This window comes from Paenarthrobacter sp. C1, from assembly GCF_049315185.1.
In the GTDB taxonomy this organism is placed as follows: domain Bacteria; phylum Actinomycetota; class Actinomycetes; order Actinomycetales; family Micrococcaceae; genus Arthrobacter; species Arthrobacter nicotinovorans.
Genome location: NZ_CP186052.1, coordinates 2,287,616 through 2,518,301, shown reverse-complemented (window position 1 = coordinate 2,518,301; position 230,686 = coordinate 2,287,616). Strand labels below are relative to the sequence as shown.

The 230,686-nt window shown below is 62.6% G+C and carries 211 protein-coding genes and 1 tRNA gene (2 of these 212 cut by a window edge); 104 read left to right on the top strand and 108 right to left on the bottom strand.

Annotated elements, in window-relative coordinates; all coding sequences use genetic code 11:
- The 10 genes from alaS to nusB form a co-directional block, all read left to right on the top strand.
- Nucleotides 1-1,047 carry the 3' end of an alanine--tRNA ligase gene (gene alaS / locus ACNAOU_RS11760; protein WP_018777743.1) on the top strand. It extends 1,632 nt beyond the left edge of the window, so the window shows 1,047 of its 2,679 coding nt (coding positions 1,633-2,679); its start codon lies off the left edge, out of view; it ends in the stop codon at nt 1,045-1,047.
- 2 nt (nt 1,048-1,049) lie between these two features.
- Nucleotides 1,050-1,640 carry a Holliday junction resolvase RuvX gene (gene ruvX / locus ACNAOU_RS11755; protein WP_018777742.1) on the top strand — a complete coding sequence of 197 codons (591 nt, stop codon included), beginning with the start codon at nt 1,050-1,052 and terminating at the stop codon, nt 1,638-1,640.
- The gene (gene mltG, locus ACNAOU_RS11750; protein ID WP_422756991.1) at nt 1,637-3,475 is read left to right on the top strand and encodes an endolytic transglycosylase MltG; all 1,839 of its coding nucleotides are present in this window, start codon (nt 1,637-1,639) and stop codon (nt 3,473-3,475) included. The genes ruvX and mltG overlap by 4 nt, the downstream gene beginning before the upstream one ends.
- A complete protein-coding gene (locus ACNAOU_RS11745) occupies nt 3,472-4,326 on the top strand; it encodes a shikimate dehydrogenase family protein (RefSeq protein WP_055975941.1) in 855 nt (284 codons plus the stop codon). The genes mltG and ACNAOU_RS11745 overlap by 4 nt, the downstream gene beginning before the upstream one ends.
- A 26-nt stretch (nt 4,327-4,352) precedes the next feature.
- Nucleotides 4,353-5,552 (top strand): chorismate synthase, encoded by a 1,200-nt coding sequence (gene aroC / locus ACNAOU_RS11740; RefSeq protein ID WP_064722205.1) that lies wholly within the window; start codon nt 4,353-4,355, stop codon nt 5,550-5,552.
- Nucleotides 5,553-5,608: 56 nt separating this feature from the next.
- The gene (locus tag ACNAOU_RS11735) at nt 5,609-6,118 is read left to right on the top strand and encodes a shikimate kinase (protein ID WP_055976085.1); all 510 of its coding nucleotides are present in this window, start codon (nt 5,609-5,611) and stop codon (nt 6,116-6,118) included.
- The gene (aroB, locus tag ACNAOU_RS11730) at nt 6,115-7,206 is read left to right on the top strand and encodes a 3-dehydroquinate synthase (RefSeq protein WP_422756989.1); all 1,092 of its coding nucleotides are present in this window, start codon (nt 6,115-6,117) and stop codon (nt 7,204-7,206) included. The genes ACNAOU_RS11735 and aroB overlap by 4 nt, the downstream gene beginning before the upstream one ends.
- Nucleotides 7,203-7,724, top strand: coding sequence for a tetratricopeptide repeat protein (locus tag ACNAOU_RS11725; RefSeq protein ID WP_018777736.1), 522 nt, complete (start codon nt 7,203-7,205; stop codon nt 7,722-7,724). The genes aroB and ACNAOU_RS11725 overlap by 4 nt, the downstream gene beginning before the upstream one ends.
- Before the next feature lie 155 nt (nt 7,725-7,879).
- Nucleotides 7,880-8,443 (top strand): elongation factor P, encoded by a 564-nt coding sequence (efp, locus tag ACNAOU_RS11720; RefSeq protein ID WP_011774957.1) that lies wholly within the window; start codon nt 7,880-7,882, stop codon nt 8,441-8,443.
- Nucleotides 8,443-8,853 (top strand): transcription antitermination factor NusB, encoded by a 411-nt coding sequence (nusB, locus tag ACNAOU_RS11715; protein ID WP_018777735.1) that lies wholly within the window; start codon nt 8,443-8,445, stop codon nt 8,851-8,853. Before efp ends, nusB begins: the two co-directional genes overlap by 1 nt.
- A 94-nt stretch (nt 8,854-8,947) precedes the next feature.
- Here the strand turns inward: nusB and ACNAOU_RS11710 are convergent, their stop codons facing one another.
- Nucleotides 8,948-10,243 (bottom strand): PrsW family intramembrane metalloprotease, encoded by a 1,296-nt coding sequence (locus ACNAOU_RS11710; RefSeq protein ID WP_422756988.1) that lies wholly within the window; start codon nt 10,241-10,243, stop codon nt 8,948-8,950.
- Between the two features lie 110 nt (nt 10,244-10,353).
- Here ACNAOU_RS11710 and pyrR point away from each other — a divergent pair, with 110 nt between their 5' ends.
- From pyrR to ACNAOU_RS11645, 13 genes are all read left to right on the top strand, one after another.
- A complete protein-coding gene (gene pyrR / locus ACNAOU_RS11705; RefSeq protein WP_018777733.1) occupies nt 10,354-10,938 on the top strand; it encodes a bifunctional pyr operon transcriptional regulator/uracil phosphoribosyltransferase PyrR in 585 nt (194 codons plus the stop codon).
- Entirely contained in the window at nt 10,935-11,963 is a 1,029-nt protein-coding gene (locus ACNAOU_RS11700) for an aspartate carbamoyltransferase catalytic subunit (RefSeq protein ID WP_018777732.1), read from the top strand. The genes pyrR and ACNAOU_RS11700 overlap by 4 nt, the downstream gene beginning before the upstream one ends.
- Entirely contained in the window at nt 11,963-13,285 is a 1,323-nt protein-coding gene (locus ACNAOU_RS11695; protein WP_018777731.1) for a dihydroorotase, read from the top strand. Before ACNAOU_RS11700 ends, ACNAOU_RS11695 begins: the two co-directional genes overlap by 1 nt.
- Nucleotides 13,285-13,806 carry a hypothetical protein gene (locus ACNAOU_RS11690; protein WP_018777730.1) on the top strand — a complete coding sequence of 174 codons (522 nt, stop codon included), beginning with the start codon at nt 13,285-13,287 and terminating at the stop codon, nt 13,804-13,806. The genes ACNAOU_RS11695 and ACNAOU_RS11690 overlap by 1 nt, the downstream gene beginning before the upstream one ends.
- Complete coding sequence (carA, locus tag ACNAOU_RS11685; RefSeq protein ID WP_422756987.1) at nt 13,787-15,031, top strand: glutamine-hydrolyzing carbamoyl-phosphate synthase small subunit; 1,245 nt, start codon at nt 13,787-13,789, stop codon at nt 15,029-15,031. The genes ACNAOU_RS11690 and carA overlap by 20 nt, the downstream gene beginning before the upstream one ends.
- On the top strand, nt 15,031-18,339 hold the full coding sequence (gene carB, locus ACNAOU_RS11680) for a carbamoyl-phosphate synthase large subunit (RefSeq protein WP_422756986.1): 3,309 nt from the start codon (nt 15,031-15,033) through the stop codon (nt 18,337-18,339). Before carA ends, carB begins: the two co-directional genes overlap by 1 nt.
- Nucleotides 18,332-19,204, top strand: coding sequence for an orotidine-5'-phosphate decarboxylase (pyrF, locus tag ACNAOU_RS11675; protein WP_422756985.1), 873 nt, complete (start codon nt 18,332-18,334; stop codon nt 19,202-19,204). The genes carB and pyrF overlap by 8 nt, the downstream gene beginning before the upstream one ends.
- A 157-nt stretch (nt 19,205-19,361) precedes the next feature.
- On the top strand, nt 19,362-19,688 hold the full coding sequence (gene mihF / locus ACNAOU_RS11670) for an integration host factor, actinobacterial type (RefSeq protein WP_039241672.1): 327 nt from the start codon (nt 19,362-19,364) through the stop codon (nt 19,686-19,688).
- A 21-nt stretch (nt 19,689-19,709) separates the two neighbouring features.
- Entirely contained in the window at nt 19,710-20,282 is a 573-nt protein-coding gene (gmk, locus tag ACNAOU_RS11665; protein ID WP_018777725.1) for a guanylate kinase, read from the top strand.
- A gap of 38 nt (nt 20,283-20,320) precedes the next feature.
- Nucleotides 20,321-20,581 carry a DNA-directed RNA polymerase subunit omega gene (gene rpoZ / locus ACNAOU_RS11660; RefSeq protein WP_017197559.1) on the top strand — a complete coding sequence of 87 codons (261 nt, stop codon included), beginning with the start codon at nt 20,321-20,323 and terminating at the stop codon, nt 20,579-20,581.
- 27 nt (nt 20,582-20,608) lie between these two features.
- Nucleotides 20,609-21,868 carry a bifunctional phosphopantothenoylcysteine decarboxylase/phosphopantothenate--cysteine ligase CoaBC gene (coaBC, locus tag ACNAOU_RS11655; RefSeq protein WP_422756984.1) on the top strand — a complete coding sequence of 420 codons (1,260 nt, stop codon included), beginning with the start codon at nt 20,609-20,611 and terminating at the stop codon, nt 21,866-21,868.
- Nucleotides 21,869-21,944: 76 nt separating this feature from the next.
- Nucleotides 21,945-23,174, top strand: a complete 1,230-nt coding sequence (gene metK / locus ACNAOU_RS11650; RefSeq protein WP_422756983.1) for a methionine adenosyltransferase — start codon at nt 21,945-21,947, stop codon at nt 23,172-23,174.
- 149 nt (nt 23,175-23,323) lie between these two features.
- Nucleotides 23,324-25,423, top strand: coding sequence for a primosomal protein N' (locus tag ACNAOU_RS11645; protein ID WP_422756982.1), 2,100 nt, complete (start codon nt 23,324-23,326; stop codon nt 25,421-25,423).
- A 17-nt stretch (nt 25,424-25,440) separates the two neighbouring features.
- Here the strand turns inward: ACNAOU_RS11645 and ACNAOU_RS11640 are convergent, their stop codons facing one another.
- The 4 genes from ACNAOU_RS11640 to ACNAOU_RS11625 are packed head-to-tail and all read right to left on the bottom strand — an operon-like array spanning nt 25,441 to nt 29,363.
- Nucleotides 25,441-26,532: a glycosyltransferase family 4 protein gene (locus tag ACNAOU_RS11640; protein WP_422756981.1), complete on the bottom strand. Its 1,092-nt coding sequence runs from the start codon at nt 26,530-26,532 to the stop codon at nt 25,441-25,443.
- Nucleotides 26,529-27,473: an alpha/beta fold hydrolase gene (locus ACNAOU_RS11635; protein ID WP_422756980.1), complete on the bottom strand. Its 945-nt coding sequence runs from the start codon at nt 27,471-27,473 to the stop codon at nt 26,529-26,531. The genes ACNAOU_RS11640 and ACNAOU_RS11635 overlap by 4 nt, the downstream gene beginning before the upstream one ends.
- Before the next feature lie 11 nt (nt 27,474-27,484).
- Entirely contained in the window at nt 27,485-28,366 is an 882-nt protein-coding gene (locus ACNAOU_RS11630) for an aldo/keto reductase (RefSeq protein WP_413305931.1), read from the bottom strand.
- Between the two features lie 34 nt (nt 28,367-28,400).
- Nucleotides 28,401-29,363 carry a sugar-binding transcriptional regulator gene (locus ACNAOU_RS11625; protein WP_018777718.1) on the bottom strand — a complete coding sequence of 321 codons (963 nt, stop codon included), beginning with the start codon at nt 29,361-29,363 and terminating at the stop codon, nt 28,401-28,403.
- A gap of 122 nt (nt 29,364-29,485) precedes the next feature.
- Here ACNAOU_RS11625 and ACNAOU_RS11620 point away from each other — a divergent pair, with 122 nt between their 5' ends.
- The 6 genes from ACNAOU_RS11620 (at nt 29,486) to ACNAOU_RS11595 (ending at nt 38,692) form a co-directional block, all read left to right on the top strand.
- Nucleotides 29,486-31,270, top strand: a complete 1,785-nt coding sequence (locus ACNAOU_RS11620; RefSeq protein ID WP_064722196.1) for a glycerol-3-phosphate dehydrogenase/oxidase — start codon at nt 29,486-29,488, stop codon at nt 31,268-31,270.
- Nucleotides 31,271-31,439: 169 nt separating this feature from the next.
- Complete coding sequence (locus ACNAOU_RS11615; RefSeq protein ID WP_018777716.1) at nt 31,440-32,192, top strand: MIP/aquaporin family protein; 753 nt, start codon at nt 31,440-31,442, stop codon at nt 32,190-32,192.
- A 79-nt stretch (nt 32,193-32,271) separates the two neighbouring features.
- A complete protein-coding gene (glpK, locus tag ACNAOU_RS11610; protein WP_018777715.1) occupies nt 32,272-33,786 on the top strand; it encodes a glycerol kinase GlpK in 1,515 nt (504 codons plus the stop codon).
- Between the two features lie 301 nt (nt 33,787-34,087).
- A complete protein-coding gene (gene leuS, locus ACNAOU_RS11605) occupies nt 34,088-36,616 on the top strand; it encodes a leucine--tRNA ligase (protein WP_422756979.1) in 2,529 nt (842 codons plus the stop codon).
- A 59-nt stretch (nt 36,617-36,675) separates the two neighbouring features.
- Nucleotides 36,676-37,659, top strand: coding sequence for a DegV family protein (locus tag ACNAOU_RS11600; protein WP_422756978.1), 984 nt, complete (start codon nt 36,676-36,678; stop codon nt 37,657-37,659).
- Nucleotides 37,660-37,804: 145 nt separating this feature from the next.
- Nucleotides 37,805-38,692 (top strand): helix-hairpin-helix domain-containing protein, encoded by an 888-nt coding sequence (locus tag ACNAOU_RS11595; RefSeq protein WP_018777712.1) that lies wholly within the window; start codon nt 37,805-37,807, stop codon nt 38,690-38,692.
- On the opposite strand, the gene ACNAOU_RS11590 is transcribed toward ACNAOU_RS11595, so the two are convergent.
- A complete protein-coding gene (locus ACNAOU_RS11590) occupies nt 38,657-38,959 on the bottom strand; it encodes a hypothetical protein (RefSeq protein ID WP_422756977.1) in 303 nt (100 codons plus the stop codon). The two genes, ACNAOU_RS11595 and ACNAOU_RS11590, sit on opposite strands and share 36 nt — an antisense overlap.
- Here ACNAOU_RS11590 and ACNAOU_RS11585 point away from each other — a divergent pair.
- The gene (locus ACNAOU_RS11585; RefSeq protein ID WP_422756976.1) at nt 38,958-40,403 is read left to right on the top strand and encodes a ComEC/Rec2 family competence protein; all 1,446 of its coding nucleotides are present in this window, start codon (nt 38,958-38,960) and stop codon (nt 40,401-40,403) included. The genes ACNAOU_RS11590 and ACNAOU_RS11585 overlap by 2 nt on opposite strands.
- The gene (holA, locus tag ACNAOU_RS11580; protein WP_422756975.1) at nt 40,322-41,338 is read left to right on the top strand and encodes a DNA polymerase III subunit delta; all 1,017 of its coding nucleotides are present in this window, start codon (nt 40,322-40,324) and stop codon (nt 41,336-41,338) included. The genes ACNAOU_RS11585 and holA overlap by 82 nt, the downstream gene beginning before the upstream one ends.
- 106 nt (nt 41,339-41,444) lie before the next feature.
- Here the strand turns inward: holA and rpsT are convergent, their stop codons facing one another.
- Nucleotides 41,445-41,705, bottom strand: coding sequence for a 30S ribosomal protein S20 (gene rpsT / locus ACNAOU_RS11575; RefSeq protein WP_011774926.1), 261 nt, complete (start codon nt 41,703-41,705; stop codon nt 41,445-41,447).
- A 168-nt stretch (nt 41,706-41,873) separates the two neighbouring features.
- The gene (locus tag ACNAOU_RS11570) at nt 41,874-42,410 is read right to left on the bottom strand and encodes a type II toxin-antitoxin system PemK/MazF family toxin (RefSeq protein WP_189075533.1); all 537 of its coding nucleotides are present in this window, start codon (nt 42,408-42,410) and stop codon (nt 41,874-41,876) included.
- A gap of 160 nt (nt 42,411-42,570) precedes the next feature.
- Here ACNAOU_RS11570 and lepA point away from each other — a divergent pair, with 160 nt between their 5' ends.
- Complete coding sequence (gene lepA / locus ACNAOU_RS11565; protein ID WP_026267159.1) at nt 42,571-44,424, top strand: translation elongation factor 4; 1,854 nt, start codon at nt 42,571-42,573, stop codon at nt 44,422-44,424.
- Nucleotides 44,425-45,654, top strand: a complete 1,230-nt coding sequence (gene hemW / locus ACNAOU_RS11560) for a radical SAM family heme chaperone HemW (protein WP_422756974.1) — start codon at nt 44,425-44,427, stop codon at nt 45,652-45,654.
- Between the two features lie 71 nt (nt 45,655-45,725).
- Here the strand turns inward: hemW and ACNAOU_RS11555 are convergent, their stop codons facing one another.
- On the bottom strand, nt 45,726-46,139 hold the full coding sequence (locus ACNAOU_RS11555; protein ID WP_018777707.1) for a DUF4870 domain-containing protein: 414 nt from the start codon (nt 46,137-46,139) through the stop codon (nt 45,726-45,728).
- Nucleotides 46,140-46,268: 129 nt separating this feature from the next.
- Complete coding sequence (locus tag ACNAOU_RS11550; RefSeq protein WP_018777706.1) at nt 46,269-47,120, bottom strand: DUF3097 domain-containing protein; 852 nt, start codon at nt 47,118-47,120, stop codon at nt 46,269-46,271.
- Between the two features lie 232 nt (nt 47,121-47,352).
- Here ACNAOU_RS11550 and hrcA point away from each other — a divergent pair, with 232 nt between their 5' ends.
- The 3 genes from hrcA to ACNAOU_RS11535 are packed head-to-tail and all read left to right on the top strand — an operon-like array spanning nt 47,353 to nt 50,302.
- Nucleotides 47,353-48,360 (top strand): heat-inducible transcriptional repressor HrcA, encoded by a 1,008-nt coding sequence (hrcA, locus tag ACNAOU_RS11545; protein ID WP_055975892.1) that lies wholly within the window; start codon nt 47,353-47,355, stop codon nt 48,358-48,360.
- Nucleotides 48,361-48,410: 50 nt separating this feature from the next.
- A complete protein-coding gene (gene dnaJ, locus ACNAOU_RS11540) occupies nt 48,411-49,538 on the top strand; it encodes a molecular chaperone DnaJ (protein WP_055975889.1) in 1,128 nt (375 codons plus the stop codon).
- Nucleotides 49,539-49,540: 2 nt separating this feature from the next.
- Nucleotides 49,541-50,302, top strand: coding sequence for a 16S rRNA (uracil(1498)-N(3))-methyltransferase (locus tag ACNAOU_RS11535; RefSeq protein WP_422756973.1), 762 nt, complete (start codon nt 49,541-49,543; stop codon nt 50,300-50,302).
- Nucleotides 50,303-50,317: 15 nt separating this feature from the next.
- On the opposite strand, the gene ACNAOU_RS11530 is transcribed toward ACNAOU_RS11535, so the two are convergent.
- Nucleotides 50,318-51,193 carry a GerMN domain-containing protein gene (locus tag ACNAOU_RS11530; RefSeq protein WP_422758683.1) on the bottom strand — a complete coding sequence of 292 codons (876 nt, stop codon included), beginning with the start codon at nt 51,191-51,193 and terminating at the stop codon, nt 50,318-50,320.
- Between the two features lie 377 nt (nt 51,194-51,570).
- Between ACNAOU_RS11530 and ACNAOU_RS11525 the strand changes: the two genes are divergently transcribed.
- The 5 genes from ACNAOU_RS11525 to ACNAOU_RS11505 all read left to right on the top strand — a co-directional run bounded on the left by ACNAOU_RS11525 (nt 51,571) and on the right by ACNAOU_RS11505 (nt 57,060).
- Nucleotides 51,571-52,650, top strand: a complete 1,080-nt coding sequence (locus ACNAOU_RS11525; protein WP_018777701.1) for a PhoH family protein — start codon at nt 51,571-51,573, stop codon at nt 52,648-52,650.
- Nucleotides 52,647-53,120 carry an rRNA maturation RNase YbeY gene (gene ybeY, locus ACNAOU_RS11520; protein ID WP_018777700.1) on the top strand — a complete coding sequence of 158 codons (474 nt, stop codon included), beginning with the start codon at nt 52,647-52,649 and terminating at the stop codon, nt 53,118-53,120. Before ACNAOU_RS11525 ends, ybeY begins: the two co-directional genes overlap by 4 nt.
- Nucleotides 53,117-54,448, top strand: coding sequence for a hemolysin family protein (locus tag ACNAOU_RS11515; protein WP_422756972.1), 1,332 nt, complete (start codon nt 53,117-53,119; stop codon nt 54,446-54,448). Before ybeY ends, ACNAOU_RS11515 begins: the two co-directional genes overlap by 4 nt.
- The gene (era, locus tag ACNAOU_RS11510) at nt 54,432-55,394 is read left to right on the top strand and encodes a GTPase Era (protein WP_422756971.1); all 963 of its coding nucleotides are present in this window, start codon (nt 54,432-54,434) and stop codon (nt 55,392-55,394) included. The genes ACNAOU_RS11515 and era overlap by 17 nt, the downstream gene beginning before the upstream one ends.
- Before the next feature lie 199 nt (nt 55,395-55,593).
- Nucleotides 55,594-57,060, top strand: coding sequence for an LCP family protein (locus ACNAOU_RS11505; RefSeq protein WP_422756970.1), 1,467 nt, complete (start codon nt 55,594-55,596; stop codon nt 57,058-57,060).
- Between the two features lie 89 nt (nt 57,061-57,149).
- Here ACNAOU_RS11505 and ACNAOU_RS11500 read toward each other — a convergent pair whose 3' ends face one another.
- A complete protein-coding gene (locus tag ACNAOU_RS11500) occupies nt 57,150-59,102 on the bottom strand; it encodes a M13 family metallopeptidase (RefSeq protein ID WP_422756969.1) in 1,953 nt (650 codons plus the stop codon).
- Nucleotides 59,103-59,351: 249 nt separating this feature from the next.
- Between ACNAOU_RS11500 and leuA the strand changes: the two genes are divergently transcribed.
- The 3 genes from leuA (at nt 59,352) to ACNAOU_RS11485 (ending at nt 62,755) form a co-directional block, all read left to right on the top strand.
- Nucleotides 59,352-61,091 (top strand): 2-isopropylmalate synthase, encoded by a 1,740-nt coding sequence (gene leuA, locus ACNAOU_RS11495; RefSeq protein WP_026267156.1) that lies wholly within the window; start codon nt 59,352-59,354, stop codon nt 61,089-61,091.
- Nucleotides 61,092-61,175: 84 nt separating this feature from the next.
- The gene (gene recO, locus ACNAOU_RS11490) at nt 61,176-61,928 is read left to right on the top strand and encodes a DNA repair protein RecO (RefSeq protein ID WP_018777694.1); all 753 of its coding nucleotides are present in this window, start codon (nt 61,176-61,178) and stop codon (nt 61,926-61,928) included.
- Between the two features lie 2 nt (nt 61,929-61,930).
- Nucleotides 61,931-62,755 carry an isoprenyl transferase gene (locus tag ACNAOU_RS11485; RefSeq protein ID WP_422756968.1) on the top strand — a complete coding sequence of 275 codons (825 nt, stop codon included), beginning with the start codon at nt 61,931-61,933 and terminating at the stop codon, nt 62,753-62,755.
- A 15-nt stretch (nt 62,756-62,770) separates the two neighbouring features.
- Here the strand turns inward: ACNAOU_RS11485 and ACNAOU_RS11480 are convergent, their stop codons facing one another.
- From ACNAOU_RS11480 to ACNAOU_RS11470, 3 genes are read right to left on the bottom strand one after another with little or no spacing between them, the layout of a single operon-like run.
- On the bottom strand, nt 62,771-63,841 hold the full coding sequence (locus ACNAOU_RS11480) for an alpha/beta hydrolase (RefSeq protein ID WP_422756967.1): 1,071 nt from the start codon (nt 63,839-63,841) through the stop codon (nt 62,771-62,773).
- On the bottom strand, nt 63,838-64,938 hold the full coding sequence (locus tag ACNAOU_RS11475; RefSeq protein WP_422756966.1) for an alpha/beta hydrolase: 1,101 nt from the start codon (nt 64,936-64,938) through the stop codon (nt 63,838-63,840). Before ACNAOU_RS11475 ends, ACNAOU_RS11480 begins: the two co-directional genes overlap by 4 nt.
- 9 nt (nt 64,939-64,947) lie before the next feature.
- Nucleotides 64,948-66,588 (bottom strand): FAD-binding dehydrogenase, encoded by a 1,641-nt coding sequence (locus ACNAOU_RS11470; protein ID WP_189075540.1) that lies wholly within the window; start codon nt 66,586-66,588, stop codon nt 64,948-64,950.
- A gap of 110 nt (nt 66,589-66,698) precedes the next feature.
- Between ACNAOU_RS11470 and ACNAOU_RS11465 the strand changes: the two genes are divergently transcribed.
- A complete protein-coding gene (locus ACNAOU_RS11465) occupies nt 66,699-67,778 on the top strand; it encodes a quinone-dependent dihydroorotate dehydrogenase (protein ID WP_422756965.1) in 1,080 nt (359 codons plus the stop codon).
- Between the two features lie 61 nt (nt 67,779-67,839).
- Here the strand turns inward: ACNAOU_RS11465 and ACNAOU_RS11460 are convergent, their stop codons facing one another.
- Nucleotides 67,840-68,433, bottom strand: a complete 594-nt coding sequence (locus ACNAOU_RS11460; protein WP_039241322.1) for a DUF3043 domain-containing protein — start codon at nt 68,431-68,433, stop codon at nt 67,840-67,842.
- Between the two features lie 125 nt (nt 68,434-68,558).
- Here ACNAOU_RS11460 and ACNAOU_RS11455 point away from each other — a divergent pair, with 125 nt between their 5' ends.
- From ACNAOU_RS11455 to ACNAOU_RS11435, 5 genes are all read left to right on the top strand, one after another.
- A complete protein-coding gene (locus ACNAOU_RS11455) occupies nt 68,559-69,992 on the top strand; it encodes a dipeptidase (protein WP_281444214.1) in 1,434 nt (477 codons plus the stop codon).
- A gap of 161 nt (nt 69,993-70,153) precedes the next feature.
- Nucleotides 70,154-70,543 (top strand): HesB/IscA family protein, encoded by a 390-nt coding sequence (locus ACNAOU_RS11450; RefSeq protein WP_018777686.1) that lies wholly within the window; start codon nt 70,154-70,156, stop codon nt 70,541-70,543.
- Between the two features lie 183 nt (nt 70,544-70,726).
- The gene (gene coxB, locus ACNAOU_RS11445) at nt 70,727-71,596 is read left to right on the top strand and encodes a cytochrome c oxidase subunit II (protein WP_018777685.1); all 870 of its coding nucleotides are present in this window, start codon (nt 70,727-70,729) and stop codon (nt 71,594-71,596) included.
- A gap of 10 nt (nt 71,597-71,606) precedes the next feature.
- A complete protein-coding gene (gene ctaD, locus ACNAOU_RS11440; protein ID WP_018777684.1) occupies nt 71,607-73,328 on the top strand; it encodes a cytochrome c oxidase subunit I in 1,722 nt (573 codons plus the stop codon).
- Nucleotides 73,325-73,726 (top strand): cytochrome c oxidase subunit 4, encoded by a 402-nt coding sequence (locus tag ACNAOU_RS11435; RefSeq protein ID WP_018777683.1) that lies wholly within the window; start codon nt 73,325-73,327, stop codon nt 73,724-73,726. Before ctaD ends, ACNAOU_RS11435 begins: the two co-directional genes overlap by 4 nt.
- A 125-nt stretch (nt 73,727-73,851) precedes the next feature.
- On the opposite strand, the gene ACNAOU_RS11430 is transcribed toward ACNAOU_RS11435, so the two are convergent.
- Complete coding sequence (locus ACNAOU_RS11430; RefSeq protein WP_018777682.1) at nt 73,852-74,145, bottom strand: HPr family phosphocarrier protein; 294 nt, start codon at nt 74,143-74,145, stop codon at nt 73,852-73,854.
- Nucleotides 74,146-74,301: 156 nt separating this feature from the next.
- On the opposite strand from ACNAOU_RS11430, the gene ACNAOU_RS11425 reads away from it, so the two are divergent.
- Nucleotides 74,302-75,093 (top strand): GntR family transcriptional regulator, encoded by a 792-nt coding sequence (locus ACNAOU_RS11425; protein ID WP_422756964.1) that lies wholly within the window; start codon nt 74,302-74,304, stop codon nt 75,091-75,093.
- A gap of 158 nt (nt 75,094-75,251) precedes the next feature.
- On the opposite strand, the gene ACNAOU_RS11420 is transcribed toward ACNAOU_RS11425, so the two are convergent.
- The 4 genes from ACNAOU_RS11420 to ACNAOU_RS11405 form a co-directional block, all read right to left on the bottom strand.
- A complete protein-coding gene (locus ACNAOU_RS11420; RefSeq protein WP_018777680.1) occupies nt 75,252-76,925 on the bottom strand; it encodes a cytochrome b in 1,674 nt (557 codons plus the stop codon).
- Nucleotides 76,903-77,973 (bottom strand): ubiquinol-cytochrome c reductase iron-sulfur subunit, encoded by a 1,071-nt coding sequence (locus ACNAOU_RS11415; RefSeq protein ID WP_018777679.1) that lies wholly within the window; start codon nt 77,971-77,973, stop codon nt 76,903-76,905. Before ACNAOU_RS11415 ends, ACNAOU_RS11420 begins: the two co-directional genes overlap by 23 nt.
- 97 nt (nt 77,974-78,070) lie before the next feature.
- On the bottom strand, nt 78,071-78,859 hold the full coding sequence (locus tag ACNAOU_RS11410; RefSeq protein WP_422756963.1) for a c-type cytochrome: 789 nt from the start codon (nt 78,857-78,859) through the stop codon (nt 78,071-78,073).
- 87 nt (nt 78,860-78,946) lie between these two features.
- Nucleotides 78,947-79,621: a cytochrome c oxidase subunit 3 gene (locus ACNAOU_RS11405; protein ID WP_179128356.1), complete on the bottom strand. Its 675-nt coding sequence runs from the start codon at nt 79,619-79,621 to the stop codon at nt 78,947-78,949.
- Between the two features lie 112 nt (nt 79,622-79,733).
- Between ACNAOU_RS11405 and trpD the strand changes: the two genes are divergently transcribed.
- On the top strand, nt 79,734-80,792 hold the full coding sequence (gene trpD / locus ACNAOU_RS11400) for an anthranilate phosphoribosyltransferase (protein WP_422756962.1): 1,059 nt from the start codon (nt 79,734-79,736) through the stop codon (nt 80,790-80,792).
- 36 nt (nt 80,793-80,828) lie between these two features.
- Here the strand turns inward: trpD and ACNAOU_RS11395 are convergent, their stop codons facing one another.
- Complete coding sequence (locus ACNAOU_RS11395) at nt 80,829-81,107, bottom strand: Lrp/AsnC family transcriptional regulator (RefSeq protein ID WP_018777675.1); 279 nt, start codon at nt 81,105-81,107, stop codon at nt 80,829-80,831.
- A 72-nt stretch (nt 81,108-81,179) separates the two neighbouring features.
- The gene (locus tag ACNAOU_RS11390; protein ID WP_422756960.1) at nt 81,180-81,569 is read right to left on the bottom strand and encodes a DUF3054 domain-containing protein; all 390 of its coding nucleotides are present in this window, start codon (nt 81,567-81,569) and stop codon (nt 81,180-81,182) included.
- A 146-nt stretch (nt 81,570-81,715) separates the two neighbouring features.
- Here ACNAOU_RS11390 and ACNAOU_RS11385 point away from each other — a divergent pair, with 146 nt between their 5' ends.
- The 5 genes from ACNAOU_RS11385 to ACNAOU_RS11365 all read left to right on the top strand — a co-directional run bounded on the left by ACNAOU_RS11385 (nt 81,716) and on the right by ACNAOU_RS11365 (nt 86,271).
- Nucleotides 81,716-82,093, top strand: a complete 378-nt coding sequence (locus ACNAOU_RS11385; RefSeq protein WP_018777673.1) for a VOC family protein — start codon at nt 81,716-81,718, stop codon at nt 82,091-82,093.
- A gap of 152 nt (nt 82,094-82,245) precedes the next feature.
- A complete protein-coding gene (locus ACNAOU_RS11380) occupies nt 82,246-82,701 on the top strand; it encodes a VOC family protein (protein WP_039241317.1) in 456 nt (151 codons plus the stop codon).
- A gap of 89 nt (nt 82,702-82,790) precedes the next feature.
- Nucleotides 82,791-83,219 (top strand): VOC family protein, encoded by a 429-nt coding sequence (locus tag ACNAOU_RS11375; protein WP_039241316.1) that lies wholly within the window; start codon nt 82,791-82,793, stop codon nt 83,217-83,219.
- Nucleotides 83,220-83,634: 415 nt separating this feature from the next.
- Entirely contained in the window at nt 83,635-84,153 is a 519-nt protein-coding gene (locus ACNAOU_RS11370; RefSeq protein WP_422756958.1) for a hypothetical protein, read from the top strand.
- A gap of 630 nt (nt 84,154-84,783) precedes the next feature.
- Nucleotides 84,784-86,271 carry an ArnT family glycosyltransferase gene (locus ACNAOU_RS11365; RefSeq protein ID WP_422756957.1) on the top strand — a complete coding sequence of 496 codons (1,488 nt, stop codon included), beginning with the start codon at nt 84,784-84,786 and terminating at the stop codon, nt 86,269-86,271.
- 23 nt (nt 86,272-86,294) lie between these two features.
- On the opposite strand, the gene ACNAOU_RS11360 is transcribed toward ACNAOU_RS11365, so the two are convergent.
- The gene (locus ACNAOU_RS11360; RefSeq protein WP_422756956.1) at nt 86,295-88,688 is read right to left on the bottom strand and encodes an ATP-binding cassette domain-containing protein; all 2,394 of its coding nucleotides are present in this window, start codon (nt 88,686-88,688) and stop codon (nt 86,295-86,297) included.
- A 131-nt stretch (nt 88,689-88,819) separates the two neighbouring features.
- Between ACNAOU_RS11360 and ACNAOU_RS11355 the strand changes: the two genes are divergently transcribed.
- The 3 genes from ACNAOU_RS11355 to ACNAOU_RS11345 are packed head-to-tail and all read left to right on the top strand — an operon-like array spanning nt 88,820 to nt 91,801.
- Nucleotides 88,820-89,956 carry a type III polyketide synthase gene (locus ACNAOU_RS11355; protein ID WP_018777667.1) on the top strand — a complete coding sequence of 379 codons (1,137 nt, stop codon included), beginning with the start codon at nt 88,820-88,822 and terminating at the stop codon, nt 89,954-89,956.
- Nucleotides 89,953-90,678 carry a class I SAM-dependent methyltransferase gene (locus ACNAOU_RS11350; protein ID WP_055975849.1) on the top strand — a complete coding sequence of 242 codons (726 nt, stop codon included), beginning with the start codon at nt 89,953-89,955 and terminating at the stop codon, nt 90,676-90,678. Before ACNAOU_RS11355 ends, ACNAOU_RS11350 begins: the two co-directional genes overlap by 4 nt.
- On the top strand, nt 90,671-91,801 hold the full coding sequence (locus tag ACNAOU_RS11345) for an FAD-dependent oxidoreductase (RefSeq protein WP_422756955.1): 1,131 nt from the start codon (nt 90,671-90,673) through the stop codon (nt 91,799-91,801). Before ACNAOU_RS11350 ends, ACNAOU_RS11345 begins: the two co-directional genes overlap by 8 nt.
- Here ACNAOU_RS11345 and ACNAOU_RS11340 read toward each other — a convergent pair whose 3' ends face one another.
- Nucleotides 91,802-92,209 (bottom strand): nuclear transport factor 2 family protein, encoded by a 408-nt coding sequence (locus ACNAOU_RS11340; protein WP_018777664.1) that lies wholly within the window; start codon nt 92,207-92,209, stop codon nt 91,802-91,804.
- A 51-nt stretch (nt 92,210-92,260) separates the two neighbouring features.
- Here ACNAOU_RS11340 and ACNAOU_RS11335 point away from each other — a divergent pair, with 51 nt between their 5' ends.
- Nucleotides 92,261-92,935 carry a peptide deformylase gene (locus ACNAOU_RS11335; protein WP_018777663.1) on the top strand — a complete coding sequence of 225 codons (675 nt, stop codon included), beginning with the start codon at nt 92,261-92,263 and terminating at the stop codon, nt 92,933-92,935.
- A gap of 22 nt (nt 92,936-92,957) precedes the next feature.
- Here ACNAOU_RS11335 and ACNAOU_RS11330 read toward each other — a convergent pair whose 3' ends face one another.
- Complete coding sequence (locus ACNAOU_RS11330; RefSeq protein ID WP_422756954.1) at nt 92,958-94,973, bottom strand: S9 family peptidase; 2,016 nt, start codon at nt 94,971-94,973, stop codon at nt 92,958-92,960.
- A 69-nt stretch (nt 94,974-95,042) separates the two neighbouring features.
- On the opposite strand from ACNAOU_RS11330, the gene ACNAOU_RS11325 reads away from it, so the two are divergent.
- From ACNAOU_RS11325 to ACNAOU_RS11310, 4 genes are all read left to right on the top strand, one after another.
- Nucleotides 95,043-95,885, top strand: a complete 843-nt coding sequence (locus ACNAOU_RS11325; protein WP_064722163.1) for a methyltransferase domain-containing protein — start codon at nt 95,043-95,045, stop codon at nt 95,883-95,885.
- Nucleotides 95,886-95,964: 79 nt separating this feature from the next.
- Complete coding sequence (locus ACNAOU_RS11320) at nt 95,965-96,426, top strand: NfeD family protein (protein WP_018777660.1); 462 nt, start codon at nt 95,965-95,967, stop codon at nt 96,424-96,426.
- A 98-nt stretch (nt 96,427-96,524) separates the two neighbouring features.
- Nucleotides 96,525-97,499, top strand: coding sequence for an SPFH domain-containing protein (locus ACNAOU_RS11315; RefSeq protein ID WP_018777659.1), 975 nt, complete (start codon nt 96,525-96,527; stop codon nt 97,497-97,499).
- Nucleotides 97,500-97,759: 260 nt separating this feature from the next.
- Nucleotides 97,760-98,107, top strand: coding sequence for an RNA polymerase-binding protein RbpA (locus ACNAOU_RS11310; protein WP_011774875.1), 348 nt, complete (start codon nt 97,760-97,762; stop codon nt 98,105-98,107).
- A 97-nt stretch (nt 98,108-98,204) separates the two neighbouring features.
- Here the strand turns inward: ACNAOU_RS11310 and ACNAOU_RS11305 are convergent, their stop codons facing one another.
- From ACNAOU_RS11305 to ACNAOU_RS11220, 18 genes are all read right to left on the bottom strand, one after another.
- Complete coding sequence (locus ACNAOU_RS11305) at nt 98,205-98,948, bottom strand: polyprenol monophosphomannose synthase (RefSeq protein ID WP_039241307.1); 744 nt, start codon at nt 98,946-98,948, stop codon at nt 98,205-98,207.
- A gap of 168 nt (nt 98,949-99,116) precedes the next feature.
- A complete protein-coding gene (locus ACNAOU_RS11300) occupies nt 99,117-100,775 on the bottom strand; it encodes an amidohydrolase (RefSeq protein ID WP_079581422.1) in 1,659 nt (552 codons plus the stop codon).
- Nucleotides 100,776-100,824: 49 nt separating this feature from the next.
- Nucleotides 100,825-103,794, bottom strand: coding sequence for a DEAD/DEAH box helicase (locus ACNAOU_RS11295; protein WP_422756953.1), 2,970 nt, complete (start codon nt 103,792-103,794; stop codon nt 100,825-100,827).
- Between the two features lie 24 nt (nt 103,795-103,818).
- Nucleotides 103,819-104,655 (bottom strand): twin-arginine translocase subunit TatC, encoded by an 837-nt coding sequence (tatC, locus tag ACNAOU_RS11290; protein WP_018777654.1) that lies wholly within the window; start codon nt 104,653-104,655, stop codon nt 103,819-103,821.
- A 6-nt stretch (nt 104,656-104,661) separates the two neighbouring features.
- Nucleotides 104,662-104,946 carry a Sec-independent protein translocase subunit TatA gene (tatA, locus tag ACNAOU_RS11285; RefSeq protein ID WP_018777653.1) on the bottom strand — a complete coding sequence of 95 codons (285 nt, stop codon included), beginning with the start codon at nt 104,944-104,946 and terminating at the stop codon, nt 104,662-104,664.
- A 36-nt stretch (nt 104,947-104,982) separates the two neighbouring features.
- Entirely contained in the window at nt 104,983-105,333 is a 351-nt protein-coding gene (locus ACNAOU_RS11280) for a hypothetical protein (RefSeq protein WP_064722161.1), read from the bottom strand.
- A gap of 9 nt (nt 105,334-105,342) precedes the next feature.
- On the bottom strand, nt 105,343-107,361 hold the full coding sequence (locus ACNAOU_RS11275) for a helix-turn-helix transcriptional regulator (RefSeq protein WP_422756952.1): 2,019 nt from the start codon (nt 107,359-107,361) through the stop codon (nt 105,343-105,345).
- Between the two features lie 95 nt (nt 107,362-107,456).
- Nucleotides 107,457-107,852 (bottom strand): FKBP-type peptidyl-prolyl cis-trans isomerase, encoded by a 396-nt coding sequence (locus tag ACNAOU_RS11270; RefSeq protein WP_017200957.1) that lies wholly within the window; start codon nt 107,850-107,852, stop codon nt 107,457-107,459.
- A 74-nt stretch (nt 107,853-107,926) separates the two neighbouring features.
- A complete protein-coding gene (locus tag ACNAOU_RS11265) occupies nt 107,927-108,850 on the bottom strand; it encodes an FKBP-type peptidyl-prolyl cis-trans isomerase (RefSeq protein ID WP_055975826.1) in 924 nt (307 codons plus the stop codon).
- A gap of 129 nt (nt 108,851-108,979) precedes the next feature.
- Nucleotides 108,980-110,344 carry a Pup--protein ligase gene (pafA, locus tag ACNAOU_RS11260; RefSeq protein WP_018777649.1) on the bottom strand — a complete coding sequence of 455 codons (1,365 nt, stop codon included), beginning with the start codon at nt 110,342-110,344 and terminating at the stop codon, nt 108,980-108,982.
- Nucleotide 110,345: 1 nt separating this feature from the next.
- The gene (prcA, locus tag ACNAOU_RS11255) at nt 110,346-111,053 is read right to left on the bottom strand and encodes a proteasome subunit alpha (RefSeq protein WP_018777648.1); all 708 of its coding nucleotides are present in this window, start codon (nt 111,051-111,053) and stop codon (nt 110,346-110,348) included.
- Between the two features lies 1 nt (nt 111,054).
- Entirely contained in the window at nt 111,055-111,864 is an 810-nt protein-coding gene (prcB, locus tag ACNAOU_RS11250) for a proteasome subunit beta (protein ID WP_018777647.1), read from the bottom strand.
- A gap of 78 nt (nt 111,865-111,942) precedes the next feature.
- Complete coding sequence (locus ACNAOU_RS11245) at nt 111,943-112,146, bottom strand: ubiquitin-like protein Pup (protein ID WP_018777646.1); 204 nt, start codon at nt 112,144-112,146, stop codon at nt 111,943-111,945.
- A 120-nt stretch (nt 112,147-112,266) separates the two neighbouring features.
- Nucleotides 112,267-113,886 carry a depupylase/deamidase Dop gene (dop, locus tag ACNAOU_RS11240; protein WP_422756949.1) on the bottom strand — a complete coding sequence of 540 codons (1,620 nt, stop codon included), beginning with the start codon at nt 113,884-113,886 and terminating at the stop codon, nt 112,267-112,269.
- Between the two features lie 50 nt (nt 113,887-113,936).
- Nucleotides 113,937-115,745: a proteasome ATPase gene (arc, locus tag ACNAOU_RS11235; RefSeq protein WP_018777644.1), complete on the bottom strand. Its 1,809-nt coding sequence runs from the start codon at nt 115,743-115,745 to the stop codon at nt 113,937-113,939.
- A gap of 96 nt (nt 115,746-115,841) precedes the next feature.
- Entirely contained in the window at nt 115,842-116,906 is a 1,065-nt protein-coding gene (locus ACNAOU_RS11230) for a tRNA (adenine-N1)-methyltransferase (RefSeq protein WP_026267150.1), read from the bottom strand.
- Between the two features lie 113 nt (nt 116,907-117,019).
- Nucleotides 117,020-118,183: a site-2 protease family protein gene (locus tag ACNAOU_RS11225; RefSeq protein WP_018777642.1), complete on the bottom strand. Its 1,164-nt coding sequence runs from the start codon at nt 118,181-118,183 to the stop codon at nt 117,020-117,022.
- Nucleotides 118,184-118,996, bottom strand: a complete 813-nt coding sequence (locus ACNAOU_RS11220; RefSeq protein WP_110504656.1) for an HAD family hydrolase — start codon at nt 118,994-118,996, stop codon at nt 118,184-118,186. It abuts the gene before it with no gap.
- A gap of 30 nt (nt 118,997-119,026) precedes the next feature.
- Between ACNAOU_RS11220 and ACNAOU_RS11215 the strand changes: the two genes are divergently transcribed.
- A complete protein-coding gene (locus tag ACNAOU_RS11215; protein ID WP_018777640.1) occupies nt 119,027-119,932 on the top strand; it encodes a PAC2 family protein in 906 nt (301 codons plus the stop codon).
- A gap of 69 nt (nt 119,933-120,001) precedes the next feature.
- On the opposite strand, the gene mshC is transcribed toward ACNAOU_RS11215, so the two are convergent.
- Both mshC and ACNAOU_RS11205 read right to left on the bottom strand, forming a co-directional pair.
- Nucleotides 120,002-121,279, bottom strand: a complete 1,278-nt coding sequence (gene mshC / locus ACNAOU_RS11210) for a cysteine--1-D-myo-inosityl 2-amino-2-deoxy-alpha-D-glucopyranoside ligase (RefSeq protein ID WP_422756948.1) — start codon at nt 121,277-121,279, stop codon at nt 120,002-120,004.
- 15 nt (nt 121,280-121,294) lie between these two features.
- On the bottom strand, nt 121,295-122,128 hold the full coding sequence (locus ACNAOU_RS11205; RefSeq protein WP_018777638.1) for an undecaprenyl-diphosphate phosphatase: 834 nt from the start codon (nt 122,126-122,128) through the stop codon (nt 121,295-121,297).
- A 52-nt stretch (nt 122,129-122,180) separates the two neighbouring features.
- Here ACNAOU_RS11205 and ACNAOU_RS11200 point away from each other — a divergent pair, with 52 nt between their 5' ends.
- Nucleotides 122,181-123,113: an aldo/keto reductase gene (locus ACNAOU_RS11200; protein ID WP_422756947.1), complete on the top strand. Its 933-nt coding sequence runs from the start codon at nt 122,181-122,183 to the stop codon at nt 123,111-123,113.
- 5 nt (nt 123,114-123,118) lie between these two features.
- On the opposite strand, the gene rfbA is transcribed toward ACNAOU_RS11200, so the two are convergent.
- Nucleotides 123,119-123,985 carry a glucose-1-phosphate thymidylyltransferase RfbA gene (gene rfbA / locus ACNAOU_RS11195; RefSeq protein ID WP_026267147.1) on the bottom strand — a complete coding sequence of 289 codons (867 nt, stop codon included), beginning with the start codon at nt 123,983-123,985 and terminating at the stop codon, nt 123,119-123,121.
- A 47-nt stretch (nt 123,986-124,032) separates the two neighbouring features.
- Here rfbA and rfbB point away from each other — a divergent pair, with 47 nt between their 5' ends.
- The 5 genes from rfbB (at nt 124,033) to ACNAOU_RS11170 (ending at nt 130,861) form a co-directional block, all read left to right on the top strand.
- Entirely contained in the window at nt 124,033-125,037 is a 1,005-nt protein-coding gene (gene rfbB, locus ACNAOU_RS11190; protein ID WP_179128358.1) for a dTDP-glucose 4,6-dehydratase, read from the top strand.
- 3 nt (nt 125,038-125,040) lie between these two features.
- The gene (locus ACNAOU_RS11185) at nt 125,041-126,459 is read left to right on the top strand and encodes a sugar nucleotide-binding protein (protein WP_422756946.1); all 1,419 of its coding nucleotides are present in this window, start codon (nt 125,041-125,043) and stop codon (nt 126,457-126,459) included.
- Nucleotides 126,460-126,564: 105 nt separating this feature from the next.
- Nucleotides 126,565-127,893 carry a hypothetical protein gene (locus ACNAOU_RS11180; protein ID WP_422756945.1) on the top strand — a complete coding sequence of 443 codons (1,329 nt, stop codon included), beginning with the start codon at nt 126,565-126,567 and terminating at the stop codon, nt 127,891-127,893.
- Nucleotides 127,894-128,117: 224 nt separating this feature from the next.
- Complete coding sequence (locus tag ACNAOU_RS11175) at nt 128,118-130,025, top strand: WecB/TagA/CpsF family glycosyltransferase (protein ID WP_422756944.1); 1,908 nt, start codon at nt 128,118-128,120, stop codon at nt 130,023-130,025.
- Nucleotides 130,025-130,861, top strand: coding sequence for a glycosyltransferase (locus ACNAOU_RS11170; RefSeq protein WP_422756943.1), 837 nt, complete (start codon nt 130,025-130,027; stop codon nt 130,859-130,861). The genes ACNAOU_RS11175 and ACNAOU_RS11170 overlap by 1 nt, the downstream gene beginning before the upstream one ends.
- A gap of 41 nt (nt 130,862-130,902) precedes the next feature.
- Here ACNAOU_RS11170 and ACNAOU_RS11165 read toward each other — a convergent pair whose 3' ends face one another.
- The 13 genes from ACNAOU_RS11165 to ACNAOU_RS11105 form a co-directional block, all read right to left on the bottom strand.
- Complete coding sequence (locus ACNAOU_RS11165; RefSeq protein ID WP_422756942.1) at nt 130,903-132,207, bottom strand: O-antigen ligase family protein; 1,305 nt, start codon at nt 132,205-132,207, stop codon at nt 130,903-130,905.
- 31 nt (nt 132,208-132,238) lie between these two features.
- A complete protein-coding gene (locus tag ACNAOU_RS11160) occupies nt 132,239-132,955 on the bottom strand; it encodes a hypothetical protein (protein WP_018777629.1) in 717 nt (238 codons plus the stop codon).
- A gap of 2 nt (nt 132,956-132,957) precedes the next feature.
- Entirely contained in the window at nt 132,958-133,740 is a 783-nt protein-coding gene (locus ACNAOU_RS11155; protein ID WP_422756941.1) for a hypothetical protein, read from the bottom strand.
- A 53-nt stretch (nt 133,741-133,793) separates the two neighbouring features.
- Entirely contained in the window at nt 133,794-134,696 is a 903-nt protein-coding gene (locus ACNAOU_RS11150) for a glycosyltransferase (protein WP_422756940.1), read from the bottom strand.
- Nucleotides 134,686-135,867 (bottom strand): glycosyltransferase, encoded by a 1,182-nt coding sequence (locus tag ACNAOU_RS11145; RefSeq protein WP_422756939.1) that lies wholly within the window; start codon nt 135,865-135,867, stop codon nt 134,686-134,688. Before ACNAOU_RS11145 ends, ACNAOU_RS11150 begins: the two co-directional genes overlap by 11 nt.
- Nucleotides 135,867-137,141, bottom strand: a complete 1,275-nt coding sequence (locus ACNAOU_RS11140; protein WP_422756938.1) for a glycosyltransferase — start codon at nt 137,139-137,141, stop codon at nt 135,867-135,869. The genes ACNAOU_RS11145 and ACNAOU_RS11140 overlap by 1 nt, the downstream gene beginning before the upstream one ends.
- Nucleotides 137,138-138,604 (bottom strand): oligosaccharide flippase family protein, encoded by a 1,467-nt coding sequence (locus ACNAOU_RS11135; protein ID WP_422756937.1) that lies wholly within the window; start codon nt 138,602-138,604, stop codon nt 137,138-137,140. Before ACNAOU_RS11135 ends, ACNAOU_RS11140 begins: the two co-directional genes overlap by 4 nt.
- Nucleotides 138,601-139,263 carry an acetyltransferase gene (locus ACNAOU_RS11130; protein WP_018777623.1) on the bottom strand — a complete coding sequence of 221 codons (663 nt, stop codon included), beginning with the start codon at nt 139,261-139,263 and terminating at the stop codon, nt 138,601-138,603. The genes ACNAOU_RS11135 and ACNAOU_RS11130 overlap by 4 nt, the downstream gene beginning before the upstream one ends.
- Nucleotides 139,263-140,426, bottom strand: coding sequence for a DegT/DnrJ/EryC1/StrS family aminotransferase (locus ACNAOU_RS11125; protein ID WP_422756936.1), 1,164 nt, complete (start codon nt 140,424-140,426; stop codon nt 139,263-139,265). Before ACNAOU_RS11125 ends, ACNAOU_RS11130 begins: the two co-directional genes overlap by 1 nt.
- Nucleotides 140,423-141,442, bottom strand: coding sequence for an NAD-dependent epimerase/dehydratase family protein (locus ACNAOU_RS11120; protein ID WP_422756935.1), 1,020 nt, complete (start codon nt 141,440-141,442; stop codon nt 140,423-140,425). The genes ACNAOU_RS11125 and ACNAOU_RS11120 overlap by 4 nt, the downstream gene beginning before the upstream one ends.
- Nucleotides 141,439-142,548 (bottom strand): Gfo/Idh/MocA family protein, encoded by a 1,110-nt coding sequence (locus ACNAOU_RS11115; protein WP_018777620.1) that lies wholly within the window; start codon nt 142,546-142,548, stop codon nt 141,439-141,441. The genes ACNAOU_RS11120 and ACNAOU_RS11115 overlap by 4 nt, the downstream gene beginning before the upstream one ends.
- Nucleotides 142,549-142,608: 60 nt before the next feature.
- A complete protein-coding gene (locus ACNAOU_RS11110; protein WP_422756934.1) occupies nt 142,609-144,285 on the bottom strand; it encodes a sugar transferase in 1,677 nt (558 codons plus the stop codon).
- Between the two features lie 270 nt (nt 144,286-144,555).
- On the bottom strand, nt 144,556-144,816 hold the full coding sequence (locus tag ACNAOU_RS11105) for a hypothetical protein (protein WP_018777618.1): 261 nt from the start codon (nt 144,814-144,816) through the stop codon (nt 144,556-144,558).
- A 39-nt stretch (nt 144,817-144,855) separates the two neighbouring features.
- On the opposite strand from ACNAOU_RS11105, the gene ACNAOU_RS11100 reads away from it, so the two are divergent.
- On the top strand, nt 144,856-145,089 hold the full coding sequence (locus ACNAOU_RS11100) for a DUF5703 family protein (protein WP_011774832.1): 234 nt from the start codon (nt 144,856-144,858) through the stop codon (nt 145,087-145,089).
- A gap of 36 nt (nt 145,090-145,125) precedes the next feature.
- Here the strand turns inward: ACNAOU_RS11100 and ACNAOU_RS11095 are convergent, their stop codons facing one another.
- Both ACNAOU_RS11095 and ACNAOU_RS11090 read right to left on the bottom strand, forming a co-directional pair.
- Nucleotides 145,126-146,286, bottom strand: coding sequence for an acyl-CoA dehydrogenase family protein (locus ACNAOU_RS11095; protein ID WP_422756933.1), 1,161 nt, complete (start codon nt 146,284-146,286; stop codon nt 145,126-145,128).
- A gap of 28 nt (nt 146,287-146,314) precedes the next feature.
- Nucleotides 146,315-147,619 carry a M20/M25/M40 family metallo-hydrolase gene (locus tag ACNAOU_RS11090; protein WP_039241278.1) on the bottom strand — a complete coding sequence of 435 codons (1,305 nt, stop codon included), beginning with the start codon at nt 147,617-147,619 and terminating at the stop codon, nt 146,315-146,317.
- Between the two features lie 264 nt (nt 147,620-147,883).
- On the opposite strand from ACNAOU_RS11090, the gene ACNAOU_RS11085 reads away from it, so the two are divergent.
- Nucleotides 147,884-147,969, top strand: a tRNA-Leu gene (locus ACNAOU_RS11085).
- A 168-nt stretch (nt 147,970-148,137) separates the two neighbouring features.
- On the opposite strand, the gene ACNAOU_RS11080 is transcribed toward ACNAOU_RS11085, so the two are convergent.
- Genes ACNAOU_RS11080 through ACNAOU_RS11070 form a run of 3 tightly spaced genes read right to left on the bottom strand, consistent with a single transcriptional unit; the run spans nt 148,138 to nt 151,764 of the window.
- Nucleotides 148,138-149,064, bottom strand: a complete 927-nt coding sequence (locus ACNAOU_RS11080; protein ID WP_039241276.1) for a MaoC/PaaZ C-terminal domain-containing protein — start codon at nt 149,062-149,064, stop codon at nt 148,138-148,140.
- Nucleotides 149,061-150,401: a 3-oxoacyl-ACP reductase gene (locus tag ACNAOU_RS11075; RefSeq protein ID WP_189075570.1), complete on the bottom strand. Its 1,341-nt coding sequence runs from the start codon at nt 150,399-150,401 to the stop codon at nt 149,061-149,063. The genes ACNAOU_RS11080 and ACNAOU_RS11075 overlap by 4 nt, the downstream gene beginning before the upstream one ends.
- Before the next feature lie 10 nt (nt 150,402-150,411).
- Complete coding sequence (locus ACNAOU_RS11070) at nt 150,412-151,764, bottom strand: acetyl-CoA C-acetyltransferase (RefSeq protein WP_018777613.1); 1,353 nt, start codon at nt 151,762-151,764, stop codon at nt 150,412-150,414.
- Here ACNAOU_RS11070 and ACNAOU_RS11065 point away from each other — a divergent pair.
- Together ACNAOU_RS11065 and ACNAOU_RS11060 are read left to right on the top strand one after the other, a co-directional pair.
- Complete coding sequence (locus tag ACNAOU_RS11065) at nt 151,763-152,527, top strand: TetR/AcrR family transcriptional regulator (RefSeq protein WP_055975771.1); 765 nt, start codon at nt 151,763-151,765, stop codon at nt 152,525-152,527. The genes ACNAOU_RS11070 and ACNAOU_RS11065 overlap by 2 nt on opposite strands.
- A gap of 47 nt (nt 152,528-152,574) precedes the next feature.
- The gene (locus tag ACNAOU_RS11060; protein WP_018777611.1) at nt 152,575-154,677 is read left to right on the top strand and encodes an acyl-CoA dehydrogenase; all 2,103 of its coding nucleotides are present in this window, start codon (nt 152,575-152,577) and stop codon (nt 154,675-154,677) included.
- Nucleotides 154,678-154,791: 114 nt separating this feature from the next.
- On the opposite strand, the gene glgA is transcribed toward ACNAOU_RS11060, so the two are convergent.
- Nucleotides 154,792-155,988, bottom strand: a complete 1,197-nt coding sequence (gene glgA, locus ACNAOU_RS11055) for a glycogen synthase (RefSeq protein WP_035733564.1) — start codon at nt 155,986-155,988, stop codon at nt 154,792-154,794.
- Between the two features lie 93 nt (nt 155,989-156,081).
- Here glgA and glgC point away from each other — a divergent pair, with 93 nt between their 5' ends.
- Together glgC and ACNAOU_RS11045 are read left to right on the top strand one after the other, a co-directional pair.
- Nucleotides 156,082-157,494 (top strand): glucose-1-phosphate adenylyltransferase, encoded by a 1,413-nt coding sequence (gene glgC, locus ACNAOU_RS11050; RefSeq protein ID WP_422756932.1) that lies wholly within the window; start codon nt 156,082-156,084, stop codon nt 157,492-157,494.
- 73 nt (nt 157,495-157,567) lie between these two features.
- Nucleotides 157,568-159,019: an SDR family NAD(P)-dependent oxidoreductase gene (locus ACNAOU_RS11045; protein WP_018777608.1), complete on the top strand. Its 1,452-nt coding sequence runs from the start codon at nt 157,568-157,570 to the stop codon at nt 159,017-159,019.
- A 65-nt stretch (nt 159,020-159,084) separates the two neighbouring features.
- On the opposite strand, the gene ACNAOU_RS11040 is transcribed toward ACNAOU_RS11045, so the two are convergent.
- From ACNAOU_RS11040 to ACNAOU_RS11030, 3 genes are read right to left on the bottom strand one after another with little or no spacing between them, the layout of a single operon-like run.
- A complete protein-coding gene (locus ACNAOU_RS11040) occupies nt 159,085-159,936 on the bottom strand; it encodes a transglutaminase family protein (RefSeq protein ID WP_018777607.1) in 852 nt (283 codons plus the stop codon).
- Nucleotides 159,933-160,859 carry an alpha-E domain-containing protein gene (locus ACNAOU_RS11035; protein WP_018777606.1) on the bottom strand — a complete coding sequence of 309 codons (927 nt, stop codon included), beginning with the start codon at nt 160,857-160,859 and terminating at the stop codon, nt 159,933-159,935. Before ACNAOU_RS11035 ends, ACNAOU_RS11040 begins: the two co-directional genes overlap by 4 nt.
- A gap of 58 nt (nt 160,860-160,917) precedes the next feature.
- The gene (locus ACNAOU_RS11030; protein ID WP_039241274.1) at nt 160,918-162,474 is read right to left on the bottom strand and encodes a circularly permuted type 2 ATP-grasp protein; all 1,557 of its coding nucleotides are present in this window, start codon (nt 162,472-162,474) and stop codon (nt 160,918-160,920) included.
- Nucleotides 162,475-162,585: 111 nt separating this feature from the next.
- Between ACNAOU_RS11030 and ACNAOU_RS11025 the strand changes: the two genes are divergently transcribed.
- Together ACNAOU_RS11025 and pepN are read left to right on the top strand one after the other, a co-directional pair.
- Nucleotides 162,586-163,641 carry a YeiH family protein gene (locus ACNAOU_RS11025; protein ID WP_018777604.1) on the top strand — a complete coding sequence of 352 codons (1,056 nt, stop codon included), beginning with the start codon at nt 162,586-162,588 and terminating at the stop codon, nt 163,639-163,641.
- A gap of 4 nt (nt 163,642-163,645) precedes the next feature.
- Complete coding sequence (gene pepN, locus ACNAOU_RS11020) at nt 163,646-166,270, top strand: aminopeptidase N (protein WP_422756931.1); 2,625 nt, start codon at nt 163,646-163,648, stop codon at nt 166,268-166,270.
- Between the two features lie 83 nt (nt 166,271-166,353).
- Here the strand turns inward: pepN and ACNAOU_RS11015 are convergent, their stop codons facing one another.
- Entirely contained in the window at nt 166,354-167,094 is a 741-nt protein-coding gene (locus tag ACNAOU_RS11015; RefSeq protein ID WP_110504633.1) for an alpha/beta fold hydrolase, read from the bottom strand.
- A gap of 109 nt (nt 167,095-167,203) precedes the next feature.
- On the opposite strand from ACNAOU_RS11015, the gene ACNAOU_RS11010 reads away from it, so the two are divergent.
- Nucleotides 167,204-167,866 carry a helix-turn-helix transcriptional regulator gene (locus ACNAOU_RS11010; RefSeq protein ID WP_422758682.1) on the top strand — a complete coding sequence of 221 codons (663 nt, stop codon included), beginning with the start codon at nt 167,204-167,206 and terminating at the stop codon, nt 167,864-167,866.
- Nucleotides 167,867-167,929: 63 nt separating this feature from the next.
- Here the strand turns inward: ACNAOU_RS11010 and ACNAOU_RS11005 are convergent, their stop codons facing one another.
- The 5 genes from ACNAOU_RS11005 to ACNAOU_RS10985 all read right to left on the bottom strand — a co-directional run bounded on the left by ACNAOU_RS11005 (nt 167,930) and on the right by ACNAOU_RS10985 (nt 171,921).
- On the bottom strand, nt 167,930-169,030 hold the full coding sequence (locus ACNAOU_RS11005) for a lipoate--protein ligase family protein (protein ID WP_416428715.1): 1,101 nt from the start codon (nt 169,028-169,030) through the stop codon (nt 167,930-167,932).
- 86 nt (nt 169,031-169,116) lie between these two features.
- Complete coding sequence (locus ACNAOU_RS11000; protein ID WP_017200906.1) at nt 169,117-169,374, bottom strand: type B 50S ribosomal protein L31; 258 nt, start codon at nt 169,372-169,374, stop codon at nt 169,117-169,119.
- 141 nt (nt 169,375-169,515) lie between these two features.
- A complete protein-coding gene (locus ACNAOU_RS10995; protein ID WP_064722134.1) occupies nt 169,516-170,325 on the bottom strand; it encodes a TrmH family RNA methyltransferase in 810 nt (269 codons plus the stop codon).
- 7 nt (nt 170,326-170,332) lie between these two features.
- Complete coding sequence (locus ACNAOU_RS10990) at nt 170,333-171,118, bottom strand: sulfite exporter TauE/SafE family protein (RefSeq protein ID WP_422758648.1); 786 nt, start codon at nt 171,116-171,118, stop codon at nt 170,333-170,335.
- 17 nt (nt 171,119-171,135) lie between these two features.
- A complete protein-coding gene (locus ACNAOU_RS10985; RefSeq protein WP_039241258.1) occupies nt 171,136-171,921 on the bottom strand; it encodes an ABC transporter ATP-binding protein in 786 nt (261 codons plus the stop codon).
- A gap of 110 nt (nt 171,922-172,031) precedes the next feature.
- Between ACNAOU_RS10985 and serB the strand changes: the two genes are divergently transcribed.
- Nucleotides 172,032-172,925, top strand: a complete 894-nt coding sequence (gene serB, locus ACNAOU_RS10980) for a phosphoserine phosphatase SerB (protein WP_422758647.1) — start codon at nt 172,032-172,034, stop codon at nt 172,923-172,925.
- Nucleotides 172,926-172,992: 67 nt separating this feature from the next.
- On the opposite strand, the gene ACNAOU_RS10975 is transcribed toward serB, so the two are convergent.
- A complete protein-coding gene (locus tag ACNAOU_RS10975; RefSeq protein ID WP_422758646.1) occupies nt 172,993-173,202 on the bottom strand; it encodes a hypothetical protein in 210 nt (69 codons plus the stop codon).
- A gap of 298 nt (nt 173,203-173,500) precedes the next feature.
- Here ACNAOU_RS10975 and ACNAOU_RS10970 point away from each other — a divergent pair, with 298 nt between their 5' ends.
- Nucleotides 173,501-173,869 carry a hypothetical protein gene (locus tag ACNAOU_RS10970; RefSeq protein ID WP_422758645.1) on the top strand — a complete coding sequence of 123 codons (369 nt, stop codon included), beginning with the start codon at nt 173,501-173,503 and terminating at the stop codon, nt 173,867-173,869.
- A gap of 65 nt (nt 173,870-173,934) precedes the next feature.
- Here the strand turns inward: ACNAOU_RS10970 and ACNAOU_RS10965 are convergent, their stop codons facing one another.
- The 3 genes from ACNAOU_RS10965 to ACNAOU_RS10955 form a co-directional block, all read right to left on the bottom strand.
- Entirely contained in the window at nt 173,935-175,464 is a 1,530-nt protein-coding gene (locus ACNAOU_RS10965) for an ATP-binding cassette domain-containing protein (RefSeq protein ID WP_422758644.1), read from the bottom strand.
- A 265-nt stretch (nt 175,465-175,729) separates the two neighbouring features.
- Complete coding sequence (locus ACNAOU_RS10960) at nt 175,730-176,482, bottom strand: SDR family oxidoreductase (RefSeq protein WP_018777592.1); 753 nt, start codon at nt 176,480-176,482, stop codon at nt 175,730-175,732.
- Between the two features lie 116 nt (nt 176,483-176,598).
- On the bottom strand, nt 176,599-177,324 hold the full coding sequence (locus ACNAOU_RS10955) for a beta-ketoacyl-ACP reductase (RefSeq protein WP_039241251.1): 726 nt from the start codon (nt 177,322-177,324) through the stop codon (nt 176,599-176,601).
- A 153-nt stretch (nt 177,325-177,477) separates the two neighbouring features.
- Here ACNAOU_RS10955 and ACNAOU_RS10950 point away from each other — a divergent pair, with 153 nt between their 5' ends.
- From ACNAOU_RS10950 to ACNAOU_RS10935, 4 genes are read left to right on the top strand one after another with little or no spacing between them, the layout of a single operon-like run.
- Nucleotides 177,478-177,981, top strand: coding sequence for a DUF3099 domain-containing protein (locus ACNAOU_RS10950; protein WP_064722130.1), 504 nt, complete (start codon nt 177,478-177,480; stop codon nt 177,979-177,981).
- The gene (locus ACNAOU_RS10945; protein ID WP_039241248.1) at nt 177,978-178,250 is read left to right on the top strand and encodes a hypothetical protein; all 273 of its coding nucleotides are present in this window, start codon (nt 177,978-177,980) and stop codon (nt 178,248-178,250) included. Before ACNAOU_RS10950 ends, ACNAOU_RS10945 begins: the two co-directional genes overlap by 4 nt.
- Entirely contained in the window at nt 178,251-179,117 is an 867-nt protein-coding gene (locus ACNAOU_RS10940; protein ID WP_275779386.1) for an SURF1 family protein, read from the top strand. It abuts the gene before it with no gap.
- Nucleotides 179,101-179,586, top strand: coding sequence for a YbaK/EbsC family protein (locus tag ACNAOU_RS10935; protein ID WP_055975727.1), 486 nt, complete (start codon nt 179,101-179,103; stop codon nt 179,584-179,586). The genes ACNAOU_RS10940 and ACNAOU_RS10935 overlap by 17 nt, the downstream gene beginning before the upstream one ends.
- Before the next feature lie 28 nt (nt 179,587-179,614).
- Here the strand turns inward: ACNAOU_RS10935 and ACNAOU_RS10930 are convergent, their stop codons facing one another.
- Complete coding sequence (locus ACNAOU_RS10930) at nt 179,615-181,213, bottom strand: ABC-F family ATP-binding cassette domain-containing protein (RefSeq protein WP_018777586.1); 1,599 nt, start codon at nt 181,211-181,213, stop codon at nt 179,615-179,617.
- Nucleotides 181,214-181,489: 276 nt separating this feature from the next.
- Between ACNAOU_RS10930 and ACNAOU_RS10925 the strand changes: the two genes are divergently transcribed.
- From ACNAOU_RS10925 to ACNAOU_RS10915, 3 genes are read left to right on the top strand one after another with little or no spacing between them, the layout of a single operon-like run.
- Nucleotides 181,490-182,116: a biotin transporter BioY gene (locus ACNAOU_RS10925; protein ID WP_416428724.1), complete on the top strand. Its 627-nt coding sequence runs from the start codon at nt 181,490-181,492 to the stop codon at nt 182,114-182,116.
- On the top strand, nt 182,113-182,850 hold the full coding sequence (locus ACNAOU_RS10920) for an energy-coupling factor ABC transporter ATP-binding protein (RefSeq protein ID WP_422758643.1): 738 nt from the start codon (nt 182,113-182,115) through the stop codon (nt 182,848-182,850). Before ACNAOU_RS10925 ends, ACNAOU_RS10920 begins: the two co-directional genes overlap by 4 nt.
- Complete coding sequence (locus ACNAOU_RS10915) at nt 182,847-183,494, top strand: energy-coupling factor transporter transmembrane component T family protein (protein ID WP_018777583.1); 648 nt, start codon at nt 182,847-182,849, stop codon at nt 183,492-183,494. Before ACNAOU_RS10920 ends, ACNAOU_RS10915 begins: the two co-directional genes overlap by 4 nt.
- On the opposite strand, the gene ACNAOU_RS10910 is transcribed toward ACNAOU_RS10915, so the two are convergent.
- Nucleotides 183,479-184,693, bottom strand: coding sequence for a thiolase family protein (locus tag ACNAOU_RS10910; RefSeq protein WP_052247180.1), 1,215 nt, complete (start codon nt 184,691-184,693; stop codon nt 183,479-183,481). The two genes, ACNAOU_RS10915 and ACNAOU_RS10910, sit on opposite strands and share 16 nt — an antisense overlap.
- Nucleotides 184,665-186,092 (bottom strand): class I adenylate-forming enzyme family protein, encoded by a 1,428-nt coding sequence (locus tag ACNAOU_RS10905; RefSeq protein ID WP_039241241.1) that lies wholly within the window; start codon nt 186,090-186,092, stop codon nt 184,665-184,667. Before ACNAOU_RS10905 ends, ACNAOU_RS10910 begins: the two co-directional genes overlap by 29 nt.
- Before the next feature lie 60 nt (nt 186,093-186,152).
- Between ACNAOU_RS10905 and ypfJ the strand changes: the two genes are divergently transcribed.
- Nucleotides 186,153-187,055, top strand: coding sequence for a KPN_02809 family neutral zinc metallopeptidase (ypfJ, locus tag ACNAOU_RS10900; protein ID WP_110504617.1), 903 nt, complete (start codon nt 186,153-186,155; stop codon nt 187,053-187,055).
- Nucleotides 187,056-187,140: 85 nt separating this feature from the next.
- Here ypfJ and ACNAOU_RS10895 read toward each other — a convergent pair whose 3' ends face one another.
- The 6 genes from ACNAOU_RS10895 to ACNAOU_RS10870 are packed head-to-tail and all read right to left on the bottom strand — an operon-like array spanning nt 187,141 to nt 192,300.
- Nucleotides 187,141-187,473: a metal-sulfur cluster assembly factor gene (locus tag ACNAOU_RS10895; RefSeq protein ID WP_055975711.1), complete on the bottom strand. Its 333-nt coding sequence runs from the start codon at nt 187,471-187,473 to the stop codon at nt 187,141-187,143.
- A gap of 13 nt (nt 187,474-187,486) precedes the next feature.
- Nucleotides 187,487-188,272, bottom strand: coding sequence for a Fe-S cluster assembly ATPase SufC (sufC, locus tag ACNAOU_RS10890; protein ID WP_018777578.1), 786 nt, complete (start codon nt 188,270-188,272; stop codon nt 187,487-187,489).
- Nucleotides 188,273-188,315: 43 nt separating this feature from the next.
- On the bottom strand, nt 188,316-188,672 hold the full coding sequence (locus tag ACNAOU_RS10885) for a non-heme iron oxygenase ferredoxin subunit (protein ID WP_422758642.1): 357 nt from the start codon (nt 188,670-188,672) through the stop codon (nt 188,316-188,318).
- Nucleotides 188,673-188,708: 36 nt separating this feature from the next.
- A complete protein-coding gene (gene sufD / locus ACNAOU_RS10880) occupies nt 188,709-190,013 on the bottom strand; it encodes a Fe-S cluster assembly protein SufD (protein WP_413305175.1) in 1,305 nt (434 codons plus the stop codon).
- A 2-nt stretch (nt 190,014-190,015) separates the two neighbouring features.
- Nucleotides 190,016-191,479, bottom strand: a complete 1,464-nt coding sequence (gene sufB, locus ACNAOU_RS10875; RefSeq protein WP_018777575.1) for a Fe-S cluster assembly protein SufB — start codon at nt 191,477-191,479, stop codon at nt 190,016-190,018.
- The gene (locus tag ACNAOU_RS10870; RefSeq protein ID WP_055976069.1) at nt 191,479-192,300 is read right to left on the bottom strand and encodes a helix-turn-helix transcriptional regulator; all 822 of its coding nucleotides are present in this window, start codon (nt 192,298-192,300) and stop codon (nt 191,479-191,481) included. The genes sufB and ACNAOU_RS10870 overlap by 1 nt, the downstream gene beginning before the upstream one ends.
- A 109-nt stretch (nt 192,301-192,409) precedes the next feature.
- Between ACNAOU_RS10870 and ACNAOU_RS10865 the strand changes: the two genes are divergently transcribed.
- The 3 genes from ACNAOU_RS10865 to ACNAOU_RS10855 are packed head-to-tail and all read left to right on the top strand — an operon-like array spanning nt 192,410 to nt 195,130.
- Nucleotides 192,410-193,375: an ABC transporter ATP-binding protein gene (locus ACNAOU_RS10865; RefSeq protein ID WP_039241235.1), complete on the top strand. Its 966-nt coding sequence runs from the start codon at nt 192,410-192,412 to the stop codon at nt 193,373-193,375.
- Nucleotides 193,372-194,136 (top strand): ABC transporter permease, encoded by a 765-nt coding sequence (locus ACNAOU_RS10860; protein WP_018777572.1) that lies wholly within the window; start codon nt 193,372-193,374, stop codon nt 194,134-194,136. Before ACNAOU_RS10865 ends, ACNAOU_RS10860 begins: the two co-directional genes overlap by 4 nt.
- Before the next feature lie 49 nt (nt 194,137-194,185).
- The gene (locus ACNAOU_RS10855) at nt 194,186-195,130 is read left to right on the top strand and encodes a COX15/CtaA family protein (protein ID WP_018777571.1); all 945 of its coding nucleotides are present in this window, start codon (nt 194,186-194,188) and stop codon (nt 195,128-195,130) included.
- 68 nt (nt 195,131-195,198) lie between these two features.
- On the opposite strand, the gene ACNAOU_RS10850 is transcribed toward ACNAOU_RS10855, so the two are convergent.
- The 5 genes from ACNAOU_RS10850 to ACNAOU_RS10830 all read right to left on the bottom strand — a co-directional run bounded on the left by ACNAOU_RS10850 (nt 195,199) and on the right by ACNAOU_RS10830 (nt 200,877).
- Nucleotides 195,199-197,145 carry an ATP-binding cassette domain-containing protein gene (locus tag ACNAOU_RS10850; RefSeq protein WP_422758641.1) on the bottom strand — a complete coding sequence of 649 codons (1,947 nt, stop codon included), beginning with the start codon at nt 197,143-197,145 and terminating at the stop codon, nt 195,199-195,201.
- A 10-nt stretch (nt 197,146-197,155) separates the two neighbouring features.
- A complete protein-coding gene (locus tag ACNAOU_RS10845; RefSeq protein ID WP_422758640.1) occupies nt 197,156-198,304 on the bottom strand; it encodes a peptidoglycan-binding domain-containing protein in 1,149 nt (382 codons plus the stop codon).
- Between the two features lie 4 nt (nt 198,305-198,308).
- Complete coding sequence (locus tag ACNAOU_RS10840; RefSeq protein WP_422758639.1) at nt 198,309-199,247, bottom strand: hypothetical protein; 939 nt, start codon at nt 199,245-199,247, stop codon at nt 198,309-198,311.
- Nucleotides 199,219-199,599, bottom strand: a complete 381-nt coding sequence (locus tag ACNAOU_RS10835) for a peptidase inhibitor family I36 protein (RefSeq protein ID WP_422758638.1) — start codon at nt 199,597-199,599, stop codon at nt 199,219-199,221. The genes ACNAOU_RS10840 and ACNAOU_RS10835 overlap by 29 nt, the downstream gene beginning before the upstream one ends.
- Before the next feature lie 315 nt (nt 199,600-199,914).
- Nucleotides 199,915-200,877: a heme o synthase gene (locus ACNAOU_RS10830; protein WP_018777566.1), complete on the bottom strand. Its 963-nt coding sequence runs from the start codon at nt 200,875-200,877 to the stop codon at nt 199,915-199,917.
- A 428-nt stretch (nt 200,878-201,305) separates the two neighbouring features.
- On the opposite strand from ACNAOU_RS10830, the gene tkt reads away from it, so the two are divergent.
- Genes tkt through pgl form a run of 6 tightly spaced genes read left to right on the top strand, consistent with a single transcriptional unit; the run spans nt 201,306 to nt 209,538 of the window.
- A complete protein-coding gene (tkt, locus tag ACNAOU_RS10825) occupies nt 201,306-203,432 on the top strand; it encodes a transketolase (protein ID WP_196802756.1) in 2,127 nt (708 codons plus the stop codon).
- 31 nt (nt 203,433-203,463) lie between these two features.
- Nucleotides 203,464-204,582 (top strand): transaldolase, encoded by a 1,119-nt coding sequence (tal, locus tag ACNAOU_RS10820; protein ID WP_018777564.1) that lies wholly within the window; start codon nt 203,464-203,466, stop codon nt 204,580-204,582.
- A gap of 6 nt (nt 204,583-204,588) precedes the next feature.
- A complete protein-coding gene (locus ACNAOU_RS10815) occupies nt 204,589-206,220 on the top strand; it encodes a glucose-6-phosphate isomerase (protein WP_422758637.1) in 1,632 nt (543 codons plus the stop codon).
- A gap of 15 nt (nt 206,221-206,235) precedes the next feature.
- Nucleotides 206,236-207,792, top strand: coding sequence for a glucose-6-phosphate dehydrogenase (gene zwf / locus ACNAOU_RS10810; RefSeq protein WP_039241219.1), 1,557 nt, complete (start codon nt 206,236-206,238; stop codon nt 207,790-207,792).
- The gene (locus tag ACNAOU_RS10805) at nt 207,789-208,730 is read left to right on the top strand and encodes a glucose-6-phosphate dehydrogenase assembly protein OpcA (protein WP_018777561.1); all 942 of its coding nucleotides are present in this window, start codon (nt 207,789-207,791) and stop codon (nt 208,728-208,730) included. Before zwf ends, ACNAOU_RS10805 begins: the two co-directional genes overlap by 4 nt.
- Nucleotides 208,731-208,767: 37 nt before the next feature.
- On the top strand, nt 208,768-209,538 hold the full coding sequence (gene pgl, locus ACNAOU_RS10800; RefSeq protein WP_422758636.1) for a 6-phosphogluconolactonase: 771 nt from the start codon (nt 208,768-208,770) through the stop codon (nt 209,536-209,538).
- On the opposite strand, the gene ACNAOU_RS10795 is transcribed toward pgl, so the two are convergent.
- The 15 genes from ACNAOU_RS10795 to ACNAOU_RS10725 all read right to left on the bottom strand — a co-directional run bounded on the left by ACNAOU_RS10795 (nt 209,491) and on the right by ACNAOU_RS10725 (nt 225,416).
- Nucleotides 209,491-209,886, bottom strand: a complete 396-nt coding sequence (locus ACNAOU_RS10795) for an RNA polymerase-binding protein RbpA (RefSeq protein ID WP_079581468.1) — start codon at nt 209,884-209,886, stop codon at nt 209,491-209,493. The two genes, pgl and ACNAOU_RS10795, sit on opposite strands and share 48 nt — an antisense overlap.
- Before the next feature lie 168 nt (nt 209,887-210,054).
- Nucleotides 210,055-210,312 carry a preprotein translocase subunit SecG gene (secG, locus tag ACNAOU_RS10790; protein ID WP_018777559.1) on the bottom strand — a complete coding sequence of 86 codons (258 nt, stop codon included), beginning with the start codon at nt 210,310-210,312 and terminating at the stop codon, nt 210,055-210,057.
- A 36-nt stretch (nt 210,313-210,348) separates the two neighbouring features.
- A complete protein-coding gene (tpiA, locus tag ACNAOU_RS10785) occupies nt 210,349-211,164 on the bottom strand; it encodes a triose-phosphate isomerase (RefSeq protein ID WP_422758635.1) in 816 nt (271 codons plus the stop codon).
- Nucleotides 211,165-211,241: 77 nt separating this feature from the next.
- Complete coding sequence (locus tag ACNAOU_RS10780) at nt 211,242-212,468, bottom strand: phosphoglycerate kinase (RefSeq protein ID WP_422758634.1); 1,227 nt, start codon at nt 212,466-212,468, stop codon at nt 211,242-211,244.
- Between the two features lie 9 nt (nt 212,469-212,477).
- Nucleotides 212,478-213,488 (bottom strand): type I glyceraldehyde-3-phosphate dehydrogenase, encoded by a 1,011-nt coding sequence (gap, locus tag ACNAOU_RS10775; protein WP_018777556.1) that lies wholly within the window; start codon nt 213,486-213,488, stop codon nt 212,478-212,480.
- A 271-nt stretch (nt 213,489-213,759) separates the two neighbouring features.
- Complete coding sequence (locus ACNAOU_RS10770; protein WP_018777555.1) at nt 213,760-214,383, bottom strand: superoxide dismutase; 624 nt, start codon at nt 214,381-214,383, stop codon at nt 213,760-213,762.
- A 175-nt stretch (nt 214,384-214,558) separates the two neighbouring features.
- Nucleotides 214,559-215,539, bottom strand: a complete 981-nt coding sequence (gene whiA / locus ACNAOU_RS10765) for a DNA-binding protein WhiA (RefSeq protein WP_235521726.1) — start codon at nt 215,537-215,539, stop codon at nt 214,559-214,561.
- Between the two features lie 9 nt (nt 215,540-215,548).
- Complete coding sequence (locus ACNAOU_RS10760; protein WP_018777553.1) at nt 215,549-216,568, bottom strand: gluconeogenesis factor YvcK family protein; 1,020 nt, start codon at nt 216,566-216,568, stop codon at nt 215,549-215,551.
- Nucleotides 216,568-217,491 carry an RNase adapter RapZ gene (rapZ, locus tag ACNAOU_RS10755; protein ID WP_018777552.1) on the bottom strand — a complete coding sequence of 308 codons (924 nt, stop codon included), beginning with the start codon at nt 217,489-217,491 and terminating at the stop codon, nt 216,568-216,570. Before rapZ ends, ACNAOU_RS10760 begins: the two co-directional genes overlap by 1 nt.
- Nucleotides 217,492-217,608: 117 nt before the next feature.
- Nucleotides 217,609-219,624, bottom strand: a complete 2,016-nt coding sequence (gene uvrC, locus ACNAOU_RS10750; protein WP_064722113.1) for an excinuclease ABC subunit UvrC — start codon at nt 219,622-219,624, stop codon at nt 217,609-217,611.
- A 57-nt stretch (nt 219,625-219,681) separates the two neighbouring features.
- Nucleotides 219,682-220,350, bottom strand: coding sequence for a lysophospholipid acyltransferase family protein (locus ACNAOU_RS10745; RefSeq protein WP_018777550.1), 669 nt, complete (start codon nt 220,348-220,350; stop codon nt 219,682-219,684).
- Complete coding sequence (locus ACNAOU_RS10740) at nt 220,337-221,053, bottom strand: HAD hydrolase-like protein (protein WP_018777549.1); 717 nt, start codon at nt 221,051-221,053, stop codon at nt 220,337-220,339. The genes ACNAOU_RS10745 and ACNAOU_RS10740 overlap by 14 nt, the downstream gene beginning before the upstream one ends.
- A gap of 61 nt (nt 221,054-221,114) precedes the next feature.
- The gene (uvrA, locus tag ACNAOU_RS10735; RefSeq protein WP_039241209.1) at nt 221,115-224,042 is read right to left on the bottom strand and encodes an excinuclease ABC subunit UvrA; all 2,928 of its coding nucleotides are present in this window, start codon (nt 224,040-224,042) and stop codon (nt 221,115-221,117) included.
- A gap of 65 nt (nt 224,043-224,107) precedes the next feature.
- On the bottom strand, nt 224,108-224,488 hold the full coding sequence (locus ACNAOU_RS10730) for a GntR family transcriptional regulator (RefSeq protein ID WP_018777547.1): 381 nt from the start codon (nt 224,486-224,488) through the stop codon (nt 224,108-224,110).
- 148 nt (nt 224,489-224,636) lie between these two features.
- Nucleotides 224,637-225,416 carry a trans-aconitate 2-methyltransferase gene (locus ACNAOU_RS10725; protein ID WP_422758633.1) on the bottom strand — a complete coding sequence of 260 codons (780 nt, stop codon included), beginning with the start codon at nt 225,414-225,416 and terminating at the stop codon, nt 224,637-224,639.
- Between the two features lie 70 nt (nt 225,417-225,486).
- Between ACNAOU_RS10725 and ACNAOU_RS10720 the strand changes: the two genes are divergently transcribed.
- The 4 genes in view from ACNAOU_RS10720 to ACNAOU_RS10705 are tightly spaced (at most 29 nt apart) and all read left to right on the top strand, a layout consistent with a single transcriptional unit that may run on beyond the window.
- A complete protein-coding gene (locus ACNAOU_RS10720) occupies nt 225,487-228,021 on the top strand; it encodes a DEAD/DEAH box helicase (protein ID WP_422758632.1) in 2,535 nt (844 codons plus the stop codon).
- Between the two features lie 12 nt (nt 228,022-228,033).
- Nucleotides 228,034-229,440 (top strand): CoA transferase, encoded by a 1,407-nt coding sequence (locus tag ACNAOU_RS10715; protein WP_422758631.1) that lies wholly within the window; start codon nt 228,034-228,036, stop codon nt 229,438-229,440.
- 29 nt (nt 229,441-229,469) lie between these two features.
- The gene (locus tag ACNAOU_RS10710) at nt 229,470-229,982 is read left to right on the top strand and encodes a GNAT family N-acetyltransferase (protein ID WP_422758630.1); all 513 of its coding nucleotides are present in this window, start codon (nt 229,470-229,472) and stop codon (nt 229,980-229,982) included.
- 13 nt (nt 229,983-229,995) lie between these two features.
- Nucleotides 229,996-230,686, top strand: the 5' portion of a protein-coding gene (locus ACNAOU_RS10705; RefSeq protein WP_422758681.1) for an alpha/beta fold hydrolase. The gene runs 626 nt beyond the window's last position; the window shows 691 of its 1,317 coding nt (coding positions 1-691); the start codon lies at nt 229,996-229,998; the stop codon falls past the right edge of the window.

Here is a 230,686-nt window from a genome sequence, read left to right as displayed (position 1 = left end):
GTCCACAAGGCCATCGTCCGCGAGGGTGAGATTGCCTCCGACGCACTGGTGCGGGCCGCCGTCGACCGTGAACGCCGCCACGCCGCAGAGCAGGCCCACACCGGAACGCACATTGTCCATGCCGCCCTCCACCAGATCCTTGGGCCCGAAGCTACCCAGCGAGGCTCCTACAACAAGGCCGGCTACCTGCGCTTCGACTTCGCCTGGGGTGAGGGCCTCAGCCCCGCCACGCGTTCCGAGATTGAAGAAGTCTCCAACATCGCCATCCGGAACAACTACCGCGTTGACACCAAGGTGATGGGCCTGGCAGAGGCCAAGGCGCTGGGCGCCATGGCCCTCTTCGGCGAGAACTACGGCAGCGAGGTACGGGTCGTCGAGATCGACGGCGCCTGGTCACGTGAGTTGTGCGGTGGCACCCACGTATCCAACACCTCCCTCATCGGCAGCCTTTCGCTGCTGGGCGAGCAGTCCGTAGGTTCGGGAAACCGGCGCGTCGAGGCCTTCGTAGGCTTGGACGCGTTCCGTCACCTTGCCGCGGAGCGCGCACTGGTGACTGAACTGACCGAGCTTTTGAAGGTCCCGTCCGGCCAGCTTGCCGATCGCATCTCGAGCACGCTGAACAAGCTCAAGGCCACGGAGAAGGAACTCGACCGCCTCCGCAAGGAACAGCTCACGGCAGCAGCCGCCAACCTCGTCGGAACGGCAAAGGACGCAGCCGGCGTGCGCGTAGTTGCCCACGACGCCGGCCAGGTGGGCGGCGCAGATGACCTGCGGAACCTTGCCCTGGACCTGCGCAGCCGTCTCGGTTCGGACGCCGCCGCAGTGGCCGTTGCCGGGGTCAGCAACGATCGCCCGGTCATCCTCATCGCCACCAACGAAGCCGCCCGCGAGGCCGGAGTGAAGGCCGGTGCGCTGGTCCGCCTGGCTGCAGGCATCCTCGGTGGCGGTGGTGGCGGCAAGGACGACGTCGCCCAAGGCGGTGGCACCGACGCTGCGAAGGTCTCTGAGGCCCTCACAGCGGTGGTGGACGCGATTGCCAAGCGCTGACGGTGTCCGCCCGTACTAACGATGACGTCTACCCCCGGGGTATCAAGCTGGGGGTAGACGTCGGTACCGTCAGGGTTGGCCTTGCCCAGTGCGATCCTGACGGCATTCTCGCCACGCCGTTCAAGACGGTAGGGCGCGATGCCAAAAAGAACTCCGATGTCCGTTTGGTGGTCAAACACGCCGCTGAGCTGCCTGCGGTGCAAATATTTGTGGGCCTTCCCCGCACCATGAAGGGGGAGGAGCGCGGCTCCGCGGCCATGGCTGCCGAGTACGCATTGCTCCTTGTGGAAGAGCTGGCCCGCGCCGGTCTGGACATTCCCGTGAACCTCGTCGATGAGCGGCTTTCCACTGTTACGGCACACCGCAACCTGCACGAAGCTGGCATGAGCAGCAGGAATCACCGTAAAGTGGTTGATCAGGTTGCTGCTGCTGGAATACTCCAGCACGCGATCGACATGCAAAAAGCCAGAGGAACGGACATCGGCCGCCGAGTGCAGGCACCGGCGGAGTCCGAAAAGCCCAGCAGTGCCCCAACGCTGCAGGCTGCCTCAGGCAGTGAACCCGATACTTCAACGAGGGGACTGCAACTGTGAGCCCGGTCAACAACGACCCCTCCAGCGGTACCGCCGGCGGCGGCATGCCGCTGACCCGCAAAGAGCTGCGGGCGCGGGAACGATTCCTCGCCACGCAGAACCACAACGTCGTACCCGTTCCCGAAGCGACCCCCGGCGAAGATTCCTTGTCGGTCGAAACAGAGGCGGAACTTCCACGTCCCGTTCCTGCTGTTCCAGCTCCACGCGTCCCCGAAGCGCCGCCGGCATCTGCAGCCCCGCCTGCCGCCAACCCTCCGGCAGCAGCCGCCCCGCCGGCAGCACCTGCCGCCCCGCCGGTACCCGCCCAGAAGCCGGTAGCCGAGCTTCAGAATGAGCGCGGGAACGTCGAGCATGATGACGTGGTGCACGCGCCGGTCACCCCCGAAGCAGCCCCTGCGCCCCAAGAACACGCACCGGACCATGAGCCTGCACCGGACCACGAGCCTGCGCCGGACCATGAGCCTGCGCAGCACCATGAGCCTGCGCCGGACCATGAGCCTGGATCGATCAACCATGACGGGTTCGACCACCCCCATGCCGGGCATGGTGAAGGGGAACTGGTCCACGCTGAGCATTCCGCGTTACCCCTCGAAGCCCATGAGTACGCCGAGCATGACGCGCACTACGGCGTAGCAGCCCATGATGGCTTTCACGACGGGCTGCACCCGGATGAGCTCCACCACGATGAGCTCCACCACGATGAGCTCCACCACGACGATCATCCCCACGAGTTGTTGGCGCCTGCAGTGACCACGGCGGCGGCCAAAGCCGCCGCGAAGAAGGCGCGCCGCCGTCGTCGTGTCCTTGCCCTCCTCCTGACGCTGGGAGTGTTCGTCGCTGCCATCGCCGTTGGCGCGCAGTTCCTGAAGCCGTTGCTGGGAATGGACAAGGTTACCGACTACCCGGGACCCGGCACGGGTTCCGTCGTCGTCACGGTGCCCCAAGGCTCTGGACCCAAAGCTGTAGCCAACGACCTCGTGCAGAAACATGTTGTGGCGGACGCCGATTCGTTCGTCAAGGAGTTCGCGAGCCAGGGCGGTGAGTTGTCGCCCGGTGACTTTACATTCCGGACTGAGATGAAGAACTCGGACGCCGTTGCGGTCCTGGTGAACAAGGACACCTCCAAGGTCATGTACTTCGCGTTGAGCGCTGGATTGCGTATCACCGAGTCCCTGGAAGCCATTTCCAAGGGCTCAGGCATTCCGATGGAGCAGCTCAACGCCCTCAACCAGGCTCCTGGGCAGTTCGGCGTTCCGGCCAAGGCCAAGAACCTCGAAGGCTTCCTGGCACCGGGGGAGTATCGCTTTGAACTCGGCACTTCCGCCAAGGACATCATCCAAAAGCTTGTCACCACCACTTTGGATGAACTCAAAGCCCAGGGAATCACCGATCCCGCCAAGCAGTACGACACCGTGACCATCGCCAGCATCGTGCAGGCGGAGGGCGGACAGGCGGACTACGGAAACGTCGCGGGCGCCATCTACAACAGGCTCAAGCCCAACAACGTCGAAACCAGCGGGCTCATCCAATCCGACGCCACGGTAACCTACGGGCTGGGCAGGAAGTCCTTCCATGTCACGGAAGAAGAAAAGGCTGACAAGTCCAACCCGTACAACACGTACGCAAATGTGGGTCTGCCGGTGGGTCCCATCGGTTCTCCGGGCAAGACCGCGATCGATGCCGCGGCCAAGCCGACGCCCAACGACTACATGTACTGGGTAACGATCAACCTGGATACCAAGGAGACCAAGTTCTCCAAGACGCTGGCTGAGCACAACACCTATGTTGAGCAATACAACGCATGGTGCCAGGCCAACGCGGGACGGTGTGTGTGAGTCGTCGGGCTGCGGTCCTTGGCCATCCGATCTCCCACTCGAAGTCTCCGGCGCTGCATACTGCTGCCTACGCCAAGCTGGGTGTGGACATCGGGTACTCGGCCATCGATGTCACCGTTGCCGGCCTTCCGGCCTTCATGGAATCGCTCCGGGCAGAAGACTCCTGGTGTGGCCTGTCCGTAACCATGCCGCTGAAGTCGGCCATGGTCCGTGAAGTCGATGAGGTCCGGGGCGCCGGCGCCCTTTTGGGCGTCATCAACACAGTCGTTTTCGAGTACGACGGCGGCGCGGTGCGTCGGGCGGGATACAACACCGACGTCGCGGGCATCGTGGAGTCGGTCAGGTATGCCGGCGTTGCCACCACCCCGCACGCCGCCATCCTCGGTGGTGGCGGTACTTCCGCTGCTGCGGTCGCCGCCGTCCATGAACTTGGCGCGGACCACGTGGACGTCTTCGTCCGCGACGCCGGTCGTGCCGGTGACGCCGAAGCCGCCGCGGCCGCCGTCGGGATCTCCCTCTCCGTCAGGCCGCTGACGGAGGCCGCCACGGCTGTAGCGGGCACGGACCTGGTGATATCGACCTTCCCGCCCCGCGCCGCTGACGATTTGGCCGAGGAACTGGCGGCACTGCCGGGAACCGGGGCCGGTGTCCTGCTGGATGTCGCCTACGATCCTTGGCCAAGCCGCATTGCGGAAGCCTGGCGCGGCCACGGGGGAGCGGTAGTCCCGGGGCTGGAGATGCTGATGTACCAGGCGGCAGAGCAGATACGGCTCTTCAGCGGCTGTGACGTTGATACCGCCGTCATAGATGTGATGTGCGACTCAGTCGGGCTTCCCCGGCGGGTGTTCTAGAGGCCCTACATGGCAGGATTGGTTATATGTTGCGTTGGTTGACTGCCGGTGAATCCCACGGTCCGGCTCTGATCGGAATTGTTGAAGGCGTGCCTGCCGGTGTTGAACTCACCAGCGGGCAAATTCGTGACGCGCTGGCGCGTCGCCGCCTCGGCTACGGACGTGGCGCCCGCATGAAGTTTGAACAGGACGAGGTCACCATCATGGGTGGCGTCCGGCACGGGCTCACCCAGGGTGGGCCGGTAGCCATCCAGGTTGGAAACACCGAATGGCCCAAGTGGGAGCAGATCATGTCTGCCGATCCGGTGGACCCGGAGATCCTCGCCGACCAGGCCCGTAACGCCCCTTTGACCCGTCCCCGCCCCGGGCACGCGGACTTCACGGGTATGCAGAAGTACGGCTTCGACGAAGCCCGTCCGGTGCTTGAACGCGCCAGTGCACGGGAGACTGCCACCCGCGTTGCCCTCGGCACCGTCGCTGCGCAGTTCCTGAAGCAGCTGGGCGTGGAACTGGTGAGCCACACTGTGTCCATTGCCAGCGTCACCGTTCCTGAAGGCAAGCCGTTGCCCGGACCCCGGGACGTGCTGGCCCTCGACGCCGACCCCCTTCGTTGTTTTGACCGCGAGACATCCAACGCGATGGTCGCCGAGGTGGATGCAGCCCACAAGGAAGGCGAAACCCTCGGTGGCGTGGTTGAAGTACTTGCGTACGGCCTGCCGCCCGGACTGGGCAGCTACGTCCACTGGGACCGCCGTCTTGACTCGCGGCTTGCTGCTGCGCTTATGGGTATCCAGGCCATCAAGGGCGTTGAAGTCGGCGACGGGTTCCTTACGGCTGCCCGCCGCGGCTCGGCAGCCCACGATGAAATCGTCAAGGACGACGACGGCCGGATTGTCCGCCAGACCAACCGTGCCGGTGGCATCGAAGGCGGCATGAGTATCGGGGAAGTGCTGCGTGTTCGTGCAGCCATGAAACCGATCGCTACTGTTCCGCGCGCACTGCGCACCATCGACGTGAGCACGGGCGAGCCTGCCAAGGCGCACCACCAGCGTTCCGATGTTTGTGCTGTTCCCGCCGCCGGTGTCGTTGCCGAAGCCATGGTTGCCTTGGTTCTCGCGGAGGCTGTTGCCGAGAAGTTCGGTGGCGATTCCGTGGCGGAGACCCAGCGGAACCTGCAAAGCTATCTTGACAGCATTCCGGCCACCTTGGACTCGGTCGGCCGCTAGTGGTCCGCTCTGTCCTGGATGGCTGCTCCGCCCGTCCCGTTGTTTTGGTGGGGCCCATGGCTGTTGGCAAGTCGGCCATAGGCCAGCAGTTGGCCCAGCAGCTTGGTCTTCCGTTCGTGGACACCGACGCAGTGGTGGTTGCTGCCCATGGGAGCATTGCGGACATCTTCGCAGGACGCGGCGAGCACGCCTTCCGGGAAATCGAAGCCAGGGCAGTGGCGAAATCGATCGAGTCCGCCAAAGCACAGCCAGCGATCATTTCCCTGGGCGGCGGAGCAGTCCTTGATTCCGGAACCCAGCAACTGCTGGGGGAGTGCACCGTGGTTTACCTGGAATGCGACGCGGAAACCGTGGCGGACCGGATCGCGCGAAACACGGGAAGGCCCTTGCTGCAGGGTGACGCAATGGCCCGGTGGGAAGCACTCTTTGCCACCAGGCGGCCCGTCTACGAACGGCTCGCAGACATCGTCATGGATGTGCGTTCAGGATCCGTGGCGGAAATCGGCCTCCATTTGGAGGAACGGCTGCGCCAGCATGCAGCCTTGAAAGAGGAAGTTGAAAAGTGAGCAACGAAGCAACTGTCATCAAGGTGACCGGCCAGTCAGTCAACGAAAACTACGACGTCGTGGTGGGCCGTGGCCTGTTGCAGACCCTTCCCGAAAAACTCGGTGAACGCGTCCGGCGGGTCCTGGTCATCCACCCGCGGGCCCTTCGGCTGACGGGCGACACCGTTCGCGACGAGCTGGAGAGCGCCGGATTCACCGCGCTTACGGCCGAAATCCCGGACGCGGAGGAAGGCAAGCACATCCAGGTTGCCGCGTTCTGCTGGCAAGTGCTGGGCCAGAATGACTTTACCCGTTCGGACGCCATCGTGGCTGTCGGCGGCGGTGCTGTCACCGATCTCGCGGGCTTCGTGGCAGCCACCTGGCTGCGCGGGGTCAAGGTCATCCACATGCCCACGAGCCTGCTGGGAATGGTGGACGCCTCGGTTGGAGGCAAGACGGGCATCAACACCGCCGAGGGCAAGAACCTCGTGGGGTCATTCCACCCGCCCGCTGCCGTCCTGGCCGATCTGGATACTCTCCAGACATTGCCGAAGAACGAGCTCATCTCCGGCATGGCGGAAGTCATCAAATGCGGATTCATCGCCGATCCCGCGATCCTCGAACTGATCGAGAAGAACACGGACGCCGTGATGAATCCCGGTTCCGATGTCGTCCGCGAACTCATTGAGCGCGCCATCGCTGTCAAGGCCAATGTCGTATCCCAGGACCTCAAGGAATCCGGCCTGCGCGAAATCCTGAACTACGGCCACACCCTTGGCCATGCCATCGAACTGGTGGAGCGGTATTCCTGGCGCCACGGTGCTGCCGTTGCCGTGGGCATGATGTTCGCTGCCGAGTTGTCCCGCAGTGTCGGCCGTTTGTCCGATGCCGATGCCGACCGGCACCGCACCATCCTCGAAAGCCTTGGCCTGCCCATTACCTACCGAAGGGACCGCTGGCAGGGCTTGCTGGACGGTATGCGCCGGGATAAAAAGTCCCGTGGTGACCTCCTCCGCTTTGTCGTCCTCGACGGAGTGGCCAAGCCCGGCATCCTGGATGTCCCCGATACTTCCCTTCTCTTTGCTGCCTATCAGGAGATCGCATCATGACGATTGCCTTGCGCGAAGGGGTCAGTGACTGGCCAACAGCCGGGTTCCCCGGTGTCCGGATGAACCCGGACACACTCCTGCCCGTGGTGGTCAATGAGGAAGTCATGGAGACTGCTCTCGCGGCTTCGGATGATCCTGCGGACCGGATCATGGCCCTCCTGCTTGAAAACCAGCCAAAAGAGGCAGCTGAACTTCTGGCAGAGGCCCGCTATAAGGATCCTGAGTCCTTCCGGCTCAGGATCTTTGAGGCCGAAGTCCACCGTGCCACCAACCGCCATGACCGTGCCGTCCAACTGTTCCGCCACCTGCTGCACGAGGTCCAGGGTACGTCCAAGGAAGCAGTAGTACGCCAGTATCTTGGCCGCGCCTACTTCGTGGGCGGCAACGCGTTGGCCGCAGCCGAGGAGTTCTCCAGGGCACTTGACCTGAGGGTGGCCATGGCCGCCGATGCGGCACTGATCTACTCGTCCGCTGTGGCCCTGCAACGGGCCCGGGATGTCCTGGAAGTTGCTTCCTGAGAGCCGCCTGTAACGCTGCCCGCAAGGTCATGCCGCATTTGCCGGTAGAATGGTTTTTGGATTTTTGATAAATACGCGCTGGCGCGCCGAAAGGCACGCCTGCTTGGCATAGATAGCTGGCAGCTAGAACCAGTGCGATTAACCAGAGGATACGAGTGGCAACCACAAACGACATCAAGAACGGGACCGTACTGAAGCTCGAGGGCCAGCTCTGGAACATCATCGAGTTCCAGCACGTCAAGCCGGGCAAGGGCGGTGCCTTTGTCCGCACCAAAATGCGCAACGTCATGTCCGGCAAGGTGGTCGACAAGACCTTCAACGCCGGCCTGAAGATTGAAACCGCAACGGTTGACCGCCGCGACTACCAGTACCTGTACCAGGATGGCGAAGACTTCGTCTTCATGGACACCCAGGACTACGACCAGATCACCGTTTCCGGTGCAACAGTCGGCGACGCCACCAACTTCATGCTCGAGAACCAGATGGTGAACATCGCCATCCACGAAGGCACTCCGCTGTACATCGAGCTGCCCCCGAGTGTCGTTCTCGAAATCACCTACACCGAGCCCGGCCTGCAGGGCGACCGCTCCTCCGCCGGAACCAAGCCGGCTACGGTGGAAACCGGCTACGAGATCCAGGTGCCGCTGTTCGTTGAGCAGGGAACCAAGGTCAAGGTCGACACCCGCGATGGCAGCTACCTGGGCCGGGTCAACGACTAGTGAGCGCACGCGGTAAAGCCCGTAGCAGGGCCTTGGAAGTACTTTTCGAAGCGGAGCAGCGCTCAGTTTCGGCTTTCGACGCAATGACAGCGCGTCGGGAGAAGACAGACCTCGTCATCAACCCCTACACGGTGGAAATAGTGGAGGGTGTTGTCTCCATGCAGGCAACCATTGATGAGTTCCTGGAGACCTACGCACAAGGCTGGACCTTGGAGCGCATGCCCTCCGTTGACCGCATCATTCTTCGTATCGGTGCGTGGGAACTTCTCTACAATGATGAAGTTCCGGACGGAGTGGCCGTAAGCGAAGCCGTGGCCCTCGCCAAGACGATGTCCACTGATGAGTCCCCGGCCTTCATCAATGGCTTGCTGGGCCGTCTGCAGAAGCTCAAGCCGTCGCTGCTGGCCTAGCCGGCAGGACAGTATTCGAAAATGGACCCTCCTCCCCGGAAAACCGGAGAGGAGGGTCCATTTTTTCGGGCAAATACCGGAACTGCCCCGGGACCTACTGGAGGACAGCGGCCCTCAGTGCGGGGATGAGCCGGAGGTGTTCGATTTCGTCGTGTTGGTGCCCGGGGACGTCGCGGCCACTGAGTATCCGTTGGCGTGTGAAAGCCAACGCGGTTGCCCCCTTGATGAATGCCTTCATCTGCCCGCCCCGGCCCCTCGATGCAGCCCAGCGAAGTGCCTGGCGCCTGCCCCGGGAGGTCGCCAGCATCTCCACCTCTGCCGGCGTGAACCAGCCAGCGCGGGCGTATTCCAGAAGCCGTTGACGGGTCAGCTTTCCCTCGGCGACGCGAAGCAGGATCACGCCGACGACGGCAACCAGGAAGATTGGTACCTGCACTGCGAAGTACTCCACCAGGAAGTTCTGCCCCATGCTGTTCCAGCGGTTGTGCAGGAACATTGCCGGCAGCAGGCCGATGAAGAAGGCCAGGACCGCATATCCTGAGTGCCATTTCCTGGCAGCGAATCCCATGATCAAACCGGTCGTGCCCGTGAATACTGCGTGGGCAAAGGGAGACATGACGCCACGAAGGATGAAAATGCGTACCAAATCGGTCCCGGGATCAGTGGAAGAAGCGATTTCGCGCCCGAAGTAGAGGATGTTCTCAGTGAAAGCGAACCCCGCCGCAATGGTGAACGCGAACACCACGCCATCCACGGGACCGTCGAAGTACTTGCGGGCTGCCAGGATCAGGACCAGGAGTCCCAGTGACTTCGTGAATTCCTCCACGATCGGGGCCTGGACCGTCGCCATGAAATAGGCGAAGGCCTCTTCGCTCCCGGTGGGAGCGGCAAGCGCGAAAAGCGGTTGGATCAACAGCGTGCCGGCTATGGAAACGGCCGCACCCCACGTAAAGGCGAACCAGAGCAGCCGCGGCGGTTCGGGCTCCCACCGGTCTATGACGCGCACCGTCAACAGGACGATGGACAGTGGGATCAATGAGACCAGGAAGCCGATGATGAACCCTGCGATCCCCGTATTTCCCAAGAGGAACGGCACTACCAACAGAAGACTACCCAGGACCAGGACGGTGCCGACGATCAGCAAGGGAAGGGTGCCCCAGCTCCGGCGTGCAGGCCGTGCCGGTGGCGTGGCCCAGTTTTGCTGTGGCAGGGACGCCGGGTTTCCCGGGGCTGCCTGGTAGTTTCCCGGCTGAACGCGACCGATCCACGTGGGGTTGGCACCTGGCTCCAGGTAAGGCCTTGGATAAGGATGTCCGCCGTGCTGGCCGGGGTGGTTCATGCTCATGAGAAAGAGCCTATTCCACGCTCGGAAATGTGAGCTTAAACTCACCCACCTGCCAAGGACCCGCGCGGTCGTCCCATGGCCGCTGTGATACTTTTGGAGAGCAAATATTCCTTTTTTAATTCCGTCCCGTGAGGCGGGGAAAGGGGAGACGAGCGATGACTGAAGTCACTTCTGCGCACGTGCCGTCGCGGGTTGTCCTCAACCAGGCGGATATCGATCGTGCGCTTACTCGTATCGCCCACGAGATCCTCGAAGCCAACAAAGGCTCGCAGGACCTGGTTCTGTTGGGCATTCCCAGCCGCGGTTATCCGCTGGCCGTGCGGCTCGCCAATAAGATCGCCGCAGCCGACCCCACGGTTAACGCCGGGGCCATTGTCGGCCAGCTGGACGTCACCATGTTCCGTGACGACCTCTCCCACCAGCCCACCCGGCCTCCGCACCACACCCGGCTTCCGCTGTCCGGCATCGACAACAAGGTTGTTGTGCTCATTGACGACGTCCTCTACTCGGGACGCACCATCCGTGCAGCCCTGGACGCCCTTGTCGATCTCGGCCGTCCACGCATCGTCCGCCTTGCGGTCCTGGTAGACAGGGGCCACCGCGAACTTCCCATCCGCGCCGACCACGTGGGTAAGAACCTGCCGACCTCCTCTGCGGAAAAAGTCCGGGTACACCTCGAGGAAACTGATTCCGTAGATGGCACACCCGTCAACGAGGTAGTAATCGAGGCGGGCAAGTGAAGCACCTTCTTTCCACGGAAAACCTGGTCGCATCCGACGCCATCCGCATCCTGGACACCGCGGAAGAGATGTCCGCAGTGGGGGACCGCGAGGTCAAGAAGCTCCCCGCGCTCCGCGGCCGCACCGTAGTGAACCTATTCTTCGAGGACTCCACGCGAACCCGGATCTCCTTTGAAGCGGCGGCCAAGCGCTTGTCCGCCGATGTCATCAACTTCGCAGCCAAGGGATCCTCCGTATCCAAGGGCGAGTCCCTCAAGGACACCGCGCAGACCCTCGCGGCCATGGGCGCGGACGCCGTCGTCATCCGCCACTGGGCTTCGGGCGCGCCGCACCGCCTGGCCGCTACGGACTGGATCGATGCCGCGGTGATCAACGCCGGCGACGGTACTCACGAGCACCCGACACAGGCACTTTTGGACGCCTTCACCATGCGCAGGCACTGGTCGAAGCTCAACGGAGTCGCATCCACGGGAGCGGACCTGGCAGGCATGCGGGTCGCCATTGCGGGGGACGTGCTGCACTCGCGCGTGGCCCGCTCCAACGTCTGGCTGCTGAAGACCCTGGGTGCCGAGGTCACCTTGGTTGCGCCACCCACCCTGCTGCCCATCGGCGTCGAGCACTGGCCCTGCAAGGTCAGCTACAACCTGGACGAAACCCTCCAGTCCGGTATTGACGCCATGATGATGCTGCGCGTCCAGGGTGAGCGGATGAACGCCTCGTTCTTCCCGTCCACCCGTGAATATTCGCGCCGCTGGGGCTTCGACGACGCCCGCCTCCGCGCCTTGGATGACCTGGGCATGAAGGACACCATCATCATGCACCCCGGCCCCATGAACCGTGGCCTGGAGATTTCATCCGCCGCCGCCGACTCGCCCCGTTCCACCGTGCTTGCGCAGGTACGAAACGGCGTTTCGGTCCGCATGGCGGCCCTGTACCTGCTGCTGTCCGGAGATACCCGCGAAGCAGCCCCACTGAACATTGTCACACCGGCTTTCGCAAGCCCGTCCAGCAAGGAGAGCAACTGATGGCCGAGAACACTTACTTGATCCGCGGGGCCGCCATCCTCGGTGGCGAGGCCCAGGACCTGCTGATCCGCGACGGCGTAATTGCCGCCCGGGGTGCGGACCTTTCCGATGAGGGCGCCACCGTGATCGACGGCAAGGGCCTGGTGGCCCTGCCGGGCATGGTGGACGTCCACACGCACCTGCGTGAACCCGGTCGCGAGGACGCCGAAACAGTGGAGACCGGCACCCGGGCTGCTGCCCTCGGTGGCTTTACGGCCGTCCACGCCATGGCCAACAGCAACCCCGTGGCTGACACCGCCGGTGTCGTCGAGCAGGTCCACAGCCTGGGCCGTGCGTCCGGCTGGGTCGATGTTCGTCCTGTCGGCGCAGTCACCGTGGGTTTGGCCGGCGAGCAGCTCGCCGAGCTTGGCGCCATGGCCGACTCCCGCGCGCAGGTGCGGATGTTCTCCGACGACGGCATCTGCGTTCACGACCCGGTACTCATGCGCCGCGCGCTTGAGTACGTCAAAGCGTTCGACGGCGTCGTGGCCCAGCACGCGCAGGAACCCCGCCTTACCGCCGGGGCACAGATGAACGAGGGCACAGTCTCCGCAGTCCTGGGACTGACCGGCTGGCCTGCCGTTGCCGAGGAAAGCATCATTGCCCGTGACGTCCTGCTTACCCAGCACGTCGGGTCCCGGCTGCATGTGTGCCACGTTTCCACTGCCGGGTCTGTTGAGATCGTGCGCTGGGCGAAGGCCCGTGGCATCAACGTCACCGCCGAAGTGACCCCGCACCACTTGCTCCTGACGGACGAATTGGTCCGCAGCTACGACCCGGTCTACAAGGTCAACCCGCCGCTGCGGACGGACGCCGATGTGCAGGCCCTGCGTGAAGGACTGGCCGACGGCACCATCGACGTCGTCGGAACCGACCACGCCCCGCACCCCAGCGAGCACAAGGAGTGCGAGTGGGCGCAGGCGGCCATGGGCATGACGGGCCTTGAAACCGCGCTCTCGGTGGTTCAGGAAACCATGATCGAAACCGGCCTCATGACCTGGGCCGACTTCGCCAGGGTCACCTCGTTCACCCCCGCCGTCATCGGCCGCGTGGCCGACCAAGGCCGTCCGCTGGAAGTTGGCGAGCCGGCCAACGTCATCCTGGTGGACCCGGCTGCGCGTTGGACGGTCGACCCCCATAAGATGGCAACCATGGGCCGCAATTCACCGTTCAAGGGCAAAGAGCTGCCCGGATCCGTGGTGGCTACCTTCTTCAAGGGTCACCCCACGGTCCTCGACGGCCGGCTCAACACGCCCTACCAGCACCCGGCAGTCAGCAACTGATGAGCAACCAGACATTGACTGTGCTCACCACGGTGCCGCTGATCGTTGCCGTACTGGTGATGATCTGGCTCGGGTGGCGGAACCGGCTGAGGCGACAAGCCGACGTCGAACGTCTGCCTGCGGTGCCGGAACAGCTGACGCCGGCGAGCGTCGTCGCTGATGGCCAGTACGTGACCACCACGACGGCGGGCGACTGGCTCGACCGCATAGCGGCCCAGGGCCTGGGCATCCGGACCAACGCGGAACTGAGCATCCACGCCGAAGGCGTGTTGTTCGACCGCTCCGGTGCCGCCCCCGTCTTCATCCCGCGGCGGTCCCTCGTGGACAGCCGCGAAGCCAACGGCATGGCCGGGAAGTTCGTCGAAAAAGACGGCCTCCTTGTCATCAGCTGGAGGCTTGGCGCCCGGGAACTCGATACCGGATTCCGGTCCCGGCACTCAGCCGACAAGAAGCTCCTCCTTGAAGCCCTCCAGGAATTGATCTCCGCAGCCCCTCAGGCAGATGCCGATAGTGGAAAGTAATAAAGTGACGGAAAGTAACGCAGCCACCAAAACCACCCCCTCCGCAGCAGTACTGGTGCTCGAAGACGGCCGCATGTTCCGCGGCCGCAGCTACGGCGCCCAGGGAACCGCACTGGGAGAGGCCGTCTTCGCCACCGGCATGACCGGCTACCAGGAGACCATCACCGACCCCTCGTACGCCCGCCAGCTGGTCGTCCAGACTGCGCCGCACATCGGCAACACCGGGGTCAACAGCGAAGACGCTGAATCCCGCCGCATCTGGGTGGCCGGGTACATTGTCCGTGATGCCGCGCGCCGGCCCTCCAACTGGCGCTCGGAGCGAAGCCTGGACGAGGAACTCGTCGAACAGGGCATCGTGGGCATCCAGGGCGTGGACACCCGTGCCATCACGCGCCACCTCCGCGAGCACAAGACCATGCGGGCCGGTATCTTCTCCGGCGAGGCCGCCTGGGCCACCGACAAGGAATTGTTGGACGCCGTCCTGGCCAGCGCGCCCATGGAGGGCGCGGCCCTGGCCGAGGAAGTCTCCATCGACGAGGCCTACGTGGTCGAACCCAAGGACCACGGCTGGGAAGGCGAACCCCGCTTCTCCATCGCCGCTGTGGACCTCGGCATCAAGGCAATGACTCCCGTGCGTTTCGCCGAGCGCGGCGTGCGCGTGCACGTCCTGCCTGCCACGTCCACGCTTGAGGACGTGAACGCGGTCAAGCCCGATGGCTTCTTCATGTCCAACGGCCCCGGCGACCCCGCCACTGCCGACCACCAGGTTTCCCTGCTGCGTTCGGTGCTGGACGAGAAGCTGCCGTACTTCGGAATCTGCTTCGGCAACCAGATCCTGGGCCGCGCCCTGGGCTTTGGCACGTACAAGCTCCGCTACGGCCACCGCGGCATCAACCAGCCCGTGATGGACCGCCGTACCGGAAAGGTCGAAATCACCTCCCAGAACCACGGCTTCGCAGTGGACGCGCCGCTGAACGGATCCACGGTGGCGCCGGAGGAGCGTTACGGCCGTGTGGAGGTCAGCCACGTCTCGCTGAACGACGACGTCGTCGAAGGCCTCGCCTGCCTCGACATCCCGGCCTTCTCGGTCCAGTACCACCCGGAGGCTGCAGCCGGCCCGCACGACGCCGCGTACCTCTTCGACCGCTTCATCGACCTCATGGCCGATACCAAAGCCGCCGCTCCCGCAAAGAACAACGACTCCAAGACTGAGGACAAGAAGTAATGCCCAAGCGTACAGATCTCAAGAGCGTCCTTGTCATCGGTTCCGGTCCCATCGTCATTGGCCAGGCGGCCGAGTTCGACTACTCCGGCACCCAGGCCCTCCGGGTCCTGAAGGAGGAGGGCCTCCGGGTCATCCTGGTCAACTCGAACCCGGCCACCATCATGACGGACCCCGAGTTCGCCGATGCCACCTACGTTGAACCCATCACCCCTGAGGTGGTGGAGAAGATCATCGCCAAGGAGCGCCCGGACGCCATCCTGCCCACCCTTGGTGGCCAGACGGCCCTGAACACGGCCATCGCCCTGGATAAGAACGGCGTACTGGAGAAGTACAACGTCGAACTCATCGGTGCCAACATCGCCGCCATCGAACTCGGCGAGGACCGCGAGAAGTTCAAGGGCGTCGTGGAGCGTTGCGGTGCCGAGTCGGCACGCAGCCACATCATCCACACCATGGATGAAGCCTTCAAGGCAGCCGAAGACCTGGGCTACCCCATGGTGGTCCGGCCGTCCTTCACCATGGGCGGGCTGGGTTCCGGCCTCGCGTACAACGAGGACGACCTCCGCCGCATCGTCGGCCAGGGCCTCCAGTACAGCCCCACCACCGAGGTCCTGCTTGAGGAGAGCATCCTTGGCTGGAAAGAATACGAACTCGAGATGATGCGCGACAAGAACGACAACGTCGTTGTCGTCTGTTCCATCGAGAACTTCGACCCCGTCGGTGTGCACACCGGCGACTCCATCACGGTTGCTCCTGCGTTGACCCTGACGGACCGCGAGTACCAGAAGCTGCGCGACGTCTCCATCGCGGTTATCCGCGAAGTCGGCGTCGACACCGGTGGCTGCAACATCCAGTTCGCCATCGACCCCGCCACGGGCCGTGTGGTGGTCATCGAAATGAACCCGCGCGTTTCCCGCTCCTCGGCGCTGGCCTCGAAGGCAACCGGTTTTGCCATCGCCAAGATCGCCACGAAGCTCTCCCTGGGATACACCCTGGACGAGATTCTGAACGACATCACCCAGAAGACCCCGGCTTCCTTCGAGCCGACCCTTGACTACGTGGTAGTCAAGGTTCCGCGCTTCGCTTTCGAGAAGTTCCCGGCAGCAGACAACACGCTGACCACCACCATGAAGTCGGTGGGCGAAGCGATGGCCATGGGACGCAACTTCACCGAGGCCCTGCAGAAGGCCCTGCGTTCATTGGAGCAGAAGGGCTCCCAGCTGGACTTCAGCTCCGTCCCGGAATACGAAGTGGCAGAGCTCATCGAGAAGGCCAAGCGGCCTACCACGGAGCGTCTGCACCAGGTACAGCGGGCCCTCCTTGGCGGTGCCACCGTTGAGGACCTTTTCGAAGCCACCAAGATCGACCCCTGGTTCCTGGACCAGCTCCAGCTGCTCAATGAGACTGCCCAGGAAATCCGCAAGGCCGGCGTTCTCACCGAGGAAATGCTGCGCAACGCCAAGCGCCACGGCTTCTCCGACGAGCAGATCGGTGCCTTGACGCACAACAACGAGGCCGTGGTCCGCGGTGTTCGCCAGGCCCTGGGCATCCGCCCGGTCTACAAGACGGTGGACACCTGCGCCGCCGAATTCGCCGCCTACACCCCGTACCACTACTCCTCCTACGATGAGGAGGACGAAGTAGGCCTGCACTCCAAGCCCTCCGTCATCATCCTCGGCTCCGGCCCCAACCGCATCGGCCAGGGCATCGAGTTCGACTACTCCTGCGTCCACGCTTCCATGGCCTTGCGCAAGGCCGGCTACGAGACCGTCATGGTCAACTGCAACCCGGAGACTGTGTCCACGGACTACGACGTTTCCACGCGTCTGTACTTCGAACCGCTGACCCTTGAGGACGTCCTCGAGGTCATCGCTGCGGAGGAGCGCACGGGCGGCGTCATGGGCGTCTTCGTGCAGCTTGGCGGCCAAACCCCCTTGAAGCTGGCACAGCAGCTTGCCGACGCAGGTGTTCCCATCCTGGGCACCTCGCCGGAAGCGATCGACCTCGCCGAACACCGTGGCGCCTTCGCCCGGGTCCTGGACGAGGCCGGCCTGACCTCCCCGAAGAACGGCACCGCCGTTTCGTTCGAGGACGCCAAGAAGATCGCCGACGAAATCGGCTACCCCGTGCTGGTCCGCCCGTCCTACGTGCTGGGCGGCCGCGGCATGGAGATCGTCTACGACGAAGCAAACCTTTCCCGCTACATCGCGAACGCCACCGAGATCACCCCGGACCACCCGGTCTTGATCGACCGCTTCCTTGAAGATGCGGTGGAGATCGATGTCGATGCCCTCTTCGACGGCACGGACATGTACCTCGGCGGCATCATGGAGCACATCGAAGAGGCCGGTATCCACTCCGGTGACTCCGCGTGTGTCCTGCCTCCGATCACCCTTGGCAACAACGTGATCGAGCGCGTCCGGACGGCAACCCGTGCGATCGCCGAAGGCGTGGGCGTACGTGGCCTCATCAACATCCAGTTCGCCCTTGCCTCCGACGTCCTGTACGTCCTGGAAGCAAACCCCCGCGCCTCCCGTACCGTTCCGTTCGTCTCCAAGGCAACGGGCGTGCAGATGGCCAAGGCCGCTGCCTTGATCGGTACCGGCGTCACCATCAACCAGCTCCGCAGCGCGTACAAGATGCTGCCCGAAAGCGGCGACGGCTCAACGCTGCCGCTGGATGCTCCGGTGGCCGTGAAGGAAGCCGTGCTGCCGTTCAGCCGCTTCCGTACGCCGGAAGGCAAGGTCGTCGACTCCCTGCTCGGCCCGGAAATGCGCTCCACCGGTGAAGTCATGGGTATCGACAAGCACTTCGATACCGCTTTCGCCAAGAGCCAGGCAGCAGCCAACAACGCGCTGCCTACCGAAGGCAAGATCTTCGTTTCCGTGGCCAACCGGGACAAGCGTTCGGTGATCATGGGCGTCAAGCGGCTCTCGGACCTTGGCTTCGAGATCGTCTCCACCGGTGGCACCGCCGACGTCCTGCGCCGCAACGGCATCCAGGCGACTCCGGTCCGCAAGGTTGCCGAGGGAAGCAGCGCCGAAGGTGAGGGAACCATCGCGGACCTCGTCATCGCCGGCGAGATCGACATGGTCTTCAACACGCCTTCCGGTGGCGAAGCCCGCAGCGATGGATACGAACTCCGCGCCGCAGCGACCTCCATCGGCATTCCATGCATCACCACCGTTGCCGAGTTCAACGCGGCAGTCCAGGCGATCGAGGCCCTGCGGACCTATGAATGGTCGGTGACCAGCCTGCAGGAGCACGCAGCCAACCTGTCGGCAGCCATGGAAGCCGCACATGCCTGAGTCTGCAGCATCACAGCAGGCGCAGCAGCCGGTCCGGGAGTCTTTCGGCTCCCGGCTGGCTGCCGCCATGGCCTCCCGCGGTCCGCTGTGCGTCGGGATTGATCCGCACCCGCAGCTCCTGGCGGACTGGGGTTTGAACGACGACGTCGCGGGGCTGGAGTGCTTCTCGCTCTCGGTGGTTGAGGCGGTGGCTTCCCTAGCTGCCGCGGTGAAGCCGCAGGTGGCGCTGTACGAACGCCACGGTTCGGCCGGCATGGCTGTGCTGGAACGAACGCTTGCGGCCTCAGCGGACGCCGGGGTGCTCAGCATTGCTGATGCCAAGCGTGGCGATATCGGTTCCACCATGGCGGCCTATGCGGATGCCTGGCTGCGGGATGGGTCGTCGTTGGCTGCGGATTCGGTGACGTTGAGTCCGTACCTGGGATTTGAGTCGCTGCGTCCTGCCCTGGATCTCGCAGCCCGGAACGGTCGGGGAGTGTTCGTGCTTGCGCTGACATCGAACCCCGAGGGAAAGTCGGTTCAGCACGTCGGAGGCGAACACTCCGTGGCCCGTAGGATCGTGGCCGCAGCCGCTGCGGAGAACCAGCGTTATGAGGGTGCACTGGGATCGGTGGGCCTGGTGGTCGGTGCCACGATCGGCTCGGCGCTGACAGATCTGGGCATCGAGCTTGGCCCGGTCCGCGGAGCCATCCTTGCGCCGGGACTCGGAGCCCAGGGCGCGACGCCTGCCGACCTCCGTGCAACCTTCGCTGACGCGTATCCGCAGGTCCTGGCCACCTCCAGCCGGGGAATACTGGCAGCAGGTCCGTCCATTCCGGCTTTGCGCGCCGCAGCCGGGGAGACCCTGGCCGGGCTTCGTTCCTAAGGCAACGCGGGGTCACTTTTGGCCCATGATGGGCCTGACTACCGGCCATAAGTGACCCCGCGTTGGTCCAACTCATTGCGCAACTGCGCCCCTGGCGGTAGGTTCAGGATCAGTCGCGTGATCTGCATCACAAACTCGATCTGACGGGGGTTCGGCAGTGGGCCTGAAAGAGCTGACACCGCAAGAGCGTGCCGATGCGTTGGAAAAGGCTGCCAAGGCCCGGGCCGTGCGGGCCGCGGCCAAGGAGCGGCTGAAGCGTGGAGAAGTGAGCATCGCGGAGTTGATCTCCTCAGGCGCCACTGACGAAGCGATCGCGCGCATGCGTGTGGTGGAGTTGCTGGAAGCCCTGCCGGGGATTGGTCCCGTCCGGGCGGCCGGGATCATGGCGGATATCGGCATTGCCGGATCCCGGCGTATCAGGGGGTTGGGAATCCACCAGGCCCGGGCGCTGGTAGATTTTATGGATACCCAACAAAGCGTTTGACGCATCTCCCCGAAGGAATCCGTGAGCAAGAATCCTGGACTGACCGTCCTTGCAGGCCCCACTGCCGTTGGCAAAGGAACCGTATCCACGTACATCAGGGACAACTATCCAGAGGTTTGGCTTTCGGTTTCAGCCACCACCAGGGCCGCCCGTCCGGGTGAAAAGGATGGTGTCCATTACTTCTTCAAGTCAGCCGAAGAGTTCGATGCCCTGGTAGCCGACGGCGAACTGCTGGAGTGGGCCGTAGTTCACGGCCAGAACCGCTACGGCACCCTTCGCAGCACCGTCAACGCTGCGATCGCCGAGGGCAAGTCCGTCCTCCTCGAGATCGACCTCCAGGGAGCGCGGCAGGTCAAGGCGGCTGTGCCCGACGCCAACTTCGTCTTCCTGGCCCCGCCCAGCTGGGACGAAATGGTCCGCCGGCTGGTTGGCCGCGGCACGGAAACCGCGGAGGAACAGCAGCGGAGGCTGGAAACCGCTAAACTGGAACTTGCTGCTGAACCGGAGTTTGACCACACCGTCATTAATGACGACGTTCGCCGGGCAGCGGACGAGCTTGTTTCACTCATGGGGCTTACCCCGCACGGGCGCTAAAGCGCCTGTTTGTTGGCCCGCTAGAATTTGGAGAATTCGTGTCCACGAACCTTGAAGGCATCATCAACCCGCCGATCGATTCGCTGCTTGAGGCTGCCGATTCCAAGTACGGCCTGGTGATCTTCGGCGCCAAGCGTGCCCGCCAGATCAACGCTTACTACGCCCAGCTGCACGAGGGCCTGTTCGAGTACGTCGGTCCCTTGGTTGACACCAAGCTGAACGAGAAGTCGCTCTCGATCGCCCTCCGCGAGATCAACGAAGGCCTTCTGGTTTCCACGCCGATCGAGCCCGCAGAATAAAGCAGACTGCCTGTTGACGGAGGTCACGTGCGCATAGTCCTCGGAGTCGGGGGAGGGATTGCAGCCTACAAGGTTGCATCGCTCCTCCGGCTTTTTACTGAAGCCGGCCATCAGGTGACGGTCATTCCCACGGAAGCAGCCACCCGTTTTGTTGGGGTTGCCACGTGGGAGGCCCTCTCCGGCAACCCGGTGAGCAACAGCGTCTTCGACGACGTCGACAAGGTCAACCATGTGCGCCTGGGGCACCAGGCCGACCTGATCGTCATTGCACCCGCCACCGCTGATCTCCTGGCCCGGGCGGCCACCGGGCAAGCAAACGACCTCCTCACCAACACCCTGCTGATGGCCCACGGCCCGGTGCTCTTCGCGCCCGCGATGCACACCGAAATGTGGCAGCACGCGGCGACCCAAGCCAATGTGGAAACGTTGCGCAGCCGGGGAGCAACGGTTCTGGAACCTGCTTCCGGGCGACTCACGGGTGCCGATTCGGGTCCGGGCAGGCTCCCGGAGCCGGACGCCATCTTTGCTGCGGCCATTGCCTTGGCAGGGGCCTCCGGTACGTCGGATAGTGCCCCACCGACGTCGGCGACGCACGCATCACTCGTGGGCAGGACAGTTACGATTTCCGCCGGTGGAACCAGGGAAGCCCTGGACCCGGTCAGGTTCCTGGGCAACCGTTCCTCGGGCAAGCAGGGCGCTGCCTTGGCCGCCGCTGCCTTGGCCGCCGGCGCCAAAGTCCGTTTCCTGGCCGCGCACATGGATGTAGAGCCGCCGGCCGGCGTCGAGCTTGTCCGCGTTGAGTCAGCCCTGGAACTGCGCGAGGCCGCGCTGAAAGCGGCAGTGGATTCCGACGTCGTCATCATGGCTGCGGCGGTTGCCGACTTCCGTCCGGCAGAGGTTTCGGACACGAAAATCAAGAAGGTCGACGGCGAGGACGCACCTGTTGTGCGCCTGGTCCGGAATCCTGACATCCTGCGCGAGCTTGTCCAGAGGCGGACCGCTGAAGGCGGCCGGCAGTTGATTGTCGGCTTTGCGGCGGAAACCGGGGACGCGCAGGGCGATGTACTGGAGCATGCGGCAGCCAAACTCAAACGCAAGGGCTGCGACCTCCTCGTTGTCAATCAGGTGGGTGTTGGCCGGGTCTTCGGGCAGGACGACAACTCTGTGGTCATCCTTTCCGGCCATGGCGCTGAGCCGCAGTCCGCTGCCGGGTCCAAGACAGACGTCGCCGCCGCAGTGATTGACCGGGTTGGCGCCGAACTCGCACAGGTCTTCCCGGCCATGTGACTGAGCCCACGCCTGAATTCTTCGCATAGGGACACACGGCAGATCACGTGATCCCGCAACCCAGTAAGGTGGTCGAGTGACTTTACCGCTGCACCATGAATACCATGGCACCCCGTCCAAGCTCCGCCTCTTCACTTCCGAGTCGGTTACTGAAGGGCACCCGGACAAGATCTGCGACCAGATCAGCGACTCCATTCTTGACGCGTTGCTGGCCGCGGATCCTGAATCCCGCGTGGCCGTTGAGACCATGGCCACAACCGGCTTGGTGCATGTGGCCGGCGAGGTCACCACTGATGCTTACGTCGAAATTCCGCAGATCGTCCGTGAGACCATCCTCGGGATCGGCTATGACTCCTCGGCCAACGGTTTCGACGGCGCCCGCTGTGGCGTTTCGGTCTCGATCGGCCAGCAGTCCAACGACATCGCGGGCGGGGTCTTCAACTCGCTTGAGGCCCGTGAAGGACGCCAGGAGGACGACTACGACCTCCAGGGTGCCGGCGACCAAGGCATCATGTTCGGTTACGCCAGCGATGAAACGGCGTCCTACATGCCGACTCCCATCTGGTTGGCGCACCGCCTTTCGGAGCGTCTGACCGAAGTCCGCAAGAACGGTGAACTTGCCTACCTGCGGCCCGACGGCAAGACCCAGGTGACGGTAGGGTACGACGGCGACCGGCCGGTTTCCGTTGAAACCGTTGTGATCTCCAGCCAGCACGCTGAGGAAGCAAGCCTAGATCAGCTCCGCGCGGACCTCGCAAGCTACGTCATCGAACCCGTGCTGGCAGCGTCCAACCTTGACCTCTCCCGCACGGTCAACATCCTGAACCCTGCAGGCGCTTTCGTCATCGGCGGCCCCGTCGGGGATGCCGGTCTGACCGGGCGCAAGATCATCGTGGACACCTATGGCGGATTCTCCCGCCACGGTGGCGGTGCGTTCTCCGGCAAGGATCCGTCGAAGGTGGACCGTTCTGCTGCCTACGCCATGCGTTGGGTCGCCAAGAACGTCGTGGCTGCCGGTCTTGCCAAGCGCGCCGAGATCCAGATCGCCTACGCCATTGGCCAGGCCCGGCCCGTGGGAACCTACGTTGAGACCTTCGGCACGGAGACTGTGGACCCTGCCCGCATCAGCGAAGCGATCGACGAACTCTTTGATCTCCGTCCCCGCGCCATCATCGATGCCCTGGACCTCAAGCGGCCCATCTACGCCAAGACTGCTGCACACGGCCACTTCGGACGGGATGAGCCCGACTTCACCTGGGAGCGGCTGGACCGCGTTGCGGACCTGAAGGAATACTTCAACGCCTGATGTGTCCCGCGGAATGCCTCGATGTTGTTTTGTCGGTGGTTCGTGATTGGCTTTAGCCAGAGAGATGCCCGCAGCGGGTCAATCCCGCTGCGGGCATCTCTCGTTGACAGTGAAGCGGTCTTCCGTGTGATGAGTTGGAGGTGACGGGCATGGCAGCACACGATGTCCAGCCATCGTTGCTCCAACCCTCGCTGTTGCAGGGTTTCCCCGACCGGATGCCGGCCAGTGGACCTCCGCTGGCTGCGTCGAATCCGGTAGCGCGCGTCATCCTGGAGTCATCCCTGCCCCATTTGGACAGGCCCTTTGACTACAGCGTTCCCGCCGAACTCGCTGATGCGGCTTCTCCCGGCGTTCGGGTGAAGGTGAAGTTCAACGGCCAGGAACTCAACGGCTACCTCATCGAGCGCCGCGGGTCCTCGGATGCGGCCCACCCGCTCATAGCCTTGCATAAGGTCGTGTCCCCGGTGGCGGTCCTGACCCCAGCCGTCTCCGAGTTGGCGGCCACCGTGGCTGCACGCTACGCAGGTACCCTGAGCGACGTTCTCCGGACGGCTGTGCCTCCCCGGGTGGCCAAGGTGGAGAAGGAACTTTTGGCCGGGGACTTGGACGCCGATGTCGCGGAGCTGAAGCCGTTCACGGACGCTCACGAGTGGGCGGTGTACTCCAACGGCAAGTCCTATCTGCAGCACCTCGCCAGTGGCGGTTCGCCCAAGGCTGTCCTGACGGCCCTCCAGGGTTTCGGAGCGGCTGGCTGGGCGGCCCTGGTCGCATCAGCTGTAGCCACAGTCCGCTCCTCCGGACGGGGCGCGGTGGTGGTGGTTCCGGACTACCGCGACCTTGAGCAGTTGGAGTCCGCCCTGGCCAAGGTCCTGCCGTCGTCTGACGTAGCCAGGCTCACCGCGGACGATGGGCAAACGCCCCGTTACCGGAATTTCCTGCGGCTCCTGAGCGGTGCGGCTGGGGTGGCTATCGGCACCCGCTCTGCTGCCTACGCGCCGGTCAAGGATCTGGGCCTGGTGGTGTGCTGGGATGACGGCGACGACCTCCACATCGAGCAACGCGCTCCCTACGCCCATTCCCGTGAGGTGTTGTTGCTCCGGGCCGAGCAGGAGGGCGCGGCTTGCCTCATGGCCTCCCACAGCCGCAGCACAGAGTTGCAGCGACTGGTGGAAATGCAGTGGGCGGCGCCGATCGAAGCGCCCCGCACCACAGTCCGCTCCACGGTGCCGCGCGTCCTCAACACCGCTGACAGCTTTGAGCAGGAACGCGACCCCCTGGCCCGGATCGCCCGTTTGCCGGGTGCGGCATGGCGGGCGGCCAAAGAAGGCCTGGAGCGCGGCCCCGTCCTGGTGCAGGTGGCCCGCGCGGGATACGCGCCGTCCTTGGTGTGTGAGACATGCCGTGAGCTGGCCCGCTGCAACGCCTGCCAGGGGCCGTTGGCGGTCTCCAGCAGTTCGGCCATTCCGGCGTGCCGCTGGTGCTCCACACCGGCTCCTCAGTGGCGCTGCACGCACTGCAGCGGAACCAGGCTGCGCCGGGGAGCCGCAGGTGTCATGAGGACCGCGGAGGAGCTGGGCCGGGCGTTCCCCGGCAAGCCGGTGGTCACCTCGTCCGGCGAGAACATCAAAGCCATGGTCCCCGATACTGCTGCCTTGGTGGTGGCCACGGTCGGCGCAGAGCCGGTTGCTCCCGCCGGATATGCCGCAGCCCTGTTGCTCGACGGCAACTCCTTGCTTCGTCGGGAAAACCTGCGTGCGGGGGAGGACACCGTTCGCCGCTGGTTCAATGCCGCTTCCCTCGTGAAGCCTGCCGGCCAAGGCGGACTGGTAGTGATCACCGCGGATGACACCGCCGCTACGGGCGCACTTTTGCGCTGGGACGCTGCAGGATATGCCTCCAGGGAGCTCGCGTTGCGTAGAGAGCTCCAGCTGCCGCCCGCGGTCCGGGTGGCTTCCGTCACCGGCTCAAGGGCCGACGTCGGGCATTTCTCCGAGGCTTTCGAGGCCAGCGCTCCGCTGGCCTCCGGCGCCAAACTCCGCAGCGCCGGACCGGCCCCGGTGCAATTGTTCACCGGCACGTCCCCCTCTGCGGCCGAAGAAGCCGATGCTGATGTCAGGACGCTGTACTTCATTCCGTATGCCGAAGCCGCAGAAACGACTCGCGCCATGCGTGCTGTCAAAGCCGCGAACGCTGCCAAGCGCACGGCCGGGCCGGTGCAGCTGCGCCTGGACGGGGTCGACGTCCTCTAGGCGCCAAGGTGCCGGACTCAGTACAACCGAGACTTGCGCCGGCGCAGGCTGACGACTTCTTCAGCCGCGGCGAGAAGTTGCCGTGCCGACTCGTCCCAGTTGAACTTCGATGCCCGTTCCACCGAAATGCGGGACCGCTGCTGCCACAATTCCCCGTCACCGAGGGCGGTTACTGCAGCAGAGAAGTCAGTGGGCGATTCAGGATCAACGTAACTGACGGCCTCGCCACCGACCTCCCTGAAGATCGGGATATCGCTGGCAATCACCGGGGTACCGAGGGCCATGGCCTCCACCAGCGGCAGCCCGTATCCTTCAGCGCGCGAAAGGCTGATCAGTGCGGTTGCCCGGAGCAGGAGGTCGTCGTATTCGGCGTCGGTTACACCGTTGTGGAAGATGACCTTGGCGCCGGCGGGAACGATGGCTTCCAGTTCTGCCCGGCGGTCCGCAGTGATGCGGCTCAACAGGTGCAACGTAAATTCCGGCAACCCGGCCATTCCCCGGATCATGGTTTCCACGTTCTTGTAGGGCATGAACGAGCCCATGTACAGCAGGGTCTTGTCGGCACCTGCTGCCGGATCCCGTGGTGTTTGTCCTGGCTGCGGAGCATTACCCACAATCCGGACCGGCCGCTTGGTCAGCCTGTATTTGGCCATCAGGGCTTCGGTGGTGTGGCTGATGGTGGCGACGATGTCGGCCCGGTTCAAGAGCAACCGTTGGGGCCAGAAAGCCTTGTGGTACAGCCGCCACAGGAGGCGGACCGGGGCGGGAAGGAAACCCGGGGGAGCGGGGTGTTCGTAGTAGATGAGGTCGTGGAGGGTGAGAACCAGTCCGTACTTGCGCCCCAACGTGCCCATGGTCTGCATCGGGCAGACCACCACATCGGCGCCCAGGGGGTTGACCTTCCGGGCAACGAACAGCTCCAGTGGGGAAAGGGGGCTGTTGACCATCACATACGGAACGTCAGGCAGCAGGGCGAGTTGGCGCTTGTCGCTGACCAGCATGGTGACGTCCGCGAGTTTTGACGTGGCGGCTATGAGGCTGGAACCGTAGCGGCTGATGCCATCGTGGTGGTCCGTTCTGGTAAAGCGGGCGTCGATGACAATTTTCACGCGGGGTGTTCCTCCAGGAAGGTGCGGATCGCTGCTGCTGCGGGGGCCGGGGTTTCGTAGTGGATCAAATGCCCGACGTCGGGAATCACTTCCAGCGTAGCGTCCGGCAGCCGCTCCATCAGCTTGTGCTGGTTCGGAAGGGTGGCGATCTCATCCTTTTCCCCGGCGACGAGAAGGACCGGGAGCTTCAGTTGTTCGGCTACTTCTGCTACGTTGCCCGAGACCGACGCCTTGAAGGATTCGAGCAGGCTTTTCCTGTCCGCGAAGGCGCTGAAGTAGGCATCGTGCTGGCCGTGGATGAAGCGGCGGAGTGCTTTGTCCTTGGTCTTTGCCATGGTGATGCTCATGACGCGGACGATCAAGCGGTTTCGGAGGACAGCGAGTCCCACTCGGCGGGGAAGCCTGGCGGATGCCTGGTAGTACAGCACGGCAAGCTTGGTCATGATGCCCTTGGGACCTTCCAGAGCCGGAGCGGCAATGGGGTTGATCAGGATCAACGGGTAGATGGCATCGGGATGCGAAGCAGCGAAGTGGCTGGCCACGATCGAACCGAAAGAGTGGCCCAGCAGGACGGTCCTGGGACCCAAGCCGAGCGCGGTCATGAAGCTGGAGATGAATTGCCCGTAGCGCTCAACGGTGTGTTCATCATCCACGAACGGCTCCGAGCTTCCGAACGCCGGCAGGTCGGGCATGATGATGCGCATTTCCGGAAGCTGGTCCACAACGCGCAATAGACCGTGATGGTCTCCCCTGAAGCCATGGATGACCAAGATGGTGCGGGTCGTGGACGTGGCCTTGGCTGGTTCGTACGTCCAGTAGGCGACCGTGCTGCCGTCGATTTCGATATCCGAAGCGGTAGTCCGTCCGGCGAGGGCTTCACTGAAGAATCCATTGGGGGCCTGCGAGCCCTCGGGGGAGTGCGCGGTGTCCACTTTTTCCATGGAGGTATTCCCTAGTTCACGTTGTCCGGGTGTGAGCCGGTTCGATGGTGTCGTTCGAGTCCTGCCATGCCGTCCATGTCGGAAGGATCCAGCTCAAAATCGAACACGTTGAAGTTTTCCTTGATCCGTCCCGCAGAGCTCGCTTTGGGGATGACGAGGTTTCCCAGTTGGAGATGCCACCGGATGATGACCTGGGCAGGAGTTTTTCCATGCTTTTCGGCGAGCGAGATGATGGCAGGGTCGGCCAGGACCTGCCCGCGGCCGAGGGGACTCCACGCCTCAGTGGCTATTCCCAGCTGCTGGTGGAGTGTCCGTAATCTGCTTTGCTGCAGCCAGGGGTGCAGCTCGATCTGGTTTACTGCCGGGACGACTTCGGCTTTCTGCATCAGTTCGTCGAGATGGCCGGGCTGGAAGTTCGATACCCCGATCGCCCTTACTTTGCCCTCCCGATAGAGGGTTTCCAGCGCCTTGTATGTCTCCGTAAAAAGCCCGCGTCCGGCGCACGGCCAGTGGATGAGGTAAAGATCCACGTAGTCAAGCCCGAGGTTCGCAATCGAGGTGTCGAAGGCCCGGAGTGTGGACTCATAGCCTTGGTCGTCGTTCCAGACCTTGGTGGTCACGAACAGGTCCTCACGGGAAAGGGCGTGCACGGATTCCCCTGAACCACCCGTGCCGCCGTTCGCCCGGGCAGCATCGCCAATGGCACCGCCGAGCGCTCGGCCGACGCCCACCTCATTGCCGTACATCGCTGCTGTGTCGAAACGCCGGTAGCCCTCGCCCAGGGCGGTCGCTACCAAAGCTTCGGCGTCTTTGGGCGGCACCTTGTAGAGCCCGTATCCCAAGCGATCCATTTGTACGCCGTTATTCAATGTCAGCCGGGCCGGGAATCTCATAGCAACGACTCTACCCATTTCCTGCACGAATGCTTCAGGAGTGGCCATTGAAACTGACCAAGCGTCGCGCGGAAGCTTCGTCCAGGATGAGGTCGGTGGCCAAACCCGCAGCCAGGGCTCCCTGCAATCCGTTGATCTTGGAGGCGCCCGACACCACGCAGATCCTGCGCCGGACCTGCCGCAACTGTTCGTGGCTGGGTCCTGTGGAGCGCTCGTTCAGCGTGATGCCGTCCGAGGAGCCGTCACTCCGGAAGAACACAGTCGCCACGTCGCCCACCACGTCGTCCGCTGCCAGCATGGAGAGGTCGCGTTCATCCAGGTAGCCGCCGGCATACACGTGGCTCGGGTAGTCCGAATCAACGGATCCCACACCGAAAATAGCTATGCTCATGCGTGCCTGCAGATCAAGGATCCTTTGAACGCTGCGCTCATTCCACATGGCGGTCTTCGTGGCGGCGTGGTCGAAAAAGGCGGGAACCGGGAACTGTTCAACCCTCGCTCCGTAGGCACTGCCGAAGCGTCGCATGATGTCGCTTGCATAGGTAATGCCTGTCGTTTGCATGTTCCCGGCACCGTTGAGCTGGACCACGATGCTGTCATGGGTCACCTTGCGGGTGAGGTGACGGCTGACGGCGCTGAGCGTGGCGCCCCAGGCAACGCCGATGATTGCATTCGAATCCACCAAGGGTCCTATGGTCCTGGCAGCCTGCATGGCGACGCGGTCCAAGGTCTCCGCTTCATTCAAGGTGTCCAGCACCGGAACGACGTGGACGTCCACGCCGTACTGGTTCCTGATCTGGCTCTCAAGCTCAGGGCCGGTATCGAACGGACTTCGAATCTGGACCTGCACCAGGCCTGTTTCCCGGGCTGAGGACAACAGCCGGGACACTGTGGACCGGGACGTCCGCAGCTCGCGGGCGATCGCATCCATGGTCAGATCCTGCAGGTAGTACATCTGTGCAGCCCGGAGCGCATCCGAGTGACGTGATCGTGCCATCTCATTTCCTTACTGCACGTTTGTGCAAATAGCTTGACTCCATTTTCCACCTTCGCAAGATTAGTGGTGAACGGTGCAGCAGCGAGTGGCGCGGCGCACGAACCAAGCCCAAGGGAGCAGTTTTGGGACACAACAGGAATTCCGGTACTTCACAGCACGCACAGCAGCGTGACTCCGTCGTTGCACTGCAGGAGCGGCCCACGGCGAAGGTCCTCATTATCGGCGGTGGCATCAATGGTGTCGGAACGTTCCGCGACCTCGCGCTCCAGGGCGTCGACGTCGCCCTTGTTGAACGCGGTGATTTCTGCCAGGGCGCCAGCGGCGCTTCCTCCCACATGATCCACGGCGGCATCCGCTATCTCGAGAACGGCGAATTCCGCCTGGTCCAGGAATCCGTGGTCGAACGCAACCGACTCCTGCGCATCGCCCCGCACTACGTCAAGCCGTTGCAGACCACCATCCCGATCTTCAGCACTTTCTCCGGCATCCTTTCCGCGCCCATGCGTTTCCTTACCCACAAGCAGGGCAAGCCCAAGGAGCGCGGCGCGTTCCTCATCAAGGTGGGCCTGAGCATGTACGACTTCTTCTCCCGCGACGGTGGCAGCGTTCCGCGCCACCAGTTCCGCGGCCGGACAAAGGCCTTGGCTGAACTTCCCAAGCTGCACTCCGGAATCAAGTACGCAGCGACCTACTTTGATGCCTCAGTCCACAACCCCGAGCGTCTGACCCTGGACGTCCTGCAGGACGGCGAGAAGGCCGGCCGCGGGGGTGGGCTTCCCGGAGGCAGTGCCCGCGCCAGCAACTACGTCTCGCTCGTATCCATGGGTACCAACGGGGTCCGGCTCCGTGACGAGCTGACCGGCAAGGAATTCGACTTCCAGGCAGACGTCATCGTCAACACCACCGGCGCATGGGTTGACCTCACCAACCAGGCCATGGGTGCTGTGAGCAAGTTCATGGGCGGCACCAAGGGTTCCCACATTGTCCTGGACCACCCCGAACTCCTTGCCGCGTGCAACGGCCGGGAGATCTTCTTCGAGCACACCGACGGCCGCATTGTGCTGATCTACCCGATGGGAGACCGCGTGCTGGTTGGTACCACGGATGTCGACGCCGACATGTCCGAAGACGCCGTCTGCACGGAAGAAGAGATCGACTACTTCTTCGACCTCGTTGGCCATGTGTTCCCCACCATCAAGGTGGAGCGTGACCAGATCGTCTACAGCTTCGCCGGCGTTCGTCCCTTGCCCCGCCACGATGAAACCCAGCCGGGTTTCGTTTCCCGGGACTACCGCATCGAACGTAACGTCCGCACCGGTGACGACGCCGTAACAACACCAGGCGGCAAGGCCGCCGTCGTACTCAGCCTGGTAGGCGGCAAGTGGACAACCTTCCGTGCGTTGGCTGAACACATGACCAATGATGTCCTGCGCGAACTGGGCATGGAGCGCAAAGTCTCGACGGCGAAACTCGCCATCGGCGGAGGTGCCGGCTTCCCGGATACGGAACAGGGCGAACAGGAATGGATCAAGAATCACATGGGCCCGGGCCTGGATGCCGACCGGGTTGCCGTCCTGCTGACCCGTTACGGGACTCGTGCGGAAGAGGTCATTGAGTACCTCAACGCCGGCCAGGATCAGCCGCTGCGGTCAACCCGCGAACTCAGCGTTCGCGAACTGGCCTTCATGGCCGAGCACGAGCAGATCGGGCACCTGGTCGATGTCCTGATCCGCCGGACGTCACTTGCCTTCCGTGGCCTGGTGACCGGGGAGCTTCTCAATGAGATCGCCGCGGCCCTTGCCGAGCCGCTTGGCTGGGACGCAGCAACCCGTGAAGCCGAAATCCAGCACGCGCAGGATGTCCTGCAACGCTTCCACAAGGTTGACGTCCACAGCCTGGTGGCCTGAGGCCGGCAGCGGAAACAGCTTGACCGTCCCGGAGCGCGGCAGGGACGGAATGGGGTAGGTGGGCCCGACAGGGGCCCACCACACCGGGGCGGTTCCGGAGACAACGGAACCGTCCCAACAGCCTCTTCACCCGCGATGAGGCTGACAACAGAAAATAGAGGAGTCAAAGATGTCTCTTGGAATTGTTTTCCTTTCCGAAGTATTCGGAACCATGATGCTCACCCTGCTGGGTTGTGGCGTCGTGGCCAACGTTGCGCTCAAAGGCACCAAGGGCAACAACGCTGGATTCTTGATGGTGACGTGGGGCTGGGGTATTGCGGTCTTCGCGGGCGTTTTCGTGGCCGCCAAGTCCGGTGCGCACCTGAACCCGGCAGTCACCCTGGGCCTGTTGGTCAATGGAAAGGCGGAGTACGCGCCCGACGTGGCCGTAACGTTCGGCTCGACCCTGACCTATTTCGGCGGTGAACTGCTTGGTGCTTTCCTTGGCGCAGTAGTCTGCTGGCTCGCCTACAAGCAGCACTTCGATGAAGAGCCCCTGGCGGCAAACAAGTTGGGCACTTTCTCCACCGGCCCGGCCATCCGCTCCACCCCCTGGAACCTCATCACCGAAATCATCGGCACGTTCGTCCTGGTCTTTGTCATCCTGACCTTCGGAGGAACCCCCTCCGGCCTCGGCCCGCTGGCCGTAGCGCTGCTCGTTGTAGGTATCGGCGTGTCCCTCGGCGGTCCCACCGGTTACGCCATCAACCCCGCACGTGACCTCGGCCCCCGCATCGCACACGCCGTCCTTCCCATCAAGGGCAAGGGCTCCAGCGACTGGGCGTACTCCTGGATTCCGGTGGTTGGACCGTTGGTTGGCGGTACCTTGGCCGGGCTCGTTGGGCTGCTGGTACCCGGCATCATGCCTGCGCTTGCCGGCTGACCTGCCCACAACAATCTCCCTTATCCGCACACTGCTGACCATCACTGATTAACCAACAACACCAGACAAGGACGTCACCATGAATCAATACGTCATCGCCATTGATCAGGGCACCACCAGCTCGCGCGCCATCGTCTTCGACCACTCGGGCAACATTGTGTCCACCGGCCAAATGGAACACGAGCAGATCTTCCCGCAGGCGGGCTGGGTTGAGCACAACCCCGCAGAGATCTGGAACAACACGCGCGAGGTCATCGCCTCAGCACTGTCAAAGGCGAACCTGACGCGGCACGACATTGCCGCCGTCGGCATTACCAACCAGCGTGAAACCGCGGTTGTCTGGGACAAAAACACCGGTGAGGCCGTCTACAACGCGATTGTCTGGCAGGACACCCGCACCCAGCCGATCGTTGACGAGCTGGCACAAGACGGCGGGCTTGAGCGGTTCAAGCAGAAGGTTGGCCTTCCCCTGGCCACATACTTCTCCGGAACCAAGATCAAGTGGATCCTGGACAACGTCGACGGTGCCCGTGAAAAAGCCGAGGCAGGCGACCTTCTCTTCGGGAACACCGACGCGTGGGTCCTCTGGAACCTGACCGGCGGCGTCGACGGCGGCGTGCACGTCACGGACGTCACCAACGCTTCCCGGACCCTGTTCATGGACCTTGAGACATTGCAGTGGGACCAGGAGATCCTGGACGTCTTCGGTGTTCCGGCTTCCATGATGCCCACCATCAAGTCCTCCTCCGAGGTCTACGGCCAGGTCCACACTTCGCAGTTGCTCCGCGAGACCCCCGTGGCCGGAATCCTGGGCGACCAGCAGGCAGCTACCTTCGGTCAGGCGGCATTCCAGGCCGGTGAAGCGAAGAACACCTACGGCACGGGCTGCTTCCTGATCTTCAACACCGGCGAGGACATTGTCCACTCCAAGAACGGTCTTCTCACCACCCTCGGCTACAAGCTGGGTGACGCCAAGCCGCACTACGCCCTCGAGGGTTCCATCGCCGTCACCGGTTCCTTGATCCAGTGGCTTCGCGACAACCTGGGCATGATCAGCTCCGCGCCGGAAGTTGAGGAACTCGCCGCCGCAGTGAAGGACAACGGAGGCGTCTACATCGTTCCTGCGTTCTCCGGCCTCTTCGCCCCCTACTGGCGTGCGGATGCGCGTGGCGCCATCGTTGGCCTGACACGATTCGCCAACAAGGGCCACATCGCCCGTGCGGCGCTGGAAGCCACCGCCTTCCAGACCCGTGAGGTGCTCGACGCCGTCAACGCCGACTCGGGCGTTCCGCTCACCGAGCTAAAGGTCGACGGCGGCATGGTCGCCAACGAGGCACTCATGCAGTTCCAGGCGGACATTCTCGGCGTGCCTGTGGTTCGCCCGAAGGTCGTCGAAACCACGGCTCTCGGTGCTGCCTATGCGGCCGGTCTCGCTGTCGGCTTCTGGAAGGACCTGGGCGAACTGAGCGCCAACTGGAACGAAGACAAGCGCTGGGAGCCGCAGTTGCCGGCAGAGGAGCAGGAGCGCCAGCTGCGTCTCTGGAAGAAGGCAGTCACCAAGTCCATGGACTGGGTCGACGAGGACGTTAAGTAGCCTGACCTGACGTTGACGGCAGCCGCGCCTGCCCCGCCCGCTTCGCGGTGCCCACCACACCCGGGCGAGGCGCGGCTGCCGTCAACTCAACCATCAGTCCTGTAAGCCGCTCGATGCGACTTGGGAGTTTGATCGTGCGCTATTGTAGATCTATGCGTGCGATCCTTCTGCTTAGCTAGCCGCCCGGCTTTCAACAGCCGTGCGGCCGCCCCTCCATTGTTGAGGGGCTTTTGTGTGTCCGGGGGTATCCGGGACCGCAGCAGGAGGTAATACCGCCATCGAAGAACAGAAGAGGGCAGCAGTGAGCGTTCAGCCGGAGACAGAGACCGGAACAGCACAGACAGCCGCAGCCGAAGCGCCTGAAGAAGGCGTCTACAGCTTCGCTGCGATGGAAGCCAAGTGGCCGCAGGTCTGGGAAGACCTCAAAGTCTTCACGCCTGCCGACGACGGCTCGCGTGAACGCCGCTACGTTCTGGACATGTTCCCCTACCCCTCGGGCGACCTTCACATGGGCCACGCCGAAGCGTTCGCCATGGGCGACGTCGTCGCCCGTTACCTGCGCCAGAAGGGCTTCGACGTCCTGCACCCGATCGGTTGGGACTCCTTCGGCCTGCCCGCCGAGAATGCGGCCATCAAGCGCAACGCGCACCCCAGCGAGTGGACGTACGCGAACATTGAGACCCAGGCGGCGTCGTTCAAGCGATACGCCATCTCGGCTGACTGGTCGCGGCGCATCCACACCTCCGACCCTGAGTACTACCGGTGGACCCAGTGGCTGTTCAAGCGCTTCTACGAGCGCGGCCTGGCATACCGCAAGGACTCTCCGGTCAACTGGTGCCCCAAGGACCTCACTGTCCTGGCCAACGAGCAGGTCGTCAATGGCGCTTGTGAACGTTGCGGCACGCCGGTCACCAAGAAGTCCCTGAATCAGTGGTACTTCAAGATCACCGACTACGCCGACCGCCTGCTGGAAGACATGGACCAGTTGCAGGGCCACTGGCCCGAGCGCGTGCTGGCCATGCAGCGCAACTGGATCGGCCGGTCCGAAGGCGCACATGTCAGGTTCGTCATCGAAGCCACGGAGGACCGGGCTGAGCGCGAAGTCACCGTGTTCACCACCCGTGCCGATACCCTCTACGGCGCAACATTCTTCGTCGTTGCAGCTGACGCGCATCTGGCGCTGGACCTGGTCACGCCTGAACAGCACGACGAACTCATGGCCTACCGCGAGAAGGTCAAGGCCCTGTCCGAAATCGAGCGCCAGTCCACCGAGCGTGAGAAGACCGGCGTCTTTACCGGCCGTTACGCAATCAACCCGTTGAACGGCGAAAAGCTGCCGGTCTGGGCTGCTGACTACGTACTGGCCGACTACGGTACGGGCGCCATCATGGCCGTGCCCGCGCACGACCAGCGCGACCTCGACTTCGCCAAGGCCTTCGACCTCCCGGTCCGGGCCGTCCTGGATGCCGGCGACGAAGACCCCGCTGCTACCGGTGTGGCCACCTCGGGCGAAGGAACGCTCAAGAACTCCGGTGAACTGGACGGGCTGTCCAAGGCCGAAGGCATTCCGGCTGCCATCGGGATCCTCGAAAAGCTGGGAACCGGCGAGAAGTTCGTCAATTTCCGGCTGCGAGACTGGCTGCTGAGCCGCCAGCGCTTCTGGGGCACGCCCATCCCCATCATCCACTGCGGCGAATGCGGCGAAGTGCCGGTCCCCGACGACCAGCTGCCGGTCAGGCTGCCCGATAACCTGCGAGGCGAAGCTCTGGCCCCGAAGGGGACCTCTCCGCTGGCCGCCGCCGTCGAATGGGTCAACGTCGAGTGCCCCAACTGCGGCCGCGCCGCCCAGCGTGACACTGACACCATGGACACCTTCGTGGATTCCTCGTGGTACTTTCTGCGATTCGTCTCGCCCGACTACACCGAGGGCCCTTTCGATCCTGAGAAGATCAATGACTGGATGCCGGTGGGTCAGTACGTGGGCGGCGTGGAACACGCCATCCTGCACCTGCTGTACGCGCGCTTCTTCACCAAGGTCATCAAGGACATCGGGCTGATCGAGGCAAACGAGCCTTTCTCGGCGCTCCTGAACCAAGGGCAGGTGCTCAACGGCGGCAAGGCCATGAGCAAGTCCCTCGGCAATGGCGTGGACCTCGGCGAGCAGCTGGACAAGTACGGTGTCGATGCCGTCCGCCTCACCATGGTCTTTGCTTCCCCGCCGGAAGACGACGTCGACTGGGCGGACGTTTCGCCGTCGGGCTCGGCCAAGTTCCTGGCGCGCGCCTGGCGCCTCGGGCAGGACGTCAGCAGCGAGCCCGGCGTTGATCCGGCCACCGGTGACCGCGCCCTGCGCACGGTGACCCACAAGACCATTGCCGACGCCGCCGAACTTCTGGACAACAACAAGTTCAACGTCGTTGTGGCCCGCCTGATGGAGCTGGTCAATGCCACCCGCAAGACCATCGACTCAGGTGCCGGTGCAGCCGATCCTGCTGTTCGCGAGGCGGTGGAAGCTGTCGCTGTCATCCTGAGCCTGTTCGCTCCGTACACGGCCGAAGATCTCTGGAACACCCTGGGACACCCGGCGTCAGTGGCGAACGCGGGTTGGCCGGCACACGATGAAGCACTGTTGGTGCAGGACACCGTCACCGCCGTGGTCCAGGTCCAGGGCAAGGTCCGGGACCGCTTGGAAGTCTCCCCGGACATTGCCGAAGACGAGCTGCGTGAACTGGCCTTGGCTTCGGAGAATGTTCAGCGGGCATTGGACGGCCGCGGCATCCGTACTGTGATTGTGCGTGCACCTAAACTGGTGAACATCGTTCCTGCCTAGCAGGGACTGTGAGGCCGCCGGCACTGTGCCGGCGGCCGGCCATCATCTATGGAGGTTGCGTGCCTGAGCGAGAACCACCGGCCTGGATATGGCTCAAGGAAAGAGTGGCGCGTCTTCGGCAACCGGCGGCGCCGGTTCCTGTCGCTGACGAGCCACTTGCCGCCGTCGTCAAGACTGCCGTGGTCACCGATTCAGCGGCCGCGTTGCCCGCCGACTGGGTTTCCGCCTTTACCGCTGACGGTCGTTTGGCCGTTGTTCCCATGCCTGTGATGGTCGGCAATGAAATTTACGGCGAGGGCGAAGACGACATCACCCGGACATTGTCACTTGCACTTGCTTCGGGAGCTTCCGTCAAAACCTCCCGACCATCACCGGGCCAGTTCGAGCAGGCGTACCTGGCAGCCCAGCGGCGCGGTTTTGAGGCTGTGGTCTCCATTCACATTTCGTCCGAACTCTCGGGGACGGTGGACGCCGCCAAGCTGGCCGCTGAACGTGTCTCGATACCGGTCGAAATTGTGGACTCCCGCACTGTCGGCATGGCCCAGGGAATGGGCGTCCAAAGCGCGGTCGTTGCCGCAGCGGACGGGCGCGGACCGGCCGAAGTCCGCGGCTTCGCGGAACAGCGCATGGAACGCACCAAGGTGTACTTCTACGTTCCAAGCCTGGAACAGCTGCGGCGGGGTGGGCGTATAGGCGCGGCTGCGTCGCTCCTGGGTACGGTCCTGGCCATCAAGCCCATCCTGGCGGTCGACGGCGGCAAGATCGTGCCGCTCGAAAAGGTCCGTTCCGCTGTGCGCGCCATAGCCCGGCTTGAGGAGATCGTCGCTGCCGACGTAGCCTCCCGTCCCAAGGGGCAGCAACGTTTGGCGGTCCACCATTTCGGCAACCAGATTGAGGCCGAAGCCCTGGCAGCCCGGTTGAATCAAAGTTGTCCGGATTGCCCGGCTCCCCAGATCAGTGCTTTGCCGGCTGTCTTGGCCGCGCATGCCGGGCTCGGCGTTCTTGCTGTCATTGTGGGGGAGAGCAGTACGCCTACGGGCTGAGCCTGGACCTGCGGATTCATGCTCATGGACTGGATGAGGGTAGTGCGCCGGCGTGCCTGGTCTGCTTGCATCTGAGCGCAGCCACTTATCCACATAGCCATGGAAGCTCGCCCACGTGCCGCGCCGCCGACCGTAGGCTCGATTCATGCCACGCCGGAGCCGGGACCTGTCCCCAGATGCCGCAGCGCAGGCCGCGCGGGAACGGTTCGCCGCACGGATGATCCCAGACCACAGCAGTCGGCCGCTGCTGGATCTATCCGGGGATTCAGGCGCAGAAACAGATGATCTGGCGTCACTCTTCGCAGGCGAGGCAAATTCGGTTCCGGCTGTCGCCCGGCTGCGTTGGCGGACATCGTGGAGGGTAGCTGCGCTGGTTGCCGTGGTGGCGGCCGTGCTCATGGCGTGGTTTCTCTGGCGACTCGCGGACGGTCGGGCAACGTCTGAGCCCCTGGGTCCTTCCGTATCCGCCGGCCGCTCAGATGGTCCTGATGCCGTAGATCCTCCGGCCGAAGGCGTGCAGCCCGCAGAAGTTGCTGCTCCGCCTGCGCAAGGTGGGCCAGGAGTGGTCATGGTGCACGTTGCCGGTGCGGTGGGCAAGCCCGGTGTCGTCTCATTGCCTCAGGGGAGTCGCGTCTTCCAAGCCATCGATGCGGCTGGCGGGGCGGCGCCCGGCGCCGACCTTACCGCCCTCAATCTGGCGGAAGTCCTCACCGACGGAATCAAGGTCTACATACCCGTTGTCGGAGAGACACCCCCTCAGAGCTCGCCGGTTGCGGGTGCTGGCGCAGTTTCCGGAGCGGCCAGTGGAACAGCCGGCCCTGCCGCGGCAGGTGCCAAGGTCAACATCAACACAGCCTCGCTGGAGGAACTAGGGACATTGCCCAGGGTCGGACCGGTAACAGCCCAACGCATCCTGGACTGGCGGAAAGAGCACGGAGCATTCACGTCCGTGGATGAACTTGACGCTGTGGACGGCATCGGGCCCAAGCTTATGGAGTCACTGAAGGATCTTGTGACGGTGCAAGGTGGCTGACGCCGGCGCCGGGGCGGGGTCGGCCGGACGTACTGACCTCAGGTTGGTTCCTACTGCAGCCACTGCGTGGGGAGCGGCGTTCGCAGGCACCTTCAATGAGGCTGTTTGGTCCTGGGCTGCGGCAGGTTTCCTGTTGATCGCAGGCGCGGTCTTGCTGTTCAGTGGGCGGCAGCGGCGGTGCGCCGGGGTGCGGGCCCGGACAATGCCCGCCACTTTTGCTTTGGCATGTTTCTTCGGGGCCACAGTTGCGGTCCATTGTGCAGCCATGGCAGTCCAACGGGAAGAGGGACCGCTGGCGCAGGCGGCTGCGGACCATGACGGAGTCGCCATCGAGATACGGATTACGGGCAGCCCGGCCCCATCGATGGCACCTGGCCAGTCCGGAGGTAACAGGTGGACTGTGACAGCCGAATTGTTGGCCGTAACGGCGAAGAGCACTGTTGCGCGGGGGACGGCGGATGTCCTGATCGCCGGCGGCGATGGTTGGGACAAGGTACAAGCAGGCCAAGTGGTCAGGACCACCGGGACCCTCAAGGAAGCCCGCGACGGCCAGGGCCAGGATGCGCTCCTGTCGGCGTCCTCGTGGCCGGTGGTGCTCGACTCCCAACCCGATGTCCGGCAATCCGCCAGCGAGCTTAAGCATGGCTTCAGTGCCGCGACAAGGTGGTTGCCTCCCGATGCAGCCGGGCTGTTGCCAGGCATGGTCACGGGAGACACAAGTGCCTTGCCGGAGAGTCTCGAAAAAGACATGAAAACGACAGGGATGACCCATCTGACAGCTGTCAGCGGTGCCAATTGCAGCCTCGTTCTGGGAGCATTCATTCTGCTGGCCCGGTCACTTCGGCTCTCTCGCCCGTTGGCGGCCGCCATTGCTGCATGTGGCCTGGCTGGGTTCGTCCTCATGGTCGGTCCTGACCCGAGCGTCGTGCGTGCCGCCGTCATGGGAGCTGTAGGGTTGGCCGCCATGGTGGGCGGCCTTCGGGGGCGTTCCCTGACGTTCCTTTGCGTCGCCACAGCGATTCTGTTGCTTCTTGACCCGACCATGGCAGCGAACGCGGGATTTCTCCTGTCCGTACTGGCAACGCTCGGGATAGTACTCCTGGCCAGCCGCCTTGCATCCTGGATACCCTCGCGCGTTCCCCGATGGATGGCTGCCGGAGTGGCCGTTCCGTTCTCCGCCCAGCTGCTGTGCGGGCCCGTCATTGTGGCACTTCAGCCACAATTTACTCCGTATGCCCTCATCGCCAATGTCGTGGCCGGTCCTTTGGTTGCCCCAGTGACCATCATGGGAACGCTCGCCGTGCCGTTGGCGGTGATGGCGCCTTGGTTGGCAGTGGTGCCCGTCGCGGTGGCTGGCGGATGTGCGGCCACTGTTGCGGGAGTTGCCAGGTTCTTCGCGGGTATGCCCGGCGCAACAATGCCTTGGGCCGAAGGCCAGGCCGGTGTCGCCGCCATGGTGCTGTGCTCGGGCGTCAGCATCACGCTGGTCTGGATGGTCCTGCAATCGGAACGGGTTCTGGTGCGGGTTGTGGCTTTGCATGCCGGGGTGGTGCTGTTCCTGGGCCGCATGTCAGGGCGCAGGCATGGCAGACTTGATATCTGCAAGGAATCATCCGGAAGGAAACACCAGTGGCTGCTGCCCAAAACACCCGGGCCAAGAACGCCGCGGCGAACACCGTCAGCTGGCGGGACGCAAGCCCGGCCGCCGTAGTACTGATCACCGGGCCGGAAGAATACCTTGGTATCCGTGCCATGGATCTGATCCGCACGCAGGTGCGGACTGCCACGCCGGACGTGGAACTTAGCCGTCTCAACGCCGGCTCCTACGAGGCAGGGACGCTGGCGATGACAGTGACTCCGTCCCTCTTCGGGGAAGGCAAGCTCATTGAGGTCGAGGGCCTCGAAGCCATGAATGACGCGTTCCTGGCGGATGGTCTGGCCTATCTCCAGCACCCTGACCAGGACGTCGTCCTTGTTCTTCGCCACGGCGGTGGAGTACGCGGTAAGAAGCTGCTTGATACCGTGAAGGCCGGGGGATGGCCCGTCATCGACTGCCAGCCCCTGAAGAAGGACTCGGACAAGACCGCCTTCGTTGTCTCGGAGTTCAAGGCGGGCGGACGACGCATTGAAGGCGAAGCCGTCCAGGCCCTGGTAAACGCGGTCGGTGCCAATCTTTCAGAGCTCGCATCAGCGTGCGGCCAGCTCATCACTGATGCTACTACTGCCGTGACGGCAGAGACCGTGGAACGTTACTACGGAGGGCGGGTTGAAGCCACAGCCTTCAAGGTGGCAGATGCTGCCATGGCAGGCAACGGGCCAGTAGCACTTTCCACTCTCCGGCACGCCCTGGCCACCGGCGTCGATCCCGTTCCTCTCGTAGCTGCCCTGGCAGCCAAACTTCGGACCCTCGCCAAAGTAGCCGGGGCCAACGGGTCTTCAGCCACCATCGCCAGGAATCTGGGAATGCAGCCATGGCTGGTGGAACAGGCCCAACGTGACGTTCGCCGGTGGACCCCCGAAGGCCTCATCCGTTCCATCCAGGTCATTGCCGAGGCGGATGCCCAGGTGAAGGGCGAATCGCGTGATCCCGTGTACGCAGTGGAGCATGCGGTAACGGTAATCGCCACGTCAGCCAGTCGTCGCTGAAGTCGGCCTAAGAAGTACCCGCCGGAGAAATACCGGCCGTTAAACCCAAAGGCCGGCACCCAATGGGTGCCGGCCTTTTGATCAGCTCAGTCGAACTGGAAAAACCTTAGAGTGCGTTGACCTTCTTGGAGATCGCCGACTTGCGGTTTGCAGCGTTGTTCTTGTGAATAACGCCCTTGCTGACAGCCTTGTCCAGCTTGCGGCTGGCAGCAACAAGTGCAGTTCCAGCAGCATCCTTGTCAGCAGACTCAACGGCGGTGTTGACGGCGCGGATGGCCGTCTTCAGCTCGGACTTGACAGCGTTGTTACGCAGGCGAGCCTTCTCGTTGGTGAGGATGCGCTTCTTCTGGGACTTGATATTAGCCACGTATGAACTCTCTTTTTAATGCGGAAATGGTCTAGAGGGTTTTCAGGTTGGCCATCGACTGAGCGGCGTGGGGATGCCTATGGCAGCCAACCATGAGTGGCCGTCGACCTGCACGGACACACAGCTATAAAGGATAGCAGATACTCACGGATAACGGAGACCCGCAGTTCAGCGCACGCTTTGATAGGCCCTGAGGCTCCGTGAAACGTCCTGGAATTGCCGCTTGCCCAAGACCGCGCCTTCACGCCGCACGGCCCGGGGGTCCAAGCGGATGATGCGCTGTACATTGACCTCGCTGGGCCGGCCCTGTCGGTCCCAAGGGCCGGCGCCAATGTCGACGTAGCTATCCGCGCGTGCTCCGTTGTCGTGGTCTTTCGAGGTCAACATCAACCCAAGCAACCATTCTCCGTCCCGCCCGATAAGAAGAACGGGGCGGTCTTTGCCCTGCGAGTGGTCCTCTTCATAGGGGACCCAGCCCCACACAATTTCGCCAGGATCCGGCCTGCCGTCCGGCTTGGGGGAGTAGCTGGGCTTGACGGCTCCGCGGAAGTCGCCGGGGTAGCGGCCCGGTGGCTGCCCGACGGCGGTACGCCGGGTGGGTTTGCCCGCCGTCGCCGATGGCGCGGCCGGCTTGGAGCTGCCGCCTCGCAGCGCCTTGAGTGAACGCAACAGAAATTTCCCCAGGGGGCGCACGTCAAAAGCCATAGGAACACGCTACATCCGACGTCGCCGGACAGCAGGGCGCGCGATGTACGGCGAAGCGCCGGTTCGTGGGAGACTAGAGGATCAGATGCGCGGCATGTTCGGGCTGGCTTATGCCCAGTCCGGGTAATTGCCGTGTGAGTGTCGACAGTAAGGATCCTGCGTGTCTCCCATGGCCCGCACCGCACCGGTGCCCGCCGCAACAGATCCGGCCATCATCCGGAACTTCTGCATCATTGCCCACATTGACCACGGTAAATCCACCCTGGCCGACCGCATGCTGCAGTTCACCGGCGTCGTTCAGCAACGCGACATGAAGGCCCAGTATCTGGATCGCATGGATATTGAGCGCGAACGCGGTATCACCATCAAGTCCCAGGCTGTCCGCATGCCTTGGGAACTGGACGGCACCAGCTATGCCCTGAACATGATCGACACTCCGGGTCACGTCGACTTCACCTACGAGGTTTCCCGGTCCCTGGCAGCCTGCGAGGGCGCGGTTCTGCTGGTCGACGCGGCACAGGGCATCGAGGCCCAAACCCTTGCCAACCTGTACCTGGCGATGGAAAACAACCTGACCATCATTCCGGTCCTGAACAAGATCGACCTCCCTGCGGCCCAGCCCGAGAAATACGCGGCTGAGCTCGCCAACCTCATCGGTGGGGACCCGGAGGACGTTCTGAAGGTTTCCGGCAAGACGGGCGTGGGCGTCGAAGCGCTCCTGGACAAGATCGTCCGCGATTTACCTTCCCCCGTAGGCGATCCTGACGCTCCCGCCCGGGCCATGATCTTCGACTCGGTCTATGACACCTACCGGGGCGTCGTGACTTATGTCCGTGTTGTGGATGGCATGCTGCATCCCCGCGAACGTATCCAGATGATGTCTACCCGTGCAACGCACGAGCTTCTCGAAATCGGTGTGAGTTCCCCGGAGCCCACGCCCTCGAAAGGCTTGGGCGTTGGCGAGGTGGGCTACCTGATCACCGGCGTGAAAGATGTCCGTCAGTCCAAGGTCGGCGACACCGTCACCAACCTGGCCAAGCCGGCGTCGGAATCCCTCAGCGGTTACGCAGATGCCAAGCCGATGGTCTTCTCGGGCCTGTACCCCTTGGATGGCACGGATTATCCGGTCCTTCGCGATGCGCTCGAAAAGCTCATGCTCAACGACGCCGCCCTGGTGTACGAGCCCGAGACCTCCGCTGCGCTGGGCTTCGGTTTCCGTGTGGGCTTCCTGGGGCTTCTGCACCTTGAAATCACGCGTGAGCGCCTCGAGCGTGAATACAACCTGGACCTCATTTCCACTGCTCCGAACGTGGAGTACGAGGTCACCCTGGAAGACAAGCGCGTCGTCCACGTCACCAACCCCAGCGAGTACCCCACAGGCAAGATCTCCGAGGTCCGCGAGCCGATGGTCTCTGCCACGGTCCTGGCGCCCAACGAGTTCGTTGGCGCAATCATGGAACTGTGCCAGAGCCGCCGCGGCCAGATGAAGGGCATGGATTACCTGTCCGAGGACCGCGTGGAGCTCCGATACTGGATCCCGCTGGCCGAGATCGTGTTTGACTTCTTCGACCTCCTGAAGTCCAAGACCCGCGGTTACGCCTCGCTGGACTGGAAGGCCGACGGCGAACAGGTCGCCGACCTCGTCAAGGTCGACATCCTGCTACAAGGTGAACAAGTGGATGCGTTCAGCGCCATCACCCACCGCGACAAGGCCTACGCCTACGGTGTGATGATGACCGGAAAGCTCCGCGAGCTTATTCCCAGGCAGCAGTTCGAAGTGCCCATCCAGGCAGCCATTGGCTCCCGCATTATCGCCCGTGAGAGCATCCGTGCCATCCGCAAGGACGTTCTTGCCAAGTGCTACGGCGGTGACATCACGCGTAAGCGCAAGCTGCTCGAAAAGCAAAAAGAAGGCAAGAAGCGCATGAAGATGGTGGGCCGCGTTGAGGTTCCCCAGGAGGCCTTCATCGCAGCACTGACGACCGACGAGTCCAAGGACAAGGCCAAGAAGTAAATGCCCAGCGTCCTTCCTTTGGGCGATCCGGCACCTGCGGATGGATTATTGCCACCGCAGGTGCTGGACGGCGTCGAGCAACGCAAATTCGGGCTCTACGTGCACATTCCGTTTTGTGCCGTACGGTGTGGCTATTGCGATTTCAACACGTACACCGCCACGGAGCTCGGCGGGGGAGCGTCGCAGGATGCCTATGCTTCCACGGCTGTTTCCGAAGTCGCTTTCGCGGCGACGGCCCTTGAGGCTTCAGGCCTTCCGCATCGTCCACTAAGCACAGTATTTTTTGGCGGCGGTACGCCCACGCTCCTGCCTGCGGAGGATCTCGCAGAGATCCTGCGCGCCGCCGTCGGCTACTGGGGCTTGGAGCCCGGCGCTGAGGTGACCTCCGAGGCCAATCCGGACTCTGTAACACCCGAATCCTTGAAGGTGCTTGCGGACGCGGGCTTCACCCGCGTGTCCTTCGGCATGCAGTCTGCGGTTCCGCACGTGCTGAAAGTGCTGGACCGCACCCACACTCCCAGCCGGGTGCCGCTGGTGGTGCAATGGGCCCGCGAAGCAGGCCTCTCCGTCAGCCTGGACCTTATCTACGGGACACCAGGGGAGTCCATGGAGGACTGGGAGTTCTCACTCAAGACGGCACTCTCGTACGGGCCGGACCACATCAGCGCCTACGCATTGATAGTCGAGGATGGCACCAAACTTGCCGCGCAGATCAAGCGTGGCCAGGTGCCCGGAATCGACGACGACGACCACGCCGCCAAGTATGAACTGGCGGACAAGTTGATCTCCTCGGCCGGCTTGAACTGGTACGAAGTCAGCAACTGGTCGAGGACTCCGGATCAGGCGTGCAAGCACAACCTCGCGTATTGGCGCGGAGACGATTGGTGGGGAATCGGCCCCGGCGCGCACTCACACGTGGGCGGTGTCCGGTGGTGGAACGTCAAACACCCCACGGCCTACGCATCACGATTGGGGGCAGGGACCTCACCTGCCGCAGGGCGCGAAACCCTCGACGCCGGCACCCGGGAAGTCGAGCGGATCATGCTGGAGGCGCGGCTCGGAACGGGACTTGCCGTAGATGCCCTGGATGCGATTGGGCGCCACGCGATGGCGGGCCTCATTGCTGACGAACTGGTTGATCCGGTTCAGGCATTCAAGGGAAGACTGGTTCTTACCCTCAAGGGCAGGTTGCTCGCAGATGCCGTAGTCCGCAGGATCCTGCCGGACTGACCTTCGCCTGGGACTGACAGTCCGGTACCGTACCCCCCGGACCCCCCGGATTCATCGGGCGGATCGGGGTCCTACTTGATCCAGCGCAGGTTGAAACGGTAGCGGTGGGGCTGGCCGTGGTTGACCCGGATGCCCGCTGAAACAGAGAAGCACGTCAGTGCCACCCAGATACCCGTGGCAATGACGGCAAAAATGTTTCCCACCACCGGCAGCAGAACAAGGATGTTGGCCAAGACGGCGGCAATGGTGGGAGGCAAAGTGAAATTCAGTGCCTCCTTGGATTCCTGCGCAGTGAACGGCCCGCGGTCGCGGAAAATCAGGTAGATCAGGAGAGCCGGCAAGCATCCAAGGATGCCGCCGAAGTGCGCCAAAGTGGCCCACTGCCTGTCCTCGCTGGCTGTCAACGGGAGTGCGTTGGCAGGGGCGCCATGGTACTGGGGCCGGCCTGCGGCGCTGCCCGGTTCTTCAGGAGCGTTATCTGCCACGGTGTCTTCCCTTTGCTTTAAATGCTTTAAAGATGCTGCTGTGTTGCTGTCCAAGAATACCGGGCCGCGCGTCCTTCCCGGGACCAACGCCCCGGAAGCATGCCGGATCCTGATGATCCGGACCGTGGACTACGGGACGGTGAGGAAGTCGATGACTTCTTCCACACGCCCCAACAACGATGCCTCAAGGTCCGCATAGCTGTGCACTGCGCCCAGCAGGCGCTGCCAGCCCAGCCCGATGTCCTCCGCTGTTTCGTGGGGCCAACCGAAGGCCGTGAGAATCCCGGTCTTCCAATCAGTGCCGCGGGCAACGGCGGGCCATTGCTCGATGCCCAGGACCTTCGGCCGGATGGCCTGCCACACGTCCACATAAGGGTGGCCCACGATCAGGACGTTGCCTGCAGCGCCGGGGACAGTCATGGCCTCGGCCGCGATCCGGGACTCCTTTGAGCCCGCCACGAGGTGGTCCACCAGGATGCCAAGGCGGCGGCCGGGACCGGGTCGGAAGTCGGCAATGGCGGACTTGAGGTCGTCCACGCCGTGGAGCGGTTCCACCACAATTCCTTCAACACGGAGGTCGTCACCCCAGACTTTCTCCACGAGTTCAGCGTCGTGCTTGCCCTCCACCCAGATGCGGCTGGCCTTCGCGACCTGCGCCCGTTGCCCCTGGACCTTTACCGAACCCGAGGCCGTGCGATTCGCCTGAACCGCTGAAGCGGGCCGGCGAGGGGCCGGAGGCATCAACCTGATCGCTTGTCCTTCGAGAAGGAATCCGTACCCGAGTTGGAACGACTTAGTTTTACCGCGCCTGTCCTCGAGCGACACGATGTGCATGCCACCGGTCTTTTCCACCCGGGTGACTTCGCCCACCCATCCTGACTGGACGTCTTCGAGGACCATGCCGCGTTGCACCGGCACCTCAGGGAGCTGGCGTTTGGCTGGAGCGGTCAGGTCCTGCGGGCCCCAATTGTCGAAAGCCAAGGAATTCCTACCTCTGTGGTGATGTGAAAGGGGACAGGGGCGGGTTGCCGTCAGCCGGTATCGGGACGCCGCCCTGGATGCAGTCCTCGGACGGTTTCAATGCTAACAACGTGGTGGCTCATACTAGACTTGTTAGCACTTGGGCATGTTGAGTGCTAAGTGTGCGGTGATCCATTGGAGGTCCCGCGGGGACCGGTCCCATGGACCATGGCAGTCGTCAGGAGGTGTAGCAATGAGTGAGCCACGCAAATTGGAAGTGCTGCGTGCCATCGTTGAGGATTACGTGCATTCCCGGGAGCCGGTGGGATCGAAAGCCCTCGTTGAGCGTCATCACCTGGGTGTTTCCAGTGCCACCATCCGCAATGACATGGCTGTCCTGGAAGAAGAAGGTCTCATTGCCGCCCCGCATACCAGCGCCGGCCGAATCCCCACTGACAAGGGCTATCGCCTGTTCGTTGACCGCATCTCCCAGGTCAAGCCGTTGTCCGCCGCCGAGCGTCGGGCAATTCATTCGCTGCTTGAGGGACCCGACGACGTCGATGACATTCTTGAGCGCACAGTACGGCTCCTTTCCCAGCTGACCAACCAGGTCGCCGTCGTGCAGTATCCGCACTCGCACCGCGCATTGGTCCGCCACGCGGAGTTCGTTCTGCTGGCCCCCAAACAGGTGCTGGTGGTCCTCATTGCGGACACCGGGAGCGTCGTGCAAAAAGTCATCGACGCCGGTTCGGACGTGGGGAACGAGGCTTTGATGTTGTTGAGGTCACGATTCCTCGGCAGCATCGCCGGCACCCAGCTGGCACTCCTGCCGCAGGTGTTACCGTCGGTGGTGGCCCTTTGCCCGCCGGATCTTCGTGCCCTCGCCCAAAGGCTGGCCAATGGCTTGGAATCCCTGAGCGACACCAGCCGTGAGGAACGCATTCTGATGGCCGGTACGGCCAACCTCGCACGTTCCAACGTTGACTTCCCGCTAAGCATCGGTCCCGTGCTTGAAGCCCTTGAGGAACAAGTTGTCATGCTCCGGTTGTTGTCGGACATGGGAGACGATCCCCGGGGCGTGACAGTCAGCATTGGCCGGGAGAATCCGTACGACGGCCTGGCCGAGGCCTCTGTAGTGGCCACCGGCTACGGTTCCGGCGCCAAGGTGGGAATCCTTGGACCGACCCGCATGGACTATCCCACCACCATGGCAGCAGTTCGTGCCGTGGCCCGTTACCTTTCCCGCATTCTCGGCGGCTGAACACCGGCCCGGGAAAACATCCGCAGTACAACCAGGAAGAGATACCGACTTTGAGCAGCCACTATGACGTTTTGGGAGTCTCGCCGGAAGCCACCGGGGAAGAGATCAAAAAGGCGTACCGCAAGTTGGCGCGGAAACTCCACCCGGACGTAAACCCGGGTGAAGATGTCGCGGAGCAGTTCAAGGCCGTGACGCACGCTTACGAAGTGTTGTCAGATCCCCAGAAGCGTCGCGTCTACGATGCCACGGGCAACGAGAACGGCACTGATAACGGCTTCGGCGGCGGCTACGCCGGCCAGGGCTTCGCCTTCCAGGACATCTTCGACACGTTCTTTGGCGGCGGCGGTGGACACGGAGGGCCCGCCTCCCGCGTACGACGTGGCCAGGACGCCCTTATCAGCGTTCGGATCGACCTCAAGGATGCCGTGTTCGGCGTCAACAAGAAGCTTGAAGTGGACACAGCCGTGGTCTGCCCCACCTGCGACGGCAGCTGCTGCCGCCCGGGCACCCACCCTGAACGCTGCGACATCTGTGGTGGCAGCGGCCAGGTTCAGCGCGCCGTCCGCTCCATCCTGGGGCAGGTCATGACCACCGCCCCCTGTGGTTCCTGTGAAGGCTTCGGCACCGTCATCAAGGATCCCTGCAACGAATGCAACGGCCAGGGACGCATCAGGAGCCGCCGTTCGCTCACCATCAAGGTTCCCGCCGGCGTCGCTACCGGTACGCGAATCCAGCTGTCCGGCCAGGGCGAAGCAGGACCCGCAGGTGGTCCGGCCGGTGATCTCTACGTGGAGATCCGCGTCAACAACGATTCCACGTTCGTACGCGAAGGCGACGACCTCCACGCCACCCTCAGCGTGCCCATGACGGCTGCTGCCTTGGGGACCGACGTGCAGCTTGAGACGTTCGACGGCGCACAGGACATCGAAGTGAAGGCAGGCACGCAGTCCGGAGAGGTCATCACCCTTCGTGGCCTCGGCGTAACGCACCTGCGGGGCTACGGCCGCGGCGATCTCAAGGTTCACCTGCATGTGGAAACACCTACCAAACTGGACCATGCACAGGAAGAACTCCTCCAGCAGCTTGCCAAGCTCCGCGGTGAGCAGTTCACCGAAGGAAAACTGGTGGCCAGTGGTGGCATGTTCGCAAAGCTCCGGGACAAGCTCGGTAACCTGTAGCGGTGAGCAACCCCGTTTTCTTTACGCCGGCCGGTAGCCTCAGCCACGTAGCGCCCGGTACTAATTTTGTCCTGGAGGGTCCGGAGGCCCGTCACGCAGTGACGGTGAAGCGCTTGGCCGTCGGTGAGTCCGTTGACATCGCCGACGGCGCAGGTGCCCGTCTCACTGGAGTGGTCGCCGAAGCGACGCCCGGTGCCCTGACGGTCACCGCCACCGACATCGTCTTCGAAGCCCAGCCGGACGTTCGATTGGTACTGGTTCAGGCGTTGGCCAAGGGTGATCGCGACGAGCTCGCAATCGAGACGGCAACGGAACTGGGCATTGATGCCGTGATTCCCTGGCAGTCGGAGCGATCCATCGTGCGCTGGAAAGCGGAGCGGGCAGCCAAGGCGCATGCGAAATGGGAGTCAGTGGTCACTGCGGCTGCAAAGCAGGCGCGCAGGGCCTGGGTACCTCCAGTCCGCCCGATCGTCGACTCCAGCGGTTTGGTGAAAGCCGTTGCCGAGGCCGACTTGGCCGTCATTCTTCACGAGGACGCCAAAAACCCTCTGCGGGAGGTCCTGGAGAGGCTGGATGTCAACGGCGCTTCACCCAGTGAGGTTCTGTTGATCGTGGGGCCTGAGGGCGGGATCTCGCCGCGTGAAGTGACGCGGCTTAGCGATGCAGGGGCCGTGACGGCCCTCTTGGGTCACCATGTCCTGCGGTCGTCGACGGCGGGACCCGCCGCCGTCGTCCTGGCCAGCGACGTCCTCGGTCGCTGGTAGCCGGCGAACGTCGAATCAGGCCACGGTGAACAACCGGGTGTCCGTGCTCGATTCGATGGCCTTGCCGGCATCGTCGACCTCGGTTACCCGCAATTCATATTTTCCGGGTTTCAGTGTCGCGCTGAAGCTGAACAGACCATACTGCCCGGGTTCGCCGGTTGCTTTGGTCTGGCCCGTGAGCAGGCTCGACTTCTCACCCTTGCCGTTGTCCTGAAGGATCTGCCAGCTGATGGGCCGTGAATTGTCCGTGGTGCGCCCGTTGAACTTGATCAAACCAGGGGGCAGGGACACGTCCTCCTGCGGATCGATGATCCACAGCGGCGCCACCAAGGAAGCATCACGCGTCATGGGTTCGCCAAGTTTCACTTGCCCGAACGCCATGTAGTCCTTGTGTCCGTCAACGAGAATGACCACTTGGATCTGCTGTCCGGAGTTGATGAGTCCGGAGGACGATGCCGCGGCCGACGCGGTGTAAACCAGCTGCTGGATGGCCCGTTGCGCCATCCCGGCATCGAGGTTTGAGTTGAAGGCGTCGCGGGACACATCAACGGTGATCACGTTTTTCCCCGAGATGGAGGTCGCCAGGCTTCCTGGTTCCTGCCAGGGCGTGAAGAAGTCGTGATCCAGGGGCTTTTCCGCCATCATGATCCGCAGGGCCGTCGTCACAGGATTGCCGTCACCGGAAATGTCCCGGAACTCACGGTAGAGGTAGACCTCCTCCTTGCTCCGCCCGATCCAGTAGACGGGAATCTTGGTGGACGCCTGCGTCGTTTCCAGTGGTGCGTTGCTCGCAGGGGCGTCCTGGACTGTCATCGGAGGCGAGCTCTGTGTCGCCTGGCTGCCCCCTCCGCCGTTTGCGATGCAACCAGTGAGCAGCATGACAGCAAGCATCGCCGGCGCAACGACGGCGGACTTGGTCCGCTTGCGTGCGCCGCTTCCGTTGCTCGCTGGCTCGGTGATGGCGTTTCCTGTCTTACGATGCAAAACGCGGCCGCCTATGGGGCGGGCCGCTGGGGTCGGAACTGCGGGGGCTCGACCACCCCCGCTATGCCAGCTTGGCACATCGTCGACGGCGTCCGGCCGGGTTTCTGCGGACGCCGGCCAACTGAAACATGATTGATACCGGCTTGATGCCGAGTTGAGACAAAATGTCGGCAGTGCAGCGGCGGCAGTGATCCGGACCATTGGCGAGGTTCATCCCGGGCCGCGCTGGCGTAGGATTGCGTCATACGATCAACCGGAGGAGAACAGGCCGTACGGCCAGCACTATGAGTGAATCTTTGAACGGGCGGCTCAGGACCGGAAACGGGAACCAGCCGACCACCGAGTTCCCGCACACCTTACCGGGCACGCGCACGGAAGTTGTCACCTTCGACAACTCCGACCAGATGGTTCACTCGCTGGGCAGCCACGATGAAGCCCTGCGGTACATCGAGGAACAGTTCCAGGACGTCAACTTCCACGTCCGGGGCAACGAGCTTTCCATGACAGGTCCCGCAACCGTCATTCCCCGCATCATGCGCCTCCTTGAGGAAGTGCGCGGTCTTGTGGCGAAGGGGACATTGGTAACGCCTGATGTGCTCCAGCAGTTGGTGTCCCTCCTGCGGACCCAGTCTGTGCAGAACCCTGCGGACGTCCTGACCCACAACATTCTTTCCAGCCGTGGCAAGACCATCAGGCCCAAGACGCTGAACCAGAAAAACTATGTTGACGCCATTGACGACAACACGGTGATTTTCGGAATTGGCCCTGCAGGTACGGGCAAGACCTACCTGGCCATGGCCAAGGCCGTCCAGGCGCTCCAAATGAAGGAAGTCAGCCGGATCATCCTGACGCGGCCCGCCGTTGAAGCGGGGGAGAGGCTGGGATTCCTTCCAGGCACTCTGAGCGACAAGATCGACCCCTATCTGCGCCCCCTTTACGATGCCCTGCACGACATGATGGATCCGGAATCCATCCCGCGATTGATGGCGGCGGGCACCATCGAAGTGGCTCCGTTGGCCTACATGCGTGGTCGGACCCTCAACGACGCCTTCATCATCCTTGATGAAGCCCAGAACACCACTCCGGAACAGATGAAGATGTTCCTGACCCGGCTTGGCTTTGGCTCCAAAATGGTGGTCACCGGTGACGTCACGCAGATCGACCTGCCCTTCGGAGCAACGTCCGGGCTGCGTATTGTCCGGGAAATCCTGACCGGGATCGACGACGTGAATTTCTCCATCCTCGAGGCCGCAGACGTAGTACGGCACCGCCTGGTGGGCGATATCGTCTCCGCCTACAGCGCGTGGGATGATGCCCACCGCGCAGAGGCAGCACACACACCTAAACGTGGAGAACGTAAATGAGCATTGAAGTCAACAACGAGTCCGGCGTGGCAGTGGATGAAGCGCAGCTGGTGACGTTGTCCCGCTTCATCTTTGAGCGCCTGTATATCCACCCCCAGGCAGAGCTGTCCATCCTGCTGGTGGACGAACCCGCCATGGAGAAATTGCACATTGAGCTGATGGACGAGCCGGGAGCCACCGATGTGCTGTCCGTGCCCATGGACGAACTGACGCCCGGCACCCCGGACAAGCCAACTCCGCAGGGCATGCTCGGAGACATCGCGATCTGCCCGCAGGTGGCTGAAGTGCAGGCCCGCAACGCGGGCCACCCTACGCAGGATGAAATGCTGTTGCTGACCACGCACGGAATCCTCCACCTGCTGGGCTTTGACCACGCCGAGCCCGATGAAAAAGAAGAAATGTTTGGCTTGCAGCGGGAACTGCTGTCTGAATTCCTGGGCAAGGATGCCCCCATGGAGACCATGCAGTGACGTCGATCATTCTGGTCGGCATGGCGCTGGTATTCCTCAGCTTTGTTGCCCTGCTGACTGCGGCCGAGGCTGCGTTCAACTTCCTGCCGCGGCATGAGGCCGAACAATCCATTGGCCGGAGCAAAGGCAAGGCCCTGGCCGGCATCCTTGAAAACCCGATCGCCCACATGCGGGCCCTGCGCTTTTGGCGTGTGTGGTTTGAAATGGCAGCGGCAGTGGCCGTCGCGGTTGTCCTCCACAGCCTGCTGGACAACGTCTGGCTCGCCGGGCTTGCGGCAACAGGCATCATGGCCGTGATCGGCTTTGTGCTCGTCGGCGTTTCGCCCCGGCAATTGGGACGCGCGCACTCCGGACCCGTGGTGCGTTTCACGGCACCGCTGATCAGGTTCCTGTGCTGGATCCTGGGCCCGATCCCAGGATGGCTGGTGGCGCTTGGCCAAGCAGTAGCCCCAGGCGCTCCCAGCGGTGACGACGCTTTTGTCAGTGAGGAGGAGTTCCGCGAGTTTGTCGACCGTGCGGCAGAGTCGGACATGATCGAAGACAACGAAGCGGAGCTCATCCATTCGGTCTTTGACTTTGGCGACACTTTGGTGCGTTCCGTCATGGTTCCCCGCACGGACATCGTCAGCATCGCTACCGGCGCGGACCTTGAAACTGCCATGGGCTTGTTCCTGAGGTCGGGGTACTCGCGAATCCCTGTCATAGGTGAGAACACGGATCAGATCCGAGGCATTCTGTACCTCAAGGATGTTGCCGCAGCGATGTACCGCGGCGAACCGGGCTTGCAGGCGCACGACGTCGATTCGCTGGCCCGAGATGTCCGATACGTCCCCGAGTCCAAGCCGGTGAGTGATTTGCTGAGGGAACTCCAGCAGGAGTCCACCCACGTGGCCATTGTCATTGATGAATACGGCGGAACCGCCGGCCTGGTGACTTTGGAAGACCTCATTGAGGAAATCGTTGGTGAAATCGTTGACGAATACGATGCCGCAGCGGAGGAAGCCGTCGACCTGGGCGAAGGGCAGTACCGGGTGAGCGCGCGAATGAGCATCGATGACCTTGGGGAACTGTTCGATATTGACCTCGACGACGACGAGGTGGACACCGTTGGCGGCCTCCTCGCAAAGGCGCTTGGCCAGGTTCCGATTGTTGGAAGCTCGGTTGAAGTGAACGGCGTGTTCCTTAAGGCAGATAGGCTGGAGGGTCGCCGAAACAGGGTCAGCCATATCATTGCGGCCGCCATGCCAAAGGAAGACACTGACCTTGAAGACCTTCTCGACGACGCCGACTCAACGCAACAGGGAGTTCCACGTGAGCAAGCAAAATAAGAAATTCGACGCCGATAGCGACTTCGGCGGCTTTCACGCGGGGTTCTCGGTGCTGGTGGGCCGGCCGAATGCGGGCAAGTCGACCCTGACCAATGCCTTGGTGGGCCAGAAGGTGGCCATAACCTCGGCCAAACCGCAGACCACGCGTCACACCATCCGCGGTATCGTCCACCGCGAGGACGCACAATTGATCCTCGTGGACACCCCGGGACTTCACCGTCCACGGACCCTTTTGGGAAAGCGCCTCAACGAGCTTGTCGCCGATACCCTGGCCGAAGTTGATGCCATCGGTTTCTGCTTGCCCGCCAACGAAAAGATCGGCCCCGGCGACAAATTCATCGCAGCCCAGCTGGCCGCCGTCGGGCGCAAGCCGATCGTTGCTTTGGTGACCAAGACAGATCTTGTCGACCGGCAGGCTCTCACGGAGCAGCTGCTCGCTGTCGCAGCGCTCGGCCGTGAGGTTCTGGGTGAACAAGGCTGGGCCGACATCGTTCCGGTGTCAGCTGCCGATGGCTTCCAGGTTTCCACCGTCGCCGACGTCCTGATCAGCCACATGCCTTCCTCCCCGCCGCTTTATCCGGATGGTGAGCTCACAGATGAGCCGGAAGCGGTCATGATCGCTGAGCTCATCCGTGAAGCCGCCTTGGAGGGTGTCCGGGACGAACTTCCGCACTCCTTGGCAGTTGTGGTGGAGGAAATCGTTCCGCGTGAAGGCCGGTCCGAGGACAACCCGCTCCTGGATGTCCGGGTGAACCTCTATGTCGAGCGTCCCTCGCAGAAGGCGATCATTATTGGCAAGGGCGGAAGCCGTCTGCGCGCAGTGGGAACCAATGCCCGCAAGGGTATTGAAACCTTGCTCGGCACGCGGATCTACCTCGATCTGCACGTTAAAGTCGCCAAGGACTGGCAGCGGGACCCCAAGCAATTGGTCAAACTAGGATTCTAGCCAGCAATGCTGGTTCCGGCGTGGCTCCCGGCCCGATAAGGAACTTCCCAGAAACGGCAACTATGATTGCGGGGATCGAGCAGTTTAAGGAAAGGTAAACCGAATAGTGCGACGTCGTGACGCCCGCCCAGAGGGCACCGGCACCGCAGGCCCCGTTGCGGCACGCCATGGAGCGGATGCTGACGGCACTCCGCGCCATATGAATGAACGCAAGGGACTGCCGCTCTGGTTGAAGATTGTCACCGGTGTGGTCTCGGTTGCCCTGGTTGCCGGCGTCGCCTTCGCTGCTTTCTGGTTCATCCGGCTGCAGACCAACATCACCAAGGCGCCGCTGAGCGCCGCGGAGTCACGTAACGCCGGCGATGCCTTGGCCAACGACAAGACAGACCGCCTGCAGATCCTGATCCTTGGCTCCGATACCCGTGACGGGAAGAACGCCGAGTACGGAAGTACCGAAGACTCCACAGGCTATGGCCACTCGGACGTCATGATGCTGCTGGACATCTCTGCCGACAACAAGCGCGTCAACGTCCTCAGCTTCCCCAGGGACTTGTTGGTGGACGTTCCCCAGTGCACTGACCGTACCAACAACCAGACCTTTCCGGCCCGCAGCGGCGTGATGATCAACGAGGCCATGGCAGAGGCCGGCATCGGCTGCGCCGTGGATACCATCAATAAACTGACGGGCCTGGAAATCGACCACTTCATGATGGCCGACTTCAACGCCGTCAAGGAGCTTTCCCACGCTGTGGGTGGCGTCAACGTATGCGTCAGCGACCCCGTCTTTGATCCGGATTCCCGGCTCCGCCTGCCCAAGGGCGACTCCCTGGTCGAAGGCGAACAGGCCTTGGCCTTCCTACGGACCAGGCATGCGTTCGGCGATGGTGGAGACCTGGGCCGCATCAAGGGCCAGCAGGCATTCCTTTCTTCCCTGACGCGAAAGCTGAAGAGTGAAGGCACTCTGGGCAACCCGCAGCGACTCCTCCAGATCGCAGACGTAGTCACGCAGAACCTGACGGTCGACGAGGGCCTCGCTTCTGTACCGTCGCTGCTGACGATTGGTGGCCGCCTCAAAGACATTGATGTGTCCAAGGTGGCTTTTGTGGCCGTTCCCACGCAAGCTGCAGCAGTGGATCCAAACCGGCTGGAACTCGTTGAACCTCAAGCGTCCCAACTCTTCGCAGCACTGCGCGCGGACCTGGACCTGACCACGCCCGGGGCTACATCAACACCCACGCCTTCGGAAACCCCGGCACCCCAGCCCACGGCCACCACGCCTCCGGCGCCCGCCTACGACAAAGCCATCCAGCCTGTCTCTGTGGCCAACGGCAGTGGCGTGGGAACCAGGGCGCAGGAATTGATGACTGTTCTCACGGGCGCTGGATTTACCCAGGCAGTGACTTACCTGGCCAACCCGGTGGACCAAACCGTGCTCTACTACGGGCAGGGATTTGCCGATGTGGCTGCAGATGTGGCTAAGCTCTACGGCATCCCGGCTGCCCAGGTCCAGGAGGCCCCCGGAGTGGCTGGCGTGCAGCTCTATGTGGGTACGGACTTCACTACCGGTACCGCCTACGGAGCAGCTTCGGTCCCGTCCAACGTGGTCAACCAGACCGCCAGCGACGCCGTGTGCCAGCAGGTGAACCCGCTCTACATCGATCAGTAAGCGAGGATCAGTACCTCAAGAGCCATTGCCGGTTCAAAGCGAAGGCCGGGCCAGTTGCGTAACTGGCCCGGCCGTCGTCGTCCTGCTTCCTACCAGATGCTGACGCGTTCCCCGGGTTCCGCCCACATACCGTCCGACTCAGCCACTTCGAAGGCTTCATGGAATGCATCGAGGTTCCTGGCGATTGCGTTGGTCCGGAACTCGTTGGGGGAGTGCGGGTCCGTGGCAAGCCTGCGGATTGCTTCCTCGGTCCGGATTACCTGACGCCACCCGGCCGCCCAGGACATGAAGAACCGTTGCGGACCGGTGAAGCCATCTATAACTTCCGGTTCCTTGCCATCAAGGCTGAGAAGGTAGGCCTTGTAGGCGATGGTGAGGCCGCCCAGATCGCCAATGTTCTCACCCAGGGTGAGTTTGCCGTTCACCTTGTGCTCTGGCGCGGCATACGGTGAGAGAGCATCGAATTGCGCTACCAGCTTGGCGGTGAGTGCTTCGAATGCTGTGCGATCCTCCTCGGTCCACCAATTTCGCAACGCACCGCTGCCATCGAACTGCGATCCTTGGTCGTCAAAGCCATGGCCGATCTCGTGTCCGATCACTGCCCCGATTCCACCGTAGTTCACAGCGTCGTCCGCCTCGGCGGTAAAGAACGGCGGCTGGAGGATTGCCGCCGGGAACACAATCTCATTCAACATCGGGTGGTAGTAGGCGTTGACCGTCTGGGGCGTCATCAGCCACTTCGTCAGGTCGACGGGCTTGCCGATTTCGTCCAGATGGCGGTCAACGTCGGCGTCATGCGCGCGTTCAACATTTCCGAGAAGGTCATTGGGGTCAATCTCCACTGCGGAATAGTCGATCCACTTTTCCGGGAAGCCAATCTTGGGACGGAACGCATCCAACTTCTTGAGGGCTTCCTTCTTCGTCTCCTCACCCATCCAAGCCAAGGAAGAGATGCTCTCGCGGTAGGCCGCAATCAGGTTGGCCACCAAGGATTCCATCCGGGCTTTGTGACCGGGAGGGAAGTGCCGTTCGACGTAGATCTGACCGACTGCCTCACCCAGCGCAGCTTCCACGACGGCGACTCCGCGCTTCCAGCGTTCTTTGTTTTGCGGGGTACCGCTCAGGGTGGTGCCGTAGAAATCGAAGTTTGTGTCCACGAACGCAGACGACAAATAGGGGGCGGCCGAACTGAGGACGCGGAGTGTCAGCCATTCCTTCCAGGCCTGCAATGGTTCGGACTCCAGCAGCCCGGCGGCGCCAGTGAAGAAGTCAGGGGTGCTGACAACGATCTCCCGCCGTTTCGCCGCGTCGACCCGAGCTGCGTTGAACCACGTGTCGAGCAAGGGGAACAACTCTGTGGCCTCTTCCGCAGATTTGAGGTTGTACGTCTTCTGGGGATCCCGGAGCGTGACGTTGTCCCAGTGATGCGACGCCAGTGCCGTCTCAAGCGCGACGACGCGCTGTGCAGCCTCGGCGGCATCGGGAATGGAAGCGAGCGTGAAGAGTTTTTCGATGTAGCTGCTGTACGCCGACACAATGCCGGCGAACTTGTCGTCGCGGTAGTAGGACTCGTCGGGCAAACCCAAGCCGCCCTGCCCGATGTACAGCAGGATTCGTTCCGGGTTCCCGGCATCCGGCGCGGGATAGATGGAGAAGAGGCCGGACACATCCGAACGGAAAAGACGGCCGATCAAAGCCGCCAGGTCCTTGGGAGAGCTCACTGCGCTGACCTCGTCAAGGCGGCCCCGCACGGGTTCGAGTCCCTTTGCCTCTGCCGCAGCCTCGTCCATGAAGCTGGCGTAGAGGCCGCCAACCTTTTGTTCAATACCGGTGGCCGATTCGCCCTTGCCGGCGGCTTCTTCGATGATTGCCTTGACTGCGAGTTCGGCCCCGTCACGCAGGGCGGTGAAAGTTCCTTCCAACGGCCGGTCATCCGGAATCGTAGTGCTGTTGAGCCACGCGCCGTTGACGTGCTGGTATAGGTCGTCCTGGGGCCGGACGCTGTGGTCGATATTCGAAAGAGTGATCCCCGACTGTGGCACTGTGGCTCCTTGTGTGGACGCTGCAGCTGGTGTCGCCACCGCCGCGGTGTCTGCATAGTGGACGTTGCATGAGGTGTTGCACTGTCATCATACGCACCGTGTTACTGTAATTTTGTGCGTGCGGAAATGCTTCTTCTTAGCTGCCGCGGCGAGGCCTGAAAGCTATCTGACGCTGGGCCATCCTCGCCGCGGAGTTTCGTTGTGTCCGGCTAAGCTTTCATTCAGTTCTTAGAGAAAAGGCCACACGTCATGCGTAATGCACAAAAGCCCTCCGGTATGCCCACCCACCGTTACCTGCCGTTCCAGGACCAGATCACGGTCGAGGTCCCGGACCGCACTTGGCCGGACAAGGTCATCACCAAAGCTCCGCGCTGGTGCGCCGTTGACCTGCGGGACGGCAACCAGGCGCTGATCGACCCGATGAGCCCGGCACGCAAGCTGAAGATGTTCCAGCTGCTGGTCAAGATGGGCTACAAGGAAATCGAGGTCGGCTTCCCGTCGGCATCGCAGACGGACTTCGATTTCGTCCGCCAGCTCATCGAGGGCGGCCACATCCCTGACGACGTCACGATCCAGGTATTGACCCAAGCGCGTGAGCACCTGATTGAACGGACCTACGAGTCATTGGTAGGTGCCAAGCAGGCGATCGTCCACCTGTACAACTCCACCTCCGTATTGCAGCGCAGGGTGGTCTTCAACCAGGACGAAGACGGCATCCTGGATATCGCGCTGCAGGGTGCGCGTTTGTGCAAGAAGTACGAAGAGACGCTGACCGACACGCACATCACCTACGAGTACTCGCCGGAGTCCTTCACGGGAACCGAGCTCGAGTATGCTGCACGCGTTTGCAACGCCATCGCCGACGTCTTTGAGGCCTCGGCCGATAAGCAGGTCATCATCAACCTGCCTGCCACGGTGGAAATGGCTACGCCGAACGTCTATGCCGACTCGATCGAGTGGATGCACCGTAATCTGCACCCGCGCGAAGGCATCATCATTTCGCTCCACCCGCACAATGACCGCGGCACGGGAGTTGCTGCAGCCGAACTCGGTTACCTGGCCGGTGCGGACCGTATTGAGGGGTGCCTCTTCGGCAACGGCGAACGCACTGGCAACGTTGACCTGGTCACGCTGGGGTTGAACATGTTCGTGCAGGGCGTTGATCCCATGATCGATTTCTCCGACATTGATGAAATCCGGCGGACAGTGGAGTACTGCAACCAGTTGCCTGTGCCGGAGCGCTCTCCCTACGGTGGCGATCTCGTCTTCACGGCCTTCTCGGGATCGCACCAGGATGCCATCAAGAAGGGCTTCGAGGCTCTGGAGAAGGACGCCGCCGCTGCCGGCAAGCCCGTGGATGATTTCACCTGGCAGGTGCCCTACCTGCCGATCGATCCCAAGGACCTGGGCCGCAGCTACGAGGCTGTCATCCGCGTCAACTCCCAGTCCGGCAAGGGTGGCGTTGCCTACTTGCTGAAGAACGAGCACAATTTGGACCTGCCGCGGCGTGCCCAGATCGAGTTCTCGGGAGTTATCCAGCGGCGCACGGACGCCGTGGGTGGCGAAGTCAGTGGGTCCCAGTTGTGGCAGATCTTCCAGGATGAGTACCTGCCCTCGGACGAAGAGCAGGCCCAGTGGGGCCGTTACACCTTGGGAAGCGTGAGCACCGAGACCGACGAGTCCGGCGCAATGACCATGAATGCGAACCTGCGGATCGAGGGTACTGAGGTTCGGCGCACCGGGCATGGCAACGGTCCTATTGCGGCCCTGTTGGACATACTGCACCAGGACGGCGTCGATGTCCGGGTTCTCGACTACAGCGAGCACGCGTTGTCGGAAGGCGGCAGCGCCAGTGCCGCCGCGTATGTTGAATGCGCCGTGGGAGAGCGTGTCCTGTGGGGAGTGGGAATTGACCCGAGCACCACAACGTCGTCCCTCAAGGCACTGATCTCGGCTGTGAACAGGGCCGTTCGGGACGCGCAGGCCTAGGCTCCGGCCGTGTGGTGACAGGAAACTCTGTCACCACACGGTCCGGCAACCGTCCCGGGTCCAGGCATAGTGCGAAGATTAGATGTGGCCAATCCATCGTTTGCAGCCCGGTCCTACCGGGACGATGCCGTGGTTCTCCGTACCCACAAGCTGGGCGAGGCGGATCGCATTATTACCTTGCTGACCAAGCACCATGGGCAGGTCCGTGCCGTGGCAAAAGGGGTCCGCAGGACCAGCAGCCGTTTCGGCGCGAGGCTTGAGCCCTTCATGGTGGCCGACCTTCAGCTGGTATCCGGCCGCACGTTGGACATCGTCACCCAAGCAGTGGCGAAAGGTGCCTACGGAAGCAGCATTGCTGCCGACTACGGCAGATTTACGGTGGCTGCCGCCATGACGGAGACAGCAGAAAAGCTGACCGACGCAGACACGGAATCGGGCACGGCCCAATACAACCTTCTGGTAGGTGCGCTGGCGGCCCTGAGCCGTTCGGACCACCCTCCGGAGTTGATCCTGGATTCCTATCTTCTGCGCGCGTTGGCCACGGGAGGCTGGGCCCCCAGCTTCACGGCCTGTGCACGGTGCGGTAAACCGGGACCCCACACAGCATTTGCTGCTCCGGTGGGCGGAATGGTCTGCGGCGACTGCAGGCCACCCGGATCACCGGCGCCGGCGGCTGAGACCGTGGTACTCCTGGGCGCTTTGTTGACAGGCAACTGGGAGGTCGCGGACGTTTCCGACCCGCGGCACCGCAGGGAAGCCGCCGGGCTGGTGGCGAGTTACCTGCAATGGCATTTGGAACGGGCCTTGAAATCACTCAAACACGTGGAGCGAAGCTGACAGTGGCACTTGGAAAGAAAAGCAAGACAACAGCGGCAAGGACTGCGCCGGTCGTCGCTCCTTACGGGCATCCATCCGGAGCGGTGCCGCCAGCAATTCCAAGTGAGCTTATCCCGCAGCACGTGGCCATCGTCATGGATGGCAATGGCCGATGGGCGAACCAGCGTGGATTGCCACGGATCGAGGGCCACAAGGCCGGCGAACCTGCCCTCCTTGATGTGATGGCCGGAGCCATCGAACTGGGGATCAAGTACGTCAGCGTCTACGCTTTTTCTACAGAGAACTGGCGCCGTTCGCCCGAGGAAGTCCGCTTCCTCATGGGATTTAACAAGGATGTGTTAAGGCGGCAGCGGAACCAGCTGGACGACTGGGGCGTCCGGATCCGGTGGGCCGGCCGGCGGCCGCGGCTTTGGGGTTCGGTCATCAAGGAACTCGAAGAGGCCGAGGAATACACCAAGGGCAATAACACCTGTACCTTGACCATGTGTGTTAATTACGGCGGGCGGGCCGAGATTGCCGATGCCGTATCGGCCATTGCGCAGGACGTCGCAGCCGGCCGCTTGAAGCCTGGCTCTGTCTCGGAGAAGACCATACAGAGGTATCTGGACGAGCCCGATCTCCCGGACGTGGATCTCTTCCTCCGGAGTTCGGGGGAGCAGCGACTGTCCAACTTCCTGCTCTGGCAGTCCGCCTACGCGGAGTTCGTCTTCATGGACACCCTGTGGCCTGATGTGGACCGGCGCACCTTGTGGGACGCCGTCGAAATCTATGCCAAACGGGACAGGCGCTACGGCGGGGCCGTCGATGCTGCCCCGGCAGCGGAATAGCACACGTGGGCTAAATCAATACGGGTAGGCAGCCAGCCAGACGGCGACGTCCCGGTACGCCTGCTGCCGGACAGTGCGACGGGACAGGAAGACGTCGTGGAGCGCACCCGGATACCGGAACACTGCTGTCCGCCGGGCCAGGCCGAGAGCACGCCGGGAGGTCTGTTCGACGTCGATGACGGCGTCTGCGCGCATAAGGTCCGAGGTCCATTCCGCCTGAATCCTGGTGCGACCCGACAGGAGAACCAGGACAGGTGCGTCAATGTTCAGCTTGCGCTCCACTGCCGCGTGCCCCGCCAGTACTGCCTTGGTCCAACCGGCGCGAATGGGGAAGGATGTGCGCGGACGCCAGACCGGGTCCAACATCCATTCGCCGTGTGCCTCATTGCTGACGCTCTCCCAGTACGCCGGCATTTCCGGGAAGCGGAAGGGTCGTTTCGGGTCCGTGCGGGCAAAAGGTTCCACCAGGTGCATGGCGATGCTGCGGACGAGGCTGCTGCCCTGGAGTTCCAGCCAAGGGGAGTTAAGTACGAGGGTGCCGACCTTGCCCGGGTTGCGGTCGGCCCAGAGTGCCGCGATCAGCCCGCCAAGGGAGTGGGCAATCACGTGGATCGTAGGCGGAACAGGGTTGTTGGTCCGTTCTGCCACATCCGCTTCAATCGCCCGGAGGGCCGCGGACAAGTCTTCGTCGTAGACACCGAGATCCGAGGTGTAGCCGGGGGTTTGTCCCGGGAGCAGGCTTCTGCCGAATTTGCGGAGGTCCAGGGCATAGAACATAAAACCAGACGCGGTAAGGTACTCGGCCAGCTCGGTTTGGAGGAAGTAGTCTGCCCACCCGTGGAGGTAGAGCACCGCTCGCGGCGCCCCGCCGGACTCGGGCGGAGTACGGCGCTTTCTTTTTGCGAAGGTCGTCAGGAAGTCGAGGATTCCGTGCGGGGCGGTGTCCCCGGTGGGTGGCGTGTGCCGCACCAAGGTGGCTTTGACCGGGCCCTCTTCGTCAGACCCCAAGGGCAAATCCAGGCTCTCGTAGTTGTGGCCCAGTACATCCGGCCCCCACTGTGTTCCGGCGTTACCTGTAGCCGTCATGCATCCCCCTTCTGTTGGTGTTCCCTGCTGTGGTGTTCCTGGGCCGGCTGCTCCGGCACGGTGGTTTCCGGCACGCTGGATTCCGGCACGCTGCCTTGCGGGCCGCCATAGCGCATGTATCCACTGATCCAGCGGCCCAACCTTGCATAAGCGTCCTGCCGCACTGCAGGTGCCGAAAGGAAGACATCGTGGAGCCCGCCATCAATGCGTTCCAGGGTGACTGTCCGGCCCAGTGCCATGGCCCGGAGGGCGATAATGCCGACATCCAAGACGGCATCGGAGCGACGCATCGATTCCTGCCACACCATGCCATTGGCGCTGGCCGCAGATGTAAGGACCAAGACCGGCATCTGCAGGTTCAACCCTTGCGATACCAGCGCATGGCCCGCGAAGACGGCGCTGAGCCAGCCTGCCCGGACAGGGAAGGCAAGCGGGGGCCGGTACTTCTCGTCCAGCGCCCATTCACCCTCGGCGCTGCTGCTGATGCTCCGGAAGTAGAAGCCTCTCTCCGGCAGCCTCAGTATGGTTTCAGGACGAAGTTTGGCCAAGGGAGCCAGCACAGTGTGCACGGCACGACGAACCAACGAATGACCGTGCATTTCCAGCCATGGACTGTCGAGGACCAGGAATTGGAGTTTGTCCTGATGCCGGCTTGCCCATAGCGCTGCAATCAATCCTCCGGTTGAGTGTCCCATCAAGGTCAGACTGCCCGGAGGGACGCCGGCACGGTCAGCACGGATGAGTTCCAGGGCTCCGTCGATTTCGGCGTCGTAGTAGGCCAAGTCAGCCACGTAGCCACCCGGGCTGTCCGATCGAAGACTTCGTCCGTGGTTGTGCATGTCAAGGGCATAGAAGTCGTAACCCTGGCCCGCCCAGAACCGGGCCAACTCCGTATTGAAGAAGTAGTCGCTCCAACCGTGCAGGAACAGCACGGCACCATAGGGGGCGTTTCCAGCCCCCGGACCTTCGTGCGGCCGGGCAGGCAGTTCCGCCCTGTGACGGATCAGAGTGGCGCGGCGGACGACGCCGTCAGGCCCTGCCGCCTCAAAACTGCAGGATTGAAAGTCCTTTCCCAGGATGTCAGGGGTCCACTCCATGGCCCTAGCTTAGACACTGGCGGCGGCTTCCCGCCCCGCGGCCCTCCCGCTGAAGAGACAGCCGCCGAGGAAGGTTCCTTCCAGGGCACGGTACCCGTGGATGCCGCCTCCGCCGAACCCCGCCGCCTCGCCGGCAGCGTAGAGGCCCGCTATGGCTTGACCGTCATCGTTGAGCACCCTGGACTTCAGATCCGTCTGGAGGCCGCCAAGGCTCTTTCTGGTGAGGACGGACAGGCGGATGGCTATTATGGGGCCGTGAGCCGGGTCCATCAGACGGTGCGGGGGCGCGACGCGCATCAATTTATCCGTGGCAAATCGCCGTGCAGCCCTGATTGCCGCGAGTTGGGGGTCCTTTCCCAAGCCGCTGGACACTTGGCGGTCACGTGCTTGGACCAGGGCCTCAAGGGACCCGGCATTGATCAGCTGGTTGCCGGTTAGTTTGTTCATCCCTGCAGCGAGTTCCCGCACCGATGCGGCCTGGATGAAGTCTTCGCCCTTGTCCAGGAAACGCTGGATGGGGGAGTCGGCGCCGGGTTTCAGGCGTGAAGCCAACAGACGGACATCCTTGCCGGTCAGATCCGGGTTCTGTTCCGATCCGGACAGGGCAAGCTCCTTGAGCGCGATGGTCCGATTAAGGACAAACCAGGAATACCCGTGGTTGGTCGCGACAATGTGGCGCAAAGCGCCCAGTGAATCGAAGCCGGGAAACAGCGGGGCGGGCAGCTGGGCTCCGGTGGCGTCCAGCCACAGGGACGACGGGCCCGGAAGGATGCGGATGCCGTGCTGTGGCCAGACGGGATCATAATTGCGGATTCCCTCCGGGTAGTGCCACATCCTGTCACCGTTGATCAACGAGCCACCCGCTGTCGCTACCGCCGGAAGGAACCCGCCGTCCACTGACGCGGGCACACCGCTGAGCATCTCCGCAGGCGCCTTTCCCCCTGGCCATTGCCGCCTGACAACCTCGTGGTTGCCGCCGATCCCTCCGGTGGTCACCACCACCGCCCCCGCATTCACTTCGAAGTCTCCGACGGTGACCCTGGACGATGCCTGGCCCCGGACCGCCGTCGACTGTTCCAGGACCTGGCCGGCCACCCCGGTGACCTTTCCCGCCGTCGTCGTCAGGGCTGCGGCGCGGTGCCTGAAGCACATCCGCACCTTTCCCGCGGCTACACCCTCCTGCACTTTGGCCAGGAAGGGTTGGACGAGCGCCGGACCTGTTCCCCACGTGACGTGGAAGCGGGGCACCGTATTGCCATGACCCTGCGGTCCGTAGCCTCCCCGCTCCGCCCACTGGACCAATGGAAAGATGCCGACGCCCAGGTTCCTGAGCCAACTCCTCTTCTCGCCGGCTGCGAAGTTGACATAGGCCTCGGCCCAGGCCCGCGCCTGCGTATCGGCGGGCCGGTCGAAAGCGGCGGAGGCGAACCAGTCAGACAACGCGAGCTCGGTACTGTCCTTGACGCCGAGCCTGCGCTGTTCCGGGGTGTCGACCATGAAGAGGCCGCCGAAGGACCAGTGGGCCTGACCGCCGAGCGAGGCTTCCGGCTCCTGGTCCAGCACGATGACGCTCTTTCCGGCGGCATACGCTGTGGCAGCGGCCACGAGCCCCGACAGGCCGGCGCCGACTACTGCGATGTCGGCAGTCATGGGCTGATGTTCATGATGTGCGTCACTATCTACCGGCGGCATGCGTACATGCTAGCGGCTTCCATGGTCACGGGTTTGGCGAGTAGTCCCCGAACGGCAAAACTAGGATCATGCGTGTTTACCCCACATTCTTCAAGTTGGCCTTTTCCTGGATGGATGCCGAGAAGGCCCACAAGATCGGTTTCCAGGGAATCCGGCTTGCCCACCGTTCGGGCGCCGGCCGGATCCTGGCAAAGCTGACTGCGCCTGATGCCTCCTTAAGGACGGAGGCGTTGGGCCTCACTTTTCCGTCGCCGTTCGGTTTGGCCGCCGGCTTCGACAAGGAAGGCCACGGCATTGAGGCCCTGTCCGAGCTCGGTTTCGGCCATGTGGAAGTTGGCACCATCACCGGACAAGCTCAGCCGGGCAACGAGAAGCCCCGGCTGTTCCGCCTGATCGAGGACCGCGCTGTTATCAACCGCATGGGATTCAACAACGACGGCGCCGCGGCAGTTGCGCCGCGGCTTAAGTCGGCACGGGCTGCTTTGCAAAGGCAGTACCGTGACACACGGCCAATCATCGGGGTCAACATCGGCAAGACCAAGGTAGTGGAGCTGGAGGACGCCACTGAGGACTACCTGGTGAGTGCAAGGACCCTGGCTCCGGCGGCGGATTATCTGGTGGTCAACGTCAGCTCACCGAACACGCCTGGCCTCCGTCTGTTGCAGAACGTCGAAACCCTCCGCCCGCTCCTGAGGGCCGTCGGCGACGCCGCCGATGAGTCCGCGGGGCGGCATGTGCCGCTGCTCGTCAAGATTGCTCCGGACCTGTCCGATGAAGACATTGACGATGTCGCCCGCCTGGCGTTGGACCTTAAGCTTGATGGCATCATCGCCACCAACACCACGATTTCCAGGGGCGGCCTCATGTCTGATCCCGCAAAGGTTGATGCCCTCGGTGCCGGTGGATTGTCCGGGGCGCCCCTCAAGCAGCGCTCCCTGGAGGTTCTGCGCCGCCTCAAGGAAGCGGTCGGCGATCAGCTCGTTCTCATCGCTGTTGGTGGCGTAGAGACACCCCGCGATGTGCAGGACCGGCTGGATGCCGGAGCAACCTTGGTGCAGGGATACACGGCCTTCCTCTATGAAGGTCCGTTCTGGGTTTCCCGCATCAACAAGGGCCTGGTAAAGCTCCGCAAACGGCCATCCCGCTAAAGCGCAAAAGCAGGAGACCCCGGACCAATGGTCCGGGGTCTCCTTTTGAATGGTGTGGCTACTAGGCCGGGTACTGCCCGCGCTTCACCTGTGGCTTGGGCAGGCGAAGCTTGCGGAACTGGAGCGCACGCATGCAGCCGTACCAAACGGATCCGCGCTCAACCTCGCCGAATTTTGCTGTCAGCTGCTTGCGGAGCTTGCGCGACAGGATGAACACGTCAACGAAGACTGCGAGGAACATGATCCAGAAGCCGACAAGGACGTAGCTGATGCCGGCGCTGGTGGGCGGAATGATCAGCGAGATCACGACGAACAGCAAAGCTCCGAACATGAGGTATTCGCCCAGGCTGAAACGGGCATCGACGTAGTCGCGCACGTACCGCTTCTGGGGTCCCTTGTCCCGTAGGGGGAGGAACTTCTCGTCACCGGTGTCCAGGGCCTGGCGCATTTTCTGGCGCTGGTCCTGGATTGCCACCCTTTCCGCAGCCTTCGAGGCCTTGCGGTCGGTGGGCACCAGGGGGCGTTTCCGGGCTGCTTCCTGGGCCTTCCGCTTGGGCGTAGGGGTGCCCTTACCGGCACCCGGTCCCGGGGCGGTGGCGTAGGCCTGGTCTACTACTGACTGAGCGCTGGGCTCTTCCTTTTTACGTCCGAACACCCATACAGAATACCCTCGGCAAGGTGGCGCACGTTACCTTGGGGGAGGTTGGCCGGGGTTATGGGTCCGGTCAGCCCGGCCTTGCATCCCGCCGGGGCTTGTTACCCGGAGGTAAAGTGTGGGCCATGACTTCAGCGCATGCGGAGAACCCGCAGAACAAGCAACAGCACTCCGGCGACATCCCGGTCGAGGAACTGGAGAAGGCGGTCAACGAGGCCTTCAACTCCACCATGGATTCCCTGAAGAACCTGGTGTCCATTCCCGGCATTGCATGGCCCAGCTTCGACCCCAATGAACTCGATCGAAGTGCCGAGGCCGTATCTTCCCTGGTACAGGCCGCCGGCATGCCGGACGTCCGTATCCTGAGGTGCAACAAAGCCGACGGTACCCCCGGCGGCCCTGCCGTCGTCGCCCGTCGACCCGCCGCGGACGGCAAGCCGACCATCCTTCTGTACGCCCACCACGACGTACAGCCGCCGGGCAACCGGGATCTGTGGACCTCTGAACCCTTTGTGGCGGAAGAACGGGACGGCCGTCTGTACGGGCGCGGTGCGGCCGATGACAAAGCAGGCATCATGGCCCACCTGGCTGCTTACAGCGCCGTCAGCGAAGTTCTTGGCGAAAAGTTCGGCCTCGGCGTGACCTTCTTCTTCGAGGGCGAGGAAGAGGCGGGCTCGCCCACTTTCCGCACCTTCCTCGAGGAACACCAGGAGCTGCTCCGGTCCGATGTCATCGTGGTGGCCGATTCGAGCAACTGGAAAGTGGGTGTTCCGGCCCTGACTACCAGCCTCCGTGGCTTGGTGGACGGCACGTTCGAAGTCCGCGTCCTGGACCACGCCGTCCACTCAGGGATGTTCGGCGGGCCGGTCCTGGACGCTCCTACGCTTCTGTCACGCCTGATCGCCACACTCCACGACGACGACGGCAATGTGGCAGTCGCCGGGCTGGTGGGACGTGATGACGTGGTGGTCGACCTCACCGAAGAGGACTACCGCGCCGACGCGTCAGTGCTCGACGGCGTGCGGCTCGCCGGGAGCGGGACCATCGGTTCGCGCCTCTGGACCAAGCCGGCATTGTCCATCATCGGTATGGATGTACCGGCCGTCGACGTGGCCTCCAACACCTTGATTCCCGCAGCACGTGCCAAATTCAGCATGCGCCTGGCCCCTGGCCAGGACCCCGAAGCTGCCATGGACGCTTTGAAGAACCACGTTGAGTCGAGGGCGCCATTCGGAGCCAAGGTGACATTTACGCCGGGGGAGCGCGGGAACGCCTTCAGCACCGACACGACCTCATCTGCCGCCCGTGTCGCTTTGTGGGCCTTGGAACAGTCCTGGGGCGTGAAGCCTGTGGAAATGGGAATCGGCGGGTCCATTCCCTTCATTGCCGACCTCCTGGAAATGTATCCGGACGTCCAGATCCTGGTGACAGGGGTGGAAGATCCCGATTCCCGCGCGCATAGCGCCAACGAATCCCTCCACATCGGCGACTTCCGCCACGCAGTGTTGGCTGAGGCGTTGATGCTTGCACGCCTGAACGCCGAGGGGCTGGGGGCTTAGTCCCTGTTTAGCCGGGAACAAGGAAATGCTGTCAGTGGTTACGTCTGGAGTTATAGCAAAGCGTCTGCGCGACGTAGCATTAGCTATAACCCGTATGTAATTGGGTAAGGGCAGGCAGCGTCCCGGCGCCGCCTCCAGAAGCTTCATAAGAAGGTAGGCCAATGAGCACTGCAACCAACGAAAACAGCACCGGAACACAGGTCGTCACCAGTGACGAACTGCCCACGCACGAGGTCAATCTGACCGACGTCGCAGCAGGCAAGGTCCGCAGCCTCCTCGAACAGGAAGGGCGCACCGATCTTCGGCTGCGCGTTGCAGTCCAGCCTGGCGGATGCTCCGGCTTGATCTACCAGCTCTACTTTGACGAGCGCATGCTCGACGGAGACGCTGTGCGTGACTACGACGGTGTCGAGGTCATCGTGGACAAGATGAGTGTCCCTTACCTCAGCGGTGCAAGCATCGACTTTGAAGACACCATTTCGAAGCAGGGCTTCACCATTGACAACCCGAACGCCGGCGGGTCTTGCGCCTGCGGTGATTCGTTCCACTGATGTGAGCCATCGCCGCATGTCGGCGCCCCTCCGGGCCGCTTCAAAAGCGTTCGGAGCCACGGCGCTGACATGTGCGCGAAAACCGCCTGATAGCGGTAAGCTCTACATCGGGTAGTAAAACTTTTAGTGTGCCCGGTGAGCCTTCGGCCTGCCGGGAGACAGCAACAAGAGGAAGGGCCGTCTGTGAGTTCGCAGAACCGAACCGGCAGCCGACGCATAAAGATCACCTCGATCACTGGCTTGGCACTCGCCGGCGCGTTGGTTTTGACCGGATGTTCACCAGAGGTAGAGAAGGGTTGGCTGCCTACAGAGCGCGGCACGACCAACCACACTGACCGGATCATGGACCTCTGGGTCAACTCATGGATCGCCGCCTTGGCAGTCGGTATCATCACGTGGGGCCTCCTGGTCTGGTGCATCATTGCTTACCGTCGCCGTAAGGGCACCACGGGATTCCCCAAGCAGCTCAGCTATAACCTGCCGCTCGAGGTCTTCTACTTGACCATCCCGCTGTTCATGGTGCTGGTGTTCTTCTACTTCACCGACCAGGACCAGCGCGCGATCGACGATCGTTCACAGCCTGCAGATGTCGTTGTTGATGTCCGCGGAAAGCAGTGGGCCTGGGACTTCAACTACAAGCAGGGCCAGGTCATCTCCGAGGACCTCCACGAAGCCGGCGTTCAGGCTCACCTGACGGGCGCCGAAGTGGACAAGGAACTGCTCCCCACCCTGTACTTGCCGGTTGGCAAGTCCGTGGACCTGGAGCTGAACTCCCGCGATGTCATTCACTCCTTCTGGGTTCCCGCCTTCCTTCAGAAGCGCGACATGATCCCCGGCAAGACGAACTACATCCGGTTCACTCCCACCAAGGAGGGCACCTTCGATGGAAAGTGCGCCGAACTCTGCGGTGAATATCACTCCGAAATGCTCTTCCGCGTCAAGGTTGTCTCCGAGTCTGAGTTCAAGGCCCACATGGACAAACTCCGCCAGGATGGCAACACGGGCCTGCTCGGTGCGGAATACGACCGCAATCCGAACCTGAACGAAAAGTAAGGGGAGCGACGTGGCTACTTACACTCAATCCGCCGGGACCCTTGAGGCTCCCGTAGTTCCTAAATCCAAGGGACGCATCGTCGTCAACTGGATCACCTCCACGGACCACAAGACCATCGGGTACATGTACCTCATTGCGTCGTTCGTGTTCTTCTGCCTCGGTGGCGTCATGGCGCTCCTGATCCGTGCAGAACTGTTCGAGCCGGGCATGCAGATCCTGCAGACCAAAGAGCAGTACAACCAGATGTTCACGATGCACGGCACAGTGATGCTGCTGATGTTCGCAACCCCGCTGTTCGCCGGCTTCGCCAACGTCATCATGCCGTTGCAGATTGGTGCCCCGGACGTTGCGTTCCCGCGTCTGAACGCCCTGGCGTTCTGGTTCTTCCTCTTCGGCTCCACCATCGCCGTATCCGGCTTCATCACCCCGCAGGGTGCTGCCAGCTTCGGTTGGTTCGCTTACGCACCGTTGTCGAATACGACATTCAGTCCGGGTGTCGGTGGTGACCTGTGGGTCTTCGGGCTCGCGCTCTCCGGGTTCGGAACCATCCTTGGTGCCGTCAACTTCATCACCACCATCATCTGCATGCGCGCTCCGGGCATGACCATGTGGCGTATGCCGATCTTCACCTGGAACACCCTGGTGACGGCAATCCTCGTCCTCATGGCCTTCCCGCCGCTTGCAGCTGCACTCTTCGCCCTTGGCGCTGACCGCCGCTTTGGTGCCCACATCTTCGATCCCGAAAACGGCGGTGCCGTCCTCTGGCAGCACCTGTTCTGGTTCTTCGGCCACCCCGAGGTGTACATCATCGCCCTGCCGTTCTTCGGTATCGTTTCCGAGATCTTCCCGGTCTTCAGCCGGAAGCCGATTTTCGGTTACAAGGGCCTCGTCTACGCAACCATCGCCATTGCAGCTCTGTCCGTGACCGTGTGGGCCCACCACATGTACGTGACCGGTTCCGTCCTGCTTCCGTTCTTCGCTTTCATGACGATGCTGATCGCAGTACCGACGGGCGTGAAGTTCTTCAACTGGATCGGCACCTTGTGGCAAGGATCCATCACATTCGAAACGCCTATGCTCTGGAGCATCGGCTTCCTGGTGACGTTCCTCTTCGGTGGCCTGACGGGCATCATCCTGGCATCGCCGCCGCTGGACTTCCACGTTTCCGACTCCTACTTCGTGGTCGCCCACTTCCACTACGTGGTCTTCGGTACCGTCGTGTTCGCCATGTTCGCCGGCTTCTATTTCTGGTGGCCCAAGTGGACCGGCAAGATGCTGAACGAACGTCTCGGGAAGATCCACTTCTGGCTGCTGTTCCTCGGCTTCCACGGCACGTTCCTGATCCAGCACTGGCTGGGTGTTGAAGGTATGCCGCGTCGCTACGCCGACTACATGCCGCAGGACAACTTCACGTGGATGAACCAGTTCTCCACTATTTCCTCCTTCGTCCTGGGCGCTTCGCTGCTGCCGTTCTTCTGGAACGTCTACATCACGTGGCGCAGCAACAAGAAGGTTGAAGTAGATGACCCGTGGGGCTTTGGTGCTTCGCTGGAATGGGCAACCTCGTGCCCGCCGCCGCGCCACAACTTCACTTCCTTGCCCCGTATTCGCTCCGAACGCCCGGCCCTGGATCTCCACCACCCGGAGTTGGCCCAGGTGCACACCGCCGAGGCTCCGTCGCCCGCAGCAGCAGTTCTGGGTAACGCCGACCAGAGGGACGTCAGCAAATGAAAATTGAATCGTGGCTCTTCGGAGCCGGAGTCTTCTTCTTCGTACCCGTAGCGATTGCGTACGGCTTCCTGACCGAATGGTCCGAGTGGGTTGGCGTGCTCGGCATCCTGCTCGTAGGTGGCCTCGCGGGCATGATCGGTGCTTACCTTGGCTTCACAGGCAAGCGCATCGGAATGCGCCCGGAGGACCGTCCTGACGCAGAGATCCACGAGGGTGCGGGGGAGCAGGGTCACTTCAGCCCCTGGAGCTGGTGGCCCCTGGTTCTTGGCCTCTCGTGTGCAGGTGGATTCCTCGGCTTGGCCGTAGGTTTCTGGGTAACCTACGTGGCCGGTGGCCTGGCCATCGTTGCCTTGATCGGCTGGGTCTTCGAATACAGCCGCGGCGACCACGCCCACTAGCAGTTCCAGAACGGCAATAAGGATGGGCCCTACCGAAAGGTGGGGCCCATCCTTGTTTGTGTATTCAGGGTTCTCTTCCGCGTCCGGCATCCCCGTGTGATGGGTGGTCCGCGCGTAACGTAGCCTCAGCGGGCCTCAGGAGCCTCCAGGACGGAGGAAAGAGCAGCAAGGGCATTCCGTGCCGTCCAGAGAGTTTGAGAGTCCGTGAGCGCATCGGGGGCGACCTCAAGAAGAACTTCACATCCGTGGCCGAAGTCCTCTGTCATGACCTCGAGCAGAGATCGGGCGTCGACCGGCTTGCCGTCTGTCTTCCGGATTGTCACGGGCAGTCCTGTCTCCGTGACGGCACGGACAAAAACTGCTGCCGCGCGGGCATGAAGGCCGATCTCAGCGGCGACTAAGGCTTTCTGCTGCGGCAAGCCAGCTCCTTTGCTACGGCGGTTTACTCCGCCAGGAAATGATCCATACAAGAGTAGCCGCCATCCCGTGAAGCCCACCAGTTCAATGTCCGCTGGTCTAGACCTGTGGCTGTCTGTCTTATCCTTGAAACATGACTCAATTGCTGGATTTCTGCTGTGGCTGACGCAGCCGGCATTGCTGGCGAGATTGACCGTTCCAGCAGCACGCCCATCTACATTCAACTGCGTGAAATCCTTCGTACCTTCATTGGGCAGTCGTGTCCGCCGGGCTCGGCCCTTCCTTCCGAACGGGATCTCTCGGAGCGTTTTGGCCTGGCACGCATGACTGTTCGACAGGCAATCGACGCGCTGGTCGGCGAAGAAGTCATAGAGCGCGTCGTAGGCTTGGGAACTTTCGTGAGGAAGCCCAAGCTGGACCTTCAGGTGAAGCTGACCTCCTACAGCGAGGAAATGCAGCGGCGCGGCATGGTCCCGGCAGCCAAGGTTCTGAGTTTTGAACAGATTGCAGCCAGTGCGTTTCTGGCGCGGGAACTGCAGCTTGACGAGGGAACGCCCCTGGTTCGGTTCCGGCGGCTTCTCCTGGCCGATAACGAGCCCATGAGCGTGGACGAGAACTTCATTCCGGCACACCGCGTTCCAGGACTTCTCGATGAGGCCCCGCCAACGTCGCTGTACAACGTTCTGAGCGAACGGTATGGCCTGGTCATGGAGTGGGGGGAGGACATGATCGAGGCAACGGCTGCGTCACCGTCCACTGCAAGGTTGCTGAACGTGGACGTCGGATCGCCGCTGCTGAAGATCCAGCGCCATGCCTTCGTTGCGCGCGCAATGGTGGACTATTCCGTCTCCTACTACCGTGCGGACAGGTACAAGCTGTGGGTACCCTTGCAGCGGCCTGGAGTGCGTCCAACGCGCAATCATGCATCGGGATACCGGACCACCCAGTAGACCTGACCCGGCGCGCCGTCGGGTGGCTGTCGGGTGGGCCTCCGCACCATCGGTGTGGGACTGGACATCCGACCCCTTCCAGCGTTCTTTGAGATCCAACAACAGAAGGGGCACAGTTCGCATGGACTGTGCCCCTTCTGTTGTCGAGGTCCGGGCCGTTAGTGGCTCAGGCTCTTTTGCTCGTCGGCCGCTTCGATGGCCTCGTGGTGGCCATGTGCGTGCGCGGCTTCAAGTTCCGCAGGCGTTGCCGGAGCAACGCGGTCTTCGAAGAACCAGCGGGAAAGCGCTGCACGGCGCTTTTCCTTGCGGGTTACTACGCCATGCTCATTCGGCTGCGCCGGCAGGGGAGCCGGTGATTCGAAGCCTACGAGCTTGTAGCGCTTGTACTCGTCCAGGGGTGCGTGGACTTCGATGAACTCGCCGTGCGGGAGCCGAACGATACGTCCGGTTTCGCGACCGTGGAGTGCAATTTCGCGGTCCTTGCGCTGGAGAGCCAGGGCAATTCGCTTGGTGACGATGAAGGCGATGATCGGGCCGATGAAGAACAGCGTCCGCAACCAGTACGTCACGTCATTCAGTGACACGTGGAAGTGAGTGGCAATGAGGTCCGAGCCGGCCGCGGCCCACATAACGCAGTACCAAGTGAAACCGGCCACGCCGATCGCAGTGCGGGTGGGTGCATTGCGGGGGCGGTCCAGAACGTGGTGTTCACGGTTGTCCTTGGTGACCCAGCGTTCGATCCATGGGTACATGAACAGAACGGTGAAGATGATTCCCGCAGGAACCAGGGCCGGAAGAAGCACGTTCAGCGTGAGCGTGTGTCCAAAGACGATCCACTCGAAGTGGAAGTTGTTGATGACACCCGGCATAAGGCGAAGGGCGCCGTCGACGAATCCGATGTACCAGTCAGGCTGGGTGCCGGCCGAGACAGGGGAGGGGTCGTAAGGCCCGTAGTTCCAGATCGGGTTGATGGTGAACGCTGCCGCCATGAGCGCCAGAACACCGAACACGATGAAGAAGAAGCCACCGGCCTTGGCCGCGTAAACCGGGCCGAGGGGGTAACCGACGACGTTGCCGTCGTTGCGGCCCGGGCCAGGATACTGCGTGTGCTTGTGGACAACCACCATGAAGAGGTGGATCACGATCATCAGCAGGATGAGGGCGGGCACCAGGAGGATGTGGAGCACATACAGGCGGCCGATGATGGCCGTACCCGGGAACTCCCCACCGAAGAGGAAGAAGGAGATGTACGTTCCGATGACCGGAATCGACTTGATCACGCCGTCGATGATGCGCAGGCCGTTACCGGACAGCAGGTCATCGGGGAGGGAGTAACCGGTGAAGCCGGCAGCCATGGCGAGGATCAGCAGGACGCCGCCCACAACCCAGTTCATTTCGCGGGGCTTGCGGAAAGCGCCCGTGAAGAAGACACGCAACATGTGAACGCCGAGGGATGCCACGAACAGCAGTGCTGCCCAGTGGTGTACTTGGCGCATGAAGAGACCGCCACGGACATCGAACGAGATGTTCAGCGACGAGTTGTAGGCAACAGACATTTCGACGTTGTACAACGGCGTGTAGGAACCCTGGTAATGGGTTTCTGCCATGGACGGATCGAAGAAGAAGGTCAGGAAGGTACCCGACATCAGCAGGATGACGAAGGAATACAGCGCCACCTCACCGAACATGAACGACCAGTGGTCAGGGAAGACCTTCCGGCCGAACTCGCGCAGGATGCCGGAGCCGCCAACACGCTCGTCTACAAAGTTGGTGAAACTACCAACCTTGGTCTTCGGAACGAAGGGGGCTTCAGCTGTTGATGAGGCGCTCATGCTCGTCACGCTCCCAGTAACTCGGTCCTACAGGTTCTCTGAAGTCGCTGGTAGCGACGAGGTAGCCCTCTGCATCAACCGCGATAGGCAGCTGGGGAAGCGGACGGCTGGCCGGCCCGAAGATGACCTTGCATTCCTGCGTGAGGTCAAAGGTGGACTGGTGGCACGGGCACAGAAGGTGGTGGGTCTGCTGCTCGTAAAGAGCGACAGGGCATCCGACGTGCGTGCAGATCTTGGAGTAAGCAACGATTCCGTTGTAGCTCCAGCTTTCGCGTCCCTCGGAAGGATTCAGCGAGTTCGGGTCCAGGCGCATCAAGAGGACAACGGCCTTGGCCTTTTCGTTCAACTTGCCCTCGTGGAGCTCGTTGAGGCCCTCGGGGATAACGTGGAAGGCCGAACCGATGGTGACATCCGAGGCCTTGATGGGTGTGCCATCGGGGTCGCGGGTCAGGCGCTTGAGCTTGCCGCCCTCCGGAGCCCACATGGTGTGCGCCAGAGCCTTGTCAGGACGCGGACCCAAGTCGCCAAAGATGGCGAGAGCGGGCAGGGGAGCCAAAGCGACAGCACCAAGAAGGGTGTTGCGGATCAGCGGGCGGCGCTTGATGCCGGTCTCCTCGACGATGTCGTCGACGATGCGCACAGCTGCCTGGCGGTCCTCTTCGGTACGGATAGCGTGGCGCTCTTCAGAGACTTCGTGATCGGGCATCAGGGCCTTGGCCCAGTGCACGATGCCGGTGCCGATACCGAGCATCGCGAAGGCCGTGCCGAGGCCCAGAAGAAGGTTCTGGGTGCGGATGGTTGCAATGGTGGTGTCGTCGCCAAGGTCAATGGCGAAGTACGCCACCAGGAAGACCAGCGTTCCGATGACGGAGGTGCCAAACAGAATGGCTACCTGACGCTCGGCGCGCTTTGCGGCTACCGGGTCCGTGTCAGCCAGGCGCAAACGATGCGGAGGGAGTCCAGGATCCTGGAACTTCTCCACCTCATTCTGACCAGCCGTAGCTACGGTGCCCGAGTGGTTCGGACTGCCGTCACTATGGTTGCCCATAATTCGCCTCATCCTTCTCTCGTCGTCTCGGCCGGGGCCGAGTTATTTTCAGTTTCAAACTGCTGATCGTGCAGCAGAAGTTTTCGTTGCTTCGCGATCAGGACGTGCGGGACGTCAGCCAGATCGTGAATGCGATGATGACACCCAAGCCGGCAACCCACACGAACAGGCCTTCGGAGACCGGGCCGAGGGATCCAAGGTCAGCGCCACCCGGCGAACCATTGGCTTCAATGGTCTTCAGGAAGGTGATGATGTCGCGCTTGTCTTCAGGGGTGACGTTCGAGTCGTTGAACACGGGCATGTTCTGCGGGCCCGTGGCCATTGCCTCATAAATGTGCTGTGAGCTGACGCCTGCAAGAGCCGGAGCGAACTTGCCGCGTGTCAGGGCTCCACCAGCAGCAGCTGCGTTGTGGCACATGGCGCAGTTGACGCGGAAGAGTTCGCCACCCTTGGCAGCGTCTCCCTTGCCATCGAGGAGGTGTTCCTCGGGAATGGCCGGACCTGCGCCGAGGGATGCAACGTAGGCAGAGAGCTGCTTGGTCTGCTCTTCATTGAACTGGGCGGGCTTCTGCTGGGCCTGCGGGCCGTTCATCTGCATGGGCATACGACCGGTACCAACCTGGAAGTCAACCGCAGCAGCACCCACGCCGACCAGCGAGGGGCCGTCCTGGGTTCCGCTGGCACCCACGCCGTGGCAGGTGGCGCAGTTGGCGGCGAAAAGCTTGCCGCCTTCTTCTACGTCACTGGCGCTGTAGCTTGTGGTGTCGGCCTTGGCCTGGTTGACAGATGTGGCAACGGCGTACAGCCCACCAGTGAGGAGGAGGCCCATCAATAGCAGCGCTATGGCTGCCAGTGGGTGACGTCGCTTCTGCGAGAGTGCCTTCACGTGGTGGTTCCTTTATTCGATCCTGCGTCGGCTCCGTGAGCCGCTTCTTGAAATTCTGCCTCTTGTAGAAAAAGAGTCAAGCCGGGCTTACTTGAGGACGTAGATGACCAGGAAGAGGCCAATCCAAACAACGTCAACGAAGTGCCAGTAGTACGAGGTGACGATTGCCGACGTCGCTTCAAAGTGTCCGAACTTCTTGGCCGCAAACGCACGGCCGATGATGAACAGGAAAGCGATCAGGCCGCCGATGACGTGGAGGCCGTGGAAGCCCGTGGTCATGTAGAAGGCGGAGCCGTAGGCATTGGAGGACAGGGATACGTGCTCGGATACGAGCATGGCGTATTCCGTCGTCTGCCCGGCAACGAAGAAGGCACCCATGATGAAGGTGAGGGTAAACCATTCGGTCATGCCCCAGCGGGTGAACTGCAAGAGCCCGCCGGTGCGGCGGGGTTCGAGCCGCTCGGCGGCAAAGACGCCCATCTGGCAAGTAAAGGAACTTGCCACAAGGACGATGGTGTTGACGAGCGCAAACGGGAAGTTGAGCTTGGCCGTCTCCTCGGCCCACATCAGTCCTGATGTGGAGCGCAGGGTGAAGTACATAGCAAAGAGGCCGGCGAAGAACATCAACTCACTGGACAGCCAAACTACGGTTCCAACAGAAACCAAGTTAGGGCGGTTCAGCGTCGGGTGCGCCGGGGTACTGGGGGCATGGGTCGCAGATGTCACAAGGACATTATGTCTGTAAAAGTCCAGAGTTCCCAATGCAAACCACCGATTCGGGAGACTTTTTCTACAAAGACGCGAAATCGCGCGGAAAAGTTCCCGGCGTGGTTCACATTGGTCATCGGCGTGGCTGGCTCGATAGCATCAGGGAGTGACTTCTCCGGCATCGGCACCTGCAGCCAGCAATACCTGGCCAGGGCTCATCTCAGCACTGATCAACGGCGACGACCTTGCAGTGGACAACACAGCGTGGGCCATGAACACGATCATGTCCGGAGAAGCTACTCCATCGCAGATTGCAGGCTTCCTGGTGGCCTTGCGGGCCAAGGGCGAGACCGTTGAGGAGCTTGCTGGTCTGGTGGAGGCCATGGTCCAGCATGCCAATCCCATTTCGATCTCGGGTGAAAAGCTGGACATCGTTGGAACCGGCGGGGACCGCCTCAACACTGTGAATATCTCCACAATGGCGGCACTGGTGGCTGCGGGCGCCGGAGCCAAGGTTGTAAAGCACGGCAACCGGGCTGCTTCATCGACCTCGGGCTCGGCGGATGTCCTGGAGGCACTCGGTGTGCGCCTGGATCTGTCCATCGACCAGGTGGCGCGCAACGCGGAAGAGGCCGGAATCACGTTCTGCTTTGCTCAAGTCTTCCACCCCTCGTTCAGGCACACGGCAGTCCCTCGGCGGGAATTGGCCGTTCCTACGGCGTTCAACTTCCTGGGTCCCATGACCAACCCCGCACATGTCCAGGCATCTGCCGTGGGCGTGGCAAATGCGCGGATGGCGCCCCTTGTTGCCGGCGTGCTGGCCCGCCGCGGTAGCCGCGGCCTTGTCTTCCGTGGAGATGACGGGCTTGATGAACTTACGCCAACGGGGCCATCCACAGTGTGGGAGATCAGGGACGGTTCCGTGACAGAAGAGGTGTTCACACCTGCCGAGCTCGGTATCAAACCCTCCACCGTAGCGGACCTCCGTGGTGGGGATGCCACGGTGAATGCAGGCGTCGTACGCGAAGTGCTTGACGGCAAGCCCGGTCCCGTCAGGGACGCGGTGCTCCTCAACGCAGCTGCAGGGTTGGTGGCATTCGATCTCGACGCTGACGGAAGCCTGCTGGACCGGATGCGGGCTGCCTTCGGCAGGGCAACTGAGTCCATTGATGCCGGGTTGGCTGCCGGAGTGCTGGCCAAATGGACGGCCCTCAGCCAAAGCTGATTTGGCTCACGTTCTTCCCGTGCCCAGGCTCAGTCCTTATTCAAAACCGAGGGCAAATGCGGCGTCCAGGTCATGCTGTGAGTAGGCGCGGAACGCAATGTGCGTGGTGGTATGGACCACTGAAGGCACCTTGGACAAGCGATCTGCAATGACGTCCGCGAGATCCTCGTGCTTGGACACCCGGGCAACAGCGATGAGGTCCCATTCGCCGGTGACTGAATAGACCTCGCTGATGCCTTGGATGGCCGAGATTTGTTCGGCGGTTTCCGGGATGCGCGAGGCATCGGTCTTGATCAGGACAAAAGCGGTGATCACGTGGGGCCTTTCCGGAAAAGCATCGTTGCGGACGCTCCCCAGCCTAGTGCATGCGCTGGTTGGAGTATCGGATCAGGCTCGGCGTTGCCGGCTTGCCGACACCCGACGGACCAACGCAATCAACGCACGGAAGCCAAGCAGGAAAACACCCAGGGTGATCAGCGCAACAATGACAAACGGCAGGACGACGGTTTGTCCCGTCACGGCCCTCAGCATCATGCCGACGATCACGGCCGCGAGCCACACTGCCACGCCGGATGGCCAGACGGCGAACGGCGCACGCCGCACCCGCAGGACAAGCCAGCCGAGCAACGCGCCTACCAGGAACGGCCATGCTGTGATGAAGGCGCCGGAAATAATGTCTCCGCGGGCATGGGCGTCACGGCCGATCGCAGCGAACACGAGAATCAGCAGAAGATCGGCGGCCGCGGCTGTAAGCCAGGATTTCGAGGTTGAAAGCATGATCCTGACAATATCGGGGGAGGAGGGCCACCGCGAAGTTGAGCGTTCCCTGAAAGTCGGAGTGCGGTGGACACTTGCGTGTAGTGCACCGCTGAGGCGACGATGACCGGGAGGGGCCGACAGCAGCCCCCGCTCCGGGAGGTCGAATGAAACTGCTCCAGGTGGCCCAGCACGCCGGCGATCTGCAGCGGGCAGCTGCCTTCTACTCGGCACTGTTGGGCTCGGAACCGAAGGCGCTGTTCGACCCTCCCGGACTTCTGTTTTTCGATGTTGGCGGCGTGCGGCTGCTTCTGGAGGAGGCCGCGCCCTCATCCCTCTTGTATCTGGAGGTAGGTGACCTCCACGGCTTGGTGTCAGGTCTTAAGGAGCGCGGCGTCCGGGTCATATCTGAACCCCACATGATTTTCGCCCACGAAGACGACCTTTTGGGTCCTGCGGAGTCGGAGGAGTGGATGGCGTTCATCGAGGACAGCGAAGGCAATACGGTCGGGCTGGTCAGTCGGGTCAGGCCGGCGGGCGACTGACCTGCATTGGATGGTGCGCCCCCTGTTGCGACACTGTGCGGTGGGACCTGCGTGCCAGTCTCCACCCGCCGTCGGGCATTGTTTGGACGAAACGGGGCTATTAGCCTCGTGTGGGGACGATCGGTTCCCGAGACCTTTGGAAGGTTGGCAGGATGCAGAAGATTTCCACTTGTTTGTGGTTCGACGGCCAAGCGGGGGAGGCAGCGGAGTTCTACACGTCGACGTTCGCAAATGCGTCCATGGGGCAGCCAATGCCGGGTCCCGATGGCACGGTCATCATGGTCGGATTCGAAATCGGGGGCCGGGAGTTCATGGCATTGAACGGAAGGCCGGGACTTGGCTTCACCGAGGCCATCTCCTTGGTTGTGAACTGCGAAAACCAAGATGAGGTGGATCGATACTGGGACGCGCTGGTTGATGGGGGAGAGGAGGGCCGGTGCGGGTGGCTCAAAGACAAGTTCGGTGTCTCCTGGCAAATCATCCCGACCGCCATGCCCGAGTTTTTGAACGGTCCGGATGAGGCCGGATCCCACCGTGCCATGGAGGCCATGATGACGATGGGAAAACTTGACCTGGCGGTGCTGAAAAAGGCCTACGACGGCGACTAGAAAGTTTGGGGGACAGGCGCCTCTGGGCGCTGTTAGCATTGCCGCACGGTGACGTGCGCACCCTTCATAACCATGAGGAGAACTGACTGATGACCACCCGCCTCAATCCATACATCTCGTTCCTCGACAACGCCAGGGACGCAATCAATTTCTATGAGTCTGTCTTCGGCGGCGAATTGACTCTTAGCACCTTCGGGGACTTCCAGGCCAGCCAAGACCCTGCGGAAGCCGATAAGGTCATGCACGCCCAATTGACGACGCCGAACGGCCTGACGCTGATGGCGGCAGATACGCCCAACGGCATGGAGTACAACCCGGGTAACAACATGTCTGTCTCCTTAAGTGGTGAAGCTGCGGACGAAGCGGAGCTGCGCGGCTACTGGGAGAAACTTGTCGACGGCGGCACGGTCACCGTGCCCCTCGAGAGCGCTCCGTGGGGCGACACCTTCGGCATGTGCGTGGACAGGTTTGGCATCGCATGGTTGGTCAACATCGCCGGGGAACAACAGGCCCAATAGCGCCACTCTCCATGCCCGCTACGGCCATGCCGTAGCGGGACGCGACAGGGATGCCCGTCCGGTAACCGGACGGGCATCCTTTTTTTGCTGCACCGGATGCGCCTTACTCACTTGTCACATAGTCAGTTGATAAAGTCACGAAAGTCGCATAGTTGTCATAAACGAGACAATACTGTCGCGTAAATAGCAGGCTAACTCCTTGTAACTGAGGCACTTGAAGCTTGTTTGGATAGTCCCACGGTGATAGCGTTTCGCTGGCTGGACATATGGGGGATTCGGCAAGCATATGGCTAAGACTTTTAGCGGCCCAATCATCACTTGAAATTCTTCATTAACCCAGGGGAAGCAAATGAGAAGAACTATTGCGACAATTGTGCTCGCAGGAACTGTCATGTTCGCTGGAGCCACGTCCTCCATGGCCAGTACCTACCCGGCGCCCGGCAATGAGCAGGGAACCGTTTCGGACGGCACGATCGATCGTGGTGAAACAATCACCTTTTCCGGCGGCGGATACATCCCAGGCGAGACTGTCAACGTTAGTTTCGAGAAGAGAGGTGGCCCGCGGGGGAGCGCCCCAGCCAACTTCGGCGTCATCGCCGACGGCAATGGCACCATCTCCACAAACATAACTTTCGAGAACGCCGGCAATTACATGATTTCCGCCGTCGGTGCCACATCCGGCAATATTCGTTCGGCGCGCGTGGCAGTGAATAACGGCAACCACGGACGCGGAAATAATGGCAATGGCAAGGGCGGCTCTGATTTCGTTGCTGTCTCCAGTGTTACTGATGCTGGAGCGGCAGTTGGTGTGGCGGACTCGAGTGCCGACTCCGGCATGGTCATATGGGAGCTGGTTGGTGCCGGTGTGCTGGCGGCGGGCGCGGCGTCCGTGGTGGTCGTGCGTCGTCGTGCGGGTACCAGTACGACAGATTAGAAGACTTTCATAACGCGGGGTGGGTGTTCCTTGAGGGATCACCCACCCTGATCACTTTCAACATTGGAGTGAATTCCCGTTTTGATTTCTTTTTGCGTTCGTGCGAAGACCATCGCTGCGCATTCTTTGTTATTACTGATTTCGTCAATATAACCGGATGGCTGTAGTGCCGGGCGACCCTCTGGTTTCCAAGCGGCGACTCGATGTGGCGCATCGTGGCGGTAACCGCGGAGGCGCGGAACGGGCGCGAAGATCGGTGTAGGCGGGGAGCGGAGAGTCATCCGTCTAGCCGGGCCCTCTGAGACTTTACTTTACATAATGCAGATTATCGGCGTTCGAGACTAGGGGGTAGAAGTAGCTTCGAGAACTCCCGACTTCAGGATTTCGTTTCCTAATGCCTGCCTGCAACACAAACCCCGTCACTGCTGCACTAACTCTTCGGCGGTATCGCTGTGGTCACGTTGAGGAGATGAATACGGTGGAAAGACGGCTGGTCAGAGACGCTCTGCGCATCGGGGTGTTGGTTCCCTGATGACTCGAGTTCTGGAATCAGGTCCACGAAGCGAACTACGCGTTCGGCTCAGTGAATCGGTGGGTGCATTGCTTTGGCTGTTGTGGCGGCCTTCTTCCATGACGATCCTCCTGGCATTGCTGGCGGTGCTGCTTCGCGTCTACGGCGTCCAGCAAGCCAATGACCTGTTCATTGACGAAGTAACGTATGCGGAAATGGCCAGGCAGATGGCGGAGGGCCAACTTCCGTCTATTCTGGGGTCTCCTTTCTTCCTTCATCCCCCGGGGCTGTTTGCGCTCGACGGAATGGTCATTAGAGTGTTGGGGCTAGGTGGCGGCCCCATGGACCTGGCCCTGCAGTTGCGGTGGGTCAACGCAATTGTGGGCGTCATGACGGTAGTCGTCTGCGTTCTGCTGGTGCGCCGGCTCGTCGGCCTGGTACCTGCAGTTTTCGCCGGTGCGATCCTTGCAAGTGACCCGTTTGTGCTGCGCATGGACGGCCGCTTGATGATGGAGACCCCAGCGGGACTGGCCGTACTCACAGGTTGGCTGCTGGTCCTGATGGCTCTGGGTCAAGCGCCAGGTCGCCGGCGTGTGCTGCTGGAAGTTGCCGGCGGATTCGCTTTTGGACTGGCACTGGTGACCAAGGACATGACTGTCATGTTCACGGTGGTTCCTCTCCTGTCTGCCGTGCTGTGGCGCCAAACGCTTCGAGCAATGACCGCCATGAGGATCTTCGCCTGTGCACTGGTCCCCTACCTGGTGTATCTCTGCGTGATTGCCTCTGCAGGTTTGCTTCCTGCGTTCGTGGACCAGAAGACAGTAGGTGTCCTCAGAATTACCGGTGTTATGCAAATGACCGGCTTCAATGCAGTGACGGGCACGGACCTCACCGGACGTCTCGTGGAACTCGCCGGCCGGTTCGGCACCAGTTACATACTCCTTGGACTGTCGCTGGTGTCCGGCGCACTGGCGGTCTTGTCCCGGGTCCAAATTCGCCGCATCATCGGCGTGTACTCGTTCATCAGCGGCATCGTTGGCGCATATTCCGTCTTCTTCGGGGCTGCCGAGGAGCAGTTCGGCTATTGTGTGGTGCTTGCCTCACTGATTTCCACTCCTGTCGCCGCGACCATGGTGCTCGAACGGCGACCCGCAGCCCGAACTTTTCTCGTTACTGCCGCGGCGCTGATGAGTGTCATCAGCCTTGCCCTCGGATTGCAGGCAAGGCTGACTGTTGATGACGGGCTGGTGCGCGCACGCGACTTCCTGACCACCCGGCTGCCTTCCGACTCACAGGTGGGCCTGACCACCGTGACTGAAGAATTCGCGCTGCTGCCACACACTAACTGGGAGGTCCTGCCTTCCTTGAAGTCGCTAAGCGACCGGGGCGCTGAATATGTCCTGACCCAGGGCAGGCAATTGCGCGAGGGGTACGGCTACGCAGCTCCTGAGCTCGTGGAGTGGCTGAAGGCAAACGCTGAACCGGTCTACTCCTTTACCGGACCCACCTCGGGCGAGACTGTTGTCTGGCGCCTTGACCGATCGAAGCTGGACGCAGCAGTCGAAGCCGGGCACACGATCCCGCCTGTGACCGGCGGCTATCCATAGCCCGCCAGGTCAAACAACAGAGGTCATGCGCCTACGTAAGCGGCCAAGTGTTTGCCGGTCAGTGTTGCTTTTCCAGCCACAAGCTCAGCCGGCGTTCCTGCGAAAACAATCCTGCCGCCGTCGTGACCCGCACCAGGGCCAAGGTCGATGATCCAGTCGGCATGAGCCATGACCGCCTGATGGTGTTCGATAACAATGACGGATTTCCCGGACTCGACCAAGCGGTCCAACATGCCCAGCAGGTTTTGGACATCCGCCAGGTGCAAACCCGTGGTGGGCTCATCGAGGATGTAGATGTCGCCCTTCTCGGACATCTGCGTGGCCAGTTTGAGCCGTTGCCGCTCACCACCTGACAACGTGGTCAATGGCTGGCCCAACGTCAGGTAGCCAAGCCCGACATCGGCGAGCCGGTCCAGGATCTTGTGGGCCGCAGGCGTTCGCGCTTCCCCCTCGCTGAAGAAGCCCTCAGCCTCGTTGACCGACATTGCAAGCACTTCTGCAATATTGCGCTCCCCCAGCTTGTACTCCAGAACGGAGGCCTGAAAGCGCTTTCCTTCACATTCCTCACAAGTCGATTCGACTGTCGCCATGACGCCGAGATCCGTATAGATGACGCCGGCGCCATTGCACGTTGGGCAGGCGCCCTCGGAGTTCGAACTGAAGAGGGCCGGCTTCACGCCGTTGGCCTTGGCAAAGGCCTTGCGGATGGGTTCGAGCAGGCCGGTGTAGGTCGCAGGATTGCTCCTTCGGGATCCTCGGATGGCACCTTGATCGATGACCAGTACGCCATCGCGCTTGGCCACCGATCCGTGGATCAGTGAACTCTTTCCGGACCCCGCAACCCCGGTCAGGACGCACAGGACACCAAGGGGAATATCCGCGTCCACGCTCTGAAGGTTGTTGGTTGAAGCGCCGCGGACTTCCAATTGTCCTTTGGCCTTACGGAATGTGGCCTTTATGGAGGCGCGGTCGTCAAGATGCCTCCCGGTAATGGTGTCACTCCCCCGCAGCCCGTCCAGGTCGCCCTCGTAGCACACCGTGCCGCCGCCGGTACCAGCCCCCGGACCAAGGTCGATGATGTGGTCCGCGATGGCGATGCTTTCCGGCTTGTGTTCGACCACCAGTACGGTGTTGCCCTTGTCCCGCAGTTGGAGCAGCAACTGGTTCATCCGCTCAATGTCGTGGGGGTGTAGCCCGATGGTTGGCTCGTCGAACACATAAGTGATGTCGGTCAGGGACGAACCCAGATGCCGGATCATCTTGGTGCGCTGGGCCTCACCCCCGGACAGGGTGCCGGCCGGCCGGTCCAGCGAAAGGTAACCCAGGCCGATGTCCGCGAAGGAGTCAAGGAGGTGCTGCAGTCCTTTGAGCAGGGGTGCGACTGAGGGCTCATCGAGCTGGCGGATCCACTCAGCGAGATCGCTGATCTGCATTGTGCACACGTCAGCGATGCTCTTGCCTTTGATCTTGGAAGACCTGGCCTCCGGACTCAGCCTGGTGCCCTCGCACTCAGGACAGGTGGTGAACGTGATGGCCCTCTCCACAAAGGCGCGGACGTGGGGCTGCAGAGCGTCAACGTCCTTGGAAAGCATCGACTTTTGGATCTTCGGGATCACGCCCTCGTAGGTGAGGTTGATTCCTTCCACCTTGACCTTGGTGGGCTCCCGGTAGAGAAGGTCGTGGAGTTCCTTTTTGGTGAATTTGGCGATCGGCTTGTCCATGTTGAAGTAGCCTGTACCGCTGAAGATGCGTCCGTACCAGCCGTCCATGCTGTAGCCGGGAATCGTGAGCGCGCCTTCGCTGAGCGATTTGCTCTCATCGTAAAGAGCAGTGAGGTCGAAGTCGTTGACCGAGCCCATGCCTTCGCAGCGTGAGCACATTCCACCGAGGCGGTTGAAGGAGGCTTTCTCCGTTTTGGTCTTGCCCTCGCCGCGATCCACAGTGATCGCCCCGCTCGCCTTTACCGTGGGGACATTGAAGGAATAGGCGTTGGGAGATCCAATGTGGGGCTGTCCGAGGCGGCTGAAGAGAATGCGGAGCATGGCGTTGGCATCTGTGGCCGTGCCCACCGTGGAACGGGGGTTGGAGCCCATCCGCTCCTGGTCCACGATGATCGCCGTCGTCAGTCCTTCAAGCACGTCCACATCAGGTCGTGCCAAAGACGGCATGAAGCCCTGAACAAACGCGCTGTAGGTTTCATTGATCATGCGCTGCGATTCGGCAGCAATGGTGGCGAAAACCAGGGAGCTCTTGCCGGATCCCGAGACGCCGGTAAACACCGTCAGCCGTCGCTTCGGAATTTCGACGCTGACATCTTTCAGGTTGTTTTCGCGGGCGCCCTGGACCCTGATGAGGTCGTGGGTATCGGCAATATTCATCGCGGGAGATTGCGTGTCCGAACCGGCAGCAATAGTCATGGTTTCTCCGTCCGTTGGGCGACACTGTCCAACAGTCCCCCGTCGGCGTCGCCTGGCTCTCCTTGACCGACCTCGGTCAATACGATTGATTCTGCCATTGTCTTCCCGGCTTTACTCACTAAGAATGAAGCATGCCGGTATACATGAGGTCCCTCGAAACCGCAGTTCCCCCTACGATTCTGGTCCAGGAGCAGGCGCGTGAGGTGTTTGCCGCCCAGCCGGGCCTGACGCGGCTGGGTACCCGGCTTGTCACCACTTGCTTTGATTCGGCCGCTATCGACACCCGTTTCACCGCCGTTGAGGAGTTGAGCCTCGATGCCAACCCCGAAAATCCGAAGTTCTTCGATCCTGAAACCAACAGGGTCCTGAGCCCCAGCACCAAGGTCCGCAACGAAATCTTCGCCACCGAAGCAACCAAGCTGTTCGTTGAGGCCGGCAAGACAGCGGTCGCGCAGGCCCAGGGCATCGATCTGGATGACATCACGCACGTGATCACCGTGTCCTGTACCGGCTTCTTCAACCCTGGACCCGACTACAAGGTGGTCCGGGCGCTGGGCCTGAATCCGGCAGTTCAGCGCTACCACCTGGGCTTTATGGGCTGTTATGCCGCATTCCCCGCCATGAAGGCGGCAAAGCAGTTCTGCCTTGCTGACCCGGAGGCGGTTGTCCTGGTGATCTGTGTTGAACTCTGCTCGCTCCATGTCAGGACATCGAACGACCCGGACACCATCATGGGTTCGGCCATCTTCGGCGATGGCGCGGCAGCGGCGGTCATTTCCGCCAGGGAGCCGGAGGGCGAAGAGCCAGTGATCCGGCTGGACCACTTCGAAACGGTTCTGACGCCGGTCGGCGAGGAAGCCATGGCATGGAACATCGGAGACGAAGGTTTTGAGATGGTCCTGGGCTCCTATGTGCCCCACATCATCGAAGAACACATCACCGGCGCGCTGGAGCCCTTGCTGGCCAAGGAACCGGAACTGGCCGGTTCGCCCTACAGGGACATCACCCACTGGGCCATCCATCCCGGCGGGCGCAGCATCCTTGACAAGGTCGAGTCCAAACTGGAATTGACGCAAGAACAGTTGGTACCTGCACGGGAGACTCTCAGGGAATACGGCAACATGAGCAGTGCCACAGTGTTGTTCGTCCTGAAGTACATGATGGGACAGGCGGCCAGCCAACGCGAGGAGCGGATCTGCTCCATGGCGTTCGGCCCCGGCCTCACGGTGGAGACGGGCCTCTTCACGCTGGTCTCCCCCGCTCTGTGAGTCCCTGGGGGTCCCTCAGGGAAAGGGATCTGGACAGCATTGAGGACATGGACAGGCCGGACTGCGATCCGCTGCTGCTCAGCCGAACCTATGCCAGGTTTCCCGTCGTCAACAGGCTGCTTTCAGGATGGCGCCGGACGTACAAGCGCCGCATCCGTCCGCTGCTGGCGGAGACGGGTCATGCATCCTTGCTGGACATAGGAAGCGGCAGCGGTGACGTGGCCCGCAGTCTGGCGCGATGGGCGCGCCAGGATGGATTCGCGCTGGACGTGACGGCGGTCGATCCGGATCAACGGGCCCATGATTTCGCCACCCGTGTATCGGGGGCCGGAGGGGTGACATACCGTATGGCCCACAGTTCCCAGCTGGTGGCGGAGGGGTTGACCTTCGATGTCGTGATCTCCAACCACATCCTTCACCACCTGGATGCCCGACAGTTCGCCGCGGTCCTGCACGATTCGGAACTGCTGTGCACGCGACTGGCGCTGCACAACGATCTGCAACGAAGCAACGTCGCCTACGTTTTGTTCCTGGCCGGCTTTTGGCCTCTGGGCTGGGGCTCGTACATCGTCAGGGACGGCTTGCTGTCCATCAGGCGGAGCTACACGATGGCTGAATTGCAATCCGCCATCCCGCCCGCATGGACAGTCGAAAGCAACGGACCATGGCACAATATGCTGGTCCACCAGCACCAAGGATCGGGGAACCGCAACCGTGCTTGATGTGGTGATTGTCGGAGCGGGTCCGGTGGGCTTGTTTATGGGCCTGCGGCTGCTCCGGAGCGGCCACAGGATCCGTATCCTGGAACGCAGGAGTGCCGGAAGCGCACGTTCCCGCGCCATCGGGATCCATCCTCCGGCCCTGGCAGCGTTGGAGCGCGCGGGAGTCTCCGGGCAGCTGGTGCAGGCCGGGGTCAGGATCAAACGGGGCGTTGCCTACAGCCGGGGTCGTAAAGTTGCCGAACTTCCCTTCACCGGGGACTCCGCGTTTCCTTTCATTCTGGCCGTTCCGCAGGCGACCACGGAGAAGGTGCTGGAGGATGCGGTGCTGGCAGCCGACCCGGCAGCGATCGTCCGAGGCATCGACGTCCGGGAAACCCGCGACGACGGAACTGCTGTTCGCGTTCTGGCCCACCCGACGCCGGGGAGCCGGGAGTACCGGGCCCGGCTGGTGATTGCTGCTGACGGCGCGCATTCATCACTGCGACGGCGTCTTGTCCCGGACATCGCACCGCGGACTTATCCGGACTCGTATCTTATGGGAGACTTCCCTGACGCCACTGGGCATGGCGCTGATGCGGTGCTGTATCTGGAGCCGGAAGGGATCGTTGAATCATTCCCCCTGCCGGCAGGTGTCCGCAGATGGGTGGTGAGGCTCGGTGCGCCGGCAACGGATGCGACGGCGGCCGGGCTGGCTCGGTTGGTCGAAGCCAGGACGGGTGAGGTGCTGGAGGTAGCCGGAAATACGATGCTCAGCGCTTTTGACGTCCAGTCGCGCTTGGTCCGTCAGATGGTGCACGGGCGGGTGGTCCTTCTTGGTGACGCCGCCCACGAAATCAGCCCCATCGGCGGCCAGGGCATGAACCTTGGGTGGCTGGATGCTGCAGCGTTGGCTCCCATCGTCGATGCCGCATTGGCCGGAAACGGTGTCGGGAAGGCGCTGCAGGTCTTCGAAGGGGTCCGGAGGAAAGCCGCGGTCCGGGCGTCGCGGCAGGCCGGGCTCAACATGGCCTTGGGCCGGCCACTGCCACCAGCTGCCATGGCGGCGAGGAACAGGGTGTTTGCGGGTCTTTTGGAGATGCCCGGCGTGGCCGGGGTGGTGGAGCGGCGCTTCACCATGCGGTAACTATTCCGGTGCCGTGTAGTAGCAGTCGTAGGTGTCCTGGCTGATGATCAGGCCATCCCGTAGCTGGAAGATGGCCGTGCTCCTGGCGCGGATGGTGTCGCCGCGGTCCCAGTGCGGGAGATCCAGGAGCAGCGTTGCCGACCAATTCATCTCAAGGACGACACGGTCTTCCTCAGTGGTGGTGCGGACAATCTCGAAGCGCTGGTCCGCCACGATGTCCTGGCTGTGGTCAGCGCCGGAGAGGGTTTCCGCAAGGTTCCGTGTGGAGCCTGTCTTGGACAGCGCGTGGGGCCATTCGGTGAGCTTGAAGTCCTCAGCCAGGAAAGGCCGCAACGCAGCTGAGCCACCGCCGGCTTCAACTGTTCGGACGAACCCGAGCACGTGTTCCAAAGGCGTGGGATTGGTCATTCTTCGAGCCTAGCCCACTGACAAAGACACCCACGGATATAGGCTCGTTCCATGACGCATCAACCCCATCCCGGAGCTTCAAGCCCCGCTGCAGATTTCAATCCCCTCCAGATCCGGGATGCCGTCCGACGGTTGCTCGATAGTGAGGAACTCCCGGCCATCGTCCAGGCGGGGCACCCGGTGTTGCGTCAGCATGCCGCGCCGTACGACGGCCAGCTCGACGACGTCGAACTGCTGGCGTTCATTGACCGGATGCGCGATGCCATGCATGCAGCCCCAGGGGTCGGCCTCGCCGCGCCCCAGGTGGGCATCCCGTTGCAGTTGGCGGTCCTGGAGGACAAATACGAGATTGATCCGGTGTCCGCCTCCGTGCGGCACAGGGAACCGTTGGAGTTCTTCGCCATTGTCAACCCGAAGTACCGTCCGTTGGGCACGGAAACCTCGGCATTTTACGAGGGATGCCTCTCAGTCCAGGGCTACCAGGCAGTTGTGGACCGGCACAGCAATGTTGAGTTGTCCTTTGTGACCCCCGCCGGCGAGCCTGTGGAGGAATGGTTCTCCGGATGGCAGGCCCGCATTGTGCAGCACGAGACCGACCACCTTCATGGCGTCCTCTACCTGGACCGTGCCGAGATCCGCTCCCTGGCCAGCAACGCCGAACACACCGCGCGTTGGGCCTCGCCCGACATTGATGAGGCACGCCGGTCGCTCGGCTTCCTTCCTTAAAGCCGGGCGCACTTCCGGTTCCCTATTCCGCAGCTTTGTTTCCTGCGGTCGGGAGGTACTTGGCCCACCAGTTGAGGATGTGCTCAAAGCGTTGTCGGCGGTGGTGCGGTGTACCCGAACGGGACAACTCGTGGTCCTCACCCGGAAAGACCAGCAGGGCGGTCTCAACCCCTTGCGCCTTCAACTGTGCATAGTAGCGCTGGCCTTGTTCGATAGGGCAGCGAAGGTCATTTTCGCTGTGCACCACCAGCGTCGGTGTTTGCACATCCGCGATGAAGGCCATGGGGCTTTGGGCCAGCATCTGCTCCATTGACCCTCCGGTGTATTCCCTGCCGAAGAACCAACCAATGTCCGAAGAACCCGCAAAGCTGACCGGGTCCAGGAAACCCCGCTCCACGATCGCAGCCTTGAAGCGATGATGATGCGCGATGATCCACGCAGTCAGGTAACCGCCGTAGGAGCCGCCCATGATGCCCACATTCCCGGGGTCCAGGGATTTCCGCGATGCCAGGGCAGCGTTGAGGAAGGCCATCACATCCTGCATGTCCAGGGTGCCCATGCGCCCCTTGATGGCTCGCCCGTGCTCCTGTCCATAGCCGGACGACCCGCGGGGATTGCACATCACCACCGCGTACCCGGCCGAGGCATAAACCTGGGCCTCGTCGAAGAGCGCTCCCGTGTACTGGGCGAACGGTCCGCCGTGGATGTTCAGAAGGACCGGATGCGGTCCCGGGCCCTCCGGTATGACGAGCCAACCGTGGACCGCATGTCCGTCGCTGGATTCAGCCACGAAATCCAGGGGCTCAATGACCGTGGAGTTGTTCCGAAGGGCTCCGGAGAAATCCGTCAGGAGGCGAAGCTCGCCACGCTCCAGCGTTGCGACATCTCCAGCAGTGGACGCGTCGGAGAGGCTTACCGCGATTTCTCCGTTTGCGGCAACTGAAGCCCCGATGACAACCCGGGCGCCGTGCACCAGCGGGGTGATGTCGCCGTTCGCGATGACTTCAAGGAGTTCAACGCTGCCCAAAGCCGTGTTGAGGACCAGGACACGGTCCGGTCCGCTTGGTTCCAGGGGCCCGGAAACATCCAGGTGCTCCACATCAGTCAGGGCTACAGCCTCTCCCCCGGCCGACGGCATCACGTAGAGCACGGAGTTCCGCGCCACAAAGTCCCGGCCGGTATCACCCAGTTCCTGGGCGATGTAGAACAACCACTTGCCGTCCGCCGAGGGGCGCACATCGGTGACGGTCTGCGGTGTCCGGTTGGCGGGTTCGACGACGACCGGCTCGCCGCCGGCAGCATCAACCCTGTAAACAGAGGTGACCAGATCGTTGTCGTGTCCTTCATGCAGTGCCGCTACGAAGTAGAGCCGGCCACCGTCCGCAGAAAACGCCGGCGATGTGTGGTCGGCGTCCCCGAAAGTGAGCTGCAGGGCGGCGGGCAGGCCGGGCAGCTCCAGAGTTGGCTGCTCGTGGGCCGCCCTGCCGCGCGGAAGGACTGCAGGTTCGCCGCCCAATTCGGGGACCTCGACGACAAACAGCTGTTGGCGCTGGTCGGCGGTGTATCCAACACCGTTCATCATGTATTGGTTTGCGGTGATAAGGCGGGCATCTTCGGCACCAGGGGCCACGTCGGCGACCGTTCCGTAGCGTCCCCGTTCGGGGACCCGCGCCAGGAAGGCGATTCGGTGCGAATCCGGCGCCCAAACGAAGCTGTCAACCCCCGCAGCTTGGTTCGTGATCCGCTGTGGTTCCCCGCCGGCCGATTCCACCACGAACAGCTGGGGTTTACCGCCGGGGTCGCTGCGCAGGAAGGCCAGGACCAGCCCATCCGGTGAGAATGACGGTGCAGTGTCGCGGAACCCCCGGGTGATGCGGCGCGGGTACTTGGCGTTGTCCAAAGGCACTGACCAAAGCTGGCCTACATAAGTGTCAGCGTCAAAATCCGGCCTCGTGACGGACACCACCGCCTTGGTCCCGTCGGGGTGGATGGCAGGGGCGGACACGGAGTTCAACAGGGGCAGCTGCTCGGGTTTCACGTTGGTGAGCCTAGCCCGGCGCCTCGTCCCGCGGCTCCAGACACTCCGTCCCACCGTAGGATTGAAGCCATGTTGTCCGACGCCGTCCCCGCCTTGCGCTGTCCCGTGTGCCAAGGACTTTTCGAGTTAAGGGAAGGCCGGCCGGCCACGCTTGCCTGCCGGAACGGACACCTGTTCGATGCCGCCAAGCAGGGCTACTTCAATTTCCTGACCGGGAAAGGCACCGTCTTCGAAGCTGATACGGCGGAGATGGTCGCTGCCAGGTTCCGGTTCCTGGAAGGCGGGCACTATGCGGGTCTGGCCGCGGCGTTGGCCGGCATGGCGGCTGAGGCGCTTCAGGGGCCGGAGACACTGGTTCTCGACGCCGGAACGGGCACCGGCCACTACTTGCGCAGCGTTATTGAAGCGACAGGCGCAACCGCCGTCGGCATGGATATTTCCAAATTCGCGCTTCGTCGTGCAGCCCGCCTCAACCCGCAAGCGGCCAATGTTGTATGGGACATCTGGCGTCCATTGCCCATGGCGGACAACTCGGTGGACGTGCTGACGGTTGTGTTCGCCCCGCGGAACCCTTCGGAGTTCGCGCGGGTGCTTCGGCCCGGAGGAAGCCTCCTGGTGGTGACTCCACGGCCTGGCCACCTGCAGGAGATCGCAGCCAGGACGGGAATGCTCAGCATCGAAGAAGGCAAGGAGGAACGGCTGGCGGAGTCGATGAGCGGGTATTTCGATTCTTCGGCGAGCCACTGCCTTGACTTGCCCTTGGTGCTGGACGGAAACGAGGTAGCCGACCTCGCCTTCATGGGCCCTGCCGGCCACCATTTGCAGCAGGAACAGTTGTCGGGGCTGGCAGCTTCCGAGGAGCCGGTGCCCGCCACCGCGAAGTTCCGGATCAGCGTGTTCACTGCGTCCTGACGCGCGACGACACGTCGGGCTAGGATGGAGGAACAGCGACTGTGATCCCGCTCGCGGGATCCGGGACCAAGGGGGAACGATGTTTGAATGGCTCGGCGAGAATTGGTGGGCTCTCTGGCTCACGGTCTTCCTCGCGTTCGCAGTGGTGGAGATGCTGACTCTCGACCTCTTCTTCATCATGCTGGGCGGCGGTGCGCTGGCAGGCCTGATAGCGGACTTCGCCGGCGCCGACTTCTGGCTGCAGATCGTCATTTTCTGCGTGGTTTCCCTTTTGATGATCGTTTTCGTGCGGCCAGTGGCTTTGAACCACCTGCGCAAGGGACCCACAGAACAGCTTTCCAACATAGACCGGCTCATCGGCCAGCCTGCCCTCGTCATTGAAGCCGTGAGCAGCACCAGCGGGCTGGTAAAAATCGGCGGCGACGTGTGGAGCGCGCGCAGCGCCGCCGGCGTCATTGACGCCGGGGCCACGGTCCAGGTCACCAAGATTGACGGAGCGACGGCGGTGGTCGCTTCGGCTGCCGACAACAGCTCCCGCTGACGTTTAGTCGCACTCGGATTTCAGGCCGTTGCCGGACCGGGGCAACCTGCCCGCGCACAGCCTCATCAAACCACGCAATTGGGGAACGAAGGAGATGTATGGACGGCTTAGGAGGAACAGCAGCGGCAATTGTGCTGATTGTTCTCGTTATTTTTGTCATCATCGTGTTGGTCCGTTCGGTAAGGATCATCCCGCAGGCACGTGCCGGCGTCGTTGAACGGCTCGGAAAGTACCAGCGCACGCTCAACCCGGGACTGACAATCCTGATTCCGTTTGTCGACCGGCTCCTGCCGCTGCTCGACCTGCGCGAACAGGTAGTCTCCTTCCCGCCGCAGCCGGTCATTACCGAGGACAACCTGGTGGTCTCGATTGACACCGTGGTCTACTTCCAGGTCACTGATCCCAGGGCCGCGACATACGAGATCGCCAACTACATCCAGGCCGTTGAACAGCTGACAACCACCACGCTTCGTAACGTGGTGGGTGGACTGAACCTTGAGGAAGCACTCACATCCCGCGACCAGATCAATGGTCAGCTGCGTGGCGTACTGGACGAAGCAACAGGCCGCTGGGGAATCCGGGTGTCCCGGGTGGAGCTGAAGGCGATCGACCCGCCCCACTCCATCCAGGACTCGATGGAAAAGCAGATGCGTGCAGAGCGTGACCGCCGCGCAGCCATCCTGACCGCCGAGGGTACCAAGCAGTCGCAGATCCTCACCGCGGAAGGCCAGCGCCAGGCTGCCATCCTCGCAGCTGAGGGTGACGCCAAAGCCGCCATCCTCCGGGCAGACGGTGAAGCACAGGCCATCCAGAAGGTCTTCGATGCCATCCACAAGGGCAACCCGGACCAAAAGCTGCTCGCCTACCAGTACCTTCAGACGCTTCCGAAGATCGCAGAGGGCAGTTCGAACAAACTCTGGATCATCCCGAGCGAAGTTGGCGAGGCCCTCAAGGGCATCGGCGGTGCGCTTGGTGGGAACAGCCCCGACTCCCCTGTCGCGGGCCTCTTCGACGGAGGCTCGAAGACCCCGGAGCCGGTAGGGACAGTGGAACCACCACGTCCCGCCGAGTAGTTCCTGTCCCTTAGGGACAACGCGAGCGGCCAGCCATTCCGGCTGGCCGCTCGCGGCGTCTCCGGGCTTTTGAGTACTCAGCGAAGATCAGCGTATAATGGGATATTTGTCCGGCTGGTTCAGCGTGGACGGAACATTAAAGCTTGGCCAGGCGTTGCAATTAGTGATGCAAGGTGTGCAGAAGTAGTCCGTAGGGATCGTGAAAACGGCTTACGGCTAGCGCGGAGTTCCTGCTCCGCGAACAGACAGAGGGAGTAATCATGAGCGATCGCAGCCTGCGGGGTATGCGTCTTGGCGCCCAAAGCATGGAAACTGAATCCGGCGTTGAACCGGCACCGCGTCAGCGGGTCGAGTACCGTTGCGAGGATGGCGAGCAGGTCTTCGTAACCTTCTCCTCCGAAGCAGAGATCCCTCCCGTTTGGGTTTCCAAAACGGGGAAGGAAGCGCTCCTGGTCGATGGCGAGCGTCCCGTGGACGCCAACGAGAAAGCCGTCCGTACCCACTGGGACATGCTGCTGGAACGCCGCAGCCTTCCTGAGCTGGAGCAGATCCTCGAGGACCGCCTCAATATCCTTCGTGAGCGCCGTGGAGAACGCCGCTCCGCATAGCCGCTAAACGGCAAGCCTTTTGGGCATAGTCTCCAAGACAACAGCAAAGGCCGGGTCTGGTTCCTGATGGAACCGGACCCGGCCTTTCCTGTGCCTGCTACTTCGCGGCTTCGGGTGACTTGCGGGTGATTTTCGCCCAGCGTGCAGCCAGGCCCCACTTGGTGACGTTGATCATGGCTTCCACCACGATGTTGCCACTCATCTTCGAGGCTCCGAGCTCCCGTTCCACGAACGTAATGGGGCGCTCCTCGATGCGAAGGCCAAGCTTGGCCACTCGCCAGGCCAGGTCAACCTGAAAGCCGTAGCCAACTGACTCGACCTCGTCCAGGTTCAGTGCCTCGAGGGTGCTGCGGCGGAACGCCCGGTATCCACCGGTGACGTCCTTGATCTTGACGCCAAGCATGATGCGGGCGTAGGTGCTGCCGACGCGGGAGATGGCCTGGCGGTAGAGGGGCCAGTTCACGACACTTCCGCCAGGAACCCAGCGGGAACCCATGGCGAGATCCGCACCGTCCCGCACGGCGTCGAGGAGGAGGGGAAGCTGCTCGGGCTTGTGCGAACCATCCGCGTCCATTTCGACGAGGACGTCGTAACCGGCGGCCAGACCCCACTTGAAGCCTGCGATGTAGGCGGCCCCCAAGCCTTCCTTGCCCTTGCGGTGCAGGACATGAACCTGGCTGTCTTCAGCGGCGAAGTCGTCGGCAAGCTTTCCCGTGCCGTCAGGGCTGTTGTCGTCGACCACCAGGACGTCGGAGTCGGGTACCGCTGCGCGCAGCCGTCCCAGCGTCACGGGGAGCGATTCCAGCTCGTTGTAGGTGGGAATGATCGTCAGGACACGCAAGAAGAGGCCTTTCCTTGATGGAGCGGTCAGTGTGCCGGACCAGCCTGGCAGCTGGCGTTCTGGCGCAACTCTCCATTATAGGACGACGGCGGCCATGACTTTTGCGTCTGTGGTGCCGGCCACAGGGCACAAGTGGCAGTCCCTGATCTTGGCTTGCAGACGGAACGACTAGACACGAAGGGATTCGTGGGCGAACAGTTCACGTCCCTCACGGACAGTTTGGAGGCAGCGGGGGTCCGACCCTGTGTCGAGGGCGGGCAGGAGCGGTGTCCGAGCACGGGGATCCGTGCTCCATGACTGTACCCGGCTGTCAGCAACCTGGACCATCAGCTCTTCCACTTCCCACACGGCGAAACTGGCCGGTGCGCCAGGTACGAGTTGCCCCATTAGGGGGTTCCTGTGCTTTGCCGCCCGCCATCCTGCGCGCGTGTGCCCCAGAAACGCCGCACGCGCCGAGATGCGTTGTTCCGGGTTGCTGTGCTCGAGGCAAGCGCGCACGCTGGACCAGGGCCGGAGTGCAGTGACAGGGCTGTCGCTGCCAAAAGCAATCGGTACGCCACTGGAGTAGAAGGACGCGAACGGGTTCATGCCGGCGCTCCGGCTGCCAAGGCGTTGCTCGTACAAGCCACCAGCTGCGCCCCAGGCGGCGTCAAAGCCAGGTTGGACGCTGACTGTCACGGAGTACTTCGCCAGCCTGTCTATGGCGGACTGGTCAGCCAGCTCCACGTGTTCAAGCCTGTGCCCCGCTGCCCGGATGCGCTGCTCCCCCACTTCTGCCGCCGCGGCGTCCAGGGCATCCAGTACCGCCGCCAGGCCGGCGTCGCCGATCACATGGAATCCTGCCTGCACGCCCAGTGCCGACGTGGCGGCGAGGTGTTTGCTTGCCTCGTCGACCGAAAGGTAGAGGCTGCCGCGCTGCCCAGCGGCGTCGGAGTAGTCGTCCAACAGGGCAGCTGTGCGCGAACCGATGGAGCCGTCCATGTTGAGGTCCCCGGCGAGGCCAAGGACGTTGGTGCCCAAGTCATCCAGGATGGCCTTGGCGTGCTCCTGCGAGGACGCCAGTTCGCCCCAATAAGGGAGCACCTCCGGTTGGTCCCCGCCGTCGTTCCAGGACACGGCGGTCCTGAGGTCCTCGGGACCGCAAATATGTGGCGCGGACATCTCGGCCATGGCTACATAGCCGTGCGCAGCGGCTTCCCGCAGCGCTTGTTCCTGGTACCGGCGCCGTTCTTGCTCCGGGAAGTTCCGCGCAGTCAGGCGGGCCGCTGTATGCGCTGCCCGCACCACACGAGCAGTGCCTGTGAAGCCGTCGAGTCCTTCGAGTCCGGCGGCAGCGGCAAGTGAGGGTGAAACCAGTGCAGAGTGAACGTCGACGCGCGACAAATATACGTGCCGGTCACCTGCGGCCCGGGAAATTTGTTCAAGGCTGGGCAGTGTGGGGTTGTCCCACTTCGTCTCATCCCAACCATGGCCAAGGATGGTGCCCGTACCACCCGCGGTGGCAACGGCGTCGAGCAGTTCCGCAGCGGAACGGACGGTGCCGAGCTGGAGGCCTGCGAGGGCCACGCCGGTTTCCGTCAAATGGACGTGGGAGTCCACAAACCCGGGGGCCAGCAGGGCGCCCCGAAGATCGATGATCTCCATGGACGAATCGGCAATGGAGGTCGCAGCTTGTTCGGAGCCCACCCAAGCCACGGTGTCTCCGTCCACCACCATGGCCGTTGCAAAGGGATCCGCCGCCGTATAGATAGAACCATTGCGGTACATGGTGACCTTGCGGCCGGATCCGTTGGGGTGCTGGCCGGCAGACGCGCCTGGCTGGTTCATGCTGTGGGCTCCTTGAGCGTTGTCAACAAATCAATCATGGGACGGCCGGCTAGGCCACCGTGGAGTATGCCACCACGCCGCGGCGGACCAAATCGATCGCCTCACGGCAAATCCTGGCCAAGCGGGGGTCGAGCTGCGGGATTTTGGCGAGCTGGTCCAAGAGGTCCACTACCTGCTTGGCCCAGCGGACGAAATCTCCGGCCGCCAGGTCTGTTCCGCTGAGCACCTCCTGGAGATGGCGGCCCTTGGCCCACTTGTACATGGGCCACATCAAACCGAGTTCCGGCTCGCCGGTCAGCGGGAGCCGGTGCTGCTCCTCGGTGTCCTCCAGTCGAGACCACTCACGGACAACCACGTCAACGGCCGTTTCCAGCGAGACGGTTGGCATCTTCGGGCGAAGCCCGCGGTCTTCACGCTTGGCCTGGTAGACCAGCGTACTGGCGAAGGAAGCCAGTTCTGCCGCATCGAGGTCGTTGATGGCACCCTGCCGGATGGACTGGGAAATGAGCAGGTCTTTCTCCCCGTAGATCCGGCGAAGGCGCTGCCCGTCGGCACTGATGGTGACGTCGCCGGCGTCGTTTGTTTCCAGGTACCCGTAAACGGAGAGGACCTCACACACACGGTCGAAGGTTTTCGCGATGGTGTTGGTACGGCCTTGAATCTGGCGCACCAGCCCGTCGGTCTCCTTGCGGAGCTTCCACCAGCGCTCGGACCACCGCGCATGGTCCTCCCGCTCGCTGCAGCCATGGCAGGGGTGGGCCCGGAGTGCGCGCCGGAGATCCGCAATCTTCTTCTCCTGATCCGGCAGGCGGGCCCCCAGGCCGAAGTCCTCATGCCGGCTGTTCCGGTGGCGTTGGGGTGCGTCCTCACTGATGGCATGGCGCATGGACGAGGCGAGGTCGCGGCGGGACTTTGGCACCTTGGCATTGAACGACTTGGGAATGCGGATCCGGGTTACCGGTGACACGGGACCGTCGAGGTCGTGGACACCGATCCGGCGGAGCTGGTTGTCCTGGGTCAGTACCGAGGGCCGTGGTTCGCGGGCGTTGGGGTCAACATCAAGGACCACCGCGTGCCCCGCGAGCCGGCCGCTGTAGACGCTGATGACGTCACCCGGGATCAGCCGTGCCAGCGAATCAGCGACGCGTGATTTGCGCGCCCGTTGGTGGTCGCGGGCGGCATGGTTTTCGGCGTCGCTGAGTTCGCGCCGGAGCTTGGCGTACTCGGTGAAATCGCCCAGATGGCAGCTCATGGAATTGGCGTATCCCGCCAGTGACTCTTCCCGCCCACGGACCTGTCGGGCAAGGCCCACTACGGATCGGTCGGCCTGGAACTGCGCGAAGGAGGACTCCAGGATCTCCCGTGCCCTCACGCGTCCGAACTGGGCAATGAGGTTGATGCTCATGTTGTAGGTGGGCCTGAAGCTGGAGTTCAGGGGGTAGGTGCGTCTGGATGCCAGGCCGGCTACTGCCGCGGGATCCGTCCCGGGTTGCCACAACACAACGGCATGGCCTTCGACGTCGATCCCCCGCCTTCCGGCGCGACCCGTCAGCTGGGTGTACTCACCCGCTGTGATGTTGACGTGTGCTTCGCCGTTGAACTTCTCGAGCTTTTCCAGGACCACGCACCGGGCGGGCATGTTGACCCCCAAAGCGAGCGTTTCCGTGGCGAAGACCGCTTTGACCAGGCCGTCGGCGAAGAGCTTTTCCACCACTTCCTTGAAAGTGGGGAGCATACCGGCATGGTGGGCGGCGAAGCCCCTGACCAACCCGTCACGCCAGCCCCAGAAGCCGAGGACATCGAGGTCGTCCGCAGGGATCTCGTGGCTCGCTTCGTCCACGCGCTGGGCGATGATCTGTTGCTCCCGCTCAGTGGTGAGCCACAGGCCGGACGCTGCGCACTGGGCCACGGCACCATCACAGCCTGCGCGGGAGAAGATGAAGGTGATGGCAGGCAGGAGGTCCTGCCGCCGGAGGCTTTCGATGACCTGCGGGCGGCTCGCCTTGCGTACAGGACTGCGTTGTTCGGACTGCTGGCGCTCGTCACGGTTCCGGTCCTGACGACGGCGGCTGCGGCCACCATGGCCGAACCGTCCGTTCATGTTCATCCGGCTCTCTGAACGTGCCATGGCCAGGAGGTCAGGATTGACCTCGAATTCGGGTCCGGTCACTGCCTGGCGCACCTTCGTGGCGGACGCTTGCTTGGAAGAGACGCGGCGGCCATTGCTCGGTTCGCTGGATACCTCGCCGGCTTCCGAGAGATCGGGCGCGTCGGTTTCCTGGGCTCCCGGGGCAACCGGCGCGATTTCGTCGAAAGTGGTATCGCCAGCGAAGAGATCCACGATTTCCCGGCCCACCATGACGTGCTGCCACAGAGGCACGGGACGATGCTCGGACACGATCACGTCAGTATCGCCCCGCACAGTGTCCAGCCACGCACCGAACTCTTCGGCGTTGGATACGGTGGCACTCAGTGATGCCACCTGGACCTCGCTGGGGAGGTGGATGATCACCTCTTCCCAGACTGCACCGCGGAAGCGGTCGGCCAGGTAGTGGACTTCGTCCATCACGACGAAACCGAGGTCGCTAAGCGTCTCGGAATCCGCGTACAGCATGTTCCGGAGGACTTCGGTGGTCATCACCACTACCGGTGCTTCACCGTTGATGGTGGTGTCGCCTGTCAGCAGACCGACGTTGGCCGCACCGTACTTTTCTGCCAGTTCCGAGTACTTCTGGTTGCTCAGGGCCTTGATGGGAGTGGTATAGAAAGCCTTGAGCCCCCGCTGAAGGGCCAGGAAGATGGCGAATTCCCCGACGATCGTCTTGCCGGCACCGGTTGGGGCTGCCACCAATACTCCCCGGCCCTCCTGCAGGGACTTGCAGGCTTCGCGCTGGAAATCATCCAGCTCGAAGTTGAGCGAGCCGGCGAAAGTACCGAGATAGGTTTTAGCCTCGGCCGCCCTCTGGGCTGCCGCCTGGTAACGCTCTGATGGAGAAGGAGACCCGGGAAACGAAGACATGCATCAAGCCTAGTGGCCCAAGGTCTAGAGATTCTCCAGATCGGAGGCCGGGGTGGCGATATCCGCAGTGGCCTCCGTCTCGGCAGCCCGCTTGATGGCGCGGCGTTCACGACGGCGGTCGTTGAGGAGGCAAACCCCAATGGCTGCGAAAAACAGCAACAGCATGGGTGCTGCCAGGTAGAACATGCTCATGGCATCCGCGCCCGGGGCGGCCATGGCGGCGAACAAGCACACCAGGAAAATGGTGATGCGCCAGCTCTTGACGAGCTGCTTTCCTTTGACGATGCCGGCCAGGTTCAGACCAACAAGCACCACCGGAACCAGGAAGGCAATGCCGAACGCCAACAGGAGCCGGAGGACGAACGCAAGGTAAATTTCGGCGCTGATGAAGTTTGAACCGCCAATGGGGGTGAAATCCGTCAGGACCCGCACGGCGTTGGGCAGGACAAGCCAGGCAAGAAGAACGCCACCGATAAACAACGGGACCGCCGCAGCCACGAATGACAACGCGAGTCGACGTTCTTTCTTGTGCAGGCCGGGCACAATGAAAGCCCAGAGTTGATAGATCCATACCGGGCTCGAAAGCAGCACGCCGAGGAATACCGAAACCTGGACCATGAGGTCGAACGAACTGGCTACGCCATCGAAGTTCAGTGTCGCAGCGCGACCCTCTTTTTCATTGAGGTCTTTGATCGGCTTGATCAGCGCCTCCAGGAGCGGCTGGTAGACAATGAAGCCCACCACTGTCCCGAGGATCACGCCGATTGCAGCCTTGAAGAGCCGGTTCTTCAGCTCCTTGAGATGGTCAAGAAGCGCCATCCGGGCTTCGGGGTTGGCCTTGCGCCCCTTCGTCTCTACCACTTCTCTTTAGACGCGGTTGGAGGGCGGAACGTCGGTCTCGCCGGTGTTCTGTGCCTTCACGTTCTGTGTCTTGGCGTCCGGGTGGCCCACGACCTTGCCTTCAACGGCGTCGGAACCGTCCTGGGAGTCCTTCGCCTCTGAAGAACCGTCCTTCTTCATTTCCCGGACTTCAGACTTGAAAATACGCATCGACTGCCCAATGCTGCGCGCCATGGACGGCAGCTTCGGTGCGGCAAAAAGCACCAGAGCCAGGACGATGATGATGATGAGATGCCAGCCTTCGAGCCTCATGTGGGGAGGTCCTTTCCTTTTGGATACATCCTACGTCTATCTGAATTCAATGTCGTGCAGGGATTGCGGCTGACCCCGCTCCGCTTTGCGTTGGACACGCTTTTGGCGGCGAACTTCCTGCCGGAAGGCTTTGGCCGTCAGGTAATCATGACGCATCTGATCCGGGGAGGCAAAAATTGCGGATCCCGGTGCGGCGCGGTCTTCGGCGACCTCCACATCGGAGGTTTCCGCGGCAGGAGAAAGGTTGCTGAAACGTTTCCCGGCGTCGCCCAAATCATGAACAGTGGCCATGAATTTCCTGAACAAGCGATAACCCAAGGTCAAGTGAAGGAGCAGGGCAAGAGCTACGAGTGCGATCCACAACAGGATCCAGAACCACCAAGGCATCTGAGTAGTCTAGCCAGCCTGGGCGTCGGAAGCAGAGTCGTACTGCGCCAGGGCAGCCCCCACCCAGGCGAGGGCCTTGTCTTGCAGGGCCTTTGGCTGGAGGATCCGTACCGTTCCACCATGCTGTGCCACGAACATGGGCAACCACCCTGCGTCACCGAACCGCACCTCGGCGAGCAGGCCGCCGTCGGGCAGTTGGGCGGTGCGTTCCGCATAGTAGTCATCGGCAAGCCCGGCACCCTGGCGGGTCAGCTGGAGCACCACCTGGAGGTCGTCGTCGCTGGGGGTAAACAGCCGCGCGGGGAAGTCCTGGCCGGTCGGTGCGGGGCCCGCCACGGCCCGGCCATTCGGTTCCAGCGACTCCACCCTGTCCAACCTGAAATTCCTGATTCCGGCCTTGCTGTGGCAGTAGGCCTCGAAATACCAGGTGTTGTCCATCGAATAGAGCCGCAAAGGGTCGACGTCCCGCTCGGTTACCTCATCACGCTGCAGCGACAAATACCGCAGACGCAGCTGTTGCCCGTCCCTGATCGCCTGCGTGATGGTGGCAAAGGCCTCGGACTGTTCCGGTGCCACCGACTGGCCGGCCACTGAACCGGCCAAGCGGCCGGCCTGCCCTGCAGCGCCGGTCAGCTTGATGGTGACAGATTCCAGTGCACTGCCGGCTTCGTCGCCGGCCACGCCAGCCAGTACTGGCAGATCCCCCAGCATGGCCAGGCCGGTCAGCAACGCGGCGGCCTCGTCCTCACTGAAACGGACCGGCCTGTTCAGGTCCAGATGCTCCGAGATATACACATGATCGTTTTCCCACTGTATGTCCAGCAGATCATCCGGGTAACCTTCGGGAAGGCCCGAACAGATGAGGATTTTGAGGTCATCGATCAGGTCCTTGCGGGAGACGCCGAAACGGTCAGCGACCTCCTGGATATGCAGGCCCTGGTGATGGACCAGGAACGGCACCAACTGCAGCATCCTTGCCAACTGGTCTTCCGAAGTGCGCTTCCGGGCGCGCGGTGCGCGTCCCGCTTCGGGGAACCCCACCTCCACTGCCGGTGCGGCGCCAAAGTCCTCTGCAGCCTTCAGGCGTCGGACGACGGCGGTGCGCAAGTCGGCCGGTTCTGCCACCTTCACCTGCGGGCCGTAGGACGCCAGCTCCTCGGCGAGTTGTTCGGGATCCCTGAAATCAACCTGGATCCGGTCACGGACTCCTCCGTCAGCGGACTGTCCGGTGGCGATTGCCCTCTTGCGCAGCGCCAGCAAGCGGTCTTTGTCCACATCCAGGATGGCCTTTTGAAGTGGCAGCTCGTTGAGCGCAGCGAGCTCAGCCTTGGCGTTGAAGCCTGCCGGAGGTTCAAAACTGCTGCCCGCCACCAAGGTCAGTGCGGTGGTCATCCGCGAGAGCCGGAAGATTCTCTTGGCGCCTCTCCCCCTGTCGAAGCCCACCAGGTACCACTGGCCGAAGCGGCTGCCGAGTCCCCATGGCTCCACCTCGCGGGTTTCCTCGCGGCCGGTGCTGATGGCGAGGTAGCCGAAACGGACGGGGTGCCTGCCATGCATGGCGGCAACGACGTCGTCGAAAGCCTGTCCGGCTGGTTTGATCCGCGGCTGAACCCCCGCAGGAAGTTCGACGTCGGTGAATCCGCCGGCGGCCTGCAACTTACGGACGGCATTGGCGGCAGCATTTCCCAGGGCAGCGCGCTCCCACAGTTGGGCAGCCAGAAGGAGGACCGTGCACTCTGCCGGAGTCAGCTTCACTTCCGGCAGCCTGTTGGAGTCCTTACCGATCCTGTAGCGCGCTGAGGCAGGGTCATCGGCGCCGAAGCTGCTGGGGTCCATCAATGTCTCCACCTCGAAGCCGAACTGCTTGAGGTCGGCCTTGTCACGCTCAAACATGCGCCCAAAGGAGACATCGTTTCCGGCGGTATCGTGGTAGACCTTTTCGCGCAGCACGGAGCGTGAGAGCCCCACCTTGGTGTTGAGCAAAGCAAGGAGAAGGTTCAGGAGTCGTTCAGTGCGGGATGCGGACACGGTTGCTACGTTACTAAAGTCCAGCGGGAAAACAGCAAGGCGCGTCACCTGCCGGTTGAACCGGGAGATGACGCGCCCTGCAGAACAGCTGGTTCCTAGCGGACAGCTACGAGGTCAACCACGAAGATCAGTGCTTCGTTCGGCTTGATGGCTCCACCGGCGCCGCGGGAGCCGTAGGCCAGCTCCGAGGGGATTTCCAGGCGACGGCGGCCGCCAACCTTCATGCCCAGGAGGCCCTGGTCCCAGCCCTGGATGACCTGGCCGACTCCGACGCGGAAGTCAAGGGGAGCCCCACGGCCCCAGGAAGCGTCGAACTCTTCGCCGGTGGACCAGGCAACGCCAACATAGTGGGTGGACACGGTGTCCCCGGCCTTGGCCTCAGGACCCGTGCCCTCGATGAGGTCCGTGATGACGAGGTCCGTGGGGACGTCGCCTTCGGGGAAATCGATCTCCGGCTTGGTGCGGTCGAAGTCACGCTGACCAAATGACATGGGTACTCCTTGGTGTCAGTGATGAATTGGTGTCAGGAACCAGCCTAAGCCAGTGCCTGCATTTTCCGCTGGGGTTACTTAACGCCCAGGATGTCCACGACGAAGACGAGGTCGCCCTTGGCTTCGCCCTGGCCGGCTGCGCCGTAGGCGAGGTCCTGCGGAATCACCAAGAGCACGCGGGAGCCGACAGTCTTGCCCTCCAGCCCCTGGGTCCAGCCCTTGATTACGCCGGTGAGCGGGAAACTGGTGGACTTTCCGCGGTCGTAACTGGAATCGAACTTGGTACCACCCACGAGGTTCACGCCTACGTAGTTCACGGTCAAGGTGTCGGTTGCCTTGACGACTGCACCCTTGCCCTTGATGAGATCCTGGGCAATAAGTTCCTTGGGCGCAGCAACACCGTCAACGGAGATCTGCGGGATTCCCTTGTCGTCTTCCTTCACCGTCGGCAGACCGGCGGGAGGAGTGACAGTATCGCCTTCGGGCTTGTCCAGCACGGGGGCCGGATCCTTGGCCGAGAGCAGCTTGAAGACGACCAGCTGCGTAGAGGCGGCCGGTGAAGCCGAGGCGTTGCCGGGAGCTGCGAAGGCAATCTGTGAGCCGATCTTGGCTCCAACGATTGCGTTGTAGATCTGCTGGTTGCCGGACTTCAGTTCGTCCGTCAAGTCGATCGGCTGAGGCCCGTTGGTGTAGGCGTCTTCCACCGTCTTGCCGTCGTTGCCGTCGACGGCCACGTAGACAAGCTCAGCCGTCTGGCCGGCCTTTACGCGCTCTCCGTCACCTTCGACAACCACCTTGACGGTGGGCTCGGTGACGCTCAGCGGCTTCGAGAACTCAACGCCGGGGGCCTTGTCGTTACCGTTATCCGTCACTTTCACGGAGTCGAGCTTGGAGAGGTCACCGGCGGACTGGCTGGTGGGCTCGGCGGCCGGGTTGCTTCCGCCGCACGCGGTAATGAGCAGCAGGGCAGGAAGGAGAATTGCTAGGAGTCGGCGCACAAAAAAGACACTTTCGTCGGGGCAAGGGACACTCGGAACAGCGCAAGGCGCCTCCAAGCAGGTTGTCTCCTGGAAAGAGACCACTATCCAGAATAGCCCGGAAAGCTGGGAGCCAGCTTATAGGGACGTTCAGCCCATGGAGTCCAGGAGGGCATCCACCCGCTCATCTTCGCTCCGGAAGGGATCCTTGCAGAGGATGGTCTGGTGTGCGCGGTCGTTGAGCTTCAGGTGGACCCAGTCGACGGTGTAGTCACGGCCGAGCTCTTGTGCCCGACGGACAAAATCCCCGCGCAACTTTGCACGGGTGGTCTGCGGTGGTGCGTCCACGGCGTCCTTGACGTCGGTCTCCGTGACCAGCCTGCGCGCAGCTCCCCTGGACTGGAGCAGGAAGAACAGTCCCCGCTGCCTTGAGATGTCATGGTAGGTCAGGTCCAATTGCGCGATCCGCGGCGAATCCAGGCTGAGTCCATGCCGCCGCATATAGCTGTCCATGAGCTTCTTCTTGATGGCCCAGTCAACCTCGGTGTCGATGGTGCTGGTGTCACCGGACTCGATGGCGTCCAGCGTTCGCTTCCACAAGTCAAGGATGAGCGGAACATGCTGATTGTGGGCGCCGTTGGCCGCCACGAATTCCGTGACTTTGGTCAGGTACTCGCGCTGGATATCAAGGGCCGTGAGTTGCCTGCCGTTGGCGAGCCGGACGAGCGCCCGGCCTGTGAGGTCATGGGAGATCTCGCGGATGCTGCGGATGGGGTTTTCCATGCGCATGTCCCGCATGATGACACCGGACTCGATCATGCGGAGGATCAGGTCGACGGTGCCGACCTTGAGCAGAGCCGAGGTTTCGGACATGTTTGAGTCCCCCACGATCACGTGAAGGCGGCGGTAGAACTCGGCATCCGCATGGGGCTCGTCGCGCGTGTTGATGATGGGACGTGATCGGGTGGTTGCCGATGACACGCCTTCCCAGATGTGGTCGGCGCGTTGGGAGAAGGCAAAGGTGGCTCCGTGCGGAGTCTTCAGGACCTTGCCCGCCCCTGCGATCAACTGACGTGTGACCAGGAACGGAATCAGGATCTCCGCCAATCGGGAGAATTCCCCGCGGCGCGGAATCAGGTAGTTCTCATGGCTGCCGTAGGAGTTGCCGGCCGAATCCGTATTGTTCTTGAAGAGATAGACGGTTCCGTTGAATCCCTCTGCGGCGAGCCTTGTCTGGGCTTCGTCCACGAGGTCGTCGAGAATGAGCTCGCCCGCCCGGTCGTGCGCGATGAGCTGGGCAAGGTCATCGCACTCGGCTGTGGCATATTCCGGGTGCGAGCCTACGTCCAGGTATAGCCGCGAGCCGTTGGTCAGGAAGACGTTCGAAGACCTTCCCCAGCTGACGACCTTCCTGAAGAGGTACCGGGCCACTTCCTCAGGCGCCAGCGGGCGTGAATCCGGGCTGGAATAGGAAATCCCGAACTCTGTTTCGATGCCGAATATTCGTTTGTCCATCTCAGGCCTCCTCGTTGAGCAACCGGGTCATGTCCTCGGGCAGCAGGCGCCGGAACGCCCTGCGTGATCCGCGGTGGCTCTCCGACGCGCGGTAGAGGACTGCCGCCTCGACGGCGGTGGCCGGAAGGGCTTCCACTTCCTTGTCGACTGCCAGCGCGCGCAGGGCCAGACGCATGGCGCCGGCCAAACTGAGCTCGGACTCCCAAGCCCCGCGGACGACGTCGGAAATTTGATCTGCCAGGCCGCCCATGACCACGAAACCGTTCTCATCGGCGATGGAACCGTCGAAGGTCAGCCGGTAGAGGTGGTCCTGCTCCTGTGCCGCACCGACCTCCGCCACCGCCAATTCCACCTCGAAAGGCTTTTGTTCTGCAGTGAACACAGCTCCCAGGCTTTGTGCGTACACGCTGGCCAGCCCGCGGGCCGTGACGTCTTCGCGGTCGTAGGAGTAACCGCGGACGTCGGCATAGCGGACCCCGGCTTGCCGCAGGCTCTCGAACTCGTTGTACTTGCCCACCGCTGCGAAGGCAATTTTGTCGTAGATCTCCCCGATCTTATGCAGGGATGGTGACGGGTTCTCCGCGATCAGGGCGATGCCGTCGGCGCAGCTGATGACCACTACGGATCGGCCACGGGCGATGCCCTTCCGGGCGAAGTCCGCGCGGTCCTTCATCAGTTGTTCCGGAGAAACATAGAACTGCTGCGTCATGTCAGGCCTCCCGTCCGGCGATGGCGCGCGATTCAACGATTGCTCCGGCGATTGCTGCGAGGTCGCGCTCCGGGACCCTTCGGTTACCGGCTCTGTTCACGGTATAGACCACCGGCCAAAGTTGGCGGACAGGGTCCGGACCGCCGGTCGCGGAATCGTCGTCCGCGGCGTCGTACAGGGCTTCGACTGCAACAGCGACCGCGTCTTCCTCGGAGAGGTTGGGCTTCCACAGCTTCTTCAGGGCGCCCCTGGCAAACACCGATCCTGAGCCTACTGAGTGGTGTTCCTGTTCTTCATAGCGGCCGCCCGTGACGTCGTAGGAGAACAGGCGGCCAATACCGCTGACGTGGTCGAATCCGGCGAACAGCGGGATAACGGCCATCCCCTGCATCGCCATCGGGAGATTTCCGCGGATCATGGCGCCCAGGCGGTTGGCCTTGCCCACCAGGCTCAGGAGCGTTCCCTCTATTTTTTCGTAATGCTCCAGCTCCACCTGGAACAGCCTGGTGATGTCGATGGCCAGGCCGGCCGTGCCAGCGATGCCCAGCACCGAATATTCATCGGCCGGAAACACTTTCTCTATGTGCCGGCTGGCGATGACATTGCCCATCGTGGCGCGGCGATCGCCCGCCATCAGCACGCCGCCCGCATACGTCAGTGCGACGATCGTGGTGGCGTGCGGCGATGACGGCACGGTGCCGGCGGGAAGCGCCTGGCTGAAGGGAAGGAGTTCAGGACGAGAGCGTTGGAGATGCTCGGTAAATGAAGACGTTGCCTGGGTGGCCAGGGGGCCGTTTGATGGGTCCTGCATTGCTGCACTCCTTCGACTCTGCGTTCCGGTGCCCGGCGGCCTCACGCCGTCCGGGTTGTGAATCCTTGTACGGGCCGGTTACTGGCCGCCCTTTTGGACGAAAGCCCTGACGAATTCTTCGGCATTGGATTCCAGCACGCCGTCGATTTCGTCGAGGAGATCATCCACGCCCTGTGTTGCCTCGGATGCCTGGGCTTCGGGCGCTGCAGGCGGAGCCTCCGGGACGTCCACTTCTGCTTCGGTTTCCCGTGACTGTGGTTGTTGCTGTTCCTGAGCTGCCATTTTCTTTCTCCCTACTGTCAGTCCCCTGAAATTGGGGACTTCCTACTGCCATATTGCCACGCTGCAGGCCGCTTCGTACGGCTTTGGACAAGTACGAATGTTGCTGTGCCGGACACGTTCTCAGGCCCTTGCCGCCGGCGGATTCTGGCCCAGCAATTCGGCCAGGAACGCACCGGCATCCTGGTGGCGGTCGAACAATGCGCCGGTCAGGGCCTGCGTCCCCCGCAAGGGCTCGCGGGTTGGTACCCGTTGGAGCTTTCCCAGCCCGGGAACGTCGAAAATGACCGAGTCCCAGCTGGCGCCGACAACGTCCCGGCCGAACCTCGAAACGCACCGGCCGCGGAAATATGCGCGGGTGTCCGACGGCGGCTCCGTCACCGCCCGGGCGATGTCGGCGTCGTCCACCACGCGCGTCATGCGGTTGTTGGACAGCAGCCGGTAGTACAGCCCTTTCTCGGGCCGGATATCGGACCACTGCAGGTCCACCAGGCCAAGCCTGGCATCGTCCCAGCCCAGTCCGTCCCTGTTCCGGTACCCTTCCAGGATCGATTTCTTGGCCACCCACTCCACGGAAGACGCCGCAGATCCGACATCGGATCCCAGAGCAGTCAAAGTGGATTCCCAGCGCAGGAGGACGTCGTGGGTGTGGCCGTCTCCGGTCACCGAATCAGCCACGCCCGTTTCCTGGGCAAGTTTTGCCGCGGCCTCGTAGTACATCCATTGAAGGTCCAGGGCCGTCACCCTGCGTCCATCCAGCAGCCGGACTGTAGCAGCAAGCGTTGTGTCATGGCTGACGGCCTGAAGCGCCTGGACCGGCTCGTGGACCTCGATTTTGGGCGCCTGACCGGCTTCGATGAGGCTCAGGACCATGGCTGTGGTCCCGAACTTGAGGTAGTTGGAGGCCTGGCTGAGGTTCGCGTCCCCGATGATGACGTGCAAGCGGCGATACTTGTCCGCCGTGGCGTGCGGTTCGTCCCGGGTGTTGATGATGGGACGGCGGATCGTGGTCTCCAGCCCCACCTCCGCTTCGAAGAAATCGGCCCGTTGGCTGATCTGGTAACCGGGGGTGGAACTGTCCTGCCCCAAGCCAACGCGACCAGCACCGCAGATCACCTGCCGGGACACGAAGAACGGCGTCAGGCCCCGGATGATGTCACCGAATGGAACCGAACGTGGCATGAGGTAGTTCTCGTGTGAGCCATAGGAGACCGACTTGTTGTCGGTGTTGTTCTTGTAGAGGTTTATGGCAGGCAGGCTGGTATCAGCAGCAACCTTCCGGACTGTGGCAAGCGCTACGACGTCGCCGGCTGCATCCCAGGTCACGGCATCCCTGGGGTTGGTGACCTCCGGGCTGGAATACTCCGGGTGCGCATGGTCCACGTAGAGACGCGCACCGTTGCCCAGGACCATGTTCATCAGCAGCGAACCGGATTCATCCGCGCCATCCAGTTCCAGTTCCTGCCGGCCGTACGCCAAGGCGACGGCTTCGGCGTCGAGAACCGGTGGCTGGTCGGTGAGCTGGCTGGGGTCGGCAGCCGCGCGGTCCACGGTCCAGCCCCGGGCGTCGTGCAGCGGCTCTTCGTCGGTGTAGTCCCAACGCGTCTCCGCTCCTCCTGCCGCCCGTTGCCGGGTCACAGTGGCGTAGGCCTGGATGATCCTGGCGGACATCATGGTGGCGTTCGCGCCGGGTGCCGACGGCGCGTGGACACCGTATTCCGTTTCCGAGCCCATGACACGCATTGCACCGCCTGCAGGCAAGCTTCCGGCCTGTGTACCTTCGGGTCTTGCTGTCACAGGTACTGGCCCGTGTTGGCTGTGGTTTCGATGGACTTGCCCGGTTCCTGACCGGCCTTGCCCTGGACGATGGTACGGATGTAAGTGATCCGTTCACCCTTCTTGCCCGAAATCCGTGCCCAGTCATCCGGGTTCGTGGTGTTCGGCATGTCCTCGTGCTCGCGGAACTCATCCACCACCGCGCGCAGCAGGTGCTCGATCCGAAGACCCTTCTGGTTGTTGGTCAGAAGGTCCTTAATGGCGTACTTCTTGGCTCTGTCCACCACGTTCTGGACGACGGCGCCCGAATTGAAGTCCTTGAAGTAGAGCATCTCGGTGTCACCGTTGGCGTACGTGACCTCGAGGTATTCATTGGACTTCTCGGTGGAATACATGGCTTCCACGGTGCGCTGGACCATGGCATCCACTGTGGCCTGGACGTCTCCCCCGTACTCGGCGAGGTCCTGGGCATGGAACGGCAGGTCCGTGGTGATGTACTTGCCGAAAATGTCCGCCGCTGCTTCGGCATCAGGCCGCTGGATCTTTACTTTTACGTCCAGCCGTCCCGGACGGAGGATGGCGGGATCGATCATGTCCTCGCGGTTGGAGGCGCCAATGACGATCACGTTGTCCAAACGCTCCACGCCGTCGATTTCGCTGAGCAGCTGCGGCACGATGGTGGTTTCGACGTCGGATGAGACCCCGGTGCCGCGGGTGCGGAAGAGGGAGTCCATCTCATCGAAGAAAACTACGACGGGGCTGCCGTCCGAGGCCTTTTCGCGGGCCCGCGCAAAAATCAGGCGGATGTGGCGCTCAGTCTCGCCCACGTACTTGTCCAGGAGCTCGGGGCCCTTGATGTTCAGGAAGTAGCTCTTGAGGTCGGTGTTGCCGGCGCGTTCTGCCGCGCGGGCCGCAAGGGAGTTTGCCACCGCTTTGGCGATGAGGGTCTTGCCGCAACCCGGAGGGCCATAGAGCAGGATTCCCTTGGGGGCCTTCAGGCCATGTTCGCGGTAAAGGTCCGGATGCAGGAACGGCAGTTCGACGGCGTCGCGGATCTGTTCGATCTGGGGACCAAGTCCGCCGATGTCCTGGTAGGTGATGTCCGGGACTTCCTCCAGGACCAGGTTCTCCACTTCGGCGCGCGGGACCTTCTCCAAGGCGTAACCCGTCCGCGAGTCCAGTGACAAGGCGTCGCCGACCTTCAAGTGAAGTTCCTGGAGGGCACCGGAGAGCCGGACCACCCGTTCTTCGTCGGCGCGGCCGACCACCAAGGCGCGGTCCTTGCCCAGCATTTCCTTCAGGGTGACCAGCTCGCCGGCCCGCTCGTATCCGAGCCCTGCCACGATAAGGAGCGCCTCATTGAGCAGGACTTCCTGGCCGACAGCCAGCTGGTTGAGGTTCACCAGCGGGCTGACGCCCACCCGCATCTTTCGGCCCGCATTGAAGATGTCCACTGACTCTTCGGTGGCCGCCTGCCCGGAGTTACCGGGGGCCGGCTGCTTCCGGGGGTTGATCTGGAGCACCGTGCCGAAGCTGTAGGGCGGCTGTCCTTCTTGCTCCAGTGCCCCTTTGAGACGAAGTATTTCGGCCTTGGCCGTTTCCAGCATGCTGACAAGCTTGCTGTTGTTCTGCGTGGCGGCAGCCAGCTGGCGGTCAATGTGGCGGAGTTTGTCCCGAAGGATGTTGATCTGCCGTTCGGCAACAGTCAGGTCCGTCGAAGGTTCCTGCGGTTGAACCGGGGCGGGACCCCGGTCCGCCCTCTCCTCTGCCGCTGTGTTTGCATCCTCCGGCGTCGGCCGTCCAAGGTCGTTGTTTGGCGTATCCACGATTCATCAGCCCCTTCCTGCGCTTAACAAGACCTTAGTCCCGAAAAGCGCAGGGTGCTGGGTGACATCCGGAATACGGACCCTATTGTGACCTTTTCAGTTTGTGACCGTGGGGTCGTCCTGGACGTTGGTCCCGGCGATGGCGTCACGGGCGGCCCGGCGGAGCTTTTTGTCCGATACGGAGCGTTCCCCGACTGCGCCGGGGGTCCAGGCGTTGAGGTCCTCTTCGCTGAATTCGGTCTTGGAAGGACGACGCTTCACGGAAATCCCGGTTACGCCATCAGCCAGCCGGCGGGTGACGAGCAGGAAGCCGGTGTGGGCCACCATGCGGTGGTCGGGACGGACGGCCAGGCCTTCGAGGTGCCAGCCGCGGACCATGGACTCCCAGGCGTCAGGCTCGGTAAAGCGTCCATCAGCGCGGATGGCCTCAGCTGTGCGCGACAACTGGGTGACAGTGGCTACGTAATTGATCCAGACGCCGCCAGGGGCCAGGACCGTTGCCACCGCGTCCAAGCACTCCCACGGGGCAAGCATGTCCAGGACGACCCGGTCCACGGACCCGGGTGCTTCGGCCTTGACGACTTCCTCCTGGAAGTCACCGAGGGAAATCTGCCAGGCAGGGTGGGGGCCGCCGAAGATTGTCTCGACGTTACCCCTGGCAATGTCCGCGAATTCTTCGCGGCGTTCGAAGGAGTGCAGGTAGCCACCATCGCCAACTGCACGGAGCAGGGAAATGGACAGCGCGCCGGATCCAACGCCTGCTTCCACAACCCGTGCGCCGGGAAAGATATCGGCCATGGTGACAATCTGGCCGGCGTCTTTGGGGTAGACAACTGCGGCCCCACGCGGCATGGACAAGACGAAGTCGGACAACAGCGGGCGCAGAGTCTGGTACTGCTGGCCGACGTTGTTGCTGACCACGGAACCGTCCACTTTGCCTATGATTTCATCGTGGTTCAGGAAACCGCGGTGGGTGTGGAACGCCCCGCCGACTTCCAGGGTGATGGTGTTCATGCGGCCGCGTTCGTCAGTGAGCTGGACCCGCTCGCCCACGCGGAACGGCCCGCGACGCCGCGCAGCGCCCGTCGGCTGCGGGGCGGAGCCTGTGGCTGCCTCGTCAGGGCCTGCGCTGGCCTCGGGGGCGGCGGTTTCGCTGCTCATGTGGTTTTCCTCGCTCTTGTACGGCTGGGCCGCGACGTGTTGCTGGCTGGTGGCGCCAGGCACAATGGGTTCTTTGCTTTGACGACCGGCATGTAACTCTACCGGGCGCATGGTCAGGGGCGACCGCTCCTGCGGGCTTCCTTACCTGTTATGGCTGTCACTACGGCCTCCTGGCGGAGAAGGCCGGTGACGATTCCGTTATGGTCCACCACAGCGTATTCGCCGCCCTCCAGACGAGCCAAGTACTGGATCAGTTCCTGCCCCTTTGACCATTCCGGGACGTAAGCCCCTGCTGCCAGGGCGTGGGCAACCGCGGTGACGGGCGTCGTCGTCGTGGCTTCCGGCGGGACGCTGGCGGTGGCACCGCTGTCCACCACTCCTTGCGGCCTGCCATCGGGGCCGCAGATCACGACGGCGGGACTCCCCGCGGGTGCGATGGCCAGGACATCAGCCACGGTGGCCGTGTTCGGCACGCCGACAGCGGGCTCTGCCAGACCGGCGGCACTGACCAGATACAGCCTGCTGCGCAGCTTCGCGTGATGGATGGAGCTCGAAGCGCTCATCCAGAGGAAACCGCAGACGAGGACAGTAATAACCGTGTACATCAGGTTGGGCAGCTGCCCTTGCAGGAAGGGCACAACGATGAACCAGATGACCAGGGCAACCACGATGATCCGACCCGACCAGCCGGCTGCAATGGTTCCCTTGTCCTGGCTGCCGGTGGCCTTCCATACAGCGGATTCCACCAGCCGGCCGCCGTCCAGCGGCATACCGGGCAGGACGTTGAAGATACCGATCACCAGGTTTGCCAGTCGCAGGATGTCCGCGAGCATGGCGGGTACGCCGGTCAGGGTGTCCGTTGACAGAATCGCCCACATCACTCCGGCGATGACGAAGTTTGAAGCCGGTCCCGCCAGGGCAACGGTGACGGAGCGGCCCGGGGAAGCCGTGAAGTTCTCGAACTGCGTGTGCCCGCCCCAGAGATTGAGGACGATTTTCTCGCTGGGCCACCCGAACGCCCGGGCGCTCAGCGCGTGTGCCAGTTCGTGGATCAGCACCGACACGGCAAGCAGCAAGGCGATGGCCAGCCCAACCAGGTATCCCCAGTTGCCAATGCCCGGGAACAAGTCGATGACAACCGGGCCGTAGAAGACAACGGTGATGGCGGCGATAACGAACCACGAATATGCCAGGTACACAGGAACGCCGGCGATCCTGCCCAGTGGGATGCCTTCCCGCTTTGTCACAACATGGTGCGGAGTGGTGGGACTGCTCACCTAGTTGGCCCCTTCAACGAGGTTGACTGACGGGAAGCGGTCGAAAACCAGCTGCTCGACGTCCGAGGTGGTCCGGCCCGCGAGAGTGGGCCACGTGATCATGCGGGGGTCCTCCGGCAGGGGTACCTGATGCGGAATTCCCACCGTTATGACGCCTGAAGCGATGGCGGCAGTAGCGCCGGGTACGGAATCTTCCAAGGCCACGCAATGGTGGATGGTCAGGGAGGGGTCGTCCAGCCTAAGGCGTTCGACCGCCGTCAGGTAGGCCTCCGGGTGCGGCTTGCCGTTGGTGACGGTGTCGCCTGTGACCATGAACTCGAAGTAGGGCTTGGGTAGGCTCTCCACCACCACGCCGGCGAGGGGGCCTTCCGACATGGTCACCAGCGCGCAACGGATGCCCGCGGTGTGAAGCTCATCCAGCAGTTCACGCGCGCCTGGCCGCCACGGGACTTCCCGGCGAACCTCGGCGATGACTTGCGCGCTGAGGGTGTCCACGATTTCACGGGCCTCAAGCCCGACACCGGCGGCCTGCAGAACGGCAGCCGAATGAAGCAGGGACTGTCCCACCAGCTGCATGGCCTGCTGGTGCGACCAAGTGCCGCCATACGACTCCACCAAGGCTCGTTCGGCAGCGATCCAATAGGGTTCGGTATCCACGAGTGTGCCATCCATATCCCAGAGCACGGCTTTGAGGAGGGGCTGGCTGGGTAACGAATGCATGGTTTCCAGTCTACGTGGAACCTGGTGGTCGACAGTCCTGGCGTTGTGCTGTGGGCGAATATGGGACACGCGTTGACACGAAATGCCATGCATCCATCAGGGTCTTCGACGTAGGGTGAGTGGATGAACAGTGTGGACGGGACCCCCGAAGGGCAGGACATCACCGCGGAGCCCGAGCGTTTCCTGAAGGAACCCGCGGAAGGCCAGCGTGTCACCGTAATGATCGCTGCATTTGAGGGCTGGAACGACGCCGGTGAAGCTGCCAGCGATGCCCTGCACTACCTGAACAAACTATGGGACGGCAAGAAGGTTGCCACCGTGGACGCCGAGGAATATTACGATTTCCAGTTCACCAGGCCCACCGTGCGGCGCACTTCTTCAGGTGCCCGCAAAGTTAAATGGCCATCGACCCGGATCTATAAGGCAGCCGTTCCCGACAGCAACGTGGACGTCGTTTTTGTTCTTGGGACTGAACCTTCCTACCGGTGGCGCGCCTACACAACCGAACTTTTGGTGCACGCTGAAGCGCTGAAGGTGGACGCCGTCATCCTGGTGGGCGCGTTGCTTGCGGACGTTCCGCACAGCCGGCCCATTCCGGTCAGCACCACCACCGAAGACAACTCCTTGCGGGAACGCCTCAACCTGGAAGCATCACAGTACGAGGGTCCCGTAGGCATCGTGGGGGTCCTTGCCGAATTCGCCTTGCTGGCGGGCCTGCCGACGGTATCCCTGTGGGCCGCAGTCCCGCACTACGTTGCGCAGCCGCCCTCCCCCAAAGCCCAGCTTGCTATCCTGCACCGGATTGAGGATCTGCTCCAGGTACCACTGGACAGCCATGCACTCGCCGAGGAGTCTGAGGCATGGGAACGCGGGGTGGATGAACTTGCAACGGAAGACCCTGAAATTGCCGCGTATGTGCGCCAGTTGGAGGAAGCGAAGGACACAGCAGACCTTCCGGAAGCCTCCGGTGAGTCCATTGCCCGGGAATTCGAGCGTTACCTTAAGCGACGCGGTAAAGAGCGCCCGTAAGGACCCCGTACCGCAAAAGGAACGGCCCCGACATTCGTCGGGGCCGTTCTTTTTGCCGGGGTTCGGGACTTAGAGTTCCACCCCGAGTAAAGCGTCGATGGCGTCGGAAACCAGTGCCGCGTCCTGGGCGGACGCTTCCGCCCCGTTGCTTACGGCGTCCTTGGCCCACTGGTCGACGGCGGCCAGCGCGCCGGGGGCGTTGAGGTCGTTGGCCAGTTCCTCCCGCATGGCGGAAACGAGGTTGCCCGCCGAACCGGCCGTGGCCTGTTCCAGGGCTGCCCGCCAGAGTGCGAGCCTGTCCTTGGCTGCAGCAAAACCCTCATTGGTCCAGGACCAGTCCGAGCGGTAGTGGTTGGCAAGGATTGCCAGGCGGATGGCGGCAGGTTCTTCACCGGCTGCGCGGAGTTTGGAAACGAGCACCAGGTTTCCCTTTGACTTGCTCATCTTTTCGCCGTCCAGACCCACCATGCCGGCGTGGCAGTAGTGGCGGGCCAGCGGAACGCCGGAGAGTGAATAGGCGTGGCCGGCTCCCATTTCGTGGTGGGGGAAAATCAGGTCCGATCCCCCACCCTGCACTGTGAATGGCGCAGGGAGGTACTTCTGCGCGATCACGGTACATTCGATGTGCCATCCGGGCCTGCCGGCTCCGAGACCTGCTCCCGGCCAGCTGGGCTCACCGTCACGGGCGACCCGCCACAGCAGGGGGTCCAGCGCGTTTCGCTTGCCTGGCCGGGTGGGGTCTCCCCCGCGCTCGGCGAACAACGTGAGCATTTCGGTTTCGCCCAGGCCGGAGACCTCGCCCAGCTTCCAGGCGTCAGTGGCGCTGGAGCGCTTTCCGGCGGTTTCGACGTCGTAGTAGACGTCGCCGTCGGGCTCGCCGTCGCTGCCCTGGACGCGATAGGCGACACCGTCGGCGATGAGTTTCTCGATGGCGGGCACGATGTCGGGGATGGCCTCGACGGCACCGATGTAGTGATTTGGTGCGAGAACGTTCAGGGCATCCATGTCGGTTTGGAACAGGTCGATCTGGCTTTTTGCCAGATCACGCCAGTCAACGCCAGTTGCGGTGGCCCGCTCCAGGAGGGGGTCGTCGACGTCCGTAACGTTCTGGACGTAGGAGACCCGGACGCCCGCGTCGCGCCACGCCCGGTTCAGCAGATCGAACGAGACATAGCTTGCAGCATGGCCCATGTGCGTAGCGTCGTAGGGCGTGATGCCACAGACGTACATGGATTGTTCCGCCTGCCGCTCCACCTCCACGACACGGCCGACGGCGGTGTCGTACAGCCGGATGGGCGGCATGCTGCCGGGCAGCTCAGGTACAGGGCGGGAGATCCACGATTTCACGACTCAACCTTAGTGCTAGGCACTGATCACACCGAAACCGAGCAAGACATACAAGGCCAGCCCGAGAAGGATCCGGTACCAAACGAAGAGCCGGTAACTCCGCGTGGACACGAATTTCAGGAACCAGCCAATGATGACGTAACCCACAACGAAGGCAATGACGGTGGCCAGGGCCGTTTCGGGCAGGCCGTAAGGTCCAGCCAAACCTTCATTCGAGACTGTCTTGTAAAGCTGGTAGAGCCCGCTGCCGAACACGGCCGGAATGGCGAGCAGGAAGGAATAGCGTGCTGCTGCTTCACGGGTGTAGCCCATGAGCAGGCCGGCGGTGATCGTGCCGCCGGAGCGTGAGACGCCCGGGATCAGGGCCATGGCCTGCGCGAAGCCATAGAGAATGCCGTGCTTGTAGCTTAATTGCGTCAGGTCGCGCTCCTGCCGCCCCACGGCGTCGGCGACGGCCAGAATCATGCCGAAGACAATCAACATGGTGGCCACAATCCACATGCTGCGGAGCACAGACTCGATCTGGTCCTGGAACAACAATCCAAGAATGATGATGGGCAGGCTGCCAAGAATGACCAGCCAGCCCATGCGGGCATCGGGGTCGTTTCTTTCCACCTTGCCCGTCAGCGAGCCAAACCAGGCCCGCACAATACGGACGATGTCGCGCCAGAAATAGACGATCACGGCGGTCTCGGTTCCCAACTGCGTAATGGCAGTAAAGGCCGCCCCGGGATCGGCTGCATTCGGAAGGAATGAGCCGACGATCCGCAGATGCGCGCTCGAGGAAATCGGGAGGAATTCGGTGAGGCCCTGCACAAGGCCCAGCAAGGCTGCTTCTATCCAGTTCACGTGAATAGACCCTACGTCATGAAGACTGGTAACTGCCCGTAAGCTAGCAGCTATGCAGCAGCGTTATGTCGGGAACAGTGGGTTCCGCGTGTCCTCCTTGTCCCTCGGAACCATGTCATGGGCCCAGGAGACCGATGAACAAGACGCTGCCGAATTGCTCCACGCATTCGTTGCCGCCGGAGGGACGGTTGTGGATACGGCAGCTTCCTATGCGCAGGGCCAGGCCGAGGCAATGCTGGGTTCCATGCTCGGCGATGTTGTAGCCCGTTCCGAGGTGGTGATCTCCACTAAGGCCGGCGTGTCGTCATCAGAAACACGCCGCAGCGTCAACGCTTCCCGGGGCGCGTTGCTTTCTGCCCTGGATGCGAGCCTGGCGAGGCTCGGAACGGACTATATCGACATCTGGTTCGCCCAGGAATGGGACCCGAACGTGCCCCTGGAAGAGACCCTCTCCGCCCTGGAATTGGCCCAGCGGAGCGGGCGGGCGCGCTACGTGGGCATTTCCAACTACAACGGCTGGCAGACGGCCAAGGCAGCGGCCGTGGCCGGATTCACGCTGGTGGCCAACCAGTCCGAATACTCACTGGTCAACCGCAAAGCCGAAGAAGAACTGATCCCTGCCGTGGAGGACGCAGGCCTTGGCTTGATGGCCTGGGCCCCGCTGGGACGTGGTGTGCTCAGCGGAAAGTACCGCGGACAGATTCCCGCTGATTCCCGCGCAGCACAGGGCAGGCTTGCCGGTTACGTTGAGCCTTATCTGGAACCTCGAGAGTCCCGGGTCGTGGAAGCGGTGGCAATGGCCGCACGTGGTCTGGGCCGGTCACCGCTGGATGTCTCATTGAGCTGGCTGCTTTCCCGGCCGGGGGTTTCCTCCGCGGTCGTGGGACCCAGGAACGCTGTCCAGCTCAAGGAATTGCTGGACGCGCAATTGTCCGTGCTCCCAACGGAAATTGCCAGGGCCCTGGAGGACGTTTCTGCAGCCTAGCGCTGTCAGCGCCGGTCCAGGATGTCCAACAGGTAGCTGCCGTAGCCGCTTTTGGCCAGTTTCGCGGCTTGCCGGCGCAGTTCGTCGTCGGTCAGGTATCCCATCCGCCACGCCACCTCTTCCGGGGCCCCGATTTTCAAGCCCTGCCTGTTCTCGGTGGTCCGGACGTAGTTGGATGCATCGTTGAGGTCGCTGAAGGTTCCCGTGTCCAGCCAAGCTGTACCCCTCGGGAACTTCTGCACATGCAACCGTCCAAGTTCCATGTACTTGCGGTTGATGTCAGTGATTTCCAGCTCCCCGCGCGGAGACGGCTGAAGGTCTTTTGCCATGGCCACCACATTGTTGTCATAAAAGTAAAGGCCGGGAACCGCGTAGTTGCTTTTGGGAACGGCAGGCTTCTCTTCAATGGAAACAGCCAGGCCGTCGTCGTCGAATTCCACCACGCCGTAAGCGGACGGGTCCTTGACCCAATAGCCGAAAATTGCACCGCCGTCGACATCGGCATAATGCCGGAGCTGGTTGCCCATGCCGGGGCCATTGAAGATATTGTCGCCGAGGATGAGCGCCACTTTGCCGCTGCCGATGTGTTCCTCGCCCAGGATGAACGCCTGGGCGAGGCCATCGGGAGTGGGCTGACGGGCGTAACTCAGATTTACGCCGAATTGCGAGCCATCCCCCAAGAGATTTTCGAATTGATGGCCGTCGGCAGGCGTAGTGATGATCAGGATGTCCCGGATTCCCGCCAGCATCAGGGTGCACAGCGGGTAGTAAATCATCGGTTTATCAAAAACCGGAACCAATTGTTTACTGATGGCGAGCGTAATCGGATGAAGCCGGGATCCTGTGCCACCGGCAAGAATAATTCCGCGCATCTAGCTGTCCTCTCCCGCTGCACATCACCGTCCATGACGGTTACGCTATGGCCATGCAGAGAATCCTTGTCACCGGCGGGGCCGGATTCATCGGATGCAATTTTGTTCACTTCATCATGGAGCACACCGGCCTCCATGTCACGGTCCTGGACAAATTGACCTACGCCGGCAACATGGAATCCCTGTCGGGGCTGCCGTCCGGCCGTTTCGATTTTCAAAAAGGCGATATCTGCGATGCCGGCGTTGTGGACGCGCTGACATCCTCGGTGGACGCCGTCGTCCACTTCGCTGCAGAATCGCACAACGACAACTCCCTGGCGGATCCACGTCCGTTCATGGACACCAACCTGGCGGGAACCTTTACCCTCATCGAGGCTGCCCGCAGGCATGGAACACGCTTCCATCACATCTCCACGGATGAAGTGTATGGAGACCTGGCCTTGGACGAACGCCGCAAGTTCACTGAAGACTCCGTTTACCGCCCGACGAGCCCCTACTCGGCCACCAAGGCAGGCTCGGATATGTTGGTGCGGGCATGGGTGCGTTCGTTCGGCCTGAAGGCGACCATCAGCAATTGCTCCAACAATTACGGTCCCTACCAGCATGTTGAGAAGTTCATTCCGCGGCAGATCACCAACATCCTGGACGGCGTGCGCCCGCGGTTGTACGGGCAAGGATTGAACGTCCGGGACTGGATCCATGTGGAAGACCATTCCTCCGCGGTTTTGACCATCCTTGAACGTGGCCGGGTGGGTGAAACCTACCTGGTCGGGGCAGATGGCGAGCGATCGAACCGCGAGGTAGTGGAAATGCTCCTCGCCCTCGATGGACAACAACCTGACGCCTACGACCTCGTCAAGGACCGGCCCGGGCACGATCTGCGTTACGCCATCGACTCCACCAAGCTGCGCAGGGAACTCGGCTGGACGCCCCGGTTCTCCGACTTTGCCTCCGGCCTGGCAGAGACCGTGCAGTGGTACAGAAGCAACGAAGACTGGTGGCGTCCTCAGAAAGCGGTCACGGAGTCAAAATATGCAGGTCAAGGGCACTAGGCCGTGGACCCGCGGGAACTGGCTTCCACCCCGACTCCGATCCCGGGGTTGGTGCTTTTCGAACTCCCGGTCCATACCGACAGCCGCGGTTGGTTCAAGGAGAACTGGCACCGCAGGAAAATGCTGGCCGCCGGACTGCCGGACTTCGGGCCAGTGCAGAACAACATATCCTTCAACGCCGTACGCGGCACTACGCGGGGCATCCATGCCGAGCCGTGGGATAAGTTCGTCTCCTTGGCCTCCGGTCGTATTTTCGGGGCCTGGGTGGACCTCCGGAAAGGACCGACTTTCGGTGTCCTGTTCACGGCGGAGTTGACGCCTGGCCAAGCCGTGTTCGTGCCCCGTGGCGTGGGCAACGCCTTCCAGACCCTGGACGCCGACACCGCCTACACCTATCTCGTGAACGACCATTGGAGCCCTGAGGCCCAGCAGAACTACACCTTCCTGAATCTTGCCGACGAACAGGTCGCTGTTCCCTGGCCGATACCCCTCAGCGAGGCCATCCTTTCGGACCAGGACAAGAACCACCCGCGGCTGGCCGGCGTCAGTCCGATGGAGAAGCGGCGCACGCTCGTGCTGGGGGCCGGCGGCCAATTGGGCGCTGCGCTCCGGCAAGCATTCGACGGCGACACCACCGTGGACTTCGCCGGCCGCCGGGACTTTGACATCACCAGCGAGGATTCCTACCGGTCAGTGAACTGGCGCGATTACTCCACGATCATCAACGCCGCGGCATTTACCGCGGTTGACGCTTGCGAAAGCCCTGAAGGCCGTGCAGCTGCCTGGACAATCAACGCAGCCGCCGTATCCCGGTTGGCGGCCACCGCCGTCGACCATTCTCTAACCCTGGTCCATGTATCCAGCGATTACGTCTTTGACGGGACCGTCAAGCCTCACCGGGAGGACGAACCCTTCTCACCTTTGGGTGTGTACGGACAGAGCAAGGCCGCCGGTGACATCGCCGCGGGTACCGTGCCGCGGCACTACATCGTCAGGACCAGTTGGGTGGTCGGCGACGGAAAGAACTTTGTTCGGACCATGGCCGGCCTTGCTGCAAAAGGTGCATCACCGGGAGTGGTCGATGACCAGCTTGGCCGCTTGAGCTTTGCCGAGGACCTCGCCGCAGGGATCCGGCACCTGCTCGACTCCCGGGCCCCGTATGGAACCTACAACCTCAGCAACAGCGGCGGCAATCAGAGCTGGGCAGATGTTGCTGCGGACGTCTACCGGCTGTGCGGAGCGGACCCGCGCCTGGTGCGCCCGATCAGCACAGCCGAGTACAACAAACCGGAGATGGCACCGCGGCCGGCCAACAGCGTCCTGGACCTCGGCAAAATTTCGGCAGTGGGCTTCGCTCCCCCGGACGCCTCACAGCGGCTGGCCGATTATCTCCAACACATGACTGGACAAAGGCCCTCCTGAACGCGGCCCGCACCAGGGGCAATTGACGACGGCGGGTTACGGATTCGCGAAGCTGGTGCCATCCTTTGAGGTACTCATCATTGGGTTGCGGAAGAAGATGACGCTATGCGGGTTCGCTACTTCACCACGATGGCCTTGACGTTTGGCCTGCTGTTCTGGGCGAGCACGATACCTGGCACCGTACCCAGGACAGCTGCTCTTCCGCAGCCGGACCCCACGGCAGCCCCCGTGGAAGCAGCGGACGCGCTCCACGAGCTGCCCAGGATTCCGTGGGAAGGCGGACCGGCGTACTGGAACCAGTTTGCCAAGGCAACCGCAGCCGGCTGGAGCGATCCGTCCTTCTTTCCCATCGCGATCTGGTACGGGTCCCCTGGAAGCGATGCGCAACTGGCCTACGACAAATCGCTGGGCATCAACACTTACGTCCAAGGGAACCCGGACGCGTCCAGTGCAGCCATCTCCGCGCACGGCATGTTCACCCTTTTCGCGACCAAGGACGCACCGGCCGGCTGGGACCGGCAGGTGGGGAGCGTCCTGGACGACGAAGTGGACGGCAGGTATGACCCCGTAGCCGGGCTCGCCCACATGAAGCAGTTGGCAGCCCAGCATGATCCCGCAGCCACGGGCAGGTTCACCTACGCGAACTGGACCTCGGGGATCATCACCTATGACGTGCCCATGCAGTTGTCGATGGACTATTTCAGCACTGCGAACGTGAACTCCGTGGACCAGTACTTCTACGCCGTCCCCCAATGCGATTGGGGCGACGGGACGCTCAGGTGGCGGACTCCCAAGGAACAGAATCCCATCGCCCCAGTGAACTGCCGCACGGCCTCGAGCTACGGCAAAATCATGCAGCTCCAGCAGGAAATCAATGCCGCGCGGGGCGTACAGGCACCACTCTGGGCTCTGCCCACTGTGATCAGCACCGGCGGTTCCACAGGCGGTTACAAGCAGTTGGGCCCCGAGCAAGTCCAAGCCCAGGTGTGGGCGTCGATCATCCATGAGGCCCGGGGCATCGTATGGTTCAGTCAGTCCCCGGACCAGCAAAACGTCAACGATTGCATCAGCGGTGACGCTTTCCAGGACGCCCGGATACACAGCGCTGCCTGCTTGAAGGACCAAGTGGCTGCAGCGGGGGTCGTGAATCACGCCATCACTTCATTGGCGCCTGTCATCAACACCCAGTCCTACGTTTGGGATTTTGGCGAAGGGACCGACACGATGCTCAAAGCCAAGGACGGAAGTGCCTATATTTTCGCGATGACGGACGACGGGCTCACCGGAAGCAGGATCTTCACGCTCCCGGGCGGGATCACCGGGTCCACCGTGGAGGTGTTGGGCGAGAACCGGTCGATTCACATCCAGGGCGGGAAATTCACGGATGCTTTCCCGAACGAATACACGCACCATGTCTACCGCATCGCGCTTTAAGGCGCGTACTGTCCCGGCAAAGGCCGCCCAGGGCTCTGGCGGACTCCGGAAAATCGTCCTAAAGTAGCCCTACGGCAGCCTCTGGCAGGAGGCCGGGAGACAACTCAAGTGAACATGTCGATGTGGCGGCGTTTGTCCGCCATCCACGATCCTGGCAGTGCAGCAGCCACGGATCGTGGGCTACATGGTTATGCCTTGAGCTTGACCCGAGCCTGGAGCCAAGAATGCTGCTACCCAAAGTCCTGCCCACCCGAAATGCCCTCCACGGTGCAGTCCGCCACCGCCCCCTGACAAGCGGGCTCAGTGGCCGCAGCCTCCTGCTTCAGAGGCCGATGGACGACGGCGGGACGCCCGCCGCCACGTCCCCGGAGCGCTGGGTCAATCTTGGCGGCGTCCCCGTAAAGCTCATGGAGTTCGACCCGGCAATTCAGGAGATCCTGGGCAGGGCAGGCGCTACAGGCGCACCGCCCCTGGGAGTGTGCTCAGCCAATTTGGACCACATACGTCATTTCGGCTCCGGGAGCCGGTGGGAGGAGACCCTGGAACGGTCCCGGTCCCTGGAGTGGTTGACGCTTATCGACGGCGCCCCGCTGGCTACTGAGGCCCGGCGCCTCACCGCACGGACATGGCCGAGGCTGGCGGGCAGCGATCTCGTGGGCCCGTTGTTGGATGAGGCAGAACGAAGGGGCCTCAGTATCGGGTTCCTTGGCGGGTCGGTTCAGACCCAGGAACGGATACGGGCCAAATTCGCGGTGGAACGGCCAAAGCTTGCGGTCACTGGATGGTGGGCACCGCCACGGACCACTCTTGGCGATGACCACGCTTCCCGGGAGCTGGCAGCAATGATCGCGTTGACAGCCCCCGACATCCTGATCGTCGGCTTGGGAAAACCCCGGCAGGAACTTTGGATATCAGAGTACGGAGCCCTGACCGGAGCCAAGGTACTGCTGGCTTTCGGAGCGGTGGTGGACTTTCTGGCAGGCCACATCCGGCGGGCCCCTTCATGGGTGAGTTCCAACAGCCTTGAGTGGGCTTGGCGGCTTGCGTTGGAACCACGCCGCCTTGCCCGGCGGTACCTCCTGGAAGGCCCGGAAGCCTACGTCCGGTTGCGCAGGGACAGCGGCTTATCCCTGTCGTCCAACAGGTCCTTGCCATCCAGGGATGTCCCGGAGCGTGCGCCCAGCCGCGCTCCGGGGTCTTTCCTCCCTGCCAGGGCTGCAGCCGATGTCGCCGTCGTCGTCGTCACTTACAACAACGAGGACGATATCGGGCCCTTGGTCTGGGGCCTGCGGAAGGAGGCCTTGGGCCAGTCGATCAAGGTGGTGGTGGCCGACAACTCCCCCAACGACCACACGCTTGAGGCGCTGGCACAATTTCCCGACGTCATTGCCATAAAAACCGGAGGGAACCTCGGATACGCCGGGGGCATCAACGCCGCACTTTCAGAAGCCGGAGAAGCGGCCACCTACCTCATCCTCAATCCCGATCTCCGTATCGAGGAGGGTGCCATCAGTGCAATGCGCAGACGCATGGTACGGTCCGGCGCCGGGATGGTGGTGCCTGTCCTGCTGGACGACGACGGGAGCGTCTACCCTTCGCTGCGCCGTGAGCCGGGAATCCTGCGAGCGCTGGGTGACGCCGCGCTGGGCAGCCATGTGAGGAAACGCCCTGGGTGGTTGTCCGAGATGGACTTTGATGAAGAGAGCTATTTGCACGGGCATCGGGTTGAGTGGGCAACGGGTGCCGCGCTTTTGCTGGATGCCGCTGCGGCTAAGGCCGTGGGAGCCTGGGATGAACGGTTTTTCCTGTATTCGGAAGAGACGGACTACTGCCACCGTATGCGGGAGGCGGGGTATTCCATCTGGTTTGAGCCTTCCGCGCGGATGTGGCATCAACGCGGTGGGTCCGGGGCTTCGCCGCAGTTGACTGCCTTGATGTCTGTGAACAGGGTCCGTTATGCGGAGAAGTATCTTGGGCCGGGTCGGGTCATGGCGTTTCGCGGTGCCGTTCTCGCCGCTGAGGTGGCCCGGTTGGGAAAGCCGGGTCATCTGGAAGCTGCCTGGGCAGTGGCCAGCCGACGGCGGTGGGATCGCCTGCCGCATGCCGTACGCAATGTTGGCGGGGTCCTCTGATGGTGGGCGCGTTCCCCTCGGGCGCTGTGATTATCCCCGCCCATAATGAGGCTGCCGTCATCGGGCGTACCCTTGGGTCGCTGCGGGAGGTCATTGGGTGGGGCACGGTGGATGTTGTGGTGGCCTGCAACGGCTGTAGCGATGGGACGGAGGCGATCGCGTCCCAGTGGCAGGGGGTTTCGGTACTTCAGGTGCCGGAGGCGTCAAAGACGGCAGCGCTCAATGCCGGCGACCAATGCACCCGGTTGTGGCCCCGCCTCTATCTGGACGCGGACATTGAGGTCAGCGCCACGGCCCTTGCTGAGGTGTTTGCAGCGTTGCAAGATGGGACCTTACTGGCTGCCCGGCCGGCCTTCCGATACGACACACAGGGCGCTTCTGCGCCTGTCCGGGCTTACTACCGTGCCCGCAGCAGGATCCCGGGCAATGCGCAGGGTCTGTGGGGTGCTGGTGTCTATGCCCTGAGCCACTCAGGGCATCTCCGTATGGGGGTCTTTCCTGCGCTCACGGGTGATGACTATTTCGTGGACAGGCTCTTCGATGAGCAGGAGAAGGCGGTTCTTGCTACGGAGCCGGTGGTCGTCCGGACGCCCAGGACCTCTGGCGCCTTGTTGGCTGTCCTGCGGCGAACGTATCGGGGAAATGCCGAGCAGGATGTGGTGACTGGTGGGGCGTCCTTGTCACGGACCGTGCGGCAGTTGCTTGCCTCGGTGCGTGGGCCGCGGACGGCTTTCGATGCGGCCGTCTATGCGGTGTTCGCGGTGGCGGGTCGTCGTCGTGCCGGGGTCCCCGGCACCTCTGCTCCTGTGTGGGAGCGGGATGAGAGCCGCCGATAGACGGTTGCCCTGCCTTGATCCCGTCCCAGCTGTCCCCTGTCTCAGCTGTCCCCCGAGGTTGCGGCTTTCTCCTGGATCTGTGCCTCCGTCGTTTCCCTGCGCGATATGCGCCATAGCGCCCCGGAGATGCCCAGCATAAGGAACAGGAGGCTGGCTGCCATGGGGAAGGCGAAGGCGTCGAAGAATCCGAAGGCCAATGCGGCTGCGGCGACGCTTGCAAGGACTGACTGGCTCATTTGGCGCAGTTCGTTGTCCCTGGCCGACTTCCTGGCCTGCCAGGCGCAGAGGATGCCGGCAAAGACCAGCAGCAGGAAGGCGATCAGGCCTGCTATGCCGAGTTCGACCAGAAGCCCCAGGTATTGGTTGTCAACGATGACGTACGCGGGGAGGAAGGTGCCGAAGCCACGGCCCAACAGCACGTTCTGGCTCGCCATTCCGAAGGCGGTGGAGTAGCCGTTGGTTCTTGAACTGATGCTGGGGTCGTCGGTCCCTATGGTGAAAAGGCCCAAGAGTGTTCCGATCATGCCTGGCGTCACTACGTAGATCACTGCCACCAGGAGGGCTGAAACCATCACGGCCTTCCGCCGGAGCTGTTTGGGCCATACCGGCAGGAGGATGAGGAAAGCCAATGCCATGCAGATCAGTGCGGCCCGGGAGACGGAGAGCATGGCAGCTACGGATATCAGGCCAACGGGGAGCCACCACAGCAGCCGGCGCTTGGTGGTGTCGTTGAGGGCGAGGGTGATGGCTATCGGCAGCGAGGTGGAGAGGACTACCCCGTATTCAAGGGGATGCAACGACATGCCGGCCGCGCGGACAAAGCCTCCCCGGGAATCGATGTTTGCCAGCTCCGAGCTGACGCTGAGGCCCGGTATCCTGATCCATTCGATGAGGGACGAGCCGGTGGCGAACTGGAGCAGGCCCAGCAATGCTGTCAGTCCCCCGGCCAGGGCGATCCTGCGGAGCAGCGTCCTGACGCTTTCGCGGGTTGTCAGGCCGTCAGTTGCTATGAGCAGGATCCCGGCCCATCCTGCGAGCCGTAGGAGGCCCGCGTCTGCGGGGCTGGCTTCGCTTTCCGGCAATCCCCTGACCATGGCGTAGGCGTAACTGGATGCTGCGACGAGGAGGAAGGCTGCCAGTGCCACCCGCAAGGGATGCCACCGCCTGATTGATGGTGTCGTGCGGCGCAGCTGGTGCAGGATCCACCACGCGAGGGCCAGGAGGGCGAAGAGCGTGCTTGGCCGGCCGATGGACCCCAGGGACGCTATCACCATGATTGACGGCAGGGCACATGTGAGCACCAGGTAGATGGTGAGGAACAGGGGCGCATCGGACTTCCGGGCCACCCCCTGGATGCCGTCTCGATGTAGTAACCCGTTAGCCCGGTACACGGGAGGTCACCTTTGCGTGCGGGATGTCGGGACGTTGGACGCTTGAGCCGCCCTTGTGCAGGATTCTGCGGCGACGGGGCCGTGAATCAACAATGACTGCGGCCAGGATGGAAAGTGTGGCGGCTAGGCCAACCCAGAATACTGCGCCTTTGACGCGGTTGAGTTGGGTGCCTCCGCCGAACACGATCTCAGGGCTGGACGGCGACGTGAGGGTGGTGATGAGGGCTTGTTGGACACCTGCCTCCTGCTGGAGGGCCAGGGAAGCGTCATTGATGCCGTCGACAACGTTTTGGAGCACGTCCTTCACCTTTTGTGCGCTGGAGTCGACCACCTGCACGGATAGGACCGGCCATCGGAAGCTCTTGGCCCATTGGCCGCCGCTGTTGAGCAGGGTCACTGAGTAGCCGTGCCGGACCCCGGCACCATAAAGGGTTCCGCTGGAGAGCGTGAGATCCACAGATGCTGAGTCGTAGTTGACACGTCGCTCCACCATGGCCGCGAAGTCCACCAGCGACGCGTAGTCGTCACCGGGTATCCAGTAGGCCGGTTCGCGGTCCGGAGCGACGAACGTAACTTCCGCCTTGGTCCAGTAGACAGGCTCAGCGGACCGGACCGCGCCCAGGGACGCCAGTCCGATGGCTATCCCGATAGCCACGATGTACCAGCGCCTGCCAAGGATGCGGAGAAGGATGGCTGCGGTCATGGTTATCCCGGCCTGTAGGAACTGGGTACGACACTGGCAGTTTCACCCGCGAGGTGTGCCGGTTCGTCCGTTGTGGGCCGGTTGCTTGAAAACCGTTCCGCCGAGGAAGGTTTCCTTTGCCTGGTAGCCGGCGGCGTGGGCGGTTTGGATCCGGCGGGCTTTTCGATTGGTTCTGTGCTCTTGCGGTGTTTCCGGGACAGGAGCAACCCGTCGATGAGTACGGTAAGCATGATGCTGAACGCCACGCCGCCGGCAGCGGTGACCAGGAGCAGTTGCGTCCGGGCTTTGACCTCGGGAACAGCTTTGCTGTCCTCAAGCAGTTTCATCGTGGAAATGCGGGAAGTTGTTGGCACGTTGAGGACGTCCTGCAGCTCGGTCAGGGCCACGGGTGCCTGGTTCATCACAGTATCCAGGATCTTGAGGGCCTGGCCGGAGTCGGGTGAGGAGGCTGTGATGAGGAGGATGGCCCCGCTTGTTCCTTTGTCGGCTTCAGCTGTGAAGGTGCTGGCCCCGCTTTGTTCACGGATGGTCTCCTTGAACTCCTCGGAGGACATCTTGCGGGTGAGGATATCCAGGGCCTCGCTCATGCCGCCCAGCCCCAGATATGGATTACCGGCTTCTCCGACGCTTTTGGTGGAGGGCAGGAGGACCAGGCTCGCCTGGGCTTTGTAGTTGTCGGGCGCGTTCTGCTGGAGGAAGAAGCAGGCGCCTGCGGTCACGGCAAGACCCAACACGACGATGAACCATCGGCGTATCAGGCTTTTCAGTATCTTTTGTACCTGCATGTCCTGCTCTTACCTTTCGTTGAGTGTCTTTGGGTTTGGACCAGTCGTACGGCTCAGGTCCTGGACACTGTGCTTCTCCGGTTGGCAAGCAGCGTCTTGACGCGATCGATGCCCTGGGTTCCAAGCAGCGCGATGGTCACGGCCTTGGCTCCCTTCCGGGCGAGCTCCCGCAACGCCCGGAGGGGAGACTCAAAGACCCGGTCCACGATGATGGAACTTGCAGTCGGGATGGGAGCATCCGCCAGAAGGGCCGGGAAAAGTGCCCTGTAGGGCTTGGGGGAAACGCGCCGGCCGCGGATTCTGTTGCTGACATTGTGGTCGTGGACCAGCTGCAACCACCCAGGTGCACCGCGCAGCGATGTGACCTTCATGGATTGGCCCAGCCGGTTGTGCCATGCAGCCCAGCACGTCACAGGAGCGGACCAGGGGGCGCTGACGGAGCAAAACGCGTTGTGGGGGTCGTTCCTTAGGAAAACAGAACCCTTTCCCATCACCAGGCCGGATACGAGGTAGATCGCTGAGTTTCCAGCATCGTGGGCCGCTTTTTGCACCCGGTCCACGAAATCGATGGCCAACCCGTCGTCGTTGTCCAGGTTGGTGGTGAGCAGTGTGCCACGTCCGCCCCCTGTGACTGTCCTGATGTCCTCAAGCAGTTCGGACGGGCTGACTTCTGTCCTGAACAGGGCCACGAAGGTCCCTTCACGGTTCAGCCCATGCACGCGGTCCAGCAGCCAGGCCGGACTCTCCGGGTCGAAGTAGATGATCCACCGGAAGTCGCGGTTGGTCTGTGCCTTCACGGAGGGTAGACAGTAGCGTTCGAACAAAGCAATCCGGTCCCTCAGCCAGCCTTCCTGGGCCCGGACCAGGCTTTCAAAGCCCCGGGAAGGAAGATTGAACCTAGTGAGCAACACGTGGTCAATACCCGACGGCGGGTTCCCCGGCTTATCAACGTTCACGGCTTGCTCCTCGAACGGATTGAACTGTGGTGCGCAACTTGGTGTTGCGCCCGCCTCCCGGTTGCCGGCACAGATCCCTGATATTGGCGGCCCGCACGTTCCAGGAGTTCGCCTCCGCGACGCGCCGCATCTCTTCACGTTGCTCCCGGTCCGGAGGCTCCTGCAGGGCAGCCCTGACCAGATCCACGAATGCCGCACGGCTGCTTGCCACAGCTAAAGCGCTGCACTGCAGCGATCGCACGGAAGGCAGGTCCGTGGCGACCACGGGCAAGCCCGACGACAGGTATTCCAACGTTTTCAGGGGGAAGCTGGATCTATTGAATTCCGTGTCGGCATAAGGGGTGATCCCGGCGGCTGCGGTTTGAAGCTGCCGCCGTACGTCATCAGGGGCCAGAGGTCCACGCCAATCCACGTTGCTTCGCTCCAGAAAGGCGTCCAGCCTCTGCCTGGTTACGGGGTTGGACTCAGTCCGCGGACCAATGACCAGAAGGCTGAGCCCGGCGTCGGCCAACGACTCCAGCACGTCAAGGTCCAATCGTTCGTTGAGTTGTCCCACCAGGACCGCGACCGGCCTCCGGTGCTCGTCTGTGGACGGGCCGGCCGGTGGACGGCACCCATTCGGAAGAACCTGCACGGGCCGTCCCGAGAAATGGGACATCTTGGCGGCCAGGCCTGCTGAGACAGCAGTGATGACATCGGCCGTCCCGATGTTGCGTTCCAGGGAGCGCCTCAGATAGCCGGAGGGAAATCCGATCAATTCAGCTGCGGCCAGCCAGTCATCCGTCAGATGCAGCAGCCGCACGCCGCTGCCACGGTCAGGGAACGCTACAACCGGGGAGGCATTGACGACCGCCGACACTGGACCGCCTGCGGTCTTCATGGCGTTGTCCATGCAGTGACGTGCAATGGCTTCGGTCAGGGGCCGGCCAAGCGCGCTGCTGAAGAACGGCGGAGCAGGAAGCCGCAAGCGCGACAAATGCGGTGTCATGGTCTCCGGGATCCCGCGAAGACTTCTCACCGTGTGGTTCCGGACATCTGCGAACCGGAAGACAGGCGCAGGTTGGTCAACCCAGAGGACCGGGCCTGTCTCTGCCAAGGACTCAGCCAGCAGCCGATCAGTTCCGGGCAGGCCATCCCATTGGCCACCGGAGATGTACATGATCGTGTCCATCACGCCTCCCCTGAGACGAGTTGCCCGGCCGCGGCAGCACGGACGGCGACAGGACGGGCGTTGAAGTCTTCTGCGGGCTGGTGGCCACGGAGGCGCTGATAACGTCGGCGAACCACATAGGAGGAGTACTGCACCCCGGCGATGGTTTCAGCCCACAAACGGGACCGCGTCGCGGGAGCACCGGCCAGGAAGCGCTGGTACAACTCGGTTTGGTGTTGCGCCGCGGAAGTGAGTGAAAACCTGTCTTCGACCACCGATCGGCCGAAAGAGCCTAATGACTTCCTCAGCAGCTCGTCCGTGTGGAGAGCCCTCAAGATGGTTACCAGCGCGTCGGTCCCGGTACCGGTCGAACCCGGACCGGAACCATACCAGCCCTGCCAAAGGAACACCGGCAGGGACTCTGGAGTGAGAAGTTCCCAGAAGCCTCCTTCGCCCTGGACAACGAGCGGTTTGGCGAACGATAGCCCCCGGAGGGCGGAGCCGCCCATGCCCAGGACGACGTCGGCAGCAGCGTAGGCCGGCCTGGGGTCAGCAAGTTCACCGGTGAGAATAACCGTGTTTTCCCCTGTCGCCGCGTTGACGCGTTCGGCTTGGGCTCTGACCACGGATTCCGCCGGGCCTGAACCTGTGATCAGCAGATGCACCGGGAGATCCCGGGCGAGTTGTCCCGCGGCATCAATCGCCGACAGGATGCCTTCAAGCTTGAGTTCCTTGGCCAAGCGGGAGACGCAAACCATCGTGAAAAAGTCGCCATGCAGTCCCCACCGTGCGCGAAACCCTTCCAGGTCCGCGTCATCGACCACGCGGTTGGCCATGATGTCCACGGGCGGTTCCAGCAAATGGACACGGTGGCGTCCGGAGGACAGCTCGCCCTGCCGGATCTGTTCAGTGCCCACCATCAGCGGCATGGACCTGGGGATGAACGGAGCCACTGCCATGGACATCACCGTGGCCACCGCGGTGGTGTCCGGCACCAGCCTGGAGGCCGCCAGGCACTCCAGCGCCGGGGGCCATTCGTAGCCGTGAACGACGTCGATCCGGCGCTCGCGGACGGTGTGCACCAAAGTTCTGATGACCGATGGGGAAGGTCGCTTCCCTGGTGCAGGTGCGGGGACAAACTCCAACCCAAGCTCTGCTCCCCTTTCGACGAGGGGCCCGGGCTGTCCAAAGAGAATGACCTCATGGCCCAGTTGCTTGATTGCGGCACCGAGTTCGATGGCGTTCAATTGGCTGCCGCCCATGCGCAGATCGTGCGGGTAGATCAGGATCCTCATGTCGCGGCCACCTCCCGTCCACGCCCCCACATCCGGACGTCCCGCAGGTCCTGCCGTCGAAGCCCCATGATTGCCGCCATCGCGACGACTCCCAGTCCCGTGGAAACGAGGACAGCGACCACAGGGGAATCCAGGAACCGGGTGATTGCGTAGCAGCCGGCTGCAGTCAGTGCTGCCATGACCGTGGGAAGTCCCAAGCGTTTTCCCACGGCCAGGAGCGGCACACCTGCCTTCCGGAGAGCCCGGAGATACAGCGGCGAGGTCACCACCAGGGCCACCAGCACAGGAGCCGCTGCCAGCCCAGGCATCCCTGCGAGCGCACCGCCTGCCAGCAGCGCCGGAACGAGCGCGATCAGAGCCACGAGCTGCACATTCAAGATGGACAGGGACGAACCCAGGACCACGAGGTAGTCGTACAGCAGCTCATGGAGGATACGGAGGACCGTGAGGGGCGCCAACCACATCAGCGCCATGCCCGCCGGGGCCCAGGCTTCACCGTAGACGACTTTGACAAGGGGAAGGGCGCACCCCACCATCACCGCCGAGACGGGCAACACCATGGCCGACACTGCTCCGATCATCGCCAGCAAGGCCGCCCTCATGTCATCCGGCCGGTCCTGGAGCCTGGCGAAGGTCGGCGGCGCCACGCTTCGCAGGGGTTGGGACAACAAACTCGAGGGCCACCCGGCCATGTTGAAGGCCATGACATAGAAGCCGAGGACCACCGGGCCAAACAGCCGCCCGGCGATGAGTTGGTCGACGTAACCCACGGCAAATACCACAGCGCTCGCACCTGCCAGGGGAAGTCCGAAAGCCAGGAGCTGTTTCGCGGACAGCGCTGAGAATCCGAACCGGTACGGCAGGGGCGAGTAAACAAGGAACAGGACGGCCGCTACGAGGCTGGCCAGGACCCGGCCCACTGCCAGGCTCATGGCTCCCATTCCGGCGATCACCAGGATCAACGAAACGCCCGCCCCGAGCCACACATTGACTTGGTCGATGACCATCCGTTGTCCCTGGCGGAAGTTGCGCTGCAACAGGGCCGCGGGCGTGGCCACCAGCCCGTTGAGCACGATGCAGAAGGCCAAGGCCCTGACCACGTCCGTTGCTGCCTCGTTTCCCATGGCCGCTGTGAAGAGGGGTGCAACCGCGTACGAGAGCCCGAACAGCAGGACACTGCAGACTACGGAGATGGTGGTGACGGTGGCGGCTATTTCCTTGGGGTCCCCCGGCCAGCGTACGATCGCCAGGCTGACGCCCAATTCGTTGAAGCTCAGGACGGCGACGAGTGCAATGAACGCCACCGCGTAGGTCCCGAATTCCTCAGGCCCCAGCAGCCGCGCCAACGCTATACCAATTCCAATGGTCCCCAGCTTGGTGATGAAGGCGTTGACGACGCTGATCACGAACGCCCTTGTGGGGGTTGGTCCCTTCCGCTGGGTAACCGGGCTCTTGAGCGTCACTGGGCCCCCTCCAGCGCAGGCGTATTGCCGCGCCTGATCACCCGGGCCGGGACACCGGCCCAGGTCTCGTCGTCGGGAACATCGTTCAGGACGGCCGCTCCCATGCCAATGGTCGCTTTGGCCCCGATGGACCGGCCCTCCCGGACACTGGCGTTCATGCCGATGTAGGCCGCCCGGCCGACCCGAACGTTGCCGCCCAGGGAAACGCCTGATGCGAATGTGGCGAAGTCACTGATGACGTCGTCGTGGGTGAAGGTGACCCCGGGCATGGCGACAACGTGATTGCCGATGGTCACTGACGCCGTCATGCTGACGTGGGCCAGGATGATGCTCCCCCGGCCGATCACGCACCCCTCCGGAACGTTGACTGAGGGATCTATGGCTGTGGCGTAGCGTTCTTCGTCAAGCCCGAGGCTTCGTAGCCGCATCACCACACCCTCGCGGCCGCTTCCTGATCCGATGCAGACCAGCAGCAACGCGTGGGGGAACTTCAGGGCGTCACGGATGGGCCCAAGGACGTGTGCGCCGTCGACCACCCGGCCGGTCTTGTCCTCGTCGTCGTCGAGGATTCCGATGACGTCGAACGGGCCGCTGCTGCGGACCATGGCCAGTACCTCACGGGCAAGGCCGCTGGCAGCGATGAGGAGAAGTTCGCTCATTATGGGTGCCTCGATGCCCGCAGGACCGAGTCGATGACCCGGACCTGGTCGTGGAGGGCGAGCTGGTGGTACAGCGGCAGGATGAGCGTGTGGTCAGTCAGCCAGTTCGTGACCTCAAGGGACGCCCCGCCGGTGTCCTTGCCCGCGTAGGCGGGTTGGCGGTGGGCTGCCATGATGCCCCGCCGTGCTGAAATGCCGTCCTGTGCAAGGTGGCCCATCAGTCCGTCCCTCCCGAGGGGAAACGCCGGCCCGATTTCCAGCCAGCAGGATTGGAAGTTGCCGGTCCCGTAGTCGGGGTCGCCGACCAGGCGGAGGCCTTCGACGCCGGCAAACGCGTTCGCGTAGTTTGCGGCCAGTTCACGACGCCGTTGGACGGCTTCCCGGAGGCGGCCCAGTTGGACGAGTCCGACGGCGGCCTGAAGGTCGGTCATGCGGTAGTTGAACCCGATTTCGAGGTACTCTTCGGCCGGTGCGAGGATGCTGGCGTGCCGGTCCGAGGCCGAAACGCTCATGGCATGTTCCCGGAGGCGTCGTGCCCTGTCCGCGAAGTCCTGCCGTGGAGTTGAGAGCATGCCGCCCTCTCCCGTCGTGAGGATCTTGCGCGGGTGGAAGGACCAGGCTGCCACCTCCGCGCCGGCACCGACAGGGCGGCCGTGGTAGCGGGAGCCAATGGCGCAGGCTGCGTCTTCCACCACGATGATCCCGCGGGGCTCACACAGGGCCCTGATGGGATCCAGGTCAACGGGCACCCCGCCTTGGTCCACGGCGATGACTGCCTTGGTTTCCTGAGTCAGGGCTCTTTCCACGGTCTCGGCTGTCACGCACCCTGTCTGGAGGTCGACGTCGGCGAACACAGGGCGTGCTCCCATGTAAGTAGCCGCGTTCGCTGTGGCAATGAAGGAAAATGACGGGACAACGACGTCATCACCCGGTCCAACGCCGGCGACCGCGAGCGCCAGGTGCAGGGCTGAAGTGCAGCTGGAGGTAGCCACTGCGTGACCTGCCAATTGCTCCGCCGCGAAGGCTTCTTCGAACTGGCGGACCTTGGGTCCTTGGGCCACCCACCCGGAGGCAATCACTTCGGCCACTGCTTGGGCTTCCTCTTCGCCAAGCCAGGGTTTCATGACGTCGATACGGGCCAGGCGCGTCTCGGAGATGGTCATCGCGCACCTGCTGCGGGGACGGCGGGATGGGCCACCAGGCGGGCGGCTGCTATTTCCGCACGGAGCGGCCGCCACCATGAGACCAAAGTACGCAGACCGTCCTCCAGTCCAATGGCTGCTTCGAAACCCAGGTCTTTACGTGCTGCGGTGGTGTCCGCCAGGCGCCGGGCCACGCCGTTGACGGCACGCTCCGGACCGTGCTCGAGATGCAGGCTTGAACCCATGACATTCAGGAGGGTCTGCGCCAGCTCAGCCAGGCTGGTTTCGGTTCCGCTGGCGACGTTGTAGACGCCTTCATGCACATCGCTGACAGCTGCCAGGATGTTGGCCCGGGCGACGTCGTGGGTGTGGACGAAGTCCATGGTTTGGTCACCGCTGCCGAAGATCATGGGTGGCTGGCCGTCGTCGATCCGTTCCATCCAGCGCACGAGGACTTCGGTGTAGAGCCCATGGACGTCCATGCGGGGTCCGTAGACGTTGAAGTAGCGCAGCAGGACGTAGTCCAGGCCGGACATGGCCCGGAAGCTCCTGGCCATCCCTTCGTTGAAGGACTTTGCCGCGCCGTAGAAGGTGTCGTTGTTGTGGTGGTGATGGTTTTCCCTGGTGGGAAACTGTTCAGCCATCCCGTACACGGACGCGCTTGACGCGGAGACGAGTTTGCCTACTTTGTGGTCCACGGCTGCTTCGTAGACGTTGAAAGTGCCGTCCACCAGCACTTCGAGTGCCAGGCGTGGTTCTTCTGCGCACTGGGTGATGCGGATGGCGGCCTGGTGGAACACGAGGTCTTTGCCGCGGGTGAGGTCGTTGACGAGGTCACGGTCCCGCAGGTCGCCTTCGACCAGGGAGACGCGCTCGCTGCCCAAGGCCTGGTCCAGGTTCGCGCGTCTGCCGCGCACCAGGTTGTCCAAAACGTCGACGTGGGCCGCGCCGGCGTCGAGCAGTTGGTCCACCACGGTGGAGCCGATGGTTCCGGCGCCTCCGGTGACCAGCACGTTGGCGCCCAAGAGCTCTTTCATCGCACAACCTGGAGATTCGTCTCATTGCCGGCCACGATGGTGGACCGTCCATCCGTGCCGAGGCTTTGCGTCACGGCCTCCAGGACGGACAAGACCCTGAGCCCGGATTCGCCGCTGGTGCGGGGCATCGTGTGGTTCCGGATGGAGGTAGCGAGTTCAGCCACCACTTGTCCCAGCGGTTCGCGCTCTTGGAGGGCCGGTGACCACGTGTCGCCAAGACGGTACGAGATGGCCGAAGCTTTCTTGTCTGCAGCCGATCGGGGTTGTTGCTCCAGGCTGACGCCGCGGTCGTAAACGCTGAGCCGTTGCTGCGGATTCAAGTCATCCCAGACGAGGGTCCTCTTTGACCCTCCGATGATCATCTGCCGGATTTTGGTGGGGCTGAGCCAGTTGACGTGGATGTGGACCATGGCGTCATTGGGCAGTCCGAAGGTCAAGTGCCCGACGCAGTCGCGGCCGGTACCGAGGGGATCCGCGCCGTGGGCCGAAATTTCGGTGGGGTGCAGGCCACCCGGCAGGACAAAGTCGAGGATGGAGAGGTCGTGGGGCGCCAAGTCCCAGAACACGTTGACATCGGGTTGGACGAGCCCGAGGTTGATCCGGACCGAGTCAACATAGAGGATGTCGCCCAAGGCGCCGCTGGCCACCAGTTCCTGGATTTTGAGGACCGCCGGGGTAAAGCAGTAAGTGTGGTCGGCCATCAGCACCAGTCCCCTGGCTTTGGCTTCGTCCACCATTTCCAGTCCCTTGGCGCGGCTGTCAGCCAGCGGTTTCTCCACCAGGACGTGCTTGCCCGCGCGCAGGGCCGTCATCACTACGCCGTGGTGCGTGTGCGCCGGGGTTGCGACGGCCACGGCGTCCAGGTTGTAGTCGTCCAGCAGTTCGTCCAAAGACTCGACGACGGCCACCCCACCCACCGATTCGGCGAGCTTCATGCCGCGCTCAACGTCCAGGTCGCAGATCGCTACGAGATCCCAGTCCGGGCTGGCTTTGAGGTTCCGTGCGAGGTTGGGACCCCAATAACCGGCGCCGACCACCGCAATGCGCAGCTTGGGCCGGTGACCGTTGCCGTTGAGTTGTCCAGATGGAATAGTTCGTATGCTCATTTCCCACTCGGATTCTGTATAGGTAGCAGGTTTCTTGTTGCCTTGCCTTGCGGGCGGTGGCTAATAGGCACCCGATGGCCGGATCATGGCCCGGAAAGTGCGCCACATGATCATCAAGTCCCCGGCGATGGACCAGTTCTCCACGTAGTAGAGATCGAGCCGGACAGCCTCATCCCATGGGAGGTCGGACCGTCCGTTGATTTGCCAGAGCCCGGTGATGCCGGGCTTGATCAGGAGCCGGCGATGGGTGTGTCGTTCATACCCATTCACTTCCCGCGCCAGCGGTGGCCGTGGGCCGACCAGGCTCATGTCGCCTGCAAGGACGTTCCAAAACTGCGGCAGTTCGTCCAAGGAGTACTTGCGCATCCACCGGCCACAGGTCGTGACGCGTGGGTCACCGCGGATTTTGAAAAGTACACCTGCTCCTTCGTCCTGGTTGTCCAGTTCCTCCAGGCGCGCTTCGGCGTCAACCACCATGGAACGGAATTTGAGCATCTGGAACGTGGTGCCTTGCTTTCCTATGCGTTGCTGGCGGAAGAGCACAGGACCGGGACTGTCTGCTTTGACGATCATGGCAAGGGCCAACAGGACCGGCGAGAGGACAACCAGTGCCAGGGAAGAAACGGCGATATCCATCAATCGCTTGAGGGTGTGCTTGCCTCCGGAGTAGTGCGGAATGTCCACGTGCATGAGTGGCAGGCCTTCCACGGGCCGCCAGTGGATCCGGGGGCCGGCCACATTGGTCAGCGTTGCGGCCAGGACGAGTTCGGCGGCGTCTTCTTCCAAGCGCCAGCCGAGTTCCTGGATGAATTGGTTTCCGCCGGGCAAGGGTCCGGCGACGATGACGGCATTCGCTCCGGTTTGGCGGACCGTGTGCGCTATCCCGTAGATGGATGACAGAACGGGGACACGGACCTGGTCTACGACCAGCACCGCCCCACGCCTGGCCCCCGGGAGGCATGCGCCGAGGATGTCGTAGGGGGCACCTGACTTCCGGTTGATCTGCTTGATCACGTACCGGACGTCCTGTGGTTCTCCCACCACGACGGCGCGGGTCAGGCAGCGCCCCCGTGATTTTTCGCGGGTCAGCCACTTACGGAAGCCCCATCTGCTGCCTGTCAGCGCCACGATGCCCAGTGGCAGGGAGACAAGAACGTAGGAGCTTACCGATTCAACACGGAAAACCACTGCGACGATTGCCAGGAAGCCGAACACCCTGAAGCTCGCTGAGAGCACGCGTTTGTATTCTTCCGGTCCAACTCCCAGTACTTTCGGATCCCTGGTCCGGTAGACCTCCAGGGCGGCGAGCCAGATGATGCCCAGGATCACCACCAGGGTCAGTTGGCGCGGGAACCCGGAAGTTCCGTCTGTGAAGGGCAGTCCCCCGGTATTGAGTGCATAGCCGGCTGAGACGGCGGCTGAGACCAGTATGGTGTCGGAGACTGTCAGGGAGGTGGTCAGGAAGCGCGTCCAGCCCAGCCGGTTCCGGTGCGGGGGCTTGACGCGTGAGTGGCGGTGGGTGACTGGCGGCACGAGGTCCAGGGTGACATCCGGCCTGGGCGCCGCCAGTCCCGCCTTTTCAGTCCGTTGTGCAGCAACGGACTTGTCAATCCAGGGAGACACCGGCGGATTGACGTGGGCAGTGACCGGGTCCACTGGGAAGGCTGGTCCCACGGCAGCACGGCCCGCACCCTTGGGTGCTGCCGCCTTGCCTAAACGTACGACTGGAACTTTCACCTTGTCAGCCTTCTTTGCAGACCGTCCATTGCCTACATATCAGTGAAGCTTTGGCCGCAAGGGGGCGCACCAGTAGTCGGTACTCAAGTTTGCGCAGTATTGCCCAAGGGTCCTACGTGCGAGTACCTAGCTGGCCGTCGGGGCACTACGTGTTTTGCTTGACCGCGAGGACAGGGAAAAGCCCGGAAATCCGCACCGTTTCACCAAGGCCGAACCCGCGAAAAGGGCACAAAAAACCGGCCGCCGTGTGGCGGCCGGTACAACGGAAAATCAGTCGTCTACGCTCTCGAGCGCCTCGTCTTCGTCGTCCTCTTCCTCATCTTCATCCTCATCCTCGAAAACCTGGAGGGGCGTGACCTCTGAAAATGACTCGTAGAGGGCGTCTTCGTAGACTTCGAAGGCGTCAGCAACGGCGAAGAAGGCGGCTTCGACGGTGGGGTCGCCCTCACCGCGTCGTGCCGATGCAGCGGCGAGATGTTCTTCCAAGGCGGCGGTAAATGATTGAAGCGCGACACGCGGATCGATGCTCATGACTTCACGTTAGCCGGAAAAAGACGAAAATGGAGAGGGATGAGAGAACAATTTCCAGGCAGCTCCGTGGAGCGCCAACGAGACTACGCACGTCAGTACGAATACCTCGTACTGACGGTGGGGCCTGATGATTCACTGCCCGACGCCCGGCGCCGGCTGGCCGAGCACTCAGAGTACGGCAAGTGGGAACTGGAGCGCAGCGTCCTCTATCTCGGTGGCGGACGACGATTCTGGCTGCGCCGCAAGGTCTACTCCGTGCAGCGCACCGTCTAGGTGCCCAAGCTCCTTCGACGCACGCAGTTCGTTCGACTAGCCCTCGAGTGGTCCCAGCCAGGCGCTGGCAACCGTGTTGTGGGCTGATTCGTCGTTGGATGGATGGAAGATTCCCGCCAGGACGTCCCTGTACAGCCGCTCCATCTCGGAGCCACGGAAGTAGCTTGATCCTCCGGTGACCCGGATGGCCAGGTCCACCACATGCCGGGCGTTTTCGGTGGCGCGGGACTTGATCCCCACAAGCTTGGGGAACCATTGGGCCCCGTGGTCCACCATGGTGTCGACGTCGCGGGCCACCGCTGAGATCTGAGGGTAGATCCCGTCCATCGCCAGAGCAGCGTCGGCCACTTTCCACCGGATGTCCGGGTCCTGCGCGTAACTGCGGCCACCGTATTTCGCCGACACGCGACGCTTCACATTCTCCACCGCAAGCGTGAACGCCCTCTCGGCAACGCCTGTATAGACGGCGGCAAGCAACGTCTCAAAGCACGCGAAGATGGCGAAGATCAGCAAGTCCTTGTTGGGACCCACAGGCAGTTTCCGGAAGATGCGTTCGGCCGGGATGACCGCTCCATGCAGCAGCGTCGTGTTCGAAGCACTGGCCCGCATGCCCAGGGTGTCCCAGTCGCTGAGGGTCTCATGCCCGGGTTCCTCACGGCGGAGGAAGCCGAACACCAATTCGCCCTCACCCTCCCTGGCTTCCGGGTCCTTGCCGAACGTCCCCAGCCGCGTCCAGCCACGCGAGAGGCTGGTGAAGATCTTCCGGCCGGTGAAGCGGTAACTGCCGTCAGCCAAAGGTTCGGCAACGGTGCCCGAATCAAACAGCATGGAATCATTGCCGGCCTCCGAAATACCGAAGGCGAAGATTTCGCCCTTCCCGGCTTCCTTGAGGACGAAGTCCAGGGAATCGTCACCCCTGGCCGCCATGACGCGCGCGACGCCGGTCCACACCAAGTGCATGTTCACCGCCAGGGCGGTGGCCGGGGCAGCCGTTGCGAGCCGCTGCTGCAGCGCAGCTACCGCTTCGAGACCAAGCCCCAAGCCGCCGTCGTGCTCCGGCACGAACAGCTTGAGGTAACCGGCGGCTGCCAGTTCTTCCAGGTCCTCATGGAAGAACTGGTTGTTGTGGTCGTACCCGGCAGCACGGCCCCGCAGTCTTTCCAGCAGGGCGTCGGGAAGGATTTCTTCGGGAGTCAAAGCAGGGCCTCCTTGTGGTGGGTGCCGTTTAGTAGTTGCTCAGCAGCGTATTCAGGACGCGGGCGCCGAACTGGAGTGACTCTGCGGGCACCCGCTCGTCAACACCATGGAACATTCCGGTGAAATCGAGCTCGTCCGGCAGCATCAGGGGCGCAAAGCCGTACCCGGTGATGCCGATCTTGCTCAGTGACTTGTTGTCCGTGCCGCCGGAGAGGGTGTAGGGCAGGACCTTGGCCCCAGGGTCCTCGGAGTGGAGGGCATCGATCATGGAATCGACAAGGTTGCCGGCAAAAGGCACTTCCAAGGAAACGTCCTTGTTGACGTAGCTGATGTCGATTCCGTCGCCGGCAAGTTGCTTGATGGTCTCGAACACCAGCTCCTGCTGCCCAGGCAGGGTACGGCAGTCGACGAAGGCCTCGGCGGACTCGGGAATGACGTTGTGCTTGTAGCCCGAACGCAGGAAGGTGGGGTTGGACGTATTCTGCAAGGTGGCACCCACGAAGCGTGAGACCGTGCCGAGCTCCTTGAGGAGGATGTCAGGGTTGTCAGCGTCGAACTCGACGCCGGTCAGTTCAGTCACGCCGTCCAGGAATTGCCGGGTGGTAGGGGTCAGCTCAACAGGCCATTTGTATTCGCCAATACGGGTAACCGCGGCTGCCAGCCTGGTCACAGCGTTGTCAGTGTTGATCTGGGAACCGTGTCCCGCCCTTCCGTGGGCCACCAGCCGCAACCAGGACAGGCCCTTCTCGGCAGTTTGGAGCAGGTAGGTCCGCTGCCCGCCGATGGTCGCGGAGAAACCACCCACTTCGGAGATGGCTTCCGTGGCCCCGTCGAACAGCTCACGGCGGTGCTCCACCGCGTACCTGGCACCGTAGGTGCCGCCGGCCTCTTCATCGGCGAAGAAAGCGAAAATGATATCCCGCTTTGGCTTGCGGCCGGTCCGGGCGAAGTCACGCATGACGGACAGGATCATCGCGTCCATGTCCTTCATGTCCACGGCTCCGCGGCCCCACACCAGCCCGTCCTTCAATTCGCCGCTGAAGGGATCCACGCTCCATTGGTCCTTCAGCGCGGGCACGACGTCCAGGTGTCCGTGCACAACCAACGCATCCGCACCGGGATCTTCGCCTGCCATGCGGGTTACGACGTTGGCGCGGCCAGGGGCCGATTCGAAAATTTCCGCTTCCAGGCCTACTTCAGTGATGAGTCCGGCCGTGTATTCGGCTGCTGCCCGCTCCCCGGGACCGGTGTCGTCGCCGTAGTTCGAGGAATCGATGCGGATGAGCTCCTGGCAGATCCTGACAACTTCGTCTTCAGGGCGGATGGCAGACATGGAAACTCTCCTTGCGTGGCTGGGCTGCAGGTTCCGGCGACGCGGACTGCTTCATCCGCAGCCCGTCCCGTGTACCTTTAGCCTACTCACCAGTTGCGCCCCGAGTCAGGAACTCCACGGCCCCAAGGGTGCCCGGGGCCTCACCCGTGCCTGGCGGCTCCTGCCGATTTTTCAGGCACCTGAAACCGTGTTAGAGTTTTTCTCGCTGCTTCGGAGGAATATGAAGCGCCGCAAGGTGCTTACTGCTCCTGCTGAACACCACCTGCGCGGGTGGCGGAATGGCAGACGCGCTAGCTTGAGGTGCTAGTCCTCGAAAGGGGGTGGGGGTTCAAGTCCCCCTCCGCGCACCACAATAACAAGGCCTGGAATCCACGGATTCCAGGCCTTGTTTGTTTCCATCACGAACTGCTGCGAGCCGTAGTCGAGGCCGCCTCTGAGACGTTGGTCACTATTGTTTCTTCATTTGTCGATCAGGTAAGCGGCGCCCACCGAAGGGGCCGCCGCTTACCGGACATGGTTCACGACAATGCTGAAACGGAGCCCAGGAAATGGCGCCTACCGCTGCGCGGATTCCAAGCTATGTACTCCGAGCGCTCCCACGCCCCCGACGCGGACTGGACTGTCGCAATATCCAAGGCCACCCGTGCAGGAAGGAAAACAGGAGCTTCGAACGTGACCTTCCAGGTAAAAGCCTCCGACTTGGCAGCTCCAACGTCTGCCAACGCCCGGGAGGCCAGATACATCCCATGGGCAATCGAGCCCCTCATGCCCAGTGCTTTCGCTGACAGGACGCTCAGGTGGATTGGATTGAAGTCACCCGACACCGCGGCATAGTTCCGCCCGATGTCCAGGCCAAGCTGCCAGAGGGCTGTGGGATCCGGAGGTGAAAAATCGGCTGGGGCGGAAGATCCATGTGCGGTTCCCGCCTTATCGATGCCGGGCAGGAAAACGCCTTTGGCGAGGTAGGTGGACACCCCGCGCCACAGCAGCGTCCCATTGGAATCGGAACGGACTTCAGCAACAACGTCCAGCTGGGTCCCTGCGCGATGCCCTGTCATGTTCTCCGCCCAGGACTTGATGTCCAGGGATTCGGTGAAGTGGATGGGCATGTGCTGCTCCACATGGTTCCTGAGGTGGATCATGCCAAGGAGCGGTAAAGGGAAATCGTCCCGGTTCATCACACTCATGGACACCGGGAACGCCAGTGCATGGACATAGCCGGCCGGGAGGGTGTCGCTGGCCGTCTCCCCCACCAAGTGCTGGTAGGCGGTCAGGTTTTCGACGTCGGCCCTGACGTCCCGGACCTCGTGGCTGACCGCCGGCAACCTGGTTCCGCCTGAATTTGCGCCCAGTACGCGCCGGCGGGCCGCCGTCGTCGCTGCGTTGACGTAAAGCCGGGACAGCGACGGAAGCTCCTCAAGAACCACCGCTTGCGGCGTGTTCATGCTCCCACCAACTGTTGCCCGCAGACCCGCAGCACTCCTCCGGAGATCCCGCCGGCGGCGTCGCTGGCGAGGAAGGCAATTGCTTCGGCTACGTCCTGTGGTTGGCCGCCTTGTTTAAGGGAGTTCAGCCGCCTTGCCGCTTCGCGGATGGCCAAAGGCATCTTGGCCGTCATCTCGGTTTCAATGAATCCAGGTGCGACGGCATTGATGGTGCCGCCGTATGGCTCCAGCAGGGCCGCCGTCGACCTGACCATGCCGATCACGCCACCTTTGGACGCCCCATAGTTGGTCTGGCCCCTGTTGCCGGCGATGCCGCTGGTGGAGGCCACTGAAACGATGCGCGGAGAGGTCCTGAAGTGCTCCGATGCCAGAAGGGCCTCATTGATCCTCAGTTGCGCCGCGATGTTGACCGCCATCACGGACTGCCACCGGCCCTCGTCCATGTTGGCCAGGAGCCTGTCGCGCGTGATTCCGGCGTTGTGCACCACGATGTCCAGCCGGCCGTAGCGTTCCACGGCGTGTTCTATGATCCGATGCCCTGCGTCGTCACGGCTGATGTCGAGCTGGAGCGCGGTGCCCATGACGTCATTGGCGACAGCGGCCAGATGGTCGCCGGCCGCCGGAATGTCCACCAGGACCACTTTCGCCCCATCGCGGTGCAGGGTGCGGGCAATGGCAGCACCGATGCCCCTGGCAGCTCCGGTAACAACTGCGACCTTGCCGGCCAACGGCTTGTCGGAGTCCGTAGGCAGCGCCCCCGACGTCGAGGAGACCGTCAGGAACTGTCCGTCAACGTACGCCGAGCGGCCCGACAGGAAGAAGCGCAGGGCACCGAGCGCAGACGGACTGGTTGTTGCCAGCTCGTCGTCGAGGAGTATTCCGTTGGCTGTCGCCCCGGCCCGCAGCTCCTTGGCCAGGGAGCGCAGGAGTCCGTCAATGCCTTGGCGGGCGGCCGCCGACGCCGGTGACGGTGCGGACTGGGGGCTCCGCGAAATCGTCACCACCCGGGCGTTGGGAGCGAGGTCCCGCAGGGAGGCGGCCGCCTTGAGGACAGGCTTGCCAAGGTCCTCCGGGTGCTGCACAGCATCCAGCACAAGGATGATGGCGCCCAGTTTTTCCTTGGGGAGCGCATTCCGGCGGACGTCCAGGCCCCAGCCGAGAAGGGTGGTGGCGATGTCGTCGCTTCCGGCGCTGTCACCGCTGACCAGTACGGGGCCGGTTATCAGCGGTGCTCCGGGTTGGTAGCGTCGAAGCTCCACCGGCTGTGGCAGTCCCAGTTTCCGGGCGACGTTCCTGCCCAGTCCGTGGCTGACGATCTGTGTGTACTTGTCTGTCATGGAGTTCCCCCTAGGCTGCTTCCAGAATCGCGACGACGCCCTGGCCGCCTGCGGCGCATACGGAGATCAGGCCGCGCGCAGGGCGCCCGTCCACGGATCCCTTTTCGTGCAGCATCTTTGCGAGGGAGGCGACGATCCGTCCGCCGGTAGCGGCAAAGGGATGCCCTGCGGCCAGGGATGAACCGTTGACGTTGAGCTTGGCCCGGTCGACCTTGCCGAGGGCGCCGTCAAGCCCAAGGCGCGTGCGGCCGAATTCCTCGTCCTCCCAGGCAGCCAGGGTGCTCAGGACGGTTCCGGCGAAGGCTTCATGGATTTCGAAGAAGTCAATGTCCTCGAACGTCAGGCCGTGGCGGGCCAGCAGGCGCGGGACGGCGAAGACCGGAGCCATCAGGAGCCCGTCCTTGCCATGGACGAAATCGACGGCGGCCGCCTCGCCGTCCAACACGGTGGCCAGTTTGGGCAGGCTGTGCTCATCGGCCCATTCTTCGGTGGCGAGCAGTACTGTTGATGCGCCATCAGTCAGCGGCGTGGAGTTGCCGGCGGTCATTGTTGCCTCGGACCCAAGGTTCTTGCCAAACACGGGTTTCAGCGTTGAGAGCTTCTCGAGCGTGGTGTCCGGGCGGAGGTTGGAGTCACGGCTGAGGCCCCGGTACGGGGTCAGGAGGTCATCGAAGAAGCCCCGTTCGTAGGCGGCTGCGAGGTTGCGGTGGCTGTTGAAGGCCAGCTCATCCTGTGCCTCGCGGCTGATGTTCCACTGGGCTGTGGTGAGGGCCTGGTGTTCTCCCATGGACAGGCCCGTGCGGGGCTCTCCGGTGTTGGGGGCATCGGGAGCCAGATCCTTGGGGCGGATGCGGCCTATGATCTTCAGCTTCTGAACCGGAGTCTTGGCGCGGTTAAGGTCCAGCAGGATCTCCCTGAGGCCTTCACTGACCGCGATGGGCGCATCGGACGCCGAGTCGACGCCACCGGCAATGCCGGACTCTATCTGGCCCAGCTTGATCTTGTTCGACAACCCCAGCACGGTCTCCAGGCCTGTTGCGCAGGCCTGCTGGAGGTCGTAGGCAGGGGTTTCCGGTGACAGGGCCGAGCCCAGCACGGCTTCGCGGGTGAGGTTGAAGTCCCGTGAATGCTTCAGCACCGCCCCGGCGGCTACCTCGCCGATGCGTTCGTCCTGCAGCCCGAACCGTGCGATCAGCCCCTCAAGTGCTGCTGTGAGCATGTCCTGGTTGGAGGACTTCACGTAGGCTCCGCCGGTGCGGGCGAACGGGATGCGGTTGCCGCCCACAATGAAGGCGCGGCGCGTTGCCGCGGGTGTCGTAGTGCGCTCGGGGTTCTCGCCCGGGGTCACGTCTGCTGCAGCCATGCTTGTCTCCTTCGATCAATGCCAGTTACTGATACCCAGCGTACCTGATACGCTGGGTATCGTGAACAGCCACCGTCAGGAAATCCCCACCGCCCCCGAGGTTCTCCCGGGAGAGGCTCCCTCCGCCGTAGACGGCAGGGCCGCGCGATGGCAATCCCACCGCGAGGAACGTCGTCGCGAACTCATCAAGGCAGCCCGCAGGGCCGTCCACCGGCTGGGAAGCGATGCCTCGATGGAGGACATCGCCGGCGCGGCGGGCACTTCCAAATCCGTGTTCTACCGCTATTTCGGTGACAAGGCCGGGCTGCAACAGGCCATGGGAGAAGTAGTCCTGGGCCAGATGCAGCGCCGGATGAAGGAAGCTGCGCAACTGGCCCAAACCCCCCGCGAGGGACTGTATGCGATGGTTTCGGCCTACTTGCAGATGGCTGAGTCCAGTCCCAACGTTTATGCCTTCATCACGCGCCTGTCTCCTGGCGAAGCTTCCGCGCAGGACGCGATTGCGGCTTCGGGAGCCCTGGGCAACTTCTTTGAGCAGATCACGGAGATGATCGCCACCCCCATGCGTGAGCACCTGGGTGAAGAAAAGGAATCGGTGATCGTCTACTGGCCCACTGCTGCCATCGGGCTGGTGCGAAACGCCGGAGAGATGTGGCTGGGGAGCCCCGCAGGCGCCGGCAAGCCCGACCAGGCGGCCATGGCCGGGCAGATTACCGACTGGCTTTGCCTCGGCATCGCACCGCAACTCAAGACCACCACCTGACACCAGCAAATGACTCATCAGTTATCGGAACCAAAGAAGGAAACAACATGACTGAAGTAGTGGACCGGGCCTCATCGGCCAACAAGCCGGCAAGCCGCGACGTTGCTGCCGCCGAACCCGTGGTCGATGTCGCGGCGCTCGGCGAGCAACTCCTGGGTAAATGGGCTCATATACGGCATCAGGCCCGTGAGGTGGCGGGCAACCCCGCTGTGCAAAAAATCGAGGGGCTGCACCATACGGAGCACCGCGCCCGCGTTTTCGAGCAATTGAAGTTCCTGGTGGACAACAATGCTGTCCACCGTGCCTTCCCCACGCGATTGGGTGGCTCGGACGACCACGGCGGCAACATCGCCGGCTTCGAGGAACTGGTCACCGCCGACCCCTCGCTGCAGATCAAGGCCGGTGTGCAGTGGGGCCTCTTCGGCTCTGCCGTCATGCACCTGGGCACGTCCGAGCACCACGACAAATGGCTTCCTGGCATCATGAGCCTGGACATTCCCGGCTGCTTTGCGATGACGGAGACCGGCCACGGCTCTGATGTTGCAAGCATCGCCACTACGGCCACCTACGACGACAGCACCCAGGAGTTCGTCATCAACACCCCCTTCCGTGCAGCATGGAAGGACTACATCGGCAACGCGGCCAATGACGGCCTGGCAGCCGTGGTGTTCGCCCAGCTGATCACCCGGAACGTCAACCACGGCGTCCACGCTTTCTATGTGGAACTCCGGGATCCCGCCACCAAGGAGTTCCTGCCGGGCATCGGCGGTGAGGATGACGGCATCAAGGGTGGACTGAACGGCATCGACAACGGACGCCTCCATTTCACCAACGTCCGGATCCCGCGCACCAACCTGCTAAACCGCTACGGCGATGTCGCAGTGGACGGCACGTACACCTCCACTATCGCCAGCCCCGGCCGTCGTTTCTTCACGATGCTGGGAACCCTGGTCCAGGGGCGTGTCTCCCTCGATGGTGCAGCCGTTGCCGCCAGCAAGGTAGCCCTCAAGACGGCCATCCAATACGCCACTGAGCGCCGGCAGTTCAATGCCTCCTCCCCCACGGATGAAGAAGTGCTGCTGGACTACCAGCGGCACCAGCGCCGGCTCTTCACGCGATTGGCCACCACCTACGCGGCAAGCTTTGCGCACGAGCAGTTGCTCCAGAAGTTCGACGACGTGTTCTCCGGCGCCCATGACACCGACGCCGACCGGCAGGACCTCGAGACGCTGGCAGCTGCACTCAAGCCGCTGAGCACCTGGCACGCACTGGACACACTGCAGGAATGCCGTGAAGCATGCGGCGGCGCGGGCTTCCTGATCGAGAACCGCTTTGCTTCCCTGCGTGCGGACCTCGACGTCTACGTGACGTTCGAAGGTGACAACACCGTCCTGCTCCAACTGGTCGCCAAGCGTCTCCTGGCCGATTACGCCAAGGAATTCCGCAGTGCCGACTTTGGCGTGCTGGCCCGCTACGTCGTGGACCAGGCCGCGGGTGTCGCCCTGCACCGGACAGGCCTGAGGCAGGTTGCCCAGTTCGTGGCCGACACCGGCTCGGTGCAAAAAGCCGCCCTGGCCTTGCGCGACGAAGAAGGCCAGCGCACACTGCTCGCGGACCGTGTCCAGTCCATGGTTGCCGAGGTCGGCGCGGCGTTGAAGGGAGCCAATAAGCTCCCCCAGCACCAGGCGGCGGCCCTCTTCAACCAGCACCAGGACGAACTGATCGAAGCAGCCCAGGCCCATGCCGAACTGCTCCAGTGGGAGGCCTTCACCGAGGCCCTGGCCCGGACGCCTGACGAGGGAACCAAGCGGGTGCTCACCTGGTTGCGCGATCTCTTCGGCCTGTCCCTCATTGAGAAGCACCTCTCCTGGTACCTCATGAACGGCCGGCTTTCCATGCAGCGCGGCAGGACCGTGGGTACCTACATCAACCGCCTCCTGGTGAAGATCCGTCCGCACGCGGTCGACCTCGTTGATGCGTTCGGCTACGGCCCCGAGCACCTCCGGGCCAGGATCGCCAGCGGCGCAGAAGCGGAACGCCAGGATGAGGCGCGCCGGCATTTCCGAGAAATGCGTGCCAGCGGCAGCGCTCCCTCGGACGAGAAGGCGCTGCTGGCATTGAAAGCGGCAAAATCCCGCCCGTCGAAGTGACGCACCTTCCGGCAAACAGCCTGGGAAGTTAAACCGCGACGGCGCCGTCCCCACCGAGGGGGCGGCGCCGTCGTGGTTTGGCGTGCTTTCGGGACGGACCCGGGAAGCCGGGCGTCAGCGCAGCACTGAGCGGTACACCTCGAGGGTTGTCTCCGTAATGGACTCCCAGGAGAAGTGGTCCTCGGCCCGCCGCCGTCCAGCGATACCCATCTCCCGGGCGCGCGCGGGATCCGACACCACCTGGTTGAGGGCGGCGGCGAAATCACTGACGAACTTCTCAGGGTCCAGCGGAGTGCCGGTGCCGTCGGTGACCTGCTCCAAGGGAACCAGCAGGCCGGTTTCACCGTGCTGGACCACTTCCGGAATGCCGCCGGTGGCGCTGGCCACGACGGCTGCGCCGCAAGCCATCGCTTCCAGGTTCACGATGCCCAGGGGTTCGTAGATGGAAGGGCAGGCAAAAGCCGTGGCATGGCTCAGGACCTGGATCAGCTCCCGGCGCGGGAGCATCCGTTCGATGAGAACCACACCCTGCCGCTTGGTCTGCAGCTCCTCGATGAGCCGTGCCGTTTCAGCGGCAAGCTCGGGAGTGTCCGCCGCGCCGAGGCACAGCACCAACTGGACATCGTCGGGGAGGCTCGACGCCGCGCGAAGCAGGTAAGGAACGCCCTTTTGGCGGGTGTTGCGGCCGACAAACACCACGCTGGGCTTGGCGGGATCAATGCCCAACGCGCGAATGGCATCATCTTCCTCGTCGCGCTCCCACAGGGAGACGTCAATGCCGTTGTGGACCACGCGCACCTTGTCGGGATCGACGTCGGGATAGCTGCGGAGGATGTCCTGGCGCATGCCATCGGAGACGGCAATGATGGCGGCGGCAGCTTCGTAGGCTGTCTTTTCGACCCATGATGACAAGGCATACCCGCCGCCGAGCTGCTCGGCTTTCCACGGGCGCAGCGGTTCCAGGCTGTGGGCGCTGAGTACATGGGGTATGCCATGCAGCAGCGATGCCAGGTGACCGGCCATGTTGGCGTACCAGGTGTGCGAGTGGACAAGGTCCGCTCCCGCAATGTCCGGAACGATCCTGAGATCAACGCCCAGGGTCTGGAGTGCAGCGTTGGCACCGCCGAGGTCTTCGGGAGTGGCGTAGGAGGCCACGGTTGCCCCGTGGTAGTCGGCATCACGGGGCGCGCCGAACGCCCTGACATGAAGGTCGACGTGCTTCGCCAGCACCCGGCTGAGCTCGGCAACGTGGACACCGGCACCGCCATAAATTTCCGGAGGGAATTCTTTAGTCACAATGTCTATTCGCACGCTAACCAACGTAGTCGTTCCGGCGTATGTGTTCTAGTGTGAAAGGGTCCGGAAAATCGGACTTTTGGGGGATACGAAGACGTACGGGGAGCTGTGACCATGGCGTTGAAGAAAGTTTTGGCAATCGTATTGGCAGGCGGCGAAGGCAACCGACTCATGCCGCTGACGGCGGATCGGGCCAAGCCGGCCGTTCCGTTTGCTGGCGGCTACAGGTTAATTGACTTTGCGCTGTCGAATCTCGTTAATTCGGGATATTTGAAAATCGTGGTATTGACTCAGTACAAATCACACAGTCTTGACCGGCACATCTCGGAAACGTGGCGCATGTCCACGCAGCTGGGCCGTTACGTGGCTTCAGTTCCGGCGCAGCAGCGCGTGGGCAAGAGCTGGTTCCTTGGCAGTGCCAATGCCATCTACCAATCGCTGAACCTCATCCATGATGACGCCCCGGACATCGTGGTAGTGGTCGGCGCGGACCACGTTTACCGGATGGACTTCTCCCAGATGGTGGAGCAGCACATCGCAAGCGGCGCGAAGGCCACGGTTGCGGCGGTACGCCAACCGCTCAACATGGCCAATCAGTTCGGTGTCATCGAAGTGGACCAGAACGACCCGCAGAAGATCGCCGCCTTCGTGGAGAAACCTGCCAGCACCCCCGGACTGGCAGCCGATCCCTCGCAGTTCCTGGCGTCCATGGGCAACTACGTCTTCAATGCCGATGCCCTGGTTGAGGCGCTGCATGTCGACGCTGAGCGGCTCGATACCAAACATGACATGGGTGGCGACATCATCCCCTACTTCGTCGATCAAGGCGAAGCGGGAGTTTACGACTTCACGCTCAACGACATTCCCGGTGCCACCGACCGTGACCGTACCTACTGGCGTGATGTCGGTACCATCGACTCGTTCTATGACGCGCACATGGACCTGATCTCCCCTGTTCCGGTGTTCAACCTTTACAACTCCGAGTGGCCGATCTACACCCGTCAGAGCATCTCTCCGCCGGCCAAGTTTGTCCGCGGCGGGAACAGCACGGTGGGAACGGCCCTGGACTCCATCGTGGCCAGCGGCGTCGTTATTTCCGGTGGCATCGTGGAAGGCTCCGTCCTGTCCAACGATGCCTACGTTGCGGCAGGCAGCCGTGTCCAGGACTCGGTGTTGATGGACAAGGTCTATGTCGGTGAAGGGGCTGTGATCAAGCGGGCCATCCTGGACAAGAACGTCAAGGTGCCCGCGGGTGCGGCAATCGGGCTTGACCCCGCCTTGGATAAAGCCCGCGGGTACAAGGTGACGGAGTCGGGCATCACCGTCCTCGCCAAGGGACAGCTGGTTCCGGAACCCGGTGAGGCGGAGCTCGCGTTGTCTGCCCAGTACCGCCGCGGGCTGCCTGAGGCCGTCAAGGCAGCCACTCACCACGACCCCGACATTCGCGACTCCGCAGAAAAGGTGGCCGCAGGGATCCAGTCCCGCGTGGCCGGGCCGGCATCGCAGGGTGCCGCGAACTAGGCTGCGCCCATCGCGCTGACCCGGACAGAACCCGAGGCAGGCCGGACACTCCCAAGGCTGTAAAATCAGGTCAATGAGCTCCACCGATCTGACGCCTGAAGAGATCCAGGCCTGCCTCAAGGTTCTGACCACGATCCACGTCTACGACGAGGAGCACCCGGACTACGTTGCTGTCCGGCGTGCCACCGGCAAGATGTTCAAAGCCGTCAAGCGCCATCGCCGCGTCACCAAACGCGATTCCATTGCCGAGGCCGACCGGGCAGTCATCGCTTTGACGGCAACAGCCGCCCCGGACCGGATCGACGACGAGACCCGGGGCAACAAGCTGGCCCCGTCCGCAACCGGCGAGATTGCCGGACACCTGATCCGCTCACGGCCCTGTTACATCTGCAAAAAGCACTACACCCAGGTGGATGCCTTCTACCACCAGCTGTGCCCTGAATGTGCAGCATTCAGCCACAGCAAGCGGGACGCCCGCACGGACCTCACGGGCCGCCGGGCCTTGCTAACAGGCGGCCGCGCGAAAATCGGCATGTACATTGCCCTGCGCCTTCTCCGGGATGGCGCCCACACCACCATCACCACGCGCTTCCCGAAGGACGCAGCGCGCCGGTTCGCAGCGATGGAGGATAGTGGCGAGTGGCTGCACCGTCTCAGGATTGTTGGCATCGACCTCCGCGATCCGGCACAGGTCATGGCGTTGACGGACTCCCTCAACGAAGCCGGTCCCCTGGACATCATCATCAATAACGCGGCCCAGACCGTGCGGCGGTCAGGAAATGCCTACAAGCCCCTGGTCGACGCCGAAGATGAGCCGCTGCCTGCCGAGCTTGACGCTGCCAATGGTGGCCCTGAGCTGGTGACGTTCGGACATGCCCACGACAAGCATCCATTGGCGCTGGCCAGCAGCGTCACCGAGCACCCGGTCCTGGCAGGCGACGCCATTACCTCGCTGGCGCTTTCCACTGGTTCGGCGTCGCTGGAACGGATTGAATCAGGGACGGCGATCGACGCCGGCGGCCTGGTCCCCGACCTCGCCTCCATCAACAGCTGGACCCAGGTTGTCGATGAAGTGGATCCCTTGGAGATGCTGGAAGTCCAGCTCTGCAATGTCACCGCGCCCTTCCTGCTGGTCAGCCGGTTGCGGGACGCGATGAAGCGCTCCACGGCCCACAGGAAGTACATCGTGAACGTATCGGCCATGGAAGGCCAGTTCTCCCGGGCCTACAAGGGACCGGGGCACCCCCACACCAACATGGCCAAGGCTGCCCTGAACATGATGACCCGCACCAGTGCCCAGGAAATGCTGGACACTGACGGCATCCTGATGACGGCTGTGGACACCGGATGGATCACTGACGAGCGTCCCCACTACACCAAGGTCCGGCTCATGGAAGAGGGGTTCCACGCTCCCTTGGACCTGGTGGACGGTGCGGCCCGCGTGTATGACCCTATCGTCATGGGTGAAAAGGGCGAGGACCAGTACGGCGTCTTCCTCAAGGATTACAAACCGTCTCCCTGGTAAAAATGTTTATAGACAAGCAAGGCCCTTAAGAATGCTTCTTAAGGGCCTTGCTTGTCTATGGATTCCTATGCGAGCCGGGTGATCTCCACGGACACGGAGAGCCCGGATCCGCCGCCGCCGGAGAGGATGCCCTTCAACGGTGGCACATCCCTGTAGTCGCGTCCCCTGGCAACAGTGACGTGGTAGTCGCCCGCGGGCTTGTGGTTGGTGGGGTCCCAGCTGCGCCATTCCCCGTCCCACCATTCCAGCCAGGCGTGGGACTGGCCGGCCACCGTCTCCCCGATGTCTGCCGAGGACCGGGGATGGATGTAGCCGGAGACGTAACGCGCCGGGATGCCACTGCAACGCAAGGCTCCGATGGCAAGGTGGGCCAGGTCCTGGCATACCCCCTGCCGTTGAGACCACGCCTGTTCTGCGTTTGTCGTCACCCCGGTGGTGCCCTTCATATAGGTCATCTCGCCGGCCATCCATGCGAAAACCGCCAGTGCGGCTTCGTGGGGATTCTTGCCGTCGACAATCCCGGGAACGATGCCGAGGACTTCCTCCCCCGGCCCGCTGAGCCGTGACTGCGGAAGCCAATCGCTGAATTCGTCCTGGATTTTTTCGGAAGCCATGACGTCCCATCCCACGATGTCGTCCTCCACGGCGACCCGCTCTGTGCGGTGCACTTCCACGGTGGCCGTGGCAAGGACCTCCAGGCTCTCGTGGGGCATCTGCATGTCGAAAGCTGTGACGCGGGTTCCCCAATAGTCGCGGTAGGTGCTGACCGAGGCCTGGTTGGGAGAGACCTTGAGTGAGGACTCCAGGACCACCTGCTGGCCGTCGGTCAGCGGTGTCATCCGGGCCTCGTTGTAGGACAACGTCACGCGGCGGTTGTACTTGTAAGCCGTCTTGTGGACGATGCTCAGCCGGGTCATGAAACTTCTCCCACCCAGGCGTGCTCATCAGCCTGATTGAAGTACTTACGGGAAATCGCGTCCGATGCCTGCGTCACGGCCTTCTGCACACGTTCCATGTGCTCAGGCAGTTCCGACATGAGGTCATCGGTGCGGTGGAACTCGAGGAAGGTACGTGCCTGTCCCACAATGCGGCGGGCATCGTTGATGAAGCCGACGCGCTGTGCCGAGGGGTCCAGTTTCGCGAGGCACTCATCGGCATCGCGCAATGCGTACACGATGGAGCGCGGGAACAGGCGGTCCAGGAGCAGGAATTCGGCCGCGTGCTGGTCGCCGAACGCCGCCCGCCTGGTGCGGATGAAGGATTCGTACGCGCCTGCGCAGCGCAGCATGTTCACCCATGACATACCAGCGGACTGGACATCGCGGGTGGACAGCATGCGGGCAGTCATGTCCGCACGTTCCAGGGAACGGCCCAGCACCATGAACAGCCAGCTTTCGTCGTGGCTGACCGTGGTGTCGGCAAGGCCGCGCACCATGGCCGTTCGTTCCAACACCCAGTTGCAGAAACGATACGTTCCCACCACGTCCTTGCGATGCTGGTTCAAGCCGTAATAGGTAGTGTTCAGGCTCTCCCAAAGGGATTGGGACACCGTTTCCCTGGCACGACGTGCGTTCTCACGGGCTGCCCCGAGGGACCCTGCAATGGACGAGGCACTCTGTTTGTCGTAGGCCAGGGCATGAAGCAGCTCAGGCAGGCCGAAATCGTCGCTCTGGGGCTTGGCGCCCATGACAGCGAGGAGTTCCCTGGCTACGCTGCGCTGCTCCTCAAGGGGCAGGTGGTTCAGGCGCTCCAGGTGCACATCCAGGATCCGGGCAGTACCGTCGGCCCGCTCTACGTAGCGGCCGATCCAAAAGAGTGACTCAGCAATACGGCTCAGCATGCGGCTGTGCCTCCTTCGCGTGGTGCATGTCGAAGTTCAAGTGGTGGTTGGAACGGGTTCACTGCTGCTGCTCCGTTTGGCGGTCGCGCCAGTTGCTTTCGACCGGCCATACGGAAACCTGTTCACGCAGGGTGACAGACTGCCGCGGGATCACCTCGGCCGGCATCTGGGGCGAGTTCGCCAGAACCCAGGTGTCTTTGGAACCACCGCCCTGGCTGGAATTGACGATCAGCGAGCCCTCCTTGAGGGCAACCCGGGTGAGGCCGCCGGGCAGAACCCAGACGTCGTCGCCGTCGTTCACTGCGAAAGGCCGCAAGTCGACGTGGCGGGGCCCGAACTTGTCTCCGGAGAGTGTCGGAACCGTGGAAAGCTGGAGCACTGGCTGGGCAATCCAGCCGCGGGGATCGGCGATGACGCGCTTGCGCAAGGCGTCCAGTTCTTCCTTGGAAGCGTCGGGACCGATGACCAGCCCCTTTCCACCCGAACCGTCGACGGGTTTGACCACCAGTTCCTCGAGGCGGTCCAGGACATGTTCCCTGGCTTCCTTTTCCTCAAGCCGGAAAGTGTCGACGTTGGCGATGATGGGTTCTTCGTGGAGGTAGTACCGGATCAGGTCAGGCACGTAGCTGTAGACGAGTTTGTCATCGGCCACCCCGTTGCCCACCGCGTTGGCGATGGTCACTCCCCCGGCACGGGCGGCGTTGACCAGGCCAGGGCAGCCGAGCATCGAATCCGAGCGGAACTGCAGGGGATCGAGGAAATCGTCATCGATGCGTTTGTAGATGACGTCCACACGCTGTTCGCCGGCCGTGGTCCGCATGTAGACGCGGTTGCCGCGGCAAATGAGGTCCCGGCCTTCCACCAGCTCCACGCCCATCAGCCCGGCCAGGAGTGTGTGTTCGAAATATGCGCTGTTGAAGACACCCGGGGTCAGGACAACCACTGTCGGATCATCGACGCCGGCGGGTGCGGTCTTGCGCAGCGCCGACAGTAGCCGCCGCGGATACTCTTCAACCGGCCTGATGTGCTGCTGCCCGAAGGCTTCGGGCAAGCCTTTCGCCATGGCCCTGCGGTTTTCCAGCACGTAGCTGACGCCGGACGGGACACGAACATTGTCCTCGAGTACCCGGAACGTGCCGGCAGCGTCACGGACGACGTCGATGCCCGAAACATGGACGCGGACGCCGCCGGAGGGTTCAAAACCGTGGACCGCCCGGTGGAAATGGGCGCTGGTGGTGACGAGCTGGCGTGGAATCACGCCATCGGCCACTACGGCCATCCGCCCGTAAACGTCGTTGAGGAATGCTTCAAGTGCTTTGACCCGCTGGGCAACTCCGCGTTCGAGCACATCCCACTCGTCAGCCGGGATGACACGCGGGACGATGTCCAGGGGGAAGGGACGCTCCTCCCCCGCGTAGTCGAAAGTGACGCCACGGTCCAGGAAGGTCCGTGCCATGGAGTCGGCACGGGCGGTGACATCTGCGAGGGAAAGCTCGCGGAGCGCACCGGAGACCTGACCGTAGGATTTTCTGGCAACGTGGCCGGGGGCAAACATCTCGTCGTAGGCTCCACTGCGTGCAGCGGCCTCGGAGTAATCCTGGAATAGGTCAGACATGGGATTCAGACAATCACCTTTTTGAGTCGAGCGCATTACGCACTGATTGTGTCGCGGTTTCCGGGTGCTCCCGGTTTCGCCTTCCGTGCCCCCATCCGGCAGGGTTGAGGCATGCCCTTCAACAGACTCGCGTCCCAGCTGTCACGGCTGGGGCCAGGGTTGGTCCTGAGCGTTGCCGCGACCGGCCTTGCCTTCGCCATGCACGCATTGCTGCCTGCGGTTTCAGTCATACCAGTCATGACGCTTGCTGTTGCTTTGGGTTTGCTCTCAGCAAATATACCGGGCACGGCGGTGGTCGTTGCGGGGCGCGCCCGGCCCGGCCTGGACTTCGCCGGAAAGCACCTGATGCGTGCGGGCATTGTGTTGCTCGGCCTCAAAGTCAGTGTGGGTGACGTGTTGGGACTCGGCTGGTTGTCCCTGCTCCTGATAGCCGGGGTGGTCCTGGCCAGTTTCGCCGGAACCTACGGCCTAGCGAGATTGCTGCGCCTGCCCGGTGAGGCTTCCTTGCTGATTGCTACGGGCTTCTCCATTTGCGGGGCCTCCGCCATCGGCGCCATGGCCGCAGTGCGGCGCATCAAACACCAGGACACGGTGCTGCCCGTCGCACTGGTCACCCTTTGCGGGACCTTGGCCATTGGCGTCCTGCCCCTGCTGATGCATCCGTTGATGCTGAGTCCGGAGCAGTTCGGGGCATGGACGGGCGCTTCCGTGCACGATGTCGGCCAGGTGGTGGCCACAGCGCAAACGGCAGGAACAGCGGCCCTGGCGATCGCCGTCGTCGTTAAGCTGACGCGGGTGATCCTCCTGGCCCCCATTGTGGCTGCGGCAGGCTTGCATCAGCGGGTCCAGCATGTCCGTCAACGCGCCAACGGTTCAGCGGATGCGGACAATGCGGACGGCCGTTTCCCGCCCATCGTGCCTCTTTTCGTGGTCGGCTTCATCGCCATGGTCGCGGTCCGCTCGCTCGGATGGACGCCTCCGGAACTCCTGGAAGCGGCGGCGGTGGCACAGGACATTTTGCTGGCGTCGGCGCTTTTCGGTTTGGGCTCTGCCGTGCGTGTCAGGACGCTGATCCATACCGGGGGACGTGCTGCCGTGGTGGCACTGGGGTCCTGGCTGATCATCGCTTCACTGGGCCTGGGGGCTGCCTGGATCATGATTAGATAGCTGTGTGTCGAATCACAATCTGTCGCGCGATGAAGCCGCTACCCGTTCAGCCCTGATTACCACCCACAGTTACGACGTCACCCTTGATGTCCGGGATGCGGCGGATCCCGCAGTCATCGGATATCCAAGCTCCAGCACCATCACTTTTTCGGCCCGGGCCGGCTCCGACACCTTCCTTGATTTCATCAGTGGGGGCGTGCAGTCCGTGGTGTTGAACGGACGCGCCTTGGATGTAGGAACAGTGGTGGACCAGGACAGAATCATCCTGGAGGGCCTCGCAACGGAGAACACCGTGACGGTTACAGGGACAGCCCTTTACAGCCGTTCCGGTGAGGGAATGCACCGTTTCGTGGACCCTGCCGACGGGCAGTGCTACCTCTACACCCAGTACGAACCGGCGGACTGCCGGCGTGTTTTCGCCAACTTCGAACAGCCCGACCTCAAAGCGGAATTCACGTTCCACGTCATTGCGCCGTCGGGCTGGGAAGTCGCGTCCAACGGCTCGGAGGCCGCCCGGTTCCCGGTGCCGGGCTCTGAGGACGTTTCCCAGTGGGACTTTGCCACCACTGAACGGATGTCCACCTACATCACCACTGTGCTGGCGGGCCCCTACTTCAAAGCCACCGACCACTGGAATGCAACGCTCGACGACGGCACCCGCCTGGATGTTCCGCTGGCACTTTACTGCCGCGCATCCTTGGCGCCGTCCTTCGATGCCGAGGAACTGTTCCGGCTCACCAAGAGCGGCCTGGCCTTCTTCAACAAGCTTTTCGACTATCCGTACCCTTGGGGCAAATATGATCAAGCCTTCGTGCCCGAGTACAACCTGGGCGCCATGGAAAACCCCGGGTTGGTGACCTTCACCGAAAAGTACGTCTATGCCTCACGTGCCACCGATGCCCAGTACCAGGCCAGGGCAAACACCCTCATGCACGAGATGGCGCACATGTGGTTCGGCGATCTCGTGACCATGACCTGGTGGGACGATCTGTGGCTGAAGGAATCGTTCGCCGATTTCATGGGAACCCTGGGTGTGGACCGGGCCAGCGACTGGGACACAGCCTGGATAAACTTCGCCAGCAAACGCAAAGCGTGGGCCTACGTCCAGGACCAACTGCCCACGACGCACCCGATTGTGGCGGATATTCCGGATCTTGAGGCCGCAAAACAGAACTTTGACGGAATCACCTATGCCAAGGGTGCCTCAGTGCTGAAGCAACTGGTGGCTTACGTGGGCTTCGATGCCTTCATTGCCGGATCCCGGCAGTACTTCCGGGAGCATGCCTTCGGTAATACGTCCCTGCAGGATCTGCTGAAGGCCCTCAGCGAAGCCTCGGGACGGGACCTTGGCAATTGGGCCAGGCAGTGGCTGCAGACCTCCGGTATCTCGACCATCACGGCCGACATCGTGGATGACGATGGTGTGATGGGCGCGGTGATGCTGGAGCAGGAAGCCATCGATCCGTTGACCGGCCACCAGGAACTCCGGCCCCACCGTATGCGCCTTGGACTGTACGACGCCGACCAGACCGGCGCTTTGCTCAGGCTGGAAAGCCTGGAAGTGGATGTCGCAGGTCCCAGCACCCTCGTCTCCGGGCTTGCAGGCAAGAAGCGTCCGGCTTTGTTGCTGGTCAATGATGACGACCTGAGCTACGCCAAGGTACGGCTTGATCCTGTCTCCGAGCGCACGGTGCGTACCTCGCTGGATAAAATCCAGGACCCCATGGCCCGGGCGTTGTGCTGGACGGCACTGTGGGATTCTGCCCGGGACGGCGTGAGGCCTGCTGCACGGTACGTGAGCGCGGTGGAGCAGTTCGCTCCGGCAGAATCCGGCATCGGAGTCCTCCAAAATGTGCTCGGAAACGCCTCCGGCGCCATTGAACGCTTCGTACCCCCACGGTCCAGGGACAGCGTTCGCACCGATTTCCTGGCTGTCGCGGCTCATCAACTGCGGGCTTCGGCTCCCGGCTCCGACGCGCAGCTGGCGTGGGCCAGAACGTTGGCAGAGGTCTCACGCCACGGTGACAGCCAGCTCCCCTTGCTGCGCAGCATCCTTGACGGCACCACCGTAGTGGAGGACTTGACTGTCGACGCAGAGCTGCGATGGAGCTTCTGGCAGGCCCTGGCCGCGCACGGCGAGGCATCCCAGGCCGAGCTGGACAGGCAACTCGAAGCGGATAAGACAGCGTCAGGCAAGGAAGGGCACGCGTTGGCGTCCGCTGCCCGCCCGGATGCTGCCGTGAAGGCGGCAGCCTGGGACCTGGCCGTCAACACCACGGGCCTCTCCAACGAGATCCTCAGCGCCACAATTGCCGGCTTCGCCACTGCGCCCAGTGACATGCTGGCGTCCTATGTCGAGCCCTATTTCGAATGCCTTGAGCGTGTATGGGCCGAGCGGAGCATTGAAATTGCCGGCAGGATCGTCAGGGGCCTCTTCCCGGCGGCCCAGGACCTCGCGGAGGGAATGGAGCCCTCCGGCCATCCGGTCGTGCTCAGGACGGATGAATGGCTCCACCACCACTCTGATGCCCCGCGCGCGTTACGGCGCATCATCATTGAGCAGCGGAGCCACCTCCTGCGGTCCCTCACAGCGCAGTCGGCAAACACAGCACAGTCGGCACAGGTTTAGCTGTCATTCAGGACCGGACCCAAACCCGTTCCTGCTCCTGTAGGCTGCGCAGGCTTTCCGCGCCGGCGGTCCAGGAATGCTCTTCAGTTGTTCCGGGTAGCTTCTGACTGAATGGCCCTGGCGAGGTCGCGGGGACGGCTCCACATGGGCCAGTGCCCCGTGGGGAGGTCAAGAACGTCGAGGTTCTCGATGTGCGCGACTTCGGCAAACATGCCATGGCCTGAGAGGGCGAGCTCCAACACGGTCGTGCCGGGTATCGAGCAGCACACCAGTGTGGTGGGGACCTTGCGGCGGGCGTCGTTCGTGAGCTCGACGGGCTGACGAAGCACGGGGCCGGGTTCCGGGACGGCCCTGGCCTGGAAGCGCTCAAGGTCCCCGGTGTTCAGGCCTTCCAGGCTCGCTTGGCTTGCGAGGACATCGATGGACGGCAACGGAAGCTCCGCCAAGCCGTCCGGAAAGTCCGGGGCGAAGATACTTCCCGGCGCCAGAGGGCCCGAGTCTACCCAGACCATTCGGTGGATGAGCTCAGGGCGTCGGTCCAGGACGAGGCTGGCAGGTGCGTTTGCACCACTGTGGGCGACGAGGACCGCCGGCTGGTCTTCGGATACCCCGAGTCGCGCCATGGCGTCCAGGATCGCTGCTGCCTGATCGTCGAGGGTCCTCGCGGCACGGTCGGGGTCGTCGGGATCGAGGCCGGGCAAGGTCAATGCCGTCGCGCGTGAGTCATGGGACCCCAAGTGTTCCAGGACCTCGTCCCAGGCCCAAGCGCCCAACCAGTGGCCGGCGAGGAGAATGATGGTTGGGCGGTTAGTGGAAGTTGTCATGACACCACCCTCGCAGGCGCCGTGGACAAGGGTATGTCACTATTTGTGTCATGAATTTGGGAAGATTCGAACAGTGAGAAGAGTCGAACGCCTCCATGCCCTCTCTGAGATGTTGCGCCGCAGCGGTGCTCGGGGGGTCTCCGCCGACATGCTGGCCAGGGAGTTCGCGGTATCCGTACGCACCGTCAAGAGAGACCTTGATGCCCTGGAGAACAGCGGGGCGCCCATCTGGTCCCGCCCAGGTCCCGGCGGTGGTTACGGACTGGCTGCAGGGTCCGCCCTGCCGCCCGTCACCCTGTCCCCGGCGCAGGCCGTGGCCCTCATGGCGGCTGTGTCCGCAGCGCCCGATGCGCCGTACGCAGACCTGGCCGCAGCGGGTATCCACAAAATCCTGGACGTCCTCGATCCCGGAACCAAGGCTAAAGCAGACGAACTGGCCGGTCGCATCTGGGTCAATGAGGTTCGCTCCCCGTCGCGCAAAACCAGGTCAGCGCTGGAGGAAGCAATGGCCGCGCAGCGAGTGGTCCGTATCAGTTACACCTCGGCAGACGGGACGACGACCATCCGCGACGTGGAACCTGTGCTTTTCGCCTCCACGAACGGACGGTGGTACTTGGTGGGCTGGTGCCGGCTGCGCGATGCCATGCGATGGTTCACCGTGTCCCGCATCGACAGGGCCAGCGTCACTACAACTGCCTGCAGCGGCCATACCATCGACGAAGTTGGCGAGCCCCCGGTGAACGCCCGGCCGGTGCATGGGCGTGCGCAGTGAACCCGACAGTATCCAGAACCCGGCAGTTTCCAACTCCGGTCAATCCAACTCCGGTCATGATGATCAGGGAACCCGGTTCAGCCATTCACTGGTACCGAACTTGGAGTCCACGCGTTTCCTGGCTTCTGCAAGCTCTGCTTCAGTGAGCACGGACTCTGAGGCACCGTATCGCTCGGTAAAGACCTCCTGCATGGCCTGCAGGATTGCGGCCCGCGCCATGCCGGTCTGGCGACGCAAGGGGTCCACGCGTTTCTTGGCGCTGCGGGTGCCCTTGTCCGAAAGCTTCTCCTTGCCGATCCGCAGCACTTCGACCATTTTGTCGGCGTCGATGTCGTAGCTCATGGTGACGTGATGGAGCATGCCGCCGTTGGCAAGCCGCTTCTGGGCGGCTCCGCCGATCTTGCCCTGGTCCGTTGCGATGTCATTGAGGGGCACATAAAAAGCGGTGATTCCCAGCTTCTCGAGTGCTGCCATGACCCAGGCATCCAGGAACGCGTATGAGTCGGCGAAGCTGATGCCGTCCACCAGGGTCTGTGGCAGGTACAGGGAATACGTGATGCAGTTGCCGGCCTCCATGAACATGGCTCCGCCGCCGCTGATCCGGCGGACCACGGTGATGCCGTGGCGGGCAACGCCCTCAGGATCAACCTCGTTCTTGACCGACTGGAAGCTGCCGATGACTACTGATGGCTCCTCCCAGTCCCAGAACCTTAGCGTGGGATTACGCAACCCGGCGCCGACTTCTTCGGTCAGTACTTCGTCCAGTGCGACGTTCACATGGGTCGGGAGAACTGACGGCGGGATGACGTCCCACTGGTGGTCGTCCCAGCTGGTGGCTTTGGACAATGCGCGTCGGACTGTAATGGCCACAGCCTCTGCGGAGAAACCGAACAGCGTTGCGCCGGCGGGCAATCCGGCGCTGACCGCCGCGGCAATATCTGCTGCTGTTGAGTTCCCGGGAAGTCCTGTCAGTGCCCCATTGATGTCCTGCAGGGCTTCATCGGGTTCGAGGAAGAAGTCGCCGCTCAGCGAAACGTTGGCAAACAGGCCGTCCACCACATCCAGGTCCACCACCACCAGTTTGCCGCCGGGAACTTTATATTCGCCGTGAAGGCGGGTCCCGGCGTCGTCGTTATCGGTTTCAGGTGTCGGCTGGGAAGTCATGGTTTCCATCTTGCCGGAAAACGCAAAAGCCCGCATTGCCGGAGAATCCGGTAATGCGGGCTTTTGAAAGCCTTGGGGTGAAGTGGTTACTTCTTGCCGCCGAAGCCCTTGAAGCGGGCGTTGAAGCGCTCGACGCGGCCAGCGGAGTCCATGATGCGCTGCTTGCCCGTGTAGAACGGGTGGGACTCCGAGGAGATTTCGACGTCGATAACCGGGTAGGTGTTTCCGTCTTCCCACTCGATGGTCTTCGAGGAAGACACGGTGGACTTGGTCAGGAACTGCGTACCGGAAGCCAGGTCGTTGAATACAACAGCTTCGTACTTCGGGTGGATATCAGACTTCATAATGGGACCTTTTGTTCACGCAACTGGATTTTGCCAGCTGCCAGGTATGAATGGAGGTGGTCCGTGGGCTGCAATGCAACATTCCAGCTTCCGGGCCAACAACCAATCATAGCCGAAACGAACACGCCATACGAACCAGCGTCAGCCCCGCGGACGGAGTTCCCAGAATGCCACGGCGGAGGCAGCTGCCACGTTGAGGGAATCGACGCCGGCGCGCATGGGGATCTTGACAGCGAGGTCGACGGCGGCAAGGGTCTCTGCGCTCATGCCGGCACCTTCGGTTCCCAGCACCAGCGCCAGTTTCGGGAGCTCCCTGGCGGCGAGGTCGTCAAGGTCCAGGGCGTCGTCTGTCAGTTCCATGGCTGCCACCGTGAAGCCCTGTTCCTTGAGGCGTCCCAGGTCCTGTGGCCAGCTCTCCAAACGTGCCCAGGGGACCTGGAAGACCGTGCCCATGCTGACGCGCACGCTGCGGCGGTACAACGGGTCGCCGCACCGTGGCGAGACCAGGACGGCGTCCACCCCCAGTGCAGCCGCCGACCGGAAAATAGCCCCCACATTGGTGTGGTCCACGATGTCTTCGAGCACGGCGACGCGCCTGGCGGATGCCAGGAGTTCCTCCAGCGGGACGGGAGCCGGGCGGTGCATGGCGGCCATGGCTCCCCGGTGGAGGTGGAAGCCCGTGATTTCCTCCAGGAGTGCCGCTTTCCCAATGAAGACCGGCACCTCCGGATAGGCCTGGAAGACGTCGGTGAGGTCCTCCAGCCACTTCTCGGCCAGGAAGAAGGAACGCGGCTGGTGGCCGGCGGCCAACGCCCTGCGCAGGACCCTGGAGGACTCGGCGATATACATGCCCTCGCGAGGCTCCCGGAGCTTCCGGAGGTGCACATCGGTAAGTGTTGTGTAGTCACTGACGCGTGGATCGTCAGCGGACTCAAGGTAGTGGAATGTCACCCCGGGATCACTTCAGGAGGTTGGCGATCATGAAGCCAAGCGCCACAATACCGAGGGTGAAGATGACGCCGCGCAGCACCTTGGGCGACAACTTCCGGCCAACCTTCGACCCAAGCAGCCCGCCGATCGTGGAGCTGACGGCAATGAGCAGGACGACCCACCAGTTGATTCTGTCGAAGGCGAAGATGAGATAGGAAACAGCGGCAACCATGTTCACCGTCAGGGTGAGGATGTTCTTCATGGCGTTGGCATTTTGCATGGTGCCGGAGAGGAAAACTCCGAGGATCCCCACCAGGAGGATTCCTTGCGCGGCCACAAAGTAACCGCCGTAAACCCCGGCGAGGTAGATCAGGACCACCAGGAGGATGCCGTGGCTCTTGTCCTTGATGGCATGCTCGGGGTTCTGTTCCCTGTTGCGGATCCATGCCTGGAGTTTGGGCTGGAACAGCACCATGAGCAAGGCAGCGACCAGCAGCACAGGTGCCACGTAGCCAAACACCTTTTCCGGCAGGTGGAGGAGCAGCCATGCGCCGGTGATGCCACCCAACAGCGATGCCGGCATCAGCTTGAGCAGCTGCCCGCCGCGGCCGGCCAGTTCGCGGCGGTAACCCCAGGCGCCGGCGGCCGTACCGGCTACGAGACCCATCGCGTTGCTCATGGAAGCGACGACGGGCGCCACGCCCAGGGCGATCAGCACGGGGAAGGTCACCAAGGTGCCCGAGCCGACTACTGCGTTGATGGTGCCGGCCCACAAGCCCGCAAAAAAGACCAGGATGCTGCTAAGAATCTCCACGTTTGTCCCGGTCCGCCCTAGCGCCGTGCGGTGGCTGTGTAGCGCCCGGCGTTTTCGGAAACGTCCAGCGCCAGGCCAAAAGTGTTGCCGAGGTGCTCGTCAGTGAGGACGTCCTTGATGGGACCGGCAGCCACCACGCCCCCTTCCCGGAGCAGCATGGCGTGGGTGAATCCCGGAGGTACTTCTTCAAGGTGGTGGGTCACCAGGACCATGGCCGGCGCGGCCGGGTCGCTGGCGAGTTCGCCGAGTTTGTGAACCAGCTCTTCGCGGCCGCCAAGATCAAGGCCGGCGGCAGGCTCATCCAGCAAGAGCAGTTCGGGGTCGGTCATCAGGGCGCGGGCGATCTGTACCCTCTTCCGCTCACCTTCAGACAATGTTGCGAAGGTGCGGTTGAGAAGGGGGCCCATCCCCCAGTCGTTCAGGAGGCCAAAGGCGCGCCGTTCGTCGTCGCGCTCATAGCCTTCCCGCCAGCGGCCGGTGACGCCGTACGCTGCAGTGACCACTACGTTCAGGACGTTCTCATGCTCGGGGATCTGGGTAGCCAGCGCTGCGGAGGAGAGTCCGATCCGGGGCCGGAGTTCGAAGACATCGACACGACCCAGGGTTTCGTCGAGGATTCCGGCCTTGCCGCTGCTGGGGTGGAGGCGCGCGGCCGCAATCTGGAGAAGAGTCGTCTTGCCCGCGCCGTTCGGACCAAGGATGACCCAACGTTCGCCTTCGTTGACCTGCCAGTCCACCTTGTCCAGCAGGGTCTTCTTGCCGCGGACAACGCTGACGGAGGCCAATTCCAGAACATCACTCATAGCAGTAGACACTAGGACAAAACTGCACATGACTGATAACTGATGTTTCTGCTCGTATATGAGTCGAAACAGTTTCGGGTGGACGGAGCGCCCTCAGTAGGATTGAAGCCATGACTTCGAACTTGGCTGCGGTCAGCTATGGCGTGAAACTATCCCCCGATTCGCTTGAGGGCGTGCACAAGGTACTGGCCGACGCAGGCGCAGAAGTGTCAGCGGAATCACACAGCGGCGATGACAGGTTCGGCGTCTTTACGTCTGAATTGAACGTGCGGCTTGATTCGCCCGCCGAGCTGTCCAATCTTCGACGCCGGGTGGCCGAAGCTGCCGTCGAGGGCGCCGATACCGCCCTGGTACCTGCAAGCCTTCGGCAGGCAGGGCGCAAGCTGCTCATCATGGATGTGGATTCAACGCTCATCCAGCAGGAAGTCATCGAGCTGCTCGCAGCATATGCGGGCAAGCGCGAAGAGGTCGCTGCCGTCACCGAAGCTGCCATGCGGGGTGAATTGGATTTTGCGCAGAGCCTCCATGCCCGTGTGGCCGTGTTGGCGGGCCTGCCGGCCGACGTCGTGAATTCCGTCCGCGACGAGGTACGCCTCAGCTTGGGGGCGGCAGAACTCGTGGCCGCGTTCAAGGCGGCCGGCCACGTGGTGGCTGTTGTTTCCGGTGGCTTCAACCAGATCCTTGGGCCCATCGCAGATGATCTGGGCCTTGATTACTGGGTTGCCAATGAGCTTGAAATCGTCGACGGCGCGTTGACCGGCAAAGTCCTGGGGGCCGTCATCGATCGGGCTGCCAAGGAGAAGTACTTGAGGCAGTGGGCTGCGGCCGAGGGAATCGAGTTGGCGCACACGATCGCTGTCGGTGACGGCGCGAACGACCTCGACATGCTGGGCGCGGCCGGGATCGGTGTGGCATTCAACGCCAAGCCTGCGGTCCGTGCAGTGGCGGACGCCGCGATCAATATGCCCTACCTCGACGCTGTGCGGCACATCGCCAACGTCTGACCCTGCTCGACGGACTTCCCGGTTTTTTCGCGACACGATCGACGCTGCTGTCCCACCTATTGGTGACTCACAGCAACCAGATCCCCAGGAGCGAAAGATGGTTATTCAGCAAACACACGTGGGAGCGTCCGTTGGCTTGGCCGGCCTTGACGCGACGATTGTCCAGATCGGCCTCATGGCCATACTCATTCTTGGTGCGGCGATAGCAGCCCTTATCGGGTCCTTCGCCGTGCTTGTCCTGGTGCCGCTGGCGGCAGTCGTGGTTCGGAGGCACCACGGAAGACGCGCACAGCCTTCCCGTGGGCCAGGGACGACGGACGAAACCGGTCCTTTTCGGGGTGTCGGACCCCGGCATGCGAATGTCACAAGAAACACGTGACTCGATTTCGTGACGCAAGAAATCGAATACGTAATTTGATTGTTACGCGCGATGGGTCGAGCGCGGATTATTCACGAAATCTTGGAATCGAGCTGCTTTTTAATCGGCGAATGTGCCTACCCTGTTGGAGGAATCGAGGGCAAATGTCCATCTCCCGTATTCCACTGAAGTCATTACCAAACAGGAAGAATGCAACATGAGCACGCTTGATGAAGCCATAAAGCAACTGCTGTCCATTGAAGGCGCTACTGGCGCGGCCGTCGTCGACTATTCCAGTGGCATGGCACTCGCGCAGGGAGGAAACCCCGGATTCGATCTCGGGGTAGCGGCGGCCGGAAACTCGAATGTGGTGAGCGCAAAGCTGCGCACCATGGCTGACCTCAGCCTGGACGGAGATATCGAAGACATTCTCATCACCCTGGGTGGGCAGTACCACCTCATCAACATCCTGAATTCACGTGACTCCAAGGGATTGTTTGTGTACTTGGTGCTCGATCGTACCTACGCAAACCTCGCCCTGGCCCGTCACAAACTCAACAACGTAGCCAAGGGAATCACCATCTGATCAAGGTCGTCAGCATGGGGACGGCCGCTTGACCGCGGCCCTCCCTTATCAGTGGCTGTCCCCTGTTAGTGGCCGTCTTCGGACACTGTCTCCAGGCGCTGGCTCTTCACCCTCCGGGCACCACTGTTTGCCGAGGCGACGGCTTTGCCCAGCATGTGGTAGACCAAAACGTCCTCATTGGTGTTGGCGTTTGCCTCGATGGTGACAAGCTCACCATCGCGGACTACTCCTATCCGGTGGCACCAGTTGACTAGTTCCGTGAGATCCGAGGACAGCAGAATGATCGCGACACCTGTCTCCCTCAGTTCGTTGAGCATCTGGTACACAACGTCCTTCGCCCCAATGTCGATGCCGCGGCTCGGATGACTCAGGATCAACACGTCACAGCCGCTCGTCATCCATTTGGCGAGGGAGACCTTCTGGCGGTCCCCGCCTGACAGGTTTGTAACAGAACCGTGGATGTTCGTCGTGCTGATGCGCATGCGGCGCACAAGGTCTATCACTCCACGGAGCCCGGCAATCTCGTCCTGCAATCCTGCTTCGACAGAATCCTCACGCAGGCCGGTGGCAATGCTGGTTGTTGTTTCCACGTGTCCGGCGTCGTCCGAGAGGTAACCGATCCTGTGCCGCAGGGCGTCCTCAGGACCCTGGATGTCAATGGACTGTCCATGCAGGAAAAGCTCTCCCGAGGTGCGGGGCCTCCTACCCACCAATGATTCGAGCAAGTGGTAGACACCCGATTGATGGGTTCCGAGCAGTCCGAAAATTTCGCCTTTGCCGACGCTGAAGGTCACGTCCCGGACTGAGTCCTCAACATTGAGGTTCATGACCCGCAGCACCTCGTCATCGCCGGCCGGCTCCGCAGGCCGCTGGCCGCCCGCCGGTTTGTGCTGCAGCAACAGGAAAGCCAGTTCATCGGCGTCGGTCCGGCTGGCCTCAACGACTCTGTGGACCCTGCCATCGCGCAACACGGCAATGCGGTGCGCGATTGAATGGACTTCATCGAGGCGGTGGGTGATGTAGATGATCGCCCGCCCTTGGCTGATCAGCATTCGGAGGACCTGGTGCAGGGCGGCGACGTCGTGATCAGGAAGGGAAGCAGCCACTTCATCCATAATGACCAGTTGTGCTTCCTCAGCCACCATCCGCAGGACTTCAACGAGCGTTTGTTCGGCCCGGACCAGGGTGCCCACTGTCGCGTCAGGATCCAGGTCCAAGCCGGCGTCCTTGATGAGTTTCAGGGCGGGACCCCGAAGTTCCGTATGGGGCTTTCCGGATTGGAAGGTGCCCCGGTACACGGCCTCGGCCACTGTCATGCCGGGATCGAGGCGGAAGTTCTGCGGAACAATCCCCACGCCACAGGCCTGCGCTTCTTCGCGCGAATCGGGACCGTATTTTTCTCCCGCCAACGTCATGGATCCGGACTCGTGCCTGAGCGATCCCGACAGGACATCCATCAGGGTGGTCTTCCCTGCCCCGTTGGTTCCGATCAGTCCAAGTATCTCGCCTCGATGCAATGAGAAATCGACACCCTTGAGGATGCGGCGCTGGTCATGTGAGGCATGAATACCATCCGCATGCAATAGCAGGTCCACAGAAGCTCCTAATCCGCACTAATGCGTGAACGGCTGTCGAAAGGCCGTAATGCGCAAAGCATCCAGAAAAGCACTGAAGTTATAAAGGGTCCGGATGCAGTGCTGAGTCAATCAGAAGACCTAACAAAAGGCAAAAAAGAATAACAAAACCATCACTGGCAATTCGTGACGCGAGATTTATCAGAATTTATCAAAATGTCATCATCTGCTGCTTAAAAGGAAGCGGCCCGGGACAAGTCCCGGGCCGCAACGAAAGAAGCCGCAGTTACTCGGCGTTTTTGCTGAAGTAGTCCGCGCCGCCGACATACTCGGTGTGTCCGGATTCGACATCGGCTGTCACCATCTTGGCGACCTCAGCGGCGAACTCTTCCACGGAGTACAACTTGCCCGCTTCTGCGCGGCGGGCCTCGATGGCTCCCGGGTTGGACCGGTCAAGAAGGGTTGCCGTTACGGTCCCCTCGATCATGTCGCCGGAAACCACTACAAGAGAGATGCCCTTGTCTGCGAGGCTGGGCAGCAACGCACGGAGGGCGTCTTCACCAGCGCGCTTGCTCTTGGCCACGGGCTCGTACTCAGGCATGGTGGGAACGGTCTCCACGAAGTGAGCCTGGTGACTGGTCACGAAGACCACCCGCGAACCTTCCGGCATGAGGGGCACGGCAGCGTTGAGCATGTTGATCTGGGCGTCGCGGTTCAGTTTGAGCGCGTAGCCCTCCTCCATGCCGCTTTCCATGCCTCCTGAGGCATTGAGCACGAGCACGTCGAGGGAGCCGAACTGCTCCATGGCTGTGCTGGCCAGGGCATGCACGCCTTCGTCGGTGGTGAGGTCTGCGCCAACCGCAGCTGCACGACCGCCGGCCGCCTGGATTTCGGCCACCACCTTGTTGGCGCGGGGTGCCTTCTGGCGGTAATTTACGACGACGGCGGCACCCTCGCCAGCGAGGATCTTGGCAACTTCAGCGCCGATTCCGCGGGAAGACCCCGTGACGATGGCGGTCTTGTTATCCAGCGTTCCCATTCGTGCTCCTTTTGTTCAGTTCATCCAAATTCCGTGGGCTCGGATTCCATCATGCCAGCGGCAACGATGAAATCCGTTGTCGGCCCCGGACAAAAACTACCGTTTGCGGTAGTGGGTCAGTGGCCCATTCCCAAGCCGCCATCGACGGGGATCACGGCGCCCGAGATGTAGGCGGCCTCATCACTGGCCACCCAGCGGACAACGTTGGCCACTTCGGATGCCTCAGCGAAACGCCCGGCCGGGACGTTGGCGAGGTAGGACTTCTGTGTGTCCTCCGGCAGTTCGGCTGTCATATCCGTGTTGATGAACCCGGGTGCCACTACGTTGGCGGTGATGCCACGGCTTCCCAGCTCGCGCGTCAGGGACCGTGCGATACCCACCATTCCGGCTTTGGAAGCGGAGTAGTTGATCTGTCCGGGAGCTCCGTAGAGGCCGGATACGGAGGAGATAAGCACCACACGGCCCTTGCGGAGCCTGATCATGCCCTTGCTGGCGCGCTTGATGACCCGGAATGCTCCCGTCAAGTTGGTGTCGAGAACCGAGGTGAAGTCGTCTTCGCTCATCCGCAGCAGGAGCGTGTCCTTGGTGATGCCTGCGTTCGCCACCAGAACCTCAACCGGCCCGTGCGCCTCTTCGACAACCTTGAACGCCGCATCGATCGAAGCTTCATCAGTGACATCGGCCTTTACGCCCAGGATTCCCTCAGGGAGTTCTGTTTCACTGCGGTAGGTAACAGCCACCTTGTCGCCGTTGGCAAGGAATGATTCCGCGATGGCCAGGCCGATGCCGCGGTTACCGCCAGTGATCAGGACGCTGCGACCGGTGGATACTGCTTCAGACATGCTTTTGCTCCAGGTTCTGCGGTCATCGAATGCCGCGTGAAGAGGGATTTTCCTGTCTCGATCTTATCCGCCGCCTGCAGCAACCCGCGGGTAACCGGCACGCTGCGCGGTTTGGGCGGGCTATGGCCTTGGTGAGAGAATTGGAAGAGGCCTTTGGAGCGTGATGATTCAGCTGTGACACGAGAGAACAGCCCCCTGCAGCAAGTGCCCGGGGAACCGGACGCGGTCTCCAGCGACCCCGAAGTCCACAGCATCACCGATGCCGCTGCCGCGCACTCCGAGGACATGCGCGAACGAATGATCAAGTACGCCGTCGCCATGGGGATCCGCATGGTCTGCATCGTCCTGATTTTCGTCGTTGACGGCTGGTTCAAGATCATTGCCATTGCAGGCGCGGTCTTTCTCCCCTGGATCGCCGTGGTCATAGCCAACGGCAACGACAAAGCCGAGGACCACAGCGATTCACTGCTGGACTATGTGGCAGTTCCGGAACTCGAGCGGTCGGACCTGCCTGACGATGACCAGGACGGCGACGCGCCCACGGTGCTTCAGGGCGAACTGGTGGACGACCCACCGGCCGACGGAGAAGCAGACCCCGGAACGAATGACCACGCAGGAGAAGCCGGCAACCCCGGCGACGGACGGACGGCTTCATGAATATCTTTAATCTTGGCAGCGCAGGCTTGGGCAGCCAGGACTCCGGTCGCGCCACAGCAGCGGCCACATGCTCCCGGAAGGGATGCCGCCAGGATGCCGGGTGGCAGCTCCTGTGGAACAATCCTCGCATCCACACGCCGGAGCGTCGAAAGGTGTGGCTTGCGTGCGATGAGCACCGTGAATGGCTTGAAGACTACTTGCAGACCCGGGGCCTCTGGAAAGAGACGGTGCCGTTTACCGATGATCCGGCAGTGAACGAGGCCCGCTGAATGTACCGTTTCCTCTTCTCCAGCAAGTGGCTGGGGTACTTCGTTTTGGCCGTGATTTTCGCGACTGCCTGTGTGTTTTTGGGGCGCTGGCAGATGGACCGCAGGGCTGAGACGCTCGCCGAAATCAATCGCGTTGTCAGCAACTATTCCGCGACGCCCATCCCCTATTCCGAGATCAAGGACCAGTTCAACGCGCTGGATCCCGAACGGGAATGGACGCAGGTCCAACTCCGCGGCAGCTACGACATCGACGGGCAGCGCGTTGTCCGCAACCGCCCGTTGAACGGCCAGCCAGGCTACGACGTCGTGGTTCCTTTCCGCCTCACCACCGGCGAGGCGGTGGTGATCGACCGCGGTTGGCTGCCGATCGGCAACAACACACCGGGCCGTCCCGACGTCGTTCCGGCGCCTCCCACAGGCGAGGTCACCGTTGTTGCGCGCCTGAAGCCCGCCGAACCGAAGCTTGACCGCGGGGCGGTGGATGGGCAGCTTGCCTCCATTGACCTGGCAAGCTTTGCCACTGAACTTTCCTACCCCATCGCCACCGGAGCCTACGGACAGCTGGCCAGCGAGAACCCTGCCGTGCAGCCCATGCCGACACCGTTCCCCAAACCGGCCACCGAAGAAGGAACCCACCTCTCCTACTCCCTTCAATGGTTCGCCTTTGGAGTCCTGATGTTCATTGGGTTCGGCTACGCCGCGCGCCAACAGGCCCGCAACGCTGCCATCGACGCCGAAGACGAAGAGGACGAGCAGATCATGGCCGCCGGCGGAAGCCCGAAGCGCCGTGCCCCTGCCCCGCGCAAGAACAAGCGGCCCACAGCCGAAGAAGAGGAAGACGCAATCCTGGATGCACAAGGCTACTGAACCGGCTACTGATCCCGTGGACAACGTGCGGTCGGCCCTGATAGCCGCCGGCGCCAAGGACACAGTCCAAGTATTCGATGACGAGGTGCCTACGGCCGCAGCTGCAGCGGCGGTCCTTGGCTGCGAGGTGGCAGCTATTACCAACAGCCTGATATTCGATGTCGATGGCGAACCGCTGCTGATCCTTGCCAGCGGCGCTGCCAAGGTTGACACCGCACTCGTGGCAGATCAGCTTGGGACCGGCAGGATCCGGCGCGCCAAGCCTGCATTCGTGCTGGAGCACACGGGTCAGGAAGTGGGTGGAGTGGCCCCGCTGGGCCACCCCGGCAGGATCCGGACCATCCTGGATGCCTCGCTGGAACAGCACCCCGTCCTCTGGGCCGGCGCCGGCGACCACAACTCCATGTTCTCCATCAGTTATGAAGAACTCCGCAGGATCACGAACGCCGAGGAACTCCTGGTTCGGTAGAGCGATGCATGCGGGGCACCGCCGGCCCTTAGGCCAGGGTGATGAGGTCCAGGTAGTCCTCGTTCCAGTGGTCCTCGACACCGTCCGGGAGCAGCACTACCCGCTCCGGGTTCAAAGCTGACACTGCGCCTTCATCGTGGCTGACCATGACGACGGCGCCGCTGTAGTTCTTCAGCGCACCCAGGATTTCGGCACGGCTGGCAGGGTCAAGGTTGTTCGTGGGTTCATCAAGGAGCAGCACATTGGCGCTTGAAGCCACAATGGTGGCAAGCGCCAGGCGTGTCTTCTCGCCACCGGAAAGCACTCCCGCGGGCTTGTCGACGTCGTCTCCGGAGAACAGGAACGAACCCAGGATCCCGCGGACCTCTGCGTCCTTCATGTCCGGAGCCGAGGACCTCATGTTTTCCAGCACCGTACGTTCGTGGTCCAGCGTTTCGTGCTCCTGGGCGTAATAACCCACCTTGAGTCCATGGCCCGGGATGATGTCGCCCGTATCAGGCTTGTCGACTCCGGCCAGCATACGCAGGAGGGTGGTCTTGCCGGCACCGTTGAGGCCGAGGATGACCACTTTGGAGCCGCGGTCGATGGCCAGATCCACATCCGTGAAGATTTCCAGGGAACCGTAGGACTTGCTCAGGCCCTCCGCGGTGAGCGGGGTCTTGCCGCACGGTGAAGGATCCGGGAAGCGCAGGGCGGCCACGCGATCGTTTTCACGAACCGCTTCAAGCCCGCCGAGAAGGCGTTCCGCACGTTTGGCCATGTTCTGAGCGGCAACGGCTTTGGTGGCCTTGGCGCGCATCTTGTTTGCCTGGTCGATCAGGACCTGGGCCTTCTTCTCTGCGTTGGCACGCTCGCGCTTACGGGCGCGCTCATCGGTTTCGCGTTGCTGGAGGTAACGCTTCCAGCCCATGTTGTAGTAATCGATCTGGGCGCGGTTGGCGTCCAGATGGTAGACCTTGTTGACCGTGGCCTCAAGCAGCTCCACATCGTGGCTGATCACGATCAAGCCGCCTTGATGGTCTTTCAGGAAGTCCCGCAGCCAGGTGATGGAGTCGGCGTCGAGGTGGTTGGTCGGTTCGTCAAGCAGCAGCGTTTCGGCCGAAGAATACAGGATGCGGGCCAGTTCCACACGGCGGCGCTGGCCACCGGACAGTGTCTTGAGCGGCTGGTTGAGGATGCGCTCCGGAAGGGCCAGGTTCGAGGAAATGGCGGCAGCCTCTGCCTCCGCGGCGTACCCGCCACCGGCCAGGAACTCCGACTCCAAGCGGTCGTACCGGTTCATGGCCTTCCGTTGGATGGACGCGTCTTCGCTGGCCATCTCCTGCTGTGCCTTCTTCAGCTTTCCGACCACCACATCCAGGCCGCGGGCCGAGAGGATACGGTCGCGGGCGAGCTGTTCCATGTCAGGCGTCCGGGGATCCTGGGGCAGGTAGCCGATCTCGCCACTGCGCGTCACTTTGCCGCCTGCGGGAAGACCCTCCCCTGCCAGGACGCGCGTCAGGGTCGTCTTGCCGGCACCGTTGCGGCCGACCAGCCCGATCTTGTCCCCTTTGTCCACCCTGAAGTTGACCTGGTCCATGAGCAGGCGTGCGCCGGCGCGGAGTTCGAGTTCCTGGACGGTAATCAATTCGGGTGATGCCTTTCAATGGGGAACGCCTGCGGGGGCCGGTGGGCCCGATGAGTGCGGCGGGGTGCGGCCGTGAGAACAGCCTGTTCAAGTCTACCGGCACCCAGGGCACGGACTGACATCCTCTTCCAACAGCGGAAACTGTGCCAACGGCCAAAGATTCCCCGAGCACCCTTGTAGGGAGGCTCCAAAATCCACGTCGCCCCGCATCCGTATTGTCGAAGCCAGGGGAAACAAGTACTTTCATCGCACCCATCTCATCCGTTAGGACCCGTCATGAGCAAGACCGATGCTGTCACTGTGCAGCGGCCCACCACCTCACGCAAACGCTGGAACGCAACCGATATCGGTCTCATCGCCGTCTTTGCAGCCCTCGTGGCCGCGTCGTCGATCGTACCCGGCATTCCGGTGGGCGCCCTTGGTGTGCCCATCACTTTGGTGACCCTGACCGTGATGCTCAGCGGACTGGTACTTGGCGCCGGTCGCGGCTTCGCCGCCGTCGGACTCTATGTCTTGTTGGGCCTGGCAGGTTTGCCCATCTTCAGCGGAGGCCGCAGCGGCCTGGGTATCCTCGCGAGCCCTTCGGCCGGGTACATCATCGCTTTCCCGCTGGCGGCGGCGGCCACAGGCTACCTTGCCGCCGTAGTGATCCGCAGGACCATCAAATACCGGGGACTTTGGCTGTTCGCTGCCACCATGGCCAGCAGTCTCGTTGTTGTCCATGGCCTGGGCGTCCTCGGCATGATGGTCAACGCCAAACTCGACTTCAGCAAGGCACTGCTCGCTGACCTGCCGTTCCTTCCCGGGGACACCCTCAAGAACGTCCTGGCCGTGATCATCGCACTGGCAATTCACAAGGCATTCCCGGATGTCCTGGTACGTCGGGTTAAGCAGGGAAGTTGAACAGCATCAGTTTCAATGGGGTCTCGGTGCGCGTGGCTGTGGACACCGGCGACGCACCCAAGACACTGCTGCACCGGTTTTCCCTGGAGCTCACGGAGTGTCGTATCGGTGTGATCGGCGCCAATGGCTCCGGCAAGTCCACCTTTCTCCGGCTCTTCAACGGTCTGGTGGCTCCCACTGATGGAACAGTCGTGGTGCATGGCCGCAGCACGGATGCAGATGTCCGCCGGGTGCGGGCGAACGTAGGTTTCGTTTTCACGGATCCTTTGTCCCAGCTGGTCATGCCGACAGGGCGGGAGGATGTTGAGCTGTCCCTGCGACGTTCCGTCAGGAACCCCAAGGAACGTACTGCCAGGGCTGAAGCCGTCCTCGACCGCTTCGGGCTCCTCCGCGTCGCCGACCAGAGCATCTATGAACTCTCCGGCGGAGAACGCCAGCTGCTCGCACTGGCCGCGGTGCTGGCCGTCAACCCAGGGGTTCTGGTCCTTGATGAACCGTCCACCCTGCTGGATCTGCGCAACCGTGAGCTCCTGCGCCGAACCATTGCGGGGCTGGACCAACAGGTCATCATGTCCACGCATGACCTCGACCTGGTCCTCGACATGGACCGGGTCCTGGTGGTGGAGGACGGTCGCATAGTGTTCGACGGCGGCGCGGCCGAAGCCGTGGCCCATTACCGTGCGCTGTGCGAAGGTACAGCAGTTGAAATGCCCGTGGAAGGGTTACCGAGGTGAGGGGCCACGGCCACCTGCTCGCACAGCACGTCCCTGGCAGTTCCCTGATACACCGCACTCCCCTGTGGCTGAAATTCCTTGTGGTGGCGGCCTGCGGAACGGCGTCGTTCCTGATTGTCGACTGGGCAGTATCCCTGGCCGTCTTCATCGTCATGTGCGGGCTCTTCCTGCTCAGCGGTGCTGGAATCAAACGACTCCTGGGATCCCTCTGGATGGTCACGCCCATCCTTCTGGCCATCGGTCTTTTCCAGTGGTGGCAGTTGGGCGGACCAACAGCGGCGCGCATCGTGCTGAATGTACTGGTATGCGTCGTGGCCGCTTCAGTGCTGACCGCCACCACCCCCGTGCAGGATTTGCTGGATGGCGTGGTGTCCATCTCCAAACCGTTCCGCCGGTTCGGCGCCGATCCCGAACGTTTCGCACTGACCATTGCCGTGATGCTCCGCAGCATCCCGTTTATCGCCGGCGCCTTCGCCGATGTCCGCGATTCCGCGCGCGCCCGGGGCCTTGAACGGAACCCCAGGGCCTTGGTCCTGCCCGTGTTCATCTCGACCGTGGCCTATGCACGACAGACCGGCGACGCCCTAGCTGCCAGGGGGCTGGGCGAAGCCGACGAAGCACCCTTGAGTCAGAGCCGCGAGTAACGCAAAAGGCTGGCGGTGCCCATGCCGCCGGCGATGCTGATCATCGCCAGCCCGAGGGTCCCGGACCCAGTCTCGCGGTACCGTCTCCTGGCCTGCGCCAAGAGCCGCGTCACCAGAACCGCCCCCGATGCACCGTACCCGTGACCCAACGCCAGGGCACCGCCTTCACGGTTCGCCCGGGCAGGATCCAGGCCCAAGTGTTCCAGGCATGCGATGGTTTGCGATGCGAACGCCTCGTTGAACTCGATGAGGTCCAGCGTGTTTGCTGCCACACCACGACTGGCGAGCAATCGTTCGGCAGCATGGGCGGCACCAATACCCAGCAGGTCCGGATCAACGCCTGCCGTGTCGTTGCCAAGCACCTCGAGTCCGTCCACCACACCCATCGCGCGTGCCCGCGCCATGGAGGTCACCACGACGGCGGACGCGGCGTCCGCGTCGAAGCACGAGTTCGCTGCCGTGACTGTTCCACCGGTCACGAAGGCGGCCGGGAAACGGGCCATCAAAGCGGGTCGCAGCGAAGGCCTGGGACCGTCGTCGGACATCACGGGCCCATCAGTGCCGCTCAGCGGGACGATTTCGTCGAAATATCGGCCCGCAGCGGCAGCGTCCACTGCGCGGCGGTGGCTGCGTAGGGCATACTCGTCCTGCCTCTCCCTGGTCACGCCGAAAGTCCTGGCAACATTTTCCGCAGCGACCCCCATGTCCGGGTCTCCGAACTGTGGCGGCACGAAGGTGGCCCGGGAGTAGAACTCCAGTCCGCCGTCGTGATCCTTGTTGGCCCTGGCCGGGGCCGTACTGATGCTTTCGACGCCGCCGGCCAGGAACAGCGGATCACCACCGGCGGCAACCAGCCGGGATGCCAGCGCTATGGCGTCCAGTCCAGAGCCGCACTGACGGTCAACCGTTAGCCCCGGGACGGTGACAGGCAAGCCGGCCTGGAGCGCGGCGTACCGGGCGAGGTTTCCACCCCCGCCCACTGCGTTGCCGATGATGACGTCGTCCACGTCCGAGGGTTCCACCGCCGTGGACTCCAGCAGCGAAGCCAGGACCGGTGCCAGGAGATCCGGCGCGCGGAGATGCTTGAGTTGCCCGTTGGCGCGGCAAACCGGCGATCGAAGGGCCGCAATGATGACAGGTTGCCGGGCGGGGTCCGTTTGCGTCGCCGTGCTAACCAAGGGGCTGTGCCCTGGAATCATGGTTCTTGATCCAATCCAGCAGCACCTTACGGCTGACTTTGCCACGATCCGTTATTGGCAGTTCGGAGAGCAGGTAGAACTGCAGCGGCCACTTATCCCGCGCCAGCAGGCCGTCGAGCCCGGTGCGGAGCTGCGTCGCCGTCACGGCGCCATAGGCAGGAACGACGCCGGCAATCACCTTTTGACCGCGGATGTCGTCAGGTGCGCCGGCGGCGACCGCCACCTCGATGCCCGGCACACAGGCCATGGCCAGTTCCACCTCGTGCGGGTACACGTTCTTCCCTGAAGTGACGATCATGTCCGAACGCCGGCCAAGGATGTGGAGGACTCCCCCTCGGAGGTAGCCCTGGTCCCCTACCGTGTACCAGCCGTTGAGGCAGCGTAGGGCGTGCCCGTCGTCGCCCCACAAGTAGCCATTGCTGACCATTCCGCTGCGCACGCTGATGTTGCCGTGGGTGCCTTCGGGCAAGACGTTGCCGGCGTCGTCGAGAATGCTGAGCTCCACGCCCGGGAAGGGGGTTCCGATGCCCGTGCCCCCCACATCCAGCGGTTCACCGGCGGCCAGCCGGGTACCCGAGACGAAACTCAACTCCGAAGCGCCGTAGTACTCATAAATGGCAGCATGCGGTGCCCAGCGCCTGGCAGCCTCCAGGGTCCGCGCGTCCAGCTTCGAACCGGCGCAGATGATACTGCGGATACCGGAGGCGTCCACGTCGCCCGCCAAGCCCCGTTCGCTCAGCAACCGCAGCATGGTGGGGGCAAGGACCAAGCGGGTGATGCCGTCATGGCTGATGGACGCGTGGGCGTCTCCGACATCGAATGATTCGAGGGTGTGGAACGCGGCCCCCGCGTAAAGGCACTCGGAGAGGGCATAAAGGTTCAGGCTCGCGGAAAGCGGGCCCGGCGCCAGCGTGTGGTCATCCTGCGAGAGTCCGAAGAATTCGATGGAAGCCTCGAACGAGACCTGCCACGAGCGGCGGGAACGGGTGAAGGCTTTGGGAACAGAGGTAGTACCCGAGGTCAGGCCAACCAGGAACGTGCTTGAAGGATCTCCGTCATGCAGACCGCTCCCCATTGCGGTTCCGGCTGTTCCGGCAGTTTCGGCTGCGCCGCAGTCGCGGGATTCAACAAGGCGCGAGGCTACGTCTTCAATCATTGGAGCAGGCCAGAGGGGGTCAAGGACTGCGCAGCGTCGCTCCCCCGCGACGGCGGCAGCGTACCGCTCAACGAAGTCAACGGAGTTTGGTTCGGCCAGCACCGTCGTGGAGCCGGAGGCGGCCAGCAGTCCTGCTGCGCCGTCGCGAAGTCCGGCCCACGTGATCCGGCTGCTGCCCACGACGACGGCGGTGTCGTGCGGGCGCTCATCAGCCCAGATGTGAAGTTTGTCCAGGAAAGGCATCCGCCAATTTTACGGCAGTGTCCGCACCCTGGCATCAAAAGTGACGTCTATTCTGACAGTATGAGTTTCAACGATGGCGCGCAGCTTGACCCGTCCCAAGTCGAGGACCGACGTGGCGGTGGTATGGGCAGAGGGACCAAAATCGGTGGTGGCATCGGTGGTGGCATCGTGGTGCTGCTGCTCGCCCTCTTCGGTATCAACCCCAACATCCTCGGAGACCTGAGCGGTGGCGGGAGCGCGCCTCCCGCCGTCGAAAGCGGAACCGGAGCAGGGGGCGTGCAGGAGTGTCAGACCGGGGCTGACGCGGACAAGCGTCTCGACTGCCGCATCACCGGAACAGTTAACAGCCTCAACGCTTTCTGGCCCGACTACCTGGCCCAATACAATGTGAAATACTCGCGGCCAGGAACGGTCATCTTTGACCAGGCCACCAACACCGGATGCGGTCCGGCCACCACGGCTGTTGGACCGTTCTACTGCCCCGCCGACGTGAAGGCCTATTTCGACCCCGGGTTCTTCGATGAACTGGTGACACGGTTTGGCTCTTCGGGCGGCCCGCTCGCCCAGGAATATGTGGTGGCCCATGAATTCGGTCACCATGTCCAGAACATCCTGGGCAACCTCGACCGGGCACAGCAGGATCCGCAAGGACCCCAGTCGGGAGGCGTTCGGGTGGAACTGCAGGCCGATTGCTATGCAGGGCTGTGGGTTCGCCACGCCACCACGCAGACTGATGCCAGCGGCAAGCCCTTCCTTGATCCCCTCACCGAGCAGGACCTGCAGGACGCGCTGTCGGCTGCTTCCGCCGTCGGAGATGACCGGATCCAGGAAGCGGCCACTGGACGGGTCTCCCCCGAATCGTGGACGCACGGATCCAGCCAACAACGGCAGAAGTGGTTCTATCAGGGCTACAGCACAGGTGACATCAACAAGTGCGACACCTTCGGAGTGGCAACCCCATAGCTTTCACGCTTAAAGAGCAGAAGGGTTCCGGGCATATAGCCCGGAACCCTTCTTTATGCCCGCATTAGCGGGCGGAAATCCCGGATCAGATGTTGAAGCCGAGGGCCCGCATCTGGTCCTTGCCGTCGTCGGTGATCCGCTCCGGACCCCATGGCGGCATCCAGACCCAGTTCAGGCGCCAATCGTCAACAACTCCGTCGAGGGACTTGCCTACCTGTTCTTCAAGCACATCCGTCAGCGGGCAGGCCGCCGTGGTCAACGTCATGTCGATCAGGAGGGCGCCGTCCTCGTCCGAGTACTTGAGGCCATAGAGGAGGCCAAGGTCCACCACGTTGACGCCGAGTTCGGGGTCAATGACGTCCTTGAGCGCTTCCTCGACGTCCTCGAGGCTGGTACGCGCCGCTTTGATTTCGGTCATGGGACGATCCTAACTAGGCCTGCACGGCAGGAGCAACGGCAACGCCGGCGCCTGGCGCATAGCGGTCGTAGCCCTCTTCTTCAAGGCGGTCGGCCAGCTCGGGGCCGCCCTCCTCGACAACCTTGCCGTCCACGAATACGTGTACGAATTCCGGCTTGATGTAGCGCAGGATGCGGGTGTAGTGGGTGATGAGCAGGGTGCCCATGTTACCGGCGTCGTGCGCACGGTTCACACCTTCGGAGACAACCTTCAAAGCATCGACGTCGAGGCCGGAGTCGGTCTCGTCCAGGATGGCGAACTTCGGCTTGAAGAGTTCCAGCTGCAGGATCTCCACGCGCTTCTTCTCACCACCGGAGAAGCCTTCGTTGACGTTGCGCTGGGCGAAGTCGGCGTCGATGCGCAGCTGCTGCATGGCAGCCTTGACGTCCTTGGTCCAGGTACGAAGTGCCGGTGCTTCGCCGTCGATTGCGGTCTTGGCGGTGCGCAGGAAGTTGGTCATGGTCACGCCGGGGACCTCCACCGGGTACTGCATGGCCAGGAAGAGGCCGGCGCGGGCGCGCTCGTCGACGCTCATGTCCAGCACGTTCTCGCCGTCCAGCGTGATGGTGCCGCTGGTGACCGTGTAGCGCGGGTGGCCGGCGATCGTGGAGGCGAGGGTGGACTTGCCCGAGCCGTTGGGGCCCATGATGGCGTGGGTTTCGCCGGTCCTGATGGTCAGGCTGACGCCCTTCAGGATCTCCTTGGTGCCCTGCTCCGTCTCAATGCTGACGTGCAGGTCGTTGATCTCAAGAGTAGACATGCTCTTCTTTCTTTTCGTTCGTAAGTCTGGCGGTACTGGGCGCTCAGTAGTTCTCTACCGAAGCGCCGTTCACAACGTTGGTCACGTCCACGTAGACGTCTTCGCCGTCGAGGGTGACGGCGAACACGGGCACGGGATCGTAGGCGGGCAGCTGGAGGGGTTGTCCGCTGCGGAGATCGAACTGGGAACCGTGTCCCCAGCATTCGATTGCGCAACCTTCAACTTCGCCTTCGGACAACGAGATATCCGCATGCGAGCAGGTATCGCCAATGGCGTGGATTTCGCCCATGGAATCCCTGACGATCGCTACGGGATAGTCGTCAATGAGAACCCGCAGGGCCTGCTTGACCTGGATGTCATTGGCGTTGCATACCAGTTCGCCCTTGGTTTGTTCACTCATGCTTGTCCGGACTGCCTGTCTTTGTTGGGTTCGTCGTTAGTTCTCGGTCGCGGCGAGCTCGCGCTCAACAGCGTCCGTCAGGCGATCTTCGATGGCCGGTACGTTGATCTTCTGGATGATCTCGTTGAGGAAGCCGCGGACTACGAGCCTGCGGGCAACTTCTTCCGGAATACCGCGGGCCATGAGGTAGAAGAGGTGCTCGTCGTCGAAACGTCCGGTAGCGCTGGCGTGGCCTGCACCGGCAATGAGACCCGTCTCGATCTCCAGGTTCGGCACGGAGTCGGCGCGGCAGCCATCGGTCAGAACCAGGTTCTGGTTCTTCTCGTAGCTGTCGGTTCCTTCGGCATTCTTCTGGATCAGGACATCGCCCACCCATACGGTGTGTGCACCCTTGCCTTGCAAAGCACCCTTGTACAGCACGTTGGACACGCAGTTCGCCTGACCGTGGTCAACAAACGTGCGGTGCTCAAGGTGCTGGCCGGCGTCTGCGAAGTACAGGCCGAACAGTTCAACCTCGCCACCCGGAGCAGCAAAGCGTGCAGTCGGGGTGACACGGACGAGGTCTCCACCGAGGCTGACCACGATGTGCTTGAACTTGGCATCGCGGCCGATCTTCGCCTGCTGGGACGAAGCATGAACGGAGTCATCGTTCCATTCCTGCAGGGACACGACGGTCAGCTCTGCGCCGTCCTCAAGAACGATTTCCACGTTCTCCGACACAACGGCAGAACCTTCGTGGCCGAGAACCAGGACACCCTTGGAGAACTTCTCCGCCACCACAACGATGTGCTGGGCAGCGGCATCGGTACCGGCGCCGGTCAAGGTAACCGTGATTTCCGACTCGAGCGTGGTCTCCGAGGGAACCGTGATCACAGTGGCTTCCTTGAAGCCGGACCAGGCGTTGGCAGAAACACGGTCTTCCGGAATGCCGGCCAAGCCGATGCGGCGGTCATCACGGCCGACAGTTTCGACAGTGACGTCGGCGGGTGCGGAAACCGTGACAGCCGGCGCCGCGCCGATAAGGGCTTCGGAGTGCAGCCCACGGAGACGACGAAGCGGAGTAAACCGCCAGTCCTCTTCGAGTCCGGTCAGTGCCTTGAAATCGTCAAGGTTGTACGAGGTGAGACGGCCGGCGCGGGAGCTGTCCGGGACGCCTACCCCGCCACCGTGGGAGTGGCTCTTGGACGAAGCGCCCGCGAGCGGACCCGCCGACGGCTTTGCCGCCGTCGAACCGTCAGCGTTGATGGGCGAGAGGTTCTCGCCTTCCTCCGTGAAGCCGTCGATAAAGGGCTGTGCTGAAGGCGCGCCGATGCGGGCCTTTTCAGTAGTGATATCAGTCATTATTAACCGACGGATCCTTCCATCTGAAGTTCAATCAAGCGGTTCAGCTCAAGGGCATATTCCATGGGCAGCTCGCGGGCGATCGGCTCGATAAAGCCGCGCACGATCATGGCCATGGCCTCGTCCTCCGGCATTCCGCGGGACATCAGGTAGAAGAGCTGTTCTTCGCTGACACGGGAAACGGTGGCCTCGTGGCCGAGTACGACGTCATCCTCACGGATGTCGATGTACGGGTACGTGTCCGACCGCGAAATGGTGTCCACCAGCAGCGCGTCACAGCGGACCGTGTTGGCAGAGTGCTTGGCACCCTCGCGGACCTGGACCAAGCCGCGGTAGGCAGCGCGGCCACCACCACGGGCGACAGATTTGGAAATGATGGAACTCTTGGTGTTCGGCGCGATGTGGACCATCTTTGAGCCGGTGTCCTGGTGCTGGCCCTCGCCTGCGAAAGCGATGGACAGCGTCTCACCCTTGGCGTGCTCGCCAACGAGGTAGACGGCCGGGTACTTCATGGTCACCTTGGAGCCGATGTTGCCATCGACCCACTCCATGGTGGCGCCCTCTTCGCAGATGGCACGCTTGGTGACCAGGTTGTACACGTTGTTGGACCAGTTCTGGATGGTCGTGTAGCGGACGCGTGCGCCCTTCTTCACGATGATCTCCACGACCGCGGAGTGCAGCGAGTCCGAGGTGTAGATCGGAGCCGTGCAACCTTCGATGTAGTGAACGTAGGAGTCCTCATCGGCGATGATCAAGGTGCGCTCGAACTGGCCCATGTTCTCCGTGTTGATACGGAAGTAGGCCTGGAGCGGGATGTCGACGTGCACACCCTTGGGCACATACACGAATGATCCGCCGGACCAAACAGCCGTGTTCAGCGATGCGAACTTGTTGTCGCCCACGGGGATGATGGTGCCGAAGTACTCCTGGAAGATCTCAGGGTGCTCACGCAGCGCGGTGTCGGTGTCCAGGAAGATGACGCCCTGGGCTTCCAGGTCCTCACGGATCTGGTGGTAGACAACCTCGGACTCGTACTGGGCGGCCACGCCCGAGACGAGGCGGCTGCGCTCAGCTTCCGGAATGCCCAGTTTCTCGTAGGTGTTCCGGATGTCCTCGGGAAGGTCTTCCCAGGTTGCCGCCTGCTTTTCGGTGGAGCGCACGAAGTACTTGATGTTATCGAAATCGATGCCCGAGAGGTCCGCACCCCAGGTAGGCATGGGTTTGCGGTCGAAGTACTTCAGGCCTTTGAGGCGCAGATCGAGCATCCATTCGGGCTCGTTCTTCTTCGAGGAGATGTCGCGGACGACCTCCTCGTTGAGGCCACGACGGGCATTGGCGCCTACGTCGTTCTTGTCGGCCCAGCCGTACTCGTAGTTTCCGATACCGTGCAGTTCGGGATTCTTCTCCAGAATCTCCGAGATCACAGTGCCGTCGGCTACCGCTTTCTCTGCTATTTGGTCCGTCATCACGGCCTTTCTTGCTGGTTGTTAGATTCCTGATACGGGCTTTTGGGTTGCACTTCAGCGCCTGGGGGCACCGTGGCAGCCAATCGCCCGGTAGGTATGTGGGTGGTGCAAACATGTCCGCCCTGCGCGAGCGTCGAGAGGCGCCGGACGTCGACTCCCACCAAACGGGAGAAGACCTTGGTCTCGGCATCGCAGAACACCGGGAACTCCGCGGCGAGGCGTTGAATGGGGCAATGCCCTTGGCACAGCTGAACGCTGGACAACGCTGCGGGCAACGGCGCCTTGGCTTCGATGGAATGGGCGGAGGCTACAAAGCCGTCGCGGCTCAAAGCCTTGGATAGCGCCATGGCCCTGGCGGTGATGTCGTCCCCTGCGGCCTGGACTTCCGGTGCATAGCGCCTTTCCATGTCCGCGAAACGCTCTTCCGCATACTCCCGGACAGCGTCCTCGCCCGCAAGTTCCTGGAGGCGACGCAGGGCCGAGCTTGCGATGTTCAGGTAGTCATCGCCCAGCTTGGACTGCCCCTGTGAACTCAGGACATAGCGACGCGCGGGCCGACCGGCACCTGAACCGGCCTTGGCAACACGCTTGACCTCAATGACGCCATTGCGTTCAAGATGGTCAAGGTGCCTGCGAACGGCGGCGGGAGTAAATCCGAGGAGATCTCCCAGCTCGGCTGCGCTGACAGGACCATTCTCGAGCACGGCGCTGAGGACGCGGTCACGGGTGCGGTCATCCGCGTCCGGCAGCGAGGGTGAGGCAACAAGGGCCTCTCCCGCTGCAGCATGCCGCTTTTGGGGCATGGATACTGGACTGCTCATGGAATACACAACACAATCATGTCGTAATTTGTTTCACGCATCCAGTAAGGCAAGACTGACCTTGGCTCCGCGCCAAGTGTGACCGTACTACTTCACGTAGAATACTTTGGTGCGCTCACCCGAATCTCCTGTCCTCACCATAGACGGACTCATCAAGGATGTAGGCCCTTTGGCCTCCCTCGACGGCAAAATGTTACGGGTGGTCAGTGGACTGTCCCTGGTGGCAGAGCGTGGCCAGGTAACCGCACTTCTTGGTGCGAACGGGGCCGGCAAGACCACCACGCTGGAGTGTGCCCAGGGCCTGCAGAAGCGAACCGGCGGCTCCATCACCCTTCTGGGGGCGGATCCGGATACTGCAGGTGCTGAACTGCGCGCCCGGGTAGGCGTGATGCTCCAGGACGGTGGCCTGCCGCCGTCGGCCCGTCCGATCCCGCTGTTGCGCCACGTGGCCGGCATGTACAAGAACCCCATGAACGTCGATGCCCTGGTGGAGCGGCTGGGCATCAACCAGTTCAGCAGGACCGGGGTGCGGCGCCTTTCCGGGGGTCAAAAGCAACGGCTGGCGTTGGCGGCAGCCCTCGTTGGAAACCCGGAGATCCTGTTCCTTGATGAGCCCAGTGCCGGGCTCGATCCGCAGTCGCGGCAAATGGTGTTCGAACTTATTGCCGAACTGCGGGACGCGGGCATGGGAATCGTTCTCACCACGCATCTGATGGACGACGCCGAGCGGCTGGCGGACTACGTCTACATCATCGACGGCGGACACAACGTGGCGGAAGGGACAGTGGCTGAACTCCTCAGGCATGACCATTCCACCGAATCCGGAGCGTCAGACCGGACTCTGTACTTCGATGCTCCTGCAGGTCTCGACTTCGCAGGCGTAGTGGGAGCCGGGCTCCGCATCACCGAGTCCCGCTCCGGAAGTTACGCCATTGCCGGCGCCATAACTCCCGCTGACCTCGCCGGGCTGACTGCCTGGTGGGCAGAACGGAACATCATGCCTGCATCGCTGCGCCTGGAATCACGAAGCCTCGAGGACGTCTTCCTCGACATCTCCGGAAGGGACCTCCGATGACCGGCCTCCTCGCTCCCAACGCAGGTCCGGCGTCCCTGCCCCGCCGCATCATGCAGCAGGGACGATACGAAACCATCACCATGCTGCGCAACGGTGAGCAGCTCATCCTCGCCATCGTCCTGCCGTTGATGGCCTTGGTGGGCCTGGTGGTGACCCCGCTGCTGGACGGTCTCGGTCCCTCGCGGGTCGATACCGCTACGCCGGGCATCCTGGCTCTTTGCGCCATGTCCACCGCGTTTACCGGACAAGGCATTGCCACAGGATTTGATCGCCGCTACGGGGTGCTCCGCTTCCTCTCCACCACCCCGCTTGGCAGGGGCGGCCTCATTGCAGGGAAGATCCTTGCCGTGCTGGTGGTCCTTGCCCTCCAGGTCCTGGTGGTTGGCGCCGTGGCAGGTTTCCTTGGATGGCAGCCACGCCCGGAAGCCTGGCTTCCCGGGCTGGGCCTGCTCGTCCTTGGCGCAGCAGCTTTCACGGCTCTCGGTTTGCTGGTGGCCGGCACTGTGCGGCCCGAGGCTACGCTCGCCATTACCAATCTGCTCTGGATCCTGCTTGGTGCGCTGGGCGGAATCGTCGTACCGGCCGATCGCCTGCCGGCGGTTCTGCAGGGCATTGTGCATTTCCTGCCTTCCGGGGCACTTGGGCAAGGACTGAGGGATGCCTTCCTTCAGGGCACCATTCCCTTGTCTGCCGTTGTGATCCTGCTGCTGTGGACCGTGCTGGCAGGCGGCGCGGCCATCCGCTGGTTCAAATGGAACTAAGCAAATCCGAGCAAAACTGATCCGAGCAGAACTAAGAAGTGAGAAAACTGTGAGCACGGCATCCCGCCTCCCGAAAACCGTCCAGCAATGGACATCCAAACTGCCCACCGAGGTCAACTCGGCCGTACGTCGCTTGGCGTTGCTGTCGCTCATCGGGCAGACCATCCTGGTGGTGACAGGGGGCGCCGTACGGCTTACCGCATCCGGTTTGGGCTGCCCTACATGGCCCCGCTGCACCAACGACTCCTTGGTCAATACCCCCGAAATGGGTATCCACGGTTTCATTGAGTTCGGCAACCGCCTGCTCACCTTCGCCCTGGCCGCCGTCGCCGCGCTCATGCTGGTGTACCTGTGGAACCTCCGCAAGCAGCGCCGGGACCTCTTCCTGCTGGCACTTGGCCTTCTTGCCAGCATCCCGGCGCAGGCCATTATTGGCGGGATCACCGTGCTCTCCAACCTCAACCCCTGGGTTGTGGGCCTGCATTTCCTTGTCTCGATGGCACTCGTTGTCTTCGCAACTTTGCTGGTCAACAGGGCCTACGGGCGAACGGGCCGATTCATGAACAGGACCCTGCCGGCACTACCTTCAGTAACTCGTCCCCTGATGATGGCGGTTGCCGTGTTCTCCGCCATCGCTGTCATGCTCGGCGTCGTGGTCACAGGAGCCGGCCCGCACGCCGGGGACGCCGATGCTCCGAGGAATGACCTCGATTGGGATCTCTTCTCACACATCCACGCCATTCCCGCCTACCTCATCACGGCCGGCACCCTCCTCGCCGTGTTCCTGGTGGTCCGGCGCAGGATCAGTGGTCCGTTCCGCACTGCTGCCTTCCTCTTGCTGGGCGTGACGTTGCTGCAGGCAGTCATTGGCTTTACCCAGTACTACAACGGCATTCCGGCGCTTCTGGTGGGCGCGCACATGCTGGGCGCTGCGCTGCTGATGAGCGCTGCCACGAATGCAGCAGACGTCGCCAAACACAGTCCGGTCGGCTAGGCGTACTTGTCGGGTTGGGAACATGCCCTCGGGTAACGCGCTTCTGGTAGCTGGTTACCTGCCAGTGGCTAGAGGCGAATCAACTGGGCTGGGTCGGCCCTGGATGCAACGAGGGCAGGATACGCGGCAGCGATGGTGCCGCTCAGGGTGCCTGCGCCGATTCCCCAGAGTGCGGCAAACCCTGGAATGGCCGGCACCCAGCCCTCACTCGCCGCATAGCTAAGGACAGCGGCCATTCCAATGGCGGCCCCTGCTGCGCCGCCGATCGCCCCGACGATGGCCCCTTCCAAGAGAAACATGCAGCCCAGCGGCCAGCGCCGCATACCGAGGGCCCGCCTCAAGGCGATCTCATTGAACCTCGCTGTCACTCCGAGATACATCGTCGTGCCTGCGCTGAGGCACGCGATGGCCAACAGGACGACAGAGACTATCGCTACCAGTCGGCCGAGATCCGAATTGATTCCTTGCTTGAGTTCGCGTAGGTCAGCCACAGTCTCAATCTTGACGGCGCCCGTTTCGGTGGGATTTAGCGCCTTGGGAATTGCCTCCGCAATTGCGGCAGGCATTCCGGGGTCCGTGCGCAAAACCAGGCTGGCCGCCATTCTGTCTGTGACGGAATAGGATCCGAGTCCCGCCACCACAGCTTCGGTCAGAATGGGGTCCCGTCCCGGGTCCGTAATGAGGCCGACCACCGGAACAGGTTGCCCAAAGAGCCAGACGACGGCGCCGGGCCCAGGGGTGCCGATGCCCAGATCCTGCGCTGCTCCTCGACCGATAAATGCCACTGGACCACCAAATGATTGATCGAGCAGGGCCGGGTCACCGAACGAAACCGTTGCGCCTTGTATCGCCAGATAGCCGGAGTCCGCCACTCTGACTGCCCCACCAAATACGGGTTGATCAGGAAAAGTGCCTGGGCGGAAGGTTGACGGGAGGACAACCGAAGCCGATAGCTCGGCGACAATTCCGCCTCCCCGGACTCCCTTAAGCTGCTTTGCTCGTCCGAGGTCGGATCGGACCGCATCCCAGGATGGGTATCCGCCGTCGCGGTTTACTCGGACTTCATCGCTGGCGGCGTCGTCAATGCGGTCCGCGACCTTAACGGCGGCGCTTTCGCTAAGACCGATGGCTGCGACCAAGCCACCGCTGCCGATGAGAAAAGCCAGAATCAAGAGCAGTGCCTTCCCGGGTCGTCCGGTAAGGGCGGAGAGTGCCTCGGCAACGAGGTCGGTGAACTCACTTATGCGCTGACGCTTGAGGGCGGACGCGGATGGGGAAACCTGTGCGTCCGTCGCCGTCGCTTGACGGATCGCCGCTCCTGTATCGCTGATCACCTGGCCGTCCCGCATCGTGATGACTCTGTCTGCGGAGGCAGCAATGCCCGGATCATGAGTGACCATGATGACGGTGGTCCCGCCCTCGTGAAGCTCGCGTAAGTGCTGCAGCACAATCGCGCCGTTGGCTGTGTCGAGGCTCCCAGTGGGCTCGTCAGCGAGGATAACGTCTGGATCACCGACGACAGCGCGGGCGATTGCGAGCCGTTGCCGTTCACCGCCAGAGAGCATCGCCGCCGGTGTGCCCACGCGATGGTCGAGGCCAAAACGATGTAATTGCGGCCAGACCAGCGATTTCTGAAGCGCCGCCTTTATCCCCCGGGCGCGAAGACCCAGCGTGGCGTTGCGTGCTGTTGAGTCGCGTCCCACCACATGGGAGTCCTGAAAGACAAAGCCAAATGTACGGGCCCTGCTTTCAGCGCGTTGGCCCTCGTTGAATCCTGCCGTGTTCGCGCCGCTAAGGAGGTAGGTGCCGCTGGTCGCCGTATCCAAAAGGCCCAGGATGTTGAGGAGCGTCGACTTGCCGGAACCTGAAAGTCCCACGATCGCTACAAATTCCCCCGCATGGATATCCAGGTCGATGCTTCTGAGCGCTTCCGTTCCCGAAAAGGAGCGGGTGACCCCACGCAGGCTTAGGAGCGCCGGCCGACCGTTCGGGTCGCACTTTGCTGGTTCAGGCACAGTTGTTCGATCATGGGAGTCGGACATGATCCCCTTCCGCAATGGACGGGACATCTGCCAGGGCGGCCCACCCGTCGGCTTGGCCCGTCACAGAGACATCCACGCGTCGGACATCTGGGCCGGCCTCAACCTCAACGAAGGCACTGCCTCGCTCCTGACGGATTGCGATCAGAGGGACCGCCAAGGTTTCAGGGGCCGCGGTGATGGCAGTGACCGTTAGTGTCTGCCCGGCCGAAAACCCTGCACTGCCGGCCGTCAGCGGCAGCGTTATGTCCTTTCCCGGAATGTCGCTGCTGTCTTTTCCTCCTGCGATGAAAGCACTTACTCCGGCAACCTTTGTGTCAAGGGTTGCCGATCCGGCACGGACTGTCACAGCTGCACCCACGGGGAATGACTCCGCCTGCAGCACGTCGGCACGCGCGACGATGGTGTCAGGGGCGATGGTTACGTTGGCGACGATGCCGTCCTCTCCGAGGACAGTTCCCGGTTGTGCAATAGTTGCGATCTTTCCAACATCGCCAGGGATCTGGACGAATTCCTGCCAGCGGAAGATGACAGCCGAGGTGTTGGTATCGTCGCCGTGATTATCGGCCGCCACCTCCGTGGGCGCCTTTGATCCAGCAGCCAGGTACCAATTGGAGAGTGCCAGCTGGGTTCCGTGGTCGAATACACCGCTGGCGGGCACAGGAAATCCAAAATTGGTGAGCGCCTCCTGAAGACCTTTGACGTCAGGCCCGGACTGACCCGGTGAAATGTCCCGGTAGAGCGGGACGGCGGACGGCATGACAAGGAGTGGGCGGCCGGAGACGACGGCCACAAGTTGCCCCGGTACGAGCTCGTCGCCAGGTGACTTGGCAGCCGACGTCACCACCAGGCGGGCAATTCCGCTGGAGGCGGCAGCCTTGATGGTTGACTGCGTCCCAGGGACGACCTTGCCGGACAAGACGACCTGCTTAACGACGGCACGCCTCTCCACAGTGGCGGATACAGGAACCGTTTGCTGGGAGGCCTGAGGTGACTCGGCACTCTCCGCCGCGCTGATACCTGCCCAGTAGGCGGCCCCCAGCCCGCCCACGACCAGCACCAACACGCACGGGAGGAGCCACCATCGCGGAATGCGCCGCATTGCAGAGTTGAGCTGGGTTTCAGAGTTCTGCATGGTTTCAGAGCGTGGCATCGGCCACCCCGTGGTCCCTCAGCACCTGCTTGGCCCGTTCGACGGATGCAGCTTTCTGGCTAGCGACTTCATTGAGCTCGGCCTGATGGTCCTTCATTTGCGCGGCCTCGTACTGCGCGAGGATGTCATACGGAAGCTGTGCCCCGCCGCTGGAGTCCTTGCATTCGACATCAAGCAATGCCATCCGAACTTCCTCTTCTTTGGACGCTGCGCCTTGGAAAGAACACGAATCCGAGCCGGCGAGCTTCAAACCCTTGGCCGCCACGCAGTCCTCCCATGCCCGCCGATATGACAGGTAATCCGGGTCTCGATCAGTTAAGGCCAAGGAAGTCTGAACTATCCTGTTCTGAACCGACTGATCGACGGCCAATCCTTCGAGGAGCTCCGGAAACCCCGCCCGTCCAACAGAGTTGTAGCATTTGGTTTCGGCTTCCTGTTGTCGTGCAGTGACGGGAGATCGCTCGGGCTGCGCGTCCAGCACGCCCGGGATTTTGCGGATTTCCGGGCTGAACCCGTTCCTCGCGGCAAGGGCCCGGGACCACTGACCGTAACTGCGGTCCTGCAGTGCCTTACCGGCTCCACCCCGCGGAGCCCCGCCGAAGCCCGCATCTTCGACGCAATCGTAGATAAGGAATGCGACCGCGGTGTTGACGATGAGGTTCTCTCGATCCGAGTACCAATAGCTGCTCATGGGGAGGAGGACTTCGCCGGTGATCTCGTTGAGAGAAGCCCTTGCCCCCGCTCCGTCAGAACGGTCGACGATCGGAAGGCTGCCATCGGAACCGCGGTCTGGCGGTGAAGCTGGAGGTGCTGAACAAGCCGCTCCCAACAGAGCCACTATCGTGACGATGACAGCAAAAACCGCGGCGAGACCACCGGCCCGGGTCCTCAAGAACTCAGCCCCAAACACTTGAGATTTCGTCATCCCAATTCACGCTGGGAATCATGGCACTGCCACGCAGATCATTCATTGCGTTGCCGCCCCGGAAGATTATGGCGTGGCCGTCATAGTTGGCATCCCGATAGAAGTACACGTAGGGCGAGGCCCAGTCTGACGGCGGCCCAACTACCAAGGAACTGGCTTGGTCATTTGCGGCGTTGCCGACGTAGGAAGTTACCCAGCCGAAGGGGCGCGGGGTTCCCAGGAACCAATAATCGTCGTAAAAGCAAACGCGGGCCGTGGAGCAGGCAGGAGCGGCTTGAGCTGCGCTCACTCCTGTCAGGACCGAGGCTGACGCTACTGCCAAAACACCCGCTGTGCGAAGTACCGCTTTCATGATTTCCCCAACTCTCCATTTGAATTGGAACAACTTTGATCCTCCACGAACGGTAGGTCTCCAAAGGCACCACCTAGACGCAAAAGAGGCTTATCTAGGTGGTGATTTCATCAACTTTGAGTGGTCAGATCACCAAAATAGGTGGTGTGAGCACTCCATCTAGGTGCTCAGCGATGGGTCCAAGCGGTAGGGATGTGAGCGAGCGTTGGGCTCAAGCGGTAGGGATGTGAGCGAGCGATGAGGGAAACGGAACGACGTCGGCACTCAGGTGAGTGCCGACGTCGTCGGATATTGCTGCGAGACGGAGGGGTGGAATCAGCCGCCGATGATCGGGGAACCGATGAACGGATCCACAGCCAAGGCGATGAAGAGGAGTGTCAGGTAGCTGATGGAGCCGTGGAAGACCTTCATGGCGCCCTTGTTGGAGACATCGCCGCCCTGCGCACGCTTGTAGAGGGCGTGGCTTTCGTAGAGGAACCATGCACCGGCCGCCACAGCAACGATCGTGTAGACCCAGCCCGCGCCTCCGACCGGAATCATCAGCAGCGAACAGGCAACCATGGCCCAGGCGTAGAGGACTACCTGCACCGAAACGACCTTTGCACCGGCGATCGCACCGAGCATCGGTACCTTGGCGTTGCGGTAATCCTCGCCGTAACGCATGGACAGGGGCCAGTAGTGCGGAGGTGTCCACAGGAAGATGACCATGAAGAGGACGATTGCGGGCCATTCGACAGTGTTGGTGACCGCGGCCCAGGCAATGAGGACCGGGAAGCAGCCCGCCGCGCCGCCCCAAACAATGTTCTGGGCTGTGCGGCGCTTGAGGATCATCGTGTAGATGACCACGTAGAACACGATGGCGCCGAGTCCAAGCCAGGCGGAAAGCGGGTTTGCGCCGAACCACAGGATGGCGATGGACGCGGCACCAAGGATCCAAGCGAAAACGAGGGCTTCCCGGGGGGAGACTTCGCCTGTCACCAGCGGGCGCTTTTCGGTGCGGTGCATCAGTTTGTCGATGTCGCGGTCGATGTAGCAGTTGAACACACCGGCGCTGCCGGCTGCGAAGGCGCCGCCGACGAGGGTCGCCAGGATCAGGCCGATGGAGGGGAAGCCGCGCTGCGCAAAGATCATGGTGGGCAGGGTGCTGACCAGGAGCAGCTCGATGACACGGGGTTTGGTCAGAGCCAGATACGCCTTTAATTTACGGGAAGTTCCGATGCTTCCCCGGGCCGGGGAAGCGTTGACGGGCGTATCAGTTGTGCTCACGGCGGCAGTCACTCTGTTCTATGCTCTGGGGTTCTCGCAGCGGATGTCGTCCCGGCTTTCGAAAGCAAACACGGGCGCATGAACCGCTGGTGGCCTCCAAATATCATACCGTGGCCGGAAGAGGCCCGATGTCCGCAAAATACGCCAATGTTTCCGAATCTTCACTGCTCCCGGGGGCAATCGTGATTCATATAAGGGAATTTCTGTCCAGTTAGTGGGATTCCCTGAGTTCCATGACACGTTTGGGGCTAAGCTGTTGAGCAGAACAGCACACGTTGATCATCCGGGAAACCGTATTCTCGGATATCCGTGGGTCTGGATGAGAGATCAACGTTTCAATGGTGAACGGCTGGTAGACACATTGCAGCGGGCGCCATCCTGTGCTTCCTGCGTGCCGTGTCCATACTCCTGCCGTCAGCACAGAGAGGGGCTCGGTTTTCGTGCCACATTTGGAAGAGCAAGAACTGTCATGGACCGATCTGGACAAGAAGGCTGTTGACACCGTTCGCGTGTTGGCTGCTGATGCCGTGGAGAAGGTCGGAAACGGCCACCCCGGCACGGCGATGAGCTTGGCTCCGGCAGCATACCTGCTGTTCCAGAAGCTGATGCGCCACGATCCGAAGAACCCGGACTGGCTGGGCCGCGACCGCTTCGTGCTGTCCCCCGGTCACACGTCGCTGACCCTTTACATCCAGTTGTTCCTTTCCGGCTACGGCCTGGAGCTGAAGGACCTTGAAGCACTGCGTACCTGGGGTTCGCTGACCCCGGGCCACCCGGAGTACAAGCACACCGCTGGCGTGGAAATCACCACCGGCCCGCTGGGCCAGGGCCTGGCTTCGGCCGTCGGCTTCGCCTACTCGCAGCGTCGCCAGCGTGGATTGTTCGACGCCGATGCTCCCGCCGGCGAGTCGCCGTTCGACCACACCATCTGGGTCATCGCTTCCGACGGCGACCTGCAGGAAGGTGTCACTTCCGAGGCATCCTCGCTTGCCGGACACCAGGAACTGGGCAACCTCGTTGTGATCTACGACGAGAACCACATTTCCATCGAAGACGACACCGACATCGCCTTCACCGAAGACGTCCTCAAGCGCTACGAGGCCTACGGCTGGCACACCCAGCGCGTTGACTGGACCAAGACCGGCGAATACGTCGAAGACGTGCAGGAACTGTACTCGGCTCTTCTGGCTGCCAAGGCCGAGACAAACAAGCCGTCCATCATCTCGCTGCGCACCATCATTGGCTACCCGGCCCCGAAGAAGCAGAACACGGGCAAGATCCACGGCTCTGCCCTGGGTGCCGAAGAAGTCGCTGCACTGAAGAGCGTGCTCGGCTTCGATCCGGCCAAGTCCTTCGACGTTGACGAGGAAGTCCTGGCCCACGCCCGCAAGGTCCTTGACCGCGGTGCCGAGTCCCGGGCCGCATGGCAGGCATCGTTCGAGGCATGGCAGTCTGCCAACCCGGATGCCGCTGCCCTGCTCGAGCGCGTCGAGGCGAAGAAGTTGCCGGCCGAGCTTGACGCTGCGCTTCCTGTCTTCGAAGCCGGCAAGGACGTTTCCACCCGTGCGGCATCGGGCAAGGTCCTCAACGCCATCGGTCCGGTCCTTCCTGAGCTTTGGGGCGGTTCGGCCGACCTCGCCGAGTCGAACAACACCACCATCGAAGGCTCGCCGTCGTTCATCCCGACCTCGCGCTCCACGGATGCCTGGAAGGGCAACCCGTACGGACGTGTCCTGCACTTCGGTATCCGTGAGCACGCTGCCGCCTCGATCGTCAACGGCATTTCCCTGCACGGACGCACCCGCGCGTTCTCCGGCACTTTCCTGATCTTCAGCGACTACCAGCGTCCGGCTATCCGTCTCGGCGCACTGATGGGCGTTCCGTCCCTGTATGTGTGGACGCACGACTCCATCGGTTTGGGCGAAGACGGACCTACCCACCAGCCGGTGGAGCAGCTCGCTTCCTTGCGTGCCATCCCGGGCCTGGACGTTGTCCGCCCGGGCGATGCCAACGAGGTCTCCGCTGCATGGAAGGCCATGCTGGAGAACCACGAAAACCCCGCCGGCATTGTGCTGACCCGCCAGAACATCCCCACCTACGCCCGCGGCGAAGGTGAAGCCGCCGGTGACACCTTCGCTTCCACCGCAGGCGTTGCCAAGGGCGGTTACGTCCTGGCCGAAGCCTCCAAGGACGGCGAGACCGTTGACGCACAGGTCATCCTGATCGGCACCGGCTCGGAAGTCCAGCTCGCAGTCCAGGCCCGCGAAGCCCTCCAAGCAGAAGGCATCGCAGCTCGCGTCGTGTCCATGCCCTGCGTGGAATGGTTCAACAAGCAGGACGAGGCCTACCGCGAATCCGTGCTGCCGGCGGCCGTCAAGGCCCGTGTTTCCGTCGAAGCCGGCCTCGCCCTTGGATGGCGCGAATTCGTCGGCGACGCCGGCCGTTCGATCTCCCTGGAGCACTTTGGCGCCTCGGCTGACTACAAGCGGCTCTTCAACGAATTCGGCATCACCGCCGAAGCCGTCGCCGCCGCAGCCAAGGACTCCCTCGCAGACGCCAACGCGTAACAGCCTGATACCTCACAACAGGAGAAACCACATGTCTACAACTCCCACGCAGCAGCTTTCCGACGCCGGCGTTTCGATCTGGCTCGACGACCTCTCCCGCACCCGCCTGGAAACGGGCACCCTGCAGAAGCTCATCGACGAAAAGAACGTTGTTGGTGTCACCACCAACCCGTCCATCTTCCACGCCGCGATCACCTCCGGCACGGACTATGACGCAACCATCGCGGCCAAGGCGGAAGCCGGGGCCAGCGTCGAAGAGACCATCTTCGAAATCACCACGACCGATGTCGCCGATGCCTGCGATCTCTTCGCCCCGATTGCCGCGGCCACCAACGGTGTCGACGGCCGCGTTTCCATCGAGGTGGACCCCCGCCTTGCCTGGGACACCGAGGGCACCATCGCCGAGGCCAAGCACCTCTACGCGAAGGTCAACAAGGACAACGTCCACATCAAGATCCCGGCTACCTTGGAAGGCCTCGAGGCCATCACGGCCACCCTGGCCGAGGGCATCAGCGTCAATGTCACTCTGATCTTCTCCTTGGAGCGCTACCGCGCCGTCATCAACGCTTTCCAGTCCGGCCTGGAGCAGGCCAAGGAAAACGGCCACGACCTCTCCAAGATCCACTCCGTTGCCTCGTTCTTCGTCTCCCGCGTGGACAGCGAGATCGACAAGCGCCTGGATGCCATCGGAACCGAAGAAGCCAAAGCACTCAAGGGCAAGGCCGGCGTTGCCAATGCACGTCTGGCCTACCAAGTCTACGAAGAGCTCTTCTCCACCGAGCGCTGGGCAGTGCTGGCTGAGGCCGGCGCACTCCCCCAGCGTCCTCTGTGGGCTTCCACCGGCGTGAAGGACCCCGCTTACCCGGACACCCTCTACGTCACGGAGCTCGTTGCTGCGGGCGTGGTAAACACCATGCCCGAAAAGACTCTCGATGCCACGTTCGACCACGGCGTGGTCACCGGCGACACCATCACCGGGACGTACGACGAAGCGAACGAGACCCTCAACGCCCTCGAAGCGCTGGGCGTCTCCTACAACGACGTCGTGACCCTTCTTGAGACCGAAGGCCTCGAGAAGTTCGTGGGCTCCTGGAAGGAACTCCTCGCCGACGTCGAAGGCGCACTCGTCACCGCACGGAAGGCCTCCTAAGCGACCATGAGCACACTCAGTTACGACGCCAGCGGTGCTGCGCAGCAAGCCATCGCCAAGCACATCGACGGCCTGGTCGAAGACAGGATCGCCACCCGCATCTTTGCCAAGGACCACACACTGTGGGGTCCCGACGCGGAGTCCGAGGCGGCCATCCGTCTCGGTTGGGTAGAAGCGGCCACGGTTTCCCAGTCCCTGGTTGGCGACATCCTGGAGCTTCGTGATGCCCTTCGGGCCGAAGGCGTCTCGCGCATTGTCCTGTGTGGCATGGGTGGGTCCTCTTTGGCTCCCGAGGTCATTGCCGGCACCGCTGGCGTCGAGCTGACTGTGCTGGACAGCACCGACCCTGAACAGGTCAGTGCTGCGCTGGCGGACCGTTTGGCTGAAACTGCCATCGTTGTCTCTTCCAAATCCGGTTCCACCGTGGAGACCGACTCGCAGCGCCGGGTCTTCGAGAAGGCGTTCAACGACGCCGGCATCGACGCCAAGAGCCGCATCATTATCGTCACCGACCCCGGTTCGCCGTTGGACAAAGCATCCCGTGAGGCCGGCTACCGTGCCGTTTTCAACGCGGATCCCAACGTAGGCGGCCGCTTCTCGGCCCTGACCGCTTTCGGCCTTGTCCCTTGTGGCCTGGCTGGCGTGGATATCCAGGCGTTCCTGGATGAAGCAGAAGAAGCAGCCGAGATCCTGAACGAGGATTCGACCGACAACATCGGTCTTGCCCTCGGCATTGCCCTGGGTGGTACCTCTCCCTTGCGCAACAAGATCGTCATCGCCGAGGACGGCTCCGGCATTGTTGGCTTTGCTGACTGGGCTGAACAGCTCATCGCAGAGTCCACGGGCAAGCTGGGCACCGGTGTCCTGCCCGTGGTTGCCGGTCCGGACTCCCCCGAAGCCCTTGGCGGCGCCGAGGACGTCCTGGTGGTCCGTCTGGTAAGTGCCGATGCCGACATCGAACTTCGCGAAAACGAGGTGGCGATTGCCGGCGGGCTCGCCTCCCAGATGTTTGTGTGGGAGTTTGCCACGTCCGTGGCGGGCCGTCTGCTTGGCATCAACCCGTTCGACCAGCCCGACGTCGAGGCAGCCAAGGTGGCTGCACGCGGCTTGCTGGATGCCCGCCCGGAACCCACGCCTGCAGCGTTTACCGACGGAGCAGTGGAAGTACGCGGAGGCGAATGGCTCGGCTCTGCGGATTCGGTAACTGATGCCGTGCAGGCCCTGCTCGGCCAGCTTGGCTCGGATGGCTACCTTAGCGTCCAGGCCTACCTTGACCGCATCACCCATGCTCCGCTTGAGGGTATCCGGGATGAACTCGCAGCTGTATCGGGCCGTCCGGTGACCTTCGGCTGGGGACCGCGGTTCCTGCACTCGACCGGCCAGTTCCACAAGGGCGGACCGGCCATCGGTGTATTCCTGCAGATCACCGCGGCCTCGTCCACTGACCTCGAGATCCCAGAGCGTCCGTTCACCTTCGGCCAGCTCATCACTGCCCAGGCGTCCGGTGACGCCCAGGTCCTGGAAGGCCATGGCCGCCCTGTGCTTCGCCTGCACCTCACCGAGCGCGCTGCCGGCGTAGCTCAGCTTCAGGAAGTCGTCGCTGCGTTGGCCGGCCAGACCAGCTCACTCGAAAGCTAAGGCACATAGAAAAACATGCCAGAAACTGAAAACGGCAGGAAGAACGGCGGCCTGCGGAACCCTTTGCGGGATCCGCGGGACCGCCGCCTGAACCGCATCGCCGGGCCGTCGTCGTTGGTCTTCTTCGGAGTGACCGGCGACCTCGCCCGCAAGAAACTCATGCCGGCGGTCTACGACCTCGCCAACCGGGGCCTGTTACCGCCGAGCTTTGCACTGGTGGGATTCGGGCGCCGGGACTGGGACAACGCCGATTTCGCGGCTGAGGTCAAGGAAAACGTCAAGGCCCACGCCCGTACCAAGTTCGACGAAGGTGTCTGGGAGCAGCTCGCTTCCGGTATCCGTTTTGTTCAGGGCGAGTTCGACGACGACGACGCTTTCGAGCGTTTGGGCGATGTCCTGGACGAATTGGACGAAACCCGCGGCACCCGCGGCAACCACGGATTCTACCTGTCCATCCCGCCGAAGGCGTTCGAGCAGGTATGTCGTCAGCTTTCCAAGCACGGCTTGGCGCAGGCCCAGCCTGGCCAATGGCGCCGTGTGGTGATCGAGAAGCCGTTCGGCCACGACCTCGAATCAGCCCGCCAGCTCAACGACATCGTGGAGTCCGTGTTCCCGCCTGATGCGGTGTTCAGGATTGACCACTACCTGGGCAAGGAGACGGTCCAGAACATCCTGGCTCTTCGCTTCGCGAACCAGCTGTTCGAACCCCTCTGGAATGCCAACTACGTGGACCACGTCCAGATCACCATGGCCGAAGACATCGGCACCGGTGGTCGCGCAGGCTATTACGACGGTGTCGGTGCAGCCCGCGACGTCATTCAGAACCACCTGTTGCAGCTTCTGGCGTTGACTGCCATGGAAGAGCCGATCTCATTCAACGCAGATGACCTGCGTGCAGAGAAGGAAAAAGTCCTCGCAGCCGTTAAATTGCCAGAGGACCTCTCAACGCACTCCGCCCGCGGCCAGTTCACCGGCGGTTGGCAAGGCGGCGAGAAAGTCCTCGGTTACCTGGACGAGGACGGGATCCCGGCAGATTCGAAAACCGAGACGTACGCCGCGATCCGCGTGGATATCAATACCCGCCGGTGGAACGGGGTTCCGTTCTACCTGCGCGCCGGAAAGCGCCTGGGCCGCCGAGTCACCGAAATCGCAGTGGTCTTCAAGAGGGCACCCAACCTGCTCTTCCGTGACCACGGCGAGGACGACTTCGGCCAGAACGCCGTAGTTATCCGTGTCCAACCCGACGAGGGCGCCACGATCCGCTTCGGCTCCAAGGTGCCGGGCACGCAGATGGAAGTCCGCGATGTCACCATGGACTTCGGCTACGGGCACTCGTTCACAGAGTCCAGCCCCGAAGCGTACGAGCGTCTGATCCTGGACGTGCTGCTCGGCGAGCCGCCGCTCTTCCCGCGCCATCAGGAAGTGGAACTATCCTGGAAGATCCTGGATCCGTTCGAGGACTACTGGGCCGGGCTTGATGAGCAACCGCAACCCTACGCACCCGGCAGCTGGGGACCGGCATCGGCCGATGCCCTGCTGGCCCGTGACGGACGAACCTGGAGAAGGCCATGATCGTAGATCTTCCCGATACGACAACTTCCAAGATCTCCAAGAAGATCATGTCGCTGCGCGAACAGGGTGGCGTAATTGCCTTGGGCCGGGTCCTGACGCTGGTTGTGGTGACCAAGTCCGGGCAGGAAGAAGAAGCCATCGAAGCGGCCAATGAAGCCAGCCGGGAACACCCCTGCCGCATCATTGTGCTCGCCGACGCCGGGTCTGAAGGCCCCGATCGTCTGGACGCCCAGATCCGCGTCGGTGGAGACGCCGGCGCGTCGGAAGTCATCGTCCTGCGCGGCCACGGGCACATGGCCCACGAGAGCGAATCCCTGGTTTCGGCTCTCCTCCTGCCGGACGCTCCGATCGTGGCCTGGTGGCCGCACGGAGCCCCGGAGAGCGCCTGTGAAACCTCGATAGGCCGGATTGCGCACCGCCGCATCACCGACTCCGCCAACGAGCCCGATCCCCGCCTGGCATTGGAGAACATCCGTGCTACGTACAAGGCCGGCGATACCGACCTCGCGTGGACGCGCCTGACCAATTGGCGCATGCAGCTCGCTGCAGTCTTCGATCAAGTGGATGGTGACCCTGTCTCCGCCGTCGCTGTGGAGGGTGCCTCGGACTCCCCCAGCACCTTGCTCTTGGCGGCATGGCTGAGCTTGGCCCTGCAGGCGCCTGTCACGATTGTGGCGGACCCCGCGGGCACCGGCATTCGCCGCGTTCGTCTCACCCGCGCCAGTGGTGACGTGCAGCTTTTCCGTCCGGGCTTGTCCGTCGCGGAGCTGACGCAGCCGGGACAGCCGGCGCAGCGTATCACGCTTCCCCGGCGAAGCCTCAAGGATTGCCTCGCTGAGGAACTCCGGCGGCTGGATCCGGACGAAGTCTTCGGAGAAGTGATTACGATGGGACTGCCACTTACCAGCCAGAGGAGAGTCCAAACCAGTGCACGCTGAGCCAAGAGTAAGCATCCACCCGGATTCAAAGGTGTTGATGGCCGCAATCGCGGCGCGACTCATCACCAAACTAGTGGATGTCCAGGACAAGCACGGCGAGGCCACAGTGGTGCTCACCGGTGGCACGGTGGGCATCGGTACCCTGAAGGCCGTTGCCGACTCCGCCGCGGCTCCGGCCGTGGACTGGTCGAGGGTCAACTTCTGGTGGGGAGATGAACGGTTCGTTGCCGCTGACAGCGACGACAGGAACACCCGGCAGGCCCATCAGGCGCTCTTGTCCCACCTGCAGGTGGACCCGGCCAGGGTGCATGAGCCCGGCTCAACAGATCAATTCGCTACGGCGGATGAAGCTGCAACGGCCTACGAAGCCGAGCTCAAGGCGGCTGCGGAGGCGGAGCACGCCGCGGACATGTCGGACGACAGGCCTGAACAGCCTGGAAACCTGCCGCGTTTCGATGTCCTGCTGCTCGGTGTAGGACCGGATGCGCACATTGCCTCGCTCTTCCCCGAGCAGGCGGGCATCCGCGAGAAGACCCGCACCGTGGTTGGCGTCGAAAACTCGCCCAAGCCCCCGCCGTCGCGTATTTCTTTGACGTTGCCAGCGATCAATACCGCTCAGGAAATCTGGATGGTAGTGGCGGGTGAGGACAAGGCCGGCGCCGTGGGCTTGGCTTTGGCCGGTGCCAATCCGGTCCAGGTTCCCGCTGCGGGGCCGGCAGGACGCACCAGGACTCTCTGGCTCATTGACGAGAACGCAGCCTCACGTGTCCCCCAGCAGTTGGTCCGAAAGGATCCCGCGGGCGCGTAGTCTTTCCAACGCTCCGGCCAGGACAATTTCAGCGTCCTGGCTGGAGCGTCTTTCTTTAACGTAGTCCAGATGGGATTTGAAGAGTTCGTCTTCCGGTCGTGGATTGGCTGGACTCTCAGGATCACGTGACGCGGGCATTCCGCACTTGGGGCAGTCCCAGGTCTTCGGGATCTGCTCGTCGGGAAGCTTAAGAAAAACAAGCCGCGTTTCGTGTCCCTTGGCACACCAGTAGGGAACCCGAATACGCGGCAGTTGCTCGCCTTGGCCGTGGTCGCTGTGATTTCTGGGTTCAGACCCCTGGGCCACACCCACGCGGGTGCCCCGATAACCTGGCGTGCCATGAACCATTTTCGAACCCCTAGCGACTCGGTGGTCGGCCGTCACGGCCCTGGAAGCTTTACAGCCAACAGGGACAGTCTAATGCGAGGGGCCCGACGGCGGCACTGGTAGTTGCGTGCCGATCCGGACACAAAAATGGGGAGGCTCCCGTCAAGGAACCTCCCCACCCTGTGGCTGCTAGGAGTCGCCGCCCGAGGTGAAGCGCATAATGAGCCCCAACCCGATGATGACAACGCCCCAAGTGACGCCAAGAATGATGGTGAAGCGGTTCAGGTTGCGCTCGGCAACACCGGAGGAGCTCAACCCCGAACTCATTCCGCCACCGAACATGTCGGACAAACCGCCGCCACGTCCCTTGTGCAGGAGGATAAGCAGCGTCAGCAGAAGGCTGGTGATAGCCAGCAGAATCTGCAAAATGACTTGAAGAACGTCCACGACGGCCTTTCGAAGAAGCGGAAAACGGGAGCCGGACTAGTCCGTGACGAGGTGGCTCTCGAACCTGACAATGTTAGCAAATTCTGCGGGGTCCAGGCTGGCGCCACCCACAAGCAGTCCATCAACGTCGCTTCCAGCCATAATGGCGGCGGCGTTGTTGGCCTTGACGGAGCCTCCGTAGAGCAAGCGGGTCTTGGCCGCGACAGCGTCATTAAAAAGCACTGCGAGTTCTGCGCGGATGGCGGCGCACATTTCCTGCGCGTCCTCCGGGCCCGCTACCTCACCGGTACCGATGGCCCAGACGGGCTCATAAGCCACGACGAGATCCGCGGCTTGTTCGTCAGTCAGTCCATCAACCCCCGCACGCAGCTGCGCGAGAGTGTGCTCAACGTGGGTGCCTGTCTGGCGGATTTCGAGGCCTTCGCCCACGCAGAGGACGGGAGTGACCTCGTGGCGGAAGGCTGCCTTGACCTTGGCGTTGAGGACCTCGTCCGATTCGTTGTGGATGGTCCGTCGCTCGCTGTGACCCACCAAAACATAGGAACATCCCAGCTTGCTAAGGAACTGGCCGGAAATGTCGCCCGTGTAGGCTCCCGAGTCGAACTGCGAAAGATCCTGGCCGCCATAGACGATGTCGAGCTCGTCGCCCTGGACGAGGGTTTGGACTCCGCGCAGATCGGTGAAGGGGGGGAACACGGCGACCTCAACGCGGTTGTAGTCGTGCTTGGCGTCGGAGAGGGTCCACGCGAGCTTCTGCAGCAAGGTGATGCCTTGCACGTGGTCCATGTTCATCTTCCAGTTACCGGCGATGAAGGGCTTACGGACGAAGTTGCCGTTGGCGGAGGTAGTCACATGTACTCCAAAAGAATGCGTTGGGATGTGGAACGGCCGGCAGGACGCAGTGGCGTCCTGCCGGCCGGTTTGTTGCTTTAGCGGTCCAGGACGCTCAGGCCGGGAAGTTCCTTGCCTTCAAGGTATTCAAGGCTGGCGCCGCCACCTGTGGAGATGTGGCCGAACTGCGAATCCTCGAACCCGAGGGTACGGACTGCGGCAGCAGAATCGCCGCCACCCACCACGGTGAAGGCCACGGTGTCCGTCAGCGCCTGGGCGATGGCCCGGGTGCCATTGGCGAACGCTTCGAATTCGAAAACGCCCATGGGGCCGTTCCAGAAGACAGTCTTGGCGCCCTCAATCTGGGCAGCGAAAGCCGACGCTGATTCAGGTCCGATATCCAGGCCGATGCCGGAAGCGCCAAAGGTGCTCTCCTCGATGGCATCTGCTTTGACGACCTCATGCTCAGCATCCGCTGCGAAACGGCTGGCCACAACAACGTCAGTTGGAATGACGAAGGAGGTGCCTGCATCGGCAGCACGCTTGAGGTAATCCTGGACAACCGGAATCTGGTCTTCTTCAAGGAGGCTGCCAGCAACCTTATGCCCTGCTGCTGCAAGGAAGGTGAACAGCATGCCGCCACCCACAAGGATGGTGTCGGCCTTGCCCAGCAGGTTGTCGATGACGGCCAGTTTGTCGGAGACCTTGGACCCGCCAAGAACCACGACATACGGGCGCTGGGTGTCAGTGGTCAGTTTCCGCAGAACTTCCACCTCGGTATGGACAAGATCACCGAGGTACGACGGAAGCCGTGTGGCGACGTCGTAGACACTGGCGTGCTTGCGGTGGACTGCACCGAATGCGTCGTCCACGTACGCTCCATTGATGCCCGTCAGGGCAACCAGCTCATCAGCGAAGGCGCCGCGTTCGGCGTCGTCTTTGCTGGTTTCGCGGGCGTCAAAGCGGACGTTCTCCAGGACAAGCACGTCGCCGTCCTGCAGCGCAGCGGCATGCTCCTTGGCGGAGTCACCGACTGTATCCGCAGCAAGCTGGACCTTGAAGTCAGCGAGTTCGGCAAGGCGCTCCACTGCGGGCTTCAATGAGAACTTGGCTTCAGGCGCGCCCTTGGGGCGTCCGAGGTGGGCTGTCACGAGCACACGGGCACCGGCGTCCGAGAGCTTCTTGAGGACCGGGAGGGAGGCCTTGATGCGGCCGTCGTCGGTCACTGTAGAGCCGTCGAGCGGCACATTCAGGTCACTTCTGACCAGAATGTACCGCCCGCGGACACCTTCAGCGATGAGTTCGTTGAGGGTGTGAGATGTCATGTGTCTACCCTAGCCCAGCTTGGATGCAACGAGCTCCGTGAGGTCTACGAGGCGGTTGGAGTAACCCCACTCGTTGTCATACCAGGAAACAACCTTGACCTGGTTGCCGATGACCTTGGTCAGGCCGGAGTCGAAGATGGACGACGCCGGGTCCCCGACGATGTCCGACGAAACGATCGGCGCATCCGTGTAGGACAGGATGCCGGCCCACTGCTCGGACTCGGCTGCTGCCTTGACGGCTGCGTTGACTTCCTCAACCGTGACTTCGCGGGAAACGGTGACCGTGAGGTCCGTGGCCGAGCCGGTGGGGACCGGTACGCGGATGGCGTAGCCGTCGAGTTTGCCCTTGAGCTCCGGCAGGACCAGGCCAATTGCCTTGGCTGCACCGGTTGAGGTGGGAACCATGTTGATGGCTGCGGCGCGTGCGCGGCGAAGATCGCCGTGAGGGCCGTCCTGCAGGTTCTGGTCAGCCGTGTAGGCGTGGACCGTAGTCATGAGGCCACGCTCGATGCCGAACGCGTCGTTTACGACCTTGGCCAGCGGGCCGAGGCAGTTGGTGGTGCAGGAGGCGTTGGAGATGATGTTGTGCGCCGCGGGGTCGTAAAGCTCGTCGTTGACGCCCATGACGATGGTGATGTCTTCGTCGCTGGCAGGTGCGGAGATGAGGACCTTCTTGGCCCCGGCATCAATGTGCTTCTGCGCTGCTGCGGCCTTGGTGAAGAAGCCGGTGGATTCGATCACGATGTCGACGCCGAGATCGCCCCAAGGGAGGTTCGCGGGATCGCGCTCGGCAAGCACCTTGATGGACTTGCCGTCGACTACCAGGTTTCCATCGACAACTTCCACGGTCTGGGCGAGGCGTCCACCGACGGAGTCATACTTCAGGAGGTGGGCGAGGGTTTCAGGGCTGGTGAGGTCGTTGACTGCGACGATCTCAAGGTCTGCGCCCTGGGCCAGTGCTGCGCGGAAGTAGTTACGGCCGATGCGGCCGAAGCCGTTGATACCAATACGGGTGGTCACTATGTGTCAATCTCCTTGGTGCTCTTGCAAGCACGCCTAGTGAGTCGGATCAAATATTTCCAACTAACAGACCCCGCACGTCGTTGGGCAGAGGTGATTATCAGATCGGAGGGCGACCAGCCACGTTGCTGAAGGCTAACCGCCTTCCGTGATCCATCTTACGTTTAATTGAGCCTGCCCCCGCAACTGCGGAGGCAGGCTTTTCAGCATTTCGCTTCAATTCACGCCAAAAGTGACTTTTGTTACATCGGCGTGAACCGAAGCTCACCAGCTACAGGACGATGAGGCCCGTGGCGTTGGTGCGTGCGGCTTCGAAGCGCTTGGCGACATCGGCCCAGTTGACGATGTTCCAGAAGGCCTTGACGTAGTCAGCCTTGACGTTGACGTAGTCCAGGTAGAACGCGTGCTCCCACATGTCCAACATCAGCAGCGGGGTGGTGCCAACGGCTACGTTGCCCTGCTGGTCGTAGAGCTGCTCGATGAGGAGGTTCCCACCGATGGGCTCGTAGGCCAGGAAGGCCCAGCCGGAGCCCTGCAGGCCCAGAGCGGCTGCAGTGAACTGGGCGCGGAAAGCGTCAAAGGAGCCGAAGGCGTCATCGATGGCTGCGGCCAGCTCACCCTCGGGCTTGTCGCCGCCGTCCGGGGAGATGTTGTTCCAGAACACGGAGTGGTTGATGTGGCCGCCGGTGTGGAACGCGAGGTCCTTGGAGAGGCGGTTGATGTTGGCGAAGTCACCCTTGTCGCGGGCCTCGGCCAGCTGGGCAAGGGCGTTGTTGGCGCCTGCAACGTAGGCAGCGTGGTGCTTGCTGTGGTGCAGCTCCATGATCTTTGCCGAAATGTGCGGCTCAAGTGCTGCGTAGTCGTAGCCGAGCTCGGGCAGAACGTACTCTGTCACGAAATCCTCCAATGTAATGGACTAACGTCCGGTTTGGTAACTCTCGTTATGTTCATCCGACCGGCGGACCAGCCGGAAATCCTTGGGGAAGTAAACTGCTCTTGCCTCCACCGGGGTCAACCAGCAGTTGCCTCGCAGTATTTCCTCCACACTTTCCCGATTCTATGGGTGCTTACTACTCGTCCATCATTTCGGGAGTCACATTTGCCTCAGTCCCGGGAATTCCGAGGTCCAAAGCACGCTTGTCGGCCATGGCGAGAAGACGGCGGATGCGCCCGGCAATGGCGTCCTTGGTCATGGGCGGGTCCGCAAGCCGGCCCAGTTCATCCAGGCTGGCCTGCTTGTGGGCCACGCGTAACTCCCCCGCGTACTTAAGGTGGTCCGGGACGTCGTCGCCCAGTATCTCAAGGGCCCGGTCCACCCTGGCACCGGCCGCCACTGCAGCCTGGGCCGAGCGGCGCAGGTTGGCGTCATCAAAGTTCGCCAGCCTATTGGCGGTAGCCCTGACTTCCTTCCGCATCCGGCGTTCCTCCCAGACCATCAGGGCATCATGGGCACCCATCCTGGTCAGCAGGGTAGCGATGGTGTCTCCGTCGCGGATGACCACCCTGTCCACGCCACGGACTTCGCGTGCCTTGGCCTGGATGCCCAGACGGCGGGCAGCGCCCACCAGCGCAAGCGCGGATTCAGGACCCGGGCATGTCACCTCCAGGGACGAGGACCGCCCTGGCTCGGTGAGGGAACCATGGGCAAGGAAAGCTCCGCGCCACACGGCTTCAGCGTCCGCGGCAGAACCGTTGACCACTACCGACGGCAGTCCGCGCACCGGCCGTCCACGGCCATCCAGAAGGCCTGTCTGACGTGCCAAAGCCTCTCCGTCACGTACGACGCGGACCACATAGCGGCTCCCGCGGCGCAGGCCTCCCCCGGATACCACGATGATTTCGCTCTGATGTCCGTAGACCTCGGCGATCGCGGCGCGCAGGCGCCTGGCGGTCGAGGCGAGGTCGACCTCTGCCTCAATGACGATCCGGCCGGAGATGATGTGCAAGCCACCCGCGAAGCGCAACATTGCAGAGACCTCTGCCTTGCGGACCGAAGATTTCTTGATGTCCAGCCGGGACAGTTCGTCCTTGACCGACGCAGTAAGTGCCATCGCGTATTCCTAACTGTTCCCGAAAATATCGTGGTAAGCCGCTGCCAGCAGCAATGGGTCATGGACTGGGCGGCGCCTCGACGCCCCTACTCTACCCAACACCACTTCGGCTCCGATCATCCCGGCGGCCTTTTCAAAGGCCTTGAGGTCCTGGATGGCAGCCGGGTCGGCAAGCACGACGTCCACACTGAACTCCGGGGCGTAGCGCCGAAGGACGTCCAGGTGGTCTGCGGCGGTCATGCCGGAGGTCTCTTTGGTCTCCACGTCCAGATTCATGGTCAAGCAACGCTTGGCGGCGGTGTCACCGAGCGCTTGGCGCAGCTCGGGAAGCAGCAAGTGGGGCAGCACGGAGGTGTACCAGGAGCCAGGTCCAAGGATCACCCAGTCTGCGAGCTCTATTGCCGTAAGGGCTTCCGTGCATGCCGGGGCATCCTCGGGAAACAGCTTGACCTCTTCCAGTTTGCCCGCGACAGCGCACTTCGCTTGCCCGCGCACAGTCTGCAGTTGGTGGCTCCCGTCGGGAAGTTCCGTGCGTGCCTTGCCCTCGATGGTCAACGGAATGCTGGACATAGGAAGCACCTGGCCGCGGGCGCCCAGAAGGGCACCGGCCCATTTGAGGCCGGCAACCGTATCCCCCAGAAGCTCCCACAGCGTGACGATGAGGAGGTTGCCCATGGCGTGGTTGTCCAACGAGCCGCCCTTGGCCTTGCCTCCGGCGTCGAAACGATGCTGCATGACATCACGCCAGGTGCGGCCCCAGTCGGTGTCGTCACAGAGGGCGCTCAGCGCCATCCGCAGATCGCCGGGCGGGAGGACGCCGTACTCCTCACGCAGACGCCCGGACGATCCGCCGTCGTCTGCCACCGTGACAATGGCAGTCAGCTCCGAGGTAAGCAGCCGGAGGGCCGAAAGTGACGCTGCCAGGCCGTGCCCACCGCCGAGAGCCACCACGGACGGGCTCTTCTTCTGCTGGCTGCCGGGGACTCCCTTGGGCGGTATGAGGGGCAGCGGGCCCGTCAGGACACCCACTACTCACGTCCCAGGTCGCGGTGGGTGGTGGTTACGGTCACGCGGGGAAACTGGGCCAGGCGCTTGGAAAGCTCGACGGCGACAGCCACCGAACGATGCTTTCCTCCTGTGCAGCCAACGGCAAGGGTTGCATAGTGCTTGTTCTCCTGGCGGTAGCCGTCCAGAACAGGCTCCAGGGCCCGGACATAACGATCCACGAATTCCTGCACGCCCTCTGCGCCGAGCACGTAGTCACTTACGTCCTCGTCCAGGCCGGTGTGGGGACGGAGTTGCGGCACCCAGTGGGGATTGGGGATAAAGCGGGCGTCGGCCACGAAGTTTGCGTCGACAGGCAGTCCGTATTTGAAGCCGAAGCTCATGACATTGAGCCGCAGAGTCACAGGTCCCGTGTCGCTGAAGAGCTCGGTGATGGCGGTAGCCAGGCCGTGGACGTTGAACTCCGAGGTGTCCAGCACTACATCGGCGTGTTCGCGCAGTTCGCGCAGGACCTCCCGCTCGATGCCGATCCCGTCGAGGATCCGGCCTCCGCCTTGCAGCGGGTGCGGACGCCGGCCCTGCTCGAAGCGGCGGACGAGGACATCATCATTGGCATCGAGGAACAGCACGCGGAAAGTAATCCCGCTGGCGCTCAACGCACCCAAGGCCGTTTGGATGTCCGTGAAGAGATCCTTGCTTCGGACATCCACCACGACTGCCAGTTTGGGAATGGACTTGGGAGCATGCGAGACAATCTCAGCCAAGGTGCCCAGCATCTGGGGAGGCAGGTTGTCCACCACATACCAGCCGTGGTCCTCAAGGGCATCGGACGCAGTGCTGCGCCCCGCTCCCGACATGCCGGTGACGACCAGGAGCTCCGCCTCCGGTGGCTTGACTGGCGTCAGGCCGTCCTGCTCCGTGCCGGACCCAGCCATTGCCTCATCCATCAGTTGTCCCCGTTTCTTCGGAAGTGTCATAGCTGCCTGTGCCACCCGCCGGACACGGCGGAGCACCCCTTGACCGCAGCGCCGGAAATTGCCGCAGCGGCCAAGTTCTTACCCTAGCTAAGATTCGATGATTTCGCCGGTTGTCATGTTCACTGCGGGAGTGGTCTCCCCATCCGCGGCAGTGGAACCCAAGTGCTGGACCACTGCGGCGGCCAGGGCTGGACCGATGCCCTTGGCGGACGTCAGTTCCTCGACCGAGGCTGCCTTGATTTTCTTAAGCGACCCAAAGTGCGACACGAGGGCCTTCCGCTTGGCCTCACCGAGGCCAGGCACTCCGTCCAGGACCGACACCGTCATTGCCTTGCCGCGTTTTTGCCGGTGGAAGGTGATGGCGAACCTGTGCGCTTCATCGCGGATACGCTGAAGGAGGTACAGCCCTTGGGAAGTCCGCGGCAGGATGACCGGGAAGTCGCTGTCGGGAAGCCAGACCTCTTCCAGTCTCTTGGCGAGTCCGACGACGTAGACGTCGTCGATGCCAAGTTCGGCGAGGGCTCGCGCGGCTGCGTTCACCTGCGGCTGACCGCCGTCGACCACCACGAGGTTGGGCGGGTAGGCAAACTTGGCCTTGGGCGCCGGGATCGTGGCATCCGACGTCGATGGGTCCGTCATGCCGCTGGACACGGACCGGGTGGGGTTGACGATCTCGCCCGAAACGACCGGTACCTGGGCGGCCTTGTCCGTCAGGTAGTGCTTGAACCGCCGCGTGAGGACGTCGTGCATCGCCGCGGTGTCATCGGCAGCGGCCGCGCCCGTGATGGAGAACTTGCGGTAGTCGGCCTTCTTGGGAAGCCCGTCTTCGACCACCACCATGGAAGCCACTACGTTGGTGCCCTGGACATGGGAAATATCGAAACACTCGATGCGCAGCAAGGGAACCGGAATGTCCAGGGCTTCCTGGAGTTCCTGGAGCGCGAGGGACCGGACGGTGATGTCTCCCGCGCGCCGCGTCTTGTGGAGTTTGAGGGCTTGTTCGGCATTTTCACGGACCGTGGACATCAATGCGGCCTTGTCCCCGCGCTGCGGAACCCGGATGTCCACTTTGGCGCCACGGAGTCCGCCAAGCCATTCAGTCAGTTCGGCATGGTTGCTGGGGTTCTCCGGAACCAGGACTTCCCGGGGGATCCTGCCTTGAACCTCGCTGTCTTCGCCGTAAACCTGCTGGAGAAGATGTTCAATCAGTTCCGGGGTGGTGGCATCTTCCACCTTCTCCACCACCCAGCCGCGCTGGCCGCGGACCCGGCCTCCACGGACGTGGAACACCTGGACTGATGCTTCCAGTTCGTCATCGTGCAATGCGAAGACGTCGGCATCAGTATCCTCTGCAAGGACCACGGCGTTGCGCTCGAAGACCTTGCGCAAAGCAATGATGTCATCACGGAGCCCGGCAGCACGCTCGTAATCGAGTTCCGCCACGGCTGCTGCCATGTCTTTTTCCAAACGGCTGATGAAGCGCTTGGCCTCGCCGCCCATGAAGGAACAAAAATCCTCGGCCAGCCCCCGATGCTCGTCAGGAGTCACACGGCCCACGCAGGGCGCGGAGCATTTGTCGATATACCCCAGCAGGCAGGGGCGCCCGCTGGCTTCGGCCCGCTTGAAGACTCCCGGGCTGCAGCTTCGGACCGGGAAAACCCTGAGGAGCGTATCCATGGTTTCCCTGATGGCCCCCGCCGTATAGGGACCAAAATAGCGGGTGCCCTTCCTGCGTTCGCCACGCATGACCTGTACCCGGGGGAATTTCTCCCCCATGGTCACGGCCAGGTAGGGATAGGTCTTGTCGTCGCGGAAAACAACATTGAACCGAGGCTTGAATTCCTTGATCCACGTGTACTCAAGTTGCAGGGATTCCAGCTCGCTGCCCACCACGGTCCATTCAACACTGCTGGCTGCATGGACCATCGCATGGGTCTTGGGGAGCAGCCCCGCAGGGTTGGCAAAGTAAGAGTTCAGCCTTGAACGGAGGTTCTTCGCTTTGCCCACGTAGATGACCCGGCCATGGGGGTCACGGAAGCGGTAGACACCCGGGGTAGTGGGGATTTCACCGGTCCGGGGTCGGTAAGTTGATGGATCTGCCACACGTCCAGTCTAGTGAACCGGACTGGCTGCTAAACGCCAGTGCAGTGCGCGGGAAGCCTAGTCCACCGACTTGCTCTGGTTGTAGCTGCCAGAACGTTCCTGCCCGCTGAGCAGTGCAATCGCGTCCATGATCTTGTCAGTGACCTCCCGGCGGGCCGGGAGGGAATGGTCAGGACCCGTCTTCTCGAAATAGAGCGGTTCGCCGACCTTCATGGTGAAGTGCTGCGGTCGGACGGCGTTCTTGTCCGCAGGTTGCAGCTTTTCCGTGCCGATGAGGCCAACGGGTATCACCGGGGCGCCCGTGGTCAAGGCCAGCCAGCCTACTCCTGTTCGGCCGCGGTAAAGGATCCCGTCCCGGGAGCGGGTACCCTCGGGGTAGATGCCGATGCCCTTCCCGGCTTCAAGGATGTCCAGGAGGGTCTTGAGTGCCTGCACACTGGCCGCCTGCTCCCCGCGCTCCACGGGAATTGAACCCACGGCTTCAAAGAACGACTTCATCACGGCGCCCTTGACACCTTTGGTGGTGAAGTACTCGGCCTTGGCAAAGAACGCAACGGGCCGCGGCATCAAGGCCTGGACGATCACGCTGTCCAGAAAGGAAAGGTGGTTTGGTGCCACGATGAAAGGTCCGCTTTTGGGGACATTTTCAAGTCCGATGACTGTTGGCCGGCATGTGGACGAGATCAGTCCGCGGGTTGTCCACCGGATCGCATCAAAGACTGCCATCGTTTTGTACCTCGCTAAGGGCCGCCGCACGGACAGCATCAAGTTCTTCAATTCGCGTACGCAGTTCAAGGGCCGTGCTGACAACAGCCACGGCGCCCGCTTCTTCAAGTTCGCCGTCAGGTGCGAAACCCCAGCTGACGCCGATGCAGTCCAATCCGTTGGCCATCGCCCCGGCGACGTCCTGATGCCTGTCCCCCACCATGACCGCTGGTTGGGAATGCAGATCGGCAAGGGCTGCCCCGACGATCGCGACCTTCCCCGGTGCCGTGTTTGCCTTCGCGGACTCGTCATCAGCAGCACCACGGATTGAAACAAAGAAGTCCGCGATCCGGTGGTGGTCGAGGACGAGCCGCGCAATGGACTGTGGCTTTTGCGTGGCCACCGCTACGGGGCGGCCGCTTTCGGCAAAGAACTCCAGGAGGTCGAATACTCCCGGATAAAGCCGGCTTTGACCAATACCGGTTTCCTTGTAGTGACGCCGATAACGGTGAATGGTCTCATCCACCAATTCGCCGGGAACGCCAGCCAAATGCAGAAGGGAATCACTGAGCTTGGGACCCACCATGGAATTCAGTACGGCCTGTTCCGGAACAGGAAGGCCCATTTCCTGGAGGGCGAGCGAAATGCCTCCGGTGATACCGCCGGCAGGATCGACAAGGGTGCCGTCCAGATCGAATATTACGGGCACCTTTGTTTGAGTCACCGGGTTAGTTTCTCACGAGTAGCGGCATGCCTGAAACTCGCATGCCGCTACCGGAATACTTCTAACCCAGAATCTCAGCCAGGAAGGTGGCAGTGTGGCTCTCCGTGGATTTCGCTACTTGCTCCGGGGTTCCGGTCGCGACGATTCGTCCGCCGCCGGAACCACCATTGGGGCCAAGGTCCACGATCCAGTCCGCCGACTTGATGACGTCCAGGTTGTGCTCGATGGTAATGACGGTGTTGCCCTTGTCCACAAGGCCCTGGAGGACCATCAGCAATTTCCTGATGTCTTCGAAATGCAATCCCGTGGTGGGCTCGTCCAGCACATAGATGCTGCGGCCGTTGGAACGCTTCTGGAGCTCCGCAGCCAGCTTCACGCGCTGGGCCTCGCCGCCGGAAAGTGTCGTGGCGGGCTGGCCGAGCCTGACGTAGCCAAGTCCAACGTCCACAAGGGTGTTCAAATGCCGTGCGATCGGGGTGAAGGCGGCGAAGAACTCCGCACCTTCTTCAATGGGCATGTTGAGGACGTCCGCGATGGTCTTGCCCTTGTAGTGGACCTCCAGCGTCTCGCGGTTGTACCGGGCCCCATGGCAGACCTCGCACGGAACGTAGACGTCAGGCAGGAAGTTCATTTCGATCTTCAGCGTGCCGTCGCCGGAACAGGCTTCGCAGCGGCCACCCTTGACGTTGAAGGAGAAACGACCGGGCTGGTACCCGCGCACCTTGGCTTCAGTGGTCTCCGCAAACAGCTTGCGGATGTTGTCGAACACGCCCGTGTAGGTGGCGGGGTTGGAGCGCGGCGTACGGCCAATGGGGCTCTGGTCGACGTGCACTACCTTGTCCAGGTGCTCCAGGCCGGCCACGGAGCGGTGGCGTCCGGCTACCTGCTTGGCTCCGTTGAGCTTATTGGCGAGGACCTTGTACAGGATCTCGTTGACCAAGGTGGACTTGCCCGAACCACTGACACCCGTGACCGCAGTGAACAGACCGAGGGGGAACGTAGCGTCAACGTTGTTGAGGTTGTTCTCCCTGGCGCCAACAACCTTAAGCTCCCGCTTCTTGTCGTACTTGCGGCGCTTGGCAGGAATATCGATCTTCCGGCGTCCCGCGAGATAGTCACCGGTGAGGGACTGCGTGTTTTCGAGGAGTTCCTTGTAGGTACCGGAGTGGACGACCTGGCCACCGTGCTCGCCGGCGCCGGGTCCGATGTCCACCACCCAGTCGGCCTCGTGGATGGTGTCTTCGTCGTGTTCGACCACAATGAGCGTATTGCCCAGGTCCCGAAGCCGTGTGAGGGTCTCGATAAGGCGTCGGTTATCGCGCTGGTGCAAGCCGATGGAGGGCTCATCCAGGACGTACAGGACGCCGACCAGGCCGGAGCCAATTTGCGTGGCCAGCCGGATGCGCTGGGCCTCGCCGCCGGACAGTGTGCCGGAAGGGCGCTCGAGATTGAGGTACTCCAGGCCAACGTCCAGAAGGAACGTCAGGCGGGCCTGGATCTCCTTGAGAACCTGGTTGGCGATCTGGGCTTCCCGGCTGGTCAGCGTCAGGCTTCCGAGGAACTCTGCGCATTCCCGCATCGGGAGCGCGGCCACCTCGGCGATGGACTTCCCGTTGATCAGTACGGACAGCGATGCCGGGTTCAGGCGGGCTCCGTTGCACTCGGGGCAAGGAATTTGGCGCATGTACTCTTCGTACCGGTCGCGGGCCCAGTCAGAGTCCGTTTCACCGTGCTTCCGGTGAACGTACTGGATGGCTCCTTCGAAGCCGGTGCTGTACTTGCGCTCACGTCCGAAACGGTTCTTGTACTGGACTACGACCTTGTGGTCCTTGCCGTGAAGAACCGTGTTCCGGACATCCTTGGGGAGCTTCTCCCACGGGGTCTTCATGGAGAAGCCGAGTTCGTGTGCGAGGCCTTCAAGGAGGCGGTTCCAGTACTCCGTGGTCGCTGTACCCAGGGACCACGGAGCAATCGCGCCTTCGCCCAGCGAAAGTTCCGGGTTGGGAACGATCAGTTCCTCATCGACTTCCAACTTGGTACCGATGCCGCTGCAGGCAGAGCAGGCACCGAAGGGGTTGTTGAAGGAGAAGGATCGCGGCTCGATCTCGTCGATGGCCAGAGGGTGCTCGTTGGGGCACGCCAGATTCTCGGAGTAGGCACGGATACGTGCGGGATCTTCAGCATCCAGGTCCACGAATTCAACCAGGACACGGCCTTCGGCCAGGCCCAGTGCAGTCTCCACGGAATCCGTGAGCCGTTGGCTGATCTCTTCCTTCACCACCAGGCGGTCAACAACGACTTCGATGGTGTGTTTGTACTGCTTGCCCAACTTGGGCGGATCGTTCAACTGGACCAGTTCGCCGTCAACCCGGGCACGGGAGTAACCCTTGGCCGTCAGCTCCTTGAAGAGGTCAACGAATTCACCCTTCCGGCCGCGGACGACCGGAGCGAGGACCTGGAAACGGGTGCCGGTTTCCAACTCCAGGAGTTGGTCGACGATTTGCTGGGGTGTTTGCCGCGTAATCGGCTCACCGCAGACCGGGCAGTGCGGGCGGCCAACGCGCGCCCACAGCAAGCGCATGTAGTCGTAGATTTCGGTGATGGTGCCCACAGTGGAACGCGGGTTCTTACTGGTGGACTTCTGGTCGATGGACACCGCAGGCGAGAGACCTTCGATGAAGTCAACGTCGGGCTTGTCGACCTGACCAAGGAACTGGCGTGCATACGCCGACAATGATTCGACGTACCGGCGCTGGCCTTCGGCGAAGATGGTGTCGAAAGCCAGGGAGGACTTACCGGAACCAGAGAGTCCGGTGAAGACGATCATGGCGTCGCGTGGGAGGTCGAGATCCACGTTGCGCAGATTGTGTTCCCGGGCTCCCTTGACCACCAGGCGGGACAGATCCGGCTTGGCTGGCTTGTTATCAGAAACGACGGAAGCGCTGTTCAGGGAATCGATGGCTGTATCTTCAGCTAAGGCTTTGGGCACCCACCAATGCTAATCGAAAACTTCTTCGAATTTCCATGTCGTGCCTCACATGCTACCGATCGGTATCAATCGGCGTCGTAAGCGGCAGCGAAAAGCTGCACTGCCTCGGCGAAGGAAGCGCCTTGGGCCTTGGCAGCAGCTGCGTACTGGGCGGCAACTTCGGCCAGTGCCCCCCAACGGTCATCGCGGGCACACACTACTGTCCCGTTGCGTCCACGGGTAGCGACAACGCCGGCTGCTTCGAGCTCCTTATATGCGCGGGCGACTGTATGGGGTGCCACGTCCAGTACACCTGCCAGGTTCCGGACAGGCGGCAGTTTCGACCCCACGGCGAGAACGCCTGAATCTGCGAGTTCGATGATGCGGAGCCTCAACTGTTCAAAGAGCGCCACAGCACTGCCGGCGTTGGGTCGCCAGCTCCCGGGGAAATCCCCTGCGGGCGTCATGATGAGCTCCTGGCAGGCACGTGCGCCACCGTCGGCGGCAGATCCGGATTGCGTCCTTGGTCCATGCCGAGAATTAGACCAGCGGCACCACCATGGGACAAGACATGAGGGTGCGTGTTCCTCTGGCCGGTCATAAATGTATGTCGGCTCACGCGTGCTTCCTCGCCACCGCAAAAATACGGCGGAACGGAAACACCGTACCGTGGGCCGTCGACGGGTAGGCCTGGCGCAGCATGGCTGCGTATTCCTTTTCGAAGGCGTCGGCTTCGGGCGCGGGCAGGGCGGAAAGGACGGGTCGCAGTCCTGTGCCCCGTACCCATTCCAGCACCGGTTCCTCCCCCGTAAGTACCTGCTGGTAGGTGGTCTCCCATGCGTCAGCCGAGCATCCGGCGTCGAGCATTATGCCCAAGTAGTCCGCGGGGCTGCCCACCGCGTCATCGTGCCGCAGAACCCCATCCAGTCGCGTCCGCCATCGCGGCGAACCGGCGAGTTCACGCATCAATGCGTGGGAGGGCGACGAAAAGTTGCCCGGGACCTGCAGGGCAAACCAAGCGCCTGGCCTTAGCACTTCGAGCCAGGCGGCGAGCATCTCCTGGTGCCCGGGGACCCACTGGAGGGCAGCGTTCGTCACCACGACGTCGACATCGTTGTCCGGCATCCACTCAGCAATGTCGCCCTGGTTGAAGGACAGCCCACTGTAATGACCCGTCAATGACGCGGCTTTGGCCAGCATTTCCTGCGACGAGTCAATCCCAACAACGTGTGCCGCGGGCCAGCGGTCCGCCAAAGTGGCAGTCATGTTGCCAGGGCCGCAGCCCAGGTCCACCACGTGGCCGGGCTTAGCGGCTTGGATTCTCGCCACCAGGTCATGAAACGGACGGTCCCGATGATTGCCGAACTCGGCGTACTTGGATGGATTCCACTTCATAAAAGCCTCCTGGAGCCGGGCAACACTGCTGGGCTGAGCCTAAACTGTCCGGGCACTAAGCTGGAAACCAATGAAACTTCTTGAGCAGCTTCCTGGTTCCACCGCCACAGGTCCCCTGGACCCGGATGACGTTTACACGCGGTTTGTCGAGTGGACTGAAAGCCGTGGCCTGCAGTTGTACCCGGCCCAGGATGAAGCGATCATGGAACTCGCCTCCGGCGCCAACGTGATTCTTGCCACGCCCACAGGTTCCGGTAAGTCCCTGGTGGCCATCGCCGCCCACTTCGAAGCCATGGCCCGTGGCCAGCGCAGCTACTACACGGCGCCCATCAAGGCACTGGTATCGGAGAAGTTCTTTGCCTTGTGCGACATCTTCGGTGCGGAAAACGTGGGAATGATCACCGGCGATTCCGGCGTCAACCAGGATGCACCCATCATCTGCTGCACAGCGGAAATCCTGGCCAACATAGCCCTCCGCGAAGGGTCAGCGGCCGAACTCGGCTCGGTGGTCATGGACGAATTCCACTTCTACTCCGATCCCCAGCGCGGCTGGGCGTGGCAAGTGCCGCTCCTGGAACTCCCCCAGGCCCAGTTCCTCCTCATGTCTGCCACCCTTGGCGACGTCTCCCGCTTCGAAACAGGCCTCACGGAACTGACCGGCCGGACTACGACAACGGTAAGTTCCGCGGAGCGGCCTATTCCGCTGCATTACTACTACCAGCTGACCCCGGTCCACGAGAGCCTGGAAGAGCTGCTCTCCACCAAGCAGGTTCCCGTGTACGTGGTGCACTTCAGCCAGGCCGAAGCCATCGAACGTGCCCAGAACCTCATGAGCATCAACATGTGCAGCAGGGCCGAGAAGGATCGTATCGCCGAACTGATCGCAGGCTTCCGGTTCGCGGCAGGCTTTGGAAAGACACTCAACCGGCTGGTGCGCCACGGCATCGGAGTCCACCACGCGGGCATGCTGCCCAAATACCGCCGTTTGGTGGAACAGCTTGCCCAGGCCGGGCTGCTTAAGGTCATTTGTGGCACGGACACCCTGGGCGTGGGCATCAACGTTCCGATCAGGACGGTGCTCTTGACGGCCTTGAGCAAGTACGACGGCGTACGCACCAGGTCTCTTAACTCGAGGGAGTTCCACCAGATTGCCGGTCGTGCCGGCCGCGCCGGTTACGACACCGCAGGCACCGTTGTGGTGCAGGCGCCGGATCACGTGGTGGAGAACACCAAGGCCATGGCCAAGGCCACTGCCAAGTTCGGTGATGACCAGAAGAAGCTGCGGCAAGTCGTCAAGAAGAAGCCCCCGGAAGGATTCGTGTCCTGGGGCGAACCCACGTTCAAGAAGCTCGTCGAGTCCATTCCTGAGCCGCTGACGTCCAGCTTCACCGTTACGCACGCGATGCTGCTCAACCTGATGGAGCGTCCGGGCGACCCCTTCCAAGCCACCCGGCGGTTGCTCAGCGAGAACCACGAGAGCCGCCCTGCACAACTTCGGCTGATGAAGAAAGCACTGGGGATCTACCGGGAGCTGTTGGCTGCCGGGGTTGTTGAACGAATCCCCGAGGACGAGCAGGAAGCTGAAGGACGGTCGGTTCGGCTGACGGTTCACCTCCAAGCCAACTTCGCCCTCAACCAGCCGCTGTCCCCCTTCGCTCTAGCAGCCTTGGAACTGCTTGATCCGGAGTCGCCTTCCTACGCACTGGACGTCGTTTCAGTCATTGAGTCGACCTTGGAGAAGCCGCGCCAGATTCTTTCCGCACAGCAGAAGAAGGCCCGCGGGGAAGCTGTTGCCGCCATGAAGGCGGACGGCATCGAATATGAGCAGCGCATGGCCATGCTGGACGAAGTGACCTATCCCATGCCGTTGGCCGGGATTCTTGGTGAGGCGTTCGAGGGCTATCGAAAAGCTGCGCCGTGGGTTGGCGACTTCGAACTCGCACCAAAATCGATCATCCGGGACATGTACGAGCGCGCCATGAACTTTGGCGAGTTCGTGCAGTTCTACGGCCTGGCACGCTCGGAGGGCATCGTCCTGCGATACCTTGCAGACGGTTTCCGGGCACTTCGGCAGACCGTTCCCCAGGACCTGCTGCGCGAGGATCTTGAAGACCTCATTGCCTGGCTCGGAGAACTCGTGCGTCAGGTTGACTCGAGCCTGCTGGACGAATGGGAGGAACTGACCTCCGGGCTGGCTCCGACACCGCACGATGCGCCTCCTCCCCCGCCGCCACTGTTGACCTCGAACATCCGGGCCTTCCGGGTGATGGTCCGGAATGAGATGTTCCGCAGAGTTGAACTTTTCGCAGACGAGGATTCCAGTGCCTTGGGAGAACTCGACGCCGACGCCGGCTGGGACGCCGGGCGGTGGGAAGAAGTTCTGGACGACTACTTCGACGAACACGATGACATCGGGACCGGCCCGGACGCGCGTGGACCCGGTTTGCTGATTATCACGGAGGAGCCGGGCCTGTGGAAGGTCCGACAGATTTTCGACGACCCCGCGGGAAACCATGACTGGGGTATCTCGGCCGAAGTGGATCTGGCGGCGTCCGATGAGAGTGGCACAGCCGTAGTCCGCGTGACCGACGTCAACAGGCTCTAGCCCGAAGAAGCCATGGAACCCGTCCCCGACCTGACCAGCAGCCTGCGCAGCCTGGAGGCCTTGCGCTCGGTAACCCCCGTGACCCCGATGATCCTGCCGGGTTTGAGAAGCTGGTGGGAAGGTGCGCTGGATGTCGAGGGCCTTGCATTGGGTTCAGTGTTGGCAGCAGCCACTGCCCTGGAAGCCCTGACAGGCTGTGCGGGCAGGTATTCAGCGTCATCTGAGCCGGTGGCTGCTTCGTTCGATTCGCTGACGCACCTGCGGATCGCGGGCACCAAACCCCAGGGCTTCGCACCGGCGTCGGGTTTTCGGCGGACCTCGGACGGCTGGATCCGCCTTCACGCGAACTACCCTCACCACGCAGCGCGGCTGATGGAAGCGATGGGCGCGAACAGCGCCCAGGACGTGGACGACGCACTCCTGACCATGACCTCCCTGGACGCCGAGGATGCCATCAACGCCAACCGGGGCGTGGCAACGGCGGTCCGACGCCGTGGCGAATGGGTCTCCTCCGCCATGCACCGCGCGCTCTCTGATGAACCGTGGATCCGGTTTCTCCCATCAACCGCCCTGCAGATGTCGTCAACCACCTCACCAGTTTCTTCTGCCTCAGCCGCGTGGAAGCCATCCAAGGACCCTGAACGGCCACTCACCGGCCTGCGGGTTCTGGACCTGACCCGCGTCATTGCAGGCCCGACGGCGACCCGGCTCCTCGGAGCGCTCGGAGCCGATGTCCTGCGGATCGATCCTCCGGGCCTCCCGGAATTGGAGGAGGCTTTCGTGGATGGCGGTTTCGATAAGCGATCTGCCGTGGCCGACCTGGGGAACGCTGCCGGACTGGAGACCGTCAAAGACCTGATCTCCACCGCGGACGTCGTCGTGACGGGTTACCGCAACGGCGGTCTGGACAGATTTGGCCTGGGAGCTGAAACCCTGTTGGCCGGGAAGCCGGACCTCGTGGTGGCGACCCTGTCGGCTTGGGGAAGCGCGGGGCCGTGGAGACAACGGCGCGATTTCGACAGCCTGGTACAGGCGGCCTGCGGCATCGCCGAAGAATACGGGCATCTGGACGACGACGGGTGGAAGCCAGGTGCGCTGCCGGTGCAGGCCCTGGACCACGCCACAGGCTACGGAGTGGCGGCTGCCGTACTGGCCCTGTTGGCAGAGAGGTTGAGGACAGGGGCAGGAGGAATGGCGGCTTTGTCGCTGGCACGCACCGCCGAGGAACTGTTCAGGTTGCCGGCCCGTCAAGCTGACGTAAAGGCCGCCCGGCTGCCCCAACCTGCGTATCGGGAGACCCCGAGTGCGTATGGCCAGCTGCGGTTCGTGGGGCCGCCGCTGTTGGTGGACGGCGTGCAACTGCAGTATCGCCGGCCGCCTGTGCGGTATGGAACATCCCCGGTGGCGTGGAGCCAGTAAGGCGGGCTTCCTTTAGTAAGCTCGAATGCATGAGTGTTATCCGCCAAGCCACTGTTGACGATGTCCCCGCGATCCTGCGCATGATCCACGATCTGGCGATCTATGAAAAGGAGCCGGACGCCGTCAAGAACACCCCGGAAAAGCTCACGGAGGTGCTGTTTGGCGAGAATCCGCGGGTCTTTGCCACGATTGCGGAAAACGCTGCCGGCACCGTGCAGGGGTTCGCGCTGTGGTTCTTGAACTACTCCACCTGGGAAGGCGTCCACGGCATCTACCTGGAGGACCTTTACGTCGAACCCGACGCCCGTGGTGAGGGCCATGGGAAGGCGCTTCTTCAGTACTTGGCAGCGACCGCCGTCGAACGTGGTTACGCCCGTGTGGAATGGAGCGTCCTGAACTGGAACGAACCATCCATCAATTTCTATAAAAAACTCGGCGCGTTCCCCATGGAGGAATGGTCCACTTTCCGCCTCACCGGAGAGGCCCTGGAAGCTTTCGGCACGAAGGCCGGACAGTCAGAGGAATCGTTTGCCCGTGGCTGAAACGCACTCCTCAATGCCGGAACACACCGTCCTGAACCGCCACGAATTCCGTGGCGTACGCACGGTTGAACACTACTTCACCGTCCCCCTGGTGCATTCCCCCGGTGCCAACGAAGCCACCAGTGAAACGATCACTGTCTTTGCCCGGGAGTACTCCTCCACGGCGCATACCGCGGACGAAGCGTCCAAGCTGCCGTGGCTGCTGTTCCTGCAGGGAGGTCCGGGTGGACGCGGGAACCGGGTAACCTCTCTGGCCGGCTGGATGAAGGCAGCCGCGCGGGATTTCCGCATCCTGATGCTCGACCAACGCGGCACCGGTCTTTCCACCCCCGTTGAACGGCAAACGCTGGAGCTTCGTGGCGACGCTGCTGCCCAGGCTGAGTACCTGACGCACTTCCGGGCCGATTCGATTGTTGCCGATGCAGAATTCATCCGTGGCGTCCTGGGCTCGGGCCCTTGGACCGTCATGGGCCAATCCTTCGGCGGGTTCTGTGCCTTGACCTATCTGTCCTTCGCGCCGGAGGGTTTGCGCGAGGTCCTGATCACCGGAGGCCTGGCTCCCTTGGAAGGACCCGCTGACCGGGTCTACCAGGCGACCTTCAAGCGCGTTGCTGCACGGAACGCCGAATACTTCGGTTGGTACCCGGAAGACCGTGAACGGGTCACCCGGATCGTCCGGCACTTGGAAAAGACTCCCGAGTTCC

Bases quoted from the DNA above. Each gene is read 5' to 3' on its own strand.
- aroC (WP_064722205.1), top strand. From the start codon at position 4,353: ATGTTGCGTTGGTTGACTGCCGGTGAATCCCACGGTCCGGCTCTGATC.
- ACNAOU_RS11735 (WP_055976085.1), top strand. From the start codon at position 5,609: ATGGCTGTTGGCAAGTCGGCCATAGGCCAGCAGTTGGCCCAGCAGCTT.
- ACNAOU_RS11725 (WP_018777736.1), top strand. From the start codon at position 7,203: ATGACGATTGCCTTGCGCGAAGGGGTCAGTGACTGGCCAACAGCCGGG.
- pyrR (WP_018777733.1), top strand. From the start codon at position 10,354: ATGACTGAAGTCACTTCTGCGCACGTGCCGTCGCGGGTTGTCCTCAAC.
- ACNAOU_RS11695 (WP_018777731.1), top strand. From the start codon at position 11,963: ATGGCCGAGAACACTTACTTGATCCGCGGGGCCGCCATCCTCGGTGGC.
- ACNAOU_RS11690 (WP_018777730.1), top strand. From the start codon at position 13,285: ATGAGCAACCAGACATTGACTGTGCTCACCACGGTGCCGCTGATCGTT.
- carA (WP_422756987.1), top strand. From the start codon at position 13,787: ATGCCGATAGTGGAAAGTAATAAAGTGACGGAAAGTAACGCAGCCACC.
- carB (WP_422756986.1), top strand. From the start codon at position 15,031: ATGCCCAAGCGTACAGATCTCAAGAGCGTCCTTGTCATCGGTTCCGGT.
- pyrF (WP_422756985.1), top strand. From the start codon at position 18,332: ATGCCTGAGTCTGCAGCATCACAGCAGGCGCAGCAGCCGGTCCGGGAG.
- ACNAOU_RS11645 (WP_422756982.1), top strand. From the start codon at position 23,324: ATGGCAGCACACGATGTCCAGCCATCGTTGCTCCAACCCTCGCTGTTG.
- ACNAOU_RS11635 (WP_422756980.1), bottom strand. From the start codon at position 27,473: ATGGAAAAAGTGGACACCGCGCACTCCCCCGAGGGCTCGCAGGCCCCC.
- ACNAOU_RS11630 (WP_413305931.1), bottom strand. From the start codon at position 28,366: ATGAGATTCCCGGCCCGGCTGACATTGAATAACGGCGTACAAATGGAT.
- ACNAOU_RS11625 (WP_018777718.1), bottom strand. From the start codon at position 29,363: ATGGCACGATCACGTCACTCGGATGCGCTCCGGGCTGCACAGATGTAC.
- ACNAOU_RS11615 (WP_018777716.1), top strand. From the start codon at position 31,440: ATGTCTCTTGGAATTGTTTTCCTTTCCGAAGTATTCGGAACCATGATG.
- glpK (WP_018777715.1), top strand. From the start codon at position 32,272: ATGAATCAATACGTCATCGCCATTGATCAGGGCACCACCAGCTCGCGC.
- ACNAOU_RS11595 (WP_018777712.1), top strand. From the start codon at position 37,805: ATGCCACGCCGGAGCCGGGACCTGTCCCCAGATGCCGCAGCGCAGGCC.
- ACNAOU_RS11585 (WP_422756976.1), top strand. From the start codon at position 38,958: ATGGCAGTCCAACGGGAAGAGGGACCGCTGGCGCAGGCGGCTGCGGAC.
- ACNAOU_RS11590 (WP_422756977.1), bottom strand. From the start codon at position 38,959: ATGGCTGCACAATGGACCGCAACTGTGGCCCCGAAGAAACATGCCAAA.
- ACNAOU_RS11570 (WP_189075533.1), bottom strand. From the start codon at position 42,410: ATGGCTTTTGACGTGCGCCCCCTGGGGAAATTTCTGTTGCGTTCACTC.
- hemW (WP_422756974.1), top strand. From the start codon at position 44,425: ATGCCCAGCGTCCTTCCTTTGGGCGATCCGGCACCTGCGGATGGATTA.
- hrcA (WP_055975892.1), top strand. From the start codon at position 47,353: ATGAGTGAGCCACGCAAATTGGAAGTGCTGCGTGCCATCGTTGAGGAT.
- ACNAOU_RS11530 (WP_422758683.1), bottom strand. From the start codon at position 51,193: ATGCTTGCTGTCATGCTGCTCACTGGTTGCATCGCAAACGGCGGAGGG.
- ACNAOU_RS11525 (WP_018777701.1), top strand. From the start codon at position 51,571: ATGAGTGAATCTTTGAACGGGCGGCTCAGGACCGGAAACGGGAACCAG.
- ybeY (WP_018777700.1), top strand. From the start codon at position 52,647: ATGAGCATTGAAGTCAACAACGAGTCCGGCGTGGCAGTGGATGAAGCG.
- ACNAOU_RS11505 (WP_422756970.1), top strand. From the start codon at position 55,594: ATGAATGAACGCAAGGGACTGCCGCTCTGGTTGAAGATTGTCACCGGT.
- leuA (WP_026267156.1), top strand. From the start codon at position 59,352: ATGCGTAATGCACAAAAGCCCTCCGGTATGCCCACCCACCGTTACCTG.
- ACNAOU_RS11480 (WP_422756967.1), bottom strand. From the start codon at position 63,841: ATGACGGCTACAGGTAACGCCGGAACACAGTGGGGGCCGGATGTACTG.
- ACNAOU_RS11475 (WP_422756966.1), bottom strand. From the start codon at position 64,938: ATGGAGTGGACCCCTGACATCCTGGGAAAGGACTTTCAATCCTGCAGT.
- ACNAOU_RS11470 (WP_189075540.1), bottom strand. From the start codon at position 66,588: ATGACTGCCGACATCGCAGTAGTCGGCGCCGGCCTGTCGGGGCTCGTG.
- ACNAOU_RS11465 (WP_422756965.1), top strand. From the start codon at position 66,699: ATGCGTGTTTACCCCACATTCTTCAAGTTGGCCTTTTCCTGGATGGAT.
- ACNAOU_RS11455 (WP_281444214.1), top strand. From the start codon at position 68,559: ATGACTTCAGCGCATGCGGAGAACCCGCAGAACAAGCAACAGCACTCC.
- ACNAOU_RS11450 (WP_018777686.1), top strand. From the start codon at position 70,154: ATGAGCACTGCAACCAACGAAAACAGCACCGGAACACAGGTCGTCACC.
- ACNAOU_RS11435 (WP_018777683.1), top strand. From the start codon at position 73,325: ATGAAAATTGAATCGTGGCTCTTCGGAGCCGGAGTCTTCTTCTTCGTA.
- ACNAOU_RS11420 (WP_018777680.1), bottom strand. From the start codon at position 76,925: ATGAGCGCCTCATCAACAGCTGAAGCCCCCTTCGTTCCGAAGACCAAG.
- ACNAOU_RS11415 (WP_018777679.1), bottom strand. From the start codon at position 77,973: ATGGGCAACCATAGTGACGGCAGTCCGAACCACTCGGGCACCGTAGCT.
- ACNAOU_RS11390 (WP_422756960.1), bottom strand. From the start codon at position 81,569: ATGCTTTCAACCTCGAAATCCTGGCTTACAGCCGCGGCCGCCGATCTT.
- ACNAOU_RS11385 (WP_018777673.1), top strand. From the start codon at position 81,716: ATGAAACTGCTCCAGGTGGCCCAGCACGCCGGCGATCTGCAGCGGGCA.
- ACNAOU_RS11380 (WP_039241317.1), top strand. From the start codon at position 82,246: ATGCAGAAGATTTCCACTTGTTTGTGGTTCGACGGCCAAGCGGGGGAG.
- ACNAOU_RS11375 (WP_039241316.1), top strand. From the start codon at position 82,791: ATGACCACCCGCCTCAATCCATACATCTCGTTCCTCGACAACGCCAGG.
- ACNAOU_RS11370 (WP_422756958.1), top strand. From the start codon at position 83,635: ATGGCCAGTACCTACCCGGCGCCCGGCAATGAGCAGGGAACCGTTTCG.
- ACNAOU_RS11365 (WP_422756957.1), top strand. From the start codon at position 84,784: ATGACGATCCTCCTGGCATTGCTGGCGGTGCTGCTTCGCGTCTACGGC.
- ACNAOU_RS11360 (WP_422756956.1), bottom strand. From the start codon at position 88,688: ATGACTATTGCTGCCGGTTCGGACACGCAATCTCCCGCGATGAATATT.
- ACNAOU_RS11355 (WP_018777667.1), top strand. From the start codon at position 88,820: ATGCCGGTATACATGAGGTCCCTCGAAACCGCAGTTCCCCCTACGATT.
- ACNAOU_RS11340 (WP_018777664.1), bottom strand. From the start codon at position 92,209: ATGACCAATCCCACGCCTTTGGAACACGTGCTCGGGTTCGTCCGAACA.
- ACNAOU_RS11335 (WP_018777663.1), top strand. From the start codon at position 92,261: ATGACGCATCAACCCCATCCCGGAGCTTCAAGCCCCGCTGCAGATTTC.
- ACNAOU_RS11325 (WP_064722163.1), top strand. From the start codon at position 95,043: ATGTTGTCCGACGCCGTCCCCGCCTTGCGCTGTCCCGTGTGCCAAGGA.
- ACNAOU_RS11320 (WP_018777660.1), top strand. From the start codon at position 95,965: ATGTTTGAATGGCTCGGCGAGAATTGGTGGGCTCTCTGGCTCACGGTC.
- ACNAOU_RS11315 (WP_018777659.1), top strand. From the start codon at position 96,525: ATGGACGGCTTAGGAGGAACAGCAGCGGCAATTGTGCTGATTGTTCTC.
- ACNAOU_RS11310 (WP_011774875.1), top strand. From the start codon at position 97,760: ATGAGCGATCGCAGCCTGCGGGGTATGCGTCTTGGCGCCCAAAGCATG.
- ACNAOU_RS11300 (WP_079581422.1), bottom strand. From the start codon at position 100,775: ATGAACCAGCCAGGCGCGTCTGCCGGCCAGCACCCCAACGGATCCGGC.
- ACNAOU_RS11295 (WP_422756953.1), bottom strand. From the start codon at position 103,794: ATGTCTTCGTTTCCCGGGTCTCCTTCTCCATCAGAGCGTTACCAGGCG.
- tatA (WP_018777653.1), bottom strand. From the start codon at position 104,946: ATGAGGCTCGAAGGCTGGCATCTCATCATCATCATCGTCCTGGCTCTG.
- ACNAOU_RS11280 (WP_064722161.1), bottom strand. From the start codon at position 105,333: ATGCCTTGGTGGTTCTGGATCCTGTTGTGGATCGCACTCGTAGCTCTT.
- ACNAOU_RS11270 (WP_017200957.1), bottom strand. From the start codon at position 107,852: ATGTCATTTGGTCAGCGTGACTTCGACCGCACCAAGCCGGAGATCGAT.
- pafA (WP_018777649.1), bottom strand. From the start codon at position 110,344: ATGGACAAACGAATATTCGGCATCGAAACAGAGTTCGGGATTTCCTAT.
- prcA (WP_018777648.1), bottom strand. From the start codon at position 111,053: ATGACGCAGCAGTTCTATGTTTCTCCGGAACAACTGATGAAGGACCGC.
- prcB (WP_018777647.1), bottom strand. From the start codon at position 111,864: ATGCAGGACCCATCAAACGGCCCCCTGGCCACCCAGGCAACGTCTTCA.
- ACNAOU_RS11245 (WP_018777646.1), bottom strand. From the start codon at position 112,146: ATGGCAGCTCAGGAACAGCAACAACCACAGTCACGGGAAACCGAAGCA.
- dop (WP_422756949.1), bottom strand. From the start codon at position 113,886: ATGCGTGTCATGGGCTCGGAAACGGAATACGGTGTCCACGCGCCGTCG.
- ACNAOU_RS11230 (WP_026267150.1), bottom strand. From the start codon at position 116,906: ATGAGCAGCGAAACCGCCGCCCCCGAGGCCAGCGCAGGCCCTGACGAG.
- ACNAOU_RS11220 (WP_110504656.1), bottom strand. From the start codon at position 118,996: ATGCATGGCATTTCGTGTCAACGCGTGTCCCATATTCGCCCACAGCAC.
- ACNAOU_RS11215 (WP_018777640.1), top strand. From the start codon at position 119,027: ATGAACAGTGTGGACGGGACCCCCGAAGGGCAGGACATCACCGCGGAG.
- ACNAOU_RS11200 (WP_422756947.1), top strand. From the start codon at position 122,181: ATGCAGCAGCGTTATGTCGGGAACAGTGGGTTCCGCGTGTCCTCCTTG.
- rfbA (WP_026267147.1), bottom strand. From the start codon at position 123,985: ATGCGCGGAATTATTCTTGCCGGTGGCACAGGATCCCGGCTTCATCCG.
- rfbB (WP_179128358.1), top strand. From the start codon at position 124,033: ATGGCCATGCAGAGAATCCTTGTCACCGGCGGGGCCGGATTCATCGGA.
- ACNAOU_RS11180 (WP_422756945.1), top strand. From the start codon at position 126,565: ATGCGGGTTCGCTACTTCACCACGATGGCCTTGACGTTTGGCCTGCTG.
- ACNAOU_RS11175 (WP_422756944.1), top strand. From the start codon at position 128,118: ATGCTGCTACCCAAAGTCCTGCCCACCCGAAATGCCCTCCACGGTGCA.
- ACNAOU_RS11170 (WP_422756943.1), top strand. From the start codon at position 130,025: ATGGTGGGCGCGTTCCCCTCGGGCGCTGTGATTATCCCCGCCCATAAT.
- ACNAOU_RS11160 (WP_018777629.1), bottom strand. From the start codon at position 132,955: ATGACCGCAGCCATCCTTCTCCGCATCCTTGGCAGGCGCTGGTACATC.
- ACNAOU_RS11155 (WP_422756941.1), bottom strand. From the start codon at position 133,740: ATGCAGGTACAAAAGATACTGAAAAGCCTGATACGCCGATGGTTCATC.
- ACNAOU_RS11145 (WP_422756939.1), bottom strand. From the start codon at position 135,867: ATGGACACGATCATGTACATCTCCGGTGGCCAATGGGATGGCCTGCCC.
- ACNAOU_RS11140 (WP_422756938.1), bottom strand. From the start codon at position 137,141: ATGAGGATCCTGATCTACCCGCACGATCTGCGCATGGGCGGCAGCCAA.
- ACNAOU_RS11130 (WP_018777623.1), bottom strand. From the start codon at position 139,263: ATGAGCGAACTTCTCCTCATCGCTGCCAGCGGCCTTGCCCGTGAGGTA.
- ACNAOU_RS11125 (WP_422756936.1), bottom strand. From the start codon at position 140,426: ATGACCATCTCCGAGACGCGCCTGGCCCGTATCGACGTCATGAAACCC.
- ACNAOU_RS11120 (WP_422756935.1), bottom strand. From the start codon at position 141,442: ATGAAAGAGCTCTTGGGCGCCAACGTGCTGGTCACCGGAGGCGCCGGA.
- ACNAOU_RS11115 (WP_018777620.1), bottom strand. From the start codon at position 142,548: ATGAGCATACGAACTATTCCATCTGGACAACTCAACGGCAACGGTCAC.
- ACNAOU_RS11105 (WP_018777618.1), bottom strand. From the start codon at position 144,816: ATGAGCATCGATCCGCGTGTCGCGCTTCAATCATTTACCGCCGCCTTG.
- ACNAOU_RS11100 (WP_011774832.1), top strand. From the start codon at position 144,856: ATGAGAGAACAATTTCCAGGCAGCTCCGTGGAGCGCCAACGAGACTAC.
- ACNAOU_RS11090 (WP_039241278.1), bottom strand. From the start codon at position 147,619: ATGTCTGCCATCCGCCCTGAAGACGAAGTTGTCAGGATCTGCCAGGAG.
- ACNAOU_RS11080 (WP_039241276.1), bottom strand. From the start codon at position 149,064: ATGAACACGCCGCAAGCGGTGGTTCTTGAGGAGCTTCCGTCGCTGTCC.
- ACNAOU_RS11075 (WP_189075570.1), bottom strand. From the start codon at position 150,401: ATGACAGACAAGTACACACAGATCGTCAGCCACGGACTGGGCAGGAAC.
- ACNAOU_RS11065 (WP_055975771.1), top strand. From the start codon at position 151,763: ATGCTTGTCTCCTTCGATCAATGCCAGTTACTGATACCCAGCGTACCT.
- ACNAOU_RS11070 (WP_018777613.1), bottom strand. From the start codon at position 151,764: ATGGCTGCAGCAGACGTGACCCCGGGCGAGAACCCCGAGCGCACTACG.
- ACNAOU_RS11060 (WP_018777611.1), top strand. From the start codon at position 152,575: ATGACTGAAGTAGTGGACCGGGCCTCATCGGCCAACAAGCCGGCAAGC.
- ACNAOU_RS11045 (WP_018777608.1), top strand. From the start codon at position 157,568: ATGAGCTCCACCGATCTGACGCCTGAAGAGATCCAGGCCTGCCTCAAG.
- ACNAOU_RS11040 (WP_018777607.1), bottom strand. From the start codon at position 159,936: ATGACCCGGCTGAGCATCGTCCACAAGACGGCTTACAAGTACAACCGC.
- ACNAOU_RS11035 (WP_018777606.1), bottom strand. From the start codon at position 160,859: ATGCTGAGCCGTATTGCTGAGTCACTCTTTTGGATCGGCCGCTACGTA.
- ACNAOU_RS11030 (WP_039241274.1), bottom strand. From the start codon at position 162,474: ATGTCTGACCTATTCCAGGATTACTCCGAGGCCGCTGCACGCAGTGGA.
- ACNAOU_RS11025 (WP_018777604.1), top strand. From the start codon at position 162,586: ATGCCCTTCAACAGACTCGCGTCCCAGCTGTCACGGCTGGGGCCAGGG.
- ACNAOU_RS11015 (WP_110504633.1), bottom strand. From the start codon at position 167,094: ATGACAACTTCCACTAACCGCCCAACCATCATTCTCCTCGCCGGCCAC.
- ACNAOU_RS11010 (WP_422758682.1), top strand. From the start codon at position 167,204: ATGTTGCGCCGCAGCGGTGCTCGGGGGGTCTCCGCCGACATGCTGGCC.
- ACNAOU_RS11005 (WP_416428715.1), bottom strand. From the start codon at position 169,030: ATGACTTCCCAGCCGACACCTGAAACCGATAACGACGACGCCGGGACC.
- ACNAOU_RS11000 (WP_017200906.1), bottom strand. From the start codon at position 169,374: ATGAAGTCTGATATCCACCCGAAGTACGAAGCTGTTGTATTCAACGAC.
- ACNAOU_RS10985 (WP_039241258.1), bottom strand. From the start codon at position 171,921: ATGAGTGATGTTCTGGAATTGGCCTCCGTCAGCGTTGTCCGCGGCAAG.
- serB (WP_422758647.1), top strand. From the start codon at position 172,032: ATGACTTCGAACTTGGCTGCGGTCAGCTATGGCGTGAAACTATCCCCC.
- ACNAOU_RS10970 (WP_422758645.1), top strand. From the start codon at position 173,501: ATGAGCACGCTTGATGAAGCCATAAAGCAACTGCTGTCCATTGAAGGC.
- ACNAOU_RS10960 (WP_018777592.1), bottom strand. From the start codon at position 176,482: ATGGGAACGCTGGATAACAAGACCGCCATCGTCACGGGGTCTTCCCGC.
- ACNAOU_RS10955 (WP_039241251.1), bottom strand. From the start codon at position 177,324: ATGTCTGAAGCAGTATCCACCGGTCGCAGCGTCCTGATCACTGGCGGT.
- ACNAOU_RS10945 (WP_039241248.1), top strand. From the start codon at position 177,978: ATGAATATCTTTAATCTTGGCAGCGCAGGCTTGGGCAGCCAGGACTCC.
- ACNAOU_RS10940 (WP_275779386.1), top strand. From the start codon at position 178,251: ATGTACCGTTTCCTCTTCTCCAGCAAGTGGCTGGGGTACTTCGTTTTG.
- ACNAOU_RS10935 (WP_055975727.1), top strand. From the start codon at position 179,101: ATGCACAAGGCTACTGAACCGGCTACTGATCCCGTGGACAACGTGCGG.
- ACNAOU_RS10925 (WP_416428724.1), top strand. From the start codon at position 181,490: ATGAGCAAGACCGATGCTGTCACTGTGCAGCGGCCCACCACCTCACGC.
- ACNAOU_RS10910 (WP_052247180.1), bottom strand. From the start codon at position 184,693: ATGATTCCAGGGCACAGCCCCTTGGTTAGCACGGCGACGCAAACGGAC.
- ACNAOU_RS10905 (WP_039241241.1), bottom strand. From the start codon at position 186,092: ATGCCTTTCCTGGACAAACTTCACATCTGGGCTGATGAGCGCCCGCAC.
- ypfJ (WP_110504617.1), top strand. From the start codon at position 186,153: ATGAGTTTCAACGATGGCGCGCAGCTTGACCCGTCCCAAGTCGAGGAC.
- ACNAOU_RS10895 (WP_055975711.1), bottom strand. From the start codon at position 187,473: ATGACCGAAATCAAAGCGGCGCGTACCAGCCTCGAGGACGTCGAGGAA.
- sufC (WP_018777578.1), bottom strand. From the start codon at position 188,272: ATGTCTACTCTTGAGATCAACGACCTGCACGTCAGCATTGAGACGGAG.
- ACNAOU_RS10885 (WP_422758642.1), bottom strand. From the start codon at position 188,672: ATGAGTGAACAAACCAAGGGCGAACTGGTATGCAACGCCAATGACATC.
- sufD (WP_413305175.1), bottom strand. From the start codon at position 190,013: ATGACTGATATCACTACTGAAAAGGCCCGCATCGGCGCGCCTTCAGCA.
- sufB (WP_018777575.1), bottom strand. From the start codon at position 191,479: ATGACGGACCAAATAGCAGAGAAAGCGGTAGCCGACGGCACTGTGATC.
- ACNAOU_RS10870 (WP_055976069.1), bottom strand. From the start codon at position 192,300: ATGAGCAGTCCAGTATCCATGCCCCAAAAGCGGCATGCTGCAGCGGGA.
- ACNAOU_RS10860 (WP_018777572.1), top strand. From the start codon at position 193,372: ATGACCGGCCTCCTCGCTCCCAACGCAGGTCCGGCGTCCCTGCCCCGC.
- ACNAOU_RS10845 (WP_422758640.1), bottom strand. From the start codon at position 198,304: ATGCAGAACTCTGAAACCCAGCTCAACTCTGCAATGCGGCGCATTCCG.
- ACNAOU_RS10840 (WP_422758639.1), bottom strand. From the start codon at position 199,247: ATGACGAAATCTCAAGTGTTTGGGGCTGAGTTCTTGAGGACCCGGGCC.
- ACNAOU_RS10835 (WP_422758638.1), bottom strand. From the start codon at position 199,599: ATGAAAGCGGTACTTCGCACAGCGGGTGTTTTGGCAGTAGCGTCAGCC.
- tal (WP_018777564.1), top strand. From the start codon at position 203,464: ATGTCTACAACTCCCACGCAGCAGCTTTCCGACGCCGGCGTTTCGATC.
- ACNAOU_RS10815 (WP_422758637.1), top strand. From the start codon at position 204,589: ATGAGCACACTCAGTTACGACGCCAGCGGTGCTGCGCAGCAAGCCATC.
- zwf (WP_039241219.1), top strand. From the start codon at position 206,236: ATGCCAGAAACTGAAAACGGCAGGAAGAACGGCGGCCTGCGGAACCCT.
- ACNAOU_RS10805 (WP_018777561.1), top strand. From the start codon at position 207,789: ATGATCGTAGATCTTCCCGATACGACAACTTCCAAGATCTCCAAGAAG.
- pgl (WP_422758636.1), top strand. From the start codon at position 208,768: ATGGCCGCAATCGCGGCGCGACTCATCACCAAACTAGTGGATGTCCAG.
- ACNAOU_RS10795 (WP_079581468.1), bottom strand. From the start codon at position 209,886: ATGGTTCATGGCACGCCAGGTTATCGGGGCACCCGCGTGGGTGTGGCC.
- ACNAOU_RS10780 (WP_422758634.1), bottom strand. From the start codon at position 212,468: ATGACATCTCACACCCTCAACGAACTCATCGCTGAAGGTGTCCGCGGG.
- whiA (WP_235521726.1), bottom strand. From the start codon at position 215,539: ATGGCACTTACTGCGTCGGTCAAGGACGAACTGTCCCGGCTGGACATC.
- rapZ (WP_018777552.1), bottom strand. From the start codon at position 217,491: ATGGATGAGGCAATGGCTGGGTCCGGCACGGAGCAGGACGGCCTGACG.
- ACNAOU_RS10745 (WP_018777550.1), bottom strand. From the start codon at position 220,350: ATGGCAGTCTTTGATGCGATCCGGTGGACAACCCGCGGACTGATCTCG.
- ACNAOU_RS10730 (WP_018777547.1), bottom strand. From the start codon at position 224,488: ATGACGCCCGCAGGGGATTTCCCCGGGAGCTGGCGACCCAACGCCGGC.
- ACNAOU_RS10725 (WP_422758633.1), bottom strand. From the start codon at position 225,416: ATGAAGTGGAATCCATCCAAGTACGCCGAGTTCGGCAATCATCGGGAC.
- ACNAOU_RS10720 (WP_422758632.1), top strand. From the start codon at position 225,487: ATGAAACTTCTTGAGCAGCTTCCTGGTTCCACCGCCACAGGTCCCCTG.
- ACNAOU_RS10715 (WP_422758631.1), top strand. From the start codon at position 228,034: ATGGAACCCGTCCCCGACCTGACCAGCAGCCTGCGCAGCCTGGAGGCC.
- ACNAOU_RS10710 (WP_422758630.1), top strand. From the start codon at position 229,470: ATGAGTGTTATCCGCCAAGCCACTGTTGACGATGTCCCCGCGATCCTG.